At 38.4% G+C, this 230,686-nt stretch carries 208 protein-coding genes, 2 pseudogenes and 2 riboswitches (2 of these 212 only partly in view); of the genes and pseudogenes, 42 read left to right on the plus strand and 168 right to left on the minus strand.

Annotation, left to right across the window (positions count from 1 at the left end; genetic code table 11):
• Positions 1-364, plus strand: partial view of a cryptochrome/photolyase family protein gene (locus I588_RS20380; RefSeq protein WP_010759000.1) — the final stretch only. 1,067 nt of this gene lie to the left of the window's left edge; only the last 364 of its 1,431 coding nucleotides appear in the window; the start codon falls outside the window, past its left edge; the stop codon is at positions 362-364.
• A gap of 29 nt (positions 365-393) precedes the next feature.
• Here I588_RS20380 and I588_RS20385 read toward each other — a convergent pair whose 3' ends face one another.
• The 4 genes from I588_RS20385 to I588_RS20405 all read right to left on the minus strand — a co-directional run bounded on the left by I588_RS20385 (position 394) and on the right by I588_RS20405 (position 4,370).
• Positions 394-1,206 (minus strand): helix-turn-helix transcriptional regulator, encoded by an 813-nt coding sequence (locus I588_RS20385; RefSeq protein WP_010758999.1) that lies wholly within the window; start codon positions 1,204-1,206, stop codon positions 394-396.
• Positions 1,203-3,200 (minus strand): HelD family protein, encoded by a 1,998-nt coding sequence (locus I588_RS20390; protein ID WP_010758998.1) that lies wholly within the window; start codon positions 3,198-3,200, stop codon positions 1,203-1,205. The genes I588_RS20385 and I588_RS20390 overlap by 4 nt, the downstream gene beginning before the upstream one ends.
• An 82-nt stretch (positions 3,201-3,282) precedes the next feature.
• Positions 3,283-3,786, minus strand: coding sequence for a TfoX/Sxy family DNA transformation protein (locus I588_RS27740; protein ID WP_211219412.1), 504 nt, complete (start codon positions 3,784-3,786; stop codon positions 3,283-3,285).
• Between the two features lie 5 nt (positions 3,787-3,791).
• Positions 3,792-4,370, minus strand: a complete 579-nt coding sequence (locus I588_RS20405; protein WP_010758996.1) for a TetR/AcrR family transcriptional regulator — start codon at positions 4,368-4,370, stop codon at positions 3,792-3,794.
• Between the two features lie 125 nt (positions 4,371-4,495).
• Between I588_RS20405 and I588_RS20410 the strand changes: the two genes are divergently transcribed.
• Positions 4,496-5,434: a helix-turn-helix domain-containing protein gene (locus I588_RS20410; protein ID WP_010758995.1), complete on the plus strand. Its 939-nt coding sequence runs from the start codon at positions 4,496-4,498 to the stop codon at positions 5,432-5,434.
• A 40-nt stretch (positions 5,435-5,474) separates the two neighbouring features.
• Here I588_RS20410 and I588_RS20415 read toward each other — a convergent pair whose 3' ends face one another.
• Entirely contained in the window at positions 5,475-7,730 is a 2,256-nt protein-coding gene (locus tag I588_RS20415; protein ID WP_010758994.1) for an ATP-binding cassette domain-containing protein, read from the minus strand.
• Between the two features lie 195 nt (positions 7,731-7,925).
• Here I588_RS20415 and I588_RS20420 point away from each other — a divergent pair, with 195 nt between their 5' ends.
• Positions 7,926-10,028, plus strand: a complete 2,103-nt coding sequence (locus I588_RS20420; protein WP_010758993.1) for an LTA synthase family protein — start codon at positions 7,926-7,928, stop codon at positions 10,026-10,028.
• Positions 10,029-10,091: 63 nt separating this feature from the next.
• Here the strand turns inward: I588_RS20420 and I588_RS27515 are convergent, their stop codons facing one another.
• Entirely contained in the window at positions 10,092-10,448 is a 357-nt protein-coding gene (locus I588_RS27515; protein ID WP_010758992.1) for a hypothetical protein, read from the minus strand.
• Between the two features lie 98 nt (positions 10,449-10,546).
• On the opposite strand from I588_RS27515, the gene I588_RS26540 reads away from it, so the two are divergent.
• The gene (locus I588_RS26540) at positions 10,547-11,365 is read left to right on the plus strand and encodes a MerR family transcriptional regulator (RefSeq protein ID WP_010758991.1); all 819 of its coding nucleotides are present in this window, start codon (positions 10,547-10,549) and stop codon (positions 11,363-11,365) included.
• Between the two features lie 239 nt (positions 11,366-11,604).
• Here I588_RS26540 and asnB read toward each other — a convergent pair whose 3' ends face one another.
• From asnB to I588_RS20485, 11 genes are all read right to left on the minus strand, one after another.
• Positions 11,605-13,491, minus strand: a complete 1,887-nt coding sequence (gene asnB, locus I588_RS20435; protein WP_010758990.1) for an asparagine synthase (glutamine-hydrolyzing) — start codon at positions 13,489-13,491, stop codon at positions 11,605-11,607.
• Positions 13,492-13,885: 394 nt separating this feature from the next.
• Entirely contained in the window at positions 13,886-14,917 is a 1,032-nt protein-coding gene (locus tag I588_RS20440) for a hypothetical protein (RefSeq protein WP_010758989.1), read from the minus strand.
• Positions 14,918-15,754: a hypothetical protein gene (locus I588_RS20445; RefSeq protein ID WP_010758988.1), complete on the minus strand. Its 837-nt coding sequence runs from the start codon at positions 15,752-15,754 to the stop codon at positions 14,918-14,920.
• Between the two features lie 164 nt (positions 15,755-15,918).
• The gene (locus tag I588_RS20450; RefSeq protein ID WP_010758987.1) at positions 15,919-16,965 is read right to left on the minus strand and encodes a DUF1002 domain-containing protein; all 1,047 of its coding nucleotides are present in this window, start codon (positions 16,963-16,965) and stop codon (positions 15,919-15,921) included.
• Between the two features lie 154 nt (positions 16,966-17,119).
• Entirely contained in the window at positions 17,120-17,803 is a 684-nt protein-coding gene (locus tag I588_RS20455; protein ID WP_162141134.1) for an alpha/beta hydrolase, read from the minus strand.
• Between the two features lie 205 nt (positions 17,804-18,008).
• Positions 18,009-18,191, minus strand: a complete 183-nt coding sequence (locus tag I588_RS20460; protein ID WP_010758985.1) for a hypothetical protein — start codon at positions 18,189-18,191, stop codon at positions 18,009-18,011.
• Between the two features lie 57 nt (positions 18,192-18,248).
• The gene (pbp4, locus tag I588_RS20465; RefSeq protein WP_010758984.1) at positions 18,249-20,273 is read right to left on the minus strand and encodes a penicillin-binding protein PBP4(5); all 2,025 of its coding nucleotides are present in this window, start codon (positions 20,271-20,273) and stop codon (positions 18,249-18,251) included.
• Positions 20,274-20,306: 33 nt separating this feature from the next.
• Positions 20,307-22,079, minus strand: coding sequence for a BlaR1 family beta-lactam sensor/signal transducer (locus I588_RS20470; RefSeq protein ID WP_010758983.1), 1,773 nt, complete (start codon positions 22,077-22,079; stop codon positions 20,307-20,309).
• Positions 22,060-22,455: a BlaI/MecI/CopY family transcriptional regulator gene (locus I588_RS20475; RefSeq protein WP_010758982.1), complete on the minus strand. Its 396-nt coding sequence runs from the start codon at positions 22,453-22,455 to the stop codon at positions 22,060-22,062. The genes I588_RS20470 and I588_RS20475 overlap by 20 nt, the downstream gene beginning before the upstream one ends.
• A 142-nt stretch (positions 22,456-22,597) precedes the next feature.
• The gene (locus tag I588_RS20480) at positions 22,598-22,870 is read right to left on the minus strand and encodes a response regulator (protein ID WP_010758981.1); all 273 of its coding nucleotides are present in this window, start codon (positions 22,868-22,870) and stop codon (positions 22,598-22,600) included.
• A gap of 27 nt (positions 22,871-22,897) precedes the next feature.
• Positions 22,898-23,539, minus strand: a complete 642-nt coding sequence (locus I588_RS20485) for a lactate utilization protein (RefSeq protein WP_010758980.1) — start codon at positions 23,537-23,539, stop codon at positions 22,898-22,900.
• A 141-nt stretch (positions 23,540-23,680) separates the two neighbouring features.
• On the opposite strand from I588_RS20485, the gene I588_RS20490 reads away from it, so the two are divergent.
• The gene (locus tag I588_RS20490; protein WP_010758979.1) at positions 23,681-24,226 is read left to right on the plus strand and encodes a guanylate kinase; all 546 of its coding nucleotides are present in this window, start codon (positions 23,681-23,683) and stop codon (positions 24,224-24,226) included.
• Between the two features lie 15 nt (positions 24,227-24,241).
• Here I588_RS20490 and I588_RS20495 read toward each other — a convergent pair whose 3' ends face one another.
• The 6 genes from I588_RS20495 to I588_RS20520 all read right to left on the minus strand — a co-directional run bounded on the left by I588_RS20495 (position 24,242) and on the right by I588_RS20520 (position 30,486).
• Positions 24,242-24,898 (minus strand): GNAT family N-acetyltransferase, encoded by a 657-nt coding sequence (locus I588_RS20495; RefSeq protein ID WP_010758978.1) that lies wholly within the window; start codon positions 24,896-24,898, stop codon positions 24,242-24,244.
• A 2-nt stretch (positions 24,899-24,900) separates the two neighbouring features.
• Positions 24,901-25,812, minus strand: a complete 912-nt coding sequence (locus I588_RS20500) for a sce7725 family protein (RefSeq protein WP_010758977.1) — start codon at positions 25,810-25,812, stop codon at positions 24,901-24,903.
• A 4-nt stretch (positions 25,813-25,816) separates the two neighbouring features.
• The gene (locus tag I588_RS20505; protein ID WP_034694497.1) at positions 25,817-26,503 is read right to left on the minus strand and encodes a hypothetical protein; all 687 of its coding nucleotides are present in this window, start codon (positions 26,501-26,503) and stop codon (positions 25,817-25,819) included.
• 74 nt (positions 26,504-26,577) lie between these two features.
• Positions 26,578-27,903, minus strand: coding sequence for a dihydrolipoyl dehydrogenase family protein (locus tag I588_RS20510; RefSeq protein ID WP_010758975.1), 1,326 nt, complete (start codon positions 27,901-27,903; stop codon positions 26,578-26,580).
• A 99-nt stretch (positions 27,904-28,002) separates the two neighbouring features.
• On the minus strand, positions 28,003-28,950 hold the full coding sequence (locus I588_RS20515; protein WP_010758974.1) for an ABC transporter ATP-binding protein: 948 nt from the start codon (positions 28,948-28,950) through the stop codon (positions 28,003-28,005).
• A complete protein-coding gene (locus tag I588_RS20520; protein ID WP_010758973.1) occupies positions 28,951-30,486 on the minus strand; it encodes an ABC transporter permease/substrate-binding protein in 1,536 nt (511 codons plus the stop codon).
• A 120-nt stretch (positions 30,487-30,606) separates the two neighbouring features.
• Between I588_RS20520 and I588_RS20525 the strand changes: the two genes are divergently transcribed.
• Complete coding sequence (locus tag I588_RS20525) at positions 30,607-31,221, plus strand: hypothetical protein (RefSeq protein WP_010758972.1); 615 nt, start codon at positions 30,607-30,609, stop codon at positions 31,219-31,221.
• A 60-nt stretch (positions 31,222-31,281) separates the two neighbouring features.
• Here the strand turns inward: I588_RS20525 and I588_RS20530 are convergent, their stop codons facing one another.
• On the minus strand, positions 31,282-31,626 hold the full coding sequence (locus tag I588_RS20530; RefSeq protein WP_010758971.1) for a carboxymuconolactone decarboxylase family protein: 345 nt from the start codon (positions 31,624-31,626) through the stop codon (positions 31,282-31,284).
• A 419-nt stretch (positions 31,627-32,045) separates the two neighbouring features.
• On the opposite strand from I588_RS20530, the gene I588_RS20535 reads away from it, so the two are divergent.
• Entirely contained in the window at positions 32,046-32,465 is a 420-nt protein-coding gene (locus tag I588_RS20535; protein ID WP_010758970.1) for a hypothetical protein, read from the plus strand.
• A gap of 240 nt (positions 32,466-32,705) precedes the next feature.
• Here the strand turns inward: I588_RS20535 and I588_RS28245 are convergent.
• Positions 32,706-32,774 (minus strand): annotated as a pseudogene (locus I588_RS28245) (metal-sulfur cluster assembly factor); the annotation flags it as partial.
• A gap of 239 nt (positions 32,775-33,013) precedes the next feature.
• Here I588_RS28245 and I588_RS20540 point away from each other — a divergent pair.
• Both I588_RS20540 and I588_RS20545 read left to right on the plus strand, forming a co-directional pair.
• Positions 33,014-33,295 (plus strand): hypothetical protein, encoded by a 282-nt coding sequence (locus tag I588_RS20540; RefSeq protein WP_010758969.1) that lies wholly within the window; start codon positions 33,014-33,016, stop codon positions 33,293-33,295.
• 23 nt (positions 33,296-33,318) lie between these two features.
• Positions 33,319-33,624 carry a hypothetical protein gene (locus I588_RS20545; protein ID WP_010758968.1) on the plus strand — a complete coding sequence of 102 codons (306 nt, stop codon included), beginning with the start codon at positions 33,319-33,321 and terminating at the stop codon, positions 33,622-33,624.
• A gap of 51 nt (positions 33,625-33,675) precedes the next feature.
• On the opposite strand, the gene I588_RS26545 is transcribed toward I588_RS20545, so the two are convergent.
• The 6 genes from I588_RS26545 to I588_RS20565 all read right to left on the minus strand — a co-directional run bounded on the left by I588_RS26545 (position 33,676) and on the right by I588_RS20565 (position 38,298).
• Positions 33,676-35,034 carry an FRG domain-containing protein gene (locus I588_RS26545; protein ID WP_010758967.1) on the minus strand — a complete coding sequence of 453 codons (1,359 nt, stop codon included), beginning with the start codon at positions 35,032-35,034 and terminating at the stop codon, positions 33,676-33,678.
• Between the two features lie 653 nt (positions 35,035-35,687).
• Positions 35,688-36,029, minus strand: a complete 342-nt coding sequence (locus I588_RS26550) for a tyrosine-type recombinase/integrase (protein ID WP_139244099.1) — start codon at positions 36,027-36,029, stop codon at positions 35,688-35,690.
• Position 36,030: 1 nt separating this feature from the next.
• The gene (locus I588_RS28085) at positions 36,031-36,282 is read right to left on the minus strand and encodes a tyrosine-type recombinase/integrase (RefSeq protein WP_010758965.1); all 252 of its coding nucleotides are present in this window, start codon (positions 36,280-36,282) and stop codon (positions 36,031-36,033) included.
• A 28-nt stretch (positions 36,283-36,310) separates the two neighbouring features.
• Entirely contained in the window at positions 36,311-36,661 is a 351-nt protein-coding gene (locus tag I588_RS26560; protein WP_010758964.1) for a hypothetical protein, read from the minus strand.
• 215 nt (positions 36,662-36,876) lie between these two features.
• On the minus strand, positions 36,877-37,218 hold the full coding sequence (locus I588_RS20560; protein WP_010758963.1) for a metal-sulfur cluster assembly factor: 342 nt from the start codon (positions 37,216-37,218) through the stop codon (positions 36,877-36,879).
• Positions 37,219-37,389: 171 nt separating this feature from the next.
• On the minus strand, positions 37,390-38,298 hold the full coding sequence (locus I588_RS20565; protein WP_010758962.1) for a YitT family protein: 909 nt from the start codon (positions 38,296-38,298) through the stop codon (positions 37,390-37,392).
• Positions 38,299-38,437: 139 nt separating this feature from the next.
• Here I588_RS20565 and I588_RS20570 point away from each other — a divergent pair, with 139 nt between their 5' ends.
• The gene (locus I588_RS20570; RefSeq protein WP_010758961.1) at positions 38,438-38,929 is read left to right on the plus strand and encodes a YajQ family cyclic di-GMP-binding protein; all 492 of its coding nucleotides are present in this window, start codon (positions 38,438-38,440) and stop codon (positions 38,927-38,929) included.
• Positions 38,930-38,970: 41 nt separating this feature from the next.
• Here the strand turns inward: I588_RS20570 and I588_RS20575 are convergent, their stop codons facing one another.
• Together I588_RS20575 and I588_RS20580 are read right to left on the minus strand one after the other, a co-directional pair.
• A complete protein-coding gene (locus I588_RS20575; protein ID WP_010758960.1) occupies positions 38,971-39,369 on the minus strand; it encodes an SRPBCC family protein in 399 nt (132 codons plus the stop codon).
• Between the two features lie 161 nt (positions 39,370-39,530).
• The gene (locus I588_RS20580; protein ID WP_010758959.1) at positions 39,531-41,882 is read right to left on the minus strand and encodes a helicase C-terminal domain-containing protein; all 2,352 of its coding nucleotides are present in this window, start codon (positions 41,880-41,882) and stop codon (positions 39,531-39,533) included.
• A gap of 231 nt (positions 41,883-42,113) precedes the next feature.
• Here I588_RS20580 and I588_RS20585 point away from each other — a divergent pair, with 231 nt between their 5' ends.
• The 5 genes from I588_RS20585 (at position 42,114) to rpsT (ending at position 46,957) form a co-directional block, all read left to right on the plus strand.
• Positions 42,114-42,740: an MBL fold metallo-hydrolase gene (locus tag I588_RS20585; RefSeq protein ID WP_010758958.1), complete on the plus strand. Its 627-nt coding sequence runs from the start codon at positions 42,114-42,116 to the stop codon at positions 42,738-42,740.
• A 17-nt stretch (positions 42,741-42,757) separates the two neighbouring features.
• Positions 42,758-43,462 carry a histidine phosphatase family protein gene (locus tag I588_RS20590; protein ID WP_010758957.1) on the plus strand — a complete coding sequence of 235 codons (705 nt, stop codon included), beginning with the start codon at positions 42,758-42,760 and terminating at the stop codon, positions 43,460-43,462.
• 167 nt (positions 43,463-43,629) lie between these two features.
• Positions 43,630-44,460 (plus strand): undecaprenyl-diphosphate phosphatase, encoded by an 831-nt coding sequence (locus I588_RS20595; RefSeq protein ID WP_010758956.1) that lies wholly within the window; start codon positions 43,630-43,632, stop codon positions 44,458-44,460.
• A gap of 208 nt (positions 44,461-44,668) precedes the next feature.
• Positions 44,669-46,579, plus strand: coding sequence for a heavy metal translocating P-type ATPase (locus tag I588_RS20600; protein ID WP_010758955.1), 1,911 nt, complete (start codon positions 44,669-44,671; stop codon positions 46,577-46,579).
• Positions 46,580-46,702: 123 nt separating this feature from the next.
• Positions 46,703-46,957, plus strand: coding sequence for a 30S ribosomal protein S20 (gene rpsT / locus I588_RS20605; protein ID WP_010758954.1), 255 nt, complete (start codon positions 46,703-46,705; stop codon positions 46,955-46,957).
• Positions 46,958-46,984: 27 nt separating this feature from the next.
• Here the strand turns inward: rpsT and holA are convergent, their stop codons facing one another.
• The 4 genes from holA to I588_RS20625 are packed head-to-tail and all read right to left on the minus strand — an operon-like array spanning position 46,985 to position 51,415.
• The gene (holA, locus tag I588_RS20610; protein WP_010758953.1) at positions 46,985-48,013 is read right to left on the minus strand and encodes a DNA polymerase III subunit delta; all 1,029 of its coding nucleotides are present in this window, start codon (positions 48,011-48,013) and stop codon (positions 46,985-46,987) included.
• Positions 48,014-48,045: 32 nt separating this feature from the next.
• Positions 48,046-50,271, minus strand: a complete 2,226-nt coding sequence (locus I588_RS20615; RefSeq protein ID WP_010758952.1) for a DNA internalization-related competence protein ComEC/Rec2 — start codon at positions 50,269-50,271, stop codon at positions 48,046-48,048.
• 2 nt (positions 50,272-50,273) lie between these two features.
• Positions 50,274-50,765 (minus strand): ComE operon protein 2, encoded by a 492-nt coding sequence (locus I588_RS20620; protein WP_010758951.1) that lies wholly within the window; start codon positions 50,763-50,765, stop codon positions 50,274-50,276.
• A 26-nt stretch (positions 50,766-50,791) separates the two neighbouring features.
• A complete protein-coding gene (locus I588_RS20625) occupies positions 50,792-51,415 on the minus strand; it encodes a helix-hairpin-helix domain-containing protein (RefSeq protein WP_010758950.1) in 624 nt (207 codons plus the stop codon).
• Positions 51,416-51,649: 234 nt separating this feature from the next.
• Between I588_RS20625 and I588_RS20630 the strand changes: the two genes are divergently transcribed.
• The gene (locus I588_RS20630) at positions 51,650-52,594 is read left to right on the plus strand and encodes a magnesium transporter CorA family protein (RefSeq protein ID WP_010758949.1); all 945 of its coding nucleotides are present in this window, start codon (positions 51,650-51,652) and stop codon (positions 52,592-52,594) included.
• A 28-nt stretch (positions 52,595-52,622) separates the two neighbouring features.
• On the opposite strand, the gene I588_RS20635 is transcribed toward I588_RS20630, so the two are convergent.
• From I588_RS20635 to I588_RS20680, 10 genes are all read right to left on the minus strand, one after another.
• Positions 52,623-53,255, minus strand: a complete 633-nt coding sequence (locus I588_RS20635; protein ID WP_010758948.1) for a Type 1 glutamine amidotransferase-like domain-containing protein — start codon at positions 53,253-53,255, stop codon at positions 52,623-52,625.
• 83 nt (positions 53,256-53,338) lie between these two features.
• Entirely contained in the window at positions 53,339-54,385 is a 1,047-nt protein-coding gene (locus tag I588_RS20640; RefSeq protein ID WP_010758947.1) for a SepM family pheromone-processing serine protease, read from the minus strand.
• Positions 54,375-54,869, minus strand: a complete 495-nt coding sequence (gene coaD, locus I588_RS20645; protein WP_010758946.1) for a pantetheine-phosphate adenylyltransferase — start codon at positions 54,867-54,869, stop codon at positions 54,375-54,377. The genes I588_RS20640 and coaD overlap by 11 nt, the downstream gene beginning before the upstream one ends.
• On the minus strand, positions 54,870-55,427 hold the full coding sequence (gene rsmD, locus I588_RS20650; protein WP_010758945.1) for a 16S rRNA (guanine(966)-N(2))-methyltransferase RsmD: 558 nt from the start codon (positions 55,425-55,427) through the stop codon (positions 54,870-54,872).
• 148 nt (positions 55,428-55,575) lie between these two features.
• Positions 55,576-55,917 carry a YlbG family protein gene (locus I588_RS20655; RefSeq protein ID WP_034694276.1) on the minus strand — a complete coding sequence of 114 codons (342 nt, stop codon included), beginning with the start codon at positions 55,915-55,917 and terminating at the stop codon, positions 55,576-55,578.
• The gene (locus I588_RS20660; RefSeq protein WP_010758943.1) at positions 55,910-56,335 is read right to left on the minus strand and encodes a YlbF/YmcA family competence regulator; all 426 of its coding nucleotides are present in this window, start codon (positions 56,333-56,335) and stop codon (positions 55,910-55,912) included. Before I588_RS20660 ends, I588_RS20655 begins: the two co-directional genes overlap by 8 nt.
• Positions 56,336-56,337: 2 nt before the next feature.
• Positions 56,338-57,447, minus strand: a complete 1,110-nt coding sequence (locus I588_RS20665) for a CAP-associated domain-containing protein (protein WP_010758942.1) — start codon at positions 57,445-57,447, stop codon at positions 56,338-56,340.
• 12 nt (positions 57,448-57,459) lie between these two features.
• Positions 57,460-60,885, minus strand: a complete 3,426-nt coding sequence (locus I588_RS20670; protein WP_010758941.1) for a pyruvate carboxylase — start codon at positions 60,883-60,885, stop codon at positions 57,460-57,462.
• 5 nt (positions 60,886-60,890) lie between these two features.
• Positions 60,891-62,084 carry an FtsW/RodA/SpoVE family cell cycle protein gene (locus tag I588_RS20675; RefSeq protein ID WP_010758940.1) on the minus strand — a complete coding sequence of 398 codons (1,194 nt, stop codon included), beginning with the start codon at positions 62,082-62,084 and terminating at the stop codon, positions 60,891-60,893.
• A 3-nt stretch (positions 62,085-62,087) separates the two neighbouring features.
• Complete coding sequence (locus I588_RS20680) at positions 62,088-62,390, minus strand: DUF1507 family protein (protein WP_010758939.1); 303 nt, start codon at positions 62,388-62,390, stop codon at positions 62,088-62,090.
• A gap of 374 nt (positions 62,391-62,764) precedes the next feature.
• Between I588_RS20680 and I588_RS20685 the strand changes: the two genes are divergently transcribed.
• From I588_RS20685 to I588_RS20695, 3 genes are read left to right on the plus strand one after another with little or no spacing between them, the layout of a single operon-like run.
• The gene (locus I588_RS20685) at positions 62,765-63,517 is read left to right on the plus strand and encodes a DeoR/GlpR family DNA-binding transcription regulator (protein ID WP_010758938.1); all 753 of its coding nucleotides are present in this window, start codon (positions 62,765-62,767) and stop codon (positions 63,515-63,517) included.
• Positions 63,510-64,133: an HAD family hydrolase gene (locus I588_RS20690; RefSeq protein WP_010758937.1), complete on the plus strand. Its 624-nt coding sequence runs from the start codon at positions 63,510-63,512 to the stop codon at positions 64,131-64,133. The genes I588_RS20685 and I588_RS20690 overlap by 8 nt, the downstream gene beginning before the upstream one ends.
• Before the next feature lie 2 nt (positions 64,134-64,135).
• A complete protein-coding gene (locus tag I588_RS20695) occupies positions 64,136-64,357 on the plus strand; it encodes a hypothetical protein (RefSeq protein ID WP_010758936.1) in 222 nt (73 codons plus the stop codon).
• A gap of 198 nt (positions 64,358-64,555) precedes the next feature.
• Here I588_RS20695 and typA read toward each other — a convergent pair whose 3' ends face one another.
• From typA to I588_RS20745, 10 genes are all read right to left on the minus strand, one after another.
• Positions 64,556-66,397 (minus strand): translational GTPase TypA, encoded by a 1,842-nt coding sequence (gene typA / locus I588_RS20700; RefSeq protein ID WP_010758935.1) that lies wholly within the window; start codon positions 66,395-66,397, stop codon positions 64,556-64,558.
• A gap of 107 nt (positions 66,398-66,504) precedes the next feature.
• Complete coding sequence (locus I588_RS20705) at positions 66,505-67,263, minus strand: inositol monophosphatase family protein (protein ID WP_010758934.1); 759 nt, start codon at positions 67,261-67,263, stop codon at positions 66,505-66,507.
• A gap of 98 nt (positions 67,264-67,361) precedes the next feature.
• Complete coding sequence (locus I588_RS20710) at positions 67,362-67,634, minus strand: UPF0223 family protein (RefSeq protein ID WP_010758933.1); 273 nt, start codon at positions 67,632-67,634, stop codon at positions 67,362-67,364.
• A gap of 155 nt (positions 67,635-67,789) precedes the next feature.
• Positions 67,790-68,551, minus strand: a complete 762-nt coding sequence (locus tag I588_RS20715; protein WP_010758932.1) for a helix-turn-helix domain-containing protein — start codon at positions 68,549-68,551, stop codon at positions 67,790-67,792.
• Between the two features lie 495 nt (positions 68,552-69,046).
• Entirely contained in the window at positions 69,047-70,441 is a 1,395-nt protein-coding gene (locus I588_RS20720) for an SLC13 family permease (RefSeq protein ID WP_010758931.1), read from the minus strand.
• Positions 70,442-70,482: 41 nt separating this feature from the next.
• Entirely contained in the window at positions 70,483-71,631 is a 1,149-nt protein-coding gene (locus tag I588_RS20725; RefSeq protein WP_010758930.1) for an iron-containing alcohol dehydrogenase, read from the minus strand.
• Positions 71,632-71,652: 21 nt separating this feature from the next.
• Positions 71,653-72,441, minus strand: a complete 789-nt coding sequence (locus I588_RS20730) for a sulfite exporter TauE/SafE family protein (protein ID WP_010758929.1) — start codon at positions 72,439-72,441, stop codon at positions 71,653-71,655.
• Positions 72,442-72,461: 20 nt separating this feature from the next.
• Positions 72,462-74,942 (minus strand): (2S)-3-sulfopropanediol dehydratase, encoded by a 2,481-nt coding sequence (gene hpfG / locus I588_RS20735; protein ID WP_010758928.1) that lies wholly within the window; start codon positions 74,940-74,942, stop codon positions 72,462-72,464.
• Positions 74,943-74,974: 32 nt separating this feature from the next.
• Positions 74,975-75,925 carry a (2S)-3-sulfopropanediol dehydratase activating enzyme gene (hpfH, locus tag I588_RS20740; RefSeq protein WP_010758927.1) on the minus strand — a complete coding sequence of 317 codons (951 nt, stop codon included), beginning with the start codon at positions 75,923-75,925 and terminating at the stop codon, positions 74,975-74,977.
• Positions 75,926-76,134: 209 nt separating this feature from the next.
• Positions 76,135-77,241 carry a response regulator transcription factor gene (locus tag I588_RS20745; RefSeq protein ID WP_010758926.1) on the minus strand — a complete coding sequence of 369 codons (1,107 nt, stop codon included), beginning with the start codon at positions 77,239-77,241 and terminating at the stop codon, positions 76,135-76,137.
• A gap of 1,273 nt (positions 77,242-78,514) precedes the next feature.
• Between I588_RS20745 and I588_RS20755 the strand changes: the two genes are divergently transcribed.
• Positions 78,515-79,672, plus strand: a complete 1,158-nt coding sequence (locus I588_RS20755; protein ID WP_010758924.1) for a hypothetical protein — start codon at positions 78,515-78,517, stop codon at positions 79,670-79,672.
• A gap of 78 nt (positions 79,673-79,750) precedes the next feature.
• Here I588_RS20755 and I588_RS20760 read toward each other — a convergent pair whose 3' ends face one another.
• The gene (locus I588_RS20760; protein WP_010758923.1) at positions 79,751-80,101 is read right to left on the minus strand and encodes a hypothetical protein; all 351 of its coding nucleotides are present in this window, start codon (positions 80,099-80,101) and stop codon (positions 79,751-79,753) included.
• A 511-nt stretch (positions 80,102-80,612) separates the two neighbouring features.
• On the opposite strand from I588_RS20760, the gene I588_RS20765 reads away from it, so the two are divergent.
• From I588_RS20765 to I588_RS20790, 7 genes are all read left to right on the plus strand, one after another.
• Positions 80,613-80,828: a DUF1659 domain-containing protein gene (locus tag I588_RS20765; RefSeq protein ID WP_010758922.1), complete on the plus strand. Its 216-nt coding sequence runs from the start codon at positions 80,613-80,615 to the stop codon at positions 80,826-80,828.
• 2 nt (positions 80,829-80,830) lie between these two features.
• Positions 80,831-81,073 (plus strand): DUF2922 domain-containing protein, encoded by a 243-nt coding sequence (locus tag I588_RS20770; RefSeq protein WP_010758921.1) that lies wholly within the window; start codon positions 80,831-80,833, stop codon positions 81,071-81,073.
• Between the two features lie 127 nt (positions 81,074-81,200).
• Complete coding sequence (locus I588_RS20775; RefSeq protein WP_010758920.1) at positions 81,201-81,593, plus strand: hypothetical protein; 393 nt, start codon at positions 81,201-81,203, stop codon at positions 81,591-81,593.
• A 58-nt stretch (positions 81,594-81,651) separates the two neighbouring features.
• Entirely contained in the window at positions 81,652-82,245 is a 594-nt protein-coding gene (locus I588_RS27020) for a DUF2922 domain-containing protein (protein ID WP_010758919.1), read from the plus strand.
• 68 nt (positions 82,246-82,313) lie between these two features.
• Positions 82,314-82,412 (plus strand): type I toxin-antitoxin system Fst family toxin, encoded by a 99-nt coding sequence (locus I588_RS27370; RefSeq protein ID WP_139244068.1) that lies wholly within the window; start codon positions 82,314-82,316, stop codon positions 82,410-82,412.
• Positions 82,413-83,103: 691 nt separating this feature from the next.
• Positions 83,104-83,703 (plus strand): class I SAM-dependent methyltransferase, encoded by a 600-nt coding sequence (locus I588_RS20785; RefSeq protein WP_010758918.1) that lies wholly within the window; start codon positions 83,104-83,106, stop codon positions 83,701-83,703.
• On the plus strand, positions 83,681-84,103 hold the full coding sequence (locus I588_RS20790; RefSeq protein WP_010758917.1) for a methyltransferase: 423 nt from the start codon (positions 83,681-83,683) through the stop codon (positions 84,101-84,103). Before I588_RS20785 ends, I588_RS20790 begins: the two co-directional genes overlap by 23 nt.
• 76 nt (positions 84,104-84,179) lie before the next feature.
• Here the strand turns inward: I588_RS20790 and I588_RS20795 are convergent, their stop codons facing one another.
• The 13 genes and pseudogenes from I588_RS20795 to I588_RS20850 all read right to left on the minus strand — a co-directional run bounded on the left by I588_RS20795 (position 84,180) and on the right by I588_RS20850 (position 102,251).
• A complete protein-coding gene (locus I588_RS20795; RefSeq protein WP_010758916.1) occupies positions 84,180-85,133 on the minus strand; it encodes a uroporphyrinogen decarboxylase family protein in 954 nt (317 codons plus the stop codon).
• Complete coding sequence (locus tag I588_RS20800; protein ID WP_010758915.1) at positions 85,120-86,274, minus strand: trans-sulfuration enzyme family protein; 1,155 nt, start codon at positions 86,272-86,274, stop codon at positions 85,120-85,122. Before I588_RS20800 ends, I588_RS20795 begins: the two co-directional genes overlap by 14 nt.
• The gene (locus I588_RS20805) at positions 86,271-87,560 is read right to left on the minus strand and encodes a Sapep family Mn(2+)-dependent dipeptidase (protein WP_010758914.1); all 1,290 of its coding nucleotides are present in this window, start codon (positions 87,558-87,560) and stop codon (positions 86,271-86,273) included. Before I588_RS20805 ends, I588_RS20800 begins: the two co-directional genes overlap by 4 nt.
• A 17-nt stretch (positions 87,561-87,577) precedes the next feature.
• Positions 87,578-88,402, minus strand: a complete 825-nt coding sequence (locus I588_RS20810; RefSeq protein ID WP_010758913.1) for a PTS system mannose/fructose/sorbose family transporter subunit IID — start codon at positions 88,400-88,402, stop codon at positions 87,578-87,580.
• Between the two features lies 1 nt (position 88,403).
• Positions 88,404-89,156, minus strand: coding sequence for a PTS mannose/fructose/sorbose/N-acetylgalactosamine transporter subunit IIC (locus I588_RS20815; RefSeq protein WP_010758912.1), 753 nt, complete (start codon positions 89,154-89,156; stop codon positions 88,404-88,406).
• 12 nt (positions 89,157-89,168) lie between these two features.
• Complete coding sequence (locus I588_RS27025; RefSeq protein ID WP_010758911.1) at positions 89,169-90,014, minus strand: PTS mannose/fructose/sorbose transporter subunit IIAB; 846 nt, start codon at positions 90,012-90,014, stop codon at positions 89,169-89,171.
• Positions 90,011-90,481 carry a PTS sugar transporter subunit IIB gene (locus I588_RS20825; RefSeq protein ID WP_010758910.1) on the minus strand — a complete coding sequence of 157 codons (471 nt, stop codon included), beginning with the start codon at positions 90,479-90,481 and terminating at the stop codon, positions 90,011-90,013. The genes I588_RS27025 and I588_RS20825 overlap by 4 nt, the downstream gene beginning before the upstream one ends.
• Before the next feature lie 15 nt (positions 90,482-90,496).
• A complete protein-coding gene (locus tag I588_RS20830; protein WP_010758909.1) occupies positions 90,497-90,886 on the minus strand; it encodes a PTS sugar transporter subunit IIA in 390 nt (129 codons plus the stop codon).
• Between the two features lie 168 nt (positions 90,887-91,054).
• Positions 91,055-93,547 carry a sigma 54-interacting transcriptional regulator gene (locus tag I588_RS20835; RefSeq protein ID WP_010758908.1) on the minus strand — a complete coding sequence of 831 codons (2,493 nt, stop codon included), beginning with the start codon at positions 93,545-93,547 and terminating at the stop codon, positions 91,055-91,057.
• Positions 93,548-93,872: 325 nt separating this feature from the next.
• Positions 93,873-94,037: pseudogene (locus I588_RS28250) on the minus strand (hypothetical protein); the annotation flags it as partial.
• Between the two features lie 66 nt (positions 94,038-94,103).
• Positions 94,104-94,508, minus strand: coding sequence for a hypothetical protein (locus tag I588_RS20840; protein ID WP_010758907.1), 405 nt, complete (start codon positions 94,506-94,508; stop codon positions 94,104-94,106).
• Positions 94,509-94,850: 342 nt separating this feature from the next.
• Complete coding sequence (locus I588_RS20845) at positions 94,851-101,288, minus strand: SpaA isopeptide-forming pilin-related protein (protein WP_010758906.1); 6,438 nt, start codon at positions 101,286-101,288, stop codon at positions 94,851-94,853.
• A gap of 219 nt (positions 101,289-101,507) precedes the next feature.
• Positions 101,508-102,251 (minus strand): hypothetical protein, encoded by a 744-nt coding sequence (locus tag I588_RS20850; RefSeq protein ID WP_010758905.1) that lies wholly within the window; start codon positions 102,249-102,251, stop codon positions 101,508-101,510.
• Between the two features lie 256 nt (positions 102,252-102,507).
• Here I588_RS20850 and I588_RS20855 point away from each other — a divergent pair, with 256 nt between their 5' ends.
• Positions 102,508-104,052, plus strand: coding sequence for a helix-turn-helix domain-containing protein (locus I588_RS20855; RefSeq protein WP_010758904.1), 1,545 nt, complete (start codon positions 102,508-102,510; stop codon positions 104,050-104,052).
• Between the two features lie 83 nt (positions 104,053-104,135).
• Here the strand turns inward: I588_RS20855 and I588_RS20860 are convergent, their stop codons facing one another.
• Entirely contained in the window at positions 104,136-104,888 is a 753-nt protein-coding gene (locus tag I588_RS20860; RefSeq protein ID WP_010758903.1) for a winged helix-turn-helix domain-containing protein, read from the minus strand.
• Between the two features lie 562 nt (positions 104,889-105,450).
• On the minus strand, positions 105,451-106,983 hold the full coding sequence (locus I588_RS20865) for a helix-turn-helix domain-containing protein (protein WP_010758902.1): 1,533 nt from the start codon (positions 106,981-106,983) through the stop codon (positions 105,451-105,453).
• A 584-nt stretch (positions 106,984-107,567) separates the two neighbouring features.
• On the opposite strand from I588_RS20865, the gene I588_RS20870 reads away from it, so the two are divergent.
• Complete coding sequence (locus tag I588_RS20870; protein WP_010758901.1) at positions 107,568-108,104, plus strand: ClbS/DfsB family four-helix bundle protein; 537 nt, start codon at positions 107,568-107,570, stop codon at positions 108,102-108,104.
• A gap of 171 nt (positions 108,105-108,275) precedes the next feature.
• Here I588_RS20870 and I588_RS20875 read toward each other — a convergent pair whose 3' ends face one another.
• The 6 genes from I588_RS20875 to I588_RS20900 form a co-directional block, all read right to left on the minus strand.
• Positions 108,276-109,193, minus strand: a complete 918-nt coding sequence (locus tag I588_RS20875) for a sensor histidine kinase (protein ID WP_010758900.1) — start codon at positions 109,191-109,193, stop codon at positions 108,276-108,278.
• Complete coding sequence (locus I588_RS20880; RefSeq protein WP_010758899.1) at positions 109,180-109,869, minus strand: response regulator transcription factor; 690 nt, start codon at positions 109,867-109,869, stop codon at positions 109,180-109,182. The genes I588_RS20875 and I588_RS20880 overlap by 14 nt, the downstream gene beginning before the upstream one ends.
• Before the next feature lie 72 nt (positions 109,870-109,941).
• Complete coding sequence (locus I588_RS20885) at positions 109,942-110,700, minus strand: ABC transporter ATP-binding protein (RefSeq protein WP_010758898.1); 759 nt, start codon at positions 110,698-110,700, stop codon at positions 109,942-109,944.
• Positions 110,701-110,710: 10 nt separating this feature from the next.
• A complete protein-coding gene (locus I588_RS20890; protein WP_010758897.1) occupies positions 110,711-113,026 on the minus strand; it encodes an ABC transporter permease in 2,316 nt (771 codons plus the stop codon).
• Positions 113,027-113,285: 259 nt separating this feature from the next.
• Positions 113,286-114,146 carry an SDR family NAD(P)-dependent oxidoreductase gene (locus tag I588_RS20895; protein ID WP_010758896.1) on the minus strand — a complete coding sequence of 287 codons (861 nt, stop codon included), beginning with the start codon at positions 114,144-114,146 and terminating at the stop codon, positions 113,286-113,288.
• 24 nt (positions 114,147-114,170) lie between these two features.
• Positions 114,171-115,127 carry a formylglycine-generating enzyme family protein gene (locus I588_RS20900; RefSeq protein WP_010758895.1) on the minus strand — a complete coding sequence of 319 codons (957 nt, stop codon included), beginning with the start codon at positions 115,125-115,127 and terminating at the stop codon, positions 114,171-114,173.
• 138 nt (positions 115,128-115,265) lie between these two features.
• Between I588_RS20900 and I588_RS20905 the strand changes: the two genes are divergently transcribed.
• Positions 115,266-116,153, plus strand: a complete 888-nt coding sequence (locus I588_RS20905; RefSeq protein ID WP_010758894.1) for a LysR substrate-binding domain-containing protein — start codon at positions 115,266-115,268, stop codon at positions 116,151-116,153.
• Between the two features lie 190 nt (positions 116,154-116,343).
• Here I588_RS20905 and I588_RS20910 read toward each other — a convergent pair whose 3' ends face one another.
• From I588_RS20910 to prdC, 10 genes are all read right to left on the minus strand, one after another.
• Positions 116,344-116,676 carry a nucleoside triphosphate pyrophosphohydrolase family protein gene (locus I588_RS20910; RefSeq protein ID WP_010758893.1) on the minus strand — a complete coding sequence of 111 codons (333 nt, stop codon included), beginning with the start codon at positions 116,674-116,676 and terminating at the stop codon, positions 116,344-116,346.
• 112 nt (positions 116,677-116,788) lie between these two features.
• Complete coding sequence (locus I588_RS20915; RefSeq protein WP_010758892.1) at positions 116,789-117,277, minus strand: GNAT family N-acetyltransferase; 489 nt, start codon at positions 117,275-117,277, stop codon at positions 116,789-116,791.
• Between the two features lie 46 nt (positions 117,278-117,323).
• Positions 117,324-117,737 (minus strand): YhdT family protein, encoded by a 414-nt coding sequence (locus I588_RS20920; protein WP_010758891.1) that lies wholly within the window; start codon positions 117,735-117,737, stop codon positions 117,324-117,326.
• Positions 117,738-117,971: 234 nt separating this feature from the next.
• The gene (locus tag I588_RS20925) at positions 117,972-118,172 is read right to left on the minus strand and encodes a hypothetical protein (protein ID WP_034694260.1); all 201 of its coding nucleotides are present in this window, start codon (positions 118,170-118,172) and stop codon (positions 117,972-117,974) included.
• A gap of 229 nt (positions 118,173-118,401) precedes the next feature.
• On the minus strand, positions 118,402-119,280 hold the full coding sequence (locus tag I588_RS20930) for a sulfite exporter TauE/SafE family protein (protein WP_010758890.1): 879 nt from the start codon (positions 119,278-119,280) through the stop codon (positions 118,402-118,404).
• 183 nt (positions 119,281-119,463) lie between these two features.
• Entirely contained in the window at positions 119,464-119,709 is a 246-nt protein-coding gene (locus I588_RS28290; RefSeq protein WP_211219413.1) for a hypothetical protein, read from the minus strand.
• Between the two features lie 27 nt (positions 119,710-119,736).
• Positions 119,737-120,189, minus strand: a complete 453-nt coding sequence (locus I588_RS28295; protein ID WP_010757748.1) for a glycine/sarcosine/betaine reductase selenoprotein B family protein — start codon at positions 120,187-120,189, stop codon at positions 119,737-119,739.
• A 3-nt stretch (positions 120,190-120,192) separates the two neighbouring features.
• Positions 120,193-120,492, minus strand: coding sequence for a CBO2463/CBO2479 domain-containing protein (locus tag I588_RS20945; RefSeq protein ID WP_010757747.1), 300 nt, complete (start codon positions 120,490-120,492; stop codon positions 120,193-120,195).
• A gap of 20 nt (positions 120,493-120,512) precedes the next feature.
• Entirely contained in the window at positions 120,513-122,411 is a 1,899-nt protein-coding gene (gene prdA / locus I588_RS20950; protein ID WP_016250089.1) for a D-proline reductase (dithiol) proprotein PrdA, read from the minus strand.
• A 26-nt stretch (positions 122,412-122,437) separates the two neighbouring features.
• Positions 122,438-123,727: a proline reductase-associated electron transfer protein PrdC gene (gene prdC / locus I588_RS20955; RefSeq protein ID WP_174316936.1), complete on the minus strand. Its 1,290-nt coding sequence runs from the start codon at positions 123,725-123,727 to the stop codon at positions 122,438-122,440.
• Between the two features lie 411 nt (positions 123,728-124,138).
• Here prdC and I588_RS20960 point away from each other — a divergent pair, with 411 nt between their 5' ends.
• Positions 124,139-125,017: a LysR family transcriptional regulator gene (locus I588_RS20960; protein WP_010758886.1), complete on the plus strand. Its 879-nt coding sequence runs from the start codon at positions 124,139-124,141 to the stop codon at positions 125,015-125,017.
• Between the two features lie 91 nt (positions 125,018-125,108).
• Here I588_RS20960 and lpdA read toward each other — a convergent pair whose 3' ends face one another.
• The 8 genes from lpdA to I588_RS20995 all read right to left on the minus strand — a co-directional run bounded on the left by lpdA (position 125,109) and on the right by I588_RS20995 (position 136,026).
• A complete protein-coding gene (gene lpdA / locus I588_RS20965; RefSeq protein ID WP_010758885.1) occupies positions 125,109-126,515 on the minus strand; it encodes a dihydrolipoyl dehydrogenase in 1,407 nt (468 codons plus the stop codon).
• Between the two features lie 7 nt (positions 126,516-126,522).
• Positions 126,523-128,178, minus strand: coding sequence for a dihydrolipoyllysine-residue acetyltransferase (locus I588_RS20970; RefSeq protein ID WP_010758884.1), 1,656 nt, complete (start codon positions 128,176-128,178; stop codon positions 126,523-126,525).
• Between the two features lie 20 nt (positions 128,179-128,198).
• On the minus strand, positions 128,199-129,176 hold the full coding sequence (locus I588_RS20975; protein WP_010758883.1) for an alpha-ketoacid dehydrogenase subunit beta: 978 nt from the start codon (positions 129,174-129,176) through the stop codon (positions 128,199-128,201).
• Between the two features lie 2 nt (positions 129,177-129,178).
• Positions 129,179-130,288 (minus strand): pyruvate dehydrogenase (acetyl-transferring) E1 component subunit alpha, encoded by a 1,110-nt coding sequence (pdhA, locus tag I588_RS20980; protein ID WP_010758882.1) that lies wholly within the window; start codon positions 130,286-130,288, stop codon positions 129,179-129,181.
• Between the two features lie 384 nt (positions 130,289-130,672).
• Positions 130,673-133,273, minus strand: coding sequence for a magnesium-translocating P-type ATPase (gene mgtA, locus I588_RS20985; RefSeq protein ID WP_034694468.1), 2,601 nt, complete (start codon positions 133,271-133,273; stop codon positions 130,673-130,675).
• On the minus strand, positions 133,236-133,358 hold the full coding sequence (locus tag I588_RS28090) for a hypothetical protein (protein WP_010758880.1): 123 nt from the start codon (positions 133,356-133,358) through the stop codon (positions 133,236-133,238). Before I588_RS28090 ends, mgtA begins: the two co-directional genes overlap by 38 nt.
• A gap of 72 nt (positions 133,359-133,430) precedes the next feature.
• Positions 133,431-133,600, minus strand: a riboswitch (M-box (ykoK) riboswitch).
• Positions 133,601-133,874: 274 nt separating this feature from the next.
• Entirely contained in the window at positions 133,875-134,603 is a 729-nt protein-coding gene (locus I588_RS20990) for a nitroreductase family protein (RefSeq protein WP_010758879.1), read from the minus strand.
• The gene (locus tag I588_RS20995; protein ID WP_010758878.1) at positions 134,596-136,026 is read right to left on the minus strand and encodes an aminotransferase-like domain-containing protein; all 1,431 of its coding nucleotides are present in this window, start codon (positions 136,024-136,026) and stop codon (positions 134,596-134,598) included. Before I588_RS20995 ends, I588_RS20990 begins: the two co-directional genes overlap by 8 nt.
• Positions 136,027-136,220: 194 nt before the next feature.
• Between I588_RS20995 and I588_RS21000 the strand changes: the two genes are divergently transcribed.
• Entirely contained in the window at positions 136,221-136,835 is a 615-nt protein-coding gene (locus I588_RS21000) for an HAD family hydrolase (RefSeq protein WP_010758877.1), read from the plus strand.
• A gap of 50 nt (positions 136,836-136,885) precedes the next feature.
• Here I588_RS21000 and guaC read toward each other — a convergent pair whose 3' ends face one another.
• The 12 genes from guaC to purC form a co-directional block, all read right to left on the minus strand.
• Positions 136,886-137,863 (minus strand): GMP reductase, encoded by a 978-nt coding sequence (gene guaC, locus I588_RS21005; protein ID WP_010758876.1) that lies wholly within the window; start codon positions 137,861-137,863, stop codon positions 136,886-136,888.
• A 127-nt stretch (positions 137,864-137,990) separates the two neighbouring features.
• Positions 137,991-138,428 carry a DUF3788 family protein gene (locus I588_RS21010; RefSeq protein WP_034694255.1) on the minus strand — a complete coding sequence of 146 codons (438 nt, stop codon included), beginning with the start codon at positions 138,426-138,428 and terminating at the stop codon, positions 137,991-137,993.
• A gap of 17 nt (positions 138,429-138,445) precedes the next feature.
• Positions 138,446-139,360 (minus strand): aldo/keto reductase, encoded by a 915-nt coding sequence (locus I588_RS21015; RefSeq protein WP_010758874.1) that lies wholly within the window; start codon positions 139,358-139,360, stop codon positions 138,446-138,448.
• A 396-nt stretch (positions 139,361-139,756) separates the two neighbouring features.
• A complete protein-coding gene (purD, locus tag I588_RS21020; protein WP_010758873.1) occupies positions 139,757-141,007 on the minus strand; it encodes a phosphoribosylamine--glycine ligase in 1,251 nt (416 codons plus the stop codon).
• Between the two features lie 14 nt (positions 141,008-141,021).
• The gene (gene purH / locus I588_RS21025) at positions 141,022-142,557 is read right to left on the minus strand and encodes a bifunctional phosphoribosylaminoimidazolecarboxamide formyltransferase/IMP cyclohydrolase (RefSeq protein WP_010758872.1); all 1,536 of its coding nucleotides are present in this window, start codon (positions 142,555-142,557) and stop codon (positions 141,022-141,024) included.
• Positions 142,554-143,126, minus strand: a complete 573-nt coding sequence (gene purN / locus I588_RS21030) for a phosphoribosylglycinamide formyltransferase (RefSeq protein WP_010758871.1) — start codon at positions 143,124-143,126, stop codon at positions 142,554-142,556. Before purN ends, purH begins: the two co-directional genes overlap by 4 nt.
• A complete protein-coding gene (gene purM, locus I588_RS21035) occupies positions 143,123-144,169 on the minus strand; it encodes a phosphoribosylformylglycinamidine cyclo-ligase (protein WP_010758870.1) in 1,047 nt (348 codons plus the stop codon). The genes purN and purM overlap by 4 nt, the downstream gene beginning before the upstream one ends.
• A gap of 33 nt (positions 144,170-144,202) precedes the next feature.
• Positions 144,203-145,642, minus strand: coding sequence for an amidophosphoribosyltransferase (gene purF / locus I588_RS21040; protein ID WP_010758869.1), 1,440 nt, complete (start codon positions 145,640-145,642; stop codon positions 144,203-144,205).
• Positions 145,627-147,846, minus strand: coding sequence for a phosphoribosylformylglycinamidine synthase subunit PurL (gene purL / locus I588_RS21045; protein ID WP_010758868.1), 2,220 nt, complete (start codon positions 147,844-147,846; stop codon positions 145,627-145,629). Before purL ends, purF begins: the two co-directional genes overlap by 16 nt.
• Positions 147,846-148,523 (minus strand): phosphoribosylformylglycinamidine synthase subunit PurQ, encoded by a 678-nt coding sequence (gene purQ / locus I588_RS21050; RefSeq protein ID WP_010758867.1) that lies wholly within the window; start codon positions 148,521-148,523, stop codon positions 147,846-147,848. The genes purL and purQ overlap by 1 nt, the downstream gene beginning before the upstream one ends.
• A gap of 1 nt (position 148,524) precedes the next feature.
• A complete protein-coding gene (gene purS / locus I588_RS21055; RefSeq protein WP_010758866.1) occupies positions 148,525-148,779 on the minus strand; it encodes a phosphoribosylformylglycinamidine synthase subunit PurS in 255 nt (84 codons plus the stop codon).
• Between the two features lie 2 nt (positions 148,780-148,781).
• Positions 148,782-149,501 (minus strand): phosphoribosylaminoimidazolesuccinocarboxamide synthase, encoded by a 720-nt coding sequence (gene purC, locus I588_RS21060; protein ID WP_010758865.1) that lies wholly within the window; start codon positions 149,499-149,501, stop codon positions 148,782-148,784.
• Positions 149,502-149,754: 253 nt separating this feature from the next.
• Here purC and I588_RS21065 point away from each other — a divergent pair, with 253 nt between their 5' ends.
• Positions 149,755-150,126: a hypothetical protein gene (locus I588_RS21065; protein WP_010758864.1), complete on the plus strand. Its 372-nt coding sequence runs from the start codon at positions 149,755-149,757 to the stop codon at positions 150,124-150,126.
• Between the two features lie 44 nt (positions 150,127-150,170).
• Here I588_RS21065 and purB read toward each other — a convergent pair whose 3' ends face one another.
• From purB to clpB, 6 genes are all read right to left on the minus strand, one after another.
• A complete protein-coding gene (purB, locus tag I588_RS21070; protein WP_010758863.1) occupies positions 150,171-151,466 on the minus strand; it encodes an adenylosuccinate lyase in 1,296 nt (431 codons plus the stop codon).
• 12 nt (positions 151,467-151,478) lie between these two features.
• Positions 151,479-152,600 carry a 5-(carboxyamino)imidazole ribonucleotide synthase gene (gene purK / locus I588_RS21075; RefSeq protein WP_174316935.1) on the minus strand — a complete coding sequence of 374 codons (1,122 nt, stop codon included), beginning with the start codon at positions 152,598-152,600 and terminating at the stop codon, positions 151,479-151,481.
• Positions 152,593-153,081, minus strand: coding sequence for a 5-(carboxyamino)imidazole ribonucleotide mutase (gene purE / locus I588_RS21080; protein WP_010758861.1), 489 nt, complete (start codon positions 153,079-153,081; stop codon positions 152,593-152,595). Before purE ends, purK begins: the two co-directional genes overlap by 8 nt.
• Before the next feature lie 239 nt (positions 153,082-153,320).
• A complete protein-coding gene (locus I588_RS21085; RefSeq protein ID WP_010758860.1) occupies positions 153,321-154,640 on the minus strand; it encodes a nucleobase:cation symporter-2 family protein in 1,320 nt (439 codons plus the stop codon).
• Positions 154,637-155,218, minus strand: coding sequence for a xanthine phosphoribosyltransferase (locus tag I588_RS21090; RefSeq protein ID WP_010758859.1), 582 nt, complete (start codon positions 155,216-155,218; stop codon positions 154,637-154,639). Before I588_RS21090 ends, I588_RS21085 begins: the two co-directional genes overlap by 4 nt.
• Before the next feature lie 75 nt (positions 155,219-155,293).
• A riboswitch (purine riboswitch) is annotated at positions 155,294-155,391 on the minus strand.
• A 102-nt stretch (positions 155,392-155,493) separates the two neighbouring features.
• Positions 155,494-158,097 (minus strand): ATP-dependent chaperone ClpB, encoded by a 2,604-nt coding sequence (clpB, locus tag I588_RS21095; RefSeq protein ID WP_010758858.1) that lies wholly within the window; start codon positions 158,095-158,097, stop codon positions 155,494-155,496.
• A 150-nt stretch (positions 158,098-158,247) separates the two neighbouring features.
• Here clpB and I588_RS21100 point away from each other — a divergent pair, with 150 nt between their 5' ends.
• The gene (locus tag I588_RS21100) at positions 158,248-159,258 is read left to right on the plus strand and encodes a zinc-binding alcohol dehydrogenase family protein (protein WP_010758857.1); all 1,011 of its coding nucleotides are present in this window, start codon (positions 158,248-158,250) and stop codon (positions 159,256-159,258) included.
• An 18-nt stretch (positions 159,259-159,276) separates the two neighbouring features.
• Here the strand turns inward: I588_RS21100 and I588_RS21105 are convergent, their stop codons facing one another.
• The 31 genes from I588_RS21105 to pcrA form a co-directional block, all read right to left on the minus strand.
• The gene (locus I588_RS21105; RefSeq protein ID WP_010758856.1) at positions 159,277-160,326 is read right to left on the minus strand and encodes a lysylphosphatidylglycerol synthase transmembrane domain-containing protein; all 1,050 of its coding nucleotides are present in this window, start codon (positions 160,324-160,326) and stop codon (positions 159,277-159,279) included.
• A gap of 145 nt (positions 160,327-160,471) precedes the next feature.
• Entirely contained in the window at positions 160,472-161,701 is a 1,230-nt protein-coding gene (gene pepT / locus I588_RS27380; protein ID WP_010758855.1) for a peptidase T, read from the minus strand.
• Between the two features lie 24 nt (positions 161,702-161,725).
• Positions 161,726-162,841, minus strand: coding sequence for a Nif3-like dinuclear metal center hexameric protein (locus I588_RS27385; protein WP_010758854.1), 1,116 nt, complete (start codon positions 162,839-162,841; stop codon positions 161,726-161,728).
• Positions 162,828-163,538, minus strand: coding sequence for a tRNA (adenine(22)-N(1))-methyltransferase (locus tag I588_RS21120; protein WP_010758853.1), 711 nt, complete (start codon positions 163,536-163,538; stop codon positions 162,828-162,830). The genes I588_RS27385 and I588_RS21120 overlap by 14 nt, the downstream gene beginning before the upstream one ends.
• 116 nt (positions 163,539-163,654) lie before the next feature.
• A complete protein-coding gene (dnaI, locus tag I588_RS21125; RefSeq protein ID WP_010758852.1) occupies positions 163,655-164,581 on the minus strand; it encodes a primosomal protein DnaI in 927 nt (308 codons plus the stop codon).
• Complete coding sequence (locus tag I588_RS21130; RefSeq protein WP_010758851.1) at positions 164,581-165,909, minus strand: replication initiation and membrane attachment family protein; 1,329 nt, start codon at positions 165,907-165,909, stop codon at positions 164,581-164,583. The genes dnaI and I588_RS21130 overlap by 1 nt, the downstream gene beginning before the upstream one ends.
• 67 nt (positions 165,910-165,976) lie before the next feature.
• Complete coding sequence (gene nrdR, locus I588_RS21135; protein WP_010758850.1) at positions 165,977-166,459, minus strand: transcriptional regulator NrdR; 483 nt, start codon at positions 166,457-166,459, stop codon at positions 165,977-165,979.
• A gap of 95 nt (positions 166,460-166,554) precedes the next feature.
• Positions 166,555-167,154, minus strand: a complete 600-nt coding sequence (gene coaE / locus I588_RS21140) for a dephospho-CoA kinase (protein WP_010758849.1) — start codon at positions 167,152-167,154, stop codon at positions 166,555-166,557.
• A 4-nt stretch (positions 167,155-167,158) separates the two neighbouring features.
• On the minus strand, positions 167,159-167,989 hold the full coding sequence (gene mutM, locus I588_RS21145) for a DNA-formamidopyrimidine glycosylase (RefSeq protein ID WP_010758848.1): 831 nt from the start codon (positions 167,987-167,989) through the stop codon (positions 167,159-167,161).
• A 47-nt stretch (positions 167,990-168,036) separates the two neighbouring features.
• On the minus strand, positions 168,037-170,676 hold the full coding sequence (gene polA / locus I588_RS21150; protein ID WP_010758847.1) for a DNA polymerase I: 2,640 nt from the start codon (positions 170,674-170,676) through the stop codon (positions 168,037-168,039).
• 145 nt (positions 170,677-170,821) lie between these two features.
• Positions 170,822-171,502 carry a Bax inhibitor-1/YccA family protein gene (locus I588_RS21155; RefSeq protein ID WP_010758846.1) on the minus strand — a complete coding sequence of 227 codons (681 nt, stop codon included), beginning with the start codon at positions 171,500-171,502 and terminating at the stop codon, positions 170,822-170,824.
• Positions 171,495-171,950 carry a MaoC family dehydratase gene (locus I588_RS21160; RefSeq protein WP_425387140.1) on the minus strand — a complete coding sequence of 152 codons (456 nt, stop codon included), beginning with the start codon at positions 171,948-171,950 and terminating at the stop codon, positions 171,495-171,497. The genes I588_RS21155 and I588_RS21160 overlap by 8 nt, the downstream gene beginning before the upstream one ends.
• Positions 171,951-172,096: 146 nt before the next feature.
• Positions 172,097-173,431, minus strand: a complete 1,335-nt coding sequence (gene murC, locus I588_RS21165) for a UDP-N-acetylmuramate--L-alanine ligase (protein WP_010758844.1) — start codon at positions 173,429-173,431, stop codon at positions 172,097-172,099.
• Positions 173,432-173,546: 115 nt separating this feature from the next.
• Positions 173,547-174,002 carry a SprT family protein gene (locus I588_RS21170; RefSeq protein ID WP_010758843.1) on the minus strand — a complete coding sequence of 152 codons (456 nt, stop codon included), beginning with the start codon at positions 174,000-174,002 and terminating at the stop codon, positions 173,547-173,549.
• A complete protein-coding gene (locus I588_RS21175) occupies positions 173,995-176,169 on the minus strand; it encodes a Tex family protein (RefSeq protein ID WP_010758842.1) in 2,175 nt (724 codons plus the stop codon). Before I588_RS21175 ends, I588_RS21170 begins: the two co-directional genes overlap by 8 nt.
• Before the next feature lie 93 nt (positions 176,170-176,262).
• A complete protein-coding gene (locus I588_RS21180; protein ID WP_010758841.1) occupies positions 176,263-177,168 on the minus strand; it encodes a DMT family transporter in 906 nt (301 codons plus the stop codon).
• A gap of 112 nt (positions 177,169-177,280) precedes the next feature.
• Positions 177,281-178,012, minus strand: coding sequence for a metallophosphoesterase family protein (locus I588_RS21185; RefSeq protein WP_034694244.1), 732 nt, complete (start codon positions 178,010-178,012; stop codon positions 177,281-177,283).
• Positions 178,013-178,040: 28 nt separating this feature from the next.
• On the minus strand, positions 178,041-178,412 hold the full coding sequence (locus I588_RS21190; RefSeq protein WP_010758839.1) for a VOC family protein: 372 nt from the start codon (positions 178,410-178,412) through the stop codon (positions 178,041-178,043).
• A gap of 67 nt (positions 178,413-178,479) precedes the next feature.
• Positions 178,480-179,871: an L-cystine transporter gene (locus tag I588_RS21195; protein WP_010758838.1), complete on the minus strand. Its 1,392-nt coding sequence runs from the start codon at positions 179,869-179,871 to the stop codon at positions 178,480-178,482.
• Between the two features lie 203 nt (positions 179,872-180,074).
• Positions 180,075-180,461, minus strand: a complete 387-nt coding sequence (locus tag I588_RS21200; protein ID WP_010758837.1) for a DUF1149 family protein — start codon at positions 180,459-180,461, stop codon at positions 180,075-180,077.
• Positions 180,462-180,491: 30 nt separating this feature from the next.
• Positions 180,492-181,106 (minus strand): HAD-IA family hydrolase, encoded by a 615-nt coding sequence (locus I588_RS21205; protein ID WP_010758836.1) that lies wholly within the window; start codon positions 181,104-181,106, stop codon positions 180,492-180,494.
• Between the two features lie 34 nt (positions 181,107-181,140).
• Positions 181,141-181,809, minus strand: coding sequence for a 2,3-bisphosphoglycerate-dependent phosphoglycerate mutase (locus I588_RS21210; RefSeq protein WP_010758835.1), 669 nt, complete (start codon positions 181,807-181,809; stop codon positions 181,141-181,143).
• Positions 181,810-181,857: 48 nt separating this feature from the next.
• Positions 181,858-182,271 (minus strand): hypothetical protein, encoded by a 414-nt coding sequence (locus I588_RS21215; RefSeq protein WP_010758834.1) that lies wholly within the window; start codon positions 182,269-182,271, stop codon positions 181,858-181,860.
• 11 nt (positions 182,272-182,282) lie between these two features.
• Entirely contained in the window at positions 182,283-182,414 is a 132-nt protein-coding gene (locus I588_RS28095; protein WP_010758833.1) for a hypothetical protein, read from the minus strand.
• 2 nt (positions 182,415-182,416) lie between these two features.
• A complete protein-coding gene (gene rlmD / locus I588_RS21225; RefSeq protein ID WP_010758832.1) occupies positions 182,417-183,781 on the minus strand; it encodes a 23S rRNA (uracil(1939)-C(5))-methyltransferase RlmD in 1,365 nt (454 codons plus the stop codon).
• Between the two features lie 116 nt (positions 183,782-183,897).
• Positions 183,898-184,908 (minus strand): diacylglycerol kinase, encoded by a 1,011-nt coding sequence (locus tag I588_RS21230; protein WP_010758831.1) that lies wholly within the window; start codon positions 184,906-184,908, stop codon positions 183,898-183,900.
• Between the two features lie 13 nt (positions 184,909-184,921).
• Positions 184,922-186,352 carry an Asp-tRNA(Asn)/Glu-tRNA(Gln) amidotransferase subunit GatB gene (gene gatB, locus I588_RS21235; RefSeq protein ID WP_010758830.1) on the minus strand — a complete coding sequence of 477 codons (1,431 nt, stop codon included), beginning with the start codon at positions 186,350-186,352 and terminating at the stop codon, positions 184,922-184,924.
• Entirely contained in the window at positions 186,352-187,821 is a 1,470-nt protein-coding gene (gene gatA / locus I588_RS21240; RefSeq protein WP_010758829.1) for an Asp-tRNA(Asn)/Glu-tRNA(Gln) amidotransferase subunit GatA, read from the minus strand. Before gatA ends, gatB begins: the two co-directional genes overlap by 1 nt.
• A complete protein-coding gene (gene gatC / locus I588_RS21245; RefSeq protein ID WP_010758828.1) occupies positions 187,821-188,126 on the minus strand; it encodes an Asp-tRNA(Asn)/Glu-tRNA(Gln) amidotransferase subunit GatC in 306 nt (101 codons plus the stop codon). Before gatC ends, gatA begins: the two co-directional genes overlap by 1 nt.
• Before the next feature lie 187 nt (positions 188,127-188,313).
• The gene (gene ligA / locus I588_RS21250; protein WP_034694238.1) at positions 188,314-190,350 is read right to left on the minus strand and encodes an NAD-dependent DNA ligase LigA; all 2,037 of its coding nucleotides are present in this window, start codon (positions 190,348-190,350) and stop codon (positions 188,314-188,316) included.
• Between the two features lie 5 nt (positions 190,351-190,355).
• Positions 190,356-192,602, minus strand: coding sequence for a DNA helicase PcrA (gene pcrA / locus I588_RS21255; protein ID WP_010758826.1), 2,247 nt, complete (start codon positions 192,600-192,602; stop codon positions 190,356-190,358).
• A 162-nt stretch (positions 192,603-192,764) separates the two neighbouring features.
• Between pcrA and I588_RS21260 the strand changes: the two genes are divergently transcribed.
• A complete protein-coding gene (locus I588_RS21260; RefSeq protein ID WP_010758825.1) occupies positions 192,765-194,312 on the plus strand; it encodes a ClC family H(+)/Cl(-) exchange transporter in 1,548 nt (515 codons plus the stop codon).
• Between the two features lie 49 nt (positions 194,313-194,361).
• Here I588_RS21260 and I588_RS21265 read toward each other — a convergent pair whose 3' ends face one another.
• Positions 194,362-195,819, minus strand: coding sequence for an alpha-amylase (locus tag I588_RS21265; RefSeq protein WP_010758824.1), 1,458 nt, complete (start codon positions 195,817-195,819; stop codon positions 194,362-194,364).
• A gap of 161 nt (positions 195,820-195,980) precedes the next feature.
• Here I588_RS21265 and I588_RS21270 point away from each other — a divergent pair, with 161 nt between their 5' ends.
• The 3 genes from I588_RS21270 to I588_RS21280 are packed head-to-tail and all read left to right on the plus strand — an operon-like array spanning position 195,981 to position 199,570.
• Complete coding sequence (locus I588_RS21270; RefSeq protein ID WP_010758823.1) at positions 195,981-196,733, plus strand: DeoR/GlpR family DNA-binding transcription regulator; 753 nt, start codon at positions 195,981-195,983, stop codon at positions 196,731-196,733.
• Positions 196,730-197,644, plus strand: coding sequence for a 1-phosphofructokinase (gene pfkB, locus I588_RS21275; protein ID WP_010758822.1), 915 nt, complete (start codon positions 196,730-196,732; stop codon positions 197,642-197,644). Before I588_RS21270 ends, pfkB begins: the two co-directional genes overlap by 4 nt.
• Before the next feature lie 12 nt (positions 197,645-197,656).
• Entirely contained in the window at positions 197,657-199,570 is a 1,914-nt protein-coding gene (locus I588_RS21280) for a PTS fructose transporter subunit IIABC (RefSeq protein WP_010758821.1), read from the plus strand.
• Positions 199,571-199,756: 186 nt separating this feature from the next.
• Here the strand turns inward: I588_RS21280 and I588_RS21285 are convergent, their stop codons facing one another.
• Positions 199,757-201,082, minus strand: coding sequence for a hypothetical protein (locus tag I588_RS21285; protein WP_010758819.1), 1,326 nt, complete (start codon positions 201,080-201,082; stop codon positions 199,757-199,759).
• A 121-nt stretch (positions 201,083-201,203) separates the two neighbouring features.
• On the opposite strand from I588_RS21285, the gene I588_RS27390 reads away from it, so the two are divergent.
• Positions 201,204-201,353: an SPJ_0845 family protein gene (locus tag I588_RS27390; protein WP_281169992.1), complete on the plus strand. Its 150-nt coding sequence runs from the start codon at positions 201,204-201,206 to the stop codon at positions 201,351-201,353.
• Here the strand turns inward: I588_RS27390 and yihA are convergent.
• From yihA to I588_RS21330, 9 genes are all read right to left on the minus strand, one after another.
• Positions 201,350-201,946: a ribosome biogenesis GTP-binding protein YihA/YsxC gene (gene yihA, locus I588_RS21290; protein WP_010758817.1), complete on the minus strand. Its 597-nt coding sequence runs from the start codon at positions 201,944-201,946 to the stop codon at positions 201,350-201,352. The two genes, I588_RS27390 and yihA, sit on opposite strands and share 4 nt — an antisense overlap.
• Before the next feature lie 55 nt (positions 201,947-202,001).
• Entirely contained in the window at positions 202,002-203,246 is a 1,245-nt protein-coding gene (gene clpX, locus I588_RS21295) for an ATP-dependent Clp protease ATP-binding subunit ClpX (protein ID WP_010758816.1), read from the minus strand.
• Between the two features lie 154 nt (positions 203,247-203,400).
• Complete coding sequence (locus I588_RS21300) at positions 203,401-204,810, minus strand: GH25 family lysozyme (protein WP_010758815.1); 1,410 nt, start codon at positions 204,808-204,810, stop codon at positions 203,401-203,403.
• A gap of 257 nt (positions 204,811-205,067) precedes the next feature.
• On the minus strand, positions 205,068-205,541 hold the full coding sequence (tnpA, locus tag I588_RS21305; RefSeq protein WP_010755290.1) for an IS200/IS605 family transposase: 474 nt from the start codon (positions 205,539-205,541) through the stop codon (positions 205,068-205,070).
• A 177-nt stretch (positions 205,542-205,718) separates the two neighbouring features.
• Positions 205,719-207,002 carry a trigger factor gene (gene tig, locus I588_RS21310; protein ID WP_010758814.1) on the minus strand — a complete coding sequence of 428 codons (1,284 nt, stop codon included), beginning with the start codon at positions 207,000-207,002 and terminating at the stop codon, positions 205,719-205,721.
• A 105-nt stretch (positions 207,003-207,107) separates the two neighbouring features.
• Positions 207,108-208,040, minus strand: a complete 933-nt coding sequence (locus I588_RS21315; RefSeq protein WP_010758813.1) for a hypothetical protein — start codon at positions 208,038-208,040, stop codon at positions 207,108-207,110.
• Entirely contained in the window at positions 208,033-208,545 is a 513-nt protein-coding gene (locus I588_RS21320; protein WP_245569611.1) for an RDD family protein, read from the minus strand. Before I588_RS21320 ends, I588_RS21315 begins: the two co-directional genes overlap by 8 nt.
• 65 nt (positions 208,546-208,610) lie before the next feature.
• Complete coding sequence (gene sppA / locus I588_RS21325) at positions 208,611-209,633, minus strand: signal peptide peptidase SppA (protein ID WP_010758811.1); 1,023 nt, start codon at positions 209,631-209,633, stop codon at positions 208,611-208,613.
• Between the two features lie 27 nt (positions 209,634-209,660).
• Positions 209,661-209,951, minus strand: coding sequence for a hypothetical protein (locus tag I588_RS21330; RefSeq protein WP_169409224.1), 291 nt, complete (start codon positions 209,949-209,951; stop codon positions 209,661-209,663).
• A gap of 387 nt (positions 209,952-210,338) precedes the next feature.
• Here I588_RS21330 and glmS point away from each other — a divergent pair, with 387 nt between their 5' ends.
• Positions 210,339-212,147, plus strand: a complete 1,809-nt coding sequence (glmS, locus tag I588_RS21335) for a glutamine--fructose-6-phosphate transaminase (isomerizing) (RefSeq protein WP_010758809.1) — start codon at positions 210,339-210,341, stop codon at positions 212,145-212,147.
• Between the two features lie 100 nt (positions 212,148-212,247).
• Here glmS and glmM read toward each other — a convergent pair whose 3' ends face one another.
• From glmM to nifJ, 4 genes are all read right to left on the minus strand, one after another.
• Positions 212,248-213,603, minus strand: a complete 1,356-nt coding sequence (gene glmM, locus I588_RS21340; protein ID WP_010758808.1) for a phosphoglucosamine mutase — start codon at positions 213,601-213,603, stop codon at positions 212,248-212,250.
• Positions 213,604-213,629: 26 nt separating this feature from the next.
• Positions 213,630-214,718, minus strand: coding sequence for a CdaR family protein (locus tag I588_RS21345; protein WP_010758807.1), 1,089 nt, complete (start codon positions 214,716-214,718; stop codon positions 213,630-213,632).
• Positions 214,719-214,721: 3 nt separating this feature from the next.
• Entirely contained in the window at positions 214,722-215,603 is an 882-nt protein-coding gene (gene cdaA, locus I588_RS21350) for a diadenylate cyclase CdaA (protein WP_010758806.1), read from the minus strand.
• Positions 215,604-215,873: 270 nt separating this feature from the next.
• Positions 215,874-219,545 carry a pyruvate:ferredoxin (flavodoxin) oxidoreductase gene (gene nifJ / locus I588_RS21355; protein ID WP_010758805.1) on the minus strand — a complete coding sequence of 1,224 codons (3,672 nt, stop codon included), beginning with the start codon at positions 219,543-219,545 and terminating at the stop codon, positions 215,874-215,876.
• Positions 219,546-219,703: 158 nt separating this feature from the next.
• On the opposite strand from nifJ, the gene I588_RS21360 reads away from it, so the two are divergent.
• Positions 219,704-220,219 carry a thioredoxin domain-containing protein gene (locus I588_RS21360; RefSeq protein ID WP_010758804.1) on the plus strand — a complete coding sequence of 172 codons (516 nt, stop codon included), beginning with the start codon at positions 219,704-219,706 and terminating at the stop codon, positions 220,217-220,219.
• 74 nt (positions 220,220-220,293) lie between these two features.
• Here the strand turns inward: I588_RS21360 and whiA are convergent, their stop codons facing one another.
• The 7 genes from whiA to uvrB all read right to left on the minus strand — a co-directional run bounded on the left by whiA (position 220,294) and on the right by uvrB (position 230,158).
• Positions 220,294-221,229 (minus strand): DNA-binding protein WhiA, encoded by a 936-nt coding sequence (gene whiA, locus I588_RS21365; RefSeq protein ID WP_010758803.1) that lies wholly within the window; start codon positions 221,227-221,229, stop codon positions 220,294-220,296.
• Between the two features lie 15 nt (positions 221,230-221,244).
• Positions 221,245-222,243, minus strand: a complete 999-nt coding sequence (locus I588_RS21370; RefSeq protein WP_010758802.1) for a gluconeogenesis factor YvcK family protein — start codon at positions 222,241-222,243, stop codon at positions 221,245-221,247.
• Positions 222,240-223,127 (minus strand): RNase adapter RapZ, encoded by an 888-nt coding sequence (gene rapZ / locus I588_RS21375; protein ID WP_010758801.1) that lies wholly within the window; start codon positions 223,125-223,127, stop codon positions 222,240-222,242. Before rapZ ends, I588_RS21370 begins: the two co-directional genes overlap by 4 nt.
• Positions 223,128-223,237: 110 nt before the next feature.
• The gene (locus I588_RS21380; protein WP_016250090.1) at positions 223,238-223,951 is read right to left on the minus strand and encodes an amino acid racemase; all 714 of its coding nucleotides are present in this window, start codon (positions 223,949-223,951) and stop codon (positions 223,238-223,240) included.
• A gap of 3 nt (positions 223,952-223,954) precedes the next feature.
• Complete coding sequence (locus I588_RS21385; RefSeq protein WP_010758799.1) at positions 223,955-225,211, minus strand: carboxylate--amine ligase; 1,257 nt, start codon at positions 225,209-225,211, stop codon at positions 223,955-223,957.
• Between the two features lie 94 nt (positions 225,212-225,305).
• Entirely contained in the window at positions 225,306-228,134 is a 2,829-nt protein-coding gene (uvrA, locus tag I588_RS21390) for an excinuclease ABC subunit UvrA (RefSeq protein WP_010758798.1), read from the minus strand.
• Between the two features lie 32 nt (positions 228,135-228,166).
• Complete coding sequence (gene uvrB, locus I588_RS21395) at positions 228,167-230,158, minus strand: excinuclease ABC subunit UvrB (protein WP_010758797.1); 1,992 nt, start codon at positions 230,156-230,158, stop codon at positions 228,167-228,169.
• 257 nt (positions 230,159-230,415) lie between these two features.
• Between uvrB and I588_RS21400 the strand changes: the two genes are divergently transcribed.
• On the plus strand, positions 230,416-230,686 hold the beginning of the coding sequence (locus tag I588_RS21400) for an amino acid ABC transporter substrate-binding protein/permease (RefSeq protein ID WP_010758796.1). Its footprint extends 1,892 nt past the window's final position; the window shows 271 of its 2,163 coding nt (coding positions 1-271); its start codon is at positions 230,416-230,418; its stop codon lies off the right edge, out of view.

Genomic DNA, 230,686 nt, shown 5'->3' on the forward strand with positions numbered 1-230,686 from the left:
CCAAAAAAGTTTGATTGACTATGATCCTGCAAGTAATATTGGTGGCTGGCAATGGGCTGCTTCTACCGGAACGGATGCTGTACCTTATTTTCGTATCTTTAATCCAACCATTCAGTCGGAAAGATTTGATCCTTCGGGGGAATTTATTCGCAAATACGTTCCAGAATTAAAGAATTTGCCAGATAAACTGATTCATCAGCCGGAAAAAATGTCTGACGAACAGCAGTCAGACTATGGTGTTTTTTTAGGTGAAGACTATCCGGCGCCTATGGTTAATCATAAAGAAGCACGTCGCAAAGCGCTATCTGCTTATGAAGGCAGTCGAGAATTTGCTAAAGAAGCTCCAGGTTTTGATAAAGACTAAGCGCAAGCCGCTGAATTCCTAACTGGAGTTCAGCGGCTTTTATACAGCATTAATTCAGTTGGATAACCCATTTCGACTATTTTTTTGTATGGTCTAAAACCGCTGGCAATTAGCCGCTGTCTTTCCCCAATATCCAGTTTGTCTTTTTCTCTAAAGGTAGTTGTCGACAGAGTTTCTCGATCTAAACTTTTCAATTTAAATAGTTCGCGTAATAGCCGTACTTCAATCTCCTGGTTCCATAAAAACGGTAAGGAGGATAAACCATCTATTCGATTATTAGACTGGTCATAAATCAATAAACCGATAACTACATCTTCAGAGGTAGCTATCCATACATGCTTTTTTTGCAGCCGCTGTTTAACAGTGTAATAAAAACTATGCTCTTCATAATAAGGAAACGCCCATTGAATATGTTCCATATAGATAGCTAATTGATGGAGGTCTTCCATTTGTGCTAAACGAATAATACTTTGATGAGGGGAACGATAAAGTATTCGCTTGGTTGCACCTACCAATCCAAAGGGTCTTTTTTGCTGACGAAACTGGCTGGGACTGACCTTGTAAATTTCTCTAAAGGCTTTGCTAAAGGACTGCTGATTTTGATAACCACTTGCTAACGCTACATTCATAATCGGTTGATCATTGTTTAATAAACTTAAAGCGGCTTCGTGTAATCGCCGCTTTTTAATATAGTCATAAAGCCTCCAATTAGTTGCCGCTGAAAACTCATGCTGCAAATGATATTTTGAATAATGCAGCTGTTGAGCTAACTTATCTAAAGAAATAGGTTGATTTAGATGCTCATCAACATACTGTTCAATAATTGTAACCAGCTTACTCAAGAGGCACCTCTTTCTATTAATACTAAATGATGGATTGCGCGTGTGGCCGCAACAAACAATTGTTGTCGTCCAGCTTGGCCTGAAAAGTTCTCCGATTGACTATCTAAGATCATTACTGCATCAAATTCTAATCCCTTGGCTGTACTAACACCACATAGATAAGTTCCCGTCTTTTCCAGTGTTTGATTGTTGTCTAGCAGCAAAGTAACTGCAAACAAGTTTTTCAATTCCTCATACCATTTTTGTGCCTGCTGTCTGTTTTTTGTAATTAAAGCAATTGTTTTAAAACAAGCTTTTAATGAGAACATTTTTCTTTGAATCGTGTCGACTGCTTCGTCGTATTTAACTTGCAGCACTTCTGGAGTAGTTCCGTGACGAACAACTGGTTCAATCTGCTGATCAAAGATTAAACGCTTAGCAAAAGTCATAATTTCATAGGTGGAACGATAACTTTTGTTAAGTTGTACTAAGTCAGCCTTTGAGAAAACCTTTTGAAGTTGCTCAAGATTCATAGAATTCGCGACTGTTAATTGCTGACTGTAATCACCAACTAACAATTTTTGACAGGGGAATAACTCCTGAATTACCTGCAGCTGCAAATACGTATAATCTTGAATTTCATCAATAACGACATACTTATTCTCCTTAAAAACTAGTTTCTTATCAAAAAAAGAGTGAATATAAGCCAATGGAAATAGATCAGAAAAGCTAAACCTTTTCGTTGGTTGAATCCCTTGTTTGATTAGAAAGGCATCATAAAGAGCATTGCTAGAACGATAAGCCAGTAATTTCATCAATTTCTTATTAAGCTGTCCTTTTGTAGGCACTCGTTTTGGTCGGAATGGCTTACTCTTTATATCTTCTATTATATCATTGGCAATTAGCTCAAGCCGAACAATAATTGGTTGACGATGGTAGGCTAGAAAACGTCTATTTAAATAAGTAGGAGAAAATTCATAACCGGCAATTTCTAATGATTCTGTCTGAAAAATACATTGCTCAACCTCAGTCAAAAAGTCTTTCAATTCTTTAAAGCTGTTTGTCAAAGCTAGATAATCGACTCTTTCAGGCAGCTTCCCTGCTATTGCTTGTTCCATTTCCTCTAACCGAGAGATCACTGCAGTTTGTTGAGTCACCTGTTCCATCAGCAAATCAATACTCCATTCATTCACTGGCTCCTCCCCAAGTTCTGGCAGTACTTCAGAAATATAAGTGCCAAAAACTCGATTGGGAGAAACAATTGTAATTTGTTCCGAAGAAAGTCGTTCTCGCTCCTGATATAAAAGAAAAGCAATGCGATGCAAGGCGATTGACGTTTTTCCAGACCCTGCTACGCCATGAACAATTAAATCCCTGTGGTTCTTAGATCGGATAATTTGATTCTGCTCTTTTTGAATAGTACCGATGATAGTAGACATTCGTCCACTTTGTTGCGTACTCAACTCTTTTTGCAAAATGTCATCAAAAATGGTTGTTTGAGTATCCAATACGTAGTCAAGCTTGCCGTTTTTAAATTTTATTTGTCTTTTTCCGGTGATTGCTCCACTTACCGAACCGTTTGGCGCTTCATAATTGGCTGAACCAAAATCAAAGTCATAGAAAAGACTGGCTATCGGAGCTCGCCAATCATAAATTAATAGTTGATTCTGCTCATTAGAAAAGGAAAAGCGACCAATATATATAGGCTCTGTTTCCACTTCGCCATCAAAAAGAAAATCTACCCGAGTAAAATATGGATTAATTAATTGCTTTTGCAGTTTTTCTAATTGATGAAACGTGATAGAACCAGCTGCTACCTGTTGTTCCTGCAAACAAATATTGGCAAACATCTCATGAGGATCAATCTCTCCTTTATAATTAACGAGATATGCTTGAAATTGCTGTAATTCCTTAGAGGCTGATGTTAATGAATCCGTCCAAAATCTTTGCTGTGACAACATCTGTTGTTTAATTTGCTGCCAATTCTGCTGTTCTTCCTTTTCAATTCTATTCATGATCCAGTCACTCCTTTTAGTCACATCAATCATTCATTATAAAGGAAGAATCAGCATCAGTTTTGTCCAATCATGCGATCTTTTAATGCTCCAAATTTTGATAAAAATCTACTAGCTGTTTTTTTCGTTCGGCGGCTAATTGTTTTTTAGGTATTCCTTGAATTGCTCCTTCAATACCATAAAGCATATTCAAACAGGCTCCGGCATCTCGCTGAATCCGAATCTTTAAAAAAACTGACTCGGTGCCCATATTAATTAAATCCTCATAAGATTTGATACCGATTGCATTTAAATGTTCAGCTAATACCTTCCCAACATTAGGTAAATGTTGTAAATCTGTCATTGTTGCACCTTCTCTCCAAGCTGGTAAATCCTTCATCATGGTCTCGACAACGCCAACTGCTGCCCCTTCATCAATTCCTTGGGTTCGAATAACAAACTCGATCAAATCTTTTCGTTTTTCTTCGTAGGTTTGCATCCGACCATCCGGTGCTGCACAATAGAGACAATAGCTTTTATTGATATCTCCTTGTGCATGATCCTCCGGTCTTTCCATCGGCATTCCACAGGCAATACATTGTTTCATTTTCATCAACCTTTCCGAATTAAGTGTAAATATCCTTCAATCCATTCTTCCTGATAACGCTGAATCACTGAGCAATTCGGTGCAAACATTGCTTTGTTTTGTAAATAGTAATGAATTATTCCAAGCCAGGTATTAAAAAGTAAATGCGGCGGTACAGTGGGAAGATGATCTTCTTGCTCTAATAAAAGTAGTAAATGAGCCGATAAAGTTGATTGGTGAGCGAACAGTTTTTCTTGGGTGATTTTAGGTAAAAGCGACATATTAGAAATTATTTGAGTATAAAATGCTTCCTTCTTTTGTAATAAAGCCAAATGCTGTGCTAAAAATTCCTCGATAGTTCCACTATCAGCAACAACCTGATGGATACGAGTATTCATTTTTTTGAAGAAGGTATCAATAACTGCATCAATCAAATCTTCTCGAGTAGGAAAATGTAAAAATAGTGATCCGTGGGCTACACCAGCAGCTTGAGCAATTTTACTGGTGGGAATTTGAAATCCTTCTTCAGCAAATAAACGACTAGCTGAATCAATCAGACGCGTTCTTGTTTGCCGTTTCTTCTTATCCCGCAAGGTTTCTTTCATCCTTTTAGCCTCCTTTAACTGAGTATACACTCATTCTATTTATTAGACTTAGTTCTGTCAATTACTGTTTTCGACTTTTTCAATAAATGGTATGATGATGATACCTATCAGAAAGAGAGTCTATTATGAAAACCTGGGAAAGTATCCAACAGACCATTGATTATATCGAGGAACATCTTGATCAAGAGCTAGCCTTAACAGAATTAGCTGCAGTGGCACATCTCTCACCGTTTTATTTCCAGCGTTTGTTTAAAAGATTAGTCGGACGGCCAGTCATGGAATATGTAAAGCTCCGGCGTCTGGCGCTTTCTTGCCACTTACTCGTTACTACTCAGAAAAGAATCCTTGAAATTGCTTTAGCTGTGGGGTTCAATAGTCATGCTTATTATACGAAAGTCTTTAAAGCAGCATATGGAATGACACCTGAGAACTACCGGATTGAACAACCTGCTTTGAATCAAATGCTTCAGCCTGATTTGACAATGACACAAACCGTCTTAGCAGAAAATGATTCTTATATTGCTGAAGATATGGTACTGAATATCGAGTACCGTAGAATGACTGAGCCAGAGTATTATCAAGGGATTATTGGTCAACTGATTATTGCCAACAATATTCCAATTGGCGGGACTACTGGTATTAATCAAGCGGATGCTGTTTGGGAACAATTTCACCTGATGAAAAAAGAATTTGCAACGTATTTTGTGGGAAACATTGAATTAGGGGCTTCTTTTTTACAGGATCCAGCACTTGATCCACTTGCTCTAGAACCAACAGAGACCTTTGATTATTTTGCTGGCGGAAAGGTTACTCAACCAAGCCATACAAATTGGGAAACATGGACAATTACTCCAGGAGAGTATATTGTATGCCGGTTTGAAGTAGCCAACACAGTTGAGATGAAAAACGCTGCTCTTGCTAAAGCTCTTAACTATTTATTGGGAACCTGGTTGCCGAGCAAACAATTGATTACTAAACCTTATTCTATTGAAAAATATTTGTCAGCTCCCCAAGAAGCAATCGCAGTTATAGAAATATGGGTAGCACCCTTACCCATTGCATAAAAGAAACCTGCCACACTGCGCGACAGGTTTCTTTTTTATTTTATAGGGAAGCTTTTAAATAAGGTTTGGTAATTGAATCGTTACTGTCCAGCAATTCCTGCGGTGTACCGCTGAACATAATTTTTCCTCCCTTAGCTCCTCCCTCTGGTCCTACTTCAATTAACCAATCGGCTTGTTTCATAATAGCTAAGTGGTGCTCCAATAAAATTAAACTATTTCCTTGATCTACCATTTGATTGAATAAGTGGAGCAGCTCCTGGATATCAGCCAAATGTAAGCCATCTGTTGGCTCATCTAATAAGTAAATAGAACCTTTCTTGTGCAATTGCCCAGCCAATTTTAAGCGCTGCAGCTCGCCACCAGATAAGGTAGTCAAGGATTGATTCAAGCGCAAATAGCCTAAACCTACATCTACTAAGGCCTTTAATTGGTTATTAAATTTTTCTTTTTCAAAAAAGTGATACGCTTCAGTAACCGTAAAATGCAAAACATCCACAATATTTTTTTCACGATACTGATAAGTTAAAATTTCTGGTGCATATCGCTCTCCATGACAAACCTCACAAACCGTTACAATGTCTTCCATAAAGGACATATCTGTCACAATAACTCCTTTTCCGTGACAACGTGGGCAAGCCCCTTTTGAGTTATAACTAAAATAGGCAGCTGAGATATTATTTGCTTTAGCGAACAGCTGGCGGATGTCATTAAAAACATTTAAATAGGTTAAGGGAGTCGAACGTAAATTAATTCCAATATTTTTCTGTGAAATTGCAACAATATCACGTCCTTGTTCCAGTGCGGTTTGACGTACTGCTTCGCCTAAGGAGCTCTTGCCCGAACCAGCTACACCGCATAGCACCGTTAGCACTCCCAATGGCACTTCGACTGAAACATTCTTTAAATTATGGATTGTTGTATCTTTTAGCGTTATAGTGCCAGTGGGTTTTCGTACTTGTTTCTTTACAGGAAATCGGCTTTGCAAGAGCTGGCTGGTAATCGTTCCGCTTTTAAGAAAATCCTGATAACTGCCGGCAAATTGAATTTCACCACCCGCTTCACCAGCACCAGGACCCATATCGATAATATAATCAGCAGCTTCAATAAGCTGAGGATGATGTTCAACTAGGATAACGGTATTTCCTTTATCTCTTAACATAGTTAAAGCTTGTTTGAAACGATCGATGTCTTTCGGGTGTAATCCAGCACTTGGTTCGTCCAACACATACATAATATCCGTTAAGGAGCTATTAATATATTTGGAAATTTTTATTCGCTGTGCTTCCCCACCAGACAATGTTCCTGTTGAGCGAGCTAAGGTTAAGTAGCTTAACCCAATATCTAACAAAGCAACCAGTCGTTTTTGTAATTCTCGTTGAATATCTACCGCTAAAGGAGCATCAATTTTCTGAACAAACTCCGCTAACTCATCCAAAGACATTAAGACTAGATCAGAAATATTCTTTCCATCAATTAAACAAGTCCTTACCCGATCATTTACTCGTGTACCATGACAAGCTGGACAGGTTTCCACTGTTACAAAACGGTTTAATTGCTTTTGATGTCTTTTCCCTTCATCTTTATTTAATATACTGCGCTGCATTCGCGGAATCAGACCTTCGAATAAAGCGGTATGAGGCCATTCTTTAGGAGGATTCTTTAGCTTAACTTGCGGTGAGTACAAAAATAGCTCCAGTTCTTCTGGTGAATAATCTTTAATTTTTTTATCTAAATCGAACAGCCCGCTGTCAGCATATCTCCTCCAACGCCAAAAGCCATGGTGAAAGGTCGGAAAGTCGATAGCATCCTGATTAAGGGATTGATTAAAATCTACCAATTTATGAATATCAATAGTAGTCGTCGTACCTAAACCATCACATTGTGGACATTTTCCCTCAGGATGATTAAATGAAAAGGTATCGGAATACCCAATAAAAGGTTCCCCCACGCGTGAAAAGAGCAGCCGCAGAAAAGTGTAAATATCTGTGTAAGTTCCTACGGTTGAGCGGGCATTTGCTGACAGTTTTTTTTGGTCAATCACAATTCCCACTGGCAGCTGTTCAATCGACGCAACTTCCGGCCGGCCATATTTAGGTAAATATTGCTGTAAAAAGCTCGGAAAGGTTTCATTTAATTCCCGTCGTGACTCTGCTGCCAAGGTATCAAATACTAAGGATGATTTTCCTGAACCTGATAATCCAGTGACAACCGTTAATTGTTTTTTGGGTATCGCAGTCGAAACATTCTTTAGATTATTTTGTCTTGCATTCTTGATCGTAATCCATTGCTGTTCCATGATTGAACCTCCTTGTTCTTTGCTATGATAAATGGGTCATATATAGTCTAGGACATCCTAGCAAAGAACGCAAAGAAACTAATTTTCGCGGGTATTTATTAAGTAATCGTCACAAACTTTCTATTTAGTTTGACGCATTTTAGTAAAACCTATAGAATAAATAATGATTGCACTTTCAGAGATAAGGAGCGTTCTATGTCTCACATTAAACAATACAAACACTTTATAAATACTAGATTTGGTTTTTTCAGCTTATTGCTATTATTGCTGTGGATAAAAAATATGTTCGGTTATGTAATGGATTTCCATCTTACTTTGCAAAGTCCATTGCAGTTCTTCATATTGCTAATTAATCCAATCAGTGTGTCTATGCTGCTGATAAGTATCGGGCTATTTATTAAACGTACTCGGGTTGCCTATACAGTCTTATTTGGTATTTATTTCTTATTATCCATTTGGCTGTTTTCCAATGCCGTTTATTATCGAGAGTTCACTGATTTTATCACTATCAATACTTTGTTAGGAGCTGGGCAGGTTTCAACCGGACTGGGGGAAAGCGCGGTTCGTTTGTTCAGAATTTATGATGTCTTTTACATTATTGATCTATTTATCCTTCCACTTTTATTATGGAAGAAAAAGATTAAAATGGATAATCGAGTTCCACGATTACGCCAAGCCACGGCCTTAGCAATGGTTTCTTTGCTGATTGGCAGCGGGAATCTCTTCTTAGCTGAAATTGACCGTTCTGGCTTGCTGAGTCGTCAGTTTTCTCGTGAACATTTAGTGAAATATCTGGGGATTAATGCCTTTACCTTTTATGATGGCTATCAAACTTATCAAAATAACCAGGTCCGAGCTGAAGCTAGTCCAACTGATTTAAAAGAAGTTGAAGACTATGTGGCCGATCATCAGGCAGCACCAAATGATCAAATGTATGGGATTGCTAAAGGTAAAAACGTCGTCTACATTCATTTGGAAAGCTTCCAGCAATTTTTAATCGATTATCAATTGACTGATGAAAATGGCGAAGCTCATACTGTAACCCCATTTTTAAATAGCTTGTTTCATGATCAAAGTACTTACAGCTTTGATAACTTTTTCCATCAGGTAAAGGCCGGTAAAACTTCTGATGCAGAAACTCTGCTGGAGAATTCTTTATTTGGTTTAAATCAAGGTGCCTTGTTTACCCAAATGGGTGATAAGAATACGTTTGAAGCTGCACCTAATATACTTCAGCAGACAGCTGGTTATACTTCGGCCGTTTTTCATGGACACTCAGCCAGCTTTTGGAATCGGGATGCTACCTATAAGCATCTAGGTTACGACTATTTCTTTGATTCCAGCTACTATGATATTAATGAAGATAATTCTTTCCAATATGGGATGCACGACAAGCCGTTTTTGAATCAGTCGGTTCAGTATTTAGAACACTTACAGCAGCCTTTTTATGCAAAAATGATTACTGTATCGAACCATTATCCTTATTCCAGTTTTAATAATGAGGAAGATGGATTTCCCTTAGCTAATACTAGTGATTCTACGATTAATGGTTACTTTGCTACAGCAAACTATTTGGATACAGCTTTGCAGGAATTCTTCGATTATATGAAAGCCAGTGGTTTGTACGATAATTCCATTTTTGTTCTTTACGGAGATCACTACGGCATTTCAAATACTCGTAATAGTGAACTGGCTCCTTTATTAGGCAAGTCCTCTGAGGAATGGGGAGATTTTGACAATGCTCAAATGCAGCGTGTCCCATTCATGATTCATATTCCCGGACAAACGAACGGGGGAATTAATCACACGTATGGCGGACAAGTAGATGCTTTGCCAACGTTACTGCATTTACTAGGGATTCCTACTGATGACTACTTAATGCTGGGACAAGATCTTTTTTCTTCAGAGCACCAGCAAGTTGTGGCCTTTAGAGATGGTGACTTTGTAACGCCAGAATATACTTTTTACGGTGGAAAGATTTATGACAATCAAACTGGATTGCCAGTTGATGAGCCGAATCTCGAGCAGCAAAAGCTGTTTACAAAACTAAATCAAGCAGTCGATGAGCAATTGATGACCTCTGATAAAATCAATAACGGCGATTTGCTGCGATTTTATCAAGGAAGCGGCTTGAAATCTATTAATCCACAAGATTTTGACTATCACAACCAGCTGGAACGCCTTTTGCAAATTGAGTCAGACAAAGGTAAAAATTCAACTAGTCTTTATAGTCAAAACAACGAACAAACAACCGTTCCGCTTTATCGGACGGAAACCTATACTGAATACCAAAAATAGTGGGACAGACTCCCACTATTTTTTATTTACATCAAGATAAATTAAGCTAAAATTTTTATTGCCCTACTCTTCCACTACAATTACAGCTAAATCCTCTGACTTTTCTAGTTTAGGATGGTCAGAAGATACATAGCCATCGTAAACCACTACCGAAAATTCTCGTTTCGTTTTTATTGCTAAAGCGATTAGTCTAGCAATGGTTCCTTCCTGCAGATTTCCATTAATGATTAGTTTCTTTCTTGATTTATTTAATAAGCTGGTTAACTTCTCCATCGCTTTCCGAGGGTTCATATGAAAATCCTTGTATGTAATGAACTCGGAAATCTTATTAGGTGTACAGCCTAATAAGATGTGCTTTTCTTCTACTACCTCATTTGATTTATTTTGCCTTTCTAAAAGATAACTCAAAATCCTGTTCATCCTGTTTAGCTCCTTTTGTCCTTTACTTGAAGGTTATTTTGAAATGCTATACCATAGTTATAAACTATCCCTTAAAGGGAAGGTCAAGGAGGAAACAGGTGGATTATAAAAATTTGTTAACGATCGGTAAATTAGCCAAAATATCTGGGGTACATGTGAAAGCCTTACGTTATTATGAAAGCATTGGAATATTGCCGCCAACCTATGTTAATCCAGAAAATGGTTATCGTTATTATTCTCAAGTTCATATTTATTTAGTTGAAACGATTCGTCTTTGTGCCGAATTGAGTATTCCTTTAAAGGAATTGAAAAAATATATTTCTGAAGAGAGCTTCGTTATTTCTATGCCCGATATCATTGAGATTGGAATTCAGCTAGCTAATCAAAAAATGCGCCAGTTTCAGGATAATTTAGCATTTTTAGAGAAAATAAAGCTAGAAATCCAGCGCTCCGATCGCTTATTTGAAGCTGATGAAGCCCAAACAATTACTATTCCTGAAACAGACTATTGGTTAGTCCCCTTTAGAGAAACCTTTGATAGTGACAGCTATGAGTATCATCAACTGTTAAATGAAACTTATGTTGAAGTGTTATCTTTAGGGCTGCGACCCGTCTATGAAATGGGCACAATGTTAAGATATTCAGGAGAACACTATCAGTCATTTCTTTTTCTGACTTTAGAAAAAAATCAGCGAAACTATTCTTATGATCGTACTTTTACAATGCCTAAGACTACTTATGTTTCAAAGCTGACAGAAACAAATACTTCTGATTTAGTTGAGAGACTATTTCCCGAGCTCTCTGACAAAGATTATGACAAGGTTGTTTTTAAATTGGATATTTTAACAAGCCAATTTAATGCTCATTCTCCTTTGTTTGAAGCTCGTTGTTCCTTACCAGCTGATTATTCATCTTAAGCCTATTACACGCACGAGCTTTATAATAAATAAAAATCGTACACTTTTAAGGCGGACGTAAAATCACAAATGTAGATGATCGTAGTGGGAAAACTCATAGCAGATTAGCTGTAGACGGTGGAATTGCTTGTTCGAACGAGGCTATCATTACGGCGATTTTTATCATGGAGATCCCTTTACCATAAAAAAATGACTAAAAAAGCTGCTCCGGTCTCTAAAATACCGGAGCAGCTTTTTCTCTATGCTACACTAATTGGAGCTGGTACAGGTTTTTCACCATCGTTGATGAAGTATACTTGATACCAGGTTAAGAAAGTATAGATCGTCCAAATTTTACGACGACCATCGGCTTTCCCTTCGAAATTATCATCCAACAGCTTCAAGATTTTTTCTTGATCAAAGAATTCTTTGACAAATTCCTGTTCGAACAGATTGCGAATAATCTTGTAATATTTTTCTTCCCTCAGCCAATCCTTGATTGGTACTGGAAAACCTAATTTTTCACGATTGTACCATTCTTCAGGCAAGTGACGAGCGGCTGCTTGACGAAATGCGTATTTCGTATTTTCTGCATTAATCAGATATTTGGTAGGTACTTGCTCAGAAACCTTCATTAGTTCTTTATCTAACAATGGAACTCGGACCTCCAATGAACTAGCCATTGAAAGCTTGTCCGCTTTTAGCAAAATATCTTTTGGCATCCATTGGTGCATATCTAAATACTGCATTTTTTTAATTTCAGACATGTCTTGCACTTGATCATAATGTACCTGAACAATGTCCTTAACGCTTGGACTCGACTGATAAGTTGGTTGTAGATACTCCACAGCTTCTTCTTCTTCAAATACTTTGGCTTGGCCAATAAAGAAATCTTCAGCAGGTGCTAAAGAAGTATACAGATGCAAGGCACCACGGAAAGTTTTTCCTTTTAGACCGCGACCAATTTTGTAACGCATGCCCTTAGGTAGTTTTTTCAGGCCTTCTGCCACTACTTTTACCATTTTAGAATTTGTATTCATTCCATATGCTTGGTAGCCGGCAAATAGTTCATCGGCCCCTTCCCCGCTTAATGCTACTCGTACATCACGACTAGCTAATTCAGCCAAGAAATATAATGGTACACAGGAAGGATTAGAATCTGGTTCATCTAAATGATATTGAATCAATGGGAAATAATCAAAGGCTTCATCGCCTGTAACCACCCGTGATGTATTGTTCAGGTTGATTAATTCTGCCAATTTCTTCGCCTCAACCGATTCATTATAGGTCTTATCCCCAAATCCGATGGAATAAGAATGTTCCGGACGCAGCACAGCAGTTACGTAACTAGAATCCACTCCAGAGGAAAGGAAAGAGCCGACTTCAACATCAGCGATTCGGTGAGCTTCCACTGAAGAAACCACCGTTTTATCAATTAAATCAACCGTTTCGTCTAAGGTTAAATCAGTTTCCTTTTCATCCACATCCCAATATTGCTCAATCTTCAGCTCGCCATCTTTATAAGTAAAATAGTGTCCCTCTTTGATGCGGTACACGTTTTTAAAGAAGGTTTCGTCCAAGGCCGAATATTGGAAAGTCATGTAAGGCTTCAAAGCTTCTTTATTCAATTCCTTCACGAAATTTGGATGCTTCAAAAAGCTCTTGATTTCTGAACCGTACATAAAAGTACCGTTCATTTGTGCATAGTACAATGGCTTAATCCCAAAATGATCTCGTGCACCAAACAATTCTTGCTTTTCCGTATCCCAAATAACAAATGCAAACATCCCGCGAATTTTTTGCAGCAGTTCAACACCATACTCTTCATACCCATGCAGCAACACTTCAGTATCAGCATGAGTTCTGAAAATATGACCCTTTGCAATTAGATCTTCACGAATGGATTGGTAGTTATAAATTTCACCATTAAATGTGATGATTTTTGTTTCATCTTCGTTATAGATCGGCTGTGAGCCGCCTTCTAAGTCAATGATACTTAACCGACGAAAGCCCAATGCCACTCCTTCATCAATAAATTGACCAGAGCTGTTTGGCCCACGGTGAACAATGGTATCCATCATTTCTTTGATGACTTGCTCTTTTTGTGTTGTATTTGAACGATCAACGAATCCTACAATTCCGCACACACTGTCTACCCTCTTTCAAATAACCTCAGATACACATAGGTATCAACTTTCAAAGTATATCATAGGATATCGCGACTTTCACGACTTGCGCAGTTTTTCCCGGAATTTTATCAAAAAATCTTAATTTTTTACAAAGGGTGAAAAGTAACTGGTAGGCACATTTTCTTTGACTGTCTCATAGTGTGATTATTTACCGATACCTAATTTATTGATCAAAGCCATATTATTTGCGGAATGCTTTATCAAAGCCACTAACTTATATGCTTTTTTTGACCTTGTTATGAGCAATAAAAAATTCATTTAACTATTTGCAAAAAAATACCCGAAGAACATTTAACTAAACCATCCTACTAGGCTGGAATAATTAGTTGTTCTTCGAGCAGATAAGCGAATTTTATTTTAGAGCTAATGATACCAAAAATGGATAGGCACCGAAAAATTCTATTAAGGATTTATTACTGTTAGCTGTATTTAAAGTTAGCCGTGTGGTATTTTGTTCTTCATTCTGAATCAGCTCAACCTTGTGTTCATTTTCCAACTTAACTAAATAGTGATCATCTTCAATTTTCTTAAAATCATATTTAGGATTATTCATGGTAGTAATAAATATATCATCTAAGGTATCAGCACTCACTAAATGCGGTAAGTTAAAGGACAAGTCTAATGGTCGGCTATTGTCTAACAAATTGTCATCCAATGTAAACCCTAAGCTCTTCATATGAGCGAATACAATGTTCATCTCATAACTTAATAATGAGTTTTGTCCACTTGTATAAATATGATGCTGGTAGCAATCTGCCAATAATGTCAAAACAGCATCATTTAATACAACCACTTTCATTGTTTCAGGATAAACGGTCATTAAATGAATCTTCTCTGTGCGGATTTTCCCATCAGAAGTAGGCATCATTAAATTAAAAGTGATTTCTTTGTCATTGATTAGCCGGTAAGAAAGTGTGAAATGCTTGGTTTCCCAAGTAGAAAAATCATTACTGGAAAGCTGCAGCTCGTGAGTTTCCAAAGGCTTCAGCAATTCAAAAGTAAAATATTCTAACAGAGCGCTTTTAGCAATAGCAGACACTTCATATTCTCGGTTTAAGAACACATCCCGAAAATCATTCAGCAAAGTTGGAAAATCGGATTCCATTAATTTCTTGCGGAATTTTAAGTCAGCTAATTCCTTCTCAGCATCTTGGATCAAATTTAACAGGTCTTGATAATTATTCTCCCGATTATCGTAATAGGAAAGTACCGAACGACTAAGCGGTTTTTCTTGGACAGGCAGTTCTTCAGCAGACTCGGAATTAAAATCTGCTTCATCTGTGTGCAAAATCTCTTTTTCTTTAATCGTTAACTCTTCATTTTCTTCAGGTTCCACCAAGGTGTCATATAGTTCACTTACCCGTGTTTTCTTTTCATCTGTCATTTACTTGTCCTCCTTGTTTAAAAACACTTGGACAAATTGCTGCAGCTGTTTTTCCATCTCTTCCAATGAACCAAAGCGTTTGTTAATTATCCGTAATTCCTTTAAGGCAATTGCTTGCTCCAAGGCAAGAGCTTTTTTTCTCTGAGCTAGCTCAATCTTTTGCGACTCACGAGATACTTCGCTGCTGACAAAAGGAAGCCATTTGCGGTGTTCCTCTTGAAGTCCTAAAATTTTGCGATTCAATTGATCGATTTCATCATCAATTTTCTTACGGTTTAACAGACCCTTGGATTCCTCCAACTCAGCCTTTTGGTGTTCTTGTTGTTGGATTTGCAGCTCCAGTTCATCAATCTCTGAACGAGCAGCAATTATTTTGGCATCAAAATCATTTTCCTGCTCCTGTAATGCGACAATTTCGTCCCGGTAAGTTCCCTCTTCAGCTTTTTTCCACTGTTCTTTCACCTCAGGCAAAATCATTACAGAAGGTTGTGTCGCATCCAGCTGGATCACCGCACGGTCTCGATAATAGCTGCCTAATTGATAGTTTAGCAATACTGGAGTTACTTGTTCCCGTAATTGCATGAAAGGATACGTCCGTATAAACTCTCTGTCCAGCTTACTGATAAAGTAATTGTCCATCTCATGATTTTTGTTACTAGACTGTTGAATTGATACCGGTAATTCATTCCAGTAAATTTGATAAACGCTTCCCATGTCTTCTCTTTCCATGGCTTCTTCGAGACGTTGCAGCTGTGACATTAAGTCTCCTAGTACAACTGAAGCTGATTCCTTGACTGAATCAAAGGATGTTTCAGGCTGATTTTCTGGCGTCTCCATTTGATCGCCTCCTTATGCAGGTTTATAATCTCATAGTACCATTTTTTTATGCAAAAAAGTGATTTCATGACTTAAAAGGCCCAAAAAGAGCGTTGACCTGACGATCAACGCTTCTATCTTTGCTGTCACTAAATTATATTAATAAAATGCAAACAATTAATCAATTAATTCCCAAGGTTGCCAAAGAAATCTTTGATCGATTGCCATAGGTTAGCAAAAAAGCCTTGATTATCCTCCAATGTTCCCTTCAAAGAATCACCAAATTTTCCTAACTGATCCGACAGACTATTAACAGTGTCTTTAAAATCACTACTGATTTTATCCAACTGCTCAATAGACTCTTTATCTAATACACCATCAGTAGTTTGGTATTGTTCAGCTAAAGAAACCAATTTATTGATGTCATCTTGGCTAATATATTGAGAGAGATTATTTTTTTCCAAGGCTTCATTAACAATTTTTTGAACATCCTCTTTAGTAGCTAATTCACCTTGTTTTTCTTTAAGATCTGCTAAATCCTTTTTGATATCAACTAAGGTTTGATTCAATTGAGCTTTATAGGCTTCGTCAGCTTTTTCTTTATCGCTGGCTGAAAGATCTTGCTGCTGTTTGTTCTCATTCGCACTGTTTACAATCGATTGAGAAACTTCATTAGTAGTATCCAATTCTGTTTGAGCTAACTGGGCACGAGCTGGGTCAACCTTTTCGCCATTTGACTCAAAAGCTTTATAGACACCCGTCAGTGCACTTTCACCTGTTACTTTAACAACACTGGCTACCTTTATTGTAGCATCAGAAATACCAGCAGTAACCAAAGGATTTTTGTATTGATCAGCAGTAATTTGAGTAATATTTTCTGGCGTTAAAATTTTTACATTTATTCCTTTGCCCGGATCTTCTCGATTAACTACAACGGAACTCAGCATGACACTGTCATCGCCACTGCCATAGCCTAAGTATTTAACTAAATCCGCTCCTGTTGCTTGTTCAGTTTTAACGCTATCCTGATTAATACCTAATACATTCATAGTTTCATTCAGTTGCTGCTGACTTAATCCAGCCCCCGCGACAAAAGTTGGTTTGCCCCAACGTTCATTAATTACTGTTTCAGAGTTTGAACTAGTAGCATGAGCTGTTGCAGCTGCTTGAAAACTACCCACTCCCAATGACAATGTTAAGCTGGCTAAAATTATATATTTGTGTAATTTCATTTGTTTAGTCCTCCTATTGCTTCTCTGGCTTTATTTTAGCTGATTCCTGTTTTTCTAGCTAAAATAGCGCTGGGATTTAAGTAATTATTTACCAACCTAAAAGTAATTTAACAAAAAAATCGGACCAAGGTTGGATGTTTTTCTTTAGTTTTCCTCAAATCCACAAAAATTCAGCAATCATTTTATCTATTTCGGGATTTTCATGTAGCATAAAATGAAAAGCTGTTAATGGTGACCCATCAATAATTCTAAATTGGTAACTTTCAACATAGGATTTTACAACGGGTTCAATGGCTTTAACCTCGGTTTCCTTCACCAGTCCATCAGTGGGATGCCCCCAAATATTTCCAGCTATTGCTAAAACCTGTAAATCTCTGGGCAATTTTTCTCCCGAAGCTAAATAGCTTGAACTGGGATGCAGCGGAAAATCTCCGCCAATACTAATTAATTTTTCTGGTTTAGGAATCGTAGGATCATTAGGATATGCTGTTAAAATCGCTACACTCATAGGTCCTCCTGTCGAATGGCCAACTAAATTCATTCTATCAAAGCCCTGTGTCTTTAGATATTGTAGATACGGATAAATCTGTTCTACCTCTTTTTTTGGTTTACGACTATCTTCAAATAATAGCTGCACCATGGAATTATCGCCAAAGCCGTGCTGCTTTTGCTGCATGAATTTTCCATCTGCTTTGATATAAGTACGCTCACTGAAAGTGCCTAAATTGTAACGATCCAGTCGCGAGACTACTCCTCCAAATGAAGTACGATTTCCACCATATCCCGGCACAAATAAAGTAACGGTTTTTGCATGTGGTTCTACTTTTACTTCATTCAATAGTTGTTCTCTTTGTCGAAACCAGATAAAAAAAATACTGATTAAACTAATTATGATTGCTAAAAAAAAGACAAGCACTTTTTTCCACCTCTTCATGGATGTCACCTCATTGCTTAGTTTACCATGAAATGAATAAAAAGCCTTTTTTCACAGCTTCTTTCAAAACACAAAAATAAGGCTAGAACATTACGTCCTAGCCTTATGATTACAACTCTTTTGTTGTGAAATGAATTTTCCCATCGCTGTCTCTTGATAAAATCGTTATTTCTTTCAAGTAAGGAAAGGTTAATTCAGGAAGCTTTGGGTCTTCCAACATTTTTTCATATCCTTCAAAAATGTCGTGCATATACTGCTTATAGGCTTTTTTCTTTTTTTGTCGCTTGTTCAAGTTCTTGCACCGTCCTTCTGAAATATATTACCAATCTTTGCTAGTTGGAACAAGTGCTTATTGATAAGTCGACTGAAGATAAGTCAATAATTCTTTAGAAAGCTCAGTAGCTGATTGACCATCTGCTCGGTTTTCTAGAAATTCTAATACCGAGTAGCCTTGATTCTGGGCATCAAAGGCATACAAGAAGCTGTTCTCCTGACCCTTTTCATCTTGCTTTTCTTTGATTTCGGCTGTTCCAGTTTTTGCTGCTAATGGAATATTCAAACTTTGCAGACTGTTAGCCGTTCCATTTGGATCACTTACGACCGCTTGTAAATCTTGATTAAGTGTTTCAACCGTAGCAGCTGAAACGACATCCGTTTTTGTTTTGGTTTCAGCACTGGCCAACAATTTAGGATAAACTAAAGTACCGTTATTAGGAAATACTGAATATGTCGCAATTTGCTGAATAGGATTTAATAGTAATTGTCCTTGACCATAACCAGTATCTGCTAATAATACTTCAGAACCAAAGGAATCCTTATTAGAAATTTGTGCTGGATCCATCGCAATTGGTAAGTCTAATTTTTCACCAAAGATAAATTTATTCAAACCCTCTCTGAAGGTCTTCTCACCCATTTGCAAGGTTTCCTGAGCCATATAAATGTTGTCTGAATATACTAATGCCGTTCGTAAATTGACTGGTGATACATCACTTACTCGAGTAACTTGATAACCACCCCAAGAGCTGTCTTTTTGCCATTTTAATCCGTTAATTGCTAACTCTTCATTGGGATCAAGTGTACCGGAGTCTAAACCGACTGCAGCAGTGACCATTTTAAATGTAGAGCCTGGTGCGTATCCAGTAGCAAAACGGCTCATAAACGGTAAGTTTTTATCATTATTGTAGGCATCATAATCGGCTTGACTAATTCCATTGGTCATTTTATTTGGATCAAAGCTAGGTGAGCTGACTACAGCCAATAAATCACCGGTTTTAGGTGCCGTGGCTACACTGGACCCAGGTTGCCCTTGTAAAGAATCGTAAGCAATTTGTTGTGCTTTAGCATCAATTGTTAACTTGATATTTTCACCGTCAGTTTTTTTAACTTCCTGCAGCACTTTTTTCTGAGAATCATCTTTATCAACGATAGCTAGCAGTCCGCCATCCTGTCCCCGCAATTGTTTGTCTAAAGCGCGTTCTAGTCCGGTTCGACCAATTAAGCTTTCAGCAGCCAGCTGATCATTTTTTTCCAAATCCTCGGCCGTTACCTTGCCGACATAACCAATTAATTGTGCAGCGGCTTCACCTAAAGGATATGTTCGCCCAGTAGCTTGATGAACCTCTGCTCCTGCTGGGACATTCTCTGGCATTTCGCTTACCGTTTTTAATGGGACAAAAAAGTCATCTTGAACCCAGCCTTGTTCTAAAGCACTGTTGATTGCATCAGAGGTAGAACCAGTTGCCTCAGCAATAGCTGCAATTTTTTGAGATCGTTCATCGCCAGTTCCTAACTGGTTAGGGATTACCCCAATTTGATAAACGGTTCCGTTAACCGCTAATCCTTGTTCATTACGATCTAGAATTTCTCCACGAATAGCTGATGAAGCTTGATAACTGATTTTATCAGTTGCACTCATTTCAGGAAAAATCAGATTAGGCTGCCAATTTATTTTCTGATTTCCTTCAGCTAATGTTCCTTCATATTTTTGGTTGTCCAATTTACCTAAACCAGTGGTTAAAGCCAATTTGTAGCTGAATTTATACCCATTGTCTGCTTTCTCTACTTGAATATCGCTAGCTTTGATATTTGAAGCATTAATACCTGTGAAAATGTTCTGGTATTTCTCCTGCACGCTGTCTTTAGTAAACCCGTTTTCTTTAATCGACGCATCGGTCAAATAGTTGGGAATCTCGTTGTATTTACCTTTTGAAATTGCGGCAATAAAATTTTTAACTGTTTGTTCTCCTGCTTTTTTTTGCTGATTGGCATGATAAACAGTGTAGCCGCCAAATCCTGCAACAGCTAGCAAAACGACTGCTCCAATAATAATCAAAGGCAGCTTGCTGCTCTTTTTATTTTTTTGACTTCTTTGCATAGACAATTAGTCCTTTCCGTTAACAATAATAGTTTATTCGTAAATCGCTTTTTCTTTCAAAATTCGCAAAGTCTCACTGGCGGCAGTTTTTCCAGAAACTTTTTCTCCCTGCAAATGGCAAGCAAAATAATATGTATTTTCGCTTGTTTCAATCCATCCGACAAACCAGCCGCGATTTTCTTGGTTCTGTTTTTTTCCCGTTCCGGTTTTCCCATAGAGAGTGTAATTAGTGCCTGATTCCAATTTTAATGCTTCTTTCATGAACTGAACATCGGAAGTTGAAAATTCCAACTCATCATTAAACAGCTTGTTAAGGAGCTGCACTTGTTCAACTGCTGCTATTTTTAAGGAGGATTCCAGCCAGTAATTGTCAACTGAGCCTAATAAATTTGCGTTGCCATAATGAATAGTCGAAAAATTTTTGGTTAATTCGGCTTTACCTAATTGAGCATCTAACTGTTGAAAATACCAATTAGTCGAGTTGGTCAAGGCAGCTTTTAGGCCTTGGCTGGTATTCCAAGCCTGAAAAGGATACACCGTTCCATCCCAGGTTAGTTGGTTTTGCTCTGGCCTGATTATACCTTTTTTTAATCCGAACAATCCACTCCATAATTTATAGGTACTGTCAGGTGAAAATCTTTGATAAGCAGCGGACTCATTGTAAATGGAATACTGATTCACTGCTTCATCGTATAACACGAAGGAATTTTGACTATTTGCTGTGAAGGTTGCATCAGATACACTTTCAAGAATGTCGGATGCTGGCAAAGGAGGTGCATTTTGACTACCTTCACTTTGCGGAATAGCTACTAAAAAACCGCTAATGATTAGCAAAATTGTTAGAAATTGAAGGTGCAAATGGCCTTTTTTCGGTTGGTAGCTTGCAATTAATCGAATTCGCTCAGCTAAGGATTTTTTATTCGTAGAAAAACCTGCTAACTGGTTATTCGTTCTATGAATAATACTGCTGAGTAACACTTGACCATAATTCATAATTTCTGATTCTTCTAAATGAGACAGCACAAGAGAATCACAGGCAACCTCACGATCCTTCTCAGCCAGACTTGCCAGCCAGTATACGAGAGGATTGTACCAAAAAAGTACTGTAAACATTAAAAGTAGCGTTTGTTGATATAGGTCTTTATTTTTGTGATGTCCTAGCTCATGCATAAAAATTAGGCTTAGGTGATCCTCAGTGATAGTTTCACTGTAACAGTCAGGAAGTAAAATAATTGGATGAAGCAAACCGCTGGTAGCAGGCGTTTTAATTTTTTTTGATTCTATCACTGTAACTTTTATCTGAGTATTTAACCTTGTTTGCGCTCTGGCTAAACTGCGTTGGACTTTAAGGCTTTCTAACACCTGTCCTTCCTTTATCCAGGAGTGTAATTTGTATAAAGAAAATAAGAGAATCAATCCTCTAATGATAATTCCAGCAATCCAGATCATCAGTATTCCTTTAGCATAATTTTCTACAGATGCTCCTGCACTTAACGAATAATCATTAAGCCAATGGCTGTTCGATGGTGTCAAGGTGCCAATCAATTCAGGTTTTATTTCATCTACCCACTCATTTTGAAAAAGACGAACCATAGGCAAATTATAATGCAAATAGGTCTTTAAATTAGCTAAAGGCTGATGAGGAATAAAGAAGAAGACGCTTAGAAATGGCAGATACCAGAAAATACCTCTTAGTTTCGGGTTCAAGCGGTTTCCGATTGTTTTTCTCAGCAACAACAAAGACACGAAATAAAGAATCACTGATACATTATTAAACAAAAATTGCTCAATTGTCGGTAGAGCCATCTTGATTATTCCTTTCCATGAGTAAAGCTTGCAGCCTCTCGATTTCTTTTGGGTCTACAGCTTCCTCTTTCACAAAATTCATCACCAAATCACTTACCCTGCCATCAAAGAACTTTTGGATAAATTTCTTACTCTCCTGTTTTACAAAACGTTCTCTTGGAACTTGCGCACTGTAAATATACATGCGTCCGCATTTTATGTGAGTAATGATCTCTTTTTGCTCTAAGCGAGTCAGTAATGTCCGAATGGTATTAGGATTCCAGCCTTCAGACTGTTCCAATTGTTGATTAATCTCTTTGGAACTTATGGTATCCCGGCCCCAAACTACTTCCATAACCTTCAGCTCGGATTCAGTAATATTAATTTCTTCTTTCATCGTCTTCCTCCGTTTAAACTACACTTGTAGTTTAAATGAGTTTGCTGAGCCTGTCAAAACAAATTAAAAAATAAGCCTCTGTCTTAAGTAAAAGCTAAAAACAGAGGCTTATCAAGCTATACGCTGGTTCTTTGAAGAGTAGTTAACAGCATACTGTTAAAAAGGTAAGCAGATAACTAGAAAGAAAGATAATAGGACAGCCGACAGCAGAGCGAATTTTGCTGCATAAGGTAATGCCATCCATACCAGGCATCGAAACATCCAGCAAAATTAGATCAGGCTTAACTGAAAGACTAGCTTCTGCTTGTTGAGCATTTTCTGCCGTGTATACCAAGTACTCAGACAACTCAAAAAAATCCTTTAGCGTGTCTAACAGCTCTTTTTCATCATCTACAATTAGTAAACTTTTCATCATTGTTTGTTTTTCTTCACCTAAAATAGTTTAGAAGCCCACTGGTTCCAAAATCAAAAAGATCGTAATTCTTTCAGCGTCCCACGATCTTCGGGTCACAGCAATAGTATTGCAAATACATTCTTCGTTTAAGCAATCACCGCAAATTCCTTTTTTTATGCATGGAGTATGCTCCAAACCAATTCGATGAGCATTTAATGGTGCTGTCTTCTTCCTAACCATAGAAATGGTAGTATCTAGATCTCCATAAACTTTATTAATCCCTACAAAAGCAAAAACCTTATCCGGTCCGTAGGTAATAGCGGCTACTCGATTACCTACATTATCCACGTTAACCAACTGTCCATCTTCAGAAATACCATTTATACTGGTCAAAAAAACATCTGCTGTTAAAGCTCGCTTCATCAATTGATGTCTTTCAGAAAGGCTCTCTGCTTTTTCCCGATCAATAATCGATTGTCCTCGAGCATATAGATCCTCGATAATGCCCGATTCAACTAGTGTATTTGAACCTCCAAAAGAAACGGTCGCCTTAGGATCAATACGCTTTATTGCCTTTTTCTTAGCATCTTCCAACGAATCACATAGAATAACTTGAAAATTTCTGCGTTTCAATTTCTTACTTAATGTTTCTCCAGCTGTTTTATAATAATGCTGACGAACTTCCTGCATTTTTTTCGTCCTCTTTTCTTCTTTTCTTTTATTCTCCTGTATTTTTCTTGGATTGGCAATACTTGATTTACTTTATTACTTGTTTCTAGCTGAATTAGCTGTTTTTCTTTATACTTAAAGAAAAAAGAAGGAGGAGAAAGGATGAACCATTGTTACCTATTTATCGGTCCTAGTGGCTCAGGGAAAACAACTTTAGCTGCCAGCAGCTTTAAACCTGAACAAAAAATTATTTCCTATACTACTCGTCCTAAACGTAGCGGCGAAAAAGATAATGTAGATTATCACTTTGTACCAAGAGCTGTTTTCGAAGAAATGATTCAACAGAACGCTTTTGCCGAATATGATTATTATGATCATCAATATTATGGTATTGCTATGGCTAGTATTAAACAGGCCTTGGAAAAAGGAGATTGCTATGACCCAATTACTATGCCGGGCTTTTGGAATTTACGGAAAACTTTTGGTTCAACTGTCGTTCCAGTGCTAATTGATGTTTCAAAGGAAACGATTCATCAACGATTAAAAAAACGCCAAGCTTCCTCAGAGGAAATCACTCGACGCTTAAAATTATTTTCAAAAGAGCAAGAACAATATCCCGAATTAGAAAAATTGCCTGATTTAATAAAAATAGATGGCGAACAACCTTTAAAAGCCATGATTCAGCAGCTGAAAGCGAACCTTCGCTAGCCGAATCATGGCTTTTTATTTACTAACTAATAATTGGAAAGCTTTTCGCTCGCCATTTTTGAAAGGAAAATGGATCATGCCACAATATGTGAATCCTAGCTTATCAATTAGACGCAGCATTGGTTGATTCGCAGGATATGTATCAATTCGAATATCACGATAGCCCAAACTTTTCGATTGCTCAATGGCTTTTTCTAACAAAATTTTACCTAAACCCTTGCTTCGTGTTTTCTGGCTTACAGCAACTCGATGAATTGAAACATAGTCTTGATCACCTTGCCATTGCCCATCAATTGCTTCATAAACAGGATCTACGCCGCCCACTAAAGCCACGGTTCCTATCACTGCTTCATTTTGAACCAAAACATAGCTATAATCTTTAGCCATGTCTTTTAGGATAGCGGCCTCATCTGGACCATGACCATCCTGCCATTGAGGAGATCCCTGCTCCTTTAAATAGTTTCTAGCCTCTTCAAAGATCAGCAGCATTTCCGGAATGTCTGCTTTAACTGTTTTTCGCAGCGTAATAGTCTCTTCCAGTTTGTCGCCAGCTCTTTGTTCTTCGCCAAAGGAAAGAATTTCTTCTGCATCCTTTTTCCCTAGTAATCCACCTATTACTTCTCCAGCCTGCTTAGCCATCCGGGTAATATAATCCTTATCTTCATACCCCATATTTACGCCATCCCCTTCATCCAATGGTCTCCATGTTCAAAATAACTGCTTAGCAGCTCTAAATGATGAGCCAATGACCATTTCTTAATTGTCCCTAAGCCCGGAAATTTACCATTTTTTTCATAACTTAACAACTGCTGAAGTCCCAATGTCAAAAGCAATTGATCTTGATTTCTATGATACCAACTGCTTAGCTTATCTAATGCCTCACAGAACTTCAACCCTTGATCCTTTGCTGAATCATTTGTTTCTGAAACAAAGTGTTTCACCCGTAAGTTTAAATACGCATCAAAATAAGTAATGTGAATCGCAATTGCGCGACTTGGACCACCTTTATCAAAGTAGTGGCTGCCTTCAATTGTATAGTCACTGTAGCCGGCAAAGCCATCCTCTAAATAGTATAAATGATTATCAGTGAAAAAGTCATCTTCTTTTACGGCATAATCGACAATATGTCTACGAGGCTGGAAAGCTTCCTGTAACAGAATACGTTCTTCAGCTGGCAAAATTCGAAAACGCCCTTGATCAGGGATGACCATTTGGGCATTCTTTTCCATTAGATAGTGAAGATGCTGCAAAGAGCGTGGAGAACGTTCATTGAATAAGAGTAGATCAGCGCTTTCTATTTTATCATCAGTTGTCACAATTCGAGCTGTTTTAACTGAAGAGTCCTCTGACAACGTCCATAAATGCTTTTTATCATTGAACAGTTTGAAGGTTCCAACCTGTGGATTTTCAACTATGTAAAGTGGGAGATTCGTTCGATCAAAGGCTTCCACTGTTTTTTTTAGGGTAGCAGAATCTCTAACGGGTTCAATAATCGGGATAATCGATGGAGACCAGCGTTTTTCCTTAATTAATGTGGTCAAAGCTAATAAATCAAATTGTTTTCCTCTTAAATATGGATAATACATATACTCACTCCAAAGGTTCAGTTGGCCGACGAACCTGCCGCTGCCGTTTTAAAAAATCGTAATCCTGCTGCAACGCTGCTAACTCCTCTTCTAAGCTGGCAACCCGTTCGTTTTGAACATCGTCAACAAATCGTTGGTAATAATTTCCTTCACTTAGATGATCTTTTTCTAAACTTCGCTTACGTAATTCCTTGTACAATTGACTTGTTGAGAAAAATGATGTGCCATAATCCATGCGTTTGGCCTTTTGAACCTCTCGGAACATGGAGGACATAAAGCGCTGAGTTAAGGCTAATTCTGCCACCTTCAGCTCCTGTCTCACAGGCCTTTTGACAATAATAAAGGTTCCTTTCGCCCACATTTCTTCTTCTAGATTATCATAAGGCCGATAAACCAATACCCCAATTTCTGCTGGGATTTCCTCCTTCACTGCATCATATAAAGCTTGGGGCAGCACAAAATAATTGTAATGACCAATAAAAGACAACTTTGCCTTTGATCTAAAATCAGCTTTCGTTACCTTTAGCTCATAGCAGCGCCATTCGAAGCTCTCTTCTTTAAAAAAACAGGCTAAAGTGTCTACAATCCCTTGCTCTTCGGGCATAGATACTTCTTCTACCACTAGAGCTCCCAAGTCCATACAATAATAATATAAGGCTTTCTCGATATCTTGCGTTAATTCTGTTTTCATTTCATCACCATGGGAACGTATTTTCGTATACTTTAGCACAATCAGCATAAAAAAAACAGAGGAATCCCTCTGTTTTAAATGAAATATTCTAAATCACTAGCGGGCGTCGGATAAGCAAAGATAAAATCAGCCAACTCTTCATGGCTAACCTTTTTCTCTAAAATCAGGTTAAAATAGTTAATTAACTCATCCGCCAATTCACTAAAGCAAGTAATAGCTACTATTTTTTTCTGATCATCATACACAAGTTTAATCTTAGCTTCTTGATCATTAATACGGAAGTAAGTAAACCAACTGCCTAGTTCCATGGTTTCACTATGGTATTTTTCAGGATGTTCACTTAATTCTTTTTCACTTAAACCAATTCTTGCTAATTTCTGATCACCAAAAACAAGTGAAGGGATCAATGGATAATGAATCGGCTCTGTTTCTCCATTCATCGCATTTACTACATAAGAAGCTTCAAATCCTGAAACTGGAGTCAACTTAGGATACGCTTTTTCCAATACATCGCCACAAGCAAAAATGTGCGATTGATTTGTTCGTAAATGCTCGTCAACAGGAATCCCTCTTTTTGAATAAGTCACTCCTGCTTTATCCAGTTTTAATGTTTCAATATTTGGAACTCTTCCAGCAGCAGCTACTACCATATCCGTAATTAATTCAAAATTGTCTGCAGATAAACGATAGCCAGGATCAAGAGGTTCTACTTTAGCAACATCAACATTGAAATGAAAGGTAATTCCCTTATTTTTTAAATGATCAGTTAAGTTCATTGCTAATTCTTTATCGAAGCCTTTTAACGGTTGATCATTGTGTTGAATTACATGAACCTCCGCTCCAGCAGCGTTGGCAATTGTAGCCAATTCAAAGGCAATGTAGCCAGCTCCAATGAATGCAATACGTTCTGGTAAATTATCTAGATTTAGGAAGTCCGTACTTGTTTGCAAGTATTCCTGTCCTTCAATTGGTAAAATAGCCGGACGTTGACCCGTAGCAATTAGGAATTGTTTTGCTGATAATCGTTCATCTGCCACTTCAATCGTGTGGGCATCAATAAATTCCGCCTGTCCTTCAAAGGTGTCGATTTCTGCATCTTCAAAGCCCTTTTTGGTGTTGCTAGGTACAGATTCGGTATAAGAACGTTTGAACTTCATCAGTTCTTCCCAGTGAATCTCCGGAGAAGTATTAAACCCTTTACCATTCAATTTTTCAACACGAGCTTTTGCTTCAACAGCACTCATCAAGATCTTTTTAGGGTCGCAGCCGCGGTTGGGACACGTTCCGCCCCAAAGATCTGCTTCAATCACTGCAACGGATTTGTTTTGTTCTTTTAAATCATAGGCCGCTGCGATTCCGCCAGGTCCGCCGCCGATAACGATGGCATCATAATTTTTCATTTTACATCCTCCTCTAATATTAACGAGTTGGTTTTCCAAAGAAAAATCAGCTCTATTTTTTATACTGTCTTACTTTAAAAATCGTTAGATAGCCTTCAATCAGCTTAAGAAACGGAAAATATCAGCTCGAGTAACTTCAGCAATTACTTTCTGTTGTTCATCTTCGATATAAATTTTTTCGTGATCAGCAAATGCTTCAAAGGCTTGGCTAATATTCGTTTTAAGCCCTAAGACTGGAATGTCTTCTTCTGGAGTTATCACTGCTTGATGGTAACCAGCCTTAAAAACAGTTTCCAAGGTTTGTTCATGAAGTTCATCAGTAGCTTCATCAAAGAATGCTTTAACAAATGCATCTTTGGGTTGGCTCTGAATCATTTCAGGAGTGTCGCATTGAATTAATTTACCTTCATGCATCACTGCAATTCGATCACCTAATTTCAAAGCTTCCTTCATGTTATGGGTAACAAAAACAATCGTATTCCCTAACTTCTTATGAAGCTCTAAAACCAAATCCTGCAAACTTGTTCTTGAAATAGGATCTAGAGCACTAAAAGGCTCATCCATCAAAATGACATCAGGCTCTGCAGCTAATGCTCGTAAAATTCCAATACGTTGGCTTTGCCCACCGGATAATTCAGCCGGCATACGTGTGCGGAAGGTTTGAGGATCTAAATCAACTTCTTTTAACAATTCATCTGCACGCTGATTTCGTCGTTTTTTATCCCAGCCTAACATCTCAGGAATGACATCAATATTTTCTTTAACTGTCATTGTTGGGAAAAGAGCAATTTGTTGTAAAACATAGCCAATCTGCCAACGCAGCTTGTGGATGTCATATTCCTTGATACGCTGATTTTTATAATAGACATCCCCTTCACTTGGTTCAACTAAGCCATTAATCATCTTAAGAGAAGTGGTCTTACCACTGCCAGAAGGTCCAACCAGTACGAAGATTTCGCCCTGTTTAACGGAGAGATTTAAGTCTTTTAACACCACTTGACCTTCGAATTCTTTGCCTACATTTTTAAATTCAATAATTGATTCCATCTACTTCTCCCCCCCAATGATCTTTTCTTTCGTTAAAAAGTCACGGGCAACTGCTGCAGGCTGTTTGCCTTCAACATTCACTTGATAATTCATGTCGATCATTTGATCTTCAGTAATCTTACCAGCCAAACGATTCATTGCCTTAACAACGGTTGGATGGTCTTTAGCAAAGTCATTTCGCATCAAAGCAGCACCCTGATATGGTGGGAATAGATTCATATCATCTTCTAGAGTAACTAAATCATACTGCTTAATCTCACTGTCTGTAGAATAGCCATCAATGACATCTACATCCCCATTTTCAATGGCTTGATAGCGTAACGCTGGTTCCATACTCTGCACAGAGCCAAAATTCAGGCCATATAATTCTTGAATTCCTCGATAGCCGTCTTGACGATCTATAAATTCCAAAGTAAAACCGGCACGAAGATTGCCTTCATCAGCAACTAAATCCGAAATCTTTTTATAGCCACGTTCTTCAGCTACTTCTCGTTTCATTGCTAAAGCATAGGTGTTTTCATAAGCCATCGGTTCTAAAAGCTTCATATTAAATTGTTCATTTAATAATTTATTGGCTTCAGTATAGGTTTTCTCCTTCGAACCATTTGTTTCAGTTCCTTCGGGGACTTTAACTAAGCTTTCTAGGACTGTTCCGGTAAACTCAGGATAAATATCTACCTGATCGTTCTCTAAGGCACTAAACAAGAAACTAGTCTTACCAAAGTTTGGCTTCAAATCCACCTGAATGGATGGGTCTTCATCCTGGATAACTTCTTTGTACATATTGATTAAAATATCAGGCTCTGAGCCTAGTTTGCCAGCAATAGTAACAGTCTGATCCGCTAATGGGTTGTGTTGGGCAAAGAAAATACCGCCAATACCTAAGAATACAACACCAAGTGTGATTAAAGTAGTTCTCATACTGCGATGCTGCAAGAAGCGAATCAAGCCGCTAAAGATAATTGCCAATAAAGCCGAACTAATTGCTCCAATTAATGTTAAGGTTGGATCATTACGATCAATACCAAGCAAAATAAATGTACCTAGTCCACCAGCACCAATTAAGGCTGCTAAAGTCGCTGTACCTATGATTAGGACCAGCGCGGTACGAATACCAGAAATAATCACAGGCATCGCCATTGGTAGTTCCACTTTAAAAAGCTTGCGCATGCGAGACATACCAAAAGCATCAGCCGCTTCTTCTATGGAAGGATCAATTTCAGATAATCCAATATAAGTATTTTGGAAAATTGGTAAAAGAGCGTATACTACTAGTGCAATCAAAGCTGGCACTGTTCCGATCCCCACAAAGGGAATCAACAGCCCCAATAAAGCAAGTGACGGAATTGTTTGCAAAATACTTGTTAGCTGCAACACAATCTCCGCTAATCTTTTTCTTTGGCTGAGAAGAATCGCCAGAGGTATTGCAATTAAAATGGCAATCAAAAGAGCGCTTAGTGAGATCGCCAAATGTTCAAAAATTGCATCCAGCAAATCATCCTTTCGCTCCATAAATGTTTGTATAATATCGTTCATAGCCTGTACCTTTCCCTTCTGTATTAAATTAAGTATAACGGAAGAAGAAGGGTCGTCAAAAAGATTCGCTCAATCGTTACTTCAAAAAAGCTTTATAAAAAACAAAAAGGAGATAAAAAAATGCTTGAAAAAGACTTACCAACTATTCATTTAACTATCAACGATCAAATCTTAACCTACACAAATTCTTATTACTATAACTGGTTCAAAACGTTGCAGGCTAATTTAATGCAAAGCAATAATTTTACAAATGAATTTGTTCGTTTGAACAAAAACGCTCCTGAACTCTATGAAAGAATCCAACAGCGACTGTTATTTGCCGGTGTCGTTGCCTTTTTAAAACAGCTTGAGCCTTTGGACACTTTCGTTCTTTTGACAGCCAGCTGGAGCGGCGGTCTATCTACTGAGCAGCCAGCAATAACATTACAGAATTATTTAACCCGTTACACGATTCAGAAAAATGACCTTCACGGAATTAATCAAATGAATGCGGATTTAAACCAAGTGTTGATCCAACATTTTCCTCTTGTACGGAAACAAGATTTAAAGATGATTTATCGGCTGTTAATGATTTATCCTCTATCTAAAGAAGAACGAAATGAACAACTGTCTAAGCTGAATCAACGTGCCCAAGACCGAACAACAAAATTACTTTTCTTGTTGGAGGACGCCTACTCCTTAGCCAGTAACAATAAAGGTTCCCTAAATGATCCAAGTATTGGCAGGAATATATAAAAAGAGCTACAGATGAGATTCTATCAGCAAGAATTTCATCCGTGGCTCTTTTTGTTTATTTTATGCTTGACTGAATAAGTATTCAGCGATTGCCAAAGCTTTAGCACCATAAGCAGTGGAAGGTCCGCCGCCCATTAAAATAGCCACCTCAATTGTTTCAGATAGCTCTTCCATAGTCGCCCCAGCTTGAATGGCATTACGCACATGCGCCATAATACAATCCTCACAGCGTACCGAAACGGCAATCCCTACAGCAATCAATTCTTTTGTTTTCGCATCCAAATTCTTAGGTGTCAGGACTTCTTTCGCTACGCCCATGAATTTTTCCATCACTTCAGGGCTATTCTTCTTTAATACCGCACTGTTTTGTGCTGACTCCTCAAATTTAGCTTTAAAATCTGTCATATAAACATTCCTCCTTTATAAAAATTATACCATAATCTTTTTGAAGCGTTCTCAGAGACGTTTGATTGCAAAAAAAGTTCTATTGAGAATAAAAAACTCACCGATGACAAAAGTATTTTTAACTTTCAAAAAGTGTCAACTATTTCTTGAAATCAGATGGATTTTCTTTAATATGTAAAGCCTTTATCTGAGCAAATTGCTCATCTAGTTGATTAACTGCTAAAACTTTAATGAGTTATTGTGTTATTTCCTTTTTGAAACTTTATAAGTGTTAAAATTCCTGTGTATTTCCGGAGAGGAGGAGGAAGAAAAATGCAGGGAACGTTATTCTTTGTTTGGTCGTTTTCTCTCTTTTACATTAGAGATACATGATCGCCTCTTTTATCAAAGAGAGAACATTTTTGAAGAGGTGAAGGAATTTGACTAGAAAATATCAGTTTAGTGAATACAAAAAGGGAAATATATTAAGCTATTTGAAAAGCAACAATCAGTCTACTTTATACGATGATCAACAAATTGTCCTCTATTACTCTGAGGAAAATGAAGCAAAAATAGGGTTAACTATGGTTGTAGTTCCTCAAGAAAGAGCGCATAAAGTATTTATTTTTGTTGATGATTACTTATCTTATGCGATCTTTGATGGCACCAAATACTATTATATTAATCTAGGAAAATTTGTGATATCTGACGAAAAAGCAAGTCGACCATCCTATCTTCAAACTGGCATGCATCAAATAAAAGCAGCTCAATTTAGTAATGATAATCCTAATACAGGTAAATTAATCAGCATTACTACTGAAAGCTACATGATTAAAGACAAGCCAGAACAGTTGAATTGACCGACTTAAAGATTATAAATCTAAATACCGTGGGCTTTGCCATTCTTGTAAAGCCCATGGTTTATGATTAATTAGCTATTTCCTTCTAAAAATTTATTAGTCAAGTATTCCCAGTTTCACCTATGTAAGTTCCGCTTCCCCACGGAACTTGCTCCTATTAAGATTAGGGCATTTCCCTATATTTAAGAAAATAAAAAAAGGCTTCCCCTTAACAGAGAAGACTTTTAATAAAACCTGTCTTTATCTAATTCCTAATGCAATCCGAGCATAACGGCTCATTTTGTCAGTGGTCCACGCTGGGTACCAAACACCTAAATGATAGTTTTAAGTTATTTAATTAAGAAAATGCTTCTCTTTAGGTATCTCTTAGTGCTTAGTATATCAATTAAAATAAAAGAAAAAAATTTGGACTACCTATAAGACAACATTACTTATTTAAAATTACTTATCAGTAGTCCAATAAAATTTCTATATCTCCTACTTTACAAAAATATTAACAATACGAGAATATATGTTTGCATAAGTGAATAACATTGGGGAGATCAGAAATGGAAGCATATAAAGAAACTAGGCAGATGACTGATCATCAGATTGACACAATCATCCTTGCAGCTTTTGCAGCTAAACAACAAGTCACAATAACTCAAACAAATGGCAAACAATATTCTTGTTTTTATCTTCTGATTTTTGATCAAGATGGTTTCAGTTTGACAACTTCATATATTTGGTGGAAAGACATCCAGTTTGTTCAGCCTGATTCAGAGTTTTATACAGAATGGGCTGATGTTCTTAATAACTATGTTTCAGAGATCAATTCTAAGCCAATTTAAAGATGAAAGGTAGGTGATTAGTCATGAAACTGTTCCATAAGTTGCAATCAAAAAAATACATAGATGATATGCCTTACTGGTTTGCAAAAAAGGGACAGCCCTACTCTGTGCCCCTCAGCACTGCTATAAAGGCAAATGGTAGAAGCTATGATTCTTCTTATAGATACCACAAAGATGGTAAAACAATGTTTGTCATCACTACAATCAAAAACTATTATATAGACTTTCCATATCATAAGGCTCTATTTTTTGAATTATCACCAATGGAAATTCATCTTTCAGGAAAACCAGTTGAGTATATGGTTGAGGATTTCTTTAAACCAGACTGACAAAAAAAGATGGCATAGAAAAAGGGTGCATTACTGCAACCCTTTTTCTTATTATTTGTATTTACTAGTTATATGCTTTGCAATGTTATCGGGATCAAGATAAATTGTCCCTCTGTTAATTCCCATGTAGTCTAATTCTTTTAATACAGTTTCTTTATTCTCAATTAGAATCCTTTCATTACTAACAATTTTCTGAATTACTCTCGCAGTATATTTTGTATTTTTGTCATTATTAATGTAATTGTATTTAGCTGAAATTTGATACAAAAAATTACCTTGTTGTGCTTTTATTCTGCCAAACTTGACACTAGGATTAACCAAAAGATATGGTAAATGTGGAAGATACTCTGATGTCCTATTTACATATATGCTTCTACCTAGAACAAATAGAGCAATATCTAGAAGACAGAAATACTTAAATACACTATCTTGCTTGATCTGTTTTTGAACTTCACCACCCATTTCATAAAAAGAAATGTAAGAATTATTCAAAGATAAATACTTTGCAAACAGAACATCCACAAGTGTTTGTTCTGTTTCATAATGTAAAAGCTTAGGGAATTGGTCATCATAGTCATAACTAGGGTCTTCTTCATCCCACACATGTGTGTATACATCAGATAGACCTTCATGTATGAAATCCTCAATTGATTGGGTTTCTTTTAGATAGTCTCCTTCAATGTATTTGGTATTTAACAGTTTAGCTACTTCCATATAATTTTGATAGACAACATCATTTTTCATATGTTTTGGAGCATCATCCATCATATCAATAACAGGAAAATCACTAATGTACTTTATCAAATCATTATTCCAGACATTAAGTATAGAGTTAATGCTTTTATCTTGCTGCCTAGCCCTTTCAAGTCCATTGAACATTAAAGAAAATAGCTCACTCCCTTTATTTGCAAGCATAGACAGGTATTCTTTTTCAATGTCAATATCCCAAAATCCTTTATGTGGGATGCTGCTAATGTCAATGCACAACCTCTTATCAAAAACATGCAGTTGACCTTGCTCCCCCTGCCCATCTTCATTAGTAGCAAAATATAATGCAGTATTCAGTATTTCTGTGGTATCAAGTAATGGAGTTGGTAATCCATGATGCTGAGAATAAAACAAGAAATTATTCTCTTCTAAAGTAGAAATATCAGCACCAATTTCTCCATGATACTCTTGGATAATTTTCAGAAAATTTGGGTCTCGCAATCTGTTCACTGATGCAATTGGATCTGAGTAAACTCCAGCCTCTCCTCTTAGAAGAACACTATTGTCACCAGAGTAAAGGCTGTTTCCAGTTTCGCCACTAAGAAACTTATCATATATGTCCTTTAAATTTTTCACATTGGTGACATTTGGTTTACTATACATAGAATATTTACTAAATAATTCTTCATCACTTTTATTCAAAAAAACACCCCTTATTGACTATCTATGCAAAGTTTACCAAAATGTTTGATGTCAGTAAATGGAAATATCAATATATATTTATTCCTTATAATTAGTATGAACAATAGTAATTTTGTTGCTTCAAAATTTGTGATCATTGAGTTATGCAATACACTCTCACCTGGCCCTTGAGTAACCTTTCAAGCAAGAGTCTTTTTTCTTCTCAATTATTTAAAAAGAGCTGTTTTTTCAGGCAGAGAACTCAAATAAACTCTGCAAATGCTTGATAAGGGAAATTAGCCTACATAAGGACTCCCTCCTACACCTTTTTAATGGTCTGGTAGTAACACCCCAGATATTTTCAACAGCTTCTCACCATTATAGAGACAAAATGCCCCAACTGTTGTCTGTAATTTTTTTGTGGCAGTCCTACAGCAGACTCTTTTTCTTTGAGTGTCAGCTCTCTGACTGACCTTTTAACTCTTTCAGCCTAAGAAAAACTTTCAATAAGGCTGACCAGAACTCCTCTAGTTGAAAATATGGATACCTCTTTGTATAATGAGGAGTAACTGGTTTATGAAGTATTAATGCTCAATGAACCTAAGTAGATCAGTTGTGAAGCTTTGTCAGAGCTTCTGAGTCTCCTGTCGTCAGCAGGAGGCTCTTTTTGGTTCTTACCTTTTCAAATTCATTAATGGACTGTTTGTTAATCCTTTTTTCAATACCTTGTCAGAAGATATTGATCTTAGGTAAGTTTCAGTTGTTTGTATTGATGAATGCCCTAACAGCCTTTGGATGTCATAAATACTAGTCCCTAAATCTAGTTGTTTTTGAGTAAAGTAATGTCTAAAAGTATGGGGACTCATTCTTACAGTGGGATCACAACCTGATTCAATACCTATTTTTCTTATAGCAATTTCAGTAGCATCATTTGTCAATTTCTCACCTAGCCTTGAGACAAATAAATATGGGTCTGGGATTAAATCTCTTGATTTAAAATATTGTTCTTTAGCCATTTCATACTTCAATTTCTGTTTCTGATGTGTATACAACCCTGTCCTCTTTACCTTTGCCTCTACTTATAAAAATGTCTCTTTCAGTGAAATCATCAGAGTGTAAATTTTCTAACTCACTTATTCTTAATCCTGTATCAGTCAGCAACATAATCATTAATCTATTTCTCTCAGCAATAAACCAAGAAGATTGTCCTCTACTACTTTTAATTCTCTTTCTGGTCTCCTTAACCTCCATTTCTGTGTATCTAAGCATTTTTTCAATATCCTCATCAGACCAAGACCTAACTATTTTCTTTTGCTCTTTTCATCCATTTAACTCTTAGGGTTGAATTCTCCTGTTGAGTCATATAATCTTCATTTTCTGCATAAATACACATTGCTCTTATTGATCTCAAAAAGACATTTACATAGGACTCAGCATTCTCCTCACCTTTTTTATAAGCCTTAAACATTTTAATATGTGCAAGTTTTAGTTGATCAAGGGATGATATTTGAAACTGATCTTCCAAATACCTAAAAAACATGTTCAATACCTTATTATTTTTCTTTATTGATTTTTCTGTTAATCCTCTTGCTCTGTCAGTAAGCTCCATTTCAATTAGCGAACTTTGAAAATCTATGTTTATTACCATAACAAGAAAGCCCTCCCCATATCTCAATTAAGAGCTACAGAGAGAGCTTTATTCTTAAATATCTTAAAAACAAATTATCAGTTGTCCATATAGAAGAATATTCCCACAGTTATAAAAAACATGCTAACTGGATTCCCTACTAGTTATACTCACCAAGAATGAAATCTGAATTGGTATACCTGATAAAATACATTTAAAACACTGACATTACAGTATTATCTAATTCCTAATGCAATCCGAGCATAACGGCTCATTTTGTCAGTGGTCCACGCTGGGTACCATACTAGTTTCACTTCTACATTGTTGACTTCTGGAATTTCGTGTAATGCAGATTGAATTTGATCAGTCAATACATCAGCTAAAGGACAGCCCATTGTAGTTAAAGTCATTTTAATTACTGCATTTCCACTTTGTTCAAAATCCACTTCATAAATCAAGCCAAGATTTACGATATCTATCCCTAATTCTGGGTCAATGACAGATTCCAAAGCTGTTAAAATGCGTTCTTTAATCTCTTCGATTTCTGACTCAGACCAATTCTGTTTATTTTCTTCCATTCGTTGCCACCCCTTTTTCGAGTTTCGCATTTATTTTACTCTATCAATAAGGTTTTGTAAATGAGAACTGGCAGGTTTTTCCTGATCTCATGAAAATAAAGCTTTTTCTTAAACAAAGAGCTTGTCATTAGTACTCTTGGCAGGAGTACTAATGCTCCTAACAATAAATACTTACATAATTTGTTGGTTACTACTTTTCTTAATCTTCTTTTGTTCGTCCTCATTGAGAAAACTGCCTACAACTGATTCTGTAGCAACTATATTAGTAAAGGCCATTGGATCAACCGTTTGAACAATTTGTTTTAACTCATACAATTCATAGCGGGTTAGAACGATCATTAATACTTCACGATCGGTTGAACTGAATCCTCCCTTTGCTGGAATCACGGTCATTCCCCGAACTAGGCTATTGTAAAGAGCATCTCGAAGCTCTTTACTCTTATTAGTAGTAATAAAAGCGGTCATTTTCTGATGGCTAGTATGAATCATATCTACCACGCTCCCCATCGTGAAAATGGTAATGATTGTATATAAAGCACTTTCCCAATTAAAGAAGAATCCTGCAATTACAACAATAACACCGTTCAGCAGCATAATATAATTACCTACAGTCCGACCAGTCGTTCTGGAAAGTAATAATGAAACAATATCTAATCCACCCGTAGTGAAACCGTATTTTAATGAGAATCCACCGCCTAAACCAAGCAATACGCCACCTGTAATTGCATTCATTAGAACATTGTCCGTAATTTCTCCAACAGGAACTAGTGTCGTAAAAAAGGAAATGGACAAGACATTAAGAAAGCTTAAGAGCATTGCTGACTTCCCTAATTTTAAGAAGCCTAAAATGAAAACTGGCACATTTAACAGGAAAATTAGGATACCCGTATCAATAGACATACCAAATAATTGTTGAAAAAAAGCGCCTACTATTTGTGCAATCCCTGTCATTCCGGCCGAAAAAACATTTGCTGGGATTAAAAAAAAGTTCAAACCAACAGCGCCAGTTATCCCAGTTAATAGGATGACGAGGATTTTTTTAACTAAGTCTTTTCTATTGTAATCGATCACTTTGTGCATTTCATTAACCTCCCGTTTCAACATCATCTATAGATTAACAGGGAAGATGAAAAAGCTCCAATCTTTTCTTAGAAAGATAAGAGAATAATCATGGCTTTCTTAACGTTTTTTGATAAACTAAAATTAAAGGAGGATGACTATGGCAAAAGATGCAAGTTTTGACATTGTTTCAGAAATGAATAAGGAAGAAGTGAAAAATGGGATTCAAATTGCTTTGAAGGAATTAAAGAATCGTTTTGACTTTAAAGGATCAACCTTTGATATTACATTAGAGGGAAATCAGCTGGTGGTTAGTGCTGAGGATGACTACAAAATTGAACAGGTTAAGGATGTCCTGTTCAGCAAACTAATTAAACGCAATGTTCCGTTGAAAAACATCCATTTTTCAACTTCTGAACATGCGCTTGGAGGAACCGCTCGCCAAAAAGCTGATTTAATCAGTGGAATTGATAAAGACAATGCCAAGAAAATTACTACCGCGATTAAAAACAGCAAGCTGAAAGTCAAAGCACAAATCCAGGAAGATCAATTGCGTATCACAGGGAAAAACCGTGATGATCTGCAAAAGGTCATTGCCTTGGTAAAAGAGCTGGATTTACCAATTGATGTTCAATTTACAAATTACCGCTAACAAGAGAGGATGAACGGCGTTTGATTTCCGCTCATCCTCTCTTATTTTTCTAAGTGTTTTTTCAGGTCTTGCATATATTGTTTTTGCTGTTTGGCCAAATACCGTTTTACAAAAGGTTTTAAAAATAGTTTTTTAGCGTATACTTCTTCAGTAAATACAGCCTGTGTTTGCTCCCCTCTCTTTGTTAATGTCCCTCGCCATTTCCCACTCATATTGTCATTATTCATCGTAAAAGCATAATCAGTCGGTGGGTGAAATTCTGTAATAGTGAAATGAGTAGGATAACCGTCCATAATGTATTCCACGAATTCCGTGCCTTCGTTTAATACTTCAATTCGACTAATATCACTGCGCCAAGTCACATTCTCAAGTTGAGTTACCACCTGCCAAACGTCCTCGATTTTAGCATCAATCATAACTTCAATTGTTGATAAGGTCATTATCTTCACACTCCTTATCTTTAGTTTACTTTAATTATACCGAAAAACCTCTCCATTTTTTGCCTAAATTGGAGAGGTTTCGGATAAAACAGATTTTAGATGAAATACAGGATGCGATGAACTTTACAAAATAGCTTTTTGGCATAAAAAATGGATGCAGGTTATTTGCATCCATTTTCCCAAAACGCTTCAGCTAATTGTGTGATTGCTTGAGTTGAGCGGACAATTTTTCGATCTTGCCAGTTTGGCGGCAGTAATTGACTGTAATGAGGATTGGTGTAACGCTGATCCAACAGTAATACAATTCCTCGATCAGTCATGGTTCTAATGACCCGGCCAGCTGCCTGAATTACTTTGTTCATTCCGGGCAGCTGATAAGCATAACTAAACCCTGCATTCTTTTTTTCATCATAATACTCTTTGATAAGCTCTTGCTCATGGTTAACCTGCGGCAACCCTACTCCTACTATAATTGCACCACTTAACCGTTCACCTACTAAGTCGATTCCCTCTGAGAAAATACCGCCAAGTACACAAAAGGCAACCATAGTTTCTGATGGTGATGCTTGGAAATTTGCCAAAAAGGCTTCTCTTTCTGCTTCATCCAGCTTTGAGCCCTGAATACTTATTCGATATTCAGGATAAGCTTCTCGGAATTCATCGGCGACATCGTCTAAATACTTAAAAGAAGGAAAAAATACCATATAATTCCCTGTTTTAGTTTTAATTAGTGCGTGAATTGCCTCAACAATCTGTGGCAAACTTTGCTCACGCATTCGATAGGTAGTTTGTACGTGAGCATCGACAATAACCAGCTGATTTTCAGGTGGAAAAGGACTTGGTAAACGATAAGTTAAGCTGTCTTCTTCCCCACCCAAAACGTCTTTATAATAATCTAAGGGTGAAAAGCTAGCTGAAAAAAGAGTCGTACTTCCAACCTTTGCCATCGTTTGCTGTAAAAACCAAGAAGGATCAATACAGTACTCTTTGACAATCAAGTCATAATTTTTTGCTTCTATCGTAGTTTCGTAATGATCATCGTATAACTCTCCCATTCGAGTATAACGAACAATATCAAAGTAGACAGTCAGCAGCTTCTCTTGTAAAGGGTCCTCAGCATTTTCAGCTAACCATTCCTTCATTAATTCTTGCAGCTGAAACAATCGGTTCAGCAATCCCTCGGCTGCTGCCGGCTGATGAAAGTAAGAGACCTTCTTTTCTTCCAAAACTTGATTGATCAACTCAAATTCATTATCTACTCGATTAAAAGCATTTCGTAATTTTTTCTGCTTTTTGTTTAATTGCTGACCAACGTCGTGAATTCGCTGCCGGGAAATTTCAGCTGAGTACATGTCTTTTGAACGGCTGACCAGATTATGAGCCTCATCGACCAACACTAAATTGTTTTTATCCTCTTCTTCGAAAAAGCGCCGCAAATAAACTGTCGGATCGAATAAATAGTTGTAGTCTCCGATTACTAAATCACTAAAACGACTAACGTCCAGTGATAACTCAAAAGGACAAAGCTCATGCTTGCGAGCATACTCTTCAATTACTGGGCGAGTATATTGATCCTCCTGATGCAGCATATCCCATAATCCATCATTTACTCGATCATAATAACCTTTGGCAAAGGGACAGTGTTCAGGAGTACAATTGCGTTCCGTCAGGAAACAAATTTTGTCTTTGGCTGTTAAGGTAACACTTTTAACCCGTGCTTCTTGCTTAGCAAGTTTCCCTACCGTTTCTTCCGCTACTTGACGAGTAATCGTCTTTGCAGTTAGATAGAAAATTCGTTCCCCTAGTTCCTCACCCATTCCCTTAAAAGCTGGAAATAAGGTAGACATAGTTTTTCCAATACCGGTAGGGGCTTCAACAAATAATTTTTGCTGAGCTGCAATTGTTTTATAGACGGCTCCCGCCAACTCCCGCTGTCCAGCCCGATACTTTGGAAACGGAAAGCTCATTGCTTGTAACGATTGATTACGTGTTTCTCGCCATTCAGTTTGAAAAACCAGCCAATCTTCATATTTTTGGACTAAATTGTTGAAAAATGTACGAAGCTCTTCAAAGGTAAAGGTTCGTACACGGGCTGTAATCTGTTCCTCTACTGTTTGGAAATAAGTTAGGCGAGTCCCGATTCGCTCTAATTCTTCCTGCTCAGCATAAATGTAGGCATACACCATTGCCTGGTAGAAATATAAATTAACAATGCCTTCTTCAAGCTCTTCAAAGGGCGTTTCCGAAGTCTTGATTTCATCGATAATGGTTAGATCATCTTCTATATAGATGCCATCTGCTCGGCCTTCGATTTGTACATCGATGCCGGCAATTGACAATTGCTTCTTTAGCCATACTTCCTTTTGGTAGTCTTCTCCCGCTGCTTTTTGCAGCTTACGATGAATACGCGCACCCTCTTGTGCTGTATGGTTGCTGTTTTTACCTTCATCAATACTGCCGCTGCGCAAAATTAATTCTACTAAGCTTCTTACAGCGATTTTTTTAATTGACACGTCCTCACCTCTCTTCGTGCCTTTTCACAATAGAAGATTTTTAGCCTGTCGTCAAGTGCTCTTTATTCCGTGGGAAATACTTTAATAGAATTTATTTGTTGTAGTTTTTTTGAAATTAACTAGATTTTTACTTGTGTATCTGAAGGGTGGAAATTATTAGAATAAAAACAGTCTATCCCCACTTTTTTGCTGTTTTCATGTATAATGAAAAAGAATGTTAGGAGGGAAAACATGATCCATATTGAAGGACTTGTGACAGGAGCAGCTCAAGAAAACTGCTACCTGATTTATAACGAAGAAAACTTGCTGATTGTTGATCCAGGATCAGAAGGTGATCGTATTGCAAGTGAAATTAAACGAACCGGCCGCAAGCCAGTAGCGATTTTGTTAACCCACACACACTATGATCATATTGGTGCAGTGGAACAATTACGCAATTTATATGGGGTGCCAGTTTACGTGAGCGCTTTGGAGCAAGAATGGTTGGGTAATCCAATCTATAACCTTTCAGGCTTAAGCAGTCATCGCAATATGCCCGATTTGATTGTACAACCGGCTGAATACGAGTTTGACTTAAAAAAATACGAAATAGGTGGAATGTCTTTTGAGGTAGTACCGACTCCTGGGCATTCAATTGGCAGCGTCAGCTTTATTTTTGATGATTTTGTTGTAGTCGGTGACGCGCTATTTAGAGGAAGTATCGGCCGCACGGATCTTTACACGGGAGATCTGCAACAGCTGCTTTACAGTATCAAGACCTATTTGTTTACTTTACCTAGAGAATTGCCAGCTTATCCAGGACACGGTGAAGCGACGACAATTGGGCACGAAATCGATACTAATCCTTTCTTTAACTAAAAAATGGAGGTAATGAAATGAAAGAGACAAATCTTTATATTGTACGTCATGGGAAAACAATGTTTAATACTTTAGAGCGTGTACAAGGCTGGTGTGATACACCATTAACAACAAAAGGGCGCGAAGGAATTCAATACGTTGGACTTGGCTTACAAGATACTAAGTTTGAAGAAGCTTATTCAAGTGATTCTGGTCGTGCAATTGAAACAATGCGTATCCTGTTGGGCGAGCATCCAGATGGCAAAGATCTGCCCTACCATGTAGATCCACGAATTCGCGAGTGGTGTTTTGGTTCACTGGAAGGTGCTTATGATGCTGAAATGTGGGGTGTATTACCTCGTGTTTTAAACTTCAAGACAGAAGATGATCTATTCGCTACTGAAGTTACCTTTAAGGAAATCGCTGATGCAATTGTCGGTGCCGATACTGCGAGCTGGGCAGAGCCTTACGAAAAATTAAGAGAACGGGTTTGGAACGGTTTTGAGGATATCGCTCAACGTCGAGAAAAAGATGGCGGCGGAAATGTTTTAATTGTTTCCCATGGTTTAACAATCGCCTTTCTGTTAAGTTTAATTGACAGCAAACAACCAGTACGTGCCAACTTATTAAATGGCAGTATTAACCGTGTGAAATACCAAGATGGTAAATTTACTATTCGTGCGATCAATGATATTAGCTATCTTGAACGTGGTAAAACCATTGCTGACAAAGCCAATGATTAGTTTATATCTTGCAGCAGGAGCCAAACTGGTTCCTGCTTTTTTATTTGAATAAGAATATTCTTATTTTATGAAGGAAATCTTAAAAAAACCTTTCTCTTATTTCAATGGTTTTTCATACAACGAAACGGTATACTTGTCTATGTCATTAATCAGAAAGGAACAAATTCATGCTTATTAATATTTTCAAAGCAATTATTCTCGGTATTGTCGAAGGTATCACGGAATGGTTGCCGATTTCCTCAACAGGACATTTGATTTTGGTGGATGAATTTATCAAGATGGATGTCAGCCCTGCTTTTACTGAAATGTTCAATGTCGTGATTCAACTAGGAGCGATTTTAGCCGTCGTTGTTTTGTACTTCGACAAGCTTAATCCGTTCTCTGGAAAGAAAAATCAAGTTGAAAAAAGTGAAACCTGGACTCTTTGGTCAAAGGTTGTTGTTGCTTGTATTCCTGCTGCCGTATTAGGTTTGCTGCTGGATGATTTTCTTGATGCTCATTTCCACAAATTTTTGCCTGTAGCAATCATGTTAATTGTTTACGGGATTGCTTTTATTGTGGTGGAACGGCACAACAAAACAAAAACACCTAAATGTACCAGCTTGAATGACTTTACTTATAAGGCAGCTTTAATTGTCGGCTTCTTCCAAGTCTTGTCTTTGGTTCCAGGTACTTCTCGTTCTGGCGCGACTATTTTAGGAGCGATTTTAATTGGCTCCTCTCGTTTTGTAGCAACAGAGTTTTCCTTCTTCTTAGGAATTCCAGTGATGTTTGGAGCTAGCGGCTTAAAAATTGTTAAGTTCCTGATGAATGGTAATTCTTTTGATTTCGCCCAAATTACTATTTTACTTGTTGGTATGGCGACTGCTTTTGTTGTTTCAATTGTCGCTATCAAATTCTTATTGGACTATATTAAACGGAATGACTTCACCGTTTTTGGTTGGTATCGAATTATCTTAGGGATTATCCTAATCGGTTACTGGCTAATCGCTATGTAAAAATTGCTGCAAGCTGTAGATGCTTGCAGTTTTTTTTTTTGCTTTCCTTTTAAAGGTTCAATTTATAATTATTATATCTATAATCCGTTTAGAAACACTAATTTATCTTGGTTTTTCTAATTGATAATTACTTTCATTCTCAATTACGATATTTCATTATCAATTAACTCTTGAATATGCTACGATAGATGTGAGAGGAGGAAGAAAAATGAGTAAAGAAGAAAAACAAGCGTTTCTCTCTACCCTTTTCTGTCTTATTTTACTAGTTTCCGGCAAGGTGGCCGAAATAACTACTTTCACTTATTATCCAATCTTATATGTGGCTGCTATTGTTTTTGGCGGATGGAAACAAACAACTGAAGGACTACAAGAATTATGGAATGACCGAACCTTAAACGTAGACTTACTTATGGCATTAGCTGCCATTGGGGCCTGTTTAATCGGCAATTGGTTTGAAGGTGCTATGCTGACTTTCATCTTTTGTTTAAGCGGAGCATTAGAAGAATACGCAACCAACAAGAGCACCAAGGAGATTACTGCTTTAATGAATCTTTCACCAACGAAAGCTGTTCGTATTTCTGAAACAGGTGAACAAGTTGAAGTAGATGTTAGTGAGCTGCAGGTGGATGATTTTGTCTTTGTAGCAAAAGGAAGTGCGATTCCTATTGACGGAATTTTGTTGGATCACAGTACATCAATCGATGAAGCAGCCATCTCTGGTGAATCGGTACCAGTGGAAAAAGAACCTAATGACGAGGTATTTGGCGGTACAATTAATACAGGCAATGCCTTTAAAATGAAGGTTACTAAGACCAGCGACGAAACCTTGTTTGCTCAGATCATCAAGCTTGTCGAGCATGCTCAAAACGAACAAAGTGAGACAGCCAGCTTTATCGAAAAAATTGAAAATGTGTATGTAAAAATCGTACTGGCTGCTGTGCCTCTAATGATTTTGCTTACTCACTTTGTAATTGGTTGGAGCTTTCAAGAAAGCTTTTATCGTGGGATGGTCTTGTTAGTGGTTGCCTCACCTTGTGCATTGGTGGCATCTGCTACCCCAGCTACTCTTTCAGCCATTTCTAATGGAGCTAAAAAAGGAGTACTCTTTAAATCTGGAAAAGAACTGGAGCGTTTAGCAGATCTGCGAGCCATTTCTTTTGATAAAACGGGGACTTTAACTCGAGGTAAACCACGAGTGACTGATTTTAAACAGCTAGTAGATGATCCCGTGATTCCTAAAATGCTAGTTTCGATGGAAGCTTATTCAACACACCCTTTGGCTTTGGCCATTCTTCAGTTTTTCCACGACGAAGAACGCTTTACTGACTTGCGGGTTGAGGAAAAAGCTGGAACCGGTTTGGAAACTGTTTATAATGGCTCTACCTGGAAGCTGGGTAAACATGCCTATCAAGAAGGCTCTATTGCTGAAACTACTATTAAACATTTAAGAGAGACTGGTAAAACAATTATTTTCCTTTCAAAGGACGATCAGCTGGTGGCTCTTTTAGGATTAATTGATCTGCCGAAAGCAGGTACTGAAGATGTGATTCGCTACTTTAAAGAGCAGCATATTCATACTACTATGCTGACTGGTGATAACGAAGGTTCTGCTGCCTATGTAGCAGAAGCAACTGGAATTGATGACTATCACGCCAATTGTTTGCCTGCTGAGAAAACAGCATTTATTCAAAAGCAGAAAGACGAATATGGCGTAAATGCAATGGTTGGTGATGGGATCAATGATGCTCCTGCGCTGGCAACAGCGGCTATAGGTGTCGCTATGGGCCAAGGAACCGATGTAGCTATGGATGTTTCTGATATTGTATTGATTAAGAATGACCTAGAAAAATTAGCATACAGTCATCGATTAGCTAAAAAGTTAAAGCGGGTAGTTAAACAAAACATTACCTTTTCCTTAACGGTGATTGCCTTGCTGATCATCAGCAACTTTACACAATTCTTAAGTTTACCATTAGGAGTAGTTGGACATGAAGGTAGTACAATTCTGGTCATATTTAACGGTTTGCGTCTACTGTTGCCGTTAAAAGAAGAAGTTCATTCTGGTCGCTCACAAAACTGTAATGACTGTCCACTGTATCAGTCTAGTCAATCTCATTGAGTTTTTCTGTTAAGGGAAAAAACTTGTCACGATTTTATTGCATTGCGACAAGCCTTTATGTATAATGAGTAATGTTGAATTGTACGGAAATTCCGTATAAGACTGAATTCGGAGGTGAAACCCATGCCAAACATTGAATCTGCAATTAAACGTGTTCGCACAAGCGAAAACGCAAGTGCAAAAAACTCTTCACAAATGAGCGCAATGCGCACAACTATCAAGAAATTTGAAGAAGCTGTGGCAGCAGGAGCTGAAAATACTAACGAGCTTCACAAAGCAGCGGTAAAAGCAATTGATATGGCTGAATCAAAAGGATTAATCCATAAAAACAAAGCAAACCGTGACAAAGCACGCTTAGCACGTGAATTAGCTAAATAATAAAAACCGATCATATGATCGGTTTTTTTATTTAATCTTAGCAGTTGTTTTGAGGATAAATAACTGGAAGGCCAGCTCTTTATCTAACTGGCCAATTTTCACTTGGTAATCATTTTCTACCAATTGATCGTACATATCGGATAAAACATTTAATGGAAACTTCGCTACCTGCTGCATAGCCAATTTAATTCGATAAGGATGTATTCCTAACGTTTCAGCGATATTCGCCTGTTGATAGCCGATCTTTTGCAGGATTTTCGTCTGCAGCAGCAAACGAACTTGGCTGATTAAAATAGCATTCAGCTTAATTGTTTCTTCTCCTTGGATATGCAATTCCTCGTAGGTCTGGTAAGCCTTAGCAGCATTTCCCTTCAATACTTGTTCAGTTAATTCAAAAACGTTGTGCTCCAGCGTTTTGGGAACTAAATCCTCTACCTGCTGCAATGTGATTGTTCCACCTTCACCTGCAAATAATAATAGCTTATTTAATTCATTCATTGCTTTTGATAAATCAAAATCCGTCAAACGCAAGAACAAATCAAAAGCTTCTCGAGAAATCTTGGCCCCTTCATTACTGATATAGCGCTGTAAGAAATTTCGTAAATCGCCTTCCTGCAAGGGTGCAGCATCGATTACGACAGCTTGCTTTTTCAACGCTTTGGTAATTTTTTTCCGGGCGTCCAGCTTAGGGTAGCTGGCCCAAATCACTAAGACTGTCGAATCTAGTGGTGTTTTTAAATAATTCAGTAAGGCGTCAACATCCTGTTCGGGAGCTGAGCTTTTTTTCTCTCCGGTTAAAAAATACGGCTTCTCAACGAAAACCATGCGGTAGTCACCGAAAAATGGCATGGATTCCGCTTCTCCAACAACTTGATCTAAGGTGCTTTCTTCCATATCAAAGGACATAAAATTCAGCTCTTCCAAATCATCGGCTTTCATCCGCTCCATGAAAGCCTGACGTAATTCCTGCTGTAAATAGTCTTCTGTTCCTGTAATTAAATAAACCGGCTGCAGTGCTTGACTGCGAATGGCTTGAAGTGCTTCGTGTGTATTCATGTCTTTCCTCCTGCTGTTTTATGCTACCACGATTATTCCAGAAAAGCTATCATGGTTTTTAATTTCCCTGATTTCGCAAAAGGCTGCCATTCATAGTAGACCATCCCTTGCTGATCGGTACGATAAACAACGGTTTCAGACTCCGATAAGGCAGCTAAAGTTTCAGGCACAGGATGTCCATAGCGATTATTTTTTCCGACAGAAATGACTGCCGCTTCTGGCTGCAGCTGATGAAGCAATTCTGGGCTGGTGGAGGTATTACTGCCGTGATGACCTATTTTTAGGACATCTGCCTGAAGCTGAGGATATTGTTTTATCAGATCCGCCTCCCCTTCCTTTTCTAAATCGCCAGTTAATAGAAAACTTTTCCCAGCAACAGAGAAGTATGTGACGAGAGAGTTATTGTTGCTGCCATCACTCTTTTCAGGAGAAAGAATAGCCAATTTCAGTTTTTTTCCGATAACATCCCCTTTTTTAACTAAATGGATTTTAGGGCGATTCTCCATTTGATTAAGCAGAGATAGGATATCTTGTTCGGAGCCTTTGCCTAGATAAAGATTCTTTACTCTTAGATTTTTCGTTATATTGAGTAATTCTCCCATATGGTCAGCATCGTTGTGGGTGATAATCAAATGATCGATTGATTGATAGCCTTCTCCTTTTATAAAAGGCAAAATATTATAGTCAGAGGGCGGCTTGCTTTTACGTTTCTGCCAAGCTTCCTGCTTAAAAGCCAAACGACCACCTGTATCAATCAAGAATGTTTCACCATGAAAAGGCAGTTTAATAAAAATACTATCTCCCTGTCCTACATCAATGAAAGCCACCAAACCACGACTGGAGAATGGAATCGAAAGCACTAGACCCATCATTAGAACAATTAACTGCCAAACCACTTGTTTCTTTTTTCGGCGATGAATGATCAACATAATCAAGAAAATCAAACCGATTAGCAACAGAAAACTTGGTTTGCCAATGACAAAGGCTGGAATGGTTCCTAAGAGTAAAGCTTTTTCCAGCAAAATAAAAATACCCTCGAACAACTTTAAAAGAAAAGCGGGTAATGGTACTAAAAAGCTGCAGAAAAATAATATTAAACAACCAGGTAAAATAACCCAACTAAAAATCGGCATCAGGAGCAGTGTAAATATTCCGGCTACTAGTGACCAATCCGAAAATTCATAAATCAGTAACGGAAATGCCAGAAATGGGAAAAGTACACTTTGCAGCCAACGATTATCAGATAAATAGGAGAGATACAACAATAGAAAGGAGAAAAATAGACTTAAGCGGCCACCGACCGAGTAAAATACTAGCGGACGCCATAGCAATAACAACAGCAACATAATTGCCCAGCGGTCTAAACCTGACAGCTTCAAATCAAAGGTCAAGCAAAACTGAGCGATCAAATAGCTAAGGACAGCACGTAAAACACTGGCTCCCCCTCCGCATAAGAAAATGAGAAATAGGCCAGCCAAAGTTAGAATAATAAGCCGAGATTCTCTTACCAATTTGCAACAAATCAGCAAAAGATGCAAACCACCCAAATAGAATTGAATATGGAGCCCTGACAGGCTGAACAAATGCAGCAGTCCGCTTAGCTGATAGCCAACCGTAAACTCTTCAAAATTTTCATCCTTATGCCCTATCACTAAGGCATTCAAATAGCTGGCTAATCGCTGGGGAAAAACCTTCCTTGTATGAAAAATCAAATAGTAGCGCAGCTTAGATAAAGAAACCCCACCTACCCGCTTACTAACTAATGTTTCCGCTTGAATAGTACCTGTAATTCCTAAGCTACGATCATTTTGCCAACCATTATAACCGTGCAAATTGCGCGCTGTTTCTGCTTCAGAAAAACGACCGCTAATTAAAATGTGATCTGGCAGCTGTTCTTGCAGCCAAACCTTTTGTTCCTCCTGCGTTTTCAATCGATAATAGACACGATAGGTTCCAGTTTCATTTCGACTGAGAAAGCGCAGCGAGTTTCCCTCTACCTTAACAGTATCGGCTAAAATCTCAACTATTTTTGTGTCTACTTTTTCAGGTAATGTTTGAAAACTTTGTACATAAACAAAAGTCCTGATTCCCACAAAAAAACTGCACAAAGCAGTCACAGCTATCAGCCTATGACTGTTCATGCAGCAAATTCGAATCAACAATACGACTAACAATAAGACAAATAACCAGTGTACCTGGTAGAACAGACTCCCCACTAAGGCAGCCGTTAAAATCGGCAAAATGAAGTAATTTTTCATCCTTACTCTTCAGGTAAGACGGCAGCATCTTCTCCTAATTGAAGTTTAGCAAAATATTTACTCTCAAGGTGAACTTGATGCGCACTCGCACCCACCTGACTAATTAATTCAACTGCGTAAGGATCATTACGATAATCCTTTAGATAATGGATTTTTTTGATTCCTGCTTGCAGCAATGCTTTGGTGCAATGCAGACATGGAAAATGTGTGACATACACTTCTGCCTGATCAGTTGCAATCCCTAGCTTGGCACATTGCAAAAGAGCATTCATTTCAGCGTGGATGGTACGAATACAATGGCCGTCTACAACGTAGCAATCTTCATCGATACAATGAACATCACCGCTGACAGAACCATTGTAGCCTCCAGCAATGATTCGCTTATCGCGAACAATGGTAGCCCCTACCTCTAAACGAGTGCACGTGCTGCGTAAGGATAGCAAAACAGCCTGTGCCATAAAATACTGATCCCAAGGAATTCTTTCAATGGTCAACTTCTTCTTCCTCTCCTGCTTCTTTCTTATATTGTAATCGAGTTGCGTAATTTTTCAAGCGTCTTTTGACCGATCCCCGAAACCTTCATTAAATCCTCCACCGATTGAAAGCTGCCGTTTTCTTCTCGATAATTAATGATATCTTGGGCTCGTTTCTCACCGATTCCAGATAATTGTTGTAATTGTGTCGCATCTGCTGTGTTAATGTTGATTTTTTCTGTTTCTGCGCTGCTGTTAGTTAGCTGAGGTGAATCTGTTGGCGCAGCTGCTGCTTGCTGCATAGCCGGAACTTCCTCCCCACTTTTTGGCACGTAAACGATCTCCTGATCAGATAAAAGTTTGGCCAAGTTCACTTGGTTTCGATCTGCCTCTTCAGTGAAGCCTCCAGCTTGTTCAATTACATCCATCAGACGCATTCCTTCATTGATACGATACATTCCAGGATGTGCAACGGCTCCTTTTAAATCAACAAACCATTCTGTTTCCACCTGGCTGCTGCTGGCAACGGTGCTGGATTCCTCTGTCGAAAAAAGTATTTCCTCTTGGACAGCTTCCTCTGACGGACGAAAGACAAGCCATAGCAAAACAAACAGCAGTACGCCGGCCGTTGCCAAAAGAACCAGTTTCTTCTGTTGCTGATCAAATTTCACATAATTCCTCCTTTCTACTTTAAAATACGCAAAAAATGAGAAAAATTTTTTGAATTACAAATTTATTCAACAAACAGATTTATTGACAGTCTGGGGTGATTTTCATGATAATCGATTACAGCAACCTCGTATTCTCTAATCGATGACAACCCCTTGAATAAATTATGGTTAGTTGTTTTCTCTTAGAAATAGTAAGTGTAATTTATTTTAGTAAAAGAAGAGGATGAAGGCGGAATGATCAATTATTACCAAATCACTCCAGATAAAGGAATCAAACAGAGTGACGAAGCAACTGGAAACTGGATGTCTTTACAAGATTTATCAGACAATGAGCAGCAGGATATTATTGAAAAATATCACCTGCCTAATGATATCTTTCTAGGCGTAGATCAAGCAGAGGAAGTCTCACGTTTAGAAAGACTTGATGGAACAAAACTAAAAGATGCCTACATATTGGTAATTACCAATTTATCCGCAGAAACAGATGCAAGAATTGAAAAACGCTTAGAACCGTTGATTTTTATTATTTCAGATACTTTACTGATTACTCATGTCAAAAAGAAGTCAGCATTTCTTGAGCGTTTGCTTGAAAAATATAGCGACAAAACAACTAGTCTGGAAAAGTTATGTGCATATGTAATATTGATGGTCTACTCTCATTATATTGCCGAGCTGCTGCGACTTAAGGAGACCATCGATCATTTAGACGAGTCAGCGAGAGAAACGACGCGTAACGATGAGCTATTTCTATTAGCAGATACGGAACGAGATGTGGTTTATATTGATCATACCTTACAAGGTCAAACAAAAACTTTGAAGGCCCTATGGGAAAATACAGATTTTGTTGAAAACCTAAATGATTCTAAGCTGGTTTACGATATTGCTTTCAGGCAGCAGCGAGCAGAACAGCTGATAGCTATTTATCGTGATCTGTTAGAAACAGTCGGCGGATTATTCTCTGACATGATGGATAATAATTTAAACCATTTGATGAAGTACCTAGATTCTGCCGCATTGATCATTTCTATACCAGCACTAGTTACTGGTATTTGGGGAATGAATACTGGGGGAATTCCAGGTGAAGGTTCCAAGCTTGCCTTTTTTGCAGTTTTAGGATTAGCGATACTCCTGTCCATTCTAGCAGGGATTCATTTAAGTAAAAAAGACTATTCAAAGTAAATAAACAATCACTAAAAAGCATTAGCTTCTAGTGATTGTTTGCTTGCTTTTTGTGTAAAATCGTTGTTTGTACTCCTTTAACCCAAATAGCCTGATGATCTGTAATTGGCTTCAAATTCAAAATAGTGCCATACGTTTCAATAATTGCTTCGGCTGCCTTTCCCATTTCCCAATTTTGATAATGGGGAACAACGTAGAAATCAAGCAGATTTAATCCCGCATAGTCTTGTAATTCTGGAGCTTTTTCAACATTATCCATAGCAGCAGAGTACCTAATATCAGGAGCAGCAGCAATTGCCCCAGCTGATTCACCAATATAAAGCTTGCCCTTGTTTACTTCATTAATAATGAGTTGGTCAGCTCCCGATTTTTTTAATTCCTGCAGCAAGAAGAAGGTGTTTCCACCAGCGACATAAATGATTTCATTTTTTTCAAGAGCTGCTTTAATAGAAGCATATGGAGTTATGGTAACATCTACTTCTTCCACCGTTAATCCAAGTTTTTTCAATCGTCGTTTGCCAATTTTAGTGAAAAATCCGAGACGTTCGACTTTACTGGCGGTAGGAATGTAAGTAACAGTTTGGTTAGCTAAATGAGGTTCGACAATATTTAGCAGCTTAGCAACATTCTGAAACATTGACACTAACAACAATCTTCTCATAGTTATCCCTTCCCTTTCCTCTCTCTTATTGTAACAAAGGAATAAAAAAGCAGCTATGGCACTTTGCCATAGCTGCAATCATTTTATTTCATATTTTCCAAATAATCTAAAGCATCTTGGACATTTTTTACAGGGACAATTTTCATGTCGGTGCCAATTTTTTTGGCAGCTGCTTTGGCTTCCTGGTAATTGGTTTTAATATCTGGCTGAACTTTCTTCATTTCATCAGTAATTTCATCATCAGGAGCAAAGAAAACCTTTGTGCCGCTTTCGACGGCACTAGCTACTTTTTTGTCAATGCCGCCAATACGGCCCACCGTGCCGTCTGAACTAATTGTTCCTGTTCCGGCAATTTTCTCACCATGACGGATATCTTTTCCAATAAGCTGTTCATAAATTTCCAGTGTAAACATTAAACCAGCTGAAGGTCCGCCGATATTTCCAGCGTTAATATCGATTGTTTCATCCGATTTTATTTCCGTATGATCGGTTAAAGTAATACCGATTCCTGGCTTTTTATCGCTTGGCAATTCAATCAGTTTTTCAGTAGCCTCTTTGGTTTCACCGTTATGGGTGTAGGTTATAGTAACTTTCTGACCAACCTTTTGACCTTTAACATATTCCATGAATTTTTCACTGCTGGTAAAGCTTTGACCATCAACCTTCGTTACCGTATCCCCTACACTAATTTTATCAGCAAAATTAGAGGTCTTTTCAACGCCTAAAACGTAAACCCCTTTATATTCCAATTCATATGGCTTGTCAGCTAACTTCAAGGCTTGTTCAATCGCTGCATTTTGAGAAGATTCCATATAAAACTGCTGCATTTGCTCATATTCTTCATTGGTAGATCCGCCGGTTAATTCTTCAGCAGAAACCACTTCCTCGAAAGGTTTAAAGTTAGCAACTAATGCGCGAAAGGCTGTTGCTCGTCGAATGCCAACTGAAGTCAAGCTGAAGGAGCCATCCTGTTTGTCCTTTTGATCATTTACAGTAATCAACTGTTTTAAGTCAATCGTCTCACCAGGTTGTTCTACATAATAAGGAATTGGTACAATCATACAAGCAGCAAAGACTAAAATTCCAAAGAGAATTAACAGCTTTTTTATAGGGGCTTTTTTATTTTTCAATTTGTTCACGCTTCTTTTCTAAGGCTTCATAAACAGGTTTAGGAAGATAGTCCTTCACATCCCCATCAAATATTATGATTTCCTTTAATATACTAGAGCTAACATGGCTATATTTTGGTGAAGCAAGTAAGAAGACACTTTCCAGCTGCGAATCCAAATGTTTATTCATGAGAGCAATTTCTTTTTCGTATTCGTAATCTTTTATACTGCGAATACCTCTAAGTAAAAACTTAGCACCTAGATCTTCAGCAACCTCAACCGTCAACTTGCGTGCTTGTGTAATTACTCGAACATTTTCAATATGAGCAACGGATTCCTTGACTAGAGCGAGTCTTTCTTCACCGCTAAATAGACTTTTTTTGCTCGTATTAACAAATACACCAACGATTAGCTCATCAAACAGTTGAGCGCCTCGCTCAATCGTATCCAAATGGCCCATCGTTAACGGATCAAAACTTCCAGGAAAAAGAGCAATTCGCTTCATCTATTCTGCCTCCCAATCATAAATTGTAACGGCACTCAAGCCATAAACCTGACGTTTTCGCTGAAGGAATTGATCAATGTTTTCCGGCAGCTCAATGGTCTTATCTGTCTCGCAAACCACTACAGCTCCAGGAGCTATTAAATCAGCTTGGGCTAAAGCAGTCAATTGTTTGACAATTTCTTGTTCTGCATAAGGAGGATCAAGTAAAATTAAATCAAAGGTAACCTTTTGCTCCGCTAGCTGCTGGATGGCTTTATTGGCCGGCATCTGCATAAGATGAAATCGTTCCGTTTCCTTAGTCATCGCGACATTCTCCTTGATAACGGCCATAGCACGAAAGTTTTTCTCAACTAAAAAGGCCTGATCCATTCCGCGAGAAACGGCCTCGATTGCCAATGAGCCGCTTCCAGCAAAAAGGTCCAACACCATTCCGCCAGAAAAATAAGGCCCAATCATATTAAACATGGCACCTTTTACTTTATCGGTTGTAGGTCGAGTTGTTTTTCCTGGTAAGGTCTTCAATTTTCGACCACCAAATTCTCCTGATACCACTCGCATAGTTGGTTGTCCTTTCTCTTTTCATGTAAGAATCCTCGTTCATCATACTAAATAAAGCTGCTGATTTCTACTAATTTGCAAAGCTGTTATTCATTATAAAAGAAAAAGATGAAAAATGTTTGATCAAATCAGACATTTTTCATCTTTTTTAGACTGTCTCAGCTAATCGAATTTTTGTATTTGCTTCTACTACGTCTAATTCTTCTTCTTCCTTCACCTGGTACGCAGCTTTCGTTCCAATGCGATCCGCAAAATTCATCTCAACATCAGGACGATAGGAGCGTTCAACCTGACGGACAAAGTGAAGTGCCTGCAGTTTCTCTTCTGATTCTTCTAAAACTTCCTCGTTCACATATAAAACCACATATTTCATTTTACGTGATACATAGTGAATCAAGCCATAACGCTTCAACGTTTTTAACTGTTTAAGGGAGTAGACCCACACAACGATTCCGCGTCTTTTTTGTACTGTAAACTCTATATTATCCATGACAATTCCCCTTACAATGATGATTGCCTGTTTCAAAAAAAGGATTCCCGGCATCGACCTTTATCTCTGGTGAAACTGTTTGAGCGAGTCTTTGACTAATCTCATCCAGCAGTGTCTGTAAATCCGTTTCAGCTAGGCGAAATTGGGCAACCTTTTCGTTGAAATCCAACGCACGTTTGGCGCGGCGAGCAGTTCTTTGCTTTTCCAAATAATCAGGGGCGAACTTACCATAATCAGCCACCCGCTCAAAACGTTCCTTTTCTCGCAAAAACGTTTGCTTTAACTGTTTCACTTCTGGACAATTATCCATCTGCTTTTTTGTTGCTACATAATGTGTAAACACCTGACTATTTTTAATACAATCAATCAGGTGGAATGCTTGATCCTCCAAGGAAAATAATGCTTCATCTATAATCAATGTTATTCACTTTCCTCCGTTTGTACTGGTTCCTGTAACAAGACTAGCACATTTTGCTGGTTAAATGCAACGCTTAACTGATAATCAGTCTCTTCAGAAAAGCGATCAGCCCAGCGATCCTGGCTCATCCATTCAAACAAACTAAACCATGAATCAATGACGGGAGAATAGAACAATCCGGCTTCCTGACTGACCAGCTGATTCTTGGCCAATTTTTGAAATTCCTTATCACTTAACATGAAGGAGAAATTTCCAGCTCGGGCTTCTGCCGAAGTGGACCATTCATCCTGACGATCCCTAGACAACACACTTTGAGGCTGATTTAAAAAGCTGTCTAGCATTTTTTTACTATCTTCTGCACTCGCGTCACTGCTAGTAAATGGCGTTAGGTCTTTAAGCGAACGATAAAAATTTACCGCTTCAAGCATTTGTTGTTCCTTTTGATGATTTACCTGTTCCCAGTCGAAATTATTTTCTTGCGCTTGAAACGATAACGGGTTACCGCTGTGAATCTGGTAGGGCATAACCCGCAGCAAGGTTTCGATATTTAGATAGGCTACTGCAAAGAGCTCTTCGTTGCTACCATCAAAAAAAGGAATTGCAAAGGTTCCATTGTCAAAAGCAATTAAAGGTCGGAAACGCATATCGTCCTCAGTCAATTCAATGTCAATTGGCTCATCATTGTAATTGACTGCAAAATTGGATGATAGAGTCATTCGTTCAGCTAAATCACTATTAGACATACCAAAAGTAAAAGGGGCTTCTGTAGTTTCCTTGCCGATAACTTTGATAGCAGCAATCGTTCCATCAACTACATTAACCTGTAATAACCCCCCATCAGTTTGATATGTCCGAACTTCAAATAAGAAGCCGCTAGATTCCACCTTTGAGGGGGATCCTAAATCCGGCTCAATCTCACTAACAGGTAAGCCGATATATTGAGCACACCCTGCTGTGGATATTGTCTCATGTTTGAGGGAATTACGTTTAGCCGGTCGATTGGTAGATTCGACCGGCGTATTCGTGGTATTAGGCGGAAAGAGTATTGGCTGCACATAATACCCGATCAAAACAATGATTAAGATACTAATGAAACCTAAAACTCTTTTCACGTCTAAACACTCCTATTTTTCTTTTACTTCAATTAATAAATCGCCAGAAGAAATACTTTCGCCTTCTTCCACATAAATGTGCTCAACTTCCCCGTCAAAGCGAGCATCAATTGAGGTTTCCATCTTCATAGCTTCAGTCACCATCAGTGGTTGCCCCTTCTCAACATGATCGCCTTTTTTCACTAAGACTTTTAGAACAGATCCAGACATAGTGGCACCAATTTGCTCGCGATTGGTCGGTTCAGCTTTACGTTTCGTTTGTACAGCGCTCTTAATTGAAGAATCCTTTACATTGATTTCACGACGTTGTCCATTTAAGTTGAAGAACAACGTGCGGTTTCCTTCAATGTCCGCTTCACCAATTTCATCTAGACGAATAATCAATATTTTTCCTTTTTCAATTTGAACATTGATTGTTTCACCAAGACGCATACCAGCAAAGAAGGTTGGTGTATCTAATAAAGTTACGTCACCAAACTGGGCATAAGATTTTTGATAGTCCAAGAATACTTGTGGATACATCAAGTAGCTTAACACATCCTTCTTGCTTGGTTCAAATCCTATCAACTCAGCTAATTCAGCTTTTACCTTTTCAAAATCAACAGGTGCTGCTGAAGCCCCTGGACGTTCAGTCAATGCTGGGCGTCCTTGCAGGATAATCTTCTGCAATTTCTCTGGGAAACCACCAACTGGTTGTCCTAGATCCCCTTGGAAGAAGCTAATAACAGAATCTGGGTAGCTCAATTCGTCGCCACGATCATATATATCTTGTTCTGTTAGGTCATTTTGAACCATGAACAAGGCCATATCGCCAACAACTTTAGAGGACGGTGTCACCTTAACAATGTCACCAAACATCATATTAACCATATGATACACTTCTTTAATTTCATCCCAACGATCACCTAGGCCAACTGCTTTAGCTTGCTGTTGTAGATTAGAATATTGTCCCCCAGGCATTTCATGCTGGTACACTTCTGTTTGAGCAGCTACAATACCATTTTCAAAGCCGCTATAATATGGACGAACATCTTCCCAATAATGATTTAACTGACGGACATTCCCTAAGTCAATATCCGGTGTACGACCACCATTTTGTAAAGCATAGTATAAACTACTCATACTTGGTTGGCTAGTTGCACCACTCATAGCACTTATGGCTACATCGACGATATCCACACCAGCTTTAACAGCTGCTGAACAAGTAATGATCCCGTTACCAGCAGTATCATGGGTATGCAAATGAATTGGCAGATCCGTTGCTTCTTTTAATTCACTAATTAGGCGATAAGCAGCCTGTGGTTTCAGGAGTCCAGCCATATCTTTAATCGCAATAATATGTGCTCCAGCACTTTCTAACGATTTTGCCATATCTTTATAATATTGAACATTGTATTTAGGACGACTTGGATCCAAAATATCCCCAGTATAACAAATTGCCGCTTCAGCAATCTTTCCTGCATCACGAACGACTTGAATACTCTTTTCCATTTGCGGAAGCCAGTTCAAGCTGTCGAAAATACGGAAAACATCAATACCATTATTTGCGGCTTCCTTAATAAACTCTTCGATAACATTATCAGGATAATTTGAGTAGCCAACCGCGTTTGAGCCGCGGAACAACATTTGCAGCAAAGTATTTGGCATCGCTTTACGCAATAATTTCAATCGTTTCCACGGATCTTCGCTTAGGAAGCGATAAGCTACATCAAAGGTTGCTCCACCCCACATTTCGCTGGAGAACAATTCTGGTAATGCTTCTCCGGTTGCTTCAGCAATTTTCACGAAATCATTTGTACGAACTCGGGTTGCCAGCAAGCTTTGATGTGCATCACGGAATGTAGTATCAGTAAGCAAAACATTTTCCTGCTGCTTCACCCATTCAGCGACTGCCTCTGGACCTTTAGAATCAAGAATCTGTTTGGCAGTTTCGATGTTCTTAATTTCAAGATTCTTCGGCATACGAGGAGCTTCGAAGAACCGTTTTTCTTGTTTTTCAATTCCTGGGAAGCCGTTTACTGTAATTTCAGAGATATAACGCATGGTTTTATTCCCACGGTCTCTTACTCTTGGAAATTCAAATAATTCTGGTGTGTTGTCAATAAACGTTGTTTTTGCATCCCCGCTTTGGAACACAGGATGGCTGATTACGTTATGCATGAACGGTACGTTAGTTTTCACACCGCGAATACGGAATTCACGCAGACAGCGCTGCATCTTTTGAATTGTTTGATCAAAGGTCAAAGCATGCGTACATACTTTAACTAATAATGAGTCAAAGTGTGGTGTAACCACTGCTCCAGCATAGGCATTCCCTACGTCCAGCCGTACGCCAAAGCCACCTGGAGAGCGATACGTATCAATCTTACCAGTATCAGGCATAAACCCGTTTAAAGGATCCTCAGTAGTTATACGACATTGAATCGCTGAACCATTCATTTTCACATCTTCTTGCTTAGGCAATCCGATATCAGCGTGCAGATCTTGACCTTGAGCAATCAATAATTGCGTCGTAACAATATCAACACCTGTAATCATTTCAGTAATTGTATGTTCTACTTGGACGCGCGGATTTACTTCAATGAAATAGAATCCATCATCTTCAACTAAAAATTCAACTGTTCCAGCATTAATATAACCAACATGCTTCATTAATTGAACTGCTGCATCACAGATTTCTTCCCGTTGTTGATCGCTCAACGAAAGACAAGGGGCAACTTCGACAACCTTTTGGTGACGGCGTTGCACAGAACAATCACGCTCAAATAAATGCAATACATTTCCATGGCTGTCGCCTAATATTTGAACTTCAATATGTTTTGGATTTCCGATGTATTTTTCAACATATACTTCGTCACTGCCGAATGCTGCTTTCGCTTCACTTTTCGCTCGTTCATAGCCTTCACGAGCTTCTTTTTCATCATGAGCAACTCGCATTCCACGGCCGCCGCCGCCTAGAGCTGCTTTAATCATAATTGGATAGCCATGAGATTCACCAAAAGCTAGAATATCTTCGATTGATGCGACTGGACCGTCTGAACCAGGAATCGAAGATATGCCCGCTTCTAAAGCTGCCGTTTTCGCTTTAATTTTATCTCCAAAGATATCTAAGTGATGCAAAGAAGGCCCAACAAAAACAATGCCCTCTTCTTCACAACGTTTCGCGAATTCAAGATTTTCAGATAAAAATCCATATCCCGGATGGATTGCATCTGCCCCAGCCTCTTTTGCGACCCGAATAATGTCTTCGATGTCTAAATACGCATCAATCGGCTTTTTCCCTTCACCCACCAGATAAGCTTCATCTGCTTTAAAGCGATGGACTGAATAAGTATCCTCTTCAGCAAAGATTCCGACTGTTTTAATATTTAATTCGCTGCAAGCACGGAAAATTCTTGTTGCGATTTCACCACGATTGGCCACCAAAACTTTTTTCATTAACTTCACTCCTGACTTTTCAAATATTCATATTCTATTGCGAGCTTTGTCCGTTTCTCGTCTGCACTGATATTCAGCGCAAAAGCAACACCAACAGACAAAACTAATAGGCTGTTTCCGCCTTGACTTAAAAACGGGAAGGTAATCCCAGTCAACGGAATCAAACCTAGCAAACCACCAAGATTAATAAAAACCTGTAATAAAAATAGGCTTCCGATACCAATACAAATCAATGAATTGAATGGTTTCTTCGACCGGATACCCACGAGAAAAATTCGTATAATCATGAAGATCAAAAGACCTAAAATGACCAAGGCACCAATTAACCCGACCTCTTCAGCAACAATTGCAAAGATAAAGTCAGTATGGGCTTCACTTAAAAAGCCCTTCTTTTCAATACTGTTACCTAGTCCGCGACCGAACCAGCCACCATTAAACATGGCATAGTAACCATTAACCAGCTGATGTCCTTGATTCAATTCATCCATGAAAGGATTTTTGAAGACCTCAAAACGGCTAACAATATATTGAAAACGTGATGGAATAATGTATTGACCAAAATGAATCAAAAATTCAATAGCTATAAAGCTTAAGCCTACACCTGCACCACCAATAATCACTGTGTAAAACCAGTTGACCCCACTAGCTAAAAGTAAAACTAAAGCCAATAAAGTGATAATTGCAGCATTCCCCATATCGGGTTGAATGACAACTAGAAGAACCATAAAGAAAACCAAAAGCAGTGGGCGCTTCATATCTCCCCAAAAGTTATCTTGAATTGTATCCTGACGCTTGGACAAGATATAAGACAAATACCAAACCACCATGATCTTCAAATATTCCGCTGGCTGTAGACTAAATCCAAAGAAATTTAGCCAGCCCTTGGCTCCGTTGATCTCTTCACCGATAAAAGGAGTAAGGATTAGCAGAAGAAAAATAATCAAGGTTGAAAATACAATTAACTGCTGACTCTTCAAAACATCGGTCTTCATTTTATACATCAGTGTAATAACAATTAAACTTAACACCCAAAATATCGCCTGATTAGTTACAAAATATGTAGGGTCTGCTCCGCGAACAATCTGGATATAAGAAGTGGAACTATAAACAAAAATCAATCCTACAACCGATAAGATTAAATAGGGAATTAAAATACTATAATCTAAAAAGTGACGTTTCCTTATTTTGGACTTCGGCAAGGATTATGCCTCCTTGCTAGTTTCATTAGTTTCTTGACGGTTCTCGTACAACTCAGTGTACAAGCGATTTAAGTCAGCTTCTAAGTCACTCAACATTTGTTGGCCTTCTCCTTTTTTGAGGATACCAATCCGTTCGGCAAAGAATACTTGACGTGAGAAGCCATACATCTGTGTATCGACAACTTCTTCGAAAGCCTTGCACTGAGAAATACACAAGCTATTGTGTTGGTTTTGAATCAGCAGCTTGATGCGCTTTGCATCATCATTCAATATTTTTATGGCAAAATCAGAAGAAATAGGTTCCATTTTGCTTCCCTCCTATCCTTAGTTTCAATATTATAGCACAGAAAAAATACAAAAAGGAGAAAAAAAGGAGCATCTAAGCTTTAATTAAATTCTTTGTTCGGATTTTGAGTTTTACACAGGCTGAAAATATTACAGGCAGATGACAAACACGAAAAATAGAATGAAAACTCTTAACACCGGCAAAAATTTAAAACGTCCTGTGAAACAAATGCAAAATGTGAAACATGCGTTTTGCAACGAACCATTTTAACAACTATCAGAAGAGTAAACTTGCTTTTCCTCTTTCCTTTTAAGCTACTTTAAGTTAATATTAAAATATGAATTAAACTAACTTAAAGGGAGGGGTTACTATTTTTCAAAAGGAACGACTGCAGATGATTATGCAGACTTTAGAGAAAAAACAGGCATTAAGTTTAAAAGAAATTATTCAGCTGACAGGAGTCTCACGCGATACGGCTCGGCGAGATATCGTTAAACTTGCTGAAAATAACTTGGTCCAGCGCACTTATGGCGGAATTTCTTTGCCTCAATCCTTTAAACGGTTGGATGATTATCTGCAACGCAGCGTTGAAGGTCATGTTGAAAAACAGCAGCTGGCAAAAGTTGCTGGTGAAATGGTTTATGATTCGCAAACTATTTATTTGGATGTGTCCACGACAATTAGTTACATTCCCCAGTATCTAACTGACTCGGAAAACATTCTTGCAGTAACGAATTCTATTGACATTGCAGATCGGTTACTTCGCAACAGTACAAGTAAAACCCGAATGCTTGGAGGTAATTTAGATCGCGAGAAACGATGTGTCAATGGAACACGGCCGCTCATGGAGCTGGAGCAATACACATTCGACATTGCGTTTCTTAGCGTGGTAGGGATTGATTCTAGTGGTGTCTATTATGCTTATGAAGAAGATCTCGACATGAAAAACAAATTACGTGAACAAACTGCTAAATTAGTCTTGCTGGCGGACCATCGAAAGATCAATCAAGCTCACTACTTTAAAGCGTATAGCTGGGATCAAGTCGATATCCTTATAACAAATGAGGCCTTGCCAAAAGAATTGTCGAAGATTTTGGAAAAACAAAAAGTTGAGGTATTTTACTCAGGAGGAAAACCCAATGATTAAAACAGTTTTATTCGATGTAGATGGTACTCTAATTGATACAGAACAAGCGGTTATCCAATCATTTAGAGATACTATGGGAATTGATCCATCAGTTTCTGACGAAGAACTGCACTTCATCTTGGGTATTCCAGGAGTTAAGGTGTTAGAACGTTACAGTGATTCGCGTGAAGAAATTCAAAAGCTTTTAGAGCTTTGGGTAGACAAGCTAGGCAGTTATGGAAAAGACGTTCAGTTATTTCCTGGTATATTCCCCTTGTTGGAACAGCTGCAAGTTCGAGAGTATCAGTTAGGTATTGTAACTTCAAAGCTGCGAACAGATATGGCGAATACTTTAGAAGCTTTTGGATTAAGTAATCTTTTTACTGTAGTCATCACAGCTTCAGATACCGAAAAATATAAACCAAATCCAGAACCTATTCTAAAGGCCCTAGAGCTTATTGACGCTGACCCACAAGAGACAATTTACATTGGCGACTCTATCTACGATTTACAAAGTGCTCAAAACAGTCAAGTTGCCTTTGCTCTAGCTGGTTGGGGAGCGAAAAATCATGAAAAATTCGCTCAAGTCCATCAGTTAGCGGCACCTGAAGACTTAATTTATTATTTAGAGGGATAATTATGTATGCAATTGAACGATTTTTAAACCAGCTTGGAAAAGAAAGCAACACTCTTCTTACCTATCCAGCTATCAATACTGCTGAATATACAGCGTGGGTAGAAAATGATGTCTCAGTGAAGGAATTGCCTTTAAAAGTTTTTACTATTCTATGTAGCCTTTCTCACTTAAGCTACGATGACTTGTTAAAACAATTAGTTAAATATGAATTATTAAGCGAATAAAGGTCTTAGAGAAAATTCTAGGATCTTTTTCTGAGCGTTTAGTTTACATAATATTAGACTGGACAACTAATGTATATCTGTTTATAAAACATTTTTCAGCGATTGAGTCGAAATACAATTACACTTGCTCTTTGGCTTAACGTCAAAAAAAGCATCTAAAGAGTCGTATAACTCTCAAGATGCTTCAAAGTAATCAGTTTATGCTTCTAAAACCTTGTTCTTCTTCGCTGCTTTTTCGCGTTCTGATTTGTTCAAAATTTGTTTACGCAAACGAATGCTTTCAGGCGTAATTTCGCAGTATTCATCATCATTTAAGAATTCCAATGACTCTTCCAATGAAAGAATACGTGGTTTCTTAATTACTGAAGTTTGGTCTTTATTCGCAGAACGAACGTTAGTCATTTGTTTTGCCTTCGTGATGTTTACGCCTAGGTCTTTGTCACGGCTGTTTTCGCCGACGATCATACCTTCATAAACTTCTGTACCAGGTTCAACAAACACTGTTCCCCGTTCTTCTACACTCATGATTGAGTAAGTAGTAGCTTTACCATTATCAACTGAAACCAAGGCACCATTACGACGGCCACCCAAGTTTCCTTGAATTTTTGGCAAGTATTGATCGAAGGTATGGTTCATAATACCGTAGCCGCGAGTCATTGATAAGAATTCAGTTGTGAATCCGATCAAGCAACGTGCAGGTGCCAAGAAAACTAAACGAACTTGACCATTACCAGAATGGATCATGTCTTGCATTTCAGCTTTACGTTGACCTAATGCTTCAATTACACTGCCCATATATTCTTCAGGTGTATCAATTTGAACCAACTCAAAAGGTTCGCAACGTACACCATCAACCATCCGTTCAATAACTTCTGGACGAGATACTTGCAATTCGTATCCTTCACGACGCATGTTTTCGATCATGATTGACAGATGTAATTCACCACGACCAGAAACAACCCAAGCATCTGGAGAGTCTGTTGGTTCAACTCGTAGGGATACATCAGTATGCAATTCAGACATCAAACGTTCTTCAATTTTACGTGAAGTAACGTATTTACCCTCGCGACCGGCAAATGGTGAGTTGTTCGTCAAGAAGGTCATCTGTAAAGTAGGTTCATCAATGTGCAGAATTGGCAAAGCATCTTGATGATCAACTGGTGTAACTGTTTCTCCAACGAAGATATCTTCCATCCCAGATAAGGCAATCAGGTCCCCTGCTTTGGCTTCTTGAACTTCCAAACGTTTCAAACCGAAGAAACCAAAGATCTTAGTTACTCGGAAGTTCTTAACTGAACCGTCTAATTTCAGTAGTGACACTTGGTCACCAACTTTAATCTTACCACGGAAGATACGGCCAATTCCGATACGTCCTACGTAGTCATTGTAATCCAGTAAAGATACTTGGAATTGCAATGGATCTTCGCTGTTGTCAACTGGTGCAGGAATTTTTTCAATAATGGTATCAAATACTGGAACCATTGTTGCTTCCTGATCAGCAGGATCATCGGATAGGCTAGATGTTCCGTTTAAAGCTGAAGCATAAATCACTGGGAAATCCAATTGATCATCATCAGCGCCTAATTCGATAAATAATTCTAATACCTCATCAACAACTGCTTCAGGACGAGCTGAAGGTTTGTCAATTTTGTTTACGACTACGATTGGAATCAAATGCTGTTCCAATGCTTTTTTCAAAACAAAACGTGTTTGAGGCATCGTTCCTTCGTAAGCATCCACAACCAATAACACACCATCAACCATTTTCATGATCCGTTCAACTTCACCACCGAAGTCCGCGTGTCCAGGTGTATCCATGATGTTAATCTTATAGTCTTTGTAGTTTACTGCTGTATTTTTAGCAAGAATGGTAATGCCGCGTTCTTTTTCCAACGCATTAGAGTCCATCGCCCGTTCTTGTAAGCTTACATGGCTATCTAAGGTATCTGATTGTTTCAACATTTCATCCACTAACGTTGTTTTCCCATGGTCAACGTGGGCGATAATGGCAACGTTACGAATATCATCTCTGTATTTCACTATAATTGCTCCTTTTCTTGTAACAAGTCACTCGACAAGCCATTATAGCAGATAATCATGTGAATTGTTAGTAAAACATTTTCATTTTTTCAGAAAACTAATATTTCTTAATCTTTGTATGCTTTTGCCTGCTCCATAGCAGCCGGTGTGAGTCCCATAAAGTACTCTCGACCAGAAAAACTTAATGGCTGAAAATCAACGCCACAGGTCGGCATACCAAACTGATCCATCATCACTTTACCAGCGGCGTAATCCCATGGACTCAAGCTGCTGAGATAACCGATTTGCGTGCCCTTCAATATCGCAATAAAATCTAAGCCGGCACAACCCAATACTCGCACTCCCATTGTACGTACACCTATATCTTTAGTGTAATGGTAGTTATTCGTATAGACTGGCATACCTACTCCTAATAACCCTTCTTCCAGCTGCTTGTTTTTCGGTGGCTGCAGCTGCTGCTTGTTGTGATAGACAGCATTGACTTTGGGACCGCCCCAATAAAGATCATCCCGCATCACGTCATAGATGAAGCCTAATTGCCCTACCCCATCCTCATAGACAGCAATCATAATGCAGAAATTTTCCTTTTGATAGACAAAATTCAATGTTCCGTCAATTGGATCAATCACAAATACCCTGCCTTGATCAATTGGTGTCGTATCCTGACCATTTTCTTCACCTAAAATTTTTGCACTAGGATCAAAGGCTTTAATCTTACTGACTAAAAAATCTTGAATTTCTTTATCAACATTGGTAACAATATCTGTTCTACCTGATTTATGAACCACTTGTAGAGCATCCTGCTTCAACGCAGCTTTGATTTTAGCTCCTGCTTCATAAATCCAGTCGATAATTTCTTTTTCCATATTTATCCTCCTTATTATTGCGATTATTGCGCTTTTCTCACGTTTTCTTCAGCCAAATGCCTCTTCGTTCAATAAATTTCACTGAACAAGCTGCATATCTAGTTCATTTTCAATCTTTTTTTCGCTTCTTTTTTTGCTGCCTGGACGGTTCGATACAATGAATACCCGCTGGCAGCTTCGAATTCACGACCAATACGTTTTTCCTCGCCAATGCTGCGAATCACCTGCTTAAACTTTTGATAGCCCTCTAAAAAAACCTGTGTTTCTACACCACTCTCATTGGCTTGTTCTACCAAATTAAGAAAATTGATCACCGTAATCATTTCTTCACGACTCCACTCAGGATCGATTGGGTAACTATAATTATCCAATTTCTTCACTCCATTCTTTTTTAGTTTACCATAAATTGATTAACTAATCCCTTATTTAAACAGGCAAAAAGACCTTAACCAAATGATGGTTAAGGTCTTTTGATTCAAGTTATAAAAAAAGTTTCACTAGTCAGTTTATATACCTATTTTACTGGTTAGAAAGAAACAACACTGTCAAGAGTTGGAATTTCCTGCGAAATAGATTCAAAAACTTTAGCCGCTCGCTCAGTCTGCATAAATTTACAGAAGACAGGATCTAAAGAGTAGCCTTGTCCCCATTTAGTAACCAAGGTTTCATCCTCATACCCGGCATGTTGAAGCTTTGTTTTAATCCTCGCAGCAATACAAGACAACTGTGAACGATTTGAACTTGTTTCACCATCACGCCATAAAAATTGGCAAATTTCAGTTCTTGATAGAGTTTTTCCTTGTGCTTGCAACAAAAGAGCAAAAACTTTCTTTTCATTTTTAGAGAATCGTACATTGTTTAGTACATGCTGGAATGGTCCTTCTTCTGCCAAGCGAATAGGTCGATTAGAACGTTGCGCATTTCTAAAGAAATTATTTTGTAGCAGCACCAATTTTTCCCGGATCATTGTATTAGAAAGAGATTTGTTCAACCAACCGCCAATAGCTGCTTCCTTTAAGGAAACTTGGTCCTCCGAAGAATAAGCATTATCAGTTAATCGAATAACTAGATTGTTGTCCGTATTCACCAAAGCTACTACATCAGCAGCTTCTGAATCTGTAATTGTCTCACTTAGCAAGATCGTTGGAAAGTAGGAAAAGATATTATGATTCCGATTACTTTGATAAATGTCGCTGGAACAAAATACTTCATAGTTTAATAATTGCAATTGTGTTTGGAATTTTTGTTCAGCTAAAATGTTTTTTGTGAGAATCAAGATCTTGTTCACACATTCACGCTCCTTATTGTCCTTAAATGTCAAATAAAATGTTCTTACTCCATCGAGTAAAAATCTAAAGTATACTTTATTTTATTTTTTTTACAATCAGATTAAAACAGCCCATGAAAACGATAAGAATAAAAAAGTATTTTTGACATAAATAACGACATAGGATTTCTAGATATAAATCTAAAGGAATTACGTATATCTAAAAAACTCTAATCTTACAAACAAAAAATTATACATTGGCGAAATACGAAAAATAATTATCGTTATTTTAACACTGTATCAGTAACAACGATTTTAATTTACCTTTTTATTTAATGATTTTTCAAGTTTGCGAATAAATAGAATAAGTTATACCATTTAACACTGTAGATAATAAAAGCAGTGTTTTTTTATGTTGATATGTGAACCGTTACTTTCACAACAAAAAAGGAGATTCCCTGATCTCCTTTAAGGTTCCGCAGCAACGCTATTCTATTAACTTTTAAAAATAGATGGTTAAATTAATCCGAATAGATTCCATAATGGATACATGACCAGAATAAAACCCAGAAGCATCAGTACCGCCTTCAATGTCATTTGCTTGACGAATTCTTTCATAGGCATCATTCCATATCCATACATGATTAGATTCCCTGCTGACTCATAAGGTAAAAAGAGAAGCTCGCAAGAATACAATAGACACATACAAGCTGCAATCGGATTAATCCCCAAAGTAGCTGCAATCTGAACAAAGGGAAGTGCCAGTCCACCCAACATGGCATAAGGTGTCATAAAGAAATTGGCGATAGTTCCCATCAGAATAAAGGCTACACATACAAACAGCGTACTTTTTCCTGCCAGTACGGGGACAGCAATAGCTGTTAAAAAATTACCGAAGCCAACTTCCGCTCCTACGATGCCAATACCGAGACAAGCCGATACAAAGAACACCATGGAATAGTTTAATCTGCTCAAAGACTCTGGCTCGCCAATTCCAATTCGAGGAAGAAACATCAAGAAAGGAATAGCCATAAAACCATAAGCTGCCGGCAGGCCGATAAAGCTTGAAGCACACAAGTAAGCCAGCAAAAGAACGATCATGACAACCGCTTTCTTTTCCTTTATCGACATGTCCCCCAGCATACGATATTTTTCGTCAAATAGTTCCTTGTTGGCGTTGATTTTTAAATTCTTTGTATCGTAAACCTTCATCAAAATCAAAATACTGGCTACACACACTACAATAAAAAAGCCATTATACTTCAATGAAGTAAACATTGACATCGTATAATTAGGGATCAGCTCACGAATCGCTACCTCCAGCATAGAAAAATAGCCTGGATAATAAAGACAAACGGTGCAGCCAGTCGCCCCGATAGTGCCAGCAAAACAGACCAGCGAGGCCTCTTTTGACGGTTTCATATCCATGGCTTTACACACGCCAAAAACTAAAGCACTGGCAACTAACCAACCATTACAAAAGGTGATCAGATTCAAGATAATTCCAATAAAGAAGCAGCCGAAAACAGCTCCTGCATACGTACCGCCACACAAGCGAATCACATAGTAAGCAATTCGAGTAAGCAAGCCGGTTTCATCCAGAATATTACTAAAAATTAAACCGCCTAATACCATCCAAACCGTCGTACTAGTCCAAGACCCAAATGCTATTTCAGCTGGAACCAGCCCACTAATTAAGTATAGTGACGGAAGAAGTATAGCTGAAATTAGTCTGGGCAAAAGCTCCATAGCTATGATTAGAATGACAAAAATCGTAATTACAAGAAACTCTTTCAGGCTTGGTGTAAAGGCATCTGAAATTGGAATAAAGGCGATCAGCGCCGGGATCGCCAAGCAGACGATCCATCCCATTAAACTCTTTTTATTTACGTTAATTACACTAATATCCATTCTCTTTTCCCTCAATCACTAATCAATCTATCAGCGACCTTCTATAAAGCTTTTTTGTACAACTCAATGATGTCCTTTACAGTTGTAGCTCTTGGGTTTACTGCAACATTAGGGCTCTTCATAGCATCCTCTGCCATCTCTTCAATTTTATCTTCCGTAACCCCCATTTCCGAAAGGGTTTTAGGAATACCAATTTCTTCATTTAGTCTTTGGAGTTCTTCTACCAGCATGTGAGGATCAAAATTTTGTGCTGGTTCGGCTTTTCTATTAATAAAATTATAGATTTTTTCGTAACGCCCACGATCCGCCAGAGCATTGTATTCCATCACCGTTGGTAAAAGAATCGCATTCGCCACCCCGTGTGCAATGTGGAAATGCGCACTTAATGGGTGACTCATCGCATGAACATTTCCTAATTTAGCCCAGGCAAAGGCAATACCAGCAAAGGTTGAACCTGACATCATTGCACAGGCGGCTTCCTCGTCTTGTCGATTCGCAACAAACTGACGTAGATTGCCCCCGATTAAGCTCATTGCCTTTTCTGCCATGGCATCAGTAAATGGCGAAGCATTCTTCGAAATATAAGCTTCCATCGCATGAATCAGTGCATCAATACCACAAGAAGCTGCAATCGATGCTGGTGCAGTCATAATCATCTCCGGATCTAACACGGCATATTTCGGCAGCATTTCATAGCTGATAACTGACATTTTGTAATTTCTTGATTCATCAGTAATCACAGCAGAAGCTGTTACTTCGCTGCCGGAGCCGGCAGTTGTCGGAATAGCGACAATCGGTACAACCGGTCCCGGAACCTTATGCAGCCCCTCGTAATCAGTGATTTCACCACCATACTTAGCTAAAACACCTGTTGCTTTTGCCACATCCATTGAGCTGCCGCCCCCTAAAGCAACAATGCTGGTAGCTCCGCATTCCTTATACAGCTTGGTTGATTCATTTACGACCTCAACAGTTGGGTTTGGTACTGTGCCTAGATAAGTAGTGCACTTAATTCCACCAGCCTCAATGATTTTCTGAATCTTTTTAACTACACCTAAACTCTCTAAGCCCCGATCAGAAATCAGAAATACATCCTGTGACTGATTTTCCTTTAATATGTCCGGCAGCTTCTTCAAGCTTCCCATGCCAAATTCAATACTTTGAGGTATTTTAAATGTAAAATCTTTCATATTCTGTGTCCCTCTCCATCTCTAGATTACGGATAACAAGCTAGTAACCAGCATATTTCCGCCGACAAATAGCAATACAACATAGACAATTTGTAAAAATTGTTCGCGATTGATTCGTTTTAGAAAGCCCATTCCCAAGAAAAAGCCGATTGCAGCCATTGGGAGACCGATTGCCAAAGCGCTCCACATATATGGGGTAAATGCGCCATTTCTGTATTGAGTAAAGGCATTCCATGTATTTAAAATCACCCAGACCATGTTCATCGTATTGCGGAATTTTTCTTTGTCTTGAACGGCTTCAATCGTGTAAACAGTGATTAAGGGGCCGCCGATTGTAAAAGCACCATGAACGATGCCGCCAAGGATCAGACAGCCGTATCGGAAAATTTTTTTAGCTGGCGTGTCTACTGCTTCTGCTACTACGGTTTCTTTTGATATCCGTGGCTTTACAATATATTTGTAAACATTCATTAAAGCAATTAACGTTACCATTAGACCGATTCCGATTTTCGCTGTGGTCGGACTAATAGCATAAAACAAATAATTTCCGACTAGAATCCCTGGTAAACATAAAGCTAAGATCTTAGCCAAATCTTTCCAAGAAACATCTTTAAAAGCCCGAATACCTAAATAGTAAAGAAACGGCAAGGTAATCAACGTTCCATAAGGCACTCCTACTTCAGTTCCCAATAACCCATTGGTAACGGCTGCCGCAATCACGGTACAGCCGAAACCAGTACACCCCTGTACGAAAAATCCAATTACCTGCATCAACGCAACCAAGATAAAGTTAATTTCGAAGCTCAACATTCCCACCTACTCCCATTTTATTAGAAACTCAATTCTGTTCGTTGGATCAAATCCTTTTGTAATGGTTTGCCAAGTTCAACGAAGTAGGCACTGTATCCGGCAACACGTACCAGCATGTCTCTATAATCCTCCGGTTTCTTTTGCGCTGCTCGCATTGTCGCGGAGCTCATGATATTAAATTGAACATGCATCAGCTGCTTGACCATATAAGCATCCACAAAGCTGATTAGATTATTCCTACCTTCGACTCCAGCCACTGCTTCTTCAGGAAAACGCAGATTCATTAATGTTCCGTTGGTAGCTAAGCTATGATCAACCTTCGCCAAAGAGTTCACTAGCGCCGTGGGTCCTGCAATATCGTGCGACCCAGCATCTGTATGGACCGGACCCATATTATCCGAGATCGCTTCACCTTTTTTACGACCATCAACGGAAGCATTCGTGTTCATTCCCATCGCCACATTGGCATTTACTGAATAAACACCTGGGCTAAATTCTCCACCTCGTGGATTTTTACGACCACTAATATGTCGGCAATAACACTCGAACATAAATTTAAATAATTCGTCAGCGTAATCATCATCATTTCCGTAATGATGTACTTTTGAACTATTGACTAAGGCATAAAGAACTTCATGACCTTTCCAGTTGTCCTTAACTGCCTGTAAAAGCTCAGATCCAGTGTACCGTTTTTCCTCAAATACTAACTGCTTAATTGCTGATAACGAATCTGCACAGGTAGCCATACCGCTTGCTTGCGGTCCTGTACCATTATATTTTGCTCCTCCTTCAGTCAAATCCTTCCCTGACTCTAAGCAATCCTCAAAAAAGGCTGAAACATAAGGAAGCGGTTTAAGTTCTCTATGAACTGTATCAATAATATTCAAGCTGCTGCACATTTGATCGGTCCAATACTCAAATTGCTGGTCAACACTCTCTAACACTTCATCAAAGCTTTGATAAGTATCTAAACTGCCGGTATCCGGTCCCAGTTGCTTCCCTGTGTTTAAACTACGACCGCCATTTACTACCATTTCCATCATTTTTGGTGTATTCACATATGCTGCATCATGCCAGCCATACTCTTTGCCAGGCAAGCTTATTTCAACGCAGCCGACCACACAGTAATCTCTTGCTTCTTCCAGAGTCATTCCTTTGCGCATCATTCCTTTAATTGTTGGTGTATCGTTAAACAATTTCGGATGACCATAGCCTGCTCGAATGCATTCGATGGTTTTTACTTTTAGCTCGTAAGGCGTGTGTTCATGCATCCTCACACAAACCCATGGGTTCATCATACGAGTATGAGCAGAAGCTTCCAGCATCAGCATAGTCAAATCATTAGTGGCATCATTTCCGTTCCGGTCTACTCCACCAATAGTCAGACTCTCTCCACCGAAGCCTCGGCCATTACGTAGAGCCATACTCCCTTTATCTTTTAGTTTCGTAGGATTGTTCATTTTTACATAAACAACCTCAAGCAATTCTAAAATAAATTCTTTAGAGACAGTGCCTTTTTTCATATCCGCTTCATAGTAAGGCTTCAACCATTGATCCATGCGGCCGTATGAAATTGAGTGTCCATTACTTTCCACTTGAATCAAAGTAGTCGCAATATTAAACAGCTGCAGTGCCTGCCAAAAAGTTTGCGGAGCTCCGTCCGCGATTTGATAACAGTTCACTGCCATCTCCTTAAGCTCCAGCTTACGCGTCGGATCCTCTGTGGTTTTCGCTTGGTCTTCTGCTAGTACGGCATAACGTTTAATGTATTTTCTGGCAGCCTCATGCATAATAATCATAGCCTTATAGAAATCACGTTTTTCGCCATATTCGGGGTCACGTTTGCTTAGCTTAGCCAAACGAGCTTTGGCTTCTTCAATTAAGCCGATATAGCCAACACGCATCAGCTTCGCGTAGTCAATTGCCAAATGTCCAGCTCCTGCATAATGATAAAGATTGGTTTGGAAAATCTTTTCTCCAACCTCGGAGCCTTTTGTTTGGTCCTCATCCAATTTAACATTGACCAAATCATCAACAGTTTTTCCCTTCCACCAAGCGCAAAGCTCGAGAATTTCATTTCGTTCTTCCTCGTTGCGAATATAGAATTGATCATTGGGCCGCTCTTCAAAAGGCGAATGCAGAATCTCGTCAATGATCCAGTTAACAGAAAATTCTGGATAAATGGGCGAAGCTTTGGCTGGTGCCGCAATTTCTCCCAGTATCAAATCTTCATCATAAATGTACAAGGTGGAATTTAGTAAAACATTTTCAAAGGCATACGCGCATTTTAATTTGCGTGAGCATGTCTCATGTGTTTGATAAGCTTCTGTAACTAATCTTAGCCGCTCTACATCCACCTCATAAGGTCGATCCAAAAAAGTTTCTCTTAACTGATTTACGCGAGGAAACGGTGACCAATCCTCGTGGTGAACCTGATATCCGATACTATAGGTTTTATTATAGGGCTCCGTTCCAACTGCTGTGGTTTGCTTGATACTCATTTATAAAATCCTCCTTCAATAAATAAACAGATTTATTCCTGCTCCTTAGTTCCGACTAAACAATGAATGCCACGGGTATTAAAGTAATCAGCAATTTTACTCACTTTTTTCTGGAAAGACTTTCGTCTAATCTTGACCCCCTTCATACCATAGGGAATCCCTAATGCTTGATATTTTTCCTCTCCTAGTCGCATAAAGCTCAAGAGCTGCAGTGTTCGAACACGACCGCCTAATTCATTTAAAATAAAATCTGCGGTTGCTTCAATGTTTTCCTGATCATCATTGACCTCTGGAATAACCGGAATACGAAGAATCAATTCCCGTTCTAAATCAGTCAGTTTTTTTAAATTTTCTAAAATTCGATTGTTGCGGACACCAGTATGCTTTTGATGAAGCCTGCTGTCCATATGCTTAATGTCTGAAATCCAAATATCTGTATAAGGTAAAAGCTTTTCCACCTCTCGCCAATTCCCGTAAAAAGTCGTCTCAAAACAGGTTTGAATGCCTTCTGTCTTACAAGCTGCAAACAGCTCAGCTACAAAATCACTCTGCAATAATGCCTCTCCACCTGAAACTGTCACTCCTCCCCCGGATTGTTCATAATATTCTCGATCTTTGCGAATGATTTCCATGCATTCTTCCACAGACATCTCTTTTCCCCACTGCTTAATGGCATCGGCTGGACAAACTTCAGCATAGATTGAACAATCAGAACATTGCCTGTTTTCTATTTCTACCAATTTACCCCGATGAAACTGAAGATCAGCTTTCTGATCGCTTACACCTTCACAAAGTCCACATTTTTTCTGGGAAATACATTTTGATTTGTAAACGCCCAGCTCGATTTTTGTTGACCAGCTTTCGGGATTTCCACACCATTCACAGCGCATTGGACAACCCTTTAAAAACAGTTCTGTTCGGAGTCCTGGCCCATCGTGGAGGGTAAATCTCTGAATGTCAAAAACGACTCCTTGCTGAGACATAGCTTCCCTTCTCTCCATCCGTTCTAAGAATCTTTAACTTGCTCAAAGTTTAACAAAATTGAAGTTTTAACATAAGTGGGCATCAGGGTTATTTCATATAGGGAATGTTCCCTATTCTTTCTACAATTTATCGAAAACGATCTCAAAAATAGACCACGAAAAAGAGCCTTAGACATTTGTCTAGGCTCTACGTATATTTTGTTCAAGTTTTAGTTTTCTTGACTCTCCATTAATTTGTACAGTTCAAATCGACTATTCACTTCACATTTAATATAAATATTTTGGACATGCTTTTTGATGGTATGATAGCTGACTACCATCTTATCAGCAATTGCCTTATAGGTTAGTCCTTGATACATCAACTCGGCCACGCGTTGTTCAGTTGCTGTTAGTGGTAAATTGTTCAACGAAAAAGCGGGGACTTTTTCTTCATCCTTTTTAGCAATCGTAATCCAATGGTAACGATCAATGATACCATTGGAATAGGTTTGATCATAGGTATAAATTTTGAAGATATAGTTTTTAATGATTTTTTTCTGAACACGTTCTGAGCTAGTGCCTTCTTCTCCTCCTAAAAGGAATGGCAGCCAGCTGCAAGGTGTGGTGCTGCTTATCTGGTCAGCAATCACAGGACCTAAAATATCAGTCAAGCACTTAACCGCAGTTTGACTATAACTCATAATATGCATAAAATCATCGGTAACCAGATAGGCTTTCTCACCGGAAGCAATAATTTCATTTTGAATATTTTGAACAATCTTGGCCTGCTCGAACTTCTTAAAGTTCTTGTAGGAATTTGCCAGATAAACGTAAATCTCATTAAGCTGGGCAAGCTCCTCTACGGTAAAATCTCCTTGATCCCAAGTTTTGAAAAAAGTTACCTGGATGTAGCCATTCATTCCAAAGGCTAAGGTTGTACTATAATGCTGCTGAAAATTTTCTTCAATGAAACGGACATAAGCAGAGGGCTCATAATCTCTTTGCGCAATGATATCAGTGGACTTGTATACGCGCGGTTCAACGTTGAAATAGGTCAATTGATCTCGCAAAGCCTCCTGGTAGATCACATGTCGAATAACATCATTGGCGAAAAAAATTCGGTACGGATGCTCACTATGATCCATTGAGATCCCTTGCCAGCTAGTCCAAGATAGAAAATCTCCCTGCGTATCGTAATAAGAAATGAGTACCTTCTTCCAGCCAAAATTCTTAGCTAAATAATCCAATAAAACAGTACTAAAAAATTCGCGGGCAGCAATTTGATATTCGGAAATTTCTGAGAAAAAATTAACCTGATCAGCATGCTCTTCATTCATAATGCTTCCCCCATCATTAAACATTGTTTTGCAGTTGATCTGTGTATGCGATTCACAGACATCTTTCCTACTGATTAGTAGTTAGATTATAGCATGCCTCTTCTTAGCACGTCATTGGAATATTGAAAACAAGCAACAGGCACTTGAATTAAATAACTGAGGAAATAGACAAAAACTGAGGCTGCGTAACAAAGCAAAAAGAAATCAACGAGGTATTTCTACTGTATAGCTCTCATTTACTTGCTTATTGTAGAGAATAAACGTATCATTATCCACCCACTCTACATCAAACTGGAGGGTCTCCATAAAACCTGGACCTTCATAACTATAAATCTCTCTTCCATCTTTTAAGAATACACTTGGCCGACTTACATAGTCATAGCGCACAAAAATTTTAGTATTCCGATTGGGTGATATAAAACTTTGATCAAATGTTGTTTCATATCGCAGGTTTCTAAACAATCCTTTACAGGTAAAGAAAAAACCAATTATTAAAACGAAAACCAGCAAAAGTTTCCTATATTTCCTCAACTATTTTTCTCCTTTATCCTATTCAAATAGGGCAATTCATAATCAGCTCTAAAAGCTATTTGGATTAAACTACTAAACTAGATTTTCTTATCGATAGACGTCATACTCTATCTAAGTAAAGCTTCTACTCCTACTCTTTAAACATATTTTTTAACTTGTGTGATTATTAATGATTATAACCTATTACATGGGGTGATTTTTTTTCTTTTTATATTTTATCGAATGAAGTCGATTATCAGTGTGGAATTTCCTTTAGAAAATAGTTTGAAAAGAGGGTGTTTTTGGTTTTCTAATGCTCAGATTGTCAGCATTCTATCTGTGTTGTTGAGCTGTACTTTTTTATGGAAAGTATATCAGTCACTTGATCGCTTTCCGGGATGGTCACTTCTTATTCATTATCGTTTTTTGTCATATGAAAACTATTATTTTAATTTTTAGAACATAAAATCTAGACATTCTTAACCTACGATCAGCTAAACATCCTTTCTCTGATAACACTCAATAAAATCCTATCCCTTCCATTCAATTAATTTTTAGACTTTTAAAAACTTTATCTGATACATTTTTTAAAATCCAACCCTATTTTGTTAAACGTAAATAACTAATTTATACGTAAAAATAAGTGTTATCATTTGTAAAAAATAAGAATAGTAATGCTATTGCATTAATCAAATATGAAAGGTAAAATAAAGGAGTACAAAAATAAAGCGCTTTTAAAGCGTAAATTTTGGAGGAGATGAACATGAAGAAAGGGTTTTCTTATGCTTTTGTTGGGGCAGCGATGCTAATGTTGGGTGCTGCGGTCGTTCAAGCGGATTCTGCTGATGCGTCTACTTTGTACCGCGCATATAATCCTAATACAGGTGAACATCTGTATACGCAGTATTACAATGAAATTCCATTTGTAGTTAACGCAGGTTGGCAGGATGAAGGAACTGCGTGGACAGCTCCAGACAAAGGTGTTCAGGTACACCGTCTGTTTAATCCCAATAACGGAGGCGACCACTTCTACACGCTAGATACAAACGAACGTGATCATTTAACAAGAGTTGGTTGGCGTTATGAGGGTATTTCATGGCACTCAGGTGGCGCAATTCCTGTCTATCGCTTATACAACCCAAATGCAAAATCTGGTACTCACCACTATACTACGGATGGGAATGAAAGAAACCATCTAGTTGGTCTAGGCTGGCGATCTGAAGGAACTGCGTTTTACGCTTCAGCGGTTGGTCAAGGAAATCCTAATCCCGCACCAAATCCTGGAGTAACACCGAAAAAGGTTGACGTAAACATTACTGGTACAGGTGGTACAGAGCAAAATAATCCGGGCTCCTATCGTTTGCTTTATTCAAATAAAGCCTTTGATAATGCATCATTAGGAACAGCGACTATCGAGTTTGTCGCAGATGTTGCAATGGTAGGATCAGGAAGTGATTACGAAACACAATTTGTAATTGCTGGAAATGGTAATGCTAGTGGCCAAATTGGTGTTGGGTTGCACTATCAAGCTGGTAACGATGGAAACTTTGCACAAGGGCGAATCAATACGACTAATATTAACTTCCCTGCTGGTGCAGGAAATACTGGTCAACAGTATTACTCGGTAAATACAAACGCGCCTAGAATTGCTAGTAACCAATCAGTAAATCTGAAAGTAAGATATTATGACTCCGGTTATATGCAAGCCTACGTGAACAATACCTTAGTTGGTCAGTACAAAACTAAATTAGTTCCCGGTGGAAATGCTTATATCTTACACGTGAACAGCACAAACGCAACCGCAAAAGTGCGCAATTTGAAAGTATACAAAAATGGTGCAGATGTTACTACGAAGGGACAAGTACCGTTCAAACAAACGTCATTTGATATTACAAATAACGTACGAGATGGTGCTTACTAAAATTTAATTACTATGAAACACTCCTTAGAACAAAGTGTCAGCTCTAAGGAGTGTTTTTTCAAACATAAAAAAGTTCAACTACTTAATATCGAAAATGAACTGCACTAGATACTTCCCTTCAAAATCTTTGTAATAACGGATCGAATGAATTTTACCTAAACAATCGGAATCGATTTCTTCTTGAAGTGCTGCTTTGTAGAAATCTGATTTAAAACTTTTTTCTACATATTTTTCAGGCATCTTAACCAGATAAGTACGTTTATTCCCATCCTCTGTCATTTGACGCTCAAATTCTTCTAACGGCTTGTCCTCTACTGATTCAAACAAATCACCTATAGATAGCTGAAAATTATCAATAGCTGCAGGAAGAACATCACCGAAAAAAGTTAGTCCTGGAATATTTTTTTGCTGTATTTTTTTGTAATTCATCAGGTGTCTCCAATTCTTAATTAGTAATGATTGCTCTAATTTGATTTTATGCTATTAGGCATCTTTTGTATAGGGATACCTTAATTAAGTAAGTACAAATAACACTTAATCAGCAGTCGATTTGTCGAAGAAACGACAGATCGGCTGCTTTTTTCTATTTTTTTGCTTTCATGGTTCTAAAACTACCCTTTAAGAAAAAAATCTCGAAAAATATTTACACCTCATATTCCTTGATTTAACAATGTTTCTAGCGTATTTCTCCTCTTTTTTTAACCAAAAAAGCAAAAAAATATTTTGGGTAGTTATAGGGGGCCTTTTTTCGCTCTTTTTTTTAAGAATCCTATTAAATCAACCTTTTCAAAAATTGGAGGGGGTCTATAACTACCCAAACCTGCCTATAACGACTCTTTCTTTTTTTCGAGAAATCCGTTATCTTTTAGTCACCGGCCGGGAAACAAAACAAGCACCATAATCCAAAATAAAAAAACATTACAGAAACGGAGGAACCGAAATGATACAAAAATTGGGCACAAAATTACAAGTACAAATTGAACAAGCAGGCGAAGATAAACAAAAGAAAGTGAATTTTTCAAACGTGATCGACAATCCACCTGAAGAAGATGTAGTAAAGTTGGGGGAAATTATGGCAGATTTGTCTCAACAAGGTAGCTCATTGGATAGTGTGATTATGACTGTGCAGTCACGAATTACCATGGAGGTTGAATAAGCATGAAAAAAGTCGTTAAGTTAGTCTCTATTTTTAGAAATGGTATGGGAAAAAATCAGACCTGGAGCTTGAGCAATCCTGATACCACCAAGACACCTTCACAAATTAAAGCTCTTTTGGAAGAAATGGCGAAATTGAACCTCTTTCATAAAGACGGGATTCGCCAATATGAATCCGTCGTAAGTGCCAAGTATGTCGAAACGATTGAAACACCGATCTTTGAAGAAGTTCCTGTTACACGCTAATTATTAATTGAGAAGCAGCGACAGACGTGTCATGCTTCTCTTGCATTACTTTATGATTGAACCAGCTTTCCTAGGTAGTTGGTTGAATGAATACTTATCTATAAAGAAAAGAAATGAGGAATCCATTATGATGTCAGAGCAACCCTTCACCCACCAACAACTGTTTAACTTAAAACTCGAAACTATTGAACAAAGACTCATGGAATATTACCAGGAAACTCAGAATGGCACCATGACCATCAAGCTATTACTTGCTTTACGTGTCCGATACCAGCTTGGTGCGAAGGAGTTTGCTCTGGTATTGCAAGACTTAGTTCGTCACTTATTTATGAATACCAAGGCGACGAGAACCATGAAGCAGTTTTTCTGGTATTTTGTAGATTATTTTGAAACCAGTGAATTGCGCATCCTGAATTTAAAGCTGAACCCTGTTCGCAATTTTATCGAAAAAGCCAAGTCTCTGATCAAGTCACAAGTTGCCAAATTATTCCATACAGAAGCTGACACTGAAGCCACCTGAAAATGATACTTATCGTCTGTCTCACCTACGCGAATAAATGATGAAAGGAGCCAAACCAATGATCAGACTAGTGTCTACCTTCCTGAATAGTGAAGGCAAGAAACATAATTTTTCTTTTAATAATCCTGATATCACCAAAAGTTCTGAAGAGATCAAAGAAACACTGGCTTTGCTAACCAGATTGGAACTCTTCGAAAAAGATGGCGTAGGATTGTTTAAGAAAGTCGTGAAAGCGAAATATGTAGAAACAATTGTCACACCAATTTTTGAAGGCGATGAACTGTTTGGAGCCTCTGCTCCCAAAGAACCGGAGGTAACTGAAAATAATACTGCTGAACAATCGACTGCACTTCGCTGTTTACGGGAGGAAACACCGAAAGTTCCAGAGGTATCTTTTAATTTATCACCTATTAGAAGTAAAGCTCACGAGGTTCTGTCTGCTTCACTAACTAATGAAGCTTCTGCAGACCAGACTGGAGTAACTATATCGAACCCTTTAACAATTAAATCAATCAATACTACGGAGGAAGCCGCTCCTATTTCTGATAATTTCTACGATGTTGTCAAAGAAATGGTGAAGCGAAGAAAAAGAAGGAAAGCCAAGGAGCAGGAGAAAAGAAAACAAAAGAACCCACCTGAAACACCTTCATGATGTCTGATCATTTACCAGCGTAGGTAAAATAGATTCGTCTGGATCATGAGCTGCACTGAAGGGGGGTGATGAATTTGCAATCTCTTGTACAGTATATTTTAGCCCCGATTTTTGTCGGACTGGTTATCGCATTGGTTAATCACTGGTTAGATGATCATGATCCCTGACGATACAACAAGCTATTGCAAAATGAGACAGTTGTAATAGCTACACGTTCATTGAAATCTGAATAAAAGCGAAACCACCTGTAAAGATGGCGCCCTTTGCAGGTGGTCATTTGATGACTATTAATTTTTATATATTTACTTGAATTGAAAGACTGTTAAAAATATACATAATGAGTTATTTTGACTATTGCTTGATTGAAAAGCATTTTCAAATTAAAAGATAAAACTTTAGTAATTGCCTCTCTCTTCTTACGTTAAAAACTAAATAGAAGACAGGTATAGAACAAAGTAGTATGGTTTTCTTTATTTTGCATCTCTGTAAAAACGTCTAATTTATTTCTTTAAGCGATTTGTTAGTGCTTCAACAAGCTAATAAGTTGAAGGACATGTTGGATAAGCTTATGATCATTCTCTAAACAAAAAAGAAGACGTGAATAAGCCGGTGAATCTATACGAGAATTTAATACTGTAGATAAAAGAACCATTTATTTCTGTATTAACTACGGATAAAGCTAATTCTTTCTATAATAAGTTAAAATTGAATCTATAGTCATAGTGATTTTTTACCTCTCTGGTGACTAAACGAATTCACAAATTTTTGTCTATTTGTGAATCGAATCAATATTAGTGTTTTACTGGATATTATATATTTTCTTTTTTGTAAATACGTGAAAGAAATGAGGGTAAAAAAATGGTAAAAGATAACTATCATGATTTTCTGTTGGCTACTTGGAAGCCAGCTGAAACCGAAGCCATTCTAACAGCCTTAGAATTAGAACTTTTCGATAAGATTGATCAAGGCTTTGATACGGCCGAAGACTTGAGTAAAGAAGGAAATTATCATTTACCTACCATTGAGCGAATTCTCACTTTGCTTGAGAACTCTGATTTCCTAATAGAAGAGTCTGGAAACTACTCGATTAGTGAAAAGTATTCTGCCTATGTATTGAAGAGCAGCCCTTGGTATAATGGAGAGATTTGGTTACTTCATCAGCAGCTAAATCGAGAATTATTTGGACATTTGACAGAAATGGCTAGAACTGGAGAGAGTGGGATCAATGTCTTTGCGAGTAATAACACCAAGGTTTGGGATAGTGCAATGCCTTTTCTTAATTCCTTGGCTAAAATAAGCGCCGAAGCTATTGTGAACCACTTCAAAGATAGTCTTTTAGAAAAGGATCATTTGACGATATTAGACTTAGGCTGTGGAACCGGCTTCTATACCGCTTCTTTACTTAAAGAAAACGTGACCTGGCAAGGGATTGGGATTGAACACCGAAACAGTCACTAAGATTGCAGAAGATAAGAATAAAGATCTGGTTGCTCAAGGGCGTCTTCAGTTTCAAGCAGGAAATATTTTCGAAGAACTGCCGGATGTTTCTAAAGTCGATATTATTATTTTAAGTAATGTCATGCATGGCTATAATCAAGAAGAAAATATTGAGTTGATAAAAAATGCTAGACGTTACTTGAAGCCTAATGGGTTAATTCTCGTGAACGAATTTTTGCTAACAAATCCTTCTGATAGTTTAGAGTCAATGTTTGATTCGTTCTTTTCACTTGTTGGTACCGGAAGCTCCTTCACAGATAAGCAGCTGCTTCAAATTTTTGAAGCTGTTCATCTGTCAAAAATTGATCAAATTGATTTGAATGGGCCTTCAACAGTTTATATCTTTTCCAACAATCAATAGATTCATGATTCGCTGCGTTTCACTTACAAAAAAGTCTCTAAGTACCGAAATACACGCATTTAGAGACTTTTCTTTCTTATTGTTGAAGATATTCGTGAATGTGACGAAGCTTAGCCAATGGAATATCTGTTGGTAAGGTACAATCCGCACCGATAATATAGCGATTGCCTTTAAATTCTTGGTGAATTTTATTTAGTTTCTCTTGTATCTCCTGTTCGCTTCCGTCAACCAATGCCCCGGATCGATCATCGAATCCACCTAAATAGACTTTGTTACCAAAAATTTGACGTGCCTCGTCAAAGGAATAGCTGCTTTCATGCATCGCCCAATTGACAACATCGCAAGGATAATCTTGGTAATTCCTTAAAATAGTGTCTTCTTTACAAATATGAAGAAAAATGGAGATGGTTTCTCTTTCCTCAGCATGTTTTAGTAAGCCACTTTCTGCTGGCTTTAGTAGCTCTTGGATAAATGTTTCGTTGAACTTATGTTTCTCTCCCCCTAAAGCGGCATAATAGATGCCTTGTACACCTGAATTCATCGTCATCTCTAAAACATGTTGTGTATTTTCTTCAATAATCTTTAGCCCATCCATCACAGCCTCAGGATCTCGCTGATAATGGTCATTAATTAAAGCAGGAGAAACAGAATAACTATGACCTGAAGCATGGGACAGGGAAGCAATTAAGCCATGAACCGTTCCCAACAAGTAACAATCTTCTTGGTTAGCTTCTACAATTCTTTGCAGAATATCCGCTTGATCGGTAATCAACTTAGAAGTCTTGGAGAGCTTCGGGATATTTTTCCATTCGTGAAGCTGTTCAATTTTATGATTACCGCGCATCTCATTTTCGTTCATGATTTTCAAAATATCTGTTTGAGTTTTGTCTTTAAAATCAAGATGAGCAGCAACTTGTGCCTCTACGCCTTTAGAAATAATGTCTTTAGGAAAATGCAACCAAAATCCCATAGGAATCTGGTCGGGTATTTCTCCTTTTAGCACGCAGTTTACTCGTTCAATTTTCTTCATTTTCTTCTCCTTCAAGTGCTTGCTGAATGTCTAGCCATAAATCGTCAACATCTTCTATACCGCAAGACAGCCTTACTAGTTTGGGCGTTACGCCAGCTTTTAAACGGTCAGATTCAGCCATACAGGCATGGGACATTGTCCATGGATAGGATAAAATACTCTCCACACCACCTAAACTTACCGCTACGATCGGAAGTTTTATTCGCTGAAATAATTGATGAACTTGCCTTTCCGTATTCAGCTCAAAGGATAAGACTGCTCCTCCATTGGTTGCTTGTTTAAAATGCTGCAAATGATCTGGGTGATTCTCCAGTCCCGGATAATGAACAGCCTGTACGTTGACTAGTGATTGCAGCCTGTTGGCTAAAATTAGTGCATTACAGCTGGCTTGTTTCATTCTCACTGCTAAGGTTTTTATGCCTCTTAACAAGAGCCACGCTTCCTCAATGCCGGGAATTGATCCGATAATTTTTTGATTTTTACGCAGCTTTTCTTTGAGCTCTTCGCTATTCGTTACTGCAACCCCCATAACTATATCGCTGTGCCCACCCAGAAACTTCGTGGCACTGTGTATAACGATGTCTACACCGAGGATCAATGGTTGTTGAAAATAGGGTGTCATAAAGGTATTATCACAAATAGTTATGAGCCCATGCGTTTTGGCAATTCTACAAACTGCTTGAATATCTGTAACTGTCAGCAAAGGATTGGAAGGAGTCTCCAAATAGAACATCTTAGTATTAGAACGTATAGCCTCCTCCCAAGCTAAAGGATTTCGTTCATCGACAAAGGTATAAGTAACGTTAAATCTATTCAACAGCTCTGTCAGCAATTGGAAGGTACCACCATAAATATTCCCTCCTAGGACAAGATGATCTCCTGAATTTAAGACTAGCAATGACGCTGTTATTGCGGCCATACCAGAAGAAAAAGCAATGCCGTATTTAGCATCTTCTAAAGCTGCTACAGCTTTTTCGGCAGCCTTCACCGTAGGATTACCAAAACGGGTATAGGTGTACTCCTGACTGTCAGGAAAGTTTTTTTGATGAAAGGTTGAAGCTTGATATTTAGGAATAGCTGCTGCTCCAGTCTCTGAATCAATCACTGGGTAGCTGTGGAGTACTTTAGTATCAACGTTCATGTTTTTATCGCCTCTTCTATGACTATTTGAATCGCGTCTTTGTAAATTTGTAGTAGCTTTTCTAAATCAGACAGCTTCATGCGTTCATTTTTCCCGTGGGCATAGGTTCGAGTATCAGGAAACCTCGGACCAAAAGCTGTAAAATTATCGAAGTAGCTGGCATAGGTACTTCCACCCATATAAATTGGCTCTGTTTGATCTGTCGGATAATACTGACGATAAAGACCAACTAATTGATCTGCTAAGTGCCTGTTTTCTACTAAATGCACATCTTTAGTGTTTAGAACCTTCAGCGTCCAATCAGGGAAAAACTGCCGAAGCTTGTGCAAAATCGTTTCTTGAGTCAGGTTATTATTAAAACGAATGTCTAGTTCAACCTGCCATTTATTCTCTTTAAAATTGATTATGCCAGCGTTAATTGTGGTATTTCCAAAACGACTTTCGGGACAGCTTAATCCAATACTTTCACCGTTCAAGTCAGAAATTTGTAGTAAATTATTCATTTTTTTAGATCGAATCGCAGGAGCCATCGCATTCATCAGCAGGTAGAAAGCATTTTTACCCGCCTCTGGTTTCGCAGCATGGGCGGAAACACCTTGATAAACAACCATTTCATTTTCATGGTTGCTTGCACCAGTGAGAACCATCCTGTCTAATACTTTTTTACTTTTCACTTTCATCGTTGCGCGATCCGGTACTGAATTTACTTGCTCACCGGCAAGGATTTCATCAAGCCAGGCAATCTCCTCCGTTGATTCTAGGAGAATATGCATCCGGCCTTTTTCGCTAACAACAATTGGAAACATAGCATCAGGGACAAACCCGGAAATCGGTTTTTCTTCCCGTAAAGTATAGTGCTGGATACAAGCCATTCCAGTTTCTTCTTGGGCACCCAGGATAATTCTTGCACGTACACCTTTTTCTTCAATTTTCTGTCTGAGTTCATTTAAAAGGACAATCATCACTGCTGCTGGTCCCTTGTTATCATATACACCTCTACCGTAAAGCGTCTGAGCCTGCTCGACTAAGGTAAATGGATCGGTGTCCCAACCATTTCCTGGAGGAACAACATCTAGGTGAACAGGAAATGCAACAAGAGGACCTTCTGTGCCTAGTTGAACCCAACCTAATGTGCTGGTTACTTTTTTGACTATGAATCCAAGCTCAGAGCAATAGTCTAAAGTAAAATCCAAAATATCCTCTTGGTCAGTCGTATTACTGGTAGGATAAGAATGATAAGAGATCATTTTTTTCAAAAGAGCAATCGTTTCCTGTAGTAACGTCACTATTAGACTCCCCCCTTCTAGAATAGACGAATAAGCGACCCCACCAGACTGAAGATTATTAGAATCCACAAAAGCTTCGAAGCATTCCATTTTTTAGCGGTCATCCCCCAGTAAACAAAGAATACGAGAATTAATGGCAGCAGTCCTGGAGCAATCTTGTCTAACGTTTCTTGCAGACTGATCTCTTTGCCGGAAATATTTAGCGAAACCGTCGTGGAAAGTGAAACCATTGCGGCTGATAGAGCCCCCATCATAAACATGCCTAAGATACTGCCGCCTTTTATAATGCTGTTGACTAACCCACCTTGGAGAACTTTGACAATCGAGCCTCTTCCAAGCTTGTAGCCATAATGAAAGAAAAAGTATCCTTCAAAGAAATTAATAATGCACCAGATAACAATAAAGAATGCGCCAATAACGTTTCCTTCTGCTGCAAATGAAGCCCCCAGTGCTGAAAAAATTGCTAAAAATGTTCCTGCATCAATTGCGTCGCCGATACCAGCCATTGGCCCCATCAATCCTGTTTTAAAATCCGTAATTACTTCATCAGGAATAGGTTCTCCTTGCGCTTTTTGCTCTTCCATCGCTAACACACTTCCGTGAATTAATCCTCCCCAAATGGCTTGAGTGTTGAAGAATCCAAGGTGCCTTTTCATTGCTGCTTTCAGGTCCTTTTCTTCTGGATAGAGCTTCTTCAAGACAGGGGCAAAAGAAGCTCCTACAGCCAAAGCTTGCATTCGTTCAAAGCTATTGGACAATTCTGCTGTCCACCACCATCTTAAATACGTTTTCGTTACATCCTTCTTGGTTAGCAGGCCTTTTCTTTCTTCTGTATTTTCCATTTTATGCACCCTCCGTTCCAACACTACTGCCGATAGTCATCATTAATGCTAAACAGGTTCCAAATATTGCGGCCCCCATAATCGGAAGTTCAAAATACTTAACTAGGAAGAAACCTGCAATGAACAATGGAATGTACTGCTTTTTACCGATCATAAAGATTGTTGTCGCAAATCCTAACGCTGGCAACACGCCACCCATTACCGTTAACCCATTCATTACCCATTCTGGGATAACCTTGAGGATTTTATCGACTAAATCTGACCCATAATAATTCACTAAAAAAATGATTGGAAACCTTAGGAAAAAACCAAAAATAAGTGAGTAAGTAGTAGCACATCGCCAAACTCCCTTAATATTGCCAGCTTCTGCATAGTCATCAGCTTTATGAACCAGAAAAGCATTCCCTGTACGGCGAATGTTATTAATGAAAACACCTATGATCCCCATCGGTACAGCGATACTTACGGCAACCTCGGTAGAAACTCCAGTTTGAAGTACAATTGGGATAGCAATTAACGCAGCCAGTGATTTATCTGACGGAATGTTTCCACCCGCAGCCACCATTCCTAAGTAGATTACTTCAATTCCAGCTCCGGTTATTAACCCTGTGGTAACATCTCCCCAAAAAAGTCCTAGTGCAAAACCAATAAACGTTGGTGATTTAAGAATTGGATAAAGTGTATAGCCAGCGATACTGGCTGCTATCCAATACCATAAAGCTGTGAAAAGAGCTAACATTACTGTAGATTGCATAGAAATCTCCCCCTAAAATTTATTTTTAATTTCGTCAAACCCCATCGCCGATTCCTCTGGCACAATTTGTGCAACAACCTCTGTTCCACTGCTGGTCAATTCTTCTAAGAAATCCACTTCTTCTTTTAGTAATGATACAGCTGAGATAACCTTTGTCCGTCCTTGTTCGTAAGGGACACCGCCTAATTGGAGCTGTTTCAGTTTTAATCCATTGTTGACAGCATTCTTTACGGAAGAAATATTTTTGAACAATAAGAAAAGCTGATCATTTGCATATATCCCGTTAGTTAGTCGTTCAACAATTTCTTGTGTATCAATAATTTCAACCTTTACACCTTCTGGAGCGGCCATAGCATATACATCAGCCATAAAGGGATCTTTTCCCAACGTGTCATCAACAATCACAATCTTGTTAGCATTGACTAATTTCATCCATTTGGTAATTACCTGTCCATGAATTAAGCGATGATCTACACGAGCAAATTTAATTTCTTCCATAGTTGATTCCTCCATTTTAAATTGATTAAATGTTTCGATGACATCTTCATAGTACTCGCTGCAATTACTCATTAAATCAAGTAATAGACGCAATGATAAGTCAGTGTATACTTTAGCGCCTAAGTCTAGACCTAAACGGATGGAGATTTTGTACGTAGTACTACCATGCAAATCACTAACGATAATCAATTCTTTTTTTTCAACAAGCTCTTGTTTCATTTGCTTCAAGAGCTGTTCATGGTCCATATCAGCATTTAATGAATAATGCAGCAGTTCATCTCTTGTTCCAAAATGTACTTTGACATCCTCAATCAAACTGCTCCCCCAAGTGCCATGTGTTAGCAATACGATTGTCTTCATAAACTGAGCTCCTCAATTATTTTTTTCAAATCGACCGCTTTTTCATCGGGTACCATTTGATAATATACGTAGACTTTTTTATCTATTAGTTGTTGGAGATTAGCAATTTCTTCTCTAGTTAAAAATAAATTATTAAACAATTTGATTCTTCCAATACCAGAAGCCATTCTACCAATATTCAAACAGTCGATATGACGATTTATTACAAAGGAGCATGCCGTTTGAATATCCTTAAAGAGAATCATTAATGCTTCCTGCGTTTCCTGAGAAATACGATCCATTTCTGTACTACGTAAAATTTCAATCTCACAATCTTTGGGCTTTGACATTAAAATCATTTGTTTTTCGATCAAATCGGATGCTGTGGCTGTATCTACGACAACAATTTTTTTGATGTTCTTTTTATTTGTCCATTTAAAAAGGACTTGTCCGTGAACCAATCGGTCATCACAACGAATAAATAGCATTTTGTCCACTCTTTCCTATGGATTGACTTCAATTACACTATTGATTCCTGTTTGTTTGCAATGCTTCGTTAAGTCGTCGAGTCTCATCGTTTCCCGCATCATTGCACCTTCCACGATCATGGATAAATTTAAGCCGGATAACAGTTTGAAGTTTCGTCTTTGTTTTAAGGTTACCGAACAGACGTTAAATGGTGAGCCACCAACCAAATCCACCAAAACGATAACCCCTTCTCCTTGATTTAGACTGTCCAATGCCGCTTCTACCTCGTCCTTCAGATTTGAAATACTATCATCTCTGTTTAACGAAATCGTCTGGCAATTGGAAATAGGACCAATAATCAATTCGGCACTGCGCTTTATTTCTTCTCCAAATTCTCCATGTGTCACTAAGAGAATCCCTATCATGTCATCCCCTCCTCTCACTCCTTTAATAGCAAGTTGCATGCCAACTTTTCTTTTCCGTGTTTTCATGCGCTTTGTACAACACAAACAACCCACTAAACCTCCAGTTCACTTCCTGAAAGTTTAGTGGGTTGTCTTGTGGGTTGAATCTTAGTTCTCTTACCGGCCCGATTAACCTACTGGGTCATATAAAAATAATTGTTCTGGAAATTCGTAAACAAAGATATCGGCCACATTCATTAATTCCTTTTTTGGAACCTCAATACCAAAGAATTCATCTACAATCAAATAGTGCTTTTCCAGCAACTCAATTAAATGAGACGATGATTGATAATTAACAGGAATCTCTTCTTGTTCTGAGGAATCAACTAAAACTTTTTCAATCATGCAGCCATTGTGGAAAATAAACTTTAATAGAAACTCATCGGTAACGTCAATTTTAAGATCTGCAGCAATTGCCTTTAAAACTGATTTGAAAAGCAAAAATACTTTTTTACTATCCAGGAAGACCAAAATTTTCTTCATGCGCTGAATCATCATAGTCTCGAAATGACGAAAATCATCACTAGGATCAAAACTCTCTTGCGTAGACTGCCAATGACGCGACATTACAGAAAGAAGTGACTGAACAAGCTCTTCTAAAGACAGCTTGCGGCTTAAGGATAACTTAGCTGCTTCTAGAATTAATGGGGTACTTGCCATGTCTATCACACGAACGGTAATTCCTAGGTCGTCTTTTAATTTCTGTTCAAAAGATTTAATTGAACCCATATCAGCCATTATTAATACACCGAGCCCATTGTCTAATTCACGAACCTTTTTCTTGGTTCTTTCGTAGACCTCCTGAACTTTTTCTTCCAAACTCATATTAATCGCTTTTACACTAGTGATACCTAAAAGTGAATTTACCGTGTCAGCAATACTGGAAGCCGTGTTTTCCCCATGCATAACAACCAATAAAGAAACATGTGGACGATCCGTATATTGAATCAACTGATTCAACATGCGATCAACAATTTTGATATCCAATTCGGATAAAGAAAGGCCTAAATTGTTTTTCGTTTGGTAAACGATTTGTTTGGTCGCCATGGAAATTTCTCCAGATTCACCCAGCAGATTGTCTAGGTCATTCTCTTCAAAAGTTGTTGCTGCATTTTTCCAAACAATAGTGAGGTGATAGGCAATGATTTTACTATAAAGTTCCAAATTCTCCTTATCGACAAAGCTGGCTAAAGGCTGCTTAACAGCTGCCAAAATATTGCCGTCAATAAACATGTTCTTCACAACAGCATCTTTACTAATGGCTTCTTGGTTAACTTTTTGCATCATTTTCCCTGTATATTCGGAAATAACTACCTGTGCTTCGTCTTCATAAACAGCAGTATTACCCGCATTTTTCATTAATAAGAAATTCTCTTTAATTCGTTGATAAACTTCCTGCTCATTTTTTTCAAAGGAAAACATCTGTACACTTTTTTCATGTTTAAAAAGCAAACTCTCCGGTAAGTTATGAGCAAGTCTTCGCTGATCTTCGATACCATCCAAATGTTGAGCAATACTTACAGGTAGATGCCGAATTTCTATTGATACTTCATGAGATCCATTTTTTATTGTATCGACAAAGGCATTGGCACAGGAAAACTGAAGATCGCTTTTTAATTGTCCAATATTTCCTTCAAAATGATAATTCAACAAGAGGCTCAGCACTTCTTGGTTCATTCGAATATCTCGGCTGATCCTGCGGCTTTCTTCTCTGGCAAAACGACTAATAAAGGCCATTTTTTCTTCCCAGCTTCTCTGATATAAAGGTGGCAAATGGATATGAACAGGTATACGTCTCAAGAAAGTATTCAACATCACCTCAGAGGGCTGCTCAGTAGTAGCCATAATCAAACGAACATTTGTTACATAGTCGTGTTCAACGTCACCTAATTTCCGATAAATTCCTTTATCCATCAAATAAAACAGCATTTCTTGTCCTTTGGCACTCAAACGATGCACTTCATCAAGAAATAAAAAGCCATTGTTTGCTGCCTCAACGAGACCTTTGCTGTCTTCTGTTGCACCAGTGAAGGATCCTTTTTTGTGACCAAAAAGATGAGACAGCAGCAATTGTTGATTATCAGCAAAGTCAGCACAATTAAAAGTAATGAAGGGAGCTTTCTCTGGCACCTTTCCCTCATTTAAAGCATACAGGTACATTCTTTCAGCAAATAACGATTTTCCTACGCCGGTTTCTCCAGTTATCAACGTCGTCAATCCATTGACTGGATATAAAATTGCCGCTTGTGCTTTCTTTACCGCTTCTTTCAGTGAACCTGCTTCACCAACTAAATCGAAGAAGCCTGAATCTTGCGTTCGTTGCTCTTTCGCTAACATTTTCTGCAGCTGTTCCAGAGATGAAAAAGAAGCCTCTTTTATAGTAAAATGAAAGCCATCTTCAATCGTTTGCTTATCAATAAATAGTACCGGTCTTCTATTTATTTTGATAGCCTTTTGTTCACCCACTAAGCGATTCAAATCCTTGCTGACATTTGCTCGATCCAAACCAAGCTCATCTGCAATCTCCGTTGAAGTACTTCCTTTAATTTCGGTTCCATACAAAGCCAGCTGCTCACGAGAAGTATCTATTAATTTTTGATGCACTAAATCAATTCTTTTCATTAACTTCCCCGCCTCATTCTCATTTTACGACTTCCCCAAATCGTTTTTAGTATGTACTTTTACCAAGTATAGTATCCGAAAATCTGATTATCAAGTGAAACTAAAAAATAAGAATAGATACTTATTTAAGTTATTTACATTTCAAAGATGAGAAATTTTTTTTGTAAGATGAACGCCTCTTTTTGTTAAAAACTTCTAGTTGCTATCAGAAGCTTATATTTCTAAATTATGGTCTACCTACCAGAATCTATGCCCTAAAAAGATTGTTTTCCATTATTTAGCAGCACCTCAATCATCTTTTGTATCACAGATGGCTAAGGTGCTGCTAAATAACAGGATTTTCAATTAAGGTTACTTCTTCGGGCCAACAGTCAATTTCCACCTTACAGCCAATTGGCAAACTAATTATCGTGGTGTTATGTCCGAAGTTTAGATTATAAATAATTGGCAAATTCGGAAGCCTGCACTCGTTTTTGATTACCTGCAGTAAGTCTGCTTTATACTCAAATTAATAGACTTCTCCCATAGGTTTTGCTACTAGCAAGAGAGCTGATAGTTAAAATCTATCTGTTTCATTGTCAATTTTTAGCCATTCATATTGCAACCATAGTTTCACTTCGGGAGAACATGGAACATTTTCAGCAGGTCTTTCCGCTAAAATTATCTCAATCTGCTTATCATGAATCAAATTCTGACTCACTGCATAAGCAAGCTCCGAGAAGCTAGCCGCACCGATATAACCGGGCATTTCGTTTTTTTCTTTGTTAAACAAATAAAATATATCTGCTGCTTCAATATTTCTAAAATAATTGGAAAGGATGATCGGATACTCCTCTGCCAAGTTATTGCTTAACTTGGGATAGTCGATAACTACACAACCTTTAGATTCAAAACTTTGAACTAGCTCTTTATACTCTTTCTGAAAATCCATACTTCCTGAGATAACTACTTTTGGGCTCATTGTGCTCATCCTTTTTGATGGTTTCATTTTATTATACGCTATCTTGAGGAAAAATCCTTGATGAGTCTTTGTGTCTTTTTTAAGAATGTATCTCTGAATGTTCAAAATAATCTTATTTCTAAGGTTGCTGTATTGAAAGATAAAGGTAGGTAATTTTGATACACTCTTGCTTTTTTTAGATAATTGATAACAGCTATTTATACTGGGATCTGTTTTTTCTCATTTTAAATAGATTGATAAACATGTAAATAATCTTCTAAGCATTTTTCTCAAAAGTTTCATACTTCAACCATACCAAATACACCCACTTGCTAAAACAACTAGCAAGTGGGTGTGTTTCACTTATTTAACTTTTCTTTGTCTCTTCCATAAGACGACACTGACAGCAACAATCCCGATCCCCATCACTATCAGCAATTGATTCGTTGGATCATTCAATTGTGGAATCAATCGTGAGAGAGTTCCTTTGGTTGACTGAGAATGAGCAGAACCTGGCGTATCTGGTGCTGGTGGTACTGTGGTCCCTTCCTTCGCATTGACGAAATTCCCAGCATTTACTCTCGCTGGAGCAGCTTTCGCTGAGGAATCAATCGTAAATTCCAACTGCTGCGTGTTTAGAATATAGCCTGCTGGTGCTTTGGTTTCAACAAAAGAATAGGTTCCTGGCTGTAGATTATCCAGCTGAATCTTCCCTTGATCGTTAGAGACTAGCTTCTCTGCGACAGTGACACCTTCTTGATTGACTACCTTAAATTCTGCTCCTTGGAGAGGATCTCCCTTGGCATCAACCTTTGTCAATTCGGCAGAGCCTTGATAATTAATAAAGTTGTTACTAGCTACTTCAATCGCTGGTTTCCCAGCTGCTTCATCGGTAATCGTAAAATCAATTGGTGTTGTATTCAACAGATAACCATCTGGTGACTTGGTTTCAATGAATTGGTAGTCCCCTGGAGCTAATCCTTCAGCACTTACTAGTCCTTCATCATTAGACCTTAATCCTTGCTGGATTGTTTTGCCATTCGTATCGACTATTTTAAATTCTGCTCCTGATAATTTTTTGCCCGCGGCATTCTTCTTAACTAATTGAGCGATTCCTTGATAGTTGATTAAGGTATCAGTAACTAACAATTCTTGCGAAGAATTACTATTTGCAGGGATTGTTATTTTGATCGGTTCGGTATTTAAGATGAAGCCTGAAGGTGCTTTGATTTCAACTAAATAATAGGTGCCTGGCGCTATACCTTGAGCTTGTATATGCCCATCCTTAGCATGAAATTCCGTGTTTTCCTTACCATCAATATCAAAGACTGTTATAGGATTTTTCCCATCTTCAGTTGTTGATAAGACAAAGGTTCCACCATTTAACAGTTGATTGTCTTCGTCAGTTTTTTTGATATCGATTTTTCCTCTGTAATTATCGATTTCTCCTAAATTAATTGCTTCTGGTTCTCCTAGTGATGAGCTGATTTCAAAAGGAATCTCTTTGGTACCTAGGGCAAAATTCTCAGGTGCTTTGGTCTCAACTAAAAGATACCTGCCTTCTTCCAATCCCTTAATTAGGAATTTTCCGTTCTCGCCAGTAACAACCGTATCTGTCGATTGATCGTCTTCATCAAAGAACGAAACAGGCCCTTCGCCACGTGAACCGTCGGCATTTTGTTTGTAAACCTGAAACTCAGCTCCGGCTAACAATTGATTAGATTGCTCTGATAATTTATCGCCATCAACTTTTGTTCCAGCAACGGTTGATTGATAATTAGTAAAGGAGAAGGCATCAATCGGACCGGATTCCAAGTCTGGACTGACAACAAAGTAAATCGGCTGTGTGTTTAGAATATAGCCAGGTGCTGGCTTAGTTTCGATCAGTTTATAGCTTCCAGCTCCTAATCCTTCTAACGGAATATTGCCGTCTTGATCTGAGATTATTTCGCCAATTCGATGTTCCTCTCCAGTAGCTGGATCAGATAGATACAAATCAAAATGAGCGTTGGCAATTGGTGCTCCGTTACCTTCTTTAGTAATTTGCGCTTTTCCTTTGAAATTCTGGAAATCGCCTAGATTAATGATTTCAGGTTTTCCGTTTGCTTTTTCAGGAATTTCCACTCGTATCATGTATGGATTAATCACATAGGATGAACCATCCGGCAGCAGTGGTGCTTTAGTTTCCTGAAGATAATAAACACCTGGAGCCAAATCGTCAAATTGAATCCAGCCATCCGAGTTACTGGTTTTCGTGATGTTGAGACTTTCTTGATTACTATCATATAAAGTAAATTCACTGCCAGATAATGGTTCTTCTGACGTATTCACTTTACGAATCTTGACACTTCCTTGATAGTTTTGGAATTCTCCAACCTCAACTTTAACTGGCTTATCCATCGCTGAATTAGTAATGGTAAATTCTTTTTTACTTGTATTCATTAGATACCCATCAGGCGCTTTAGTTTCTACAATTGTATAGTTTCCTGGCGCTAGATTGTTGATAGCTACCTTACCTTCTTGATCCGAGGTTAAATTATCCTTCACAATATTGCCTGCCGAATCCTTCACTTGGAACACTGCACCAGATAATGCATTGCCGTCTTCATCTTGTTTGATCAATTCGGCTGAACCTTGATAATTGGTTGCAGAACCAACCTTGACAGTCGCTGGCTTTCCGACAGCACGATCAATAATGGTGAACGGATATTCTTTTTGATTTAAAACATAACCATCTGGTGCCTGTGTTTCAACAAATCGATAATCTCCGGGGGCCAATCCATTTACGGAAATCAATCCGGTACTATCTGAAGTAAGATTATCCTTCACTGTATTCCCTGAACTGTCCACTACTTTAAATATTGCACCGGCCAGTACATCCTGATTTTCATCTTGTTTCTGTAATTGAGCTGAGCCTTGGTAATCTGTCATATTAAGATTCACAGTAGGAATTTGATTATTCCCATTACGGACAACATAGAATTCAATTGGTTTTGTATCAATCACGTAATTAGCTGGTGCTTTAGTTTCCGTTAAGCGGTAATGCCCTGGAGCCAAGCTTTCAATTTCTAAAATCCCTTGACTGTTTGTCACATAAGGACCGCCAGCCTGTGTTTGCCAAATACCTAGAATGTTTCTTTTTTGCAGCATAAATTCGGCGCCGGCCAAACGTTCCTGATTTTCACCAGTTTTAGTCAGCAACACTCTGTTAGGTGAGTTGGTAATCGCAGTAGGAACTGCTCCTTCGACAGATGTCTCGGCGGTGATTTCAATACGGCGTCCATGAACCAATTCGTCTGGGATCGTATAGCCATCCGGTGCCTTGGTTTCAACCAAAAGATAGTCCCCTAAAATGAGATTTCCAAAGGTGATTTCACCATTTCCATCAACATCTCCTTCTCTGAGAAGGACTGTCTTCGTGGTATCCCATAACTGGAAATGAGCACCGGTCAAACTGGTAGTGCCGTCTTCTGTTGTTTTCTTAATAGTAATTTTCCCTTTAGTTCCATGAGCAGAACCTCCGCTGTGATTAAGACCGACAGTGACATCTTTTCCGCCATCATCTTTAATGACATAAGAGCCGTCACCTGTGATGTCAACCTGATTGGAAACTACGTCACTGCTTCCGGTTGCTGAAGAACTAATAAGTGCACGATAGTCCATGTAATAAGCAGTAGATATCTTATGCAAGAATTCAACTGTCAGCACCTGCTCGCCAGTAACATTATCTGTTGTGATGGAAAGCTGATAATCGGTTCCTTCGATTAACGGTTTAGTCCGATCGGGTGTAACCGTTCCATCTTCAGCAATTGTCGTTTCATACAATACCACGGAGTTCTGATCAATAATTTGATTGTTAGATGGATGGTCGGTCACCTTCACATGGTCCAACTCTGATTGTGCTGGATTTATCACTAAATGCCAATTTACAAAGTCTGGTGCAGAAGGATCCTGCTCGCCAGTTTTTTGAATATGTGAGCCACCGTTTTTAACAGATACTTCGCCAGTGACTTCTCGATCATCGTTATTATTGCTGTAATCCGCCACGTTTTCGTAATTCTTCGAAGCTTCAACAACTTTACCTTCTACTGAAGTCTCAAACTCAATCAGATACGTGTGTTGACTTTCATTAGGGAAGCGAATCTCAAAGGTCTGATCGTTGGCTGCTGAGGGCTCCTCGATCGACATCTTATCATTAACTGGTGTATCGCTATCCTTTACCACAGTTCCATCAGCCGAGGTCGTTGCTTCATAAACCTTCAACGAACCAGCTACATAATCTTGATTATCTTTGATCTGGTCTTTTAAAAAGGCATCCTTCAGCAAGTTTCTGCTTAAATTAACCGCAATCGTCCAAGTAATATGCTTATTCTGAGCATTATAGCTGCCGCTTTTTTGAGCATTTAATGAATAGTTCGGTCTCGGTTTAAAGCTTGAATTGTCCTCCGAATGGTGATTGTCACCATTTTTATCCTGCCAATCTGCTCGTATGTCGTTGTTAAAGTGGTCCAGCTCAGGTGTGTCTGGATCTAACAGAGTGATATCAAAATCCGTCGTATACCGAATCGTAAAGCTTTCTTCCGTTGGGTTATACTGTCCTAAAAATTCAATTTTGAATCCTGTTTCGTTCCCTTTACTATCATATGTTTGCGTCAAACGGTAGTCAGTTCCAGCAGCTAGTACTGCTCCAGTCGAACTAGTAACCGTCATTTGGTATCCTTGATCAGGTGTGCGACTTAAAGACAAGCCTGGAACTGGACTAAAGGTATCTGTTAATACTAAATTTTCCATGTAGTATTTATTTTGATTTACTTTGATGGTCCAATCCACTTTACCGTCAGCATAATCAACATTGCTGTAATTCTTAATCACGTTTTGCTGCTGAGCAGTGCCATTGCCTTCGTCCTGTTGCCCCGTTCCAATTTCTACCTTGTTATTAACTTGAGTTGGGTCAGTAACTAGACCGTTAACACTGGTTTTATAGGTTACTTTGATTGCTTCATTCACATCATTTGTAAATTGAATGACAAAGCCTTTGCCATCCTCCGTAGGAACTAACGTATAGTCTTCCGGGTCACTTAGTTTTCTCCCAACAATCTCATTGCCATTTTGATCAAAATCAATGGCATGAAGCTCTACAGAATCGGTAATCAAATCCATGTTGTTGCTTAAAGTATCGGTAATTACCGCATCTTTTTTCGGAATGCTTTTCTCGCCATAATTGTATTTAATCTCCCAAGAAAATTCTTGTTTGTTAGGATCATAGCCAGTTTCATTTTTTTCCAATAATTTTCCATACGTATTGGTTACACTAGCTTTAGCATCAATACCATCCTGATCATTATCGTCTGTCAGTGTAGCGGTGTTGGTAAAGCTGACTTTTCCACCTTCTTCAGGAATAACTGAATCATCAATACTGGTATGGTATTCGACACGATATGCATCAGAAACGTCTCCAAGAATCGTTACATTTCCATTTTCGTCTACTTTGTACTGATCCGGACTTAATGTCTCTCCTACAGATGCTACTGTTCCATCTAGATTCATGACCAATTTGTAAACGACTACTGATTCATAGGTTAAACCCTTAGGCCATTGTTCAGTGATAGTCGGATTAGATAAGTTTTCCATTCCTTGGTTGAAATCTACTTCCCATTTCACTTCGGTAGGATTAGGCGTCCGATCAAAAGATCCTTTTTTGGCAATTGATGTATCTGTTGCTGGTCGAATAGGTACAGTAATGGGCGGCAAATTATCCTCTTCTGGAAAGGTAATCGTAATATCGCCTGGTCCATCAATATGAGTAGTGTCAAATTCAGTATCGAAATTGAAGGTTCCGTTAATATCAGATTCCTGAGCTACCCGTTCATTAAAAACAATTTTTACTTGCCCATTTTCATCTACTGTATAATGAGCATAAACCTCTCCGTCATCATTCAGTAAATCCCCTTCTTGTTGGCCAGTAATCAATACTCCTTCAGGAAGCTGAAAGGTAAAATAATCGCCTGCCTTGATTTGAGCTCGCACATCTTCAGGGATAGACCAATCATAATGTAAACGAACGGTGGTATCCGCGGGAACTGGCGGGGTTAATGCTACCCCATTTTTATCGAAATAATTTGCTTCGGCGTTGGTAATGATTGTACCTGTCCCATTTGGAAAATAGGTTCGAATATCATTGGCAGCTTCAGGTTCCTTAGCCTTAACAGTTGGCTGCTTTTCTACTTGACTTTCTTGTGCTTGTTCCTTTTTTGTTGCATCTGTTGATTGTGAGGGTGATGTTTTATTGCTTAGTTCCTCACTTGAATTTTCAGATGAAGAATTTGTTTCTTGTGTCTGAACAGGTGCTTTGCTCAACTCTTGAGGTATTTGAACTGTAGTAGACTGATTGTTGTACACCAATTGGAAACTTTCTTTTTCTAAAAGAGAGTGAGTAAGTAAGGGAATCTTAATTGAAAAATCTCCCTCACTTTCAGGATTAAGAGAAAAAGTTATTTTACTCGCTTCTACCGAATAGGCGCTATCTGGAACATTTGACAAAGTTTGTTGACCTTGCGGGATAAACGAAACACCCTCAGAGAGCACAACATCCTCAGTCACCGCTTTTTCTGGTGTTTGAATCTGTCCTTCCACCGTTAGGAATGCCTGGTCATTTTCCGCACTTACAGTTGTTTTAGTCAGATTGATTGGCGACGGGACTGGGATCGTTTCTGCCAATCCAATGACTGGTGCTAAATATTGTAAAAAAATAAGGATTGTCATAAATCCGTAAATTAGTTTGTTCTTATTTTCACTTTTCATCTCATCATCGCTCTCTATGTTTTTATAAATGTTATTATATAGATGAATGTTCAATATATCGAAAATTTTGCATCACATTAGAAGATTTTGTGAACATTCTTAGTCTAATCACTGAGAAGCCTTATTGTTTCCGGTTTCTTGTAACTGGATTGTGAATAAAAAAGGAACTACTCTTAAGGATTCTAAGTTGTTCCTCTGAAAAAAATTGAGAATATACCACTAAATGAAAATAAACAAAATGCTTGAACAAACTGTTCCTACCAAGAAAGCCTTGATACTACCTTGATTCCCATCAGGCAGCTCAAATTTAATGATATTCATCAACATCGCTCCAGTAATAAAAGCTTCAATTGAGACTACTACGTAATAAGGCAAAGAAAGGACAATAGATAAAAGAGCCCCGACTAAAATACTCAGCGAAAGTACATAACGTCCCTTTTTGTGATATATTTTTCCATGATGATGACTCAATGACCAATCATTCATCAAAAAATGTAATCCAAAGGCCACAAAATACATCAACATATAAAAATGCTCCGAGAACGTATTGGCAATCACTAAATAGCCAATCATGATATTGTAAACCGAGTAGAACGATATGTCCGACCAAAAATAGGCCATCTCAGCACTAGTCACATCCCGTTTCTCCACGATATTGAAGTTTCGTTCATCCAACTTATACATAATGTAGGAAACGACTAGTCCCAGCAATACAATGGCATAGATAGCATGCGTGTATCGAATTCCTGAATCCCACCCAAATTCATCCACCAACACTCCTTGTGAATAAGCTAGTTGCGGTAATAAGTGTATAATTGCATACGATACGCCAACTCCAGCCGCAAACGACATCATAAATTCTACATTAAGCTTCTCGAACAAAAAGAATCTCGAACCTATATGGATAATGATAAATCCACTGATCACTAAAAAGTTCACCAAATTATTTTGTAAATCTACCATAATCCCTTAGTTCCTCCAGTCTAATCACTTTACGTTTCGTTAATCTCCTCAAATTATAAACTGTAAAGTTCTAATGCTGTCAATAAATGTGATTATTACAGAAGGCGTTCATCTGTTTTAAAATATACTATTCTTCCTATTTGAAATATTTCGTTTAAAAGCAAGCATATGTTGTAAAGTATTAGGTTAGACGTGATATGTTATAACTTATACAATAGGTCAATTTGTTGATTGATAATTTGCTAAGGAGGTCTATATGGAACTATTTGTCGATACCCCTGATAAAAAAAAGATTGTTTTCATCCAGACTATTTTTGATTCTGATCAACACACATGCGCATTAGATACACTGGAAGATGCTGTTAAGGTTAATCGCCAAACAATTTTTTCTCTCTGGCAGTCTATTCTTGAAGATATTCGGTTAGCCAATTTTTCAGAATTGATTACGATAGATTATTTTTCTACCAATTATTTATTTAGGATGAGTATTGCAGAAGCTTTCAATATCCAGACGCTTATTAATCTTTACGTGAAACGATCGATTAAATATCGCCTGCTCTATTCATTGTTAACTACAACTTTCGGAACATTGCAGGAAGCAGCAGACAGGTTAAATGTCTCTTATATACAGATTAGAAGGGTTATTGCAGATTTAAATGTGTTTTTGGAATCAATTAACTTAACCATCCATTCAAGGCGAACTGTTTTTTTAGCCGGAGACGAAATCACGCTGCGCTTTTTCTATACTGTGCTTTTTGTATCAACCGATGGGATAACATTCTGGCCTTTTCCTTCCTTTCGCTATCATGAAATCTCTGCCCTTTTGGATAACTGTCCGAAAGAAGTTTTCCATTCGAAGTCATTGGACAAGCTAGCCTTTACTCATTTTTATTTAGCAGTTCACCTTTTAAGAGAACGTCAAGGCTTCCCTGTGGGTAAAAAAGACCTTACAATTTCTCTTTATCAACCTTATTCCGATTCAAGTAAAGATGAATTTAGGGCATTTTGTCATTCGCTTAGAACATATTTACCCCAATACTCTGAAGCAAAATTGATCGAAAACGCGCAAATTATCTGCAGCAGCATAGTCGCTCTCGGCGGATATGCTTCGGTCGATGCGGTGCCTGATTTTTTCTTTGCTGATAATGAGTTATTTCAGCAAGATTTTACTCAAAAGGCTGCCGCCATCATTGCTCAAATTGATAATTATCTATACCAACCATTGACTGCAGATGAAAAAAACCGAATGCTGTATTTGATCTTGTGCTTGCATTATCGAATTGCCTACATTGGTAAACCGTTGGAAAAACTCAGAAACTTACTGCCTTATTACTTTCATGAAGCTACTGACTTACGTAAGCAATACAAAATGGCCGCTACTCAATCATTAATTGAACAGGTCTTACACTCAATGGATTTAAGTCCAGCAGATCCTTTTTATGACTACATGCTCTTTCAATATTGTCTCATCTATGATAAATGTACAGAATTCGAAAAACACAATGCGCCGATTACTGTGGCCTTCGTTTCTATCATCTCGAATCATACGATGCAAAAGGATATCACACAGTATTTTTCATCCTATTTCAACCTGACAATCGCTGACAGTCTGTCCCGTGAGATTGATTTGATTATTAGTGAAGTGACTATTTCAGCTGAGGTCGTTTCGGTCTTGAGACTTCACCCGCCCATTCTCTATTGTCATCAGAAGCTAGTGGATTCCGATTATGAGAAATTGACCGAGGCACTAGCTGCTATCGCTAATAAAAATTCTAAGCTCATCTTAGACGGCAGAACATGATTGATGTTCAAATATACACCAAAAACGGCCTCCTACATCAAACTATTGTAGGGCCGTTTTTGGGATATTCTTAGATCGTTTGACTAAAAGCTCAGATTTTGAATTAATTCTTTTTGCATACTCGGAAATCCGTGTTTTTTTAGGAAAGAGTACAATTCTTCTTCAATTCGATATCCTTTTCCCCAAAGAGTTTGCAGCTCATTGTCATCAAAGCCAATAGAAGAAATTTTTGCCTTCAGTTTGACAATCAATGAGGATAATTGACTCAAGTTGGACGGAGTAGAAGGAGCTTCCCAAATCAATTGACACAATGTTTCTCTAGGAACTACTCTTCCTTTTGCATTATAAAGATTGATCAATAGTTCTTTCTCATTTTTTGACAAACTCCTCATAAACATAGCATAAATTTCTTTTGATGGAATAGTTACTGCACTATCCGTTAATCCGGCTTCATTAGTGTCACTGTCAATAAGATAAGAAAAAATATGTTCAGCAACATTTTCAATCATCTCTGAAATAGGAGCATCCTCATCAATCCAACCATCTACTTCATTTTCAATCCATGCAAGCTCTGACTGTCTAATTTTAGCTGGGTTGCCTCTTCTAAATATAGGGACATTGTACTTTTTCAAACGAGGTAAATAATGTTGCAGCTCAATCGTCGAGATTGTTTCGCTAATGATAATCAATGAGAAATAGCTAATAATATCAGCACAAGATTGATCGCGAGATAATAAACTCGAAGAACAGTACACTTCCATATTTAATCGCTGAAATAATTCCTGCAATTTCTTTTCTCCAAACGGATCTTTACTTAATATCAATACACGTTCCATTTTTTCCTCCTAAAAATTACATTATTTTTTTGGATAACACTTGAGCTAAATAACTAAGGTTCCAAAGTTTAACGGTAATTAATTATTAGTTATTCTGCTTACATATAGCTTTGATGTTACTTAAACTTTATAAAAGCAAATAGACAAACCTTCTTTTATTATTTATATCATAATATTACACAAGATGATTTTCGATTTTTTTCTCATAATCGATAGAGAGATGAACATTGCTTTCATAACGGCACTGATTCATTAAAACGATTTCTTGATTTTGATATTTTTTTAAGTGCCTTATTGTAATGAAGTAAAAATTGATCCTCAACTATTTTTGAGTTACTTTCAGCACTCTATGCTTACAATAAGATTGTTTATGTTCAAAAAAGCTCTTACAAATAAATTCCAAGAGTTCTTTATCTCATTAACGCTCACTCCAGAAGCCATTTCCTTAAACTGAAATGTAAATTACCAACTACAAAAAATGATAAAGGAATGCTCCTATGAACATTCCTTCACTGTCATTTATTCTTAAAATATTAATGTGAAACTTGAGATTTGTAGTTCGTCATATATTCGTTTTCTCCAACGGTATTTTTTGTTGTTTATATTTTTCGTCTGCAATCTTAGTTAAGGTCTCTTGAAGAAGTTCACTATCTTTTGCACAATACGTACTATTTAAATAAACGATGGGGGTTCTTTTCGGTAAGATCACATTGTTTACAGTTGATAGCGCGATATCCGAAATAATCAGATCAACATCCTCGCTAAAGTTTTTAACTACTTCCACAAGAAAATAATTACCAACCGTTTGCATTTTTGTACTAAGCAACATTTCAGGAGTTCGACAACCCATAATAAAGATGCGTATTTTAGGGTGAAATAGATAGCGATCCAATTCAAAGAACAGAAATTTATAATAGGCTACGCACAAATACTCTACGTAGTCTGATTCAATACTCTCAGATTTATCATAGGCTTTTTTCATAAAAATACGGTAAAAGGTTCGCTCACGTTCTTTGTTTTCCGGAAACTCAAAAGGATAGTGAACAAAAAGATCTAGGATTGACTGTTGCAACGCTTCTTTATATAGAAGAATTTGATAAAAAATGCCATTTAATCTAGCTTTTGCCATCATTCGTTCTTCCTTAGTCATGGTCCTTAAAGCATACTGTTCGACAACTTCTAGTTTTTCTCCTACCCACGAGGAAAAATTTATTTCCTCCAACTTGGGATTATTCATAAAAAAATCAGAGGTATATCCAGTATTATTTCCAACATCATTTGCGATAAGGCAGCTGATCAGAAACTTTGCTTCCCTTTCTAAAGCGTTGGTATTTATCATTGTTCCTTTCCTTTTTAACAAGTTAATAAACGCCTCATACATATTTTTTTCGCGATCATTCGCAGGTGACCAATAATAAGGATTATTTGGAATGGGTTGTTTCTTTGCTCTTAACAAGGAAACAGCTAATCCAAAGCGGATACTTAAGAATCGTGGCGTGAATTCCTGGTAGACTTTTCCAGCTAACACACTTAATACCTCTGACACCTCATGAGTGCTTATAAAAAGAAACGGCCATTTGTATCCTCCATATACATTTTGAAATACTCCAGTGTACAAGAGTCTGATTGTAATCTCATCCCCTTGCAAAAAGATTTTACGTTCGTGATTTAACTTGATGTTTTTAGCATATAGCTGAAAATATGTGCTTAGAAATGAAATCTCTTTTTTTGCCATAGCATAGGTAATATTTAGTTTTTTTGTGATATCAGATACTGTCCATTTCTTAGGTTCAAGAAAAAGGGAAAACACTCTGAACCGATAAGATTGCTCCAAATAATACAATCGAAAGACAGATAGCGAAAAATTTTTTTTAACGTTCCAAATGACTCGATTGTGCTCGAAAACATCTGTTAACTCTACGTAAGATTGATAGTCGAGTTCTTCAATATCAAATTTTATTTCATTAATAATTTTTTTAACGGTGGGATAAGAAACGTTTAAGAGCTTAACTATTTTTATCAATTCAATAGAACTATTCTGGTTACTATGTAGGTGTTCAATTAATAAAAATCGTCTTAAATAACGAATATCCATTAAATTGTTAATTATTATTTTTACCTCCTTCTAATTACTATAAGCTTGCTTCTTCTCTAAATAAACTACTGCTTCTATCATACAAAATAGAACAGATGATTTTTTTACGATATTTTCTTAAGATTAGAAAAATATCGTTTAATCTAATTAAATCACTGGCTATTCAACTTAATTTTTTATTCTAAATAAAGTTACAATCATCTTTGATCTAGAACCATCGTTCGTCAAAACTTATTAATCAGGACTTAACACTATAGATAAAGACCCTTAGTAAATTTTTTCAGGTCTTAGAAGCTAAACTGCCCTAGGTATTAGAATACGGAAAAAAGATTGCCTGATTTGCTCATTATTTTGGTAAGTGGCAGAAAAATTGAGCAAATCGTATGGTGAATGACTAGAGTATAGTGTTTAAGTGTGAGTTTTCCATAAAAAGTATCACTGAAGATTACCCACGAAAAATCATATTTTTTCTTGACCAGCACGTTGCGTGTTGGTCTATAGTAAAGATAGAAGTCAGGTGACTCTAGACGGAATTGCCTGACAACAGTCAATTGTCTTATTAAAAATTAGAGGAGGAATTATTCATGGCTAGGCCAAAAACAAAAATAGACTTAATTCAAACAGGAAATGAAAGCTTCACTAAGTTTATCGATCTTTTGGATTCGATACCGACTAGTCAAGTAACTGCTGCATTTACTTTCGATACCGCTAATGAAAAAGGGGCACATTGGGAAAGGGACAAAAATCTTCGCGATGTCTTAGTCCATTTATACGAGTGGCACCAATTGATCATTAATTGGGTAAATTCTAATCTTGAAGGTGAGAAAAAAACGTTCTTAAAGGAAGGGTATAATTGGAAGACTTATGAAGCTATGAATGATGAATTTTGGGAAAAACATCAAGATACTTCTTATGAAGAGGCACTGTCTTTATTAAAAGATAGTCATGTTTCAGTAATCAAGCTGGCAGAACAATTTTCAACTGATGAATTGTTCTCAAAAGGCGTTTTTGCATGGGTTGGCGGAAGTACTTTAGGCAGCTATTTTGTTTCGAACACCTCCAGTCATTACGAATGGGCCCTGAAAAAAACACGAAAATTCAAAAAATCTTTAATGATTTAGCCCTAAGCAATTCCTTTATGCTATACTACTAATACCTTGGCAGGGGCAATTCATATTGCTACGGCATCGAGCGCTCGATTGGCTCGGTGCTTTTTTATATGACCAAAACTAAACACAAAAGTAGCTGAGATAGAAAATTATCTCAGCTACTTTTGATACTCATTTTTTTCGTTATTTAGAAAGCGCAATAACAAATCTTTTCTGGTGCTCATCCTCGTCTTGAACTAGCTGGATAGAGAAGCCATGTTTTTCGACAATCGTCTTTGTGATCGCTAATCCAAGGCCGCTGCCAGTGAAATTTCGTTCCGTTTCATTTTCACTCACAAAAGGCTCAAACAATCGCTCCCGTTTGGTATTAGGAATAGGCATTCCATTATCAGCAAAAACAATAACTGCTTCGTCATGTTTTTGCTGAATAGAAATGTTCAGCATAGTCCTAGGTGGATTGTGTTTACAAGCGTTAATGATTAAATTAGAAAAAACTCTCTTCATTTCCGTCTTATCAATTTCATAATACAAAGGCTCCTCTGGCAATTCTAAATTCAAGTCTATCTCCTGATGTTCAATTAGATCATAGTTATCTGCAGTGGTCTGCTTTAAAAGATAGCTAATGTCTTCTCGCTGCTTTTTCAATTCATAATCAGCCGATTTCAACTTTGTGTAATGAAACATTAAATCCAATAATTCATTGGCCGCAACCGATTTCTGATAAATAATTGCTGAGACTTCCTTCTTTTCTTCCGAATCTACAATGTCCTCACTTAAGGCCTTTGAAAATCCAGTAATGCTAGTCAAAGGCGTTTTTAAATCATGGGCTATATTAGCAAAAAGAATACTTTGCTCTTTTGCCAGCTGCTGACTTTTTTGAGTAATTTTTTGATCCAAGCTGCGATAAAATAAGAAAGAAAAAATTGCAACTGCTGAAAACTGCAGACAGACACAGACAGCCATAAGTGGCAGCTCATATTCAGGAGGAAACACCTTTGTGACACCTCCACTGAACAATTCTTCCAATAATGAAACTGTAATAGAAAGACCAAAGAAATATAGGACAAAAGCTTTCAATATCGATCGCTTAAGATCTTTCATTGACTACCTCCAGTCGATAACCTAAGCCGCGAATTGTTCGAATTCGTTCATTGCCAATTTTTTCTCTCAGCTTACTCATCATGACCCGAACATTATTATAGCCAGTGAGAGAATCTCGCCAGCCGTGCTCGTAAATTTGTTCTTTAGTAAATACCCGACCAGGTTGTTCCATCATAAGCTTGAGCACTCTGAATTCAACGGCTGTCAGTTCAATTGTTTTTTCTAACACGGTAGCTATACAGGAATGAGTATCTAACTCCAAATCTCCAACTGTTAATAAAGCTGGCTGCCTTTCCTTGGATACTCCCAACTCATGATACCGTCTCAACAAGGCCTTCACTCGCGCAATCGCCTCATGGGGATCGAATGGCTTGATCAAATAGTCATCCGCCCCTAATTCTAGGCCAAAAATTCGGTCTGATGCCTCCACTCTAGCAGAAATAACCAAAATTGGAATGTTGCTCTCTTTTCTGATTGTACGAATCAGTTCAAAACCATCAATCTTCGGCATCATTACATCAACGATCATTAAATCAATTGGATGCTGCCTAAATATCTCTAAGGCTTCCTGACCATCATAAGCTGCAAGAAGCTCCCATTCCTCACTGTTTAAATACATCTTCACTAGCTTAACAATCTCTTTTTCATCATCAACATGTAAAATCGTATACTTCATCTTTCCAACTCATCCTTGCCTAGTCCTTTTTTAAAGTTTATCACAGGGGTGACGAGGATTTACAGCCTTTTTTTACATCTCCGTTTTTATAACTGTTTCATTTACTAGCTCCATTCGCCGATCCAATTCTTTATTTGTGAATTTACCTAGATAGAGCTCATCAACCAGCTGACCATCGCCAACAAATAAAATCCGTTCACTTTGAGCTGCGACTTTTGCATCGTGTGTAACTACAATGATTGTTGTTCCTTCTGCATTGATTTCCAGTAAAATAGTTAAAATTTCTTGCGCTGCTTTTGAGTTTAATGCACCTGTGGGCTCATCTCCAAAAATAATTTTTGGTTGACCCATTAGTGCGCGGCAAATACCTGCTCGTTGCAGTTGTCCTCCAGAAACCTGATTGATTTTTCGATTCTTCAACTCACTAATTCCGACCTTTTTCATTAAACCTTCAGCGTGCTCCACTAACTCGTTCATTGTTACCTTCTTTTCTTTCAGACTAGGAAGAATGATGTTATCGAGAATGGATAAATTTTTCAAAAAAGTGGGCTGCTGAAAGATGAAACCCATCTTTTCCCTACGTAAATCTGTCAAAGCAGCCTCGTCCATTGTATCGATAGATTGTTGGTCAAAAGTGACCGTTCCTGAGTCGATTGTATCCATCCCACTGATCGCATACATCAACGTCGATTTACCAGAACCAGAAGGACCCATAATAGCAACAAACTGTCCTTCTTCAACGTGAATGTCTAAATTGTTGAGCACTTGTACGCTTTCTTGGCCTTTGCCAAAACTTTTTACAATGTTTTTTCCTGCGATGATTGTTTTCATTTTTCTCACCTTATTCTTTCAAGTTTTCAGCAACTTCAATGTCACCGGTTCGACTTGTAACTAATCTTGTCGCTAATGCAGTAGTGATTATCATTAATACTGGACAACCTAGATAAATCAGCAAATTGCCGCTAAATCGGATTGACGTTAAGCCCATGAAGGAAACCATCACTGCCGCTAACGCTTTACCAATGGTCATCGCCAGCAAAGTTCCGGTGATTAAGCCGAGGAATAAAACCACTATACTGCGTGACAGATATTGCTGAGCTAATTCTTGGTTCGTAAAACCCAGTGCTTTTAAGGTGGCAATTTCTCTTCTGTCTTTGGTCATCAGCAGCTTCAAGAAGAGTGACGTGATCAGTGCAGTAATTATTACCGCTGTAATGGTTGAACCGATTGCTGCAATAAAAATTGAACGTATGCTGGGTCCAAGAGTTTGTTCTCTAAAGGCAGTTATACTGTTGACTTTAGCAAAAGGCAGCTTCTGCTTGTATTGATCAGCTTTTTCTTCAATCAAAGCTGATGGCTTCAGATGAATGAAGATAGTCGTCCACATTTTTTCAGTGTCCTCATCCTTAAAGGAGGCCTTAGCTGTCTTTCCTCCGTTAAAAGCATTGGTATAGATTCCACAAACCGTCAACTTCTTTTCTTTACCATTCTGCAGGATAGTTAATGAGTCTCCTACATTTTTTCCATAATCTTCCGCATTGATGGTTGATAGTGCAATTTCGTCTTCTGCTTTTGGAGCTCTACCAGCTGTGTAGTCTACGGGAAATTTTTGATGGTCACCTAATTCAATTCGCAGCACTCCGTCCACATTTTTTTCTTTTACATTAAAGCTTTTTGCGACAATTTTATTGTAATCCTCAACCTCAGGATCAGCCTTTAACACTTCTTCAATTGCTTTTTCCTGTTTTAAACTATCAGGTGAGTCATAAAGACTAGCTAGAATATTTACTTTCTCACTATACCCAATAAATTTAACAAAGGAGTCATCTTCTATTGTTTGATAAGCCATCCATGGCACAATCATGATAAAAGAAGAGAGAATAAAAACCAACAGCATTGTCAGATACATTTTTTTTCGATTGAAAATATCGATCATTGCCATTCGCATATTCATTGGTAAAAAGGTCATTCTTCTTAAATTCATTTTAGAACTGCTAGAGATTTTCTCGTTAGCACCGCTGTGCCGGATCGCTTCGACAGCTGAAATCTTTTTGAACCGATTCAGTAGTAATAAGACATATATTATTAGCACAGCTGCTACAATCAAAACACCCATGATTGCTAAGAGCTTACTCATTTGTTCCTTGCCACTTTCGCCGAAATTCAGTTTAATATTCTCTAGCAGCCTTGTACTAATTGGCAATGAAATTCCATAACCTAATAAGCTGCCAACAACGGAAATGGCAAAATATTTAGCAACATAAATCTTTTTTATTTCTTTTACTTGCATCCCGATAGCTTTCATCACACCAATTTCTTGATAGTCTGACTCAATCTTCGCTAAAAGAGTAAAGCGAATACACATAAAGGTCATGAGAACTACCAAGAGACTAACTAGTAACAAGATTGCTATCAGCATTCCATCCGAGATTGCACTTGCCAAGCGAAACAATTGATGAGTAACCGTGGGACCATTCATTTCTAATCCTGCTTTTTCATAGGCTGATTGGAAATCATTTAGCTTTGATAAATCCTTTAAACGAAACTGAATCAAATGCTCTGGTGTTCCCGAAGATACTAATGCATCAAAGTCCTGCTGATGGACCAAAAAACGTTTGGACCCAGTCATTGGCGAATTCATCTCTCCATCTCTGACAAAACCGTTTACTTTGAATTTTCTACCTGCAATAATTACTTTATCACCAATAGTTGCGATACCGCTCCTCTTTAACGATATGGGAACGTACAGCTCTCCAGGTTTTGGTTTAATCGGCTGATTATTCATATCCAACAAGTAATCCAAATGCTTGTTTTGAGTGGCTAAACCATTGTCAACAATACTGTCGGAAAAATTGTACTCACCAATTTGAATTTTTGACCCTTCGATATTCAAAAAGATCGAATCTTCGTAACGAGCAATATTCTCGTTCGTTTCGATGAATCGCTTCATTCTTTCCTCATCAAGATTCCCCGTATGCATTTGCATGTAATGAGCAACTTCGGATTTTTCCAACAGGGTATCAATCGAACCTAACAAATTAATGCTCAAAATTGTTGCCAAAGCAACTAATAAAGCTGCTACAGCAACAAATATCGTTGTAGTCACCGTGATTAATTTACTTTGCAAAACATCATTGCGTAAAATTCTGAAATACATTTTTATCACTCCTAACTCCTTCGTAATAACACTACCTATACAAATCCCTTTAAATTATTGATTATTACTGCAAACCATTTGTCAGGATTTATATACACTATAGCTAGCTAAGGTTGCTTGAATGTACAGGAAGTATTAACTGAATATTAAAGTTAAAAAAAGACATCTAACTCAAACATTCCTGTCTGAATTTGATGTCTTAATTGAATTTGAATAGAATAACCGGAACTTAACTGCCTTCTGCTAAATGATCAGCGGTTCAACGAAACTCTCCCACTGGGACTGCAATCTTTTCCCACTTTTCAGCCACTTCTTCCGCGGTCTTACAAGACTGACCTAGAATATTCATGGGATAATCTACTCCTAAGGCTTCCTGCCAGCGAATCCCATGAAATTGTCCATTACTTGCACGTAACACCCAGGCAGAATCCCTACATTCTGAAGAAGCAAGATAGATCACACCGGGTACAATACTTGCCGGTTTCAGATCCAGCGGTTCACGATTTACTCCCCACATTCTGGTACGAGCTACTGGGGAGACCGCGTTAATTTCGATTCCTAAACCGTTGCTTTCAGTCGCTAATACATTCATAAGACCGATTTGGCTAATCTTCGTCGCCGCATAAGCACTTAGTCCTGCTGAAGCATACTCTGTATAAATAGCCCGACAAGAGGTGGTTAACACAATTCTTCCATAGTTCTGCTTTTGCATGTGAGGCCATACTGCTTGAGCCAGCCAAGTAGGGGCTTCCATTTGAACAGCTATCGCACGATGAAGAAACTCAGGTGTTAGTTCAGTAATGGTTTGATAGCCAACCCAACCAGCATTATGGATTAGAATGTCTACTCGTCCAAATGCTTCAATCGTTTCCTTAATTAGTGCCTGACAACCACTACGATTATTGATATTGGTTGTTGAAGCGACTGCCTGACCGCCTTGTTGAATAATTTTTTGGGCTTGGTTTTCTGCGATTGAGGGATCATTTCCTGTGCCGTCTAAACTGACTCCGCCATCGTGAATCACTACCTTAGCACCTCTTTTAGCAAGCTCTTCTGCATAGGCTGCTCCTAGACCTCTGCCACTTCCAGTAATAATAGCAACTTGGTTCTCAAAGTTCATTTTTATCACTCCAATCAATCCTCCTCACTCAGTACAATTTCTGACCACTCGGAACCCTATATTGCTCCATTGAAAGTCAGGAGTATGATTCAAACGAAATGCCATAGCACAACGATAAGCTGGATTGTGCCAGCTGCCGCCATGGAGAACGCGTTCTTCACCTTCACCTGAGCCGCGAAAAGAATCCAAAATGCCCTCTGGTAACACATCATAACTATCCCAACACCATTCCCACACATTTCCTGTCATATCATATAGGCCAAGTTCGTTGGGTTCTTTCTCAGCTGCAGGATGCGTTCTTGCACCAGAATTCGTTTGATACCAGACGTAATCCTCCATATTCTCTGTACCGGTATCTCCAGCAAATCGTTTGTTGAAGCCAGTCGTATTTATTTCTCCTATTGCTGCATGATCAGCTCCCATGGCAGCCCATAGCCATTCCATCTCTGTCGGTAACCGATAACCGTTGGCTTCCCAATTGGCTGTGACATTGTTCCATTCTTTGTCATTTTCACTAGGAATATCTCCCCAATCAGCCGGATTTGAGCTTCCAGCAATATAATAAACAGGATCCAACTGCTCTTTTAGGCTCAAGTAATTGCAAAAAACAAGTGTGTGATACCAAAGAATATTCTGTACTGGATCATTTGGATTATTCTCAAAGGAGCTGCTAGGATCATCTATTTCTGTAACTTCGCTGAATTGTTGACGAGTGATTTCTGTACGGCTGATTGAGAAAGAGGCGACACGACTGATATTATCTGTTTGCTCGTCTCGCTGGAAGCTGCCCGCCGGAACAACAAGCAGTGTACCTAAGTGAGGGGAATCTATTGCATCTAATTGATCCGCCATTTTCGGTTCCTCCAATTCACTTTCAGCGGAATTCTGGATTGTTTCAGTAGAAGGATCATTGGTAGCACATGCGGAAAGTACAGTTAATACCGTTAGATAGAAGAAACAAATCATCGCGTTTTTTTTCATATCGAGTCCCCATTTCTGCTAAATTGACCATTGTTTCATCCTTAAGTTCATTATAAAATGGAGTTGATAATAAGAGAAATAGAAAAAAAGTCTTACAGTTATCTTGAAATCAGATAAACAATGAAGGGAGAAAAAATAATGGAATTGAGACAAATTCGATATTTTGTCATTCTGGCAGAGGAATTGCATTTTGGACGAGCAGCCAAACGGATTTGCATTGCACAATCTGCCCTCAGCCAACAAATTCAAAAGTTGGAAGATGAATTAGGCAGCAGCCTTTTTACTCGAAATACGCATAAAGTTGAATTGACTGAAACAGGATTCGTATTTTTAAAACGTGCTAGAAGTATTCTAGACGAGGTTCGGCAAGCTGAAACGGCTGTGTCACAAGCCGAGCATGGCTATTCCGGCAAATTAACTATGGGTTTCGTGGAAGCTGCGCTTTGGGATATTGCCCCTCATTTAATTCGCTCTTTCATTCAAAAATATCCCCAGGTTGAATTTGTTCCTTATCAAATGAATACACTTACACAAATAGAAGCTTTAAAGCGTCACAAACTTCAGATTGGAATTGTTGGCTCGAAGGTTCCACTTCTTGATTTTGATTATCACCTAATCCGCGAGGAAGAATGTGTGTTAGCGGTCCCTTCTTGGCACCCGCTTGCAAATAAAAAGCAGGTGGCTATTAAGGATTTAGCTAATGAACGATTTGTTGCTATCCGCAGAGAATCTGGCGCGTTTTATTTTGACCAGTTTATTCAAACCTGCATGGATAACGGCTTCAGTCCAACTATCGTTTTAACAGCTGACAAAATGCAGCCCCTGTTAGCCTTTGTTGCTGGTGGAATTGGCGTTGCATTAATTCATGAATCTGCTAAAAATATTCGGAAGGATCTCTGCTATATTCCGCTAAACGGAGTTATTCAAACTCGATACAAGCTGTTTCTGACTTGGAGGGTTAACGAGCAATCTAAAGTTGTGACGAATTTTGTAGAAGAAGCTCGCTCCATATTCCCATCTCCTTAAAATAAAAAAAGAGCCTGAACTTAATCAGACTTTTGCTTACTATTAAGTTATCTGCTTAGAATATGTCGCCTATAAATAGTCAGAAATGGATTAATTTCTGCTATCCTTGAAAAGTTGCAAAAAACTTACTCTTGGTGGATACGTTTATTGATAGCTCTTAACTATTACACTTAAGTTACTTTTGAGTATACTAAAATTGCTTGTTTCCATGTTTAAATTGGCGTCTTTTATTGTATTCATGTTTTTCTAAAATGGTCGATTCAAGATTAATCCCATAATGTTCACAAATATCCATGACTCTAATCACTACATCCGCTAATTCAGAAGGAACACCTTCCATTTTGCCCGAATCGGTATAGTAGGTTTCGTTAATTTCGTGACCTTTGCGAAGTTCTTCCAGTGCTTCTGACAATTCAGAATGACAAAGAGCAATTAAGGTGCCAAATTCTCTTTCGGATTCCCACCACCCATGTTCAACAGCATTTTCATGAATCATCTTTTGTACCTCATGGATTGAGCTCATTGTTCAAATTCTCCTTTTACTTTTATCTGACGCTTTCGTATTCCATTATTAGTTCATTTAGTTGCGACTGCTTTTCTTAATTATCATATTACTTACTACCTCGCAGACAGCTTCAAAGATCCAATACCATGTCGTACCAAGTTTCTCCTGCATGCTGGGAAGCGGATACCCCTTCCACCTTGTAGCCATTTCTTTCGTAAAATGGAATAAGCATAGCCAAGCAGGTTAACGTGATTCCTTTTCGTCCACGACTAATTGCTATCTGCCTTAGTTCTTTCAGCAGCTCACCAGCAATCCCTTTACCTTGGTACTCTGGTGCCACAACTAAACTAAGTATGCTTTGGTAACCACCTGCTTTAGGATTGACTGCAATTGTCTCAAATAATTCGTCATATAAATATCTTTCTTGAATAACTGGACCAACTACATAACCGATTGGTTGATTCTCTTCGTCTGCAGCTACAATAAAGCTGTCACCAATCAGTCGAATTCTTTGTATCATTGCTTCTTGTGTAGCAGCTTCATCTGGTGAGAATCCGCTAATTTCAATTGCAATAATTTTATCAATATCTGTAATCAATGGTGCTCGAAAGTTAATCACTTTATTGACTCCTTCCCATATCTCATGTTTTGATACACATTCCAACTTATCGAGTTTTCCAAAACACTTTAAAAGCTTCAGTCCTTCTTTTTCCGCAATTTATTCTTGTTAACTTATTGGTTTGCTTATCTCGAATATCAATCGGATACATATTGGGAGATTTCCCTGATATTATTACCTTTTTGTCGAAGGTTACTGTAACCTTTTTTAAGTCAAAAGATTTTTTTCGCAAACTACCGAAGGACAGAACTTCCAGCTGTTTATTCCTAATTTGAAAGGTCGTAAATTGTCCCCAAAGAGCTAAGCAAGATAACAAAAACATCAATGGAAAAAAGATCCAGAAACTTGTTTGTTCACCGTATCCGTGCGTGTAAGCGAATTGGCACCAATAAATTAAAAAAATCAAAAATAAGCCAATAGATACTACATAAGCCCAATTCCATACAATTACCTTTTTCATTTTTACTCCTTACTCGTACTATCTAATAAAGGACAACCTATTTAACAAGCTGCTTGAAGCGAATTTTATTATTTAGCAGATTGCTTTGGTCAAATTTCCAATCTTCACTAATGCATCTGCCAAATTACCAATTACAGAAAGACCGCCTTCATATTTCAACTCTCAACAAAGAATAAGTTCACTAGAAAATGCCCCGGACTATGCTTACATTCATCTCCAGAGCACTGATAAAATCTAATCTTCAATTACAATACGCTGAACGACTGCCAAATTGATCAAACGAGAATTACTTGATTGTGTGTGTCGGACATGAATCCAGTTCGGTTCTTCGGAAAGTTCATTGACAAGGGTATTAGCATGGAAATTATTTCCTCGACCATACCGAAAAGCAACTTCCTTCCCATTGTTTAAAGCATCAATTATGATCTGTTTCAAAGCACTATCACCACACTTTCTAAGCTAATTATAGCACTTTTAGAATGACGAAAAAGTCTGTTTGTAAATAATTTGTTCTACTAGCTTACAAAAGGAAATTCTCCTCCTGAGCAAAAATCAAGTTATCACTATGATAATCTCAAAATCGAATTAAGTAGGCTGTTATTACAATAGAAATTTGTTCAAAAAAATCGCCACCTCTTTATTTAGAGAGTGACGATTTTATAAATTATACCATGACTGCTTTACTACGACTTTTCCGAATATATGTGATCCCAGTGTAAACAATTACTACAATAATAATCCAAGTTAAAATATCTAAATTCAAACCAGTTACAAATTTAGCAGCAATAACTACACCAAACACACCTAAGATAGTGATAGCCAAACTTACTTTTCGTGCATAGTTTCCTGACTTGATAAAGTTAATGCTGGCCACTGGCATCAATCCGGCACAAGAACCCATCATAATGGGAAAAGCTACCAAAGGATTCAGGCCCAACATATAAACCATAGCCATACACGGCGCATATAATCCTACACCGATCGTCATCAAAGCACCAAAAATGAAATTACCAACTACACCAATTAGTAATCGACCACCCGTTAGAGCCGTTGCTGTATTTCCTGCACCTAACAAATTAATCATACCAGTTTGACGAAGTGCCATTAAGACTGCCGTAGCAATCAAAGCCCAACCCATCCAAAATTGAACCGTCTTTTCAGGCAGTTTGGTTACTGTACGGGAACCCACGAAGGACCCGACAGTCGCTGCTGCAATTAGGGCAAACAATGTTACTGGTGCTACATCCACCACGGTAATAAAAATCATTGCTTCCACTAAAACAGGAATTGCATGACCGACATTCAAGGTTCCAGGCAATAAGCGATCATGATCTAGTTGTTTTGTTAAATCCAGCAGCATAGCTGTTGGGGCAAAACAACCAATTCCTAATGTATCTAAAAAATCTGTTACAAATCCAATTAACCCAGAAACAATCCAGCTTCCGCCACCTAGATTGCCCTTATTTGCGAGAAGGTCTCTTCCCATCAAAACAGCTTGCATCACTGTAAAAATTGCTAAAATAGCTAGTACAACTTGTACCATTTTTATTCTGCTCCTTCATCCAAAATAGATTTTTTCTGTTTTTGGGCGCAAAAAAATAACACCCTATCATAAGAAGAAAAATTCCCAATACTTCAGAGCAAGGATGAATCAGCCAACATCCTTACTCTGGCAAAGTAATCTCTGCACAAGTAATGGGAATTATTCCTTCGTTCTTAAATTACCCTACACATGCGCAATGTATTCGTAAGGTAATGGAACGATCTTACCTGGTGTCTCGATGGTTACTAAGTTGGTTAACGTATCCTTTAAGATACCTGTTTGCATCTCAATGTTGTGTGGTTCTCCAGAGTTAGCGCCCATTGGAACCATCGGTGCTACCGCACGTGGTGATCCATTTTGACGTACTACTGGTGGTAATGCTGCAATTAAAATAGTAGGAATTCCCGCTTCCTCAATAGCTCTCTGCACGATCACGGCAGTTCTATGACAGGTTCCTCAGCCAGCGGTCATTACGACAGCGTCGACTTCTTCGTCTACTAATTTTTGTGCGATCTCAGGTCCAGTCACATCGTGAAAGGCTTCTTGGTCGCCCCCGCCGCCCATAAATGCATAATGAACGGGTGCTGCTTCTTTAATAAAGCCTTCTTTGACTAATTCATGCAAACGGTCTATCGGAAACATTGCGTTCACGTCGCGGTTGACATCGGCATTGTCGTACCCACCGTGCGATACCATTAATTCGTCGCTTGGTGTACCATCTGGCACTTCGCGGTACGTCGTATCCCCTGCTAAATTGAATCGTTTGTCACTCTTTAAATGAACACCTGCTGCAGTAGCTAGTGCAACACGCATTTCTTTCAGCTCTTTTTTGACCGGTGTGAAGACAGATTTCGGCGTGATTGGCACGAAAATTTCTGACTGCAACCCTTCAAAGACTGTTAAGCCCATGTGTTAATTCTCCTCTCTGTGTGTCTGTTCGCGTTTTTTCTGATTTTCCAACCGACGTCGTTCGTGCTCTTTAATGGCATGAACATAATGATCGTTTGGCTCCTCTTCCAAAACCTCTGGATACGTCATTAAAAATCCAACTTCCTGACCAATTGCTAAATCATATTCAGAAATGATCATGCGTCGAGGAATTTTTAATTGACCTAAACGTCCTTTGATATCGATTGTTACGCTTGCATCGTGAAGCTCAACAATAATTCCCTCAAACATTTGTTCCGTTGAAATGTATTTGAGTCTGTCCATAATTTTTTCGTCACCTAAATCTAGTCTTTTTCGTAAATCTCTTGACGTTTTTTGCTCTTAGGTAAAATTTGTTCATTGTCAACCAGGTCAACTTTCTTGCCCGTCGTCTTTTCAATGATTTCGATATTGTTTAACTTCACATTTGGATTCCACTTGCGTTCAGCTGCTTTAATTTCGCCGCCGCCCATCAGTGTTTTCAACATTGCCAAGTCGCGAATGGCGTCTTCTTTACACAACGTATTGTTAGACAAGATTTCATTTTCGATCCCTTGTTTTGATTTGTTGTTATCCACCATTGCGCCCATTTCTGGGTTTCCGACAACTAGAGCCCCTTGAACGGCAGAGTAGGAATCCCCTACAACCTTGACGCCTCGTTTACCGATTTCTTCGATATGAGAAGCAAAGTCAATGTGGTTATTTCCGAATCCTTCTGTCGTTACAATCGCTCCGTCAATATCCATCGCTTCAATCGTCATACCTAGACGTTTTGACACATAGTATTTTTCAGTATTTGCCTGAGGTGAACCGACAAACATCACGCCTACCAAATCAATTTCTGGATCTTCCATCGCTTCCATCACCAATGGTTCTCTCCAGTAATGACGCGACGTTTCTTTTGATGCAGGTCCAATACAAGTCAATGCATGAATACCACCATCTAATACTTCGGTCGGTGCTAACATGATTGGCAGGTTGCCAAGGTCAACGTTGGGTTTTGCACCAAGGGTGCCGACTGGCTCAACAGGCATAATCAAGTTATCGTGCATCGCCCCTTGTCCCATGATTTCTTTAACAATCAAGACACGTTTGTTACCAAAACGGCGTTTTTGCACGATTTCTTCTGACGCACTTACCAATGCTTCGTCTGCTTTTTTAATCGCTTCACGAATCTCTTGGGTAATATAATCGGACGCTTTATGGGCTGCCAATGGACCTGGGCGTTCCATATTCGCCCCTTCTTTAATTGTTACTTGCGTTTTAATGAAAATTTCGCCTTTTTCTGGTGCTCCAGGACGTCCCCACATGATGTTGCGGTCCAATTCACCTTCCGATGAACCGAATTCGCCGATTTGAACACCATTTGCGTCTGTTCCTGTTACTACCAAGACCACACCGTCCAATACGCGTGTTACGCCATGGCCGATATCGCCTTCTGCTTTTGCAGCAATTGGTTGAACGTCCATGATGGTTTCGCTGTATTCGTTGTAACGGTCTGGCGTAATGATTTCAAAGGTCATGCTTTCCACTAGTTCTTCTAGTTCAACTGCTTCAGCACACATTTCTTCCATCTTACGTAAGATTAAGGTTGTTCCTTCAATTTTCGTCTCTTCGCCAAATTTTACTTTGTCGATCGTTAAGTAGTCACGACGAACCGAGCGAATCACTTTCTCTTCTACTTCTGCCTCCGCAGCTGGTGCCTGCGGTGCAGGAGCGGCTGCTTGTTCTGGCGCAATTGGCGCTGGTGCAGCAGGTGCTGCCACGCCCATTGATCCAGCAACGGACATAGGGACTTCTAAGTCAATACCTTTTCCTTCTGCAATGTGAATCTTGATGGTTCCTCCTGCAAATGGTACTGCTGATGCTGCAGGCGGTACGGGGTGAACAGGTGCTTCTGACACTGCGGGCATTGGTTCTTCTGCCACTTCTGGTTCGGCAGCTTCCACTTCCTTCACACCATCAAGAATCTCTCTTGTTAAAGGAATCAAGGCATCTGTGGTTTCCTTTAACGTTGTTCCAAGTACTTGTTCGATTGTTAACGCGTTTTCAGGGATTTCTAGTAACCCTGAATCCTCCAAATCTTCAAAGATCGCTGGATCTTCTAAATCATCTGGTGCGATCACTTTCCCTGCTTCTGCACGGCAACATAATACTGCAGGATCTTTTGCATGTTCTTTCGCAGTTTCTGCTGTAATAGACATTCGTTAATTCCTCCTAAGATTTTTTCTTAATTTGTCGGTAATTTACGATATAGTCTGTGCCCATCAGCCCGCAGTACGTGATCTGTATGATGATAAACCGGAACTCCTAACCTAGGAGCTACACCCATGACGGTGTTCGTTCAATCAGAACAGGAGCCAGTCATTACGACTTCGGCGCCTTGTTTTTTCAAGGACATTACCGCCTTCGCTTGACCTGGACATATACCTGGTAAGGCACACCTATATCTTCCATTTACTTCTACCATTCGCTTACAGCGTTCTGCAGCGACAACTTCAGCGCCCATGTTATTCACGATTTCGGTCATCCGTTCTGCGGAACCTCCGCATTCGCAAATCAGCAAGCCGACTTTGCGGTGTTCCTGTGGAAATGGCATAGCTACTAGCACGCCTCCACTTGTTTTCGTAATTGGCGTTGTTTCTTCCCCGCTGCGTCCAGTCATCGGTCCGCCGATAACGATTTCGCCATGAGGCTCTACATAGCCGCCTACATTATTAATTAATGTTTTGACAGGTGTTCCCATCGGAACATCTACAAAGACCGTTTCCTTTTGTTTCACCCGTCCAGAAACCGTGACATCCTTGTCGATGAATGGCTTGCGATCTTCAATGGCCTCTGCAATCCGTTTGATCGTTTCGACATTATCAATGACTGCACCGACTTCCGTTGGAAGCTGGCCTGGTTCCAAGACAACATCCATCACCTCACGAACAATCATACGTTCATCGCCTGCTGGATAAATATCCGGCAGTTGATACACCTCAATATTCGCTTCGGCCTCCACTGCTTTGATTAAGCGCAGCACTAATTGGCGATGTTTACCTTTCACCGCAATGACACCTTTAGGTGCCTTCACCATCTCCATACAATACTTCGTTCCACGGATCAACTGATCAATATGCTCACTCATTTGTTTCACGTTATGAGCAAGCAGCGCTTCACACTCCGCTCCATTGGCAATAAATACGCCCTCAGAAATTTCACAGGACAGTTTTAGAAATGTTGGGAAACCAGCTCCGCCAGCACCAACAACTCCGGCTTCTTCTACCGCTTTAATCATGGAATCTGTTTCTGGAATCGGTACATAGCTGGAAAAGTCCTGTTCCTCATCAATCATCAGAACAACACTTTCGTCACTAACATCTACTACTTTGCCAGAAAAACTGCTGTGAATATTGGCTCCAAGACCATTTGGCTCCGCAACCAACTGACCTCGTTTAACCTTTTCTCCAGCTTGGACAATCCCTTTACAAGGAGCGCCAACATGTTGCTTTAATGGTATAAGAATTTGTGTCAATTTATTTCACCTCCTGTATTTATACTGCCGCTATATTAGTAAAATTTAATAGCTCACGATTGCGTTCGCTAATCGTTTCAAATTAAGATGTACTAGCAAATGATGAAACTGCGCCTAGTACATTTAGTCATTAGCCAGCTTAGTGTTTAAGTACCCCATGCATTTTTACTGGACTAGTGGATTTCCGTTCAACTTCCATTTTTGTTTAATGTCTTCTGGATGCTCCACAATTCTATAAACTTTGTAAAAAACATCACGAATCAGTTGAACAGAAAGAGCTCCTTGTGAATAATATAATTTAGCAGTATCATTAAGTAAATCGCTATTTTTTAAACTTATCCTTGAAGATCATTCAACAATACGCGATTAATCGGCAAATTAATAAGAAATACTGATAAAGGTGGACTAGGAATGGATACTAGAAAATACAAAGTATTATTGACAGTAGTGGATTTAGGAAGCTTTACTAAAGCAGCAGATGAGCTGGGGTATACGGTCTCAGGTATTTCTCATATGATGAATTCTTTAGAAGAAGAAATCGGTTTTAAAATCCTATTTCGTTCCAAAAAAGGGGTAACATTATCTCATGATGGTGCTGAGCTCTTGCCAATTTTACGTTCTATTATCAAATTGGAGGAGAAATACGAGCAAACATTGAGTGAGATGCATGACTTGAACCAAGGAAGTATTCATATAGGAAGCTATCCCAGTGTTGCCAACCACTGGCTGCCAAAAATTATCAAGCAATTTAATCGACAATACCCTAAAATAAGAATAAAGATAACTGAAGGAGTTAATCAGGAAATCTTAAAATTACTAGATGAAAAAAGAGTTGATTTTGGATTTGCCAGTAGTCAAAATATCGGAAATTACAAATGGATTCCTCTCGGGACAGATCCAATGATTGCCGTTTTACCGTTGGATCACCCTAAAGCAGAGGATGAATACTATGATTTGAGAGATGTTGAACATGATGATTTTATTGTTACAGCTGGAGGAAATGATGAGGATGTGTCTAATTTATTGAGAAAATATTCACTTACTCCAAATATTAGTTATCAAACCTTCGAAAACTACTCAGCTTTAGCGATGATCGAAGAAGGTTTAGGCATGAGTGTGATGAATGAATTAATCACTAAAGGAAGAAATGTTACCTTAGTTAAGAAAAAATTAAACCCACCAGCATTCATTGAATTAGGCATGCTAATACCAAAGGACATTGTAACGCCGGCAGTTGTAAAGTTTGTTGAGTACACTAAAAATTATTTTGAAGAACACCCAACTATTTAAAGATTAGTATGAAAAAAATTGTATATCAATAAGAGACTGACTTACACCAATACGATTGGTGCGAGTCAGCCTCTTGAATTTTTAATTTATATTAAATATGGATCGGCATTCCAAGAGCTAGCTCAGAAGCATCCATCACGATTTCCCCTAATGATGGGTGTGGGTGGATCGTTAATGCAATATCTTCTGCATTCATGCCTGATTCAATTGCCAATGCTAATTCAGAAACCATATCACTGGCCCCAACCCCAGCGATTTGAGCACCAATAATTACATTGTCCTCAACAGTTGTCACCAAACGGATGAATCCTTCTGTTTTAGCTAATGACAAAGCACGACCGTTACCAGAGAATGGGAATTTAAAGGCTTTTGCTTCAAGCCCAGCTTCTTTGGCTTCTTTGATCGTCATACCAACCGATGCTAATTCTGGATCAGTAAAGGCAACAGCTGGCATTGCTTTGTAATCCACAGCTACCTTCTTACCAGAAATGGCTTCAGCAGCAATTTTGGCTTCATAACTGGCTTTGTGAGCCAAAGCAGCACCTGGAACTATGTCGCCGATTGCGTAAATATTTGGAATATTGGTACGTCCTTGATTATCTACTTGGATCAAGCCGCGTTCGTTCATTTCAACACCGGCTTGTTCTAATCCCATATCGTTTGTATTCGGACGACGACCAACTGTTACCATAACATAATCAGCTTCGATTGTTTCTTCTTTGCCGTCAACTTCGTAGCGAACACTTACGCTGTCACCGTTATCCACTGCTTCACGGGCCATAGCAGAAGTGACAATTTTAACGCCTTTTTTCTTGAAGTCTTCTTCCACGATTTTTACCATGTCTTTTTCATAGGTAGGTAAAATTTGTGGAGTTCCTTCAATAATAGTTACTTCCGAGCCTAAGTTGGCATAAGCTGCGCCTAATTCCGCACCAATTACACCGCCACCAATGATAACGAATTTCTTCGGTACTTCCTTCAATGACAACCCGCCAGTAGAGTCTAATACCCGTCCGCCGAATTTAAATCCAGGAATTTCAATTGGGCGAGAACCGGTTGCGACGATGGCATTGTTAAATGAATAGGTTTGCGCAGAATCTGGATGGATCACACGCAAGGTTTTATCATCCACAAAGAAGGCTTCTCCTTCAATGATTTCGACTTTGTGTTTCTTCAATAGAAATTTTACGCCGGAGGTTAATTTGTTTACTACACCGTTCTCTTTCCATTCTTGGGTTTTTTCAAAGTCTAATTTAACGTTTTCGGCAGTTACACCAAAGGTTGAAGAATCCAACGCTTCTTGGTAGTGATGGCCTGCAGAAATTAAGGCCTTGGAAGGAATACATCCAACGTTCAAACAAACGCCTCCGATGAATTCTCTTTCAATAATGGCAACGGTTTGTCCCATTTCAGCAGCCCGGATGGCGGCAACATATCCGCCAGGCCCGGAACCGATCACGACTGTATCTAATTCAATAGCAAAATCTCCAACTACCATGTTTCTATCATCCTTCCATTAGTAATAATTCTGGTTCAGCCAATAGACGTTTGATGTTGTTCATGGCTTGTTGAGCAGTTGCACCATCAACGATCCGGTGGTCAAAGCTTAGAGAAAGTTTCATTACGCGTCCAACAGCTAATTCGCCTTCTGCATTTACAATTGGTTGTTGAGCAATCGTACCTACACCTAAAATCGCTACTTCAGGATAGTTAATTACTGGAGTAAAGAAGCCGCCGCCTACTGAACCGATATTTGAAATTGTAATTGTTCCGTTACGCATATCGTCAGCGGAAAGTTTGCCGTCATGAGCCAAGGCAGCTTTTTCGTTGATTTCATCAGCGATAGCAAACATACCTTTCATATTGGCATTTTTAATGTTTGGTACATATAAACCTGCATCCGTATCTGTTGCGATACCAATGTTGTAGTAATTTTTGTAAACAATTTCTTGTGCTGCGTCATCGATTGATGCATTCAAGACTGGGTATTTCTTAACAGTTGCTGTCAGTGCTTTAACAACATATGGTAAGAAGGTTAATTTCGTACCGTTGTCAGCAGCAACTTGTTTGAATTTCTTGCGATGATCCCAAAGTTTTGATACTTCGACTTCATCATGCAAGGTTACATGTGGTGCTGTGTGCTTGCTGTTCACCATTGCTTTAGAAATTGCTTTGCGCATTGGTGTTAATTTTTCACGCGTTTCCATTTCACCCATGTTGGAAGTGAATGGCTTCGCTGGTGTAGCTGGTTTTGCTGACTCAGTTGCTGAAGCTTGTGGCGCTGCTTCTTGTTGTACTTCTGAGCTGCTTTCTGCTGATGCACTAGCTTGTTGTCCACCAGATGCAAAAGCATCGATGTCTTCTTTTGTTACTCGGCCGCCTTTACCCGTTGCGTTCACTTGAGTAATGTCCACATCTTTTTCACGAGCGTATTGGCGAACTGAAGGCATAGCCAGTACACGTTTATTTGGATCTGCTGCTGTGACAACCGGTCCTGCTTCAGCTGATGTTTCAACTGCCTCGGTTGTTTGATTGGATTTGCTTGCTTCTGGTGCAGCAGTTGCTGTATCGCTATTATGACCTGGTGCGTCGATTTCCACCAACACGTCACCTACATTTGCGACAGTTCCTTCAGAAACTACGATCTTCTTGATCGTTCCAGTAACTGGAGATGGAATTTCTTCCACTGATTTATCGTTTTGAACTTCTAATAAAGTATCATCTTCTTCAATAGTGTCACCATCTTTGACGAACCATTTAACGATTTCGCCTTCAGCAATTCCTTCACCGATATCTGGTAATTTGAATTGGAAAACACCGCCGCCATCATTGCTGACAGCTTCAGTAGGTTCAGCCGCTGGATGTGCTGGTGTTTGAGCTTCCGCTGGTGCTGGAGAAGATGCTTCGCTGTCGTCTTCATGCCCTGGAGCATCGATTTCAACTAAGACATCGCCAACGTTTGCGACTGTGCCCTCTTCTACTACAATTTTTTTGATAGTTCCGCTAACTGGTGATGGAATTTCTTCCACTGATTTATCATTTTGTACTTCTAATAATGTATCGTCTTCTTCGATGGTGTCGCCAGCTTTAACAAACCACTTAACGATTTCACCCTCTGCGATACCTTCGCCAATGTCTGGCAGCTTAAATTGGAAAGCCATGTTTGTATTCGCTCCTTTTCTTAAAACTCTACGATTTCTTTCACTTTTGCTTCGATATCTGCTGCATTAGGAAGCCAGATGCCTTCTGCTTGTCCAAATGGGAAAATCGTATCTGGAGCAGAAACACGTCCAATTGGTGCTTCTAATGAAAGAATAGCCCGCTCGGAAATTTCAGAAATGACTTGAGCAGAAACCCCCGCTTGTTTTTGTGCTTCTTGAACTACCACAACACGACCAGTTTTTTCAACTGATTTTATGATCGTTTCCACATCTAGCGGTGCTACTGTACGCAAATCAATGATTTCAGCATTGATGTTTTCTTTTGCCAAATTATCGGCAGCTTTAATCGCTTCACGAACCATTGCACCATATGTGATGATGGATACATCAGAACCTTCTTTAGTTACAGCTGCTTTATCTAATGGTACTTCATAAATACCATCTGGCACTTCCTCACGGAACGAACGGTATAGTTTCATGTGTTCCAAGAAAATAACTGGATCGTTGTTACGAATAGACGCAATCAATAGACCTTTAGCATCGTAAGGATTTGATGGAATAACCACACGCAAACCAGGTGATTGAGCCATTAATCCTTCTAAGTTATCTGAGTGAAGCTCTGGTGTATGCACGCCGCCACCAAATGGTGAACGGACAGTCACTGCCAAATTACGAGTATTGCCCATACGGTAGCGAGTACGAGCCATTTGCCCAACAATCTCGTCCATTGTTTCAAATACAAAGCCGAAGAATTGAATTTCGGGAACGGGACGAAAGCCTTCTAGTGCTAATCCGAAAGCTAAACCACCAATTCCTGATTCAGCAAGGGGGGTATCAAATACTCGTTCTTCACCAAATTTATCTTGCAGTCCTTCTGTTGCTCGGAAGACCCCACCGTTTTTACCAACGTCTTCACCGAAAACCAAGACATCTTCATCTTTTTCAAGCATCAGAGCTAAGGCATCTGTAATTGCTTGGATCATTGTTTTTTGTGCCATTTTTATTTCGACTCCTTCGCTTCGTAGATTTCAATTTGTTCTTTAATATTTTGTGGTTGAACTTCATACATGTTTTTCAAGAAATCAGATACTTTTTGTTTTGGTGCACGATCAGCATCAGCGATTGCTTGTTTGATTTCTTCTTTAGTTTGTTCAATGATTTGTTCTTCTTTTTCTTCAGACCACAAGCCTTTTTCCGTTAAGTAATTGCGGAAACGGATTAATGGATCTTTTTGTTGCCATTCATCATCCATGTCCTTCGTACGATAACGAGTTGGATCATCTCCAGATAATGTATGTGGACCATAACGATAGGTTAAGGCTTCGATTAAAACAGGTCCATTTCCATTAGCTGCCCATTCACGAGCCATTTTAGAAACGGTGTACATTGCTAATGGGTCCATTCCGTCTACTTGGATACCTGGAATACCAGCTGCAACTGCCTTTTGAGCTAAGGTTGCTGCCGCGGTTTGTTTTTCACGTGGAGTCGAAATCGCAAAACCGTTATTTTGAATATAGAAAACTGCATTCGCGTGATAAGCTCCTGCAAAGTTAATTGCTTCATAAAAATCGCCTTGAGAAGATCCGCCGTCACCAGTATAGGTGAAGACTACATTCTTTTTCTTGCGTTTCTTCATGGCTAATGCCACACCAGCTGCTTGTACATACTGTGCACCGATAATGATTTGCGGTGGCAATGCTTGTAAATCATCAGCATACAAGTTCCCAGCAACATGACCACGAGACCATAGGAAAGCTTCAGACAATGGAAGTCCGTGTTGAACCAATTGAGGCACATCACGATAACCTGGAAGTAAAACATCTTCTTTTTCAAAAGCAAAATGGCTGGCAAGCTGACTGGCTTCTTGTCCTGCGGTTGGTGCATAAAATCCTAAGCGTCCTTGACGGTTTAATGCAGTTGAACGTTGATCCAATACGCGCGACCAAACCATTCTTGTCATCAATTCTACTAATTCTTCGTCAGTTAATTCAGGAATTAACTCCTCGTTTACGACTTTCCCCTCTTGATCAAGTGCCTGATAGACTGGGAAATCTGCATTGATATTTTCCAGTAAGGCTTCAAAATCAATTGCATTCTTTTTTTCTGCCATGTTGTAACACAATCCTCTCTTTAAGTCTTTAGAAAGTGATACAGAGCTTCAATCTGTATCATTGTTCTGTTGCTTACATATCTAAAGTAACATTTTTATTAGTGAAAGACAACCAATATGCTGTGGTATTTTGAAGAAAATGAAGCGATTTTCCTGAGTGAATTGTGACAACAAAAACAAACTCTTCTCATTTTAGCTTTTTATTCAGTGTATTTTTGAAAACGTTCTACACAATACTGGGCCTAAAGGATTACCAAATCGCTCTTCTTTCATTATACATTCATTTAAAAATCACATGTGAAATTAGAAACAATCTAAATTAGTACTTGTTCTTGAAAATGCAAAAAAAGAAACAGAGTAACGAAAATCGTTACTCTGTTACAATCAAATCCATTCTTTTGCAATTTTTATATAAAGGAACTTAGCAAATTGGACTGCCGCCATATACGCTGCGACAATACCTACAAACCAAACCCAGTAATTGACAGGTAATTGGACAAATTCAAATTGTTCTCGGAATGGCGACAAAACAATAATCATACCAATGATAACCGCTGACATTATGCTAGCAAATACTGGCAGAGAAGGTCGGCTTTGAATAAATGGAATTTTTCGTGTTCTTACCATTAAAACGACTAAAGCCTGAGTTGCTAATCCCACCATGAACCAGCCTGTTTGAAATAAGCTTTGGTTTCCAACAGTATTTGCTCCAAATACGAACCACATCACTAAGAAAGTAATCACATCGAAAATTGAACTGACTGGTCCAATACAAACAGTAAATTTCATAAGCCCATTGGTTTCCCATTTAGTTGGCTTTAGCAGCTCCTCTTCATCAACGTTATCCCAAGGAATAGTTAGTTGAGCAATATCATAAATTAGGTTTTGCAGCAAAAGTTGCAATGACAGCATTGGCAAGAAAGGCAAGAAAGCACTGGCAATCAAAATGGAAAACACATTTCCGAAGTTTGAACTAATGGTAATCTTGATGTATTTCATCATATTACTAAACACTCTGCGGCCTTCAATTACTCCACTTTCCAATACATTCAAACTTTTTTCTAAAAGTATAATTGAACTTGCATCTTTAGTAATATCCGCTGCTGTATCCACTGAAATTCCTACATCTGCTTTACGCAAAGCAGGCGCATCGTTTATTCCATCACCCATAAAACCAACTGTGTGACCCGTTGTTTGTAAAGCTTCAATAATTCGTGCTTTTTGCATGGGATTCAATTTAGCGAATAAATGAGTTTGATTTGCTGCCTGCTGCAGCTCTTCATCACTCATTTGATCGACCTGGTTGCCTAAAACAAATCTATTTGCGTCAATACCTACATCTTGGCAAACCTTTTGCGCTACAATTGCATTGTCGCCTGTTAGAACTTTTACATCTACCCCGTGTTCATGCAAAGAAGCGATCGCAGTAATTGCTGATTCTTTCGCCGGATCTAAAAAGCCCATAAAACCAATCAAGGTCATGTCCTTTTCGTCCTCTGTACTATAAACAGCTTCGTCATGCGCGTCTCGTTTAATTGCCACTGTAATTACACGCATCCCCTGACGATTCATTCGCTCGTTAACACTTTTCAACTGTTGATGCAGTTCCTCAGTGAATTCAAGTACTTCACCATCAATTTCAACATATTTACAGATTGACGCCATCTCTTCAACCGCACCTTTAGTAATCATCCATTGGTGTTCGTCCGCCTTTACCACGACAGTTAAACGACGTCGAGAAAAATCAAACGGTATTTCATCAATTTTTTGCACCGAATCAAAAGGTAATTTTCGACTTTCCTCCTCGTAGTAATTAATGACAGCAATGTCCATTAGGTTTTTCCAGCCTGTTTGATAATTTGAATTCAAAAAGGCCAAATCCAAGACCTGAGTATTTTCTTTGCCTAATGGATCAAGGTGCTGAACTAAAACTACTCGATCCTCAGTAATCGTGCCTGTCTTATCTGTACATAATACATCCATACTCCCTAAGTTTTGAATTGAAGGAAGTTCCTTCACGATTACTTTATGCTTTGATAAGGTTAATGCTCCTTTTGCTAAGTTAGAGCTGACAATCATTGGCAGCATTTCTGGTGTTAAACCGACTGCAACAGCAATAGCGAAGAAAAAGGCATTGCTCCAATCACCCTTTGTGAGTCCATTAATTAAGAAAACTAATGGGAAAAGCACCATAATCAAGCGCAACAATACTTTACTGACACGAGCTAAACCAACGTCAAAGGAAGTTTTGCCGCGTTTGGTTGTGGCATTTTTCGCAATATCGCCAAAGAAAGTCTGTTGGCCAGTTTTCAAAATAATTGCTCGTCCCTGACCGCTTAATACATCCGTCCCCATAAAAACTAAATTTGACATATCTAATGCATTATTTTCATCATCAGAATCTATGGAAGCGGATTTCTCTACTGGCATTGATTCACCAGTCAAAGAAGATTGATTCACAAATAAATCCTTCGTCCAAATTAAAACTGCATCTGCAGGAATCATATCGCCAGTCGCTAAAGTTAAAATATCTCCTGGTACTACTTCATCCATGGGAATTTCTTTTGTCTGACCTTCCCTAGTAATTGCCGCCGTATTTTCAATCATTTCCCGCAATTCAATACTTGCTTTTTGCGAACGATATTCTTGAATGAAAGTAATCAGGACACTAGCTAAGATCATTATTCCCATAACAATAGCTGCTTCGTAATCAGAAGTTAAAAAAGATACGATCATCAATAGTGCCAACACATATACAAACAAGTCATTGAATGCTTGAATGAATAAAATAATTGCTGGAGTAGGCTTTTGAGCTGATACTTCATTGGGACCATACTCTTCTAATCTTGCTTGAGCATCCTCTTCAGATAATCCTTTCAAAGATGTGCGTAAATTCAGGAATAAATCACGATCTGATAATAGTGCTAGTTTCATTAATTCTTGATCTTTACTTATTTTGCGTGTGATGAGGTTCTTTTTGTTCATCATAGTATTTCCTCCTACCAGTAGAGAAAGTCACTGTCTTCCCTACTTTTTCTATTTTCGGTCGACTTTCATCTGGATGATCCATAGATCCTCACCTCCCTTTCTTTCAGGCAAAGCAAAAAGCGCGTACTCGATAATGAGTACGCGCAAAAGCAATCACGGTCGTCATCGTCGAGCTTTAGCACTATAGGGCGTAGACAGATAAATCTGTCAGCTGCGTTATGAATCACCTTCACGATGATTCCTGTTCAACCAACTAAGAGTCTCTCGATTCTTTCGCGGCAGCAGCTTGTGTCCATATAGGAGCCTCACCTAACAATTAATATAATTTCCATCTTTACTATAGTAGACATAGATAACAGTGTCAACTATTAGAATGCTATCTGTGAAAAATCAAATAGAAATTAAACAATAGATTGACAATACCTGTCTAGCCTGAAGAACAACTATCAGCAGTATTTTACTATTATTCATCAAAAATAAGACTTTGATGTAGTAGTCTACAATAGTAAACCCATGATTTTTAAAACTATGTAATAAAATTACTAATTCTAAAAAAACCTTCCTTGAATCTATCATTCATCAAGAAAGGTCTAAATAGTTATTCTTTTATCAAGTGCTGCTCTTTTGCAAATTCATCCACAGCAGAATTGGGCTTATTACTAAAATAATCCGCAAACTTTTTACTCCATAATTTAGTTTCCCGAGCTTCAGCAAAAATTTCCATCGTTTGATCGTACTCTTCAATTTCTTGATAGTCATAATCTTGATACCCATCGTAATGGACAACTACTTTTTCTGGTAAACGAGGTTTTACCTGCATTTCCACAGTTGGTTTTCCAATGCTTAAGCCAGCGATTGGTAGGACATAATCTGGCAAATTCAGTAGTTCACTGATTTTTTTTATGTCTTTTCGGATGCTGCCGACTACCACACTACCTAAGCCTAATGATTCAGTGGCTATAACCGCATTTTGTAAAGCTAGCGCAGTATCTGTTACTGCCGTAATTAAGGGATCAATTCCTTCAGAAATTGGATAATCTACCTGATAATGCTCTGAAACTTTTTGTGTGCGTTTCAGATCGGCAGCAAACAATAAGAATACAGAACTCTTTAACATATGAGGATTACCTGGATTCATTTCAACAAACTTTTGGCGAATGTCTGGATTCTTGATGACAATAATGCTGTACATTTGACCATTCATCCAACTGGGTGCTTGACGGCTAGCATCTAAAATTTGCTGTAGTTCTTCATCTGTCAGCTGATAATTTTCATCAAAGTCACGATAAGTACGATGATTTTTCAATACTTCAATTGTTTCATTCAACCTTACGTCCTCCTATAATTCCCGATATTTTTTTTAATTTCACAAAAAAGGCGCGACACTCCTCTTCTGTCATTCGAGTATAATTTACCCGCATAGCCATTGTATCATTACTAAAGAGAAATGAGGGGGCTACCAGTAATTTTTCTTGTAAAAAATGAGCCCAGTCTTTGCGAGTTAATCTCTGGTGCCGCCACTTCAGCCAAACATAAAGCCCACCATTTATTGACTTAAATTCCCAATCATCAGCAACACTTTGAGCATATTGGTAAAAATAATTTCGCTTACTTTCCAAGGTAGCGATCAAGGAATGTCGATTTTCCTCGAAGGCTCTATCCGTCAAAGCGGTATAAGCCACAACCTGAGGGAAAACACTGATGGAAAAGTCCATCATTTGTTTTGCTTCAGCCAAGCGCTGGATTAAATTCTGATCTGCAATAATCCAACCAATCTTAATAGAAGAACCAAAAACCTTTGACAATGATCCTAGATGAATCACTTGATGAGGCGCTAATGCCTTCAGTGATGATGGTAGTTGTTCAAAATTTAGTTCACTAAAAACATCATCCTCTACAATTGGCAATTGGTACTTTTCACTTAAGGCAATTAATTGCTTGCGCCGCTTTAATGTCATAGTATTCCCGGTAGGATTTTGGAAGGTTGGATTCACAATGATCAGCTTAACTTTTTTAGCTAGTATTAATTGCTCCAAGGCTTCAATTTGCATTCCTTCTTCATCCATAGGCACGCCATACAATCGGACGCCTGCTGTATCGAAAATTGGTAAAGAATACAAAAACGAAGGATCTTCAATTGCCACGCTGTCTCCAGCTTCCAGCATAATTTGCAGTAATAGAAACAAAGCTTGTTGAGCACCAGAAGTGATTAATACTTGATTCGTCCCTACTTTCAACCCTTGTTCTCTAGCTAATCGTTCACATATCACTTTTTGTAAAGGAGGGTACCCAAGTTCTCTCTGTTTCTTTTCTTCAATTAAAAGCTCTTCCCATGTGTAAGCAGGTAATTGAAAATCAGGTATTAAGTCTAAAGGTAATTCTCCTGTATACAGATCCAAAGCTTGAGGGTCCTTTTGAAGTTCATGCAATTCTAACAAATACGTCTCTATTCGTGGTATCTCTCGGCTTAACAGTTGTCGCCAGTTCATGCGAGGTGTCGCACTTCTACCCCATTTTCCTTCATTAACCAAGGTTCCACTACCCTGTTTACGAATAATCCAACCTAAACTCACCAATTCTTCTAGAGCATGGACTACAGTCGAACGATTGACCCCGTATCTATCAGCCAGCTTGCGTTCAGAAGGCAAACGATCACCAGGATTTAATTGTCCTGTTTGAATGTATTCGATAATTTGTTCCATGATTTGTTGGTAAACAGGTATTTTTTTGGTCGTGTCTAATTCCCACATAGTATAACCTCAACTTTTTATTGGATGATTTAAAGCTAAACCAATTTCAATGGGCTGTCAATAATCAATAGCTCCATTTTTCATATACAGATGTTGAAAATTTCTATTTTGCTTAAACCGTTATGTGGATTCTATTTCTCTGCATAATTTTTGTTACAATGAATAGACAAGATTAGTAGAAATGAGGGAGAAAAATGATTAAAAATATCGTTTTTGATCTAGGCAATGTTTTGGTCGACTATGAACCAGCAAAATTTATTAGCAAATTTACGGAGAATCCTCAATATCAAAAATATCTACTGGAGAACATTTTTTTAACTGCGGAATGGATTGATTTCGACCGAGGAACTATTACCAAAGAAGAGATTGCCCGCCGTGCTCTTAAAAAGGCACCTGCAGAATTAGAAGAAGCTATTCACCATATTTTAGATACTTGGTACCAAGAAATTATACCAATTCCAGAGATGGAAGCAGTTGTTGTGCAACTGAAAGAACTGGGATATAAGCTTTACGTTCTTTCAAATGCCCCTGTTGATTTTTATCAATACGAAAAAAATATCCCCGTATTAAAACATATGGACGGTGTTTTTGTAACTGCTGATTGGAAAGTAATTAAACCAGAAGCTGAAGTATACTATACATTTTGTCACCATTTTCAGCTAGTTCCTGCACAATGTATCTTTTTGGATGATCTCCCGGTAAATGTGGCTGGAGCTCGTGCAATTGGTATGGAAAGCTTTGTCTTTCGTAAAGACCTTATTGCATTAAAAGAGTACTTTAGTGATTTCGGAATTGAAATCAAAATTTAATAGAAAATCCCGCTGCAAAACACTGCAACGGGATTTTTTGGACTTTATTATTAAATAGTATCTCCATTGAAAATAGAGTTCTTCACTACGACATAGTCTACTGTGCGAATTGCTTCCAGATCGTTTCCGCCAGCATATGAAATTGAAGATTGCAGGTCTTGCTGCATTTCAATCAAGGTATCTTGTAATGGACCCTTGTAAGGAATCCAAATTTTCTTACCTTCTACGTTTTTCTTTTCGCCTTTTTGGAATTCTGAAGCACTACCGAAATATTCTTTGTACACCACACCATCTTGTACCATGGTTTCTCCTGGAGATTCTTCATGACCGGCAAATAGCGAGCCAATCATCACCATCGAGGCACCGAAACGTACGGATTTTGCGATATCGCCATGGGTTCTGATACCACCATCTGCAATGATGGGCTTGCGGGCTGCTTTAGCACACCAAGCAAGAGCAGCTAGTTGCCAGCCGCCAGTACCAAAACCTGTTTTAATTTTAGTAATACACACTTTACCAGGTCCAATTCCAACTTTAGTTGCATCAGCCCCCGCATTTTCCAACTCTCTAACTGCTTCTGGCGTTCCAACATTTCCAGCAATTACAAAGGTTTGCGGCAAAAATTCCTTAATATGCTTAATCATCTTAATCACGGGTTCAGAGTGTCCGTGGGCAATATCAATTGTGATATAATCTGGAGCTAAGTTCTTATCAGCCAATTCTTTTACGAAGTCGTATTCGTTCGCTTTGACCCCCACACTGATAGAGGTAATGAAGCCGCGTTTGCGCATCTTTTTAATGAAAGGGATTCGTTCTTCTTCATAAAAACGATGCATAATATAAAAATAGCCGTTTTCTGCTAAAAATTCAGCAATTTTTTCATCGATAATAGTCTGCATATTGGCAGGAACTACTGGCATTTTAAAGGTATGTTTGCCTAAGGTAACGCTAGTGTCGCATTCGGAACGGCTGTTAACGATACATTTGTTAGGAATTAGTTGAATATCTTCATAATCAAATACTTTCATGAATTTCCTCCGTAATTTGAGTGACGTAAAAAAACATAGAGCCGTTATCGGCCCTATGTAATTTACAACAATTCAGAACAAAAAGCAAGCTTTTTTTGCAGAACTTCCGCAAAACACGAACATTAAATCAAACTTTTTGCATTTCTCTCAAATTTTTGGCTTGAAGGCTGACTAGATAGATGACATCCTCCATTTCAGCTTCAGTAGTCACATTCATTTCGAATTGCTTAGTATCTTTGGTTACCTGTTGATACTCCTCTTTAAACTCTTCAGACATCACCTGAAGCATTGGCTCCAAGTATTTTCGACCAAACTCGGGGAAGGGTGTCACAACTGAAAAATAATCGTCATGGATAATAATGCGGCACAGGACACCACCATATTGTATTACTTCAATGTACCAGCCAAATCGTTTTTGAAACATAATTTTGATTTCAGGCTCATAATGCCGATTTAGCTGAGCAAGTAAAATTTTCAAGTAATGAGCGTTAGGTAAAAAGTCCATAAACTGGTTTAAGTCCGGTTTAGCAGCTTCCATTTGCGATATTTGCCACTTGTTTTCCATATCACTCGCCTCTTTCATTAAGGTAAGTCATTCCCTGCAGCTAGATAAATACTGTACCAGTCTTCTCTCGTCAAGACCACGTCTGCTGCCTCCGCAATCTCCTTAATTCGTTGTTCGTTCATTGTTCCGGCAATGACTTGCATGTTAGCTGGATGACGTAAAATCCAAGCGCTTGCTAACCCGGTTGGGGTCGTTTTGTAACGCTGTGCCAGCTCTTTTAGTTTTTTATTCAATTCAGGGAATTTTGGACTGTCAATGAAGACTCCTTCAAAGAAACCATATTGGTAAGGCGACCAAGCTTGGATCGTCATTTGATTAATCCGAGAATATTCGATCAATCCACCATCATGATCCACACTGCGGTCATCCTTCATATTCACGTGAATACCTTGGTCAATCATACCAGTATGCATAATACCAAATTGTAACTGATTGGCAATCAACGGCTGCTTCACTGCTGTTTTCAATAGTTCGATTTGACTTGGATTTTGATTACTTACACCAAAATGACGAACTTTACCTTCTTTTTCCAATTGATTAAAGGCTTCGGCTACTTCATCTGGTTCCACTAAAGCATCCGGGCGGTGTAGTAATAAAGCATCCAAGTAGTCAGTACCTAAACGTTTCAAGCTGCCTTCAACAGCTTCAATGATATGTTCTTTAGAAAAATCGAACATTACACCTGGTACAATCCCACATTTGCTTTGGATCACTAAATCCTCCCGTTTGATATTCGTTTGTTTCAGAGCATCGCGAAATACTTCTTCACATTCCCCTTTGCTGTATATATCTGCATGATCAAAGAAATTAATGCCCTGTTCCACCGCTGTTTCAATCACGCGAACAGGATCTGCTGCTTTATTCATTCGCATACAGCCTAAAATAACCGCTGAAACTTCTAAATCGGTTGAACCAAATTTAATCTTCTTCATTGAACAATCCCCTTTTAGGTTTTCTAATCGTTTTTTCATAATAAGTTTACCATTTTAATTCCGTTCTGTCATTTTATATGCAATATTCTTCAAAAATTACAAGTAAATGGTAAATAGCGCTTCCATCACTATAAGAATCGTTTTAGTATACTGCCATCAAACATCCACCAAAACTTTAAATAATGAGTTTTCAAAAAACGCCTTTTCTATTATCGCTTTTCTTTTACTATCTGTAAAGTAGCAAACGTTCATTTCTTAAATTTTTCTCTCAGTAAATTGCCACGTGAATAAAACTCTAAAAAGTAGTCATAGACAAGCAAATAATTGTGAAATTCTCATTATTTACGAAAAAACAGCCGCCTCAAAAAACGAGACAGCTGTTGCATGCATATTTCATTATCGTTTGCTTTTATCACCAATATCATTGCGGTAAAAGAAGTCAGTTGTATCTACACTTTCCAACGCTTGATAGACCTTTGCTTGAGCCGCTTCAATAGTGTCTGCTTCAGCTTCTACTAAGAATACCCGTCCACCAGAAGCGGTCAACTGTTCACTTTCACCAGTTACTCCTGCGTAATAAACGTTAATTTCACCAGCAACATCTGGGATAGCCATACCTTTTTTATAAGAAGCCGGATATCCTTCGGCTGCGACAACTACACCGACAGCTGCGTTTTCTTTCCACTTCAGCTCAGGCTGTTTGCCTTCCAATAAATCGTCAATAATTACTGCCAGGTCACTTGCCATTCGCGGTAAAACGACTTGTGTTTCAGGATCACCGAAGCGGGCATTGAATTCAATCACTTTGGGACCTTCCTTGGTGGAAATTAGTCCGGCATATAAAATACCAGTAAATGGCGTCCCATTCTCCACCATGCCGCTGGCTGCTGGATGAAGTACCTTGTCGATTGCTTCCTGAACAGTGGTCTCTGAAATTTGTGGTACTGGTGAATAGGCACCCATGCCACCAGTATTAGGTCCCTTATCCTGATCGTAAGCTCGTTTGTGATCTTGAGAAATCACCATTGGGTACACTTCTTCGTTGCGAACAAAAGCTAACAGTGAGAACTCTTCTCCTTCAAGAAATTCTTCTACCACCACTTTTGACCCACTAGCACCAAATTTCAGATCCGTCATCATTTCCTTTAAAGCAGCCAAAGCTTCATCTAAAGTCATAGCCACTGTAACACCTTTACCGGCTGCCAATCCATCGGCTTTAATGACAATCGGTGCTCCTTGTTCTTTTACGTAGGCAACAGCCTCTTCATAGTCAGTAAAGGATTTATAAGCGGCTGTTGGAATCTGATTATTTACCATAATTTCTTTGGCGAATTCCTTCGAGCCTTCAATCATTGCCGCCTGCTTATTAGGTCCAAAAACCATTAGGCCTGCTGCTTGAAAATCGTCCACGAGACCATTTAATAAAGGAACCTCCGGGCCCACAAAGGTCCAAGTAATCTCTTGCTCCTGAGCAAACTCAATTAACTCAGGATGATTATCTTCTTGAATAGCAACAGTTTGGATTCCATCCTTTTCCATGCCAGGATTTCCCATCGCACAATAAACAGCTGATACTTTAGGACTGGAGAGAATCTTTTTTGCAATAGCGTGTTCCCGTCCGCCGCTGCCGATAATTAATACCTTCATTTGTTTCCTCCCTCTTAATGTCTAAAGTGACGTCCGCCAGTGAAAACCATAGCGACGCCATATTTATTTGCCATAGCAATGGAGTCCTTGTCACGGATACTCCCACCTGGTTGAACAATTGCTTTGATACCATGCTGTGCTGCATATTCCACACTGTCATCCATTGGGAAATAGGCATCGCTGGCTAAAACAGCTCCATCCATTTTATCTTTGGCTTGCTCAAGTGCGATTTCAACAGAGCCGACGCGATTCATTTGGCCTGCACCGACGCCAACGGTTTGATGCGCATTGGCTACCACAATCGCATTAGATTTGACATGCTTCACTGCTTTCCAAGCGAAGCTTAAAGCCTCCAGCTCTTCATCAGTTGGCTGACGGTCTGTTACGACTTCCCAAGTGTCGGAAGCTTCAGTTATTAGGTCTTGATCTTGTTGCAATAAACCACCCAAGACAGAGACGACTTCTGGTGAATGATCTTCTCTCATCTGGTCAAAATCCAGTTGCATTAGACGCAGATTTTTCTTAGATGCTAGCAAATCAAAGGCTTCCTGATCAAATGCAGGCGCCACAATAATTTCCAAAAATAGCTTGTGCATTTCTTCAGCTGTTTTTAAATCAATAGGACGGTTAGCAATCAGAATTCCGCCAAAAATTGATTTTGGATCGGCTTCATAAGCAAATTGATATGCCTCTGCAATGGTCTTACCACTACCGATCCCGCAAGGATTCATATGCTTCAAGGCAACAATAGTCGGCTCATCAAACTCTCTAATAATTCGTAAAGCTGCATCCGCATCCTTAATATTATTGTAGGACAATTCCTTGCCATGCAGTTGTTTAGCACTAGCAATAGAAAAAGGCACGGGTAAGGCAGACTGATAAAAGGCAGCTTGTTGGTGGCTATTTTCACCATAACGCAGCGATTGTTTTAAATCATAAGTTAAAGTCAGCTTCTCAGGTTCAGCTTCTCCCACAGCATTCGTCAGATACTCTGCAATCAACGCATCGTAAGCAGCTGTGTGCCGGAAAACTTTCGCAGCCAAACGCTTACGGGTTGCTAACGTAGTTTCCTTATTTTCTTTCAATTCACTTAATACAACTTCGTAATCTTTCGGATCAACGACTACTGTAACAGCATTAAAGTTTTTAGCAGCTGAACGCAGCATGCTCGGCCCGCCGATGTCAATGTTTTCAATGGCTTCTTCTTCGGAGACACCCGTCTTGCTAATCGTTTCTTTAAAAGGATACAAATTAACACAAACAAAATCGATCGGCTGAATGTCATGCTCTTTCATGGCATCCATATGCTCAACCACATCGCGACGACCTAAAAGTCCGCCATGGATTTTGGGATGCAAGGTTTTTACCCGGCCATCCATCATTTCTGGAAAACCAGTAACTTCATCGATTGCTAATGTAGCAATCCCTGCTTCATCCAAAGCTTTCTTAGTACCGCCAGTTGAAATAATTTCAATGCCTTGTTCAACTAAGCCTTTAGTAAATGCTATAATTCCCGTTTTATCTGATACACTGATGAGTGCTCGTTTCATGCTTGAATCTCCTTTACAATTTCAGCGATTACTCGTGGATAGAGTTGATGCTCGACTTGATGAATTTTTTCTTCTAGTTGTTCCAACGTATCCGCCGGGTCAACTGCAACAGCTTCCTGAGCGATAATTGGGCCAGTATCAACGCCACTATCAATATAATGAACAGTTACACCTGTTTCACTAACCTTCGCTTCAAAAGCATCGCGAATTCCGTGCAGACCAGGAAAACTAGGTAAAAGCGCTGGGTGAATGTTCACGATACGATTCGGGTAAGCCTCCAGCAATCCCGGACCAATAATTCGCATATAACCAGCTAAAATAATCAGCTCAACTTGATGTTCTGCCAATAGCTCCAATAAAGCTTTTTCATAAGCCTGTTTATTTTCAAATTCTTTTAGTTCAAAAGAGGCACAAGGAATGCGATGTTTCTTTGCTCGTTCCATTACATATGCATCATGATGGTCTGCAAACAACAAGACGATTTCAGCTGGAATTTGACCAGCTTCCACTGCCTGAACAATGGCCTCAAAGTTCGACCCATTACCTGAGGCTAAAACGGCTAATTTCATTGCTGTGCTCCTTTAAAGCTGATGGGTGTATCTTTTTGATCAACTATTTGACCAATCGGATAATAGTCTTCCTTTAATTCTTTTAAGACTGCTTCCACTTGCTCAACTTTATCTGGCGAAACTGCTAAGACCATGCCAATACCCATATTAAAAATTTCGTACATTTCCATTGCTGGAATTTCGCCGTATTTTTTCATGACCTCAAAAATTGGCAATATTGGCCAAGAACCTAAATTGATTTCGCAGGATAAATTATCTGGCAGCATCCGTGGGATATTTTCGACAAAACCGCCACCCGTTACATGGGCGATACCGTTGACTAATTCTTTTTTAACTAATGGTAACACTGACGAAACATAAATTTTGGTCGGTGTTAATAGTTCGTCAGCTAATTTTTTATCTTGCAGCTCAGGAATTTTTGCATCAACCGTTAACTTTTTCTGTTCAAAAAAGATTTTACGCACTAAAGAATAGCCATTGGAGTGAATACCAGAAGATGGCAACCCAATTAAGACATCACCAGCCTGAATTTTTTCGCCAGTAATCATTTGACTCTTTTCGGCAATTCCGACAGTAAAACCAGCTAAATCATAATCATCTTCTCCGTACATACCAGGCATTTCAGCCGTTTCTCCACCAATTAATGCCGCACCAGCCTGTACACAGCCTTCAGCAACTCCTGCAACTACTTGCTCCAAACGTGCCGGAACATTTTTACCAGTAGCAATATAATCTAAAAAGTATAACGGCTCTGCGCCTTGGGCAACAATATCATTGACACACATAGCAACGCAATCAATCCCGATTTGATCGTGTTGGTCTGCTTGAATTGCGACCATTAATTTGGTGCCTACTCCGTCAGTACCTGAAACCAGCACTGGTTCCTTAACATCAAATTGACTTAAATCAAAACAACCGCCAAATCCACCAATCGCACCCATAACACCTTTACGTTCGGTTCTTTTCACATGCTTTTTAATTCGCTCGACTACTTCATAACCAGCTTCTACATCGACGCCGGCCTTTGCATACGCGTTTCCCACTACATTCGCCCCTTTGTTTTTACATTGATTGTTTTAGAAGAAAGATGTTTTTTCTTTTAATGATGCTTGGTACTGCTCTTCGTAATCGTACAACGGCGTTGGAAAATCTCCGTTGAAATAGGCCATACACAACCCTGAATACGGTGCATCAAATTTTAAACCAATTGATTGGATCAGCCCTTCTTCACTTAAAAAGGACAGGGAGTCTGCTTCAATACACTCGCGAATCTCATCCACAGTATGATTGGCTGCAATTAACTCTTTACGCGTTTGGATATCAATGCCGTAAAAACAAGGATAACGCAAAGGAGGCGAAGCAATTCGTACATGAACCTCTTTAGCCCCAGCTTCCTTAAGCAGATTAACAATTCTGCGACTAGTGGTCCCACGAACGATGGAATCATCCACCATAATCACTTTTTTTCCTTCTACGACACCACTCACAGCTGAAAGCTTCATCCGAACCCCTTGCTCCCGCAATTCCTGAGTTGGCTGAATAAAGGTACGAGCCACATACTGGTTTTTTACCAAGCCCATTTCATAAGGAATACCCGATGCTTCAGCATAACCACTAGCAGCTGACAAAGAAGAATTGGGAACACCCACTACCATGTCAGCATCCACTGGTGCTTCTTCGGCTAAGATTTTCCCCATATTTTTCCGAGCACTATGGACATTCACGCCAGCAATATTTGAATCCGGTCGAGCAAAATAAATATACTCCATTGAACAAATAGCATGCTGTGTATCTTCGGTAAAACGATCTACTGTCAAGCCCTCATCATTAATAATAATGATTTCACCAGGATTGACATCCTGAATAAATTCAGCTCCGACGACTTCCAACGCACAGGTTTCAGAAGCTACTACATAGGCTCCATTTACCATGCGACCAATAGACAAAGGACGGAAGCCATTGGCATCTAGCGCCGCAACCATTGAATCTTCTGTTGCGATCAGATAAGCAAACCCGCCTTTTACCGCATTCAAGGATTCTTTTAAACGATCTAGAAAAGTTTCCTTTTGACTGCGGCGAAGCAAATGCATCAAAATTTCTGTATCAGAATTTGAATGAAAAATTGCACCATCTTTTTCCAGCTCTTTGCGCAGGCTTTTCGCATTGGTTAAATTACCGTTATGAGCCAACGCCATGTCACCATCATAAAATTTGAATAAAAACGGTTGAATGTTGTCGACACTACCATTGCCTGCTGTCGCATAGCGAACATGACCAATAGCTGCCTGTCCGGATAATTTTTCTAATTGGCGCTCATCCTTAAACACTTCAGAAAGCAGCCCGAGACCACGATAGCCGGTCAGCTTGCCATTGTTATTTGCCACAATTCCGGCACCCTCTTGCCCCCGGTGCTGCAAACTGTGTAAACCAAAATAAGTGACGCGAGAAGCATCTGGGTGACCCCAGATGCCGAATACGCCACATTCTTCATTTAAGCTTCTTACTTCATAAGACATGGAATAGCTTCCTCCCATAATTGTGCGGCCGTCTTAGTTGCAACTTGAATCCGTGCGTCCTCTGCTTGAATCACTAACTCCTCGCTGTCGGTTACTTCACCAATCAGCTGAGCTTTTTGCCCCATTAGCTCTTCAAAGTCAGCTTGTTGGTTTGCAGGAATAGAGACTACAAAACGTGATTGTGTTTCAGCAAACAAGTTCTCTTTAGGCATTGCCAAGGTCACATTAACCCCTAATCCATTACCAAATGCTGCTTCAGCGATAGCTACAGCTATGCCGCCTTCCGCACAATCATGACTACTTGCAACATACCCTGCCTTAATGGCTTGCAGCATAGCATCTTGGTTAGCTTTTTCAGTTGTTAAATCAAAGTTCATCAGTTTTCCTTCAATCCGCCCTAATTGCATCTTCTGAATTTCCGAGCCGTTGAAGTCTGCGTTCGTTTCACCAACAACATAGATTAAGTCGCCAGCTTGTTTAAATTCTTGGGTCGTAATATGAGCCAAGTCTTCAATTAGACCGACCATTCCAATCATTGGAGTTGGATAGATGGCTTTCCCATTGGTTTCATTGTATAAAGAAACATTTCCGGAAATGACTGGTGTGTTCAAGGTCCGGCAAGCTTCGGAAATCCCATCCGCTGAGGTCCATAACTCCCAGAATACTTCTGGTTTTTCTGGTGAACCGTAATTTAAGCAATCAGTGATCGCCAATGGCTGGCCGCCAGAAGCGACGATATTACGCGCTGCTTCAGCCACTGCAATTTGTCCGCCAACTTCTGGGTTCAAATACAAGTAGCGTGCATTACAGTCAGTTGACATCGCCAATGCTTTATTAGTCCCACGAACACGTAAAACAGCCGCATCACTTCCTGGTCGGACAACCGTATTGGTACGAACTTGTGAATCATAGGTTTCATAAATCGAACGTTTTGAAGCGATAGTTGGCTGCTTCAGTAATTCTAATAATGTTTCACCTGCATCGGTTACTTCTGGTACAAAGTCAGCCATTGCCGCAAATTCTTGGATACGAGCTGGTTCTGTCCGTTCATTTTCATAAACTGGTGCATCCTCAGCCAGTGCATCGACTGGCAAATTCGCAACTTCTTCACCATGATGATATAACCGGTACAAGCCGTCGCTGGTTACTTCTCCGATAGTTACAGCGTCTAATTCATATTTCTTAAACAAGCTAACAACTTCATCTTCATGACCTTGCTCAACACAAATCAGCATCCGCTCTTGTGATTCTGACAGCATCATTTCATACGGTGTCATGTTAGTTTCCCGCTGTGGTACATCGTCTAAGTATAATTTCAAACCAGAGCCGGCCTTTGAAGCCATTTCTGCACTAGAAGATACCAGTCCAGCCGCCCCCATATCTTGAATACCGACTAAAATATCCGAGTGATCCAAGATTAATTCCAAACAAGCTTCCAAAAGTAGTTTTTCCATAAACGGATCGCCAACTTGAACAGCTGAACGCTGTTGTTCTTCGCCTTCAACAAACTCTTCAGAAGCAAAGGTGGCTCCGTGAATGCCATCACGTCCAGTTTTTGCCCCAACATACATAATAGAGTTGCCGACGCCTTTTGCCTGCCCTTTTTGAATATCCTTGTGATCAATTAAGCCCACGCACATTGCATTGACCAAAGGATTCCCTTCGTAGCAAGGATCAAAAGCAACCTCTCCGCCAACTGTCGGAATGCCGATACAGTTGCCGTAACCGCTAATTCCAGCCACCACTTCTTCTAATAAATATTTCGTACGCGCATTATCCAGCTCCCCAAAACGCAGGGAATCCAGACACGCAATCGGACGGGCACCCATACTGAAGATATCGCGGATAATTCCACCCACCCCAGTCGCAGCTCCTTCATAAGGTTCAACAGCCGATGGGTGATTGTGACTTTCTGCTTTAAATACCACTGCTTGTCCATCACCAATATCTACAATTCCAGCACCTTCACCAGGTCCTTGTAAAACTTGTTCCCCATCCGTTGGAAATTTGCGTAAAACAGGCTTCGAATTTTTATAGGAGCAGTGTTCACTCCACATAACGGAAAATAGGCCAGTCTCAGTGTAGTTAGGCATCCGACCAAGAATATCCTCAGAAATCAGGCGATATTCTTCATCTGTCAAGCCCCATTCAGCATAAATACGCTGTTCTTTAATCTGTTGTGGTGTCGGTTCTACATTCATCATTATGCGTTCACCTTTCCGAAGTTGTTTAAAATCGACGCAAAGAATTTTTTGCCGTCTTCTGAACCCAGCAGCGCTTCAACAGCCCGTTCTGGATGGGGCATCATGCCTAAGACATTGCCCTCTTTGTTAATGATTCCTGCAATATTTTTAACACTACCGTTGATGTTGTCACCTTCATAAGTAAAAACAATTTGATTATTCGCTTTTAACGCTGCTAAAGTTTCCTCGTCGCAATAATAATTTCCTTCACCATGAGCAACAGGAATTTGAATGACTTCATCTTCTTCATATTCGCTAGTAAATTTCGTTTGATTGTTGACAACCTTTAACGGAGTAATTTTGCTGATAAATTTCAAGGAATCATTGCGGCGCAAAGCACCTGGCAGCAAACCAGCTTCCGTTAAAATTTGAAATCCATTGCAAGTCCCAAAAACAGGCTTGCCTTCTTTAGCCATTCGCACAACTTCATCCATAATGTTGGCAAAACGAGCAATTGCTCCACAGCGTAAATAGTCGCCGTAAGAAAATCCGCCAGGCAGCAGCACGCCATCAAACCCGGCTAAACTGTCTGCATCATAACGAACGTATTCGCAATCTGCACCCATAATCTCTTTCATTGCCCAGTACATATCCATGTCACAATTTGAACCAGGAAAAACAATGACAGCAAACTTCATGCTAGACTTCCTCCATCTCAAGGATTTCAAAACGATAGGTTTCCATGTTGACATTTGCTAATAACTTGTCACAAACTTCTTCAATCATTTCCTCAACAGGACGATCACTTTTGGCTACCTTCATCTCGAAGTATTTACCAATACGGATTTCTTCAATTTCTTCATAGCCTAAACGATGAACGGCTCCTTTTACGGCTTCTCCCTGAGGATCTAATACGGATTCTTTATACGTGACATAAACTTTTACAAAATACATGGTTAAGCTCCTTTTCGTTGGTTTAATCGGTTGAATACTTCTTGATAAACGGGAATGATATCCCCTAAATCACGGCGATATATATCTTTGTCTAAATGGTCATTTGTAGCCAAATCCCACAAACGACAGGTGTCTGGCGATACTTCATCAGCTAGCAGAATATCACCATTAGCTGTGCGTCCAAACTCTAATTTAAAGTCAATTAATTGAATATTGATTTCGGTAAATAATTTTTTAAGCGCCTCATTGACTTCCAGCGCCATTTTTCGCAAGGCAGCTATTTCTGCTTCTGAGGCAATTTCTAATACTTTAATATGATCTTCAGTGACCATCGGATCGTCTAGGTCATCGTTTTTGAAATAGAATTCAACAATAGGAAATTTAAGTGGGGTTCCCTCGGTAATTGCTAAGCGTTTTGAAAAGCTGCCTGCAGCTACATTTCGAACTACCACTTCAAGAGGAATAATCTCTACCGAACGAATAATTTGTTCAGTTTTTGAAAGCTGTTTAATGAAATGATTGTCGATGCCGACTTCGTGAAGATAAGAAAAAATTAAACTTGTAATCTGATTGTTAAGTTCGCCTTTACCGGCAATTTGATCTTTTTTTGCTCCATTTAGAGCAGTTGCCTGATTCAAATATTCTACCCATACAACATCTGAATCATCAGTACTAAACAATTGTTTCGCTTTGCCTTCATAAAGCAATGCTTCTTTTTTCACAGGTAAACGCTCCTTTATTGTGAACAATCTAATTACACCTTACATCGATTGTTCGTTTCTTTATCATCTATAGTGTAACAAGCTAAAAAATGTGGGTCAACATTTTATCGTATATTATAAATATTTTACCTATTATCGTTCGTGTTTTGCTGATGACGGAATTTTAAAGGAAATTGCTTCTTATAGATAACGTTTACATTTTAATCTAAGGGTGATATATTTTACTTGAGAGAATAATATCGGGGGAATGATTATGTTGGATCCACAGTCAGCTGCTCAGGAGTTCATTGCTACACTATCTGAATATGATAAACAATTATTGCTAAACTCACTATTAGGATTAGATGAAACTCATACTTGCAACCGTAACGTCAGCTTTTATTCGTATCGTAACTTAAAAAAAATATTAAAACCTAAACGTTCCGAACGTATGCAAACCTTGTACTTTAAAAACAATCGGCAAGATGAATTAACGATTACTCAGTTGAAGGATCACTCCTTCTTAAAAAATTCCTATCGTATTGAAATCATGTACAATGATCACTCCTATGACTACTCGCTAATTTCTTCGTTATTGGAGGATTTAAAGCAGACTTATTTTATGGAAATGGAATCTTACGCATAGCAAAACCCGCACGTTCTAAACGAATGTGCGGGTTTATTTGTACTTTAATTTATACCTATGCGTTTAAACACTTCATCAACGTTCTTCAAGTGGTAATTGTAATCAAACGCATCGTCTAATTCACTTTCAGACAATACACTGGTAATTTTTTCATCAGCTTCTAGCAATGGACGGAAAGCCGTTTGATTATCCCAGGCATACGCAGTTTTTGGTTGAACTAAATCGTAAGCTTCCTCACGAGTCATACCATTATCAATCAGTTTTAACATCACACGCTGGCTGTAAATTAAGCCGAATGTAGCATCCATATTACGTTTCATATTCTCTGGAAAGACCGTCAAATTCTTAACGATGTTACCAAAGCGATTCAACATATAATCTACTAAAATCGTCGTATCTGGTACGATAATCCGCTCTGCTGAAGAATGAGAAATATCTCGTTCATGCCATAATGCCACGTCTTCATAAGCTGTTACCATGTGTCCACGAACTACACGAGCTAATCCGGTCATATTTTCAGAGCCGATTGGATTGCGTTTATGGGGCATTGCAGAAGAACCCTTTTGTCCTTTTGCAAAGTATTCTTCTACTTCACGTGTCTCTGATTTTTGCAATCCACGAATTTCAGTAGCAAATCGTTCAATTGATGTCGCAATTAAAGCTAAAGCTGAGAAATATTCAGCATGTAAGTCTCTTGGCAATACTTGAGTAGAAATTTCCTGTGGTCGAATACCTAAGTGCTCGCAAACATATTTTTCTACAAAAGGCGGAATATTGGCAAATGTCCCAACTGCTCCGGAAATTTTACCAGCTTCAACACCTTTGGCTGCGCGATCAAATCTTTCAATATTTCGTTTCATTTCTGAATACCAAGTTGCCAGTTTTAAACCAAATGTTGTTGGTTCCGCATGTACACCATGGGTACGTCCCATCATCACCGTGTATTTATGTTCTTTAGCTTTTTCACCAATAATTGTCAAAAAGTCAGCTAAATCTTTGCGCAAAATATCATTGGCTTGTTTATACAAATAGCCATAAGCTGTATCTACTACATCTGTACTAGTCAAACCATAATGAACCCACTTGCGCTCTTCGCCTAAGGTTTCAGAGACTGCACGTGTGAAAGCTACTACATCGTGTTTTGTTGATTGTTCAATTTCTAAAATCCGATCGATATCAAAATCAGCTTTTTCACGGATTTTTTTTACATCCTCTTTAGGAATTTCACCCAACTCTGCCCAAGCTTCATCAGCTAAAATTTCCACTTCTAACCAAGCACGGTAACGATTTTCATCGCTCCAAATTTCACCCATTTCAGGTCGTGTATAACGAGGTATCATGTTGTTCTCCTTTTAGTCCCAGATTTCAGTATTTTTAATTTCTTTTAATGTTTGTCCAATATCTTCTGTCAGCAGTGTAATGTGTCCCATCTTTCTGCCCTTTTTAGCCATAGCCTTCCCATAATAATGAAAATGCCAATCAGGCTTCTCATCAATAAGTTCGAAGGTCCCTAGCAGATTTTCTCCTAACACGTTTACCATAACTGCTTCTGACAGCAATTTAGGTTGAGCCAATGGCCATCCGCAAACACCACGTATATGAGCATCGAACTGGCTCATGGAACAAGCTTCAATTGTATAGTGACCAGAATTGTGCGGACGAGGAGCCATTTCATTAACATATAAAGCACCAGCTTTAGTCAAAAACAGTTCAACACATAAGGTACCAACTAAGTCAACACCTTCTGCAATCACTTCCGCAATTCGTTTAGCTTCCTCAGCCACCGCCGGATCAATTTGAGCAGGGGCAATAGTCTCATGCAAAATATTATTGCGATGAATATTCTCAACGACAGGGAAAGTCACATATTCTCCATATCCATTTCCAGCGACCAACACAGATAATTCCTTCTCAAAGGGAATCCAAGCTTCTAAAACACATGTGCCAGAGCGCAATAGATTCATGGAAGGAGCTAAATCAGAAGTTCCTTTTAATACATATTGACCATGACCATCATATCCTCCACGTGTAGTTTTTAGTACACAAGGATAGCCGATACCTTCAATAGCATCTTGAATATCTGTGGGACTAATAATAGTAGCATATGGAGCAATCACGATATTATTTCCTTCTAAAAAAGCTTTTTCCATCAGGCGATCTTGTGTAATTGCCAGCAAGTCCGTTCCTTGAGGGATGTTCGCTCGGTCAATAATTTGATTTAGTGTATCGACATCCACATTTTCAAACTCATAGGTAATCACTTGTGTACAGCGAGCCATCTCTTCAAGCGCCGCCTGATCATCATAAGGGGCAATAATATGCCAATCAGAAACTTGTGAAGCAGGACAGTCTTCTGTCGGATCAATAATCCCAATACGAAAGCCCATTTCTTTGGCACTGATCGCCATCATACGGCCTAACTGTCCACCGCCTACAATTCCAATTGTTGCGCCCGGTTGTAAAGGTTTAACCAAGTTGTTCACTACTTTCCAATACAGAATCTTTCATTTTCTGACGTTTAGCTTCTAAACGATCAGCTATGTTTTCATCATACATTGAAAGCATCTGTGCCGCAAGTAGTCCTGCGTTAGTTGCTCCTGCTTTTCCGATAGCAGTGGTTGCTACTGGAACTCCACCTGGCATTTGAACAATCGACAATAGAGAATCTAAACCATTTAGTGCTTTTGATTGAACTGGTACACCAATAACTGGCAAAGTGGTTTTTGCTGCTACCATCCCTGGTAAATGAGCTGCCCCACCCGCACCAGCAATAATGACTTTAATTCCTCTACCTCTGGCTTTTTCAGCAAAGTCGAACATTAAGTCTGGCGTACGATGCGCAGAAACTACCTGCTTTTCATAAGCTATTTCTAACTCGTCTAAACTTTCGCAAGCATGTTTCATTGTTTCCCAATCAGAGGTACTTCCCATAATAATCGCTACTTCTGGCTTCATAAGTTGCTCCTTTCATTCGTCATTCACATTCTATCAAGCAATTAAATTGAAGTCAAAACAATATTCGAATGATAAAAATAATTTAAACCCTATCGTTCGTGTTTTAACGTTTTTATTCACTTTTTATTATAGGAGCTTTTTCATTTTGGAGAATGCAGGTATCCCTTTTAAAGAAATAATTATAGTTCTCTATTTGCAAAAAAAAATCCAAATGCACAAAAGCATCTGGAATTTTTTCTTTACATGTGTGAATGAGTTGTCTCAATTGAAGCTGTCGCTTTGCGAGGATACCCATTAAAAATTAAATTCAATACAATCGCTGATAAACTACTCATAACAATTCCATTACCAGTAAACATTTGAACAGTTGCAGGTAGTTGATTAAATAGCGTCGGCATTGCATTGAATCCTAAGCCAAACCCAATTGAAATGGCAATAATCAACAAATTCTTCTCATTTTGGAAATCAACACTAGACAGCATTTTCATTCCTTGTACAGCTACCATGCCGAACATTACCAGCATACCGCCTCCTAAAACTGGTTCAGGGATGATTTGTGCCAAGGCACCAATCTTTGGGAACAAGCCTAAGATAACTAGAAAGACTGCTGAAAAGTAAATTGGACGCCGAGTTTTAATCCCAGATAGTTGAACTAAACCGACATTTTGGGAAAATCCAGTATAAGGAAAAGTATTGAAAATCCCTCCCAAAACAACTGCTAATCCTTCTGCACGATACCCGCGCTTCAAATCATCTTCTTGAACTCTCTTACCGGTAATATCACCTAAAGCAAAGTAAACACCAGTTGATTCAACCATGCTGACAATCGAAATAATTATCATCAATAGGATTGATGATACATCAAAAGTTGGTGTTCCAAAGTAAAATGGTTGCGGTACATGAAACAAAGGCGCATGACCGATTGCTGCAAAATCTACTTGATTTAAAACCATTGCTAGCAGCGTTCCTCCAACCAAACCGACTAATACTGCAATTGAACGAACAAATCCTTTACCAAAAATCTGAATGATTAAGATAAGTAGGATAGTCACAAATGCCAACAATAAAGTTGTTGGCTCGCCGAAGTTTGGAGCAGTCGCGTCACCACCGCCCATTTTCGTGATAGCTACTGGAATTAAGGTTAGGCCAATAGTAGTAATTACTGTACCTGTAACTACAGGTGGAAACAATTTTTCTACTTTTGAAAAGAAGCCAGCAATTAAAACAATAAATACACCTGCCGCAATAATTGAACCATAAATTGCACCAATCCCTTTCGTTTGACCAATCAGAATTAAAGGAGCTACAGCTTGAATCGCACAACCTAAAACAACTGGTAAGCCAATTCCGAAAAACTTATTTACTGTTAATTGCAATAAGGTAGCAATTCCACACATAAAAATATCAATGGAAATTAAATACGTCATTTGTGATTCGTTAAATCCTAAACCTGTTCCAATTAATAAAGGAACAGCTACTGCTCCTGCATACATCGCTAATAAGTGCTGCAACCCCAAAACAGCAGCTTTTCCATTTCCATTCTGATTTGACAAAGTCATGCATCCTCCTCTAAAAATGCTACTTTACCATCATGCAGGGAAGCAATTCGTGCTAGGGAAACAACCGGAATATCCATATCTTCTAATAATTGGCGACCATCTTGGAAAGATTTTTCAATTAGAATACCAATACCAGCTACCTCTGCTCCAGCTTGGCGACACAATTCGATTAATCCTTTAGCAGCTTGACCATTCGCTAAAAAATCATCTATTAATAATACGCGGTCTTCATTTGATAAAAATTTTCGAGAAATCGAAATAGTACTGGTTACTTGTTTAGTAAAAGAATAGACGGAAGAAGTTAATAGCTCTTCATCCATTGTTAAACTTTTGGATTTGCGAGCAAAGATCATTGGCACGCCTAATGCTTGAGCAGCATACAAGGCTGGAGCAATCCCAGAAGATTCAATAGTAACTACCTTCGTAATGTTTTGGTCAGCAAAGACTTCTGCAAAGCGTTGACCAGTAGCTTCCATTAATACAGGATCCACTTGGTGAGTAACAAACTCATCCACCTTAAGTACTCCATCACCCAACACACGTCCATTTTTCTTAATACGCTCTGTCAATTCTTTCATAATTCTCTCCCTCTCTGTGGTCTTTTGTTTAAACAAAAGACGCACCAATTCTGCAAAAAGCAAAAAAGGTACGCCAAACGTACGATTTTTGCTTATAGTCTTGCGTTTACGGCACAAGGTAGAAACTGTCATCCCTATCATGACGATATATAAGCTTTAAAATATAGTAGCATTATCCACATTTTGAAAAGAAAAAGCAAGTAAAAATGATGATTCATGAAAATTTTCATCACAAATTCATCATTCTCACTTGCTTCATTAATTAAACGGAAGCATTATTCTTCGATCGGTTCATTTTGAAAAACCAACTGATCACCTAACAATTCAATCGTAACTCGTGTTTTAGGCAGTACTCGACCGGCTATAATTTCTTTAGCCAATGGTGTTTCCACTTCACGAGTAATGAATCGTTTCAAAGGTCGTGCTCCATATTGAGGTTCATAAGCATTCTCAGCAATCCAAGCTTTCGCTTGATCTGTAATAACTAACTTAATCTCCTGATCTTCTAAACGAAGAGAAAGCTGAGCAACTAATTTCTCTACAATTCCTTTTACATTTTCTAAACTTAACGGCGTAAATAAAATTGTATCATCAATACGGTTCAAAAATTCCGGTTTAAAATGTCCCCTCAGCATATTCATGACTTGTTCTTGAACAGCTTCAGGAATTTCGCCCTCACCAGTCACTCCGTCAAGCAGCAGCTGTGATCCAATATTGCTTGTCATAATTAACACCGTATTCTTGAAATCGACCACTCGCCCCTTAGAATCGGTTAAACGTCCATCATCCAACACCTGCAGCAATATATTGAAAACATCTGGATGAGCTTTTTCAATTTCATCTAACAATATAATGGTATATGGATTACGACGAACTGCTTCTGTTAACTGGCCTCCTTCTTCATAGCCGACATATCCTGGAGGTGCTCCAACTAGTCGTGACACAGAGTGCTTTTCCATATATTCACTCATATCGATTCGAACCATATGATCTTCCGAGTCAAACAAATTTTCAGCCAAAGCTTTTGCCAGCTCTGTTTTACCAACACCGGTTGGACCCAAGAATAAGAAAGAGCCTAATGGCCGATTGGGATCTTGTAACCCGGCACGAGAACGAAGAACTGCATCACTTACCGCATCCACTGCCTCGTCTTGACCAATTACTCGTTGATGCAATGTATTGTTAAGATTTAACAGTTTTTCTCTTTCACCTTCCACTAGCTTCGTCACTGGAATACCTGTTAAACGAGCAACCACTTGAGCAATTTCATTTTCTGTCACTGATTCTTGGACCATGCGAATGTCATTACTTTCATTCTTAGCTTCTAGATCAGCCAATTCTTTTTCCAATTGTGGAATTGTTCCATGGCGTAAAACAGCAGCTCGTTCTAAATCGTAATTATTTTCTGCATCTTCCAATTCATGCTTAGCCTGATCAATTTCGGCTCTTTTATTTGAAACAGCGTTAACTTCTTCTTTTTCTGTCTCCCATTGCAGCCGCATTGTGTTTGCTTCTTCACGTAAATCCGCTAGCTCCTCCTGCAAGTTGCTTAAACGTTTCTTGCTGGCATCATCCGTTTCCTTTTTCAAAGCAGCTTCTTCAATTTCTAGCTGCATTAAACGGCGGGTAACCTGATCTAACTCTGTCGGCATTGAGTTCATTTCCACACGAATACTAGCACTTGCCTCATCTACAAGATCAATTGCTTTATCTGGTAAAAAGCGATCTGTAATATAGCGATCAGATAGTGTAGCAGCGGCCACCAAAGCATTGTCATGAATATTAACGCTATGGTGAATTTCAAAGCGTTCCTTCAGTCCTCTTAAAATACTAATTGTGTCTTGAACTGTTGGCTCTTTTACCAATACTTTTTGGAAGCGTCGTTCTAACGCTTTATCCTTTTCCATGTACTGACGATACTCATCTAACGTAGTGGCACCAATTAAATGCAGCTCACCACGGGCAAGCATTGGCTTCAATAAGTTTCCGGCATCCATGCTGCCTTCTGTTTTACCGGCTCCTACAATATTGTGAATTTCATCAATGAAAAGTAAAATTTGACCGTCAGATTTTTTAACTTCTTTCAAAACAGACTTTAATCGTTCTTCAAATTCTCCCCGGAATTTTGCACCAGCAATAAGTGAACCCATATCTAATGAAAAAATGGTTTTATCTTTTAGATTTTCTGGTACGTCTTTACGAACAATCCGCTGCGCTAATCCTTCTACAATAGCCGTTTTACCTACGCCAGGTTCACCAATTAGAACTGGATTGTTTTTAGTTTTACGCGAAAGGATTCGAATCACATCACGTATTTCTTCGTCCCGACCAATAATTGGATCTTGTTTTCCATTTTTTACTTGTTGAACTAAGTCAACTCCGTATTTTTCCAAAGCCTTATAAGTTTCTTCCTGATTTTGAGAAGTCACACGATCCCCTCCTCGTATATCCTCAATATTTTTTTGTACTTCTTTTTTGTTTAATCCAGCCTGATTCAAATATTTCGTCAAGCGATAATTTTTCAAATTCATCAATGCAAGTATGACGATCTCCGTAGACAGATACTCATCCTGATACTTTTCTCGCAATTTATCCGCTTCACTTAAAAGTGAGAATAAATTCTGACTAAGATTTTGTCCATACTTTACATTACCTCCAGCTACTGTCGGATAATCCTCTAAGGATCGATCAACTTCCGCTTCAAATGCATCTACATCTAACCCAGCATCTACATAAAAGTTACGTCCAAAGTGATTTGGCTGCAATAATATTTTCCATAGATGAGCAATATCAATTTCCTGATGTTGGCGTGTCACGGCAATTTGCTGTGCCTCAGCAATCGCTTCTTGCAAGGTAGTGGTCATTTTTTCAATATTCATTTGATTACCTCCTCTGACCCGTTCGAGGTTTCCCTCACAAATAAATTATACTCCTTTGGTCAAAATTGGTCAAAATTTTTATGTTTGAAAAGCATAATTTTCGTAGACTTTTAAGGAAAATGCTACAATTTCACTAAAGGAGATGAGTAGATGATTTCTAGAGCAATTGGCTTTGAAAAAGGTTTTGACTTAGCAGATGGTAATTTTTTTGAAACTTTTGAAATTATGCTGCCTCAATTAACAGAATATGACGTGATGGTTCAAAACATCGCGATTTCAATAAATCCTATCGATACCAAGTTGCGCCAAACTGGAAAAGGAACAAAAGCGCCGCACATTTTAGGCTTCGATAGTGTTGGTATCGTCACCCAAGTAGGAGAACAAGTTCCTGATTTGGTTGCTGGTGACCGTATCATTTTTGCTGGAACAACTAATCGTTATGGTAGTTATAGCGAGAAACAAATTGTAGATTCACGAATCGTGGCTAAATTACCTGAAAATATATCGTCAGAAAAAGCCGCTGCACTTCCCTTAACTTTCCTAACTGCTTATGAATTGCTTTTTGAAAAAATGGATTTGATCCCTAAAGAAAACGGAAATAACGAGACTATCTTAATTATAAATGGCGCTGGCGGCGTCGGCTCTATCATGATTCAATTAGCAAAGTGGGCTGGTTTGAACGTGATCGCTACCGCCTCACGCCCTGAAACAATTGCATGGTGTGAGAAACTTGGTGCCAATCATGTTATAAGCCATCAAAAAAATCTTACTCGACAAGTAAATAAATTAGGCTATGAAACTCTCCCATACATTGCAATCTTACATTCCTCCGATCACTATTACGATGAAATGACTGGTCTGTTGAGTCCTTTTGGTTATCTTGGATCAACTGTAACAACCGGTAAAGATCACAATTTAGCCAAGCTAAAAGAGAAGTCAGGAAGCTTTGTATGGGAGTATATGTTTGCCAAAACCGACTATAATTATCAAATTGAATCTCAAGGAAAAGCACTAAGCTTATTGTCCAATCTTCTATCTACTGAGAAAATTCAATCCACTCTAACAGAAACTCTAGACGGCTTATCGCCTGAAGTATTTTATCAAGCTCATCAAAAAATCGAATCGAATCAAATGATTGGCAAGTTAGTTATACGTTATTAAAGTATCAAAAAAGGAAGCCTATGACTGATTGTCGGCTTCCTTTTTAATTTCCTTCGCTTCATCGAATTCTGTTTTAATTTCTTTTTGTTTTGTCACTAGAACATAAATCATTCCGATCAAAAATGGCATCAAATATGTCGCATAACGATAGAGCAATAAAGAGGACACAGCATCGACATTATCCACGATGTGCTTAAACAATAATACATAGACAAACTCGAATCCACCAATTCCACCTGGGGCTGGTAAAACCCCACCCAGGGTAACAGTGAAACTAATAAGTGCAATAGATAAAGTGAATGATAAATCAGAATAGCTCTGACTCAAAATGAAATAAGGGATAACATACCACACAGCTAGTTTAGCCATATTTGAAGCAAACACCTTAATTACAACCTGTTTATTTTGAATAAAGGTTTGAATTGTTTCTCGTAAAGAGTAAAACTGCAAATTGGCCCGATCAACTAAGTCACGCCAACGTTGTCTTTTAAAGATGCGATTAGAAATCTTTACGAAAATTACCTGTGCACTAACATTTAGACTGAATATTAGCAATACCGCAACAATTGCTAAAGTTACAGACATACCAATTAGAACCAGCATGATTCCATTGGGTACCTCCTGCCGCAAAACGTCTGATTCCAACAATAAAAACACCAATGCCCAAATCATTACCGCAATTTTATAAGTTACCATTCGCAAAGCCGTAACCCCAGTGCCTTGAGAAAGCTTTAACTCCTTCTTGCGGTAGTAAATAACTTCAGCAACAATTGATCCCGTTCCAAAGGTTACCACACGATAAAAAGTTGCATAAGCTGATGCAAAGAAGCCATCCATAATCGTAAAAGATGGATTATATTCTGCAGCTATATTTTTTATTGTGTAACCTTCAATTAATTGACTTACTGCTCCTAAGGCAGTAACACCTAGCAAAATCGGCCAGGATGTCGTCGTTAGTTCTTCAAAAATCTCACCTAAAGAGTCACGAATTACGAAAAAAATTAATCCAATAACTACTAAAAATAAGAGGATGTTCAAGAACAGCTTTCGATTAACAGAAAGATTCATTTTTGACCCTCATTTGTTTGTTTTGTTATAGCCTATCACACTATCTACCCTGGAGCAAAAAAGCAACCTTAAAACAGAAAAATTTTTAGGCAAAATCTACAAAATAATTTTGAGATTCTGCCTAAAAATTACTAACTATATTTCATTATTTTCCATTGTTCTCAGCGATTTTAATGATGACATCTACTGCTTTTTCCATTGTTTGCAAGGAGACAAATTCAAAGCGACCATGCATATTTTCACCACCTGCGAAAATATTTGGTGTTGGAATTCCTAGGAAAGAAATTTTAGATCCGTCTGTTCCTCCACGAATCGGTTCAATCACAGGAGTAATTCCTACTTCCTCCATAGCACTTTTGGCTAAATCAATAACTGTCATATCTTTTTCGATAATTTCACCCATATTGTAGTATTGATCATACATATCAACGATGACCCGTTCAGTATCAAATTGTTGATTCATAGTTTTTTGAATAGACAAAATTTGCGCTTTACGAGCTTCAAATTTTTCACGATCATGGTCACGAATAATGTACGTCATTTTCGCTTCCTCTACATTTCCATCTAAAGCCAACAAATGATAAAATCCTTCACGGCCTTCTGTATTTTCTGGACGTTCATCTTCTGGTAATTGATTGTGGAAATCAATAGCTAATTGTAAAGCATTAATCATTGTATTTTTAGCAGTACCAGGATGAACATTTTTTCCTACAAGAGTAATTGTCGCTTGAGCTGCGCTAAATGTTTCGTACTGAAGTTCACCCAAAGGTCCACCATCCATTGTATAAGCGAAATCTGTATTGAATTGTTTTACATCAAATTTATCTGCACCAATTCCAATTTCTTCATCTGGACCAAAACCGATACGAATTTCACCATGCTTAACTTCAGGATGCTTAATTAAGTATTCCATTGCTGTCATAATTTCAGCAATTCCAGATTTATCGTCAGCACCTAGCAAAGTTGTTCCATCAGTAGTGATTAACGTTTGATCTTTGTAGTTTTTCAAGTTAGGAAAATCTTTCGCATTTAACGTGTATTTCCCATCCTTGTCTAGTTTGATTGTCGACTCGCCATCATAATTTTCAATGATTTGTGGATTCACACCTTCAGCATTAAAATCAGCTGTATCCATATGAGCAATAAAGCCAATTGTACGCACTTTTTTATCAAGATTACTAGGTAAAGTTGCAATGACATAACCGTTAGTTTCATTATAGGTAATATCTTGCATCCCAATTTCTTCTAGTTCCTTCATCAGCTCATGAGCAAAAGCCACTTGAGTTTGGGTAGTTGGAGTGGTGGTACTTGTCGCATCAGAACGAGTTTCTGTTTTTACATAGCGTAAAAACCGGGGTAACAAATTTTCGTACATACTGCTTTCTCTCCTCTTTGTATATTATTTAAAAGAAAAAGGATTAGTTGAGACTTCTGAAATAAAGAATGAAACGTCCCAATCCTCTTCATCTTTCCACTGATTAAATAATTCGACCATTTTTTCCTTACACAACGCTTCAATATAATGACCTGGATCAAGAACTAGCATGCCTGTTTCCTGCATATCATGCGCAGTGTGATAATAAACATCTCCGGTAATGTAAACATCCGCTTGCTGACGAAGGGCATCTTTATAAAATTTTTCCGCACTTCCTCCGCAAATGGCTACTCGCCGAATCATATCTTTGGCCCGCTTCGGATAAACTACCCGTAAACCTTCTAAATTAAACGCCTGCTTCACATGTTGAATGAATTCTTCTGTTGTTAGCGGTTTAGCCAAATCACCAACACGTCCTATACCATATTTGATAGGTGAATTATCTAGTTGATAAACATCATATGCCGGCTCTTCGTAAGGATGAGCTTCCAACATTGCTGTAACAACTTTTTTTTCTATAGTAGCAGGAAAAATGACTTCGATTTTACTCTCTTGAACCTGTTCTGGCTGATTTAGGTCACCGATCGTTGGATTTGCATCACCTACAGGAGTAAATCGCCCAGTTCCTGAAAGAGTATAAGAAGTAGCTTCATAATTTCCCTGCTTACCAGCTCCAGCATTAGCTAAAGCCGCACGCATCATTTTGCTATAATCCATTGGTACATAAACCGCCAGCTTTTTCATAGATATTGAATGACTTTCTACTAAGTAGGTAGTGTTTTCAACCCCTAATAATTCACAAAACCAATCATTTAAACCGTTTGGAACAATATCCATATTCGTATGTGCAGCATAAACTGCAATATCATTTTTCAATAAATCTGCATACATTTTTGTTTGAAAATCATCCGTGGTTAAACGATCAATCGGACGGAAAATAGGAGGATGCTTAACTATCAGCAAATCAATCTTTTTTTCAATTGCTTCGGCTACTACTGCCGGGCGAACATCTAGGCTCATCATTACCCGCTGAATGTCTTTGTTCAAAGTACCAATGTGCAATCCAACTGGATCTCCCGTTTCGACCAACCACTCTGGACAATATTCAGTAAAACGTTCAATAAATCTATTCGCTTTCATGTAATACCTCCTGAATCCATTGAATTTCCAACTCAACTTGTGAAATTTTCTCGTCTAATTGTTGATCACTTCTAGCTAAATTCGCACGCACTTTTTCTAGTTTTTCAAGCTGACGTTGCCATTTTTTTACGAAAATAGTTGAACATTCTTCCATTAAAAATGGGCCAAAAAGTAGTTCTTGCTCAGTATATTGAGCCGTTGTTTTCAGCTTTTCAGCAACCAGTACTTCATATATTTTACGATGATCCTCCAGAATAGTTTCAGCTATAATGGTGTATCCTTCGGTAGTTAACCACTCCCGTAATTGCCTTTCCCCCACATTAGGTTGCAGAACTAATCGTTCCTTACCAGAAAGTCGTTGTAATTTTTTTCCGCGTTCCAAAATATCTTTTATCAGCACACCACCCATGCCGCAAATAGTGATAGTATCAATTTGATCCTCTAGTAAAACAGCTTCCATTCCATCAGCTAATCGAACTTCAATCAATTTTTCCAAATTATTTTTAGCCACTTGTCTTTTAGCCGCCTCATAAGGCCCTTGAACTACCTCGCCTGCAAGTGCCCACTGAATTTTTTTATTCAACAATAGAGCCACTGGTAAATAAGCATGATCCGATCCAATATCCGCTAAACGCGCATTTGCTGGTACATAATCAGCCACAACTTGCAAACGTGGCGACAATTCATTAGCATTCATTTTGTCACTTCCTGTCTTTTATTATAGCACTCATCAAAAAAAGCACCTCAAAAAAAGGCGAATCATCTTCGCTTTTTAATGAGGCATTTTGTTTTTTCTCAGTAAATTCTCTTTTTTTAGCCATTTCGACGATTTTCGCCAATCATCCAGATCTCTCTGCTTAAATAGCGTATCCGCTCCATAATTCTCTTAGCTTTTAGTGGTTCTTCATCCCCACGTTGTGTAACCGATAGATGCTCTTCAAGCTGAATCATGTCGAAATTCGATGAGAAGAATGTCGGCAACTGTTCTTGCATTCGATATTGTAAGATTACACCTAAAATATCATCCCGAATCCAGGCACTCATAGAGTCTGCTCCAATGTCATCAATCATTAAAATCGGTGCTCTTTTTACATTATCAAGTTTTGGTCCGACTTTGTCAGTTGAAATAGCTTGTTTCATTTCACCAGCAAAAGTTGGAAAGTGCACCAAGGTAGTTTCATATCCCTTTACGGCTAATTCATGAGCCATGGCTCCCAGCAGATAAGTTTTCCCCACTCCAAAATCACCAACTAAATACAAGGCCTTATGGAAATCCTTCGGTGCAGCACTATATTGATTTATAAAATCTAATGCTGCCTCTAACGCTTCACTTCGTCCTGAGGTTACTTCAAAAGTACGAATAGAGGCTTGTCGAATATCTTTAGGCATATCCACAGAATTAATTCGATTACGAATTTCTTCTTCACGTTTACGCTTTAGCAATTCATCCGTAGGAACATATGTTACATCAATAAAATGAAAATTAAGTGCAAGTTTAGGTTCATAGCCAGGAGCGATCATAGTAGGATCGTTAGCCAAAAACTTTTTCTTTTCTTGAACAAATTCATATAGCTTGGCAAAAGACTTTTCGATATCCGCTTGTGTCAACTTTGCTTTATACTGCTCAATAAAATCACGAACATCTACATCTTCCAGCACTTCTTGCATCATTTGCTGATAGCGGCCATCTACACCACGTGATTTTATGATTCGGTTTAACTCTTTTCCTACATCTTCCATCAGCTTTCACCCTCTTTGTTCAGATATTCTGCCAGCTTACGGTTTAGTTCAGCCTCTTTTTCTGGAGTAATCTTCTTTTCTTTCGGTGGTTCTTTGATATGTGAGGGCAACGTCTCTTTTCTGCCCTGTATCTTGCGTCCACTGGTGTTACTACGTCGACCGGTCGTTTTCTTCTTCACCAGTTTCTGATCTGCCTGACGAACATGTACAATTGCTTCTTCCGGTCGTTGGATTTTTCGTTGCGCCCAATCATTCGCAATTGCATTCAAATAATTCTGATTAATCACAGCCTGATTTTGAATTACCAATATGTAATTAATTAGTATATTCACTACACTGTTAGGAAATAAATGTCGACTAATCAGATCTTCAACTAAGCGAATTTCTTGATTGGTTTCATAGCCGCCTTTTTGATTTTTAATAGCTTGTAAATATTTAATTGGCGGAATGGTTTCACTTTGTCGAATAATTTCTTGTTCTGCTTTAGAAAAATCTCCAGTAAAGTTTCGGTCAGTCGGTACCGATACCTCTATTTCTGTATCTACGGATTTTGCTTTTTTACTTTTTATGATTAAATTACGTAAAAAAGACAGCTGTATTTGATTGCGTTCACTAGATTTCACAGCAAAATCCAACATTTCCATCTCATCAATTCCATACATTTGGTGCAAAGCTTCAATTTTTCCTTGGTCTTCTTCTGCTAAGCTTAAATTAAATTTTTTCAATTGCTGCTTAAAGAATACCCAATCAAAAGTGTTAGTTGAAATCTCTTGTTCTATAAACTTGTCATGTGTTTCATCAAACAACTCCGTGTTCGCTGCGAATCGCGTTTCTTCAAACCGATAAATATCACGAAATCGCTTAGTAACATCGGTTAACCCTTCAGTTGAGATTTGCTTAGGTCGGAATCTTTCTACTAACCGATTAAAACGGCGTTGACCAATTTTTTCCATCAACAAATAGCACATTAATGCATCCTGAAAAAAATCACTCGGCATTAATGGATTAATCAATTGATAAAACAATAGTAGGCCTAATTCATTATCTTCTTTCTGAAAGGTATTCATCAAACCAATACCTTCTAATTTTTCACGAGCTTTTAGCATTGCTGCTAAGCCATTATCGATAGCAGCTAATAAATCAGCATGCATTAATTCAGGACTTGTTCCTTCAACGGTAATATCCGCTGACAGATTTAAATACAGACTCAAAGCTTCTGCACCAATAATAGGCTGGTACAAGTACAATAAAGATTGCTGGCGGCTTTCATCCAGCTGAGGACTGCCATAGACCGTATAAATAGTCGTTGGCTTTAAATCAAATGTCACAAACTAGCCCCCTAAAAATTCAATATGATTCTATCTATTAATAGTTCATTTGTATCAAAAACTATGACTAGCTTTGCTCTTTTCCATCAGTTGCTTTAGCCTTATCTACGATTTCCTGCAATTCTTTTAAGAAAACAGACATATCCTTAAACTGACGATAAACGCTAGCAAAACGAATATAAGCAATTTCATCCACATTCATTAAATCTTCCATAACATATTCACCAATTAAGCTGGTGGATATTTCATTTTCTCCTAATCCACGTACACGATTTTCTACATGGTCCACAATTTGCTCCATTTGCTCCATTGCAACAGGGCGCTTTTCTGCTGAACGAATGAGCCCTCGTAAAATCTTATCACGATTGAATTCTTCTCGGTCACCGTTTCGTTTAATGACCAATAATGGAGCAGCTTCAATTCTTTCAAAAGTTGTAAAACGAAAACCACAATTTTCACATTCTCTGCGTCTTCGGATGGCACGTCCATCATCAGTTTGACGACTATCAATGACTCTTGAGTTATTATGATTACATCTTGGGCAACGCATATTTTTCACCTCTCAGATGATATTATTTTATTGTAACACGAGTTTATCATATCCCTATGGCTAAAAAAAGCTTTGTTACGCTATTTTTTGAATCTTTACTCAATAAACGCATGTTTTTTTATCCATTCTAACACCTGTTCAGTTGTCTCCTCTAAACTGCCACAATTATCAAAAACAATATCAGCACAGTCTTTTTTTCTCTCAAGTGACATTTGGCTATTGATTCGATTCATTGCTTCAATTTCTGACAGTTGATTTCTTGCCATTAAACGTTTTAGCTGTGTTTTTTGATCAACATAGACCACAGCAACTGCGTCCATCTGTTTTTCATAATTTCCTTCATAAAGTAATGGGATATCTGCAATAACTAACGGACTAGTTTTTTTAGCAGTTTCTATCTGTTGATCAATTTCACTACGAATAAAAGGTTCCAAAGCTCGATTTAGTTTTTCACGTTCAGTTTCATCCTGAAAAACAAGATTTCCCAGCTTCTTTCGATCTAGGGTCCCCTCAGAGGTAATAATGCCCTCACCAAACACTTTTTTAAGCGCCAAAAGACCGGGAGTTCCAGGCTCGACAACCATGCGAGCTACAACATCCCCGTCTACAATAGGATATCCAGCTGATCGAAATACATTAACTACTGTTGACTTTCCACTAGCAATACCACCAGTGATCCCTAACACATAACTCATTTTCTCACCTCTTCAATTGTTGACAGTGCGGACAATAATGAGTTCCACGTTGAGCAACTTTCATTTTAGCAATAGGCGTTCCACAGCGCGGACAAGGCTTACCGGTTTGTCCATATACATTCAGTTCTTGCTGAAAATGACCAGCTTCACCTAGAGCATTTAGGTAAGTTCTGATAGTTGTCCCACCTGCTTCTTTAGCCTTAGTGATAACTGTAATAATTGCTTGATGTAAATCCTTAACTTCTTTACTCGTCAACGTGTTGGCTGGTTGCTCTGGATGTATTTTTGACAGCCATAACACTTCATCTACATAGATGTTTCCTAGACCTGCAACAATTTTTTGATTTAACAGCAACGGTTTAATCATTGTGTGTGCCTTCTTTAAGCGCGCTTCAAACTCAGGCAGGTCAAAGGCCTCATTAGTTGGCTCTGGTCCTAACTGCTGAATCCCTTTATAAAGTAGGCCAGCATTCTTTTCCACTAAACTCATCCGTCCAAATTTCCGTACATCATTATAAATTAATTCGGATCCATCGGTAAAAACAAACCGAACATGGCTATGCTTATCTAGCGGTGTAGCTTCATGAAAGAACTCGTATTTCCCTTCCATTCTCAAATGAGATACCATATCATAATGTGTAAAATGAAAGAGCAAATACTTGCCTCTACGGCCCACTCCTTCAATGGTCTCCCCTACAAGGTTATTTCGAAATTCATCTACCTCAGGGGCTTCGATAATTTTAGGCCACAGGACATCTACTTCACGAATGGTTTTTCCTATCACTAAAGAAACCAATCCTCGACGGACGGTTTCAACTTCTGGTAATTCTGGCACTACTCTTCACTCCTAAAGGAAAAGCTGGAAAAAGTTCCAGCTTTTATCTATTTTGCTTCATACCAAGTTTTTCCCCAGCTACTATCAGTAATCAGTGGAACATCCAATTGTACTGTATTTTCCATGACTTCTTTAACTAGTTTATCTAATGTTCCTAATTCGGTTTCAGGCACTTCAAAAACTAATTCATCATGTACCTGTAAAAGCATGTTCGCTTGCAATTTTTCTTCTTTTAATCGTTTAGCTAGTTCAATCATTGCTAATTTCAATATATCTGCTGCGCTTCCTTGAATGGGTGTATTAATAGCTGTTCGTTCCGCAAACGAACGTACATTGAAGTTACGAGAATTAATATCTGGTAGGTAACGACGACGATTATATAAAGTAGCTGAATAGCCTAAATCCTTTGCTTCTCGAACACTTTCTTCCATATATCGCTTAACATCTGGATAATTCTCGAAATACGTATCAATATAGTCTTGGGCCGCTTTGCGAGATATTCCTAAATTTTGAGACAGTCCGTAATCAGAAATACCATAAACGATGCCAAAGTTTACGGCCTTAGCATCACGACGCATATTAGGCGTGACTTGATCCTCTTCGACACCAAAAATACGCATGGCAGTGCTGGCATGAATATCCATTCCTTCTTTAAAAGCTTCAATCAGATGCTTGTCTCCAGAAATGTGAGCCAACACTCGCAATTCAATTTGAGAATAGTCGGAAGAGTAGATTAACCAGTTATCTTCACTAGGAACAAAAGCTTCCCGAATTTTTCGTCCTTCTTCCAAACGAATAGGGATATTTTGCAAGTTAGGATCCACTGAGCTTAAACGACCAGTTTGAGTTAACGTTTGTAAATAGCGGGTATGCACTTTATTATCCGATTGAATAACCTTCAATAATCCTTCAACATAGGTTGATTGAATTTTGGCAATTTGACGGTAGTTCAAAATATCATTTACGACAGGAGCCTGTTCCCTTAATTGTTCCAAAACATCAACTGCAGTTGAATAACCCGTTTTCGTCTTTTTGATTACAGGAAGATGCATCTTTTCGAACAAAATAACTCCTAATTGTTTTGGTGAGTTAATATTAAATTCTTCACCGGCCTCTTCATAAATTCTTTGTTCAATCTCTTGAAGCCGTTTAGAAAATTCCCCACGCATACTTTGCAAACGTTGAGCATCTACTGTGATTCCGGTAATCTCCATTTCGCCTAAAATACGTGATAGAGGCAACTCCATCTTATAAAAAAGCTCATCCTGTTTCTTTTCAGCAAGTTCTTTTCCAAGATGATCACTCAAAAAGTTGATTGCTTTAACCTTACGTGCTAAATGATTATAAAAGACTTCTTCATCTTCTGGTAATCCTTTTTTTGCACCTTTTCCGTAAATCTGTTCATCTGATTGTATTTCTGTATAGCCATAGTGCTGAGCTACACCAGCTATATCATTACTATTATCATTTGTATCTAAAAGATATGCTGCTAGCAAAACATCAAAGTCAATTCCTTCAGTTTTTCCAACGTAACGATTCAAAGCAACATAGGTACGTTTAGCATCATAAACCTTTTTGCCATTTGAAGTATTTAACCAAGTCTTGAAATCTGGATGATCAAAAATAGCTAAATCATCAGTGACGTAAACTTTTTTCTTAGTTCCCCAAGCGATACCTGTTATGTCAGCTGTATGATAATTATCTTCCAGCATTTCTACGTATAATGCAGAGTCAGGCGAAAACATCGAGGCATCATATTCATTGACTACCTGATACATGATATCTTCCATTTCAGTAGGTTCTTCTTCAATGTTTAACTTACTTAAAAATTGTTTAAAATCCATGTCCTTATAGAAGGCTGCAAGTTTATCCAGATCTTTACCGAAGTAAGCTAATTCTTCTAAAGATATAGTTACTGGTGCATCCGTTATAATAGTTGCTAGCTCTTTAGACAAAAAAGCCTGCTCTTTATCATTGATCAAATTTTCTTTCATTTTACTTTGTTTCAATTCATCAATATGCTCATAAACACCTTCAACACTACCGTATTCCTTCAGCAGTTTAATGGCTGTCTTTTCACCTACTTTGGTTACTCCAGGATAATTGTCAGAGGTATCACCCGCCAAGCCCTTCATATCAATGATTTGATTTGGAGTCAACCCATCATATTTATCGGCTACATGTTCAGGTGTATAAGACTCAATATCGCTAACTCCTTTAACTGTTATGTCAACAGTTACCTTTTCACTGGCTAATTGAGTCAAATCACGATCTCCAGAAAGAACCACTACATCAAAATCAGCTTCAGCTGCCTGTTTTGCTAAGGTACCGATGATGTCATCAGCCTCATAATTATCTAGTTCATAATGCTTAACACCTAAACCTTGCAATAATTCGCGAATATAAGGAAGCTGTTCCCGAAATTCACTCGGTGTTTTTGAACGTCCCCCTTTATATTCTGCATACATTTCCGTTCTAAAAGTAGTCCTTCCTGCATCAAAAGCTACTAAAACATGTGTTGGTTTTTCGCGGTCCATTACATTCTCGAACATATTGTTAAACGCGTAGATTGCATTGGTGTGCAAGCCATTCTTATTCTTAAACTTTTCTAATGAATTGTGCAAAGCAAAAAATGCACGAAAAGCCACACTATTTCCATCTACTAATAATAATTTGTTTTTAGCCATCTTCTCGACTCCTTCATATGTTCATTTTAACAAAGTATTCCCTAAATTGGAAAGCATCCAAGCCTCAAAAAACTTCTTAAACTCACCTAATTAAAAAGCAGTTTAAGAGGCTGCAAACCATGAAAAAAAGGCGATTGCTCGCCTTTTAGTTGTTATTCCCGAAAATCCTCAAGAATGAGATAAATAAGTTGATAAAGTCAAGATACAGTTGCAAAGCCATAAAGACTGCAACACCTGATCCGGCTTGACCATTGGTTTGTTGGTAAATTCTGCGAATCATTTGATTGTCGTAAGCTGTAATTGCTGACATAATAACTACCATTAAAATAGAAATGAATAAATCTACCACACCACTGTGTAGGATGAAGATATTTAAAAACATTGCTATGATAATACCAATTAAACAGCTAAGTGCTGCTCGACCTATACCAGACAAATCACGTTTAGTAAATGTTCCGATTAAAGACATTGCTATAAAGGTGACTGATGCGGTAACAAAAGCTTGTGTAACAGTACCGATATCGTACATTGCTAGAGTGACAGCTATAGTTAATCCATTTAACATAGAATAGGCAATAAAACCGCCAATAGCTAAGCTAGGATTTGATTGCGCTTTAGCTCCTAGCATTATTACTAAAATAATTTCAGCAATCCATAGACCAAAGAACCCTAATGGAAATCCGTTAATGAAAGCTGCAACCTGATAAGCTAACGGTCCCAATGCTAGATATGAAACAAAAGCACTGATTCCAATTCCCAAAGCTAGATAGCCATAAATTTTTCCATAAAATCGATTTAAACCTGTAACTGCTTGTTGGTTATTCATTTGCTTCCTCCTCTAATTTGAATGCAGGTGGTTTTACCATTACAACTGCATCTAAAATTCGTTTTTCTTCACTATTTTCCGCTTCAACTGAAATGGTTACAACGTCCTTCATTTTGTCCACCTTGATCACTTCAAATTCAAAGGTTAACGTTTCATAATGGTACACTGGATCAATAAAATTAATTGAAAAATTCACGACGTGGGAACCTGGTCCAGGAAGATGTTTTGAAATGGCACTCGTAATAATCCCCATCAACATAATAGATGGAACTACAGGCCGTTCATACTCAGTATCCTTGACAAAATCATGTTGGATATACAATGGATTTGCATCATTGGTTAAGCCTAAATATAAGAGCAGCTGGTTATCTTCGATTGATTCGGTTAAGGATAACGAGTCACCTTCTTCGATTTCATCAATCGTTTTTCCAATTTTTCTCGCCTTCATATTATACAAATCATTTCCCTCCATTGGTTAATCTATTACATATTTTAGCAGAATGGTATAAAAACACAAGGCACTCTCAATTGAACAATCTATTCTAAGTAATGAAAAACTGATCTAACCTTGATTGATTAGATCAGTTAAAGTTTCTATAATACGTTTCTTGTTGTGTTGCTTAACAAGTTTTCGTAAGCTCGTTCGAAACGTTGCACATCACCAGCACCCATGAAAATGACGACTGCATTTTCATGATCAAGCAATGGAGACATATTGTCTTCTTGCATTACCGAACCGCCTTTTTGTACCTTGTTTCCCAAGTCTTCAATTTTTACCTCTCCACTAGTTTCCCGTGCTGAAGAAAAAATATCTAACAAGTAGACACGATCTGCCTTGTCTAAGGCTTCCGCAAATTCATCAATCAAGGCAATTGTACGACTAAACGTATGTGGTTGGAAAACCGCGATCAATTCCTTTTCAGGATATTTTTGCCGAGCAGCATCAATAGTGGCAGTGATTTCCGCTGGATGGTGGGCATAATCATCGACAATCACCATATCAGCCACCTGCTTCTCACTGAATCGACGCTTGACGCCAGAAAAAGTCAGCATTTCCTCTTTAACTTTTTCCATATCTAATTTTTCAAAATAGGCCACAGCTATTACGGACAAAGCATTCAAAATGTTGTGTTTTCCAAATGATGGCACAGAAAAACGTCCAATAAAGCTTTCTTTATGGTAGACATCAAAAGCCGAACCATTCGTAGTTCTTACAATATTGCGGGCTTGAATATCGTCATCAGCGGATAATCCATAAAAATAAATTGGGACATCCGATTCTAATTTGCGCAAGTATTCATCGTCACCATAGGCAAAAATACCTTTTTTTACTTGAGAAGCTAAAGTTTGAAAAGCTTCAAAAACATCATCAATGCTCTTAAAATAGTCAGGATGATCAAAATCAATATTTGTCATGATGGCATAATCAGGAGAATACGCTAGAAAATGGCGTTGATATTCACAAGCTTCAAAAGAAAAGAATTTCGCATCAGGAACGCCGTGTCCAGTACCATCACCGATCAAATAGCTAGTTGGTGCGATACCGCTGAGCACATGAGAAAGCAAACCCGTTGTGCTTGTCTTTCCGTGAGAGCCAGTTACAGCAATACTCGTATATGGCTGAATAAATTGACCAATAAAGTCATGGTAACGAATGATTTCTAAACCTAACTCTTTTGCCCGAACGATCTCCTCATGGGTGTCTGGAAAGGCATTACCCGCAATAACTGTCATTCCCTCACGAATATTCTTTTTGTCAAAAGGCAAGATATCAATGCCAGCCTTTTCCAAATCTCGTTGGGTGAAAAAATACTTTTCAACGTCTGATCCTTGTACATGATAGCCTTTTTCAAACAAGACCAATGCCAATGAGCTCATTCCTGAGCCTTTAATTCCAACAAAATGATAAAGCGTATTCTTGTTATTCATCTTATCCCTCTATCCTCTTCTTTGGTACGTTTTATTCGTTTCACATTATCATATAAAATCAATAAAATAGCAATTTTTTCTTCTCTTATGTAAAACATCAACTATAATTAAAAATCTACGATGAGACCTTTATAGTACTCTCAAAAACAAGCTTTCCATGACAATTTCCACAAACATATCGTTTAGTATCAATTTTCCGACGCCTTTGAACGCTTGTTCCGCAATCCCGACAACGATACAACTGAAATGTTGCAGCTGCTAGCGGTGGTGCGAATCGTGAACCGCCAGTTTGTTTAAGAAGCTGTTTAAAGTCTTTGTCCTTGTGTTGATAGCCTCGGCCTGACAAATGGAGGTGATAATGGCAAAGCTCATGCTTAATTACTTTGATTAACTCATCTTTTCCATAACGTTCATAAACCAGTGGATTAAAATCCAAATCATGACTTTTTAAATGGTAACGTCCGCCTGTCGACTTAAGCCGACGGTTAAAGCTGGCTTGATGTAAAAAAGGTTGCTGGAAGAATTCCAGCGAAACCTTTTCTACCAAAAATTGTAATTCTTCTTTAGTCATTGACTGACATCGGAATCATTGTCAAACTGATTCGACCTTTCTTCACGTCCACTGCTTCAACCCAAACGGTAACTACATCACCTACAGAAACTACATCAGTCGGATGCTTCACAAATCTTTGGCTAAGCTTAGAAATATGAACCAAACCATCTTGTTTTACACCAATATCAACAAAAGCTCCAAAATCAATAACATTTCGAATTGTTCCTTGCAGTTCCATTCCCGGTTTCAAGTCTTCCATACTTAGAACATCTTTCCGCAATAAAGGAGCTGGCATTTCATCACGCATATCACGACCCGGCTGCAATAAGGACTCCACTATATCTTGAATAGTTTCTTTCCCTATTTCTAAGCTTTGGCTCAATGAATTACTATTCAAAGCCTTCAACTGCTTAATCGCCTCTTCTGTGCCAAGATCATTTAATGAAATGGCAGCTTGAGCCAAAATTTCTTTTGCACTGTTATAGCTTTCCGGGTGGATAGAAGTATTGTCCAATACATTCTTCCCGTTTGGAATCCGTAAAAACCCAATTGCTTGTTCGTATGCCTTCGGTCCTAACCGTGGCACTTTCTTTAATTGTGGGCGGGAAGTGAATCCTCCATTTTCATCACGATAAGTGACGATATTCTGTGCAGTTGTTTTATTCAGTCCAGATACATATTGCAACAATTGTGGACTGGCTGTATTCACATTGACCCCAACTTGGTTTACGGCAGTTTCCACTACAAAATCAAGCTGTTCAGACAGACGTTTTTGAGAAACGTCATGTTGGTATTGCCCTACACCTACGGCTTTGGGATCTATTTTAACTAACTCAGCCAAAGGATCCTGCAGACGACGAGCGATACTAACAGCACTCCGTTCTTCAACTTGCAGATCAGGAAATTCTGTTCTGGCAATCTTGCTGGCCGAATAAACAGAAGCTCCAGCTTCATTAACTATTACATAAAATGCTTCGTTCTTTACTTGCTTCAACTGATCTGCGACAAATAGTTCAGATTCACGGCTGGCAGTTCCATTACCAATAGCAATCATTTCCACTTGATATTTTTCAATCAACTGGCGAAATGCTGGGCCAGCAGCTTGACGTTTTACTTGAGAAGCCGGTTTATGCGGATATATAACTTCTATAGCCAACACCTTCCCGGTCTCATCGACAACTGCCAGTTTACAGCCTGTACGATACGCGGGGTCAAAGCCTAATACAACCTTGCCCTTCAACGGTGGCTGCAACAATAGGTTACGCAAGTTTTCACCAAAAATAGCAATCGCTTGTTCATCAGCTTGCTCAGTTAATTCATTACGAATTTCTCGCTCAATTGCCGGTCCGATAAACCTTTTATAGCTATCTTTGTATGCTTCCCGGACGTATTCTGCGGTGACTGATTGACTATTCTCAATTATTTTGCGGTCAAAGTAATTGAAAATCTTTTCTTCGTCCACTACGATCTCTACTTTTAAAACTTCTTCTTTTTCACCGCGATTCGAAGCCAAGACACGATGGGAAACCATTTTGCTGATTGGCTCAGTGAAATCATAGTACATTTCATAGACTTCTTTTTCGTCCTTATCAGCATCTTTCACTTTACTTTGATACGTACCATAATTTTTTGTGTAGTCTCGAATCCAAGTTCGATAATCAGGATGGTCACTTATCTGTTCAGCAACGATCTCATGCGCCCCCTGCAACGCTTCCTCAGGATTTGCTACTTCGTCATTGATATATTTTGCGGCCTCAGCGTAGACATCTCCGCTAGAAGGGAAACTTAACAGGTACTGAGCTAATGGTTCTAAGCCATTCTCTTTAGCAATCGTGGCCTTTGTCCGACGTTTTTGTTTATAAGGTCGATATAGATCTTCCACTTTTTGCATTTTCACTGCCGATTGAATGGCTTGAGTCAATTCTTCAGTCAACTTGCCTTGCTCTTCAATCAAACGTAAAACTTCATGTTTACGTTTTTCTAGGCCTTCAAGATAATGATATCGTTCTTCAATTTCTCGAATTTGAACTTCATCTAAACTCCCTGTACGTTCTTTTCGGTAACGAGCAATAAACGGCACTGTATTGCCTTCATCTAATAATTCTAAAACAATTTGAGTTTGCTGGGGACGATAACCCGTCAACTCCTTGTTCAATAATTGAATGATTTCCTGATTGATACTCATACTTATTCCTCGTTTCTACAAAATCTTATCTATTTTACCACACCAGCAGCATTTGTTGAACTTCTATGGGAAGATTCTCGTGACTTCTTTCCCTTAACGAGATTTATTCTTTATTCGTTTTTGAGCAATAATATTGGGCCATTCTGACAAAAACAGACCAAATAGCGTTAATAATATTCCAATACCGGCTTGCACTGTCAGCTCTTCTCCTAACAAAATGACGGATGCAATTGTTGTCAACATAGGAATTGAATAAATATAAATGGCTGCTCGAACCGCTCCCAATTGTCTCACTGAGAAATTCCAAGTCACAAAACATAGTGCAGAGGCACCAATTCCTAAAAATAACAAATTCCCCACGTTTTTCACCTCTGATAAGCGCGTCCAATCAAAACCATCAATTGAATACAAAAAGACTGGTGCCATAATGGCTAGTCCATAAATGAAAATACGTTGTGTTACAGCAATGGTTGAGTAGCCAAACTGACTGACTTTCTTAACAACCAACGAATAACCTGCCCAGAAAAAAGTCGCTAAAAAGGCTAGTCCATCTCCAACAGGATTTACATTAAGAGTGCCCGTTAAGCTGATAAAACAGATTCCCACAATTGAAAAGATAAAACCCAGAATAAATAAAGGTTTCAACTTGCCCTCTTTTAATAGAAATCGGCTGAACAAAGCTGTTACAAAAGGACTTATTGATCCAATAATACCTACATTCATAGCTAAGGTATAGGTTAAAGCAACATTTTCTAAATAATAGTAAAGAAAAACACCAAATAGCCCAGCTAAAGCAAAATATCCTTCTTGCTTCCAACTAGAAAACGGAAGTATTTTGGGTGATACCAGCAAAAGAACTACTAAGCCTAGTAAAAACCGTATAAACAAAATTTCAATTGGTAAAAAGTCCCCCAACAAAACTTTAGTTGAAATAAACGTTGATGCCCAAATAATTACTGTGATTATAGCAGCTATATGGCCCTTTACATCATTTTCCATCTTCTTCCTTCTCTCTTGCTTTACTCAACTCCTAACTATGCCACAAAAAAATTAAAATCACTAGTTTTTTTACAAAAAAATCTGACACCTAGATGCCAGATTCATTAATTATTTAAAAAGAAGGCTGCCAGGGACCATTCATATTCGGCAATTCATGATCTTTTACGATGCCTGTTTCATCGAGCAAAACCCCATGAAGTGAACCACCAAAGACTGCTCCACCATCAATACCAATTTTATTATCCGATTGCCATAACGCAGTAGTCTGCATGTCACCATACAGCATAGGTGAAATGGTATGACCAAACACGATTACTTTTCCAGTTTGATTGTCCCCTGTGTGAAAGGGTTCGCGAATCCACAGGAAATCATGTAAATCTGTATTTCGCCAATCGCCTTTGGTCAAATCAACTCCTGCATGGACGAATACATATTGCTTCCATTCATAATAAAAGGGCCGTTGAATTAAAAATTCAACCAATTCCTTGTATCGTGTTTTAATAAACATTGCAATTTCAGTTGGAGAGTATTCTTCCGTTGCTCCCGTGTGAAGCAAACTTTCAATCGTTTCTTTTCCACCATTGTAAAGATAGCTTTCAAACCAATCCTCAGGCTTTTTCAAAAATTGCAAAAAGTATTCTTCATGGTTTCCCCTGAGATAAACAGCTTGATGTTTGTCCACCAGCTGTTTTCCTAACAGCCAGCAATCTTTACTTTTAGGACCGCGATCATTCAAATCGCCGATTAATACTAATTGCTGTGTCCGCGGATCGAAAAATTCCAGCATCTTTGCAAACAAATCATACTCTCCATGTACATCACCGATCACAAAAGCCTGCTCCATTTTTCTCATCTCTTTCTTAAAAAAGTGGCTATTTCCCAGAAACAACAAAATAATTTCCATCTACATCGACAAAATTGAACACATATTCTTCGCCAATTTGAGCAACATCGCCCACCTGAATATTTGAAGCCTTTAACTTTTTATACAAAGCCAACACATCATCGCTGCTGAAAATTAGTGCAGGTGACGATTCTACTGTCTCACCGGAATTCGTTTCAACAAACTGACGGTCATAAATTACTAAATGCGTTCCACTGGTTTTAGTGACCGCTAATTCTGCAACTACAGACCCATCTATTTCATCCAGACTGATTTCGACAAAACCTAATGACTGCCAAAATTCACTAGCTTTTTTTACATCTTGAGCATACAAAATCACTTTCAATTGATCATTAAACATATTTTCTCACCTCTAAAAAAGTGTACCAAAAAAGGCTTGGTCGCGCTAGCCAAGCCTTCAGATACTTTTATGAATTTGCTTCAATAGAAGCTTCTTTGTCGTTTAAAACCTCTCGATCCAATTCATGAATACGTTCACTGGTTACAACACCAGCTACCATACTGCCGCTTACATTAACAGCAGTACGAGCCATATCAATTAATGGTTCAACAGAGATAACTAGTCCAACAATAGCGACTGGTAAGTTCATGGCGCCTAATACAATTAATGAAGCAAAGGTTGCTCCACCACCGACACCAGCTACACCAAATGAACTAATCGTCACAATTGCCACCAACATAATAATGAACTGCAAATCAAACACATTCACACCCACGGTCGGTGCGACGATAGTTGCCAACATTGCAGGATAAACACCTGCACAGCCGTTTTGACCAATGGATATCCCAAAACTGCCAGCAAAGTTGGCTGTTGCTTCATCAACACCTAGAGCTTTAGTTTGCGTTTCAATATTCATTGGCAATGTTCCCGCGCTAGAACGTGAAGTAAAAGCAAAGCTTAGTGCAGGGAAAGCTTTTTTGAAGAAGTTCACTGGGCTGACTTTGACTAAAATCAACAGTAAAGAGTGAACTAGCAAAACAGCAATCAATGCAGCGTAAGATGCGACAATAAACTTACCTAAGTTAACGATAGCTTCAAAGTCGCTAGTTGCTAGGACATTCGTCATCAATGCTAATACCCCATAAGGAGTCAAGCGTAAAACTAACGTAACAATTCGCATAATTACTTTGTATAAGCTCTCAATCAAGTTAGCAAAAAATTCCGCTTCTTTAGGCGCTTTTCTCTTAACACCAAGATAAGCAACCCCAACAAAAGCAGCAAAGATTACTACACCAATTGTACTTGTTGGTCGAGTTCCAGCAAAATCAGCAAAGACGTTCGTCGGAATAAATGCTAAAATTTGTTGCGGAATCGAGAAGTTCTGAACCATTTCTTGACGCTCAGTTAATTCGCTGATACGGGCAGACTCAGCAGCACCTCTAGTAAAGGTTGCACCATCTAATCCGAAGATCATGACAGCCGCAATCCCGATTAATGCAGCAATAGCTGTTGTAGCTAATAATACAAATAAAACATTTGCACTGATTTCCCCTAATTTGCTGCTAGATTTCATTTTAGTAAAGGCACCAACAATTGAAATAAATACCAATGGCATGACTAACATTTGTAATAATGAAACATAACCATTACCAACGATTCCGATCCAGTCCATGGCTTGTGTAATGACCGTACTTCCATTTCCCAAAAGCAATTGTAAAAGACCACCAAAAACGATACCTAGTCCTAAACCTGTGAAAACACGTGTTGAAAACTTCACATGTTTTCTTTGCATTTGATAGAAGCCTACAAGCATGGCAACAAAGATCGCAACCACTAATACAGTGAGCAGAGTTGTCATTGTATTCCTCCTTAAAAAAACATTTTAGAATGACAAGTCTGTCAAAGGAAGTAAAGGTTCCCGGGGAGAATTCTTCAATACTCCACCCTAAAAATAAGTGCGCGACGCTTGAAATTTTTAGTGACTGTATCATTATAACCTACATCCACCGTTCTGTCTTTTCAAAAAGCTTACAAAAAAGAACCTTCCGCTGAGGGAAAGTTCTACTGGGCTGTTGGTGAAGCAAAATTAATTTTAATGCCTGGTTGATCTAAGGCAATTTCAGTCATCTCATAAATCATTCGTTCAACTAAGCGGAAAAGCGGCTTCACCATTTCATTTGCTTCCGCTTCATTCATATCAGATTGATTTCTGATTTGTCGATTGATTACATGGTTTACTTGAGAAACTGTTCCACTAACAATAAATGCATCGAATGGCAAAACAAACTCAAAGCGAACCCCCATGATACTGTTTTCTTTCGGATAATTTGGATCGGTTGACTCCAAAGGACTGAAATTAATTTGAATTTTTTGTTTAACTTCTTGATCCCGTGGCGGCAAACCATAATTGAAAGCTTCTACAAGCTCTTGATCACGTATTAGTTCCATATCGCACCCCCTTTAAAAGTATACCACAGACTACATATGAAAAAGAGAAGGGATTTCCCTTAAATGAGTAATTACATATGTTGCGTCAACCGTTATGTCTAGATGGTCTTGATCATAAAAGCAAGTTGCGACTTGAGCGTTTTTCCCAGCATTTATATCTAACTTTCGATCGCCAATCATTAGTGTTTCTCTTCGATCCATTCCATACTTTTTAATGAATACATTTAAAGAAGTCGGATCTGGTTTACGCGGGTAGCCGGAATCACTGCCAATAATATCGGTAATTAATGTGTTTAATGAGTCCCGTTTAAGCAGCTGACATGTTGCGTCGACTGTGCGATGAGTAAGAATAAAATGACTTCCCCCTCTTAACTTTAAACTTTTTAATGTTTCCTTTGTATCATTAAAAGGATAAGATTCCGTTAGAATTCGTTTTTCATAGTAGTGGAAAACTTGATTAAATGGAGTTTCCTCCAACTTTTGTTCGTGAATTAAATAGCGGATTGATTCCTCCTTAATCGTCTTGTAAACTTCAGAACGATCAAGGTGAACTTGAAAATGTTCTAAGGCTTTCATTAGAGCATCCATCATAACTGGATATGTATCGTAAAGGGTTCCATCAAAGTCCCAAATAAAATTTTTCATAAGTTTTTCTCTTTCTTTACTTTACATAATGTAATTATAATTCAGTTTTTGATTTGATTGTAAAATCTGAGCCAAAGCAATACAAAATTGGTGTTGCGTTTGGTACCTTAATTCGATCTACCTGTTCTTCAGGAACTGCCTCCAAATATTGAATCAGCGCTCTCAAACTATTACCATGACCGCATACTAAAACGGTTTTACCTTCTTTTAAAAAAGGAACAATTTGATCTTGCCACAAGATCATTACCCTTCTTGAAGTCATGTTTAAACTTTCTCCCTTGGGTATCAAACGTGAATCTAAGCTATCGTATCTGCGATCAAATTGGTTGATTTTCACTAGCGGTGGAACTTCATTGAATCCACGCCGCCATTTTTTCACCTGTTCCTCGCCAAATTGTTGTGTCATTTTTGTTTTATTTCTTCCGACTAAAGCACCATAGTGTCGTTCATTTAGACGCCATGTCTTTATTTCAGGGACAAAGCTGGCATCAGCTTCTTCTAAAACTAATTGCGCCGTCTTAATTGAGCGCTTCAAGACAGATTCGAAGGCAACATCGATACTCACACCAGCTTTTTTTATCCGTATGCCAGCTTCTCGTGCCTGCTGAGTGCCTTTATTCGTTAAATTGACATCTAGCCAGCCAGTCCAATAATTAGCAAAATTCGCTTCACTTTCACCATGCCTAATCAATAATAATTTCATTGGATCACCTCCTCATTTAGAATAGCAGAAAAGGCCTAGTATCTAAAACTAGACCTTCTTTATAAATTGGGTATGACAATTTTTACAAGTGACCTTAATCTTGCCTTTTCCTCTTGGAGCACGCATTTTTTGCTTACAGGAAGGGCAATTGAAGTAGCGGTACGTACGATCAATTTTAAACTCTCGTTTCTTGATTTTTTCTAAAAATCGCACGTACTTTTGATTTTCGTTACTTCTAGGATAAATTCGTTTAGAGAATAAACGATAGAAACTTATCCCTAACGCAATCCAACTCAGTAAGGTGCCAATTGAATAAGGTAGCCACCGACCAAGTAGAGAGAACACTACAGCAATAATCAAAAGTGTTTTGTTCAAAGTATCAAAACGGCCATAACGTCCGCGCATAAATTGCGCATATTTTTGGTAAAACTTCAGTAATCGCTGCATCCAAATTCCTTGCACATACATCCTCCTTACTTATTGTAAATCTTAGGTCCTTTACGCATATTTTTTCGATCATTTTTTGGCGCACCCATTTGTTTGGATCTACCACCGCCCGCTTGTTTCTTTTTAATTAATTCCATCATTTTCTCTTTTGTATTCATTTTTACACCGCCTTTGATAATAGTACTACTGCTTCAATATGGTAAGTTTGTGGAAATAAATCTACGGGTTGGACCTTTTGTGCTTGGTAACCAAGTTCTCCGTATCGCTCTAAATCACGGGCCAGAGTAGCTGGGTTGCATGAAATGTAAATAATTCGATCAGGACTTAGCTCAGCAGATGCTTGAATAAATTCTTCTGCCAAACCTTTTCTAGGCGGATCAACAAAAACCACATCTGGTTGAATCCCTAATTGTTCCCATTGCTTCATGACTTTTTCAGCTTTTCCAATTTGGTAGGTAACATTCTCAGCTCCATTAATTTTCGCATTGTATTGTGCATCCTCAATGGCTTGAGGAACAACTTCTACTCCATAAACATGCTTAACATTTTCTGCAAATGACAAACCGATTGTTCCAATTCCACAATATGCATCAATCACTACATCGTCAGCTTTTAGTTGTGCAAAATCAATCGCCGTTTGATAAAGCTTTTCAGCTTGTTTTGTATTCACCTGATAAAACGATTGAGGTGAAATACGATAGGTTTTTCCTAGCAGCTGATCTTCGATTGTTTCTTTGCCGGCTAATAGAATGTCTTCTTTCCCCATGATCACGTTGGTTTTTTCACTATTAACATTTTGTATAACCGAAACAACTTCTGGCAACTCAGACTGAATCGCCTCAGCTATTCGATTCCCTTGGAAGAATTTTGCTGTTCTAGTGACTAGTATCACCATCATTTCATGAGAGTAATGTCCACGGCGAATAATGATATGGCGCAAAAAACCTGTATTTTCTTCTTCATTATAAGGTTTGATTTTAAAGCGTTGCAAAATATCACGTACAATTAAAATCGCTTTGTCGATTTCAGGATCTTGAATGAAATAATCTTCAATCGGCAGCAGTTCGTGCGAATTTTTGCGATAAAATCCTGTAGCCAATTGATCATTCATTTTTCTAACCGGAATTTGCGCTTTATTGCGGTAAGCATAAGGTTCTTCCATGCCAATTGTTGCAAATACTGGAATCTCTGGCATATGAGCAATTTTGTTCATCACACGCTTCACTTGTTCTTCTTTGAAAGCTAATTGATATTCATACTTCATATGACTAAGCGGTGCAATGCCACTTCTTAACAAATCCATGTCCTTCACAGGAACACGGTCAATACTTTCATTTAAGCGCTGTAACACTTTTCCATAAGCAAATTTTTTACCCGTTTTTACAATTAAAATTTCTACTTCTTCATTGGGCAAGGCATTTTCAATAAATATTGGGAAACGGTCAATATGAGCTACCCCTAGTCCCTCATGGGTTAGATCATCAATCGTGACAGTGTAGGTTTGGTTCTTTTCAATAGTTTTCATTATTTCCTCCTTAAGGAAGTGCTTTGCTTAGTTTAATGAATAAAACGTGAAAAAGCAACAGTTCTAGCGACAACTTAAAAAGGTATTTCCACTTTAAAAGCAGAAATACCCTTTTACTATTCTTCTTCCTCGTGTTCTTCCAGCTTTTTGTACTCTTTAACGAGCTCTTCACCGGCTTCTTTTTCTTCCAATTCAATTCCTTGAATCGCATCATCTGAAATTTCATCGGTATTGGCATAAAACTCAATATGTTGATGCAAATTTTCAAAACGCATTGGGGCATCTCCACCGTATTCGCCATCTAAATTAATCATCATTCGCTTATTGGTGTCCAAGGTAGAGGCTTCCAAAAAATTAGTTTTAACATATAAAACTTTCGGATCGTTAACATGTTTACCACCATTTAACACCAAAGTAATTAGCCGAACAATTTCAAATAGATTAGCCGTTTTAACAACGATCAGTGAAAATTTGCCATCATCCAGCATTGCATCTGGAGCAATTGTTTCAAAGCCGCCAATAGAATTGGTCAAACCTAAAAAGAACATGGAGGCATTGCCCTCGTACTCTCCACCTTCATATTTTAACCGCATCTTAATAGGCTTGATTCTTGGCAGCATTTCAGCCCCTTTAGCAAGGTAAGCTAAATAGCCGAAGATGCTTTTAAGCTCAGAAGGTACCTCATAAGTTAGCTCAGTCAAATAGCCGCCCGCAGCAATATTAATAAAGTAATTCTCACGTGCTTTACCGATATCCATTTTCACTGTTTGATGTTTTTGAATTACTTCAGCAGCTGCTTTTACATTACTTCTAGGTATTTTTAAAGCCCGGGCATAATCATTTGTAGTACCAGCAGGAATAATCGCCATTTTGGGTCGATTTTCTAAAGGAGCAATCCCATTTACCACTTCATTAATTGTTCCGTCTCCTCCAGCTGCTACAATCAGGTCAAAGCCAGCTTCGGCTGCTCGCTTAGCTTCATTTTTAGCACAATCCGGTTCAGGTGTCGTCGCAAAAGCACTGGTTTCATAGCCCGCTTTTTCAATAGCATCCAAAATATCTGCTAAATTATTGCGCATAATTTCTTTACCGGATACCGGATTGTAGATTAATCGTGCTTTTTTCACAATAGGACTCCTTCTAGCGTTTCGCTAATTCCTCTTGCAATAACTTATTGACCACTCCTGGATTGGCCTTACCCTTAGTTGCTTTCATAATCTGTCCAACTAAGAATCCGACTGCACGATCTTTACCATTTTTGAAATCCTCTACTGATTGCTGGTTGTTGTCCAACACTTCGTTGATCATTGGCAGCAATTGAGCAGGATCAGATAGTTGAACCAAGCCTTTCGCTTCAACTACTTCTTTGGCGCTTCCGCCGTTTTCAATAAGTTCGCGAAATACTTTTTTAGCGATTTTTGAACTGATAGTTCCATCGTTAATCAATTTGATCATGCCAGCTAAGTTTGATGGTGTTAATTTTGTTTCAGCTAATTCCAGTTTTTCACTATTCAAATAAGCGGATACTTCACCCATCAACCAGTTAGATGCTTGTTTTGCATCTGCACCTTCATTTAATGTGTTTTCAAAGAAGTCGGACATTTCACGGCTCAAGGTTAAAACCATTGAATCATACTCAGGCAAGCCTAGCTCGTTAACGTACCGCTCTCTTCTTGAGGCAGGCAACTCTGGTAATTCTGCTCGAACTTTTTCAATCCACTCATCGTCAATTACAAAGCGTGGAATATCTGGCTCAGGGAAGTAGCGATAATCACTAGAGCCTTCTTTCACCCGCATTAAGATTGTTTTATTGGTAGATTCATCATAGCGACGAGTTTCTTGTTGGATTGTACCTCCAGAAAGAAGAACTTTCGTTTGACGCTGAACTTCGTAAACTAAGCCCTTACGAACAAAGCTCATTGAGTTTAAATTTTTCAATTCTGTTTTTGTTCCAAATTCTTCTTGGCCATATGGACGAAGAGAAATGTTAGCGTCACAACGCATGGAACCTTCTTCAAGTTTCACGTCACTTACATCAGTAAATTGAATAATTGAACGCAGCGCTTCTAAATAAGCATATGCTTCATCTGGTGAGCGCATATCTGCTTCTGAAACAATTTCAATTAATGGTGTTCCTTGGCGGTTTAAATCAACATATGAATAGCCGCCAATACCGTGCATGTTTTTTCCAGCATCCTCTTCTAAATGGACACGTTCAATGCGAATAGTTTTCTTTTTCCCATTTACCTCAATTTCGATCCAACCATCATGTCCAATTGGTTCATCAAATTGAGAAATTTGATAGGCTTTCGGATTATCTGGATAGAAGTAATTTTTGCGGTCAAAATGCATATTTTTTGAGATTTGACAGTTTAATGCCAAAGCTGCTTTCATTCCAAACTCAACAGCTGCCTTATTCATTACAGGCAGTACACCAGGATATCCCCAGTCAATAATATTAGTGTTTGTATTCGGATCAGCACCGAAATGAGCTGGTGCTGGTGAAAAGATTTTAGAGTTGGTTTTCAGCTCAACGTGGACCTCAAGTCCGATGACAGTTTCTAAATTCATTACTTGTTCCCCCCTAAAATCACTGGTTTTAGCTTGTGATGATCGGTCGCTTGTTCAAAGGCATACGCTGCTTTGTACATAGTTGATTCATCAAAATGATTACCAATTAACTGCAAACCGACTGGCAATCCCTCAGATAATCCGGCAGGTATAGACATTCCTGGCAAACCAGCTAAGTTTACTGGTATTGTTAAAATATCGCTTTGATACATCGTGATAGGATCATTGATATTTTCACCAATCCCGTAGGCAACAGTTGGTGATGTTGGTCCAATGATCAAATCGTAATCTGCAAAAACTTTTTGGAAATCTTGCATGATTAATGTTCGAACTTGTCCAGCCTTTTTGAAATACGCATCGTAGTACCCTGCCGAAAGTGAGAAGGTACCTAGCATGATTCGAAGTTTCACTTCATCACCGAAGCCTTCAGTACGAGTATTCACGTAAACATCTTCTAGACTTTGAACGTTTTCAGAACGGAAGCCATAACGAATACCATCGAAGCGTTGCAGGTTCGAACTTGCTTCTGAAGAGGCGATGATGTAATAAACTTGCACCCCATATTTTGAATGTGGCAAGCTGACTTCTTCTACTGTTGCTCCTAATTCTTTAAATGTATCAACGGCTTTGAGAATAGCTTGTTTAACACCAGCATCAACGCCTTCCCCTAAATACTCTTTTGGTAAAGCGATTTTCATACCCTTAATGTCGCCAGTTAAGTCTGCTGCGAAATCTGGAACTTTTACACCAGCAGAAGTTCCATCTTTTTCATCGTAACCACTGATAGCATTTAGTGCCAAAGCGTTGTCTGTCACAGTACGGGTAAATGGCCCAATTTGATCCAGTGATGATGCAAAAGCGATTAGGCCAAAACGTGATACACGGCCGTAAGTCGGTTTCATTCCTACAACGCCATTGAAGGCTGCTGGTTGTCGAATACTTCCGCCAGTATCACTTCCCAAAGAGACGGGAACTTGCCCAGCTGCAACGGCTGCAGCCGAACCACCAGAAGAACCTCCAGGAACTTTTGTTTGATCCCAAGCGTTCTTGGTTTTCTTAAAATAAGAAGTCTCTGTTGAGCCCCCCATTGCAAATTCATCCATGTTTAGCTTGCCAACAGTAACCATATCTGAGCTATAAACTTTTTCCATTACCGAAGCATCATAAATCGGATTGAAGTTAGATAAAATTTTTGAAGCTGCAGTTGTTAGCAAACCCTTTGTCACAATGTTGTCTTTGATTCCAATTGGAATACCTGCTAAAGGATTTGATTCAGTAATGCCTTTTTCATCAATTGCTTTAGCTGTAGTCAACGCATTTTCTTCATTTAAAGTAATAAAAGCTTCCATTTGTGCTTCAGTTTCACTGATTCTTTTGAAAGTGTCTTTAGCTAAATCGGTCGCTGTGATTTCTTTAGATACAAGCAGGCTGTGTAGTTCTTCAATAGTTTTATCGTATAATTTTTCCATTATGCACCAGCCTCTCCGTTATCAATAATTGCAGGAACTTTAATGAAGCCATCTTCACTTTCAGGTACATTCTTCATTAATTCATCCCGTGACCATCCTTCAGTTGCTACATCTTCACGCATTACATTCACAGTATCAATTACATTAGAAGTAAAAGGTACTCCTTCTGTATCTGCTTCACTTAATTGCTCTACCATATCGATGATTTTTCCAAGTTGATCGGTAAACCCGGTCAATTCGTCATCAGAAAAAGAAAGTTTTGCAAGTTTCGCAACGTGCTTGACTTGTTCTTCACTGATTGCCATATTATCCCTACTTTCTATCGACGATTTCGTCAATTTTCATCATTTTATCATATCTCTTTCAGAAATCACTCGTTTTCAAAAAAAAATTCGAATCAGTATGCTTTTTGAACTGAGTAGTTTTTAGAGACGTATGCTTTTTTATAATACTCGTTTTCTATGAATTCCGTCAACAGCAGATTTATCTTTATTATTCCTCTATATGACTAGCTTCAATTGCTTGAATCATTTGTGCTTCGTTCCAAACATCAATTCCTAGAGATTCGGCTTTAGTCAATTTACTTCCAGCGTCTTCCCCAGCGACAACAATATCCGTCTTCTTGGAAACACTTCCTGTCACTTTTCCGCCTAAATTTTCAATTTTTTCTTTAGCATCTTCGCGAGTATATTCCAGCAATTTTCCGGTTAATACAACCGTCTTTCCTTTAAAGGGAGATTCAACTTCTTCAAGCTGGCTGGTACGTAAACCTTTGTAAACGAGATTAACGCCACGATCAGCTAGTTCCTTCATCAGATCGTGAACTTCTTCGTTTTCAAAGTAGGTAACAACACTGTCTGCAATCGTTTCGCCCATCGTATTTAATTCAACAATTTCATCCTTCTCTGCTCGACTCAACGCCTCTAAGCTACCAAAATGTTCAGCTAATATTCTTGCCGCTTTAGACCCAACATGGCGAATACCTAGGCCAAAAATTAATCGCTCAACTGAATTGTCCCGGCTAGCATCAATGGCTTGTAAAATATTTTCAGCAGATTTGTCTTTGATTTTATCTAATGTCAGTAATTGCTCTTTTTCCAAACCATATAAGTCAGCTACATCGCCAACCAAATGTTTGTCATACATTTGAGCTAAAACTCTTGGTCCTAAACCATCAATATTCATGGCATTGCGAGAGACAAAATGATTTAATCCCTCTTTGATTTGTGCAGGACATTTAGGGTTAATGCAGCGTAAAGCTACCTCCTCATCTAAATGGACCAATTCACTATCACAAATAGGGCAATGTGTCGGTATTTCATACGGTTCACTTTCAGCTGGACGTTTTTCTTCGATTACTTGAGCCACTTCTGGAATGATATCACCAGCTTTATAAACTAAAACCGTATCTTTCAGACGTATATCCTTTTTTTCAATGTAATCACTGTTATGCAGGCTTGCTCGACTAACAGTTGTACCAGCTAAGCGTACTGGACTCATGATAGCTGTTGGTGTAATCACACCTGTACGCCCTACTGTCCATTCAATGTCTTCGATAATTGTTTCGGCTTCTTCAGGCGGAAACTTATAGGCAGCTGCCCAACGTGGTGCCTTTACAGTGAACCCTAGTTGATCTTGCAAATCAAAATCATTTACCTTTACTACAATTCCATCGATATCATAAGGAAGCTGGCTTCTTTTTTCATGAAATGCTTCGATGTATTCCCATACTTCATCGATTGTATTGCACAATTTTCGTTCATCATTTGTCCGGAAGCCTAATCTAGCTAATTCATTCAATGCCTGATCTTGTGTGGTTGCTTCTAGTGGACCAAAATCTGCCAAGGTATACAAAAAAGTGCTTAAATTGCGATGAGCAGTTACTTTTGAGTCTAGTTGACGCAAACTGCCTGCTGCAGCATTTCGTGGATTAGCAAAAATTTCTTTGCCGTCTTCTTCCCGTTGCTTATTTAATTTGACGAAAGAAGATTTCGGCATATAACATTCTCCCCGGACCTCAATTGACAAAGGCTCAGTTAAGCGCAGAGGAATGGACTTGACTGTCTTTAAGTTTTCTGTGATATTTTCACCGACACTGCCATCTCCACGAGTGGCTCCTTGGATAAACAGGCCGTTTTCATATTTTAGAGAAATTGATAAGCCATCAATTTTCAACTCGCAGCAGTATGAAACGGAATGTCCGATTGCTTTTTTTACTCGCTCATCAAATGCAATCAGTTCGTCTTTACTAAAAACATCATTTAGACTGTATAGGGGCGTATCATGAACGACTTTCTCAAAGCCGTCCAGTACTTTTCCGCCGACCCGCTGAGTTGGGGAATCTGCGGTAATCAGATCTGGATAGTCAGTTTCCAAGTTTACTAATTCTTGGTACTGTTTATCATAAACATAATCTTCTACTGAAGGGTTGTCTTTTACATAATATTCATAGGCATATCGGTTTAATTCGTTTCGCAACGTCTCCGCACGTTGTTGAGCATCTTGAAAAGAAAGTTGTTCCAATCCCATTCCTCCTAAACTTTTTCAATTGGAGCAAATGCAGCTAATAGGCGTTTTACTCCTTGCTGTGGAAATGCAATATCTAATTCGACATCATTTGCATTGCCTGAAACCTTTACAACAGTTCCAGTTCCCCATTTTTTGTGTTTCACTTTGTCACCAGTATTCCAATTTTCTTTTTCACCGCCAGATGCTGTTTTACTGCTGACGGGCTCACGAGTTGCTTGTTGATACTTCACCTGCTTGAAAGATCTATTCGTTGAGAATGGACTTGAAGATGCTGTCATTTTTTGTGGCTGTATTCCTTCAGGTTTTACTAACGAATCATCAATTTCAGCAACAAAACGCGAAGGCTGATTATATTGTGTTTTTCCATAAAGGGTACGAGAAAATGCATTGGTTAAGTACAAGTTTTCCTCAGCACGTGTAATCCCTACGTATGCTAAACGGCGCTCTTCCTCTAATTCAGATTCTTCCATTAAAGAACGAGAAAGCGGAAAAAGATTTTCTTCCATACCGATCAGAAAAACAATTGGGAATTCTAATCCTTTAGCCGCATGCAATGTCATCAAGGTGACTTGAGCACTCTCTTCTTGGTAATCATCCAGATCGGATACTAAAGCCAAATCATTTAAAAAGATTGCCAATTTTTCTTCAGGGGATTCGCCATCTTCCTCAGTTTGTGCTTCATAACGTTTATCAAATTCTTGGGTTACTGTTCGGAATTCTTCTAAATTTTCTAAGCGCGACTCTGCCTCCAACGTACGCTGATTCTTGAGATCTTCTATATAGCCACTTCTTTCAAGTACTTGATCTACAAGCTCTGTTACCGGCAAATAAGGAACCATCTCACGAAACTGGTCCATCATCACACCAAATTCTGCAATCATGCGTCCAGCTTTTCCAGAAATATTAGCTAACTCTACATTTTGAGCAGCTTCCAACATTGACCAGTCATGCATTTGAGCAAATGCACGTAATTTATCCACTGAAGCTGCCCCAATACCACGTTTAGGCGTATTGATAATTCGTTCAAAGCTTACGCCATCTCTTGGATTATTAATAACATTTAAATAGGCAATTATGTCTTTGATCTCTTTTCGATCATAGAATTTATGTCCACCAACCATAGTATAAGGAATGTTGGATTTTACTAGAATATCTTCAATTGTACGAGATTGAGCATTAGTCCGATATAAAACGGCAAAATCGTTATAGCTTCGTTTATTGTCTAGGACTTCTGTTTTGATCTGACTAACCACAAATTGTGCTTCATCTCGTTCACTATCTGCTCGATAGTATGTTATTTTTTCTCCCTCTTGATTATCCGTCCAAAGATCTTTTTTTCGTCGATTACTATTATTTTGAATTACTTGATTAGCTGCTTCTAAAATCTTTTTGGTTGAACGATAATTCTGTTCTAAAAGAATAACTGAAGCATCTGGATAATCTTTTTCAAAATCCAAAATATTCTGCATGTCTGCTCCACGCCATCCATAGATACTTTGATCTGCATCCCCCACTACACATAGGTTACGAAAGCGAGCAGCCAGCAGGTTTACTAGGGTATATTGAGCATGATTCGTATCTTGATACTCATCTACATGTAAATAACGAAATTTGTGTTGATAATACGTCAAAACATCCGGTTCGTCTTCAAATAATCGAATTGTATTCATGATCAAATCATCAAAATCCATACTTTGATTATTACGTAGGGCTCTTTGATATGCGTCATAACAACGAGAAACGATTTCTTCAAAAAAAGAACCCTGCAATTGCGCATATTTTTCAGGCGTTAATAATTCATTTTTTGCATTACTGATCATCCCTAAAATTGAACGAGGATCATACTTCTTAGGATCGATATTCAGTTCTTTCAAAATACGTTTCATCAAAGTTAACTGATCTGAACCGTCCAAAATTGTAAAATTTCGATCATATCCGATCTTATCAACATCTCTTCGAAGAATGCGGACACACATGGAATGAAAGGTAGATACCCAAACATCCTGCCCACCGTGTTCTAAAATTCCGTCAACCCGCTCTTTCATCTCACGAGCAGCCTTATTAGTAAAGGTGATTGCTAAAATATTCCAAGGGTTGATTTCTTTTTCTTCTATTAAATAGGCAATCCGGTGAGTTAACACTCTTGTCTTTCCACTACCTGCACCAGCCATTATCAAAAGAGGTCCTTCTGTATGTAAAACTGCTTCTTTTTGCTTAGGATTTAGCCCTGCTAACAACTCTCGTTTCTGCATGCAAAACTTCCTTTCTGTTTTCAATCCTATCAATTATAGCATTTCTTAAACATTCGTGATACTAGCAGCCTTTAAAAAAATGGTAAATTTTTTTGTTATTTTCCTTGTCTTCTTTTCAAATCAGCGCTACATTATTTAAGTATGAGTAATGGAGGTTTTATTATGGATAACACACATGAAATTAAGCGACTCGATAACACAAAGTTGGTGTTTATCAGCAAAGGCATTCTGATAGGATTACTAGTAGGCTTTTACGTCAGCATTTTCCGATTATTGATTGAAGAAGCTGTACATTTGGTTGGAAACTTTTATATGTATGCGCGAGTACAGCCGCTTTCTCTTATCCCCTGGACATTATTAATGCTTTTTTTATCCTGGATTGTTTCTAAGCTAATTTGTTCAGAGAAACATATCAAAGGGAGTGGTATTCCTCAAGTCGAAGGAGAACTGCAGGGCGAATTGCAACAAGACTGGTTTTCAGTACTATGGAAAAAATTCTTAGGCGGTACTCTTTCAGTGGGAGCCGGTCTTTTTTTAGGACGTGAAGGCCCTTCGATTCAGTTAGGAGCAATGATTGGCAAAGGATTTGGTGTAAAAACCGGCGCTAGTACTTCTGAGAAGAAAATTTTCATATCCAGCGGTGCTGCTGCTGGACTAGCGGCTGCCTTTAACGCACCAGTTGCTGGTTTACTCTTTGTCATTGAAGAAATCCACCACACCTTTTCGCCCTTAATTTGGTTGACTTCCTTAACTGCTGCTTTGACTGCCAACTTTGTTTCTCTTAATTTTTTCGGACTAAAACCAGTTCTATACCTTAAAAATATTCCACAGCTCCCATTGCGATATTATGGTCATCTGATTCTTTTAGGTATTTTATTAGGACTCTTCGGCTATCTATATCAAAAGACATTGCTTTTATTGCCCAAGTTTTACCAAATAACTCATTTGCCTGAATATCTTTATGGACTAATTCCATTTTTATTGATTGTTCCGATTGGTTTTTTCTTTCCACACTATTTGGGCGGTGGAAATCAGTTGATTTTAGCTTTTAACAATGAACACTTTTCAATTATATTTTTAGTCGGCCTTTTTTTATTGCGTTATGGCTTTTCCATGATTTCTTATGGTGGAAACCTGCCGGGCGGAATCTTTTTGCCGATCTTAACGTTAGGAGCAATACTAGGAGGCCTTTACGGAACCTTCTTAAATAATTATTTTAGTATGGATAGTGTCTATATCAAGTGTTTTGTTGTTTTCGCAATGGCTGCCTATTTTACCGCAATTGGAAAAGCACCACTAACGGCAATTATCCTAGTAACTGAAATGGTAGGTAATATTACACATTTAATGCCCCTAGCAGTATGTTCATTAACTGCCTATATTATGAATGATTTACTAGGTGGTCATCCCATTTATGAGTCTTTGTTAGAAAAATTACTTAAGCAATCATTTACCTCTATTAGTGGGATTAAGACGATTATTGAATATCCCGTAACCATTGAAAGCAAACTGGATGGTATCATGATTCGCGATTTCCAATGGCCTAAGGATATGCTTTTGGTATCCATTCGCAGGGGATCTTCAGAAATGCTGACTCATGGAGACACTGTCATGAAAGCGGGAGATCAGCTAATTATTTTAACCGATGCAAATCGTGCACGATATGTTAAACGAATGATTCGCAAAACTTCTCAACTTATTTGGACTTAAAAATATAGTGCTTATTAAGAAGATTCTTAATAAGCACTATATTTTGTTATTACTTCAATTGTTGTGCTAGCTTTTCATTAATGTAGACCGAAACCTGTCCGTCATTCACTGGAAAAATCCCTTGACCACTCTCATCCAAGACTACCTTGGCTTCATTATTCCCTAACACATCAACAAATGTTTCACCTTGATGTATAGCACTGATTGTCATTTCTTTTTCTCCACCACCAGCATTAGTCATAATAACAGCCATGCCTGAAAAATCTTCTTCAAAATCTCCTGTACAAGTCCAACCGATAATGTTTGCATCGTCGAAATAATCAGCTTGATTACCAAAAGTCATTTGTTTTCTAAGACTCATCATAGTTGTTATAATATTTCCCACAGGCTCGACATTTTCCGAACCATACAAATCGCCCCAAAAAACAACAGGAGTTCCTTCATTGCGTAGGAGTGTCAGGGCATATGCATGTCCTTTAAACCAGCCATCTACCCAAGATTCCAAGCTTTGTCCCTTTTGAGTATCATGGTTGTCTACAAAGGTCACCGACCAGTCTGGACGGGTCTCAATTAATGTACCAGTGAATATTTCTCGCATATCAAAATTCCCCATAGAATTAGCAGCTTGATACAGATTAAAGTGTAGAGGAACATCAAATAAAGATATTAAATTACCTGACGAATCTAAGTATTCATGCAGTTTATCTAATTCATCACTCCAATACTCTCCTACAACAAAAAGTTCCTCCTGCTTTTCTTCTCTTCTATGCAATAGCCAATTAATAAACAAGTCAAAACGAATATGTTTCACAGCGTCCAAGCGATAGCCATCTACATCTGTCAGTGATTGATACCATTTTCCCCACTGGTCTAACTGTTCAACTGTTTCTGGATTTTCCATATCTAGATTGCAGCCCATTAAATAGTCAAAATTGCCGTTCTCATCATCTACGGCTGGTTCCCACCCCTTATTTGCAAAGTTGAAAATGGCATGATCTTTGTTGCGGGCATCGTAATCAACTCCTGAAAAGTTTTGCCAATTCCATTGATATTGATTGTATTTCCCTTCACGTCCAGGAAAAGTAAACTTAGTCCAGGCTTTAATTTCTTTCTCATCTGAAATCGGCTTCGTCCGATCATCAAAACTGTAGGCAATAGCCTGAACCGTTTCTTCTTCATCGGCGCCCATGAAATGATCAAAAACAATATCCGCATAAACCTTCATGTTAAATTTCTTCAACGCTTGAATACTTTGTAAGTATTCTTCTTTTGTTCCATACTTAGTAGGAATTGTATTTTTTTGATCAAATTCTCCTAAATCGTATAGATCGTAAGTGCCATACCCTACATCATTAACTCCCGCTGATCCTTTATAAGCAGGCGGCATCCATACGGCAGTGATTCCTAAATTACTTAATTCCTCAGCTTTCTTCGACAAACGATTCCAATGTTGACTATCAGCAGGCAAATACCATTCAAAACCTTGTAAAATTGTTTCGTTCTTCATACATACACCTCATTTTCTATTTTTATTTTACTAGATAATGACTAAAATACGAATTAAAAGGCCTCTCTTATTGACTTCAAACGTTTTTGAATGTTTTTGACCGTTTATGGTTGAAACATAGAATCTATTATGGTAATATATTTGATGAAGGAGGGTTGAAAATGCTTACAGACGAACGACGTAAGAAAATCATTGAGCTGTTAGATCAATATTCCATTGTTAAATCTCAGGATCTCATTACTATGTTGGATGCTTCCGAATCAACAATACGTAGAGATTTGCAAGACTTAGAAAATGCCGGCTTACTAGAACGAGTACATGGTGGTGCTAGACGCCCTCAATACCTGGAACAGGAACAAGCTATGACGGAAAAATCATTCAAAAACGTTCAACAAAAAAAAGCTATCGCTAAATTAGCAGCAAAATACGTTACAGATGGTGATGTCATTTATTTGGATGCTGGAACTACTACACTGGAAATGATTCCTCTACTTAAAGGAAAAGCAATAACTGCTGTTACAAATTCTGTTGGCTTGGCTGCTCGTTTAGTTGAACACGAGATTAATACCATAGTTTTAGGTGGACGAATCAAATTGACAACGGATGCAGTAATCGGGACTCAAGCGATGGAACAGCTGACTAATTATAGGTTTAATAAAGCCTTTATGGGGATGAACGGTGTTCACGTTGAACATGGTTTTACCACTCCAGATACTGAAGAGGCCTCACTAAAGCGTTTAGCGATGGAACATGCGCATGAAGTATTCATTTTAGTTGATTACAGCAAATTTAACCAAGTTAGTTTTACTCGCGTTGCAAGTTTGGATGCGGCAACAATCCTCACTGACAAATGTCCGTTAAATGTTTATGACAAAATTAAAGAGCTGACAACTATTAAGGAGGCTACTGTATGATTTATACAGTTACATTGAACCCTTCAATTGATTACATTGTTCACGTGAATCAATTAGCAATTGGAGATATTAATCGAATGAATAGTGATTTAAAACTACCTGGCGGTAAAGGAATAAATGTCTCACGCATTTTAAAAAGAATAGATAGTACTTCTACTGCTTTAGGTTTTGTAGGCGGCTTTACTGGGCAATTCATTAAAGATTGGTTGCAAAAAGAAGAAATTAACACTGACTTCACAGCGGTTAAAGATGACACTCGAATCAACATCAAACTAAAAGCGGCCGAAGAAACTGAAATTAATGGATTGGGGCCTACTATCTCTGCAGACGAAATGTGTAATTTGGAACAAAGCTTAGCTAAAATCTCATCAGAAGATGTTGTTGTTTTATCAGGCAGCAAACCAGCCAGTGTCCCTACCGGATTTTATCAAAAATTAATTGAAATTATTCGAGGTAAGGGAGCTACTTTCGTAATTGATACAACAGGTGATGATTTAATGACTGCTTTACCTCAAGAACCTCTATTGGTAAAACCCAATAATCATGAATTGGCTGATTTATATAATACTGCTTTCCAATCTATTGAAGATATCTTTCCTTATGGTCGCAGATTATTACAAGAAGGCGCTCAATATGCTTTAGTCTCTATGGCAGGTGATGGAGCGTTGTTGTTCACTAAAGATGGTATCTACCAATCAAATGTTTTGAAACGCACTGTTAAAAACTCTGTTGGTGCAGGCGATTCAATGATTGCTGGATTCGTTGGTAATTATACTAAAACTCAAGATCCAGTAGAAGCTTTCAAATGGGGTGTCGCTTGCGGTAGTGCAACCACCTTTTCTGACGATTTGGCTACAAAAGAGTTTATTGATGAGCTGTTGCCTGAAGTCAAAATTACAAAGATTAATTAGGAGGAATTATATATGGATATCAAAGATCTATTGATCAAAGAAGCAATGATAATGGACCTGCAAGCTACCGAAAAAAAGGGTGCCATTGATGAAATGGTTCAAAAAATGTATGATGCTGGACGAATTACTGACATCGCAACCTACAAAGAAGGTATTTTAGCTCGTGAAGCTCAGACATCAACTGGACTAGGTGATGGTATTGCGATGCCACATGCAAAAAACAGTGCTGTAAAAGAAGCGACGGTCCTATTTGCTAAGAGCAATAAAGGTGTCGATTACGAATCCTTGGATGGACAACCTACCTATCTATTTTTCATGATTGCAGCTCCAGAAGGCGCAAACGACACTCATCTACAAGCTTTAGCTGCCCTATCACGTTTACTAGTGAACCCTGATTTTGTTGCTCAGCTAAAACAAGCAGCCACTCCTGACCAAGTACAACAATTGTTTGATTCAGCTGAAAAAGCAAAAGAGGAAGAAGAGAAGCAAGAAGCTGCTGAAGAAGAAGTAAAAGACTTCAATCGTAAATACATTGTAGCTGTTACTGCTTGCCCTACTGGCATTGCACACACTTACATGGCGGAAGATGCTTTAAAGAAAAAAGCAAAAGAATTAGGTGTGGATATTAAGGTTGAAACAAACGGTTCTGAAGGAATTAAGCACCGATTAACTGCTGAAGATATTGAACGAGCAGCTGGTGTTATCGTAGCAGCTGACAAAAAAGTAGAAATGAATCGTTTTGATGGTAAAAAATTAATTAATCGTCCAGTTAGTGATGGTATTAGAAAACCAGAAGAACTAATTGAAATGGCTTTAAGCGGAAAAGCGCCTGTTTATCATGGCGATGGTTCAAGTGATAGTGCAGAAGAAACTAGTGATAATGGAACAGTCGGTCAACGTATCTATAAGGACTTAATGAATGGTGTTTCTCATATGCTGCCTTTTGTAATCGGTGGCGGAATTATGATCGCATTATCCTTCATGATCGATCAATTTATGGGTGTACCAAATTCAGAGTTAGCTAATTTAGGTAATTACAATCAAGCTGCTAGCATGTTCAACCAAATTGGTGGAGCTGCATTCGGTTTTATGCTTCCCGTATTAGCCGGGTTTATTGCTTCGAGTATCTCAGATCGACCTGGTTTAATCGCAGGCTTCGCGGCAGGTGCTTTAGCAAATACTGGAGGAGCAGGATTCTTAGGAGCATTAATTGGTGGTTTCTTAGCCGGGTATGTAATTGTCTTATTACGCAAAGTATTTAGTGGTTTGCCAAAATCATTGGATGGAATTAAATCAATTTTATTCTACCCATTCTTTGGATTGATGATTACTGGTTTCTTAATGTTGTTGATTAACATTCCTATGAAAGCTATTAATGATGGCTTAAATGGTTTCTTGACTGGCTTAGGTGGTTCAAATGCCATTCTTTTAGGGGCGTTACTTGGTGGTATGATGGCCATTGATTTAGGAGGACCTATTAACAAAGCGGCTTATGTTTTTGGTACAGCAACCCTGGCTACTACTGTTGCTACTGGCGGTTCCATCGTTATGGCAGCTGTTATGGCAGGTGGTATGGTTCCACCATTGGCTATCTTTGTTGCAACACGTCTTTTCAAAAATAAATTTGAAAAGAGTCAAGTTGATGCAGGTTTAACGAACATTGTCATGGGGCTATCTTTCGTGACTGAAGGGGCCATTCCTTTTGCGGCAGCCGACCCTATTCGTGTAATCCCAAGCTTTGTAGTAGGTTCCGCAGTAGCAGGTGGACTAGTTGGCGCATTTAGCATTAAGCTATTAGCTCCTCATGGCGGTATTTTCGTTGCTTTATTAGTAAGTAATCCAATTATGTATCTAGCCTTTATCATTATCGGAGCAATTATTTCTGGTGTGATCTACGGCTTACTGAAAAAGCCAGTTGAACAATAATTAGTACAAAAAAAGGAATCAGATTTTTTTCTGGTTCCTTTTTGTATACATCATATTCTATTACCTACGTTCATTTTTTCTTACTCTAACCGGCTGCATTTTTGGTTGAACTGTAAAGTAACTAAGTATTTCTGTAAATAACGTAACTAACTTCTTCATTATTTGATCCATAGTGTTCCCCTCCTATCAGGTTTGAAGCATATTAATTTGACTATTTCCAGCAATCTTTCTTTGATCTGCAAAAACAACTGTCAATTGATTTTTTCCTTTTTCCAATGAAAGCTTAATTGTATTATTTTCCTGAGTAAGCTGTCTAACGGTCATATCTTTCAATCTTTCTTTTAATCCATCCACAGGGAAATCCTCAAGCGCATCTTCTGGAATAAAAAATTGTAAAATCGCAGTGTATTCACGATATCGAACATCCGATAAATCCAACTCGATTGCATCCCTTATATAATAATCATACGCAGCTAACCCTTGATCCAATGTCCTTTCAGGGTAGAGAATATGATAATTCATCATCTTCTCTTCTTCATCATCTATCCAAGGAAAGTAAGCTAACGCATTAAGTGCCCCTTTCATACGATGAACTCTATATTGATCATTAATAAAATCGTAAGTTCGAGTAACAAAATATGATGCTTCATTTTTTTCTGCAGGTTGGAACTGTTCATTTTGATATTGAACCGTTTGGATCACCGTGTCTTCAAAAGCAAACTCAATATATGGCTGTTTCAACAAGCCAACACCATTCGTAAAAGAAAGCTGAGGGACTCCTAATTGATCTCTAAACAAACGTTGGAATTTTAAATTCGCCGGTTCCTCCCATTGAAAAGGATTTTTATAGAGCTCAATTGCTACACCATCACCTAATTCTACTACTCGTTCCACTTGTTGAATTTCTAACAGTAACTGCTTTGGAAATAATTGTTTATATGGTTCGCCGAAAAACATTTGCCAACAAGAAGTCAAGCAATGACCTGTATGAAAGACATCATATCCGGGAAAACTATTGCAATCCACCACAGTCTCACCGTTAATCCCTCTCATTTTAGGAAGCGCTTGCGTTTTCTCTGCACTTTCAAAGCTTCTTCGTTTTTCAATCTCGCTAGTGTTATGATATAAGTACTCATCATATGATCGGATATAAGCGAAAAAACCATAGCTTTCTAAGCGATTTTTTAAATAATCACAATAAACAGGTTGCCAATTTTGGTAAGTGGATTCGTTCATCAAACTTTTTTCAAATGCGGTGCTTCCAAGCAGATGAATCGTAGACTCTTCATCACCTTTTTTTACCTGCAGCCATTTATCATCATTCGAAGTTAGATTATCAATTACTTGCTTCATAGTTGATAATTGAAACTTCTGTTTTTCACCATTGATTGACATTTCATCAGGTTGAAGCAACAGGCGCGCCATTACTAACCAATCCGTAACAATTTCTTTTACCACAGCAGCATCTATTTTGTGCAATTGACTTACACTATATAGTTGTCGTTCCCCCATTGCTCTCACTCCCATCCATAATTTAATTATACCGTACTAATGTAAAAATACATAAAAAATTGTTTATCCCTTTTATAAATTTCTAAAATCGTGCTAAACTGTTAGGGTGGAGGTGAGTATGATGGGGCTAAAGTTTGAACGTTCCGATGATTTAGATAAACTATTTGAAGAATTTGCAGTTGACCCTGATAAAAAGAAGGATATCCAGGAAAATAAAGATCTTGAAAAATTTCTTAAACCAAAAGACAAAAAGAAAGACGAGCAATCTTAATTATGCTCGTCTCTTATTTTGTCTTCAATTGCTTGCCAGGCTTCTTCTTTCCCCATCTTTGTTTCTGAAGAGAACATAATAAAATCGTCGTTCGGATCAAAATCTAATGCCTTTTTGATTACACTCACGTGTTTGTTCCATTTCCCACGGGGAATTTTATCTGCTTTAGTCGCAACAAGAATAACCGGGATTTGATAATACTTTAAAAATTCATACATTTGAATATCTTCTTTGCTAGGCTCATGACGCATATCTACCAATGAAACAACTGCCTTTAGTTGTTTTCGAGAGGTAATATAAGTCTCAATCATCTCTCCCCACTTCGCACGTTCCGTTTTAGATACCTTTGCATATCCATACCCTGGGACATCGACAAAGTGTAAACTATTTTCGATTAAATAGAAATTCAGCGTTTGCGTTTTTCCTGGCTTACCTGACGTTCTGGCCAAATTTTTTCGATTGATTAGCGTATTTATAAACGAGGATTTCCCTACATTTGAACGGCCAGCTAAAGCGATTTCTGGAAAATCTGTCTCTGGATACTGTTTAGGAGAAACCGCACTAATAACAATCTCCGCCTGATTAACTTTCACTCTTTTTCCCTCCTTCAAAAAAGAGCCACAATAATTTGCGGCTCACTACTCTTCATTATCCAGCTTTTTTCTCGTCCAAGTATACAATAACTGGTTTACCAGTTCCTTCGACTGAATCCTCTGTCACGATAACTTTTTGAATTGTTTCATCAGAAGGAATATCGAACATAACATCCATCATAATGTCTTCGATAATTGAACGCAACCCGCGAGCTCCCGTGTTACGAGAGATGGCTTTATTGGCAATTGCCTTAAGCGCCCCTTCTTCAAATTCTAATTCAGTTTCATCATAAGAAAGAAGTTTTTGATATTGTTTAACCAGCGCATTCTTTGGTTCTGTTAAAATACGAACTAAATCTTCAGTGGTTAATTTTTCTAACGCAGTAGTTACAGGTAATCGACCAATAAACTCAGGGATTAACCCAAATTTCAATAAATCTTCTGGGATAATTTGCTGCATAACACTGGCATTATCGTCAATCTTCTTATTATTAGTTCCAAAACCAATTGTCTTTTCACCTAAGCGATTTTTAACAATAGTCTCAATACCATCGAAAGCTCCACCAACAATAAAGAGAATATTCGTTGTATCAATTTGTATAAACTCTTGATGTGGGTGCTTACGTCCGCCTTGAGGAGGAACGCTAGCAACAGTACCTTCTAAAATTTTAAGCAATGCTTGCTGTACACCTTCACCAGAAACGTCTCTAGTGATTGAAACATTTTCGCTTTTACGAGTAATTTTATCGATTTCATCAATATAGATAATACCCTTTTCAGCTCGTTCAACATTATAATCTGCTGCCTGTAACAACTTCAACAGAATATTTTCAACGTCTTCCCCAACGTACCCTGCTTCTGTTAAGCTAGTTGCATCAGCAATTGCAAATGGTACATTTAACGTACGTGCTAAGGTTTGAGCTAAGAATGTCTTACCAGATCCAGTAGGTCCAATTAGACAAATGTTACTCTTCTGCAATTCAATTTCGTCTGCTTCTTCAGCTTCAGTATTGACACGCTTGTAATGATTGTATACTGCTACAGACAATGCACGCTTAGCACGGTCTTGACCAATTACATATTCATTCAATACATCTAGGATTTCTTTGGGCTTTGGAACATCAATGAATTCACGTATTGCTTCTTCGTGAAATTCTTCGTCAATAATCTCTTTGCAAAGATCGATACATTCATTACAAATGTATACTCCCGGTCCCGCAACTATCTTTTTAACTTCTTCTTGGGTTTTTCCGCAAAAAGAACAGCGAACTGTATCCCCTGCGCCAGTGCTCTCATACATGGCTTTCACCTCTTGATTCATTTCCTACAAGTGTTTTCACGATTGCAGTCTTTATCTATAATACCATATTCATTGAAAAACACAAAGATAGCAGGCGAATTTAGGTGTTTTTTAAAGAAAAAAGAAGCTCTCAAGGGAGAACTTCTTGTTAGCTTTACTTACCGTACCATGCAAGTCCTTCGTAACGCCAGCCAAGCCTAACTAAATTGTTCTTTTCATTGACATTCATCGTATAGTGATGAGCGCCTGCCTTAGCATTTGGATTGTACAGTCTTAACAGTGTAATGTTTCCACCTGAGTACCACGAAATACCTTCGTAGCGCCAACCCAATTTAACTAAATTCTCTTTTTCAAAGAAATTCAATGTATAATGATGATCGCCAGCATTTGGATTATATAGTCTATAAACTGGAGCACCTGACGTTGGTGCATTCCATCCGATTCCCTCATAACGCCAGCCTTTCGATACCAATATATCTTTCTCGATTCCATTTTGCGTATAAAAGTGCTCAGAGCTATTAGGGTTGTATAGCCTATGCATGGCTACTGAATCAGATTGCGGCGGATTAATAAAGGCACCTGTATAATCAGCAGAAATGTCAAAATTGACATTTATATTTGGAAACCGTAATTGGGAATTCCATTGCCACGCTCCATATTGTGTATACAAATTATTTTGTGACAGATTATAAGGATAGGCAGCAACCCATATATTCTTGTTTCCTAGAGAACCTGCATTAATTCGTCCGCTAGTGATCCAGTTAAGTCCAACATAGTGGCGAACATTTCCAAAACCTAATTGATTCAGTCGTGCAGCAAAAGCCCTTGAATTAGCAGTATGATCACCTTTACCTGCAATCTTTGGTTCTTCGATATCATTGACCATTACTGTTCCTTTGGCTAAGCCCAGAGCATTAGCTGAGGTTGCAAAAAAACTTGCTTCCGCAATCGCTTGGGCATCTGTGATGAACTCACTATAATGATAAGCCGAAACCTTTAGTCCAGCAGCCCGTGCATTATTAATCTGTGACGCTGCAAATGGATTGGTATACCAAGTACCTTGAGTTAATTTAACTACGACTCCTGTTACACCATACTTTTTCATACTTTGATAAGCTTCAACAGAAATAGTACCATTATGCGAAGAAACATCAATAAAACTTTTAGTTGGCGTATTGTTATCAGTTGCTTGTACGACCGGAATTGAAGCTTTTGCTGATCTAAATAGCGAAGGGGCATCAGAACGACCGCTTGGTAAATAAAATGTTCCTTCTTCTGTTGTAATTTCTGACGGATTCACATCTTCTGCTACCTGGTTATTATTGTCTTGAGAAATTTCTTGTTCTGAGGATGTCATTGTATCAGAGTTCTCAGTTACAACTGAACCTTCTTCTGTTGTTGCTTCAGTAGCTTCAATTGTTGACGCATCTTCTAAATTTTCACTAGTACTAGTTACCGTTTGTTCACTAGAAATAGTTTTTACTACTTCTTCAGCAAAAACATTAGACGTTATATTTAGACAAAGGACAGCTAAAAAACTCATCCCTAATAATCGCTTTTTCATTCTTTCTCTCCTTTTTTACTAATTTTTTCTCTTCTTCATTTTATCAAATCCGAAGAAGAATTTGAAGTTATATTATTGAATTTTGTTTTTTTATTTCTCAGCGAAAAGTAGGCAATTATATTAATCAAAACCACCCGTGGTAACGGGTGGTTTGCTCTTCGGCTGAAAGCCTCTTTTACCGGCCTTGGCCTAAAAGGCCTTCTGAAGGGGCTTCCTCCCGCACCACTATTACCCACTGATTCTAAAAGAATCTCGGATTATTTCTTTTTGTTTTTTTCTCCTGTAAACGGATCATATTCTTCAAATAATGTTAACTGATCTGCTGCATAATCATCTTGTAATTGATTACGAATATATTCTGCTATCTTCTCCTTGTTTCGTCCGACTGTATCCACGTAATAGCCACGACACCAAAATTTTCGATTCCCATAACGATATTTTAGATTGGAATGACGATCGAATATCATCAAACTACTTTTTCCTTTCAAGTAACCCATGAATTGAGAAATACTTATTTTGGGCGGGACGCTAACAAGTAGGTGAATGTGGTCTTTACAGGCATTTGCTTCGAGAATTTCTACTCCTTTTCGTTCGCATAATTCTCGAATAATCTCGCCGATGCTTTGTTTGTATTTTCCATAGATAATCTGCCTTCTATACTTTGGGGCAAATACAACGTGGTACTTACATCTCCAACTGGTATGTGATAAACTTTCTTTGTCCTTTTTCATAAGGGTACCTCCTAATTTGTTTGCGATGCGGTCGGGAAACCAGCATCAGTTTAACATTCTAGGAGGTTTTTTCACTACCACGCTGGAAGCTCTCCGGAACCACCTGCATAGCAGGTGGTTTTCAAAGCATACAAAAAAAACTTCACCGCTTAGGAGCGGCGAAGTTCTTAAGAAAAATTATTTTTCAACAGCTGTTCCAGTAACTAGCTCTACAGCTTGTTTCATTTTAATATCATGTTCTAGCATGTCTTCTGTAAGAACACGACGAATTTGATCTTCTGGCATTTGGTACATTTCAGCCAATTGTTTTACTTCGTTTTCCACATCTTCATCTGTAACTTCGATATTTTCAGCTTCAACAATTGCTTCCATTACAAGATTAGTCTTCACACGGCCTTCCGCTTCACCTTCAAATTGTGTATGCAGATCAGCTTCACTAGAGCCTGTTAGTTGATAGTACATTTCTGGTGAAATTCCTTGGCGTTGCATGTTGTTTAAGAATTCATCCATTGAACGGTGTACTTCGTCATGAACCATTACGTGAGGTAGATCAGTGATTTCAGCATTCTCTACTGCTTGTTTGATCGCTGCTTCATCTTTTGCTTCTTTTGCTGCTTGTTCACGTTGTTCAAGTAATTCTTTACGATATTTTTCTTTTAATTCATCTAGCGATTCAACTTCGTCGTCGATGTCTTTAGCAAATTCGTCATCTAGCTCTGGCAATTCTTTGGCCTTCACTTCATGAACTTTCACTTTGAAAACTGCTTCTTTTCCAGCTAAACCATCTGCTTGATATTCTTCAGGGAAAGTAACTGTTACATCAAATTCGTCTCCAGCTTTGTGCCCTGCTACTTGGTCTTCGAAACCAGGAATGAATGAACCTGAACCTAACTCAAGAGAATAATTTTCGCCTTTTCCGCCTTCAAACGCTTCATCATTGATAAAGCCTTCAAAATCGATTACAGCAGTATCGCCAGTTTCAGCAGCTTCCTCTTCTTTGATAACTAACTCTGCTTGAGTTTCTTGATCGCGTTTTAAGCGATTTTCAATATCTTCATCTGTAACTTCTACAGTTTGTTTAGGCACTTCTAAATTTTTATACTCACCTAATTTAACTTCAGGTTTTACTGTAACTTCTGCTTTAATTACCCAATCTTTTCCTTTTTCCATTGTATCAACATCAATTTTTGGTTGAGATACAGGCTCAATGGCAGCTTCTTTAACAGCTGCTTCATAAGCTTCTGGTAATACAATATTTAAAGCATCTTCATACAAAGCTTCTTCACCATACATACGGTTGAATACTTGGCGAGAAATTTTACCTTTACGGAAGCCTGGTACTGTTAAATCTTTCTTCACTTTGTTAAATGCACTCGTCAATCCTTTTTGGATAATCTCTTGCTCGATTGAGAATGTTAATACACCTTCATTGGTGCTTGTTTTTTCAAAAGTTGCTGTCAAGTTTGTTCCCTCCGAATATTAAAATTACTTGCTATTTGCATACTACTAAATAGTACACTACTGTTTGTCAATTGTAAATATAAAGCTATGATTCTATCCGCAACATCACTCATAAAATCTATTCAGTTCCCTCTTTATTTTTCCTCTAACCAATTCAATTTCCTGATCTAGTGGATAGTCTTTGTGAAGGTACTCTGAAAGATAACTGTTCACCCAAAATTTGCTATCTTCATAAAGCTGATGCAGGGGGTACAAAATGGCCATTTCAACTTTTACTTCTTCCCGTAAATTTTCTAGCAATATCGGATCTTGATTTTCAAGGGTTATTTCTAGTTTATCCATAATATTACTTGTTAATACCATGGTGTCAGATGCTCCTATTTCGTTAGGATATAAATGATTGATTTTTCCATCAATAGTTAAAATTGATACTCGTTCTTGCGTACCAACTTTCACCAGCTCTTCAAACAAAAAATTTCGTACTAGTAGAGAAATTCTCGGATCAATTAGTAATTTTTTTGATACATCCAACAAATCAGCTTGAGGTAAATCTTTAATCTTTTGGACTTTTTGCAATTGATAAGCTGCAGAATACTTTGATAATTCAACTAATTCTTGTTTTATTTCCTGTATTAAACTTTGCTGTGTTTGACGATAAAACTTTTCTTGCATTTCCAACAAATTAGTTAGATTTTGTATTTTGTATTTATTCAATTTACCCTGCTTTTTGATCTCCCAAAGCAATTTTCTCGCATTCAAAAAATCCTTTTCCATTAAAAGATTTTGCAGATATAATTCTGCCCGACTTTCTTCTTCTACATAAAAATCAGGTAACTCTTCTATATAAGATAAGCTTTTTGAATAATCAGCTATTTCAAATGTGGTGGTAGCTATCAGCCAATTAACAACGGGATCCTGTTCCAGCTGATAAGCTTTTTCCAATTGCACTACTCCTTCTGCGAGTCGATGCCCTTCTAACGCTTCTTGTCCTTTCTTCAAGTAATACTCATAGTTCTTAGGAAACTCAATATTACTCATAATAACTTAGTACCCCTTTTTGTTCTGCTGCCTTCAGCATATTCAATGTCACAACACTAGTTTCAGAAAACAAATCACCTAAATGTTGTTTATTCGGAGTAAAAACAGCTATTAAGTATCCAAGAGAAAAGACTGTATTTTTCAAAATAAACCGACAAGCACCCTCACGTACCAACACAGTCGACCAGCTTAGGTTTTCTTCACTAAAACAAATCACTCGAATTCCAAAAATCATTTTACCAAGTGTTTGCCCGCTATTTAGCTTAGTCATTAAAATAAAATAAGTTAAATACACAGCTAACGAAAGTATTCCGTAGACTGAAAATAGCTGCCTGCCTTTTTCTAAGCCTAGCAGGTTGAATGGTCCGCCAATTATTATAGCAGTTAGTGCTGAAATACAGAGACTATCCACTAAATAAGCAAAAAAACGAATCCAAAAGCCTGCATAGAAATAGTCTGGATAGCGATGCTTGTTTATTTCTGGTGAATCGTTTTGCATTTCCATATTCTCTTTTTCACTGCCAACCAGTGGCGTTACTGCTGGACGTCCTAATTCTTTATTTGACACCATTATTCACCTCCATAGAGATACATAGCTTTAGGCGATTGTGGTGTTCCAACTTGTTCAATAATACTAGTAATCTGCTGCTCTGAACTCGGTTTTAGGTTCTGAATCTCAGCTAACTGATTTCCAAGCCAGCTATTGATGAAATCAGTATTACCATCAGTATACTCAATTACTTGTGCCTCAAGAAGATCATTGTCCTCCTTTAACGCCTCTAAAGCATCCTCTGGATAACCTATCGCATCAATTAATCCCTTTTCAAGTGCCTGAGCACCATCATAGATTCGTCCATCGGCTAGTTCTCTTACTTGGTCTTCTTTCATATTTCTGCCTTCAGATACTACTTTCACAAAACGATTATAGCTGCTATCGATATAGGCTTGTAACACTTCTCGGTCCTCTTCCGTTTGAGGTCTTGAACTTGAGCCGATATCCTTCAAATCGCCACTTTTTACAGTAGCATCTGTGATTCCCAGTTTTTCCATTAATCCTGAGTAATTGGTATTAGACATGATTACACCAATGGATCCTGTTACTGTATCTTCACTAGCAAAGATTTTTTCAGCATTTGCTGAGACATAATAACCTCCACTAGCTGCCTGGTTTTCCATAGAAACATACACAGGTATTTCTTCTTCGATTTTTTTTAATTCTTTGGTGATTTCAGCAGTTTCATACACAGCTCCACCAGGAGTATTTACTACTAGAAGCACTCCTTGAATACTTGGATCATTTTTTACCACTTCAAGCTGCTTCATAAAAGCTTCGTGGTTGTATCCTGAACTTGAAAAAAGTCCTCCAGAATCTGTATTTAGAATTGTTCCTTCAATAGTTAACTTAGCAATTTTTTGATTACTATTGCCAGATTCAAGAACTACCTCTTGAGGTTCACCATTCCCATAAAGAAGCTCATTTATTTGGCTCATACTGTCTTTAGTTTCTCTGATTTTAGTTATACTTGACGTAATCGCAGAAAATATCAGTAAAAAAAATGCAATTCCAACAGCTGCCCAACGACGTTTATTCATTTATTCCCCTACCTTCTTTTTTTCTTATCAATATAAATTACGAATAATTAATACTTTTTCTGTTGGGCCAGATGCCTTCATTTTTTCAGCCTTCTCAAGTAATGAATAACCTTGAAAAACTTCATGATTTAAAGGATCTTCAATTTGAAATTTTTTTGCTTCCTCGATACTCAACGCATCTGAAGTAATTTCTTGAATACTATCCCATCCCGTATCTAAAAATACCTTTGTATCATCTGTCACCGTTTTCTGCTTTTCGATATCAGCTAAAAACTCTCGTAATTGCCCAACAGTTAAAATCTCTACTTGCTGCATAATCAGCCTCCTTTTTTTCTATATTTTACCTTATTCACTAAAAATATGAAAACTTTGTATTGGTTAATCGATATAATAACTGGACCATTTACCACTTTTCGATTATACCAATTTTCATTTTTTCATCGAGAGGTTGACTTATACTTTGTTTTATATTATATTAATCAGTGTTTCCGTTAGTAATACCAAAAATCAACATTGGATAGACCAATAATGATAGCGCCAGATCTCTATGAGATGACGAGGAAGAAGCTCATCGAAATGTTCGGCGGATGGCTTCAGGGCAACCACACTCTACAGGTAGTTTTAAAGCATTTCTGAGAAGAAAAAACAAAGAAACTATCATGTGGTACGGAAACAGATAATGAAAAGAAAGTAGGAAAAGTCATTATGTGTGGAATTGTAGGAATTGTAGGAAATGAGCAGGCAGCAAGTATTTTATTAAGCGGGTTGGAAAAATTGGAGTATCGAGGCTATGACTCTGCTGGTATTTTTGTTGCGGATGATCAAAATGATTATTTAGTGAAGTCTCAAGGGCGGATTAAAAAGTTAGCAGACAAAATTACTGATGATGTTCATGGGTCGATCGGAATTGGTCATACACGATGGGCTACTCACGGAGAGCCTAGTGAACAAAATGCCCATCCTCATACTTCTGAAACAGGACGATTTGTTTTAGTACACAACGGGGTCATTGAAAACTACGATGAATTGAAAGAAAGTTATCTGTCTGGCGACAAATTTTACGGTGAGACCGATACTGAGATTGCTGTTCATCTAGTGGAATACTTTGTAGAACATGGCTTAGAGACAAAAGAAGCGTTTAGAAAAGCTCTGCAAGAAATTCATGGCTCTTATGCTTTTGGGTTGATTGACAAAGAAAATCGCGATTTAATTTATGTGGCTAAAAACAAAAGTCCCCTACTGGTTGGTTTAGGTGAGGGCTTTAATGTGATTTGCAGTGATGCAATGGCCATGTTGGAGCAAACAAACCAATTTGTTGAAATTAATGATGGTGAAATGGTAATTGTAGCTAAAGATTCTGTACAGATTGAAAATTATGCTGGTGAACAAATTGAGCGTGCTCCTTATGAAGCGAAAATCGATTTATCTGATATGGAAAAAGGAACGTATCCTTACTACATGCTAAAAGAAATTGATGAGCAACCTGCTACAATGCGTCGGATCATCAGTGAATACACTGATGAAAATGGAAATGTTGTTATTGAAAATGATTTGCTAGAAAACTTACTGGATAGTGATAGAATCTATATTATTGCTTGTGGTACCAGCTATCACGCTGGCTTAGCAAGTAAGCAAGTACTTGAAAATCTTGCCCATATTCCAGTTGAAGCTCACTTATCAAGCGAATTTGGGTATAATATGCCGTTACTTTCGGAAAAGCCATTTTTCATTTTCCTAACTCAAAGTGGCGAAACAGCAGATAGCCGTCAAGTATTAGTTAAAACAAACGAGATGGATTATCCTTCACTAACTATCACTAATGTAGCTGGCTCAACACTTTCACGTGAAGCAAGCTACACCATGTTACTACATGCAGGCCCAGAAATTGCAGTGGCCTCTACTAAAGCCTACACGGCACAGATTGCAGCTTTGACTGTACTAGCCAAAGCCGTAGGAGAAGCTAAACAAATTACCGCTGCTCAAGAATTTGATTTAGTAAAAGAATTAGGAATTGCGGCGAATGCAATGGATGCGATGATCAGCGAAAAGGATTTAATCAGCCAATTAGCTATTGATTACCTAAGTACCACTCGTAATGCCTTTTACATTGGACGTAGCGAAGATTACTATGTAGCAATGGAAGTCGCTTTGAAACTTAAAGAGATTTCATATATTCAGGCTGAAGGATTTGCAGCAGGTGAGTTGAAACACGGTACAATCGCTTTAGTAGAAGAAGGTACTCCGGTTATCGGCATAATTACAGATGAAACAACTGCAGCTCATACACGTGGCAATTTGCGTGAAGTAGAGAGTCGCGGTGCACACACATTTGTTATCGTTTCTGAAGAGTTAAGTAAAGATGGAGATCAGATTATTTTACCAATCGTGCATCAATTCTTACGTCCTTTAGTTTCGGTTATCCCAGGACAATTGATTGCCTATTTTGCTACCTTGGAACGTGGATATGACGTTGACAAACCACGCAACTTGGCAAAATCAGTTACAGTAGAATAATAATAGTTATTGTGAAAAGATCAGTTTGCTGGTCTTTTCTTTTTTAGCCCATATAAAAAAAGCTGCATCCCATCAAAAAGCGGGACGCAGCTTTTTTTAATTAATCTAATCCGATTTCTTGACGAACGACAGCAGCAATTTTTTCAACGTAATATTCAACTTTCTCATGCGTAGGAGCTTCAGCCATAATGCGTAATAAAGGTTCTGTTCCAGAAGGTCGTACTAAAATACGCCCTTCTCCCCCCATTTCAGCCTCAGCTTCATCAATAACTGCTTTAATAGCAGGTACTTCCATTGCTCCATACTTATTACTTACTCGAATATTGACTAACTTTTGCGGATAGATAGTCACTTCTCCAGCTAATTCAGATAATTTTTTACCAGTTTGCTTCATAATATTTAATAGCTGGATACCCGTTAACATGCCATCACCTGTAGTGTTGTAATCTAAGAACAGGACATGTCCAGATTGTTCACCACCGAGATTATAGTCATTTTTACGCATCTCCTCTACAACATATCGGTCACCAACCTGAGTAATAACATCTTTGAGACCAATATCCTCAATTGCTTTATGGAATCCAAGATTACTCATCACAGTCGTTACTACTGTATCCTTTTTCAATCGTTTACGTTCTGCTAAATACTTAGCACAAATAAACATAATTTGGTCACCATCAATAATATTGCCTAATTCATCCACCGCAATCACTCGATCTCCGTCACCATCAAAAGCTAGCCCTGCGTCGGCTTTTTTCTCAACAACAAGCTCAGCCAGTTTCTCAGGATGGGTGGAGCCCACACCATCGTTAATATTCAAGCCATTTGGTGAGGTTCCCATAGTATAAAAGTCCGTTTCTAAATCCGCAAACAAACGGTTTACACTAGTAGAAGTAGCACCATTTGCAGCATCAATACACACCGTTATCCCTGATAAATCACCAGGAATTGTTTGAACTAAGAATTGTGAGTATTTCAAAAGTCCCTCGTGGAATTCGTCTAAGGTTCCTAACCCTTCTGCAGATGGCCGAGGTAATGTATCTTCATCAGCTTCCAATAACGCTTCAATTTCCGCCTCTTGGTCATCCACTAATTTGAACCCGTCGCATCCAAAAAATTTAATACCGTTATCTTCTGCAGGATTGTGAGAAGCAGAAATCATTACACCTGCTGAGGCCTTTTGTAATTTCGTTAAGTAAGCTACGCCTGGCGTTGAAATAACCCCTAACTGAAATACCTCAATTCCCACTGAAAGTAATCCCGCAATTAATGCAGACTCCAGCATCTCGCCAGAAATACGTGTATCACGCCCTACTAAAACTCTTGGACGTGTTTCACGTTCTTCGTGTTGACTTAAAACATACCCACCATATCTTCCTAACTTAAAAGCTAATTCTGGTGTTAATTCTTTGTTAGCAATCCCGCGGACGCCATCTGTTCCAAAATATTTACCCATGATTCAAAATTTCCCTTCTTCATCTTCTAATTTGTTGAAGCGATTGTCGATTCACTACTCTCAGATGTTCCTTCAGTAGTAGTTGAAGTATTCTTATTATTTGTACTGCTTGAAGTGGTCTGACTTGTCGTTGTGCTGGATTCTTCAGTACTACTAGAATCAGAACCACGTAAAACAGGCGTAATTCTGGCAGTAGTAGCTACTGGATTAACCTCTATTCCTGTATCAACAGGGATATCAACTTGCCGGCTAACCGGTTCAGTAATGTTTGAAATATTTATAGGCACTTCAATCGTATCAATTCCACTAATTGCCGCGCTGGTACCGCGAATGGTAGCATTTGTTTGATCAAGTTCAATATTATATCGTTGAATGTTTGACGGTACCGTTCCCTCCTGTTTAGGTATTAATGATACTTGCTTACTTAAACGTTCTATTTGAAAAGATACCGTTACTGTTTGTGGATTTGCTTGAATTGGCAAGGCTTCTCCATTAGCGTTAAGTGCTTGAACCTGCGTTCTTACAGTATCTTCCTCACCAACTAGTTGTGAAGCATCTACACTTGCAATCACTTGACTAACTTGTTTCATCGTTTCTTCACCAGTAGTAATTTCAACCGTACCAGGATCAGAGATTAAACTATCCACCTCTAAACCATCCTCTTCAGTCCCATTATTAATGACAGGTGTGACATCAAAAGTTTTTGTTTGCTTTTTCTCAATCGTAACAGAAATGGTTTGGGGTTCTATAGAGGGATAAATAGAACTTTGTAAATTACGAGTTTGTAATTTCACCTCATGCGTACCTGTGCTTAATCCATTAAGATCTGCTACGACGCTGAATGTTCGAGTATCTTCATCTGCTTCTCGATCTAGCTGTATTCGATTAGCACTACTCAATCGTACAGAAACTGTTGTATCAAATCCATGAACAAAATATTCATCTGAGTCATATTCCAAAGTTACAGGCACATTTTGTAAAGCCTCTTGATAAGTTGAATTTGTTGAAAAAAACTGACTGACATTTTGACTGTTAACGTTAAAAAACAGCATCAAACTAAATAACAGAGAAATCAATAAATAAGGCAAATTAGATTTTTTAAACTTTATCATCATCTATTATTTGCCTCCTTTACTGACGCCATCAATAAAGGCTTGCAATAGATTCTTTTTGCCACGATCTTTTTCATCTGAAATCAATTCTCTGCGCATGATTGCCAAGTATTCCTCCTGATTCAAATCATGTAAGAAATCAGTGTTAAAAGTTAGACTAACCCCACCAGTTTCTTCAGAAACGATGATAGTCAGCGCATCACTAACCTCGCTAATACCAACAGCTGCTCGATGGCGAGTTCCAAACTCTTTTGGTATCAGCATACTGTCAGACAAAGGAAGATAGGCTGAGGCTACTGCTAATTTACCATTTTTTACAATCACCGCTCCGTCATGCAACGGTGTGTTAGGGATGAAAATATTGATTAGTAATTCCCCAGTGATATCAGCGTCCAACGGAATACCAGTTTCGATGTATTCATCTAAACCCGTGTTGCGTTGAATAGTAATTAAAGCACCTATTTTCCGTCTAGACATGTATTGGATCGCCTTGTCGAACGCCAAAATCATCTTCTCATCTTCATGCTCTTCTTTTTTAGTGGGTTTAAAAAATGAGCTTCTTCCCAAGTGTTCCAATCCTCTGCGAACCTCTGGTTGAAAGATGACTACACCAGCAATTACACCGTAGGTAATTACTTGATTCATCAACCAAGACAAAGTATGCAGACCCGTGTATTCAGCTAAAATACGAATTCCAATAAATACTGCGACACCCTTAATTAGCTGTACCGCTTTGGTCCCTCGAACTAACTGAAACAACTTATAGATTAGAAACCAGACAACAACAATATCTAGAAGATTCGCGATAATGTCCCAAGTTGAAAGATTCTCAGAAAAGAAGCTCAGCCAATAATCAGAATTAAATAATTCACTTAAACGACTAGGCATAGGCAACCTCTCTTTCTATACAGTTTCTCTACAAGTATACCATAAGAAAACAAAAAACAGATATAGCTTAACTGTTTCATTAAGAAGATAATTATACCTTCTTTTTGTGAATTCATTTTAAATACCTAAAAAAAGAGATTGTTTATTGCTCGCACAACATCCTAATAGACATTAATGTTCAATAATTGGCTAATTTCTCGCTTACATCACCCTACACTTGCAAATACAAAAGAATCCTCAGAACAAGAGCTGTTCTGAGGATTCAAAAAATCACTCTTTATTTTGGCGTTTTTCTGCCCTTGCAGCCCTTCTAGCAACTCGACGTGCCTCTGCCTCTGGATCTGCTTTTCTTTCTGAACGTTCACGCTTTAGTTTTTCTGGATTATCATCCTTAATTCCCTCAATTCTTGCTCGCAATTTTTCTTCTTGACCAGCAATTCTCGCATAATTAAAGAAACGTGTTTTCGCATCTTCTACTGTCTTAGCGTATAAACGTTCAGCAAATTCTGGTTGAATAGACTGAAGCGCGGAAAAACGCACTTGATTTTTCATAAAATCAATCATTTGATTGAAGTTTGGTCGCTTAAAATCTAAAGACATCGGGTTTTTACCTACTTCTTTTGCTAAGGGATTGTAGCGATAGAGTGACCAATAACCTGAATTTACAGCATCCTTTGCTTCCTGAAGACTCTTACCCATACCACCACGTAGACCGTGATTGATACAAGGTGTGTAAGCAATGATCAAAGAAGGTCCCGGGAATTTTTCTGCCTCCTCTAAAGCCTTAATTGTTTGCTTTTGATTTGCCCCAGAAGCGATCTGAGCAACATATACATTTCCATAGGTCATAGCAATCATGCCTAGGTCTTTTTTCGATACATATTTACCGTTAGCTGAGAATTTAGCAATTGCTGAAGCAGGCGTTGCTTTAGAAGTTTGTCCACCAGTATTTGAATAAACTTCATTATCCATTACTAAAATATTTACGTCAGCACCACTGGCTAATACATGATCAATCCCGCCAAAGCCGATATCATAGGCCCAACCATCACCGCCAAAAATCCATTGGCTGGTTTTAACAAATAAATCGTGATCCGCATAAATATTTTCCAAGCGTGCATTATCAGCCTTCTCAGCTTCCAAGGCAGCTTTTAATTTTGCTGCCCGTTGTTGAGTTCCTTCAGAATTGTGTAAATGATTCATCCAGTCTTCCATTAAAGCTTTCAATTCAGTCGAAACCTCTTCAAGAACTTGCGTCATTCTGAAAGCCAGTTCTTGACGACGTGTCTGATTAGCTAGTAACATGCCATAACCAAATTCAGCGTTGTCTTCAAACAGCGAATTAGACCAAGCAGGCCCCTGCCCTTGTGAATTTGTAGTATAAGGACTTACTGGTGCTGCCGCTCCCCAGATAGAAGAACATCCAGTAGCGTTAGCAATCATCATGCGATCCCCATACATTTGTGTTAGCAGCTTAACATAAGGTGTTTCCCCACATCCAGCGCAAGCACTAGAAAATTCCATCAACGGTTGATTAAACTGACTACCTAATACAGTATTTGGTTTAGCAGGATTTTCTTTTTGCTTTAAAGTCATAGCAAAAGCCCAATTTACAGCTTGTTCTTTTTGTTCCTGGTAAGGTTTCATAACCAGCGCCTTGCCTTTAGCAGGACAAGCTTCTACACACAAGCCACACCCAGTACAATCCTCAATAGATACTTGAATTCGATATTTTAACCCGTCAGCGCCACGCATCTCGCGTACAATATATCCTTCAGGTGCCTCTTGCATCTCATCATCATCAGCTAAGAAAGGACGAATCGCCGCATGAGGGCAAACAAAGGAACATTCATTACACATTGTACAACGATCGTTAATCCATTCAGGAACTTCTAAAGCTACTCCTCGTTTCTCATAAGTCGTTGTGCCTACAGGAATTGTACCTGTGGTCATTCCGTTTCTTATCAGCGTTCCCACAGAAAGCCCGTCACCTTCTAAAGCATTTACTGGTTCTAAAATTTCTTCTACATACCGAGGGACATCCTTTAGTCGAGCCTTGACAGGAGGTTCCGCAAGACGCCATTCTGTTGGCACCTCAAAGCGATGCAATAGTTCAACTGTACGATCCATTGCTGCAATATTTTTTTCAACAATTTCAACAGATTTACGGCGATAACTACGATCAGCCTCTTCTTTTAAAATTCCTAAAACTTCATCAAACGGAATGATCCCTGTCAACTTAAAAAAGGCGGTTTGCATAACTGTATTAATTCGCTGCCCCAAGCCAACTTCCATAGCTAATTTTGCCGCGTTGATGGTATAAAACTTAATATCATTTTCAGCAATGTAACGTTTCAAACGTGCGGGAAGCAATTGATTAATTTGTTGATCATTCCAAGTTGTATTTAATAAGAAAGTTCCACCAGGTTTCAGCCCCTTCAACAAATTATAATTGTGAATATAGGCTGGGGTGTGGCAGGCAACAAAATCAGCACTTTCTACTAAATAGGTAGAGCGAATTGGCGTATCCCCAAAACGCAAGTGGGACACAGTCAAGCCCCCGGATTTTTTCGAATCGTAATAAAAATAGCCTTGAACATATTTATCCGTATTGTCACCGATTATTTTAATCGCTGATTTATTAGCTCCCACGGTCCCGTCTGATCCAAATCCCCAGAATTTTGCTTGAAAAGTAGCCGGATTGGTTAAATCGATGACCTCGGATGTATCTAATGATAAGTGAGTAACATCGTCAACAATACCAATTGTAAAACGGGATTTAGCAATAGACTTCGGTTTCAACAACTCATTATAAACAGCTATAATTTGATCTGGAGTCACATCTTTTGAGCCTAATCCATAACGACCACCAATGATCATTGGTCGGTTGTCTGTATCATACATCGCACTTTGTACATCTAATAGCAATGGTTCCCCATCGGCTCCAGGCTCTTTTGAACGATCAAGTACTGCAATACTCTTAACCGACTTTGGTAATTTCTCCAGCAGATTCTCAACTGGAAACGGACGATATAAGTGAATATTTAAAAAGCCAACCTTACGTCCCTGTTTGTTTAAATAATCGACCGTTTGTTCAATCGTCTGAGCTACAGATCCCATCGTGATAATAACTTCCTCTGCATTCTCATCACCATAATAATTTACCAAATCATAGTCTGTTCCTCGCAATTCGTTGACTGCACGCATGTACTTTTGAACAATTGCTGGTAAAACTTGATAGTAAGAATTGACTGTTTCCCTTTGTTGAAAATGAATATCAGAATTCTGATTGGTACCACTGATTGTCGGATGATTTGGATTCATACTTCGCTTGCGAAATTCCGCCAATTTGCTTTGATTAATCAATGGTTTGAGCTCTTCGTACTCAAGTACTTCAATTTTTTGAATTTCGTGACTGGTTCTAAACCCGTCAAAGAAGTTTATAAATGGAACACTTGCTTCGATTGTAGCTAAATGGGCTACTGCTGAAAGGTCCATTACTTCTTGCACGCTGCTTTCTTGAAGCATAGCAAATCCAGTTTGACGTGCAGCCATAACATCGCCGTGGTCCCCAAAAATATTTAAAGCATTTGTGGTAATTGCCCTACTAGCCACATGAAAAACTGTTGGCAGTAATTCTGCTGCAATTTTATACATATTTGGAATCATTAAGAGCAAGCCTTGTGATGCAGTATACGTGGTCGTTAAGGCTCCTGTTTTTAAAGCTCCATGAACAACCCCTGCTGCTCCAGCCTCGGATTGCATTTCAGTTATATTAACAGGTTGTCCAAAGATATTTTTCTTTCCTTGGGATGCCCATTGATCTACAAGCTCAGCCATCGTTGAACTTGGCGTGATTGGATAAATAGCTGCTAGTTCAGTAAATGCATAAGATATGTAAGCTGCAGCTGTATTTCCATCCATTGTTTTCGTTTTTCGCATAGTCTTCCTCCTAAGTGTAACTTTCACAATGGTACTATTATAAACTAAGTCACATTCTTTTTAAATGCTGCTTTTCGTCAAATTAAGTAAAAAAGAATTTATTTATTTTGTATTCTTGGATTTTTCTTGTACACTAGATAAAAAGGAGGGATTACCCCATGGATATCTCAGTAATTAAGCCTGAATTTGTCAATGATTTGAATGGAATTAAAATTGGATCTAACCAAGCGCCTAAAAAAATCATTGAATTCATGAACCTTCGCTGCCCCTTTTGTAAACAGTGGTTTGAAGACTCTCAAGAATTGCTAACCAAAGCAGTGATTGAAGGTAAAGTTCAACGGATTATTAAATTGTTAGATAAGGATAAAGAGAGCTTGCAAAGAGGCAATATCATGCATGAATACATTAGCGATGATTCTGAAAAGGCACTTCAACAAATTCAACAAGTTTATGCCTCTCAAGAGAATTGGAAAGAGCTTAGCTTGGAACAAGTTGCCAATTATGCTGAAAAGACTTTACAGTTAGAACAACAACCTAATCAAAATCTGCAACAAGAAATACGGAATGAAGCAGATCAAGCAAACATCAAGTTTGTTCCGACGATTTTAGTCGATGATTTTATTTTCAATGAATCTGTAACACAAGATGAGTTAAAAGAATACTTATCTTTGTAAGTCAGGCGCAAACCAACAATACTTAATAAAAAAGCGTTGGTGGCTGAGAGCTGTGCTCTTTGCCACTAACGCTTTTACACGCTTTTTCGCTTTAATTCTTCAGCAAAATCATTGATTTTACGAATACGATGATTAATACCTGACTTTGAAATTGCTCCTGATGGAATCATCTCACCTAATTCCTTTAAACTAACCTCTGGATGCTGCATTCGTAACTCAGCTATTTCCTGTAATTTTTCTGGCAGGGATTGCAGGCCGACAGTCGATTCAATAAAACGGATATTTTCAATTTGTTTTGAAGCAGCGTCAATTGTCTTATTCATATTGGCTGTCTCGCAATTAACTAAACGATTTACAGAATTTCGCATGTCCCGAACAATACGAACATCTTCAAATTTTAACATTGAATTAGTTGCACCAATTAAAATCAAAAAATCTGCAATTTTTTCCGCACCTTTTAAATAAGTAATGTATCCATTTCTACGCGCTAAGGTTCTTGCGTTTAAATCAAATTGATTCAAGAGATCACAAATATCTTGGTTATGCTCTTCATAAATGGAAGATATTTCTAAATGATAACGACTTGTTTCAGGATTATTAACTGAGCCAGAAGCGAGAAAAGCTCCTCTCAGATAAGCTCGCACTTTCCCATCTTCAGATTTTAGCTCCTCCGAGATGTGCGATTGAAACATCATTCCATCCATAATATTCAAGTCCAACAAGATACTTTGAGTTTCTTGTTTTAGACGCACAATGTACACATTATTTTTCTTTAGCTTCATTTTTCGACGAACCAGCAATTCGCTGCGTACACCGTAATGCTCCTTCAATAAAGTAAAGAGCCTGCGTGCAATAGCAGCATTTTCCGTTTGCACATTTAATACAAACTGGTGATTACTCAGACTAAGTGAACCATTCATACGAATTAAAGCGGCTAACTCAGCTTTGGCTAATTCTTTTTGTACGGCTAATCCAGTGAGCTCTTTTTTTACTTCTGCCGCAAATGACATCATTCAAGCCCCCTACTAAATTTTTGCACCGAAAACAATTCGAAATAACTCGTCTACTACTTTATCTCCATCATGAAATACACCACCATCGCGTAATTTTAAAAAGTCCGTAGAAACTACGCGGCAGCCTTCTTCTCTTAACCCATTGAAATCGTGGGTTACTTGAACTAAGTATTCATCATAAATTTCCGGATCCATATAATCTTCCGGCACCTTTTCGGTATTTACCAGAACAGTATCAACAAATTTGTCGTTCAAATGTTGATGAAGAACTCTTACATGATCAGCGTCACTAAAATGTTCAGTTTCACCCTTTTGTGTCATGATATTACAAATATAAACAACTTCTGCGCTTGTTGTCCGAACAGCCTCACCAATCTCGCTGATAACCAAGTTAGGCAAAATGCTAGTAAATAAAGATCCAGGACCTAAAACTACCATATCTGCATTTTTTATAGTTTGAACTACCTTTCGAGCAGCATGAACATCCTGATCATTGTCATGCCCTGTTACATAAACCCTTTTAATAATCTTACGATCCAATGCGATTTTCGATTCACCTGCAACAGTCGTACCATCCTCAAATTCCGCATGTAAAACTAAAGGTTTTTCAGATGATGGAAATATGTGTCCATCTACATGCATCATGTGCGACAACAACTGAATTGCTTCATAAGTACTTCCGCGCATTTCAGAGAGTGCCGCAATGATTAAATTACCGATTGTGTGATTTGCAAGAAATTTATCTTCCTTTTTAAATCGATACTGAAAAAGATCCTCATATAATCTCGGCATATCCGATAACGCAGCCAAAACATTTCTTAAATCCCCCGGTGGAGCCATATCAACCGAATTTCTTAGTTCCCCACTGCTTCCACCATCATCAGCTACCGTAACCACAGCTGTAATATCAGCACTTTGATTACGTAAACTCTTCAAGATAACTGGTAAACCTGTCCCTCCGCCGATAACGACAATTTTAGGTTTACGTATCCGGTAAGTCTTCATTCTCATGAACGATTCACCGTCTCTTTCCGTTTATCTTTATCACGGTGTGTAATATTTACTCGGTATTCTAACTCTTTTAAGGCTTTTCCAACCCTTTCACTTAAAGCTACGGAACGATGTTGCCCTCCAGTACATCCAATGGCAATTGTAAGCGAACTTTTTCCTTCCTTAACATATCCTGGCAAAATATTTTTAAGCAAGGTTACGAAATCATTGTAAAACTCATCTGTCTCAGGGAAGGACATCACATAATCGTAAACTTCTTTGTCTAAACCGGTTTTAGGTCGTAATTCTGGAATATAATGTGGGTTAGGTAAAAAACGCACATCCATAACAATATCAGCATCAATTGGCAGACCATATTTAAAACCAAAGGAAAGCATTTCAACATGAAAGCCTAGGTCATCCGTCTGCTTGAATTCATAATTAATTTTTTCTCTCAACTGACGCGGTGTCAAATTGGTTGTATCGATCACTAATGTCGCTCGTGTTTTCAAATCTTCTAAGATTGCCCGCTCTTTGCGAATCCCCTCAGTTACCAATCCATCCATCGCCATCGGATGAGTCCGTCTGGTTTCCTTGTATCGAGAAACCAATTCCTCATCAGAGGCGTCTAAAAACAGCAAACTAGTATCTATGAAACCAGTATTATCAATTTCAACCAACATATTTTGAATTTCTTCAAAAAATGCTCGTGAACGCAAATCCACTACTAATGCAATTTTTGTTACTTTTCCTGATTCGCGAATCAGCTCCCAAAATTTAGGGATTAATCCTGGAGGCATATTATCTACACAAAAATACCCCATATCTTCAAAACTTTGAATAGCCACAGTCTTGCCTGCACCACTCATTCCAGTAATGACCACTAAATGTAAACTATCTGTCATTTGGTGTCACTCCTTTCCATCCTGTACATTGTATCATTCCGGGCGTGTCTTTACTACACATTTAACTATTAAATTACTTTAAAAAGTAAAAACGAAAAAACAGATCTCCTTTATTCAGAAGATCTGCTTTTCAAAGCTAATTCAATTGTTCGATCAGCTAAAATTGATTGAGCATCAATCACAGGATAGGGATTTTCTACAATATTTTCCTGCACTAAGGATAACTCCGTACAGCCTAAAACTACATTTTGGCACTCTAATCCATTATAAGCATCAGTTAAAATTTCCAAATAAAGCTCTGTATTGATGTAGTCATTTTCCTTTACATCTCGATAGATTAGATTATTCACTTTCGTTTGTAGTTCTTTGTTCGGAATTACAGCCTCAAATCCCTGCTTTTCAATTTCAGCTTGATAAATACCTGCTTTTACACTTCCTTCGGTTCCCAAAAAAGCGACTTTTCCTCCATTAGGATTTGTCTGCTTTAATTTTTTTGCAGCCTCTCGCGGCATGTGCAAAACTGGGATTTCGGTAGCTCCCTGAATGATATCAAAAAAGTAATGAGCAGTATTGCAAGTCAATACAATAAAATTGGGCTTTAGCAAATTTTGTTTTTCAATATCATCCAGCAGAAATGGCAGTGGATTTTCAGCATTATGATCTAAGATGTAATCTGTCCTATCGGGAACGGTAGCATGATTGAACAAAATATAATTTAAATAATCCTGATCCTTATGTGCTATAATTCGATGATTAATCAATCGGACAAAGCTTTCTGTTGCCATAGTGCCCATCCCACCTAAAATGCTAAAGAAGTTTTCCAAACTTTACCCTTCTTTCTCTTTAAAGAACATCTCGAACCGTCCTTTGTATTTACTGAACATGTATTTCATCAATATCCAGCGCAGCGGAGACATATCTTTATTATAAAAAACTGTCGTTCCCCACTTATCTTTTTCAATAAGTTGAAGTGCCCGCTGTTTATCTTCATTTTCTCGAGCAAATTTGACGAAGACTTCCTTTGGTACTCCCATCCAAAGCATGGCAGTATCTTCTTGAGCTTTTCCATAAACTGTTTCAGCAAAAGGTATTTCAAAAACACGATCTTCTGTAACAAATTTAGCCAGATTCAATCCGTTCAAAGTAACAAAGAAACTGCTGCGACCTTGACGAAGATTAATTTCAAACAACTTATACTCCCCATCACGAGGATCATACTTCATGTCGAAATTGGCAAATCCGGTATAAGAAATTTTTTCTAAAAATGCTTTTATCGTTTGATAGATCTTTTCGTTGTATTCAGGCATGATTGCTACGTAGTTGCCAATAGCTTCAGGGGAAGGATCTTCTAAAAGCGGATGACCTAGACACATCATTCGAACCTGATGCTGCTGATCAACGTACGCATTCAAAACACGCATATTACTATCGTCACCTGGAATAAAGTCTTGTGCAATCATCTCACTAGTATAGCCTGCTTGATAAATACGAGCCAAAATTGTATCGAATTCTTCCCGCGTATCAAGAATAAACGCTTTTTTACGTCCTTCAAAATCTACAGACAGCCATTCTACACTATTTGCAGGTTTCAGGGCTACAGGAAATGAAAAAGGCAATTCCTGATTCAGCTGTCCATTTTCCAACATGTTTTCTCTAATAATCAACGTTTTAGGATATGGCAATTGATACTCTTCACAGATGTCATAAAAGCTGACCTTGCTAATTAAACGCTCGAGTAGAGCAAAATCAACATAAGGGCAAATAAACCATTCTGATAATTCTTTTTTATGCAAAGAAACTAATTCAGCATAGCCATCACCACAAGCAATCAACAAGTATTTTGTATTAGGATCATTAAATCTTTCTCTTCCTAATTTCCGCATTTCTTCAATAAAAACGGGATCTTTGTCAAATCCTGATATGGTATGGACATTTACTATTTTTGTATATTTAGTAGGAGCCAGCTGTAATCCAGCATAAGCCTCGCTAACTAACCCGTACGCCTCATGAAAAGAACGAGCCATCCCATACACATTAATGTCACTGCCTAATAAAATCGGTACAAATTTTTGCTGTTTATTCATCTACACTACACCTTCTCGTCTTAATCCTTGATTATCATACCATAAAGAAAAATGCAAGCAAAGCTAAGTCTTTGAATTGCATTTTTCTTTATAACTATTTGGCACTTTCTAGTGCTTTTTTCAAGTAATGACCAGTGTAGCTCTCAGGGACTTCAGCAATTTCTTCTGGTGTTCCAGTTGCTAGAATTGTCCCACCACCGTCGCCGCCTTCAGGACCTAAATCAATAACATAATCGGCAGACTTAATTACATCCAAATTATGTTCAATTACCAACACTGTATTGCCTGCATCAACAAAACGCTCTAAAACTTTCAATAAACGAGCGATATCGTCTGTGTGCAAACCAGTGGTCGGTTCATCCAAAATATAAAAATTCTTACCATTTGAATTTTTGTGCAGCTCACTCGCCAGCTTCATCCGCTGAGCTTCCCCACCAGATAAAGTCGTTGCTGGTTGTCCCATTGTTACATATCCTAAACCAACATCCACAATTGTTTGAAGCTTACGATGGATTTTTGGAATATGCTTAAAGAATTCGACTGCATCTTCAACAGTCATCTCCAAAATATCCGCGATATTTTTTCCTTTGTAATGAACTTCTAAGGTTTCAGAATTGTATCGCTTACCATGACAAACTTCACAAGGCACATAAACGTCTGGTAAGAAGTGCATTTCAATTTTTATAATTCCATCTCCACGACAGGCTTCGCAACGCCCACCTTTAACGTTAAAGCTAAAGCGACCCTTTTTATACCCTCGAATCTTTGCTTCATTAGTTTTAGCAAACAAATCACGAATATCATCAAATACGCTAGTATAAGTTGCTGGGTTACTTCTTGGTGTTCGGCCAATTGGACTCTGATCAATATCAACCAGTTTTTCGATACTCTTATAACCGGTAATCTTCTTATATTTCCCTGGTTTGTTAGAATTTCGATTCAACTTTTGAGCCAGCGCTTTTTTCAATATTTGATTAACTAAAGTTGATTTTCCAGAACCAGAAACTCCAGTTACAGCTACAAATTTTCCTAAGGGAAACTCAACATCCAAATTCTTCAGGTTGTTCTCAGCTGCTCCAGTAACCTTTATATTCTTCCCATTGCCCTTACGACGTTCTTTAGGTACTGGAATTTGTCGTTTACCAGACAGGTATTGACCAGTTAAAGACTTTTCATTTTCAGCAACTTCATCAGGTGTTCCTGCTGCAACAATCTCTCCACCTTGATCACCAGCTCCGGGGCCAACATCAATTAGGTAGTCGGCTGCTCGCATAGTATCTTCATCATGCTCAACCACAATTAACGTATTTCCTAAATCACGCATTTTTTGCAAGGACCGAATTAGGCGATCGTTGTCTCGCTGATGCAAACCGATCGAAGGTTCATCTAGAATATACAGTACTCCTGACAAGTTAGAGCCAATCTGCGTTGCCAACCGAATTCGTTGCGCTTCACCACCTGATAACGTTCCAGCAGCACGACTTAGGGTTAAATATTCCAATCCAACATTTTGTAAAAAGGTTAAACGGTCACCAATCTCTTTTAGGATTGGACGAGCAATCATCGTTTCTTGCTCACTTAGATTCAATCCATCAAAAAATTCCAACGCTTGATTAATCGAATCTTCACTAACTTGACCAATGTTGGTTCCATTGACCTGCACCGATAACGCTTGAGGATTCAATCGTAATCCATGACAAGCCTGACATGTCAATTCAGTCATATATAAGCGCATTTGTTCACGGGTAAAATCACTGTTGGTTTCTCGGTAACGACGATCAATATTAGGCAAAATTCCTTCAAAAGGAACTTCTACATCACGGACTCCGCCAAAATCATTTTCATAGTGAAAATGGAAATGTTCACCGTTTGATCCGTGTAAAATAATATCTTGGTGCTCCTTCGGTAAATCCTCAAAGGGAGTATCCATATCAATGCCAAAGCTTGTACAAGCTTGCTCCAGCATCTGTGGATAGTATTGAGAACTAATTGGATTCCAAGGTATGAGCGCTCCTTCTCTAAGCGTCTTAGTCTGATCAGGAATTACTAGCTCTGGATCAACCTCCAATTTCACACCTAATCCATCGCATTCTGGACAGGCTCCAAATGGCGCATTAAAAGAAAAAAGTCGAGGTTCTAGTTCGCCAACTGTAAAACCGCAATATGGGCAAGCATAGTGTTCGCTAAATAGCATCTCTTCTTGGCCGATTACATCAACTAAAGCATAGCCATCTGCTAAACGTAAAGCAGCTTCAAAAGAATCAAACAAACGAGACCGAATTCCCTCTTTCACAACGATCCGGTCAATAATAATCGCAATATCATGCTTTTTATTTTTTTCTAACTCAGGTGCTTCGGATACATCATATACCTCGTCATCAACTCGTATTCTTACATAACCTTCACGCTGAATCATTTCAAAGATTTTTTTATGCTGACCTTTTTTCTTAACCACAACAGGAGCTAATATTTGAATTTTCGTTCGTTCTGGAAGTTCTAAAACCTTATCAACCATTTGCTCTACAGACTGTGAAGTAATTTCGATATGATCGTTAGGACAAATAGGGTGTCCCACGCGAGCATAAAGTAACCGTAGGTAATCATTGATTTCAGTTACCGTCCCCACAGTTGATCGCGGATTTTTACTAGTTGTTTTTTGATCAATTGAAATCGCTGGACTAAGACCATCAATACTATCTACATCCGGCTTATCCATCTGTCCTAAAAATTGACGAGCATAAGCAGAAAGACTCTCTACGTAACGACGTTGTCCTTCCGCATACAACGTATCGAATGCCAATGAACTTTTTCCTGAACCTGATAGTCCCGTGACAACAACCATTTTGTCACGGGGGATCGTGACATCAATATCTTTCAAATTATGGGCTCTAGCACCATGAATCACTATTTTATCGTTTGCCATAATTCTCTCCTTTACAAATGAAATATCATTTTTTATTCTGCTGCTTTTAATTCTAGGATCGTATCTCGCAAAGTGGCAGCTGTTTCGAAGTCAAGTGTTTTTGCAGCTTCTCGCATTTCATCCTCTAATTTTTCAATCATCAAATTACGTTCTTCTTTAGACATCTCATCATAAGAACTAATATCATATGCTCCGACTTCTTCGGCAACTTTGCTGATAGCAATCAAATCGCGAATTTCTTTAATAATTGTTTTTGGAACAATGCCATGATCCTCATTATATTTCTGTTGGATATCACGACGACGAGCTGTCTCATCCATTGCTCGCTGCATTGAATCAGTAATCTTATCGGCATACATAATTACTTTACCTTCAGAATTTCGCGCTGCCCGACCGATTGTCTGTACCAATGAACGTTCGCTTCGCAAGAATCCTTCTTTATCTGCATCTAAAATTGCTACAAGGGAGACTTCTGGAACATCCAAGCCTTCTCGAAGTAGATTAATCCCCACTAAAACATCAAACTTGCCTAAACGTAAATCACGAATGATTTCAGTACGTTCTAGAGTTTTGATATCACTGTGAAGGTATTTGACCTTTATGCCCAATTCTTTGAAGTAATCTGTCAAATCTTCAGACATTTTCTTAGTTAAGGTTGTGACAAACACCCGCTCGTTTCTTTCAGAACGTTCGTTAATTTCACCAACTAGATCATCGATCTGCCCCATAATTGGACGAACTTCAATCACTGGATCCAATAATCCTGTTGGTCGAATAATTTGTTCAACTATAGTATCTGTTTGAGTATCTTCATAAGGACCAGGAGTAGCTGATACATAAACTATTTGATTAACACGCTCTTCAAATTCCTCTAGTCGCAAAGGGCGGTTGTCTAAAGCTGAAGGTAAACGGAACCCATAATCAACCAGCATTTGTTTTCTAGCACGGTCACCATTGTACATTCCACGAACTTGCGGCATTGTAACATGAGATTCATCAATGACCATCAAGAAATCATCTGGAAAGAAATCGATCAGTGTAAATGGTGGTTCACCCTCTTTACGACCATCCATGTGTCGCGAATAGTTTTCAATCCCTGAGGTATACCCCATTTCTCGCAACATTTCAATATCATAGTTTGTACGCTGCTCTAAGCGTTGTGCCTCCAAAAGCTTGTTTTCACTACGCAAAACTGCTAATCGATCCTCTAATTCTTTTTGGATGCCGCTAATAGCTATTTCTAAATTGTGTTCGTTAGTTAAAAAGTGAGTAGCTGGAAAAATAGCAACATGCTCTGTTTCTCCAACAACTTCGCCAGTCAAGGCATCTACTTCGCGAATACGATCAATTTCATCGCCAAAAAATTCTACCCTTAAAGCTCGTTCATCACGGGAAGCTGGAAAAATTTCAACTACATCTCCGCGAACACGAAAGCGTCCTCGCTGAAAGTCAATGTCATTGCGTTCAAACTGTATATCAATTAAATTGCGCAGCAATTGGTTGCGGTCCATCTCCATGCCAACTCGCAAAGAAACCACCTGTTCTTGATATTCCTTAGGAGATCCTAAGCCAAAAATACAAGATACAGATGCTACAACTATAACGTCATTTCGCTCAAGCAAAGCGCTTGTTGCCGAGTGACGAAGTTTGTCTATCTCATCGTTAATACTGGAATCTTTTTCTATATAAGTGTCGCTAGATGGCACATAGGCTTCAGGTTGATAATAATCATAGTAACTTACGAAATATTCAACAGCATTGTTGGGGAAAAACTCTTTAAACTCACCATACAATTGTCCTGCCAATGTTTTGTTGTGGGCGATAATTAACGTAGGTTTGTTTACTTCCTTAATTACGTTAGAAATGGTATACGTCTTACCTGTACCCGTCGCCCCCAAGAGAATTTGTGCTTTTTTTCCATTTACTACTCCTTCTGATAATTGACTAATAGCCGTTGGCTGATCACCAGCTGGTTTATAATTGGAATGAAGGTCAAAAGTATTACCCGTTTCTCTTTCTATCACACAAACGTCCTCCTTTTTCTTCAATACATAGAAGAATTTCTCAGTCACAAATTATAGCACACCGAACATATTTTCGCCATTTTTTCTTCTTTATTTTATAGTGTTCTTACAGTTTCCTTAAAATAAGTCGTGTTAACTTTTGTGACATCTCATGTTAGGATTTTTTTATTTTTTTTGATTCAAATGCTTGAAGCACTTGTTTTCTTTAGCCTGTCTAACATATAATAGATCAATGATAAAACTATAGGAGGTTTGTTATGAAAAAACGAAGACTTTTATCATTCTTAATACTGTTGGTGGCAAGTATTATAACGCTGGGTTTCAGTGAGAAAAGTCATGCCGAGACGACCTACAAGATAGGAACTGACCTAACTTTCGCTCCCTTTGAATTTCAAGATTCGGACGGTAATTACATCGGAATTGATGTTGATTTAATCAATAAAATAGCGGAAGATCAAGGTTTTAAAGTTGATTTGCGTCCTTTAGGTTTTGACAGTTCGATACAAGGTGTTCAGTCTGATCAATTAG

The sequence above is a fragment of the Enterococcus pallens ATCC BAA-351 genome, from assembly GCF_000407485.1.
Taxonomy (GTDB): domain Bacteria; phylum Bacillota; class Bacilli; order Lactobacillales; family Enterococcaceae; genus Enterococcus_A; species Enterococcus_A pallens.

Coding starts and splice junctions, on each gene's coding strand:
- I588_RS20835 (WP_010758908.1), bottom strand. CDS start 93,547: ATGAAAAGAATTGATTTAGTGCATCAAAAATTAATAGATACTTCTCGT.
- I588_RS26560 (WP_010758964.1), bottom strand. CDS start 36,661: ATGGTAATAAACATAGATTTTCAAAGTTCGCTAATTGAAATGGAGCTT.
- I588_RS20860 (WP_010758903.1), bottom strand. CDS start 104,888: ATGGAACGTGTATTGATATTAAGTAAAGATCCGTTTGGAGAAAAGAAA.
- guaC (WP_010758876.1), bottom strand. CDS start 137,863: ATGAAAGTATTTGATTATGAAGATATTCAACTAATTCCTAACAAATGT.
- coaE (WP_010758849.1), bottom strand. CDS start 167,154: ATGAGTTATGTGTTAGGGATCACTGGTGGTATTGCTAGTGGAAAGTCA.
- I588_RS21320 (WP_245569611.1), bottom strand. CDS start 208,545: ATGGAAATGCAAAACGATTCACCAGAAATAAACAAGCATCGCTATCCA.
- gatC (WP_010758828.1), bottom strand. CDS start 188,126: ATGGCAATCAGTGAAGAACAAGTCAAGCACGTTGCGAAACTTGCAAAA.
- I588_RS20795 (WP_010758916.1), bottom strand. CDS start 85,133: ATGAAGAAAATTGAACGAGTAAACTGCGTGCTAAAAGGAGAAATACCC.
- pdhA (WP_010758882.1), bottom strand. CDS start 130,288: ATGGCAGAAAAAAAGAATGCAATTGATTTTGAAGCCTTACTGGAAAAT.
- I588_RS20855 (WP_010758904.1), top strand. CDS start 102,508: ATGGAACTATTTGTCGATACCCCTGATAAAAAAAAGATTGTTTTCATC.
- I588_RS20840 (WP_010758907.1), bottom strand. CDS start 94,508: ATGAGCCCAAAAGTAGTTATCTCAGGAAGTATGGATTTTCAGAAAGAG.
- I588_RS21280 (WP_010758821.1), top strand. CDS start 197,657: ATGGATATCAAAGATCTATTGATCAAAGAAGCAATGATAATGGACCTG.
- I588_RS20690 (WP_010758937.1), top strand. CDS start 63,510: ATGATTAAAACAGTTTTATTCGATGTAGATGGTACTCTAATTGATACA.
- I588_RS20560 (WP_010758963.1), bottom strand. CDS start 37,218: ATGGAAGAAAATAAACAGAATTGGTCTGAGTCAGAAATCGAAGAGATT.
- polA (WP_010758847.1), bottom strand. CDS start 170,676: ATGGCTAAAAACAAATTATTATTAGTAGATGGAAATAGTGTGGCTTTT.
- rsmD (WP_010758945.1), bottom strand. CDS start 55,427: ATGCGAGTGGTATCAGGAGAATTTGGTGGTCGAAAATTGAAGACCTTA.
- I588_RS20585 (WP_010758958.1), top strand. CDS start 42,114: ATGATCCATATTGAAGGACTTGTGACAGGAGCAGCTCAAGAAAACTGC.
- I588_RS20485 (WP_010758980.1), bottom strand. CDS start 23,539: ATGCAGGAAGTTCGTCAGCATTATTATAAAACAGCTGGAGAAACATTA.
- I588_RS21105 (WP_010758856.1), bottom strand. CDS start 160,326: ATGAATCTTTCTGTTAATCGAAAGCTGTTCTTGAACATCCTCTTATTT.
- I588_RS20930 (WP_010758890.1), bottom strand. CDS start 119,280: ATGGTACAAGTTGTACTAGCTATTTTAGCAATTTTTACAGTGATGCAA.
- I588_RS21360 (WP_010758804.1), top strand. CDS start 219,704: ATGGATATCTCAGTAATTAAGCCTGAATTTGTCAATGATTTGAATGGA.
- whiA (WP_010758803.1), bottom strand. CDS start 221,229: ATGTCATTTGCGGCAGAAGTAAAAAAAGAGCTCACTGGATTAGCCGTA.
- I588_RS28095 (WP_010758833.1), bottom strand. CDS start 182,414: ATGAATACAAAAGAGAAAATGATGGAATTAATTAAAAAGAAACAAGCG.
- I588_RS21270 (WP_010758823.1), top strand. CDS start 195,981: ATGCTTACAGACGAACGACGTAAGAAAATCATTGAGCTGTTAGATCAA.
- I588_RS20885 (WP_010758898.1), bottom strand. CDS start 110,700: ATGAAAACAATCATCGCAGGAAAAAACATTGTAAAAAGTTTTGGCAAA.
- nrdR (WP_010758850.1), bottom strand. CDS start 166,459: ATGCGTTGCCCAAGATGTAATCATAATAACTCAAGAGTCATTGATAGT.
- I588_RS20540 (WP_010758969.1), top strand. CDS start 33,014: ATGGAAGCATATAAAGAAACTAGGCAGATGACTGATCATCAGATTGAC.
- I588_RS20880 (WP_010758899.1), bottom strand. CDS start 109,869: ATGAAGTATACGATTTTACATGTTGATGATGAAAAAGAGATTGTTAAG.
- I588_RS20635 (WP_010758948.1), bottom strand. CDS start 53,255: ATGAGAAGATTGTTGTTAGTGTCAATGTTTCAGAATGTTGCTAAGCTG.
- clpX (WP_010758816.1), bottom strand. CDS start 203,246: ATGTATGAGAGCACTGGCGCAGGGGATACAGTTCGCTGTTCTTTTTGC.
- I588_RS21285 (WP_010758819.1), bottom strand. CDS start 201,082: ATGGGGGAACGACAACTATATAGTGTAAGTCAATTGCACAAAATAGAT.
- cdaA (WP_010758806.1), bottom strand. CDS start 215,603: ATGCCTAGTCGTTTAAGTGAATTATTTAATTCTGATTATTGGCTGAGC.
- I588_RS21155 (WP_010758846.1), bottom strand. CDS start 171,502: ATGAATAACCAACAAGCAGTTACAGGTTTAAATCGATTTTATGGAAAA.
- clpB (WP_010758858.1), bottom strand. CDS start 158,097: ATGAATATTGAAAAAATGACCACTACCTTGCAAGAAGCGATTGCTGAG.
- I588_RS20775 (WP_010758920.1), top strand. CDS start 81,201: ATGATGTCAGAGCAACCCTTCACCCACCAACAACTGTTTAACTTAAAA.
- I588_RS21000 (WP_010758877.1), top strand. CDS start 136,221: ATGATTAAAAATATCGTTTTTGATCTAGGCAATGTTTTGGTCGACTAT.
- purD (WP_010758873.1), bottom strand. CDS start 141,007: ATGAAGGTATTAATTATCGGCAGCGGCGGACGGGAACACGCTATTGCA.
- I588_RS20830 (WP_010758909.1), bottom strand. CDS start 90,886: ATGATAGGGATTCTCTTAGTGACACATGGAGAATTTGGAGAAGAAATA.
- I588_RS20590 (WP_010758957.1), top strand. CDS start 42,758: ATGAAAGAGACAAATCTTTATATTGTACGTCATGGGAAAACAATGTTT.
- I588_RS20905 (WP_010758894.1), top strand. CDS start 115,266: ATGGAATTGAGACAAATTCGATATTTTGTCATTCTGGCAGAGGAATTG.
- I588_RS27025 (WP_010758911.1), bottom strand. CDS start 90,014: ATGAAGACAATCGTATTGCTAACACATGGCACTTGGGGGAGCAGTTTG.
- I588_RS20600 (WP_010758955.1), top strand. CDS start 44,669: ATGAGTAAAGAAGAAAAACAAGCGTTTCTCTCTACCCTTTTCTGTCTT.
- I588_RS20510 (WP_010758975.1), bottom strand. CDS start 27,903: ATGAAAAATTATGATGCCATCGTTATCGGCGGCGGACCTGGCGGAATC.
- I588_RS20970 (WP_010758884.1), bottom strand. CDS start 128,178: ATGGCTTTCCAATTTAAGCTGCCAGACATTGGCGAAGGTATCGCAGAG.
- I588_RS20745 (WP_010758926.1), bottom strand. CDS start 77,241: ATGAATGAAGAGCATGCTGATCAGGTTAATTTTTTCTCAGAAATTTCC.
- I588_RS21085 (WP_010758860.1), bottom strand. CDS start 154,640: ATGACTTTGTCAAATCAGAATGGAAATGGAAAAGCTGCTGTTTTGGGG.
- I588_RS28085 (WP_010758965.1), bottom strand. CDS start 36,282: ATGCTTAGATACACAGAAATGGAGGTTAAGGAGACCAGAAAGAGAATT.
- I588_RS20770 (WP_010758921.1), top strand. CDS start 80,831: ATGAAAAAAGTCGTTAAGTTAGTCTCTATTTTTAGAAATGGTATGGGA.
- I588_RS20685 (WP_010758938.1), top strand. CDS start 62,765: ATGATTATGCAGACTTTAGAGAAAAAACAGGCATTAAGTTTAAAAGAA.
- I588_RS21180 (WP_010758841.1), bottom strand. CDS start 177,168: ATGGAAAATGATGTAAAGGGCCATATAGCTGCTATAATCACAGTAATT.
- I588_RS20520 (WP_010758973.1), bottom strand. CDS start 30,486: ATGAACGATATTATACAAACATTTATGGAGCGAAAGGATGATTTGCTG.
- I588_RS20875 (WP_010758900.1), bottom strand. CDS start 109,193: ATGAAAGATCTTAAGCGATCGATATTGAAAGCTTTTGTCCTATATTTC.
- I588_RS20825 (WP_010758910.1), bottom strand. CDS start 90,481: ATGCTATTTATTCGTTGTGATGACCGATTGGTTCACGGACAAGTCCTT.
- holA (WP_010758953.1), bottom strand. CDS start 48,013: ATGAATACACACGAAGCACTTCAAGCCATTCGCAGTCAAGCACTGCAG.
- I588_RS20890 (WP_010758897.1), bottom strand. CDS start 113,026: ATGTATTTCAGAATTTTACGCAATGATGTTTTGCAAAGTAAATTAATC.
- murC (WP_010758844.1), bottom strand. CDS start 173,431: ATGAATAACAAGAATACGCTTTATCATTTTGTTGGAATTAAAGGCTCA.
- I588_RS20845 (WP_010758906.1), bottom strand. CDS start 101,288: ATGAAAAGTGAAAATAAGAACAAACTAATTTACGGATTTATGACAATC.
- I588_RS27740 (WP_211219412.1), bottom strand. CDS start 3,786: ATGAAACAATGTATTGCCTGTGGAATGCCGATGGAAAGACCGGAGGAT.
- I588_RS21265 (WP_010758824.1), bottom strand. CDS start 195,819: ATGAAGAACGAAACAATTTTACAAGGTTTTGAATGGTATTTGCCTGCT.
- dnaI (WP_010758852.1), bottom strand. CDS start 164,581: ATGGAAGATGTAGGAAAAGAGTTAAACCGAATCATAAAATCACGTGGT.
- I588_RS20615 (WP_010758952.1), bottom strand. CDS start 50,271: ATGAAAAATTACTTCATTTTGCCGATTTTAACGGCTGCCTTAGTGGGG.
- uvrA (WP_010758798.1), bottom strand. CDS start 228,134: ATGGCAAACGATAAAATAGTGATTCATGGTGCTAGAGCCCATAATTTG.
- hpfG (WP_010758928.1), bottom strand. CDS start 74,942: ATGAGTATCAAGCAAACCACAGCAGTTGGAACGGAGCCCTATAATAAA.
- I588_RS20895 (WP_010758896.1), bottom strand. CDS start 114,146: ATGAACTTTGAGAACCAAGTTGCTATTATTACTGGAAGTGGCAGAGGT.
- purQ (WP_010758867.1), bottom strand. CDS start 148,523: ATGAAGTTTGCTGTCATTGTTTTTCCTGGTTCAAATTGTGACATGGAT.
- I588_RS20910 (WP_010758893.1), bottom strand. CDS start 116,676: ATGAGCTCAATCCATGAGGTACAAAAGATGATTCATGAAAATGCTGTT.
- I588_RS20960 (WP_010758886.1), top strand. CDS start 124,139: ATGGATACTAGAAAATACAAAGTATTATTGACAGTAGTGGATTTAGGA.
- rlmD (WP_010758832.1), bottom strand. CDS start 183,781: ATGAAAACTATTGAAAAGAACCAAACCTACACTGTCACGATTGATGAT.
- I588_RS20410 (WP_010758995.1), top strand. CDS start 4,496: ATGAAAACCTGGGAAAGTATCCAACAGACCATTGATTATATCGAGGAA.
- I588_RS21300 (WP_010758815.1), bottom strand. CDS start 204,810: ATGAAAAAGCGATTATTAGGGATGAGTTTTTTAGCTGTCCTTTGTCTA.
- I588_RS21120 (WP_010758853.1), bottom strand. CDS start 163,538: ATGAATGCTAATGAATTGTCGCCACGTTTGCAAGTTGTGGCTGATTAT.
- gatB (WP_010758830.1), bottom strand. CDS start 186,352: ATGAATTTAGAAACTGTCATCGGACTTGAGGTCCACGTTGAGCTGAAA.
- I588_RS27020 (WP_010758919.1), top strand. CDS start 81,652: ATGATCAGACTAGTGTCTACCTTCCTGAATAGTGAAGGCAAGAAACAT.
- glmM (WP_010758808.1), bottom strand. CDS start 213,603: ATGGGTAAATATTTTGGAACAGATGGCGTCCGCGGGATTGCTAACAAA.
- I588_RS21195 (WP_010758838.1), bottom strand. CDS start 179,871: ATGACAACTCTGCTCACTGTATTAGTGGTTGCGATCTTTGTTGCCATG.
- I588_RS20995 (WP_010758878.1), bottom strand. CDS start 136,026: ATGTGGGAATTAGACACGACCAAAAAAATACCTGTTTACCAACAAATC.
- purE (WP_010758861.1), bottom strand. CDS start 153,081: ATGAAGCCAGAAGTAGCGATTATTATGGGAAGTACCTCTGATTGGGAA.
- ligA (WP_034694238.1), bottom strand. CDS start 190,350: ATGGGATTGGAACAACTTTCTTTTCAAGATGCTCAACAACGTGCGGAG.
- I588_RS20575 (WP_010758960.1), bottom strand. CDS start 39,369: ATGACCTTATCAACAATTGAAGTTATGATTGATGCTAAAATCGAGGAC.
- I588_RS20390 (WP_010758998.1), bottom strand. CDS start 3,200: ATGAATAGAATTGAAAAGGAAGAACAGCAGAATTGGCAGCAAATTAAA.
- I588_RS27385 (WP_010758854.1), bottom strand. CDS start 162,841: ATGAAAGCGAATAGATTTATTGAACGTTTTACTGAATATTGTCCAGAG.
- I588_RS21065 (WP_010758864.1), top strand. CDS start 149,755: ATGTTGGATCCACAGTCAGCTGCTCAGGAGTTCATTGCTACACTATCT.
- I588_RS21190 (WP_010758839.1), bottom strand. CDS start 178,412: ATGTTTAATGATCAATTGAAAGTGATTTTGTATGCTCAAGATGTAAAA.
- I588_RS20570 (WP_010758961.1), top strand. CDS start 38,438: ATGGCAAAAGATGCAAGTTTTGACATTGTTTCAGAAATGAATAAGGAA.
- I588_RS21010 (WP_034694255.1), bottom strand. CDS start 138,428: ATGGAAAACAAGTGGCAAATATCGCAAATGGAAGCTGCTAAACCGGAC.
- I588_RS20545 (WP_010758968.1), top strand. CDS start 33,319: ATGAAACTGTTCCATAAGTTGCAATCAAAAAAATACATAGATGATATG.
- I588_RS20450 (WP_010758987.1), bottom strand. CDS start 16,965: ATGAAATTACACAAATATATAATTTTAGCCAGCTTAACATTGTCATTG.
- I588_RS21175 (WP_010758842.1), bottom strand. CDS start 176,169: ATGAGTATCAATCAGGAAATCATTCAATTATTGAACAAGGAGTTGACG.
- tnpA (WP_010755290.1), bottom strand. CDS start 205,541: ATGAAAAAGGACAAAGAAAGTTTATCACATACCAGTTGGAGATGTAAG.
- I588_RS20670 (WP_010758941.1), bottom strand. CDS start 60,885: ATGAAAAAAGTTTTGGTGGCCAATCGTGGTGAAATCGCAACAAGAATT.
- I588_RS20810 (WP_010758913.1), bottom strand. CDS start 88,402: ATGGAAAATACAGAAGAAAGAAAAGGCCTGCTAACCAAGAAGGATGTA.
- purN (WP_010758871.1), bottom strand. CDS start 143,126: ATGAAATTAGCCGTTTTAGCCTCAGGTAATGGGTCGAACTTTGAGGCC.
- I588_RS27390 (WP_281169992.1), top strand. CDS start 201,204: ATGGGGCTAAAGTTTGAACGTTCCGATGATTTAGATAAACTATTTGAA.
- I588_RS20680 (WP_010758939.1), bottom strand. CDS start 62,390: ATGGAACCTATTTCTTCTGATTTTGCCATAAAAATATTGAATGATGAT.
- I588_RS20975 (WP_010758883.1), bottom strand. CDS start 129,176: ATGGCACAAAAAACAATGATCCAAGCAATTACAGATGCCTTAGCTCTG.
- I588_RS21170 (WP_010758843.1), bottom strand. CDS start 174,002: ATGACTAAAGAAGAATTACAATTTTTGGTAGAAAAGGTTTCGCTGGAA.
- I588_RS27370 (WP_139244068.1), top strand. CDS start 82,314: ATGAATTTGCAATCTCTTGTACAGTATATTTTAGCCCCGATTTTTGTC.
- I588_RS20420 (WP_010758993.1), top strand. CDS start 7,926: ATGTCTCACATTAAACAATACAAACACTTTATAAATACTAGATTTGGT.
- sppA (WP_010758811.1), bottom strand. CDS start 209,633: ATGAATAAACGTCGTTGGGCAGCTGTTGGAATTGCATTTTTTTTACTG.
- I588_RS20655 (WP_034694276.1), bottom strand. CDS start 55,917: ATGGATAATATAGAGTTTACAGTACAAAAAAGACGCGGAATCGTTGTG.
- I588_RS20630 (WP_010758949.1), top strand. CDS start 51,650: ATGATCAATTATTACCAAATCACTCCAGATAAAGGAATCAAACAGAGT.
- I588_RS28295 (WP_010757748.1), bottom strand. CDS start 120,189: ATGGGCTTAACAGTCTTTGAAGGGTTGCAGTCAGAAATTTTCGTGCCA.
- I588_RS21185 (WP_034694244.1), bottom strand. CDS start 178,012: ATGGAGCAGGCTTTTGTGATCGGTGATGTACATGGAGAGTATGATTTG.
- I588_RS21315 (WP_010758813.1), bottom strand. CDS start 208,040: ATGAGTAATATTGAGTTTCCTAAGAACTATGAGTATTACTTGAAGAAA.
- I588_RS28090 (WP_010758880.1), bottom strand. CDS start 133,358: ATGGATCATCCAGATGAAAGTCGACCGAAAATAGAAAAAGTAGGGAAG.
- I588_RS21200 (WP_010758837.1), bottom strand. CDS start 180,461: ATGGAACTAATACGTGATCAAGAGCTTGTAGAAGCTTTCAATTATGGT.
- coaD (WP_010758946.1), bottom strand. CDS start 54,869: ATGAAGCGAATTGCTCTTTTTCCTGGAAGTTTTGATCCGTTAACGATG.
- I588_RS21015 (WP_010758874.1), bottom strand. CDS start 139,360: ATGAAGAAGATTAAATTTGGTTCAACCGATTTAGAAGTTTCAGCGGTT.
- I588_RS20850 (WP_010758905.1), bottom strand. CDS start 102,251: ATGGTAGATTTACAAAATAATTTGGTGAACTTTTTAGTGATCAGTGGA.
- pepT (WP_010758855.1), bottom strand. CDS start 161,701: ATGTACGAAAATTTGTTACCCCGGTTTTTACGCTATGTAAAAACAGAA.
- I588_RS21260 (WP_010758825.1), top strand. CDS start 192,765: ATGGATAACACACATGAAATTAAGCGACTCGATAACACAAAGTTGGTG.
- I588_RS20480 (WP_010758981.1), bottom strand. CDS start 22,870: ATGATGAAAAGTTTACTAATTGTAGATGATGAAAAAGAGCTGTTAGAC.
- I588_RS20440 (WP_010758989.1), bottom strand. CDS start 14,917: ATGACAGATGAAAAGAAAACACGGGTAAGTGAACTATATGACACCTTG.
- I588_RS20495 (WP_010758978.1), bottom strand. CDS start 24,898: ATGGGGTATGAAGATAAGGATTATATTACCCGGATGGCTAAGCAGGCT.
- I588_RS20490 (WP_010758979.1), top strand. CDS start 23,681: ATGAACCATTGTTACCTATTTATCGGTCCTAGTGGCTCAGGGAAAACA.
- rpsT (WP_010758954.1), top strand. CDS start 46,703: ATGCCAAACATTGAATCTGCAATTAAACGTGTTCGCACAAGCGAAAAC.
- I588_RS20515 (WP_010758974.1), bottom strand. CDS start 28,950: ATGGAATCAATTATTGAATTTAAAAATGTAGGCAAAGAATTCGAAGGT.
- nifJ (WP_010758805.1), bottom strand. CDS start 219,545: ATGCGAAAAACGAAAACAATGGATGGAAATACAGCTGCAGCTTACATA.
- I588_RS20705 (WP_010758934.1), bottom strand. CDS start 67,263: ATGGAAAAAGAAATTATCGACTGGATTTATGAAGCAGGAGCTAAAATC.
- I588_RS21370 (WP_010758802.1), bottom strand. CDS start 222,243: ATGAGAATGAAGACTTACCGGATACGTAAACCTAAAATTGTCGTTATC.
- I588_RS20565 (WP_010758962.1), bottom strand. CDS start 38,298: ATGCACAAAGTGATCGATTACAATAGAAAAGACTTAGTTAAAAAAATC.
- I588_RS20415 (WP_010758994.1), bottom strand. CDS start 7,730: ATGGAACAGCAATGGATTACGATCAAGAATGCAAGACAAAATAATCTA.
- I588_RS20760 (WP_010758923.1), bottom strand. CDS start 80,101: ATGAATTACAAAAAAATACAGCAAAAAAATATTCCAGGACTAACTTTT.
- purL (WP_010758868.1), bottom strand. CDS start 147,846: ATGATGAATGTAGAACCGACACCACAACAGATTAAAGAACAGCGTATT.
- I588_RS20815 (WP_010758912.1), bottom strand. CDS start 89,156: ATGCAATCTACAGTAATGTTAGCTCTTTTCACAGCTTTATGGTATTGG.
- I588_RS21345 (WP_010758807.1), bottom strand. CDS start 214,718: ATGATGATAAAGTTTAAAAAATCTAATTTGCCTTATTTATTGATTTCT.
- I588_RS20525 (WP_010758972.1), top strand. CDS start 30,607: ATGCTTGAAAAAGACTTACCAACTATTCATTTAACTATCAACGATCAA.
- purF (WP_010758869.1), bottom strand. CDS start 145,642: ATGTCTTATGAAGTAAGAAGCTTAAATGAAGAATGTGGCGTATTCGGC.
- I588_RS20505 (WP_034694497.1), bottom strand. CDS start 26,503: ATGAAAACAGAATTAACGCAAGATATCGAGAAAGCCTTATATTATTAT.
- pbp4 (WP_010758984.1), bottom strand. CDS start 20,273: ATGCAAAGAAGTCAAAAAAATAAAAAGAGCAGCAAGCTGCCTTTGATT.
- I588_RS20730 (WP_010758929.1), bottom strand. CDS start 72,441: ATGTTGAGCTTCGAAATTAACTTTATCTTGGTTGCGTTGATGCAGGTA.
- lpdA (WP_010758885.1), bottom strand. CDS start 126,515: ATGGTAGTTGGAGATTTTGCTATTGAATTAGATACAGTCGTGATCGGT.
- pcrA (WP_010758826.1), bottom strand. CDS start 192,602: ATGCAGAAACGAGAGTTGTTAGCAGGGCTAAATCCTAAGCAAAAAGAA.
- I588_RS21090 (WP_010758859.1), bottom strand. CDS start 155,218: ATGAAAGAATTGACAGAGCGTATTAAGAAAAATGGACGTGTGTTGGGT.
- I588_RS20725 (WP_010758930.1), bottom strand. CDS start 71,631: ATGAAAGATTTTACATTTAAAATACCTCAAAGTATTGAATTTGGCATG.
- I588_RS21385 (WP_010758799.1), bottom strand. CDS start 225,211: ATGAATAAACAGCAAAAATTTGTACCGATTTTATTAGGCAGTGACATT.
- I588_RS20865 (WP_010758902.1), bottom strand. CDS start 106,983: ATGGATATTCGTTATTTAAGACGATTTTTATTAATTGAACACCTACAT.
- rapZ (WP_010758801.1), bottom strand. CDS start 223,127: ATGACAGATAGTTTACATTTAGTGGTCATTACTGGAATGAGTGGTGCA.
- I588_RS20530 (WP_010758971.1), bottom strand. CDS start 31,626: ATGACAGATTTTAAAGCTAAATTTGAGGAGTCAGCACAAAACAGTGCG.
- glmS (WP_010758809.1), top strand. CDS start 210,339: ATGTGTGGAATTGTAGGAATTGTAGGAAATGAGCAGGCAGCAAGTATT.
- I588_RS20475 (WP_010758982.1), bottom strand. CDS start 22,455: ATGAAAGAAGAAATTAATATTACTGAATCCGAGCTGAAGGTTATGGAA.
- pfkB (WP_010758822.1), top strand. CDS start 196,730: ATGATTTATACAGTTACATTGAACCCTTCAATTGATTACATTGTTCAC.
- I588_RS20445 (WP_010758988.1), bottom strand. CDS start 15,754: ATGGAGACGCCAGAAAATCAGCCTGAAACATCCTTTGATTCAGTCAAG.
- I588_RS21210 (WP_010758835.1), bottom strand. CDS start 181,809: ATGAAATTATTATTGATTAGGCATGGTGAAAGTGAAGCGAATTTTGCT.
- I588_RS20765 (WP_010758922.1), top strand. CDS start 80,613: ATGATACAAAAATTGGGCACAAAATTACAAGTACAAATTGAACAAGCA.
- I588_RS20920 (WP_010758891.1), bottom strand. CDS start 117,737: ATGAAAAAGGTAATTGTATGGAATTGGGCTTATGTAGTATCTATTGGC.
- purB (WP_010758863.1), bottom strand. CDS start 151,466: ATGATACCTCGTTATACACGACCTGAAATGGGTGAAATTTGGAGCGAT.
- I588_RS21100 (WP_010758857.1), top strand. CDS start 158,248: ATGATTTCTAGAGCAATTGGCTTTGAAAAAGGTTTTGACTTAGCAGAT.
- hpfH (WP_010758927.1), bottom strand. CDS start 75,925: ATGTCTCAGCAAGGAGTCGTTTTTGACATTCAGAGATTTACCCTCCAC.
- I588_RS20785 (WP_010758918.1), top strand. CDS start 83,104: ATGGTAAAAGATAACTATCATGATTTTCTGTTGGCTACTTGGAAGCCA.
- I588_RS26550 (WP_139244099.1), bottom strand. CDS start 36,029: ATGGCTAAAGAACAATATTTTAAATCAAGAGATTTAATCCCAGACCCA.
- I588_RS20695 (WP_010758936.1), top strand. CDS start 64,136: ATGTATGCAATTGAACGATTTTTAAACCAGCTTGGAAAAGAAAGCAAC.
- mgtA (WP_034694468.1), bottom strand. CDS start 133,273: ATGAACAAAAAGAACCTCATCACACGCAAAATAAGTAAAGATCAAGAA.
- I588_RS20945 (WP_010757747.1), bottom strand. CDS start 120,492: ATGGACAGACTCAAATACATTTCAACGGAACAAATGTTTGAGGGAATT.
- I588_RS20755 (WP_010758924.1), top strand. CDS start 78,515: ATGAAGAAAGGGTTTTCTTATGCTTTTGTTGGGGCAGCGATGCTAATG.
- gatA (WP_010758829.1), bottom strand. CDS start 187,821: ATGGAAAAATTATACGATAAAACTATTGAAGAACTACACAGCCTGCTT.
- I588_RS20500 (WP_010758977.1), bottom strand. CDS start 25,812: ATGTATTATCCATATTTAAGAGGAAAACAATTTGATTTATTAGCTTTG.
- I588_RS20720 (WP_010758931.1), bottom strand. CDS start 70,441: ATGGATATTAGTGTAATTAACGTAAATAAAAAGAGTTTAATGGGATGG.
- I588_RS20470 (WP_010758983.1), bottom strand. CDS start 22,079: ATGGCTCTACCGACAATTGAGCAATTTTTGTTTAATAATGTATCAGTG.
- purS (WP_010758866.1), bottom strand. CDS start 148,779: ATGTATTTTGTAAAAGTTTATGTCACGTATAAAGAATCCGTATTAGAT.
- I588_RS20405 (WP_010758996.1), bottom strand. CDS start 4,370: ATGAAAGAAACCTTGCGGGATAAGAAGAAACGGCAAACAAGAACGCGT.
- I588_RS21160 (WP_425387140.1), bottom strand. CDS start 171,950: ATGAAGGCGAGAAAAATTGGAAAAACGATTGATGAAATCGAAGAAGGT.
- I588_RS20900 (WP_010758895.1), bottom strand. CDS start 115,127: ATGAAAAAAAACGCGATGATTTGTTTCTTCTATCTAACGGTATTAACT.
- I588_RS20595 (WP_010758956.1), top strand. CDS start 43,630: ATGCTTATTAATATTTTCAAAGCAATTATTCTCGGTATTGTCGAAGGT.
- I588_RS20800 (WP_010758915.1), bottom strand. CDS start 86,274: ATGAACGTTGATACTAAAGTACTCCACAGCTACCCAGTGATTGATTCA.
- I588_RS27515 (WP_010758992.1), bottom strand. CDS start 10,448: ATGAACAGGATTTTGAGTTATCTTTTAGAAAGGCAAAATAAATCAAAT.
- purH (WP_010758872.1), bottom strand. CDS start 142,557: ATGAAACGAGCACTCATCAGTGTATCAGATAAAACGGGAATTATAGCA.
- I588_RS20870 (WP_010758901.1), top strand. CDS start 107,568: ATGGCTAGGCCAAAAACAAAAATAGACTTAATTCAAACAGGAAATGAA.
- prdA (WP_016250089.1), bottom strand. CDS start 122,411: ATGTCTATTACAGCAGAAACTGCGAAAGAACATGCAAAAGATCCTGCA.
- I588_RS21205 (WP_010758836.1), bottom strand. CDS start 181,106: ATGAAAAATTTTATTTGGGACTTTGATGGAACCCTTTACGATACATAT.